Annotated in this window: 170 protein-coding genes, 1 other RNA gene and 3 pseudogenes; 116 read left to right on the top strand and 58 right to left on the bottom strand. The window is 68.0% G+C overall.

Going from position 1 to position 222,967, the window contains the following annotated elements:
• Window positions 1-608: 608 nt before the first annotated feature.
• Window positions 609-881 carry a hypothetical protein gene (locus CHC02_RS04605; RefSeq protein WP_089390331.1) on the bottom strand — a complete coding sequence of 91 codons (273 nt, stop codon included), beginning with the start codon at window positions 879-881 and terminating at the stop codon, window positions 609-611.
• Between the two features lie 353 nt (window positions 882-1,234).
• Between CHC02_RS04605 and CHC02_RS04610 the strand changes: the two genes are divergently transcribed.
• The 12 genes from CHC02_RS04610 to CHC02_RS04660 all read left to right on the top strand — a co-directional run bounded on the left by CHC02_RS04610 (window position 1,235) and on the right by CHC02_RS04660 (window position 11,795).
• Window positions 1,235-2,359, top strand: a complete 1,125-nt coding sequence (locus CHC02_RS04610; protein WP_089390332.1) for a M14 family metallopeptidase — start codon at window positions 1,235-1,237, stop codon at window positions 2,357-2,359.
• Between the two features lie 62 nt (window positions 2,360-2,421).
• Window positions 2,422-2,577 (top strand): hypothetical protein, encoded by a 156-nt coding sequence (locus CHC02_RS30160; RefSeq protein ID WP_167364783.1) that lies wholly within the window; start codon window positions 2,422-2,424, stop codon window positions 2,575-2,577.
• Between the two features lie 238 nt (window positions 2,578-2,815).
• On the top strand, window positions 2,816-3,832 hold the full coding sequence (gene pstS / locus CHC02_RS04615) for a phosphate ABC transporter substrate-binding protein PstS (protein WP_089390333.1): 1,017 nt from the start codon (window positions 2,816-2,818) through the stop codon (window positions 3,830-3,832).
• A gap of 96 nt (window positions 3,833-3,928) precedes the next feature.
• On the top strand, window positions 3,929-4,894 hold the full coding sequence (pstC, locus tag CHC02_RS04620; protein WP_371921196.1) for a phosphate ABC transporter permease subunit PstC: 966 nt from the start codon (window positions 3,929-3,931) through the stop codon (window positions 4,892-4,894).
• A gap of 1 nt (window position 4,895) precedes the next feature.
• Window positions 4,896-5,768, top strand: a complete 873-nt coding sequence (gene pstA, locus CHC02_RS04625) for a phosphate ABC transporter permease PstA (RefSeq protein ID WP_089390335.1) — start codon at window positions 4,896-4,898, stop codon at window positions 5,766-5,768.
• Window positions 5,768-6,553, top strand: a complete 786-nt coding sequence (gene pstB, locus CHC02_RS04630; protein WP_370686624.1) for a phosphate ABC transporter ATP-binding protein PstB — start codon at window positions 5,768-5,770, stop codon at window positions 6,551-6,553. The genes pstA and pstB overlap by 1 nt, the downstream gene beginning before the upstream one ends.
• 285 nt (window positions 6,554-6,838) lie before the next feature.
• On the top strand, window positions 6,839-7,309 hold the full coding sequence (locus tag CHC02_RS04635) for a hypothetical protein (RefSeq protein ID WP_089390336.1): 471 nt from the start codon (window positions 6,839-6,841) through the stop codon (window positions 7,307-7,309).
• A 149-nt stretch (window positions 7,310-7,458) separates the two neighbouring features.
• On the top strand, window positions 7,459-7,857 hold the full coding sequence (locus tag CHC02_RS04640; protein WP_244160902.1) for a hypothetical protein: 399 nt from the start codon (window positions 7,459-7,461) through the stop codon (window positions 7,855-7,857).
• Between the two features lie 78 nt (window positions 7,858-7,935).
• On the top strand, window positions 7,936-8,388 hold the full coding sequence (locus tag CHC02_RS04645) for a PaaI family thioesterase (protein WP_089390337.1): 453 nt from the start codon (window positions 7,936-7,938) through the stop codon (window positions 8,386-8,388).
• A gap of 827 nt (window positions 8,389-9,215) precedes the next feature.
• A complete protein-coding gene (locus CHC02_RS04650) occupies window positions 9,216-9,485 on the top strand; it encodes a hypothetical protein (protein ID WP_089390338.1) in 270 nt (89 codons plus the stop codon).
• Window positions 9,486-9,771: 286 nt separating this feature from the next.
• Complete coding sequence (locus CHC02_RS04655) at window positions 9,772-11,070, top strand: MFS transporter (RefSeq protein WP_089390339.1); 1,299 nt, start codon at window positions 9,772-9,774, stop codon at window positions 11,068-11,070.
• A gap of 71 nt (window positions 11,071-11,141) precedes the next feature.
• Window positions 11,142-11,795: an HAD family hydrolase gene (locus CHC02_RS04660; protein ID WP_089390340.1), complete on the top strand. Its 654-nt coding sequence runs from the start codon at window positions 11,142-11,144 to the stop codon at window positions 11,793-11,795.
• A gap of 88 nt (window positions 11,796-11,883) precedes the next feature.
• Here CHC02_RS04660 and CHC02_RS04665 read toward each other — a convergent pair whose 3' ends face one another.
• A complete protein-coding gene (locus CHC02_RS04665) occupies window positions 11,884-12,918 on the bottom strand; it encodes an ABC transporter substrate-binding protein (RefSeq protein WP_089390341.1) in 1,035 nt (344 codons plus the stop codon).
• A 206-nt stretch (window positions 12,919-13,124) separates the two neighbouring features.
• On the opposite strand from CHC02_RS04665, the gene CHC02_RS04670 reads away from it, so the two are divergent.
• Window positions 13,125-14,600 carry a PucR family transcriptional regulator gene (locus CHC02_RS04670; protein WP_089390342.1) on the top strand — a complete coding sequence of 492 codons (1,476 nt, stop codon included), beginning with the start codon at window positions 13,125-13,127 and terminating at the stop codon, window positions 14,598-14,600.
• Here the strand turns inward: CHC02_RS04670 and CHC02_RS04675 are convergent.
• From CHC02_RS04675 to CHC02_RS04695, 6 genes are all read right to left on the bottom strand, one after another.
• The gene (locus CHC02_RS04675; protein ID WP_089390343.1) at window positions 14,590-14,934 is read right to left on the bottom strand and encodes a cupin domain-containing protein; all 345 of its coding nucleotides are present in this window, start codon (window positions 14,932-14,934) and stop codon (window positions 14,590-14,592) included. The two genes, CHC02_RS04670 and CHC02_RS04675, sit on opposite strands and share 11 nt — an antisense overlap.
• A 15-nt stretch (window positions 14,935-14,949) precedes the next feature.
• A complete protein-coding gene (locus CHC02_RS04680; protein WP_089390344.1) occupies window positions 14,950-16,335 on the bottom strand; it encodes an NAD(P)/FAD-dependent oxidoreductase in 1,386 nt (461 codons plus the stop codon).
• Between the two features lie 354 nt (window positions 16,336-16,689).
• Window positions 16,690-17,187, bottom strand: a complete 498-nt coding sequence (locus CHC02_RS04685) for a BRO-N domain-containing protein (RefSeq protein WP_089390345.1) — start codon at window positions 17,185-17,187, stop codon at window positions 16,690-16,692.
• 450 nt (window positions 17,188-17,637) lie between these two features.
• Entirely contained in the window at window positions 17,638-19,137 is a 1,500-nt protein-coding gene (locus tag CHC02_RS29850; protein WP_139210183.1) for a P-loop ATPase, Sll1717 family, read from the bottom strand.
• A 56-nt stretch (window positions 19,138-19,193) separates the two neighbouring features.
• On the bottom strand, window positions 19,194-20,351 hold the full coding sequence (locus tag CHC02_RS04690) for a catalase family protein (protein WP_089390346.1): 1,158 nt from the start codon (window positions 20,349-20,351) through the stop codon (window positions 19,194-19,196).
• Window positions 20,352-20,510: 159 nt separating this feature from the next.
• Entirely contained in the window at window positions 20,511-22,406 is a 1,896-nt protein-coding gene (locus CHC02_RS04695; RefSeq protein ID WP_089390347.1) for a c-type cytochrome, read from the bottom strand.
• A 180-nt stretch (window positions 22,407-22,586) separates the two neighbouring features.
• On the opposite strand from CHC02_RS04695, the gene zapE reads away from it, so the two are divergent.
• The 15 genes from zapE to CHC02_RS04770 all read left to right on the top strand — a co-directional run bounded on the left by zapE (window position 22,587) and on the right by CHC02_RS04770 (window position 40,831).
• Window positions 22,587-23,675, top strand: a complete 1,089-nt coding sequence (zapE, locus tag CHC02_RS04700) for a cell division protein ZapE (protein ID WP_425262383.1) — start codon at window positions 22,587-22,589, stop codon at window positions 23,673-23,675.
• Window positions 23,676-23,890: 215 nt separating this feature from the next.
• Window positions 23,891-24,733 (top strand): IclR family transcriptional regulator, encoded by an 843-nt coding sequence (locus CHC02_RS04705; protein WP_089390349.1) that lies wholly within the window; start codon window positions 23,891-23,893, stop codon window positions 24,731-24,733.
• Window positions 24,734-24,909: 176 nt separating this feature from the next.
• Entirely contained in the window at window positions 24,910-26,259 is a 1,350-nt protein-coding gene (gene pcaK, locus CHC02_RS04710) for a 4-hydroxybenzoate transporter PcaK (RefSeq protein WP_089390350.1), read from the top strand.
• Window positions 26,260-26,696: 437 nt separating this feature from the next.
• Window positions 26,697-27,200 carry a pilus assembly FimT family protein gene (locus CHC02_RS04715; RefSeq protein ID WP_089390351.1) on the top strand — a complete coding sequence of 168 codons (504 nt, stop codon included), beginning with the start codon at window positions 26,697-26,699 and terminating at the stop codon, window positions 27,198-27,200.
• Window positions 27,197-27,739 (top strand): type IV pilus modification protein PilV, encoded by a 543-nt coding sequence (gene pilV, locus CHC02_RS04720; RefSeq protein WP_089390352.1) that lies wholly within the window; start codon window positions 27,197-27,199, stop codon window positions 27,737-27,739. Before CHC02_RS04715 ends, pilV begins: the two co-directional genes overlap by 4 nt.
• Window positions 27,740-28,516: a PilW family protein gene (locus CHC02_RS04725; RefSeq protein WP_089390353.1), complete on the top strand. Its 777-nt coding sequence runs from the start codon at window positions 27,740-27,742 to the stop codon at window positions 28,514-28,516.
• On the top strand, window positions 28,513-29,055 hold the full coding sequence (locus tag CHC02_RS04730; RefSeq protein ID WP_089390354.1) for a pilus assembly PilX family protein: 543 nt from the start codon (window positions 28,513-28,515) through the stop codon (window positions 29,053-29,055). Before CHC02_RS04725 ends, CHC02_RS04730 begins: the two co-directional genes overlap by 4 nt.
• 23 nt (window positions 29,056-29,078) lie before the next feature.
• Window positions 29,079-33,401 (top strand): pilus assembly protein, encoded by a 4,323-nt coding sequence (locus CHC02_RS04735; RefSeq protein ID WP_089390355.1) that lies wholly within the window; start codon window positions 29,079-29,081, stop codon window positions 33,399-33,401.
• Between the two features lie 11 nt (window positions 33,402-33,412).
• Window positions 33,413-33,826 carry a type IV pilin protein gene (locus CHC02_RS04740; RefSeq protein ID WP_089390356.1) on the top strand — a complete coding sequence of 138 codons (414 nt, stop codon included), beginning with the start codon at window positions 33,413-33,415 and terminating at the stop codon, window positions 33,824-33,826.
• 231 nt (window positions 33,827-34,057) lie between these two features.
• Window positions 34,058-35,011 (top strand): AraC family transcriptional regulator, encoded by a 954-nt coding sequence (locus tag CHC02_RS04745; RefSeq protein ID WP_089390357.1) that lies wholly within the window; start codon window positions 34,058-34,060, stop codon window positions 35,009-35,011.
• Between the two features lie 480 nt (window positions 35,012-35,491).
• Complete coding sequence (gene benA / locus CHC02_RS04750) at window positions 35,492-36,856, top strand: benzoate 1,2-dioxygenase large subunit (RefSeq protein ID WP_089390358.1); 1,365 nt, start codon at window positions 35,492-35,494, stop codon at window positions 36,854-36,856.
• Window positions 36,856-37,341 carry a benzoate 1,2-dioxygenase small subunit gene (benB, locus tag CHC02_RS04755; RefSeq protein WP_425262384.1) on the top strand — a complete coding sequence of 162 codons (486 nt, stop codon included), beginning with the start codon at window positions 36,856-36,858 and terminating at the stop codon, window positions 37,339-37,341. The genes benA and benB overlap by 1 nt, the downstream gene beginning before the upstream one ends.
• A 10-nt stretch (window positions 37,342-37,351) precedes the next feature.
• Window positions 37,352-38,365 carry a benzoate 1,2-dioxygenase electron transfer component BenC gene (gene benC / locus CHC02_RS04760; RefSeq protein WP_089390360.1) on the top strand — a complete coding sequence of 338 codons (1,014 nt, stop codon included), beginning with the start codon at window positions 37,352-37,354 and terminating at the stop codon, window positions 38,363-38,365.
• A gap of 237 nt (window positions 38,366-38,602) precedes the next feature.
• Complete coding sequence (locus tag CHC02_RS04765) at window positions 38,603-39,376, top strand: 1,6-dihydroxycyclohexa-2,4-diene-1-carboxylate dehydrogenase (RefSeq protein ID WP_089390361.1); 774 nt, start codon at window positions 38,603-38,605, stop codon at window positions 39,374-39,376.
• Between the two features lie 126 nt (window positions 39,377-39,502).
• Window positions 39,503-40,831, top strand: a complete 1,329-nt coding sequence (locus CHC02_RS04770; protein ID WP_089390362.1) for an MFS transporter — start codon at window positions 39,503-39,505, stop codon at window positions 40,829-40,831.
• A gap of 14 nt (window positions 40,832-40,845) precedes the next feature.
• Here the strand turns inward: CHC02_RS04770 and CHC02_RS04775 are convergent, their stop codons facing one another.
• Entirely contained in the window at window positions 40,846-41,718 is an 873-nt protein-coding gene (locus CHC02_RS04775) for a LysR family transcriptional regulator (RefSeq protein ID WP_089390363.1), read from the bottom strand.
• A 153-nt stretch (window positions 41,719-41,871) separates the two neighbouring features.
• Here CHC02_RS04775 and CHC02_RS04780 point away from each other — a divergent pair, with 153 nt between their 5' ends.
• The 16 genes from CHC02_RS04780 to CHC02_RS04855 all read left to right on the top strand — a co-directional run bounded on the left by CHC02_RS04780 (window position 41,872) and on the right by CHC02_RS04855 (window position 58,453).
• Entirely contained in the window at window positions 41,872-42,993 is a 1,122-nt protein-coding gene (locus tag CHC02_RS04780; protein ID WP_089390364.1) for a muconate cycloisomerase family protein, read from the top strand.
• 22 nt (window positions 42,994-43,015) lie between these two features.
• Window positions 43,016-43,306, top strand: coding sequence for a muconolactone Delta-isomerase (gene catC, locus CHC02_RS04785; RefSeq protein WP_089390365.1), 291 nt, complete (start codon window positions 43,016-43,018; stop codon window positions 43,304-43,306).
• Between the two features lie 61 nt (window positions 43,307-43,367).
• Window positions 43,368-44,297 (top strand): catechol 1,2-dioxygenase, encoded by a 930-nt coding sequence (gene catA / locus CHC02_RS04790; RefSeq protein ID WP_089390490.1) that lies wholly within the window; start codon window positions 43,368-43,370, stop codon window positions 44,295-44,297.
• A gap of 165 nt (window positions 44,298-44,462) precedes the next feature.
• Window positions 44,463-45,662 carry a benzoate/H(+) symporter BenE family transporter gene (locus tag CHC02_RS04795; protein ID WP_089390366.1) on the top strand — a complete coding sequence of 400 codons (1,200 nt, stop codon included), beginning with the start codon at window positions 44,463-44,465 and terminating at the stop codon, window positions 45,660-45,662.
• Window positions 45,663-45,861: 199 nt separating this feature from the next.
• On the top strand, window positions 45,862-47,121 hold the full coding sequence (locus CHC02_RS04800; protein WP_089390367.1) for an OprD family porin: 1,260 nt from the start codon (window positions 45,862-45,864) through the stop codon (window positions 47,119-47,121).
• 177 nt (window positions 47,122-47,298) lie between these two features.
• Window positions 47,299-48,759 carry a 2-hydroxymuconic semialdehyde dehydrogenase gene (locus tag CHC02_RS04805; RefSeq protein ID WP_089390368.1) on the top strand — a complete coding sequence of 487 codons (1,461 nt, stop codon included), beginning with the start codon at window positions 47,299-47,301 and terminating at the stop codon, window positions 48,757-48,759.
• 16 nt (window positions 48,760-48,775) lie between these two features.
• The gene (locus tag CHC02_RS04810) at window positions 48,776-49,585 is read left to right on the top strand and encodes a 2-keto-4-pentenoate hydratase (protein WP_089390369.1); all 810 of its coding nucleotides are present in this window, start codon (window positions 48,776-48,778) and stop codon (window positions 49,583-49,585) included.
• Window positions 49,586-49,595: 10 nt separating this feature from the next.
• On the top strand, window positions 49,596-50,528 hold the full coding sequence (locus tag CHC02_RS04815; protein WP_089390370.1) for an acetaldehyde dehydrogenase (acetylating): 933 nt from the start codon (window positions 49,596-49,598) through the stop codon (window positions 50,526-50,528).
• A complete protein-coding gene (gene mhpE, locus CHC02_RS04820) occupies window positions 50,525-51,538 on the top strand; it encodes a 4-hydroxy-2-oxovalerate aldolase (protein ID WP_089390371.1) in 1,014 nt (337 codons plus the stop codon). Before CHC02_RS04815 ends, mhpE begins: the two co-directional genes overlap by 4 nt.
• A gap of 280 nt (window positions 51,539-51,818) precedes the next feature.
• Window positions 51,819-52,607, top strand: a complete 789-nt coding sequence (locus CHC02_RS04825) for a 2-keto-4-pentenoate hydratase (RefSeq protein ID WP_089390372.1) — start codon at window positions 51,819-51,821, stop codon at window positions 52,605-52,607.
• Window positions 52,604-53,029, top strand: a complete 426-nt coding sequence (locus tag CHC02_RS04830; protein WP_089390373.1) for a RidA family protein — start codon at window positions 52,604-52,606, stop codon at window positions 53,027-53,029. Before CHC02_RS04825 ends, CHC02_RS04830 begins: the two co-directional genes overlap by 4 nt.
• 20 nt (window positions 53,030-53,049) lie before the next feature.
• On the top strand, window positions 53,050-53,622 hold the full coding sequence (locus tag CHC02_RS04835) for a 3-hydroxyanthranilate 3,4-dioxygenase (protein WP_089390374.1): 573 nt from the start codon (window positions 53,050-53,052) through the stop codon (window positions 53,620-53,622).
• Window positions 53,619-54,605 carry an amidohydrolase family protein gene (locus CHC02_RS04840; RefSeq protein ID WP_089390375.1) on the top strand — a complete coding sequence of 329 codons (987 nt, stop codon included), beginning with the start codon at window positions 53,619-53,621 and terminating at the stop codon, window positions 54,603-54,605. Before CHC02_RS04835 ends, CHC02_RS04840 begins: the two co-directional genes overlap by 4 nt.
• A gap of 52 nt (window positions 54,606-54,657) precedes the next feature.
• A complete protein-coding gene (locus tag CHC02_RS04845; RefSeq protein WP_089390376.1) occupies window positions 54,658-55,635 on the top strand; it encodes a LysR substrate-binding domain-containing protein in 978 nt (325 codons plus the stop codon).
• Between the two features lie 191 nt (window positions 55,636-55,826).
• Window positions 55,827-57,089: an OprD family porin gene (locus CHC02_RS04850; RefSeq protein WP_089390377.1), complete on the top strand. Its 1,263-nt coding sequence runs from the start codon at window positions 55,827-55,829 to the stop codon at window positions 57,087-57,089.
• A 32-nt stretch (window positions 57,090-57,121) separates the two neighbouring features.
• The gene (locus CHC02_RS04855) at window positions 57,122-58,453 is read left to right on the top strand and encodes an MFS transporter (RefSeq protein WP_089390378.1); all 1,332 of its coding nucleotides are present in this window, start codon (window positions 57,122-57,124) and stop codon (window positions 58,451-58,453) included.
• Between the two features lie 429 nt (window positions 58,454-58,882).
• On the opposite strand, the gene antC is transcribed toward CHC02_RS04855, so the two are convergent.
• The 3 genes from antC to antA are packed head-to-tail and all read right to left on the bottom strand — an operon-like array spanning window position 58,883 to window position 61,792.
• Window positions 58,883-59,899 carry an anthranilate 1,2-dioxygenase electron transfer component AntC gene (gene antC, locus CHC02_RS04860; protein ID WP_089390379.1) on the bottom strand — a complete coding sequence of 339 codons (1,017 nt, stop codon included), beginning with the start codon at window positions 59,897-59,899 and terminating at the stop codon, window positions 58,883-58,885.
• A 10-nt stretch (window positions 59,900-59,909) separates the two neighbouring features.
• The gene (antB, locus tag CHC02_RS04865; RefSeq protein WP_089390380.1) at window positions 59,910-60,401 is read right to left on the bottom strand and encodes an anthranilate 1,2-dioxygenase small subunit; all 492 of its coding nucleotides are present in this window, start codon (window positions 60,399-60,401) and stop codon (window positions 59,910-59,912) included.
• Complete coding sequence (antA, locus tag CHC02_RS04870) at window positions 60,398-61,792, bottom strand: anthranilate 1,2-dioxygenase large subunit (RefSeq protein ID WP_089390381.1); 1,395 nt, start codon at window positions 61,790-61,792, stop codon at window positions 60,398-60,400. The genes antB and antA overlap by 4 nt, the downstream gene beginning before the upstream one ends.
• Window positions 61,793-62,128: 336 nt before the next feature.
• Between antA and CHC02_RS04875 the strand changes: the two genes are divergently transcribed.
• On the top strand, window positions 62,129-63,163 hold the full coding sequence (locus CHC02_RS04875) for an AraC family transcriptional regulator (RefSeq protein WP_089390382.1): 1,035 nt from the start codon (window positions 62,129-62,131) through the stop codon (window positions 63,161-63,163).
• Window positions 63,164-63,475: 312 nt separating this feature from the next.
• Here CHC02_RS04875 and ppnP read toward each other — a convergent pair whose 3' ends face one another.
• Together ppnP and CHC02_RS04885 are read right to left on the bottom strand one after the other, a co-directional pair.
• Window positions 63,476-63,757: a pyrimidine/purine nucleoside phosphorylase gene (ppnP, locus tag CHC02_RS04880; protein WP_089390383.1), complete on the bottom strand. Its 282-nt coding sequence runs from the start codon at window positions 63,755-63,757 to the stop codon at window positions 63,476-63,478.
• A gap of 89 nt (window positions 63,758-63,846) precedes the next feature.
• Entirely contained in the window at window positions 63,847-64,386 is a 540-nt protein-coding gene (locus CHC02_RS04885) for a 3'-5' exonuclease (RefSeq protein WP_089390384.1), read from the bottom strand.
• A gap of 126 nt (window positions 64,387-64,512) precedes the next feature.
• Here CHC02_RS04885 and CHC02_RS04890 point away from each other — a divergent pair, with 126 nt between their 5' ends.
• The gene (locus CHC02_RS04890; RefSeq protein ID WP_089390385.1) at window positions 64,513-65,385 is read left to right on the top strand and encodes an NAD(P)-dependent oxidoreductase; all 873 of its coding nucleotides are present in this window, start codon (window positions 64,513-64,515) and stop codon (window positions 65,383-65,385) included.
• Between the two features lies 1 nt (window position 65,386).
• Here CHC02_RS04890 and CHC02_RS04895 read toward each other — a convergent pair whose 3' ends face one another.
• The gene (locus CHC02_RS04895; RefSeq protein WP_089390386.1) at window positions 65,387-65,728 is read right to left on the bottom strand and encodes a DMT family protein; all 342 of its coding nucleotides are present in this window, start codon (window positions 65,726-65,728) and stop codon (window positions 65,387-65,389) included.
• A 174-nt stretch (window positions 65,729-65,902) separates the two neighbouring features.
• Between CHC02_RS04895 and CHC02_RS04900 the strand changes: the two genes are divergently transcribed.
• Both CHC02_RS04900 and CHC02_RS04905 read left to right on the top strand, forming a co-directional pair.
• A complete protein-coding gene (locus CHC02_RS04900; protein WP_089390387.1) occupies window positions 65,903-66,157 on the top strand; it encodes a YkgJ family cysteine cluster protein in 255 nt (84 codons plus the stop codon).
• Between the two features lie 135 nt (window positions 66,158-66,292).
• Window positions 66,293-66,901, top strand: a complete 609-nt coding sequence (locus tag CHC02_RS04905) for an START domain-containing protein (protein ID WP_089390388.1) — start codon at window positions 66,293-66,295, stop codon at window positions 66,899-66,901.
• Between the two features lie 268 nt (window positions 66,902-67,169).
• Here the strand turns inward: CHC02_RS04905 and gltA are convergent, their stop codons facing one another.
• Window positions 67,170-68,456: a citrate synthase gene (gene gltA / locus CHC02_RS04910; RefSeq protein ID WP_009619373.1), complete on the bottom strand. Its 1,287-nt coding sequence runs from the start codon at window positions 68,454-68,456 to the stop codon at window positions 67,170-67,172.
• Window positions 68,457-68,812: 356 nt separating this feature from the next.
• Here gltA and sdhC point away from each other — a divergent pair, with 356 nt between their 5' ends.
• The 11 genes from sdhC (at window position 68,813) to CHC02_RS04965 (ending at window position 83,074) form a co-directional block, all read left to right on the top strand.
• A complete protein-coding gene (sdhC, locus tag CHC02_RS04915) occupies window positions 68,813-69,199 on the top strand; it encodes a succinate dehydrogenase, cytochrome b556 subunit (RefSeq protein ID WP_167364784.1) in 387 nt (128 codons plus the stop codon).
• Window positions 69,193-69,561: a succinate dehydrogenase, hydrophobic membrane anchor protein gene (sdhD, locus tag CHC02_RS04920; RefSeq protein ID WP_089390389.1), complete on the top strand. Its 369-nt coding sequence runs from the start codon at window positions 69,193-69,195 to the stop codon at window positions 69,559-69,561. Before sdhC ends, sdhD begins: the two co-directional genes overlap by 7 nt.
• A gap of 3 nt (window positions 69,562-69,564) precedes the next feature.
• Entirely contained in the window at window positions 69,565-71,337 is a 1,773-nt protein-coding gene (gene sdhA, locus CHC02_RS04925) for a succinate dehydrogenase flavoprotein subunit (protein ID WP_089390390.1), read from the top strand.
• 11 nt (window positions 71,338-71,348) lie between these two features.
• The gene (locus tag CHC02_RS04930; protein WP_089390391.1) at window positions 71,349-72,056 is read left to right on the top strand and encodes a succinate dehydrogenase iron-sulfur subunit; all 708 of its coding nucleotides are present in this window, start codon (window positions 71,349-71,351) and stop codon (window positions 72,054-72,056) included.
• 251 nt (window positions 72,057-72,307) lie between these two features.
• Window positions 72,308-75,139: a 2-oxoglutarate dehydrogenase E1 component gene (locus tag CHC02_RS04935; RefSeq protein WP_089390392.1), complete on the top strand. Its 2,832-nt coding sequence runs from the start codon at window positions 72,308-72,310 to the stop codon at window positions 75,137-75,139.
• 42 nt (window positions 75,140-75,181) lie between these two features.
• A complete protein-coding gene (odhB, locus tag CHC02_RS04940; RefSeq protein ID WP_089390393.1) occupies window positions 75,182-76,411 on the top strand; it encodes a 2-oxoglutarate dehydrogenase complex dihydrolipoyllysine-residue succinyltransferase in 1,230 nt (409 codons plus the stop codon).
• Window positions 76,412-76,492: 81 nt separating this feature from the next.
• Complete coding sequence (gene lpdA, locus CHC02_RS04945) at window positions 76,493-77,929, top strand: dihydrolipoyl dehydrogenase (protein ID WP_043266726.1); 1,437 nt, start codon at window positions 76,493-76,495, stop codon at window positions 77,927-77,929.
• Window positions 77,930-78,091: 162 nt separating this feature from the next.
• Entirely contained in the window at window positions 78,092-79,258 is a 1,167-nt protein-coding gene (sucC, locus tag CHC02_RS04950) for an ADP-forming succinate--CoA ligase subunit beta (protein WP_074982642.1), read from the top strand.
• Window positions 79,258-80,139 (top strand): succinate--CoA ligase subunit alpha, encoded by an 882-nt coding sequence (gene sucD, locus CHC02_RS04955; RefSeq protein ID WP_074982640.1) that lies wholly within the window; start codon window positions 79,258-79,260, stop codon window positions 80,137-80,139. Before sucC ends, sucD begins: the two co-directional genes overlap by 1 nt.
• A 440-nt stretch (window positions 80,140-80,579) precedes the next feature.
• Window positions 80,580-81,887, top strand: a complete 1,308-nt coding sequence (gene brnQ, locus CHC02_RS04960; RefSeq protein ID WP_089390394.1) for a branched-chain amino acid transport system II carrier protein — start codon at window positions 80,580-80,582, stop codon at window positions 81,885-81,887.
• A gap of 440 nt (window positions 81,888-82,327) precedes the next feature.
• Window positions 82,328-83,074 (top strand): DUF599 domain-containing protein, encoded by a 747-nt coding sequence (locus tag CHC02_RS04965; RefSeq protein ID WP_089390395.1) that lies wholly within the window; start codon window positions 82,328-82,330, stop codon window positions 83,072-83,074.
• A gap of 55 nt (window positions 83,075-83,129) precedes the next feature.
• Here CHC02_RS04965 and CHC02_RS04970 read toward each other — a convergent pair whose 3' ends face one another.
• On the bottom strand, window positions 83,130-83,348 hold the full coding sequence (locus CHC02_RS04970; RefSeq protein ID WP_089390396.1) for a hypothetical protein: 219 nt from the start codon (window positions 83,346-83,348) through the stop codon (window positions 83,130-83,132).
• 161 nt (window positions 83,349-83,509) lie between these two features.
• Here CHC02_RS04970 and CHC02_RS04975 point away from each other — a divergent pair, with 161 nt between their 5' ends.
• From CHC02_RS04975 to CHC02_RS04995, 5 genes are all read left to right on the top strand, one after another.
• Window positions 83,510-83,977 carry a PaaI family thioesterase gene (locus CHC02_RS04975; protein WP_089390397.1) on the top strand — a complete coding sequence of 156 codons (468 nt, stop codon included), beginning with the start codon at window positions 83,510-83,512 and terminating at the stop codon, window positions 83,975-83,977.
• A complete protein-coding gene (locus CHC02_RS04980) occupies window positions 83,974-84,420 on the top strand; it encodes a PaaI family thioesterase (protein ID WP_089390398.1) in 447 nt (148 codons plus the stop codon). The genes CHC02_RS04975 and CHC02_RS04980 overlap by 4 nt, the downstream gene beginning before the upstream one ends.
• A 13-nt stretch (window positions 84,421-84,433) precedes the next feature.
• Window positions 84,434-85,663 carry an MFS transporter gene (locus tag CHC02_RS04985; RefSeq protein WP_089390399.1) on the top strand — a complete coding sequence of 410 codons (1,230 nt, stop codon included), beginning with the start codon at window positions 84,434-84,436 and terminating at the stop codon, window positions 85,661-85,663.
• 98 nt (window positions 85,664-85,761) lie between these two features.
• The gene (htpG, locus tag CHC02_RS04990) at window positions 85,762-87,666 is read left to right on the top strand and encodes a molecular chaperone HtpG (protein WP_089390400.1); all 1,905 of its coding nucleotides are present in this window, start codon (window positions 85,762-85,764) and stop codon (window positions 87,664-87,666) included.
• Window positions 87,667-87,738: 72 nt separating this feature from the next.
• Window positions 87,739-88,470, top strand: a complete 732-nt coding sequence (locus tag CHC02_RS04995; RefSeq protein ID WP_089390401.1) for a dienelactone hydrolase family protein — start codon at window positions 87,739-87,741, stop codon at window positions 88,468-88,470.
• Window positions 88,471-88,732: 262 nt separating this feature from the next.
• Here the strand turns inward: CHC02_RS04995 and CHC02_RS05000 are convergent, their stop codons facing one another.
• Together CHC02_RS05000 and CHC02_RS05005 are read right to left on the bottom strand one after the other, a co-directional pair.
• Window positions 88,733-89,980 (bottom strand): sugar MFS transporter, encoded by a 1,248-nt coding sequence (locus CHC02_RS05000; RefSeq protein WP_089390402.1) that lies wholly within the window; start codon window positions 89,978-89,980, stop codon window positions 88,733-88,735.
• 41 nt (window positions 89,981-90,021) lie between these two features.
• Window positions 90,022-90,888, bottom strand: a complete 867-nt coding sequence (locus CHC02_RS05005; protein ID WP_089390403.1) for a pirin family protein — start codon at window positions 90,886-90,888, stop codon at window positions 90,022-90,024.
• Window positions 90,889-91,347: 459 nt separating this feature from the next.
• Here CHC02_RS05005 and CHC02_RS05010 point away from each other — a divergent pair, with 459 nt between their 5' ends.
• Window positions 91,348-93,321: a DUF1302 domain-containing protein gene (locus CHC02_RS05010; RefSeq protein ID WP_089390404.1), complete on the top strand. Its 1,974-nt coding sequence runs from the start codon at window positions 91,348-91,350 to the stop codon at window positions 93,319-93,321.
• A gap of 23 nt (window positions 93,322-93,344) precedes the next feature.
• Window positions 93,345-94,715, top strand: a complete 1,371-nt coding sequence (locus tag CHC02_RS05015) for a DUF1329 domain-containing protein (RefSeq protein WP_089390405.1) — start codon at window positions 93,345-93,347, stop codon at window positions 94,713-94,715.
• A gap of 412 nt (window positions 94,716-95,127) precedes the next feature.
• On the opposite strand, the gene CHC02_RS05020 is transcribed toward CHC02_RS05015, so the two are convergent.
• From CHC02_RS05020 to CHC02_RS05035, 4 genes are all read right to left on the bottom strand, one after another.
• Entirely contained in the window at window positions 95,128-96,555 is a 1,428-nt protein-coding gene (locus CHC02_RS05020; protein ID WP_089390406.1) for an efflux transporter outer membrane subunit, read from the bottom strand.
• Window positions 96,552-97,619, bottom strand: coding sequence for an HlyD family secretion protein (locus CHC02_RS05025; protein WP_089390407.1), 1,068 nt, complete (start codon window positions 97,617-97,619; stop codon window positions 96,552-96,554). Before CHC02_RS05025 ends, CHC02_RS05020 begins: the two co-directional genes overlap by 4 nt.
• Before the next feature lie 17 nt (window positions 97,620-97,636).
• Window positions 97,637-99,208 carry an MFS transporter gene (locus tag CHC02_RS05030; RefSeq protein WP_089390408.1) on the bottom strand — a complete coding sequence of 524 codons (1,572 nt, stop codon included), beginning with the start codon at window positions 99,206-99,208 and terminating at the stop codon, window positions 97,637-97,639.
• A gap of 157 nt (window positions 99,209-99,365) precedes the next feature.
• Window positions 99,366-100,289, bottom strand: coding sequence for a LysR family transcriptional regulator (locus CHC02_RS05035; protein WP_089390409.1), 924 nt, complete (start codon window positions 100,287-100,289; stop codon window positions 99,366-99,368).
• 145 nt (window positions 100,290-100,434) lie between these two features.
• On the opposite strand from CHC02_RS05035, the gene CHC02_RS05040 reads away from it, so the two are divergent.
• Window positions 100,435-100,857: a universal stress protein gene (locus CHC02_RS05040; protein ID WP_089390410.1), complete on the top strand. Its 423-nt coding sequence runs from the start codon at window positions 100,435-100,437 to the stop codon at window positions 100,855-100,857.
• A gap of 405 nt (window positions 100,858-101,262) precedes the next feature.
• Here CHC02_RS05040 and guaD read toward each other — a convergent pair whose 3' ends face one another.
• The 5 genes from guaD to CHC02_RS05065 form a co-directional block, all read right to left on the bottom strand.
• Window positions 101,263-102,561 carry a guanine deaminase gene (guaD, locus tag CHC02_RS05045; RefSeq protein WP_089390411.1) on the bottom strand — a complete coding sequence of 433 codons (1,299 nt, stop codon included), beginning with the start codon at window positions 102,559-102,561 and terminating at the stop codon, window positions 101,263-101,265.
• Between the two features lie 62 nt (window positions 102,562-102,623).
• Window positions 102,624-103,475, bottom strand: coding sequence for a xanthine dehydrogenase accessory protein XdhC (xdhC, locus tag CHC02_RS05050; protein WP_089390412.1), 852 nt, complete (start codon window positions 103,473-103,475; stop codon window positions 102,624-102,626).
• 193 nt (window positions 103,476-103,668) lie between these two features.
• Complete coding sequence (xdhB, locus tag CHC02_RS05055) at window positions 103,669-106,059, bottom strand: xanthine dehydrogenase molybdopterin binding subunit (RefSeq protein WP_089390413.1); 2,391 nt, start codon at window positions 106,057-106,059, stop codon at window positions 103,669-103,671.
• Entirely contained in the window at window positions 106,052-107,515 is a 1,464-nt protein-coding gene (gene xdhA / locus CHC02_RS05060) for a xanthine dehydrogenase small subunit (RefSeq protein ID WP_089390414.1), read from the bottom strand. The genes xdhB and xdhA overlap by 8 nt, the downstream gene beginning before the upstream one ends.
• Before the next feature lie 406 nt (window positions 107,516-107,921).
• Window positions 107,922-109,055: an alkane 1-monooxygenase gene (locus tag CHC02_RS05065; RefSeq protein WP_089390415.1), complete on the bottom strand. Its 1,134-nt coding sequence runs from the start codon at window positions 109,053-109,055 to the stop codon at window positions 107,922-107,924.
• Between the two features lie 174 nt (window positions 109,056-109,229).
• On the opposite strand from CHC02_RS05065, the gene CHC02_RS05070 reads away from it, so the two are divergent.
• The 6 genes from CHC02_RS05070 (at window position 109,230) to CHC02_RS05095 (ending at window position 117,773) form a co-directional block, all read left to right on the top strand.
• A complete protein-coding gene (locus CHC02_RS05070; RefSeq protein WP_089390416.1) occupies window positions 109,230-109,889 on the top strand; it encodes a GntR family transcriptional regulator in 660 nt (219 codons plus the stop codon).
• Window positions 109,890-109,899: 10 nt separating this feature from the next.
• A complete protein-coding gene (gene smc / locus CHC02_RS05075) occupies window positions 109,900-113,388 on the top strand; it encodes a chromosome segregation protein SMC (protein WP_089390417.1) in 3,489 nt (1,162 codons plus the stop codon).
• Between the two features lie 300 nt (window positions 113,389-113,688).
• Window positions 113,689-114,579 (top strand): cell division protein ZipA, encoded by an 891-nt coding sequence (gene zipA, locus CHC02_RS05080; protein WP_089390418.1) that lies wholly within the window; start codon window positions 113,689-113,691, stop codon window positions 114,577-114,579.
• A gap of 104 nt (window positions 114,580-114,683) precedes the next feature.
• Window positions 114,684-117,071, top strand: coding sequence for an NAD-dependent DNA ligase LigA (gene ligA, locus CHC02_RS05085; RefSeq protein WP_089390419.1), 2,388 nt, complete (start codon window positions 114,684-114,686; stop codon window positions 117,069-117,071).
• 33 nt (window positions 117,072-117,104) lie between these two features.
• Window positions 117,105-117,383, top strand: coding sequence for an HU family DNA-binding protein (locus tag CHC02_RS05090; protein ID WP_089390420.1), 279 nt, complete (start codon window positions 117,105-117,107; stop codon window positions 117,381-117,383).
• A gap of 12 nt (window positions 117,384-117,395) precedes the next feature.
• Complete coding sequence (locus tag CHC02_RS05095) at window positions 117,396-117,773, top strand: cbb3-type cytochrome c oxidase subunit 3 (protein ID WP_089390421.1); 378 nt, start codon at window positions 117,396-117,398, stop codon at window positions 117,771-117,773.
• Between the two features lie 40 nt (window positions 117,774-117,813).
• On the opposite strand, the gene CHC02_RS05100 is transcribed toward CHC02_RS05095, so the two are convergent.
• Window positions 117,814-118,182 carry a type 1 fimbrial protein gene (locus CHC02_RS05100; RefSeq protein WP_089390422.1) on the bottom strand — a complete coding sequence of 123 codons (369 nt, stop codon included), beginning with the start codon at window positions 118,180-118,182 and terminating at the stop codon, window positions 117,814-117,816.
• Window positions 118,183-118,413: 231 nt separating this feature from the next.
• On the opposite strand from CHC02_RS05100, the gene ffs reads away from it, so the two are divergent.
• The 14 genes from ffs to CHC02_RS05170 all read left to right on the top strand — a co-directional run bounded on the left by ffs (window position 118,414) and on the right by CHC02_RS05170 (window position 159,091).
• An RNA gene (gene ffs / locus CHC02_RS05105) (signal recognition particle sRNA small type) lies at window positions 118,414-118,510 on the top strand.
• Between the two features lie 314 nt (window positions 118,511-118,824).
• Window positions 118,825-119,454, top strand: coding sequence for a response regulator (locus CHC02_RS05110; protein WP_089390423.1), 630 nt, complete (start codon window positions 118,825-118,827; stop codon window positions 119,452-119,454).
• A 346-nt stretch (window positions 119,455-119,800) separates the two neighbouring features.
• Window positions 119,801-132,247 carry an Ig-like domain-containing protein gene (locus CHC02_RS05115; protein ID WP_089390424.1) on the top strand — a complete coding sequence of 4,149 codons (12,447 nt, stop codon included), beginning with the start codon at window positions 119,801-119,803 and terminating at the stop codon, window positions 132,245-132,247.
• 332 nt (window positions 132,248-132,579) lie between these two features.
• Window positions 132,580-135,603 carry an Ig-like domain-containing protein gene (locus tag CHC02_RS05120; RefSeq protein ID WP_139210184.1) on the top strand — a complete coding sequence of 1,008 codons (3,024 nt, stop codon included), beginning with the start codon at window positions 132,580-132,582 and terminating at the stop codon, window positions 135,601-135,603.
• Window positions 135,604-135,915: 312 nt separating this feature from the next.
• Window positions 135,916-141,756, top strand: coding sequence for an Ig-like domain-containing protein (locus CHC02_RS05125; protein WP_089390426.1), 5,841 nt, complete (start codon window positions 135,916-135,918; stop codon window positions 141,754-141,756).
• Window positions 141,757-141,995: 239 nt separating this feature from the next.
• Window positions 141,996-146,075, top strand: coding sequence for a VCBS repeat-containing protein (locus CHC02_RS05130; protein ID WP_089390427.1), 4,080 nt, complete (start codon window positions 141,996-141,998; stop codon window positions 146,073-146,075).
• 289 nt (window positions 146,076-146,364) lie between these two features.
• Window positions 146,365-147,621, top strand: a complete 1,257-nt coding sequence (locus CHC02_RS05135) for an HlyD family secretion protein (protein WP_176450310.1) — start codon at window positions 146,365-146,367, stop codon at window positions 147,619-147,621.
• 12 nt (window positions 147,622-147,633) lie between these two features.
• Window positions 147,634-149,775, top strand: a complete 2,142-nt coding sequence (locus CHC02_RS05140; RefSeq protein ID WP_089390429.1) for a peptidase domain-containing ABC transporter — start codon at window positions 147,634-147,636, stop codon at window positions 149,773-149,775.
• Window positions 149,772-151,178 (top strand): TolC family protein, encoded by a 1,407-nt coding sequence (locus CHC02_RS05145; protein ID WP_089390430.1) that lies wholly within the window; start codon window positions 149,772-149,774, stop codon window positions 151,176-151,178. Before CHC02_RS05140 ends, CHC02_RS05145 begins: the two co-directional genes overlap by 4 nt.
• A 901-nt stretch (window positions 151,179-152,079) precedes the next feature.
• Complete coding sequence (locus CHC02_RS05150; protein WP_089390431.1) at window positions 152,080-152,481, top strand: hypothetical protein; 402 nt, start codon at window positions 152,080-152,082, stop codon at window positions 152,479-152,481.
• Between the two features lie 559 nt (window positions 152,482-153,040).
• Window positions 153,041-154,417: a TolC family outer membrane protein gene (locus tag CHC02_RS05155; protein WP_244161034.1), complete on the top strand. Its 1,377-nt coding sequence runs from the start codon at window positions 153,041-153,043 to the stop codon at window positions 154,415-154,417.
• A complete protein-coding gene (locus CHC02_RS05160) occupies window positions 154,414-156,579 on the top strand; it encodes a type I secretion system permease/ATPase (RefSeq protein ID WP_089390433.1) in 2,166 nt (721 codons plus the stop codon). The genes CHC02_RS05155 and CHC02_RS05160 overlap by 4 nt, the downstream gene beginning before the upstream one ends.
• 55 nt (window positions 156,580-156,634) lie before the next feature.
• Window positions 156,635-157,834 (top strand): HlyD family type I secretion periplasmic adaptor subunit, encoded by a 1,200-nt coding sequence (locus tag CHC02_RS05165; RefSeq protein WP_089390434.1) that lies wholly within the window; start codon window positions 156,635-156,637, stop codon window positions 157,832-157,834.
• A 9-nt stretch (window positions 157,835-157,843) separates the two neighbouring features.
• Entirely contained in the window at window positions 157,844-159,091 is a 1,248-nt protein-coding gene (locus CHC02_RS05170; RefSeq protein ID WP_089390435.1) for a tetratricopeptide repeat protein, read from the top strand.
• Window positions 159,092-159,274: 183 nt separating this feature from the next.
• Here CHC02_RS05170 and CHC02_RS05175 read toward each other — a convergent pair whose 3' ends face one another.
• Window positions 159,275-159,997 (bottom strand): substrate-binding periplasmic protein, encoded by a 723-nt coding sequence (locus tag CHC02_RS05175; RefSeq protein ID WP_089390436.1) that lies wholly within the window; start codon window positions 159,995-159,997, stop codon window positions 159,275-159,277.
• Between the two features lie 152 nt (window positions 159,998-160,149).
• Between CHC02_RS05175 and dnaX the strand changes: the two genes are divergently transcribed.
• From dnaX to CHC02_RS05195, 4 genes are all read left to right on the top strand, one after another.
• A complete protein-coding gene (gene dnaX, locus CHC02_RS05180) occupies window positions 160,150-162,288 on the top strand; it encodes a DNA polymerase III subunit gamma/tau (protein WP_089390437.1) in 2,139 nt (712 codons plus the stop codon).
• A gap of 42 nt (window positions 162,289-162,330) precedes the next feature.
• The gene (locus CHC02_RS05185) at window positions 162,331-162,657 is read left to right on the top strand and encodes a YbaB/EbfC family nucleoid-associated protein (RefSeq protein WP_009619439.1); all 327 of its coding nucleotides are present in this window, start codon (window positions 162,331-162,333) and stop codon (window positions 162,655-162,657) included.
• Between the two features lie 138 nt (window positions 162,658-162,795).
• Window positions 162,796-163,389, top strand: a complete 594-nt coding sequence (gene recR / locus CHC02_RS05190) for a recombination mediator RecR (RefSeq protein WP_089390438.1) — start codon at window positions 162,796-162,798, stop codon at window positions 163,387-163,389.
• A 105-nt stretch (window positions 163,390-163,494) separates the two neighbouring features.
• On the top strand, window positions 163,495-164,643 hold the full coding sequence (locus tag CHC02_RS05195; RefSeq protein ID WP_089390439.1) for an acyl-CoA dehydrogenase family protein: 1,149 nt from the start codon (window positions 163,495-163,497) through the stop codon (window positions 164,641-164,643).
• Window positions 164,644-165,059: 416 nt separating this feature from the next.
• On the opposite strand, the gene CHC02_RS05200 is transcribed toward CHC02_RS05195, so the two are convergent.
• Both CHC02_RS05200 and CHC02_RS05205 read right to left on the bottom strand, forming a co-directional pair.
• Window positions 165,060-165,944: an SDR family NAD(P)-dependent oxidoreductase gene (locus CHC02_RS05200; protein ID WP_089390440.1), complete on the bottom strand. Its 885-nt coding sequence runs from the start codon at window positions 165,942-165,944 to the stop codon at window positions 165,060-165,062.
• Window positions 165,941-167,525: pseudogene (locus CHC02_RS05205) on the bottom strand (flavin-containing monooxygenase). Before CHC02_RS05205 ends, CHC02_RS05200 begins: the two are co-directional and overlap by 4 nt.
• Window positions 167,526-167,603: 78 nt before the next feature.
• Between CHC02_RS05205 and CHC02_RS05210 the strand changes: the two are divergent.
• The gene (locus CHC02_RS05210; protein WP_089390442.1) at window positions 167,604-168,293 is read left to right on the top strand and encodes a TetR family transcriptional regulator; all 690 of its coding nucleotides are present in this window, start codon (window positions 167,604-167,606) and stop codon (window positions 168,291-168,293) included.
• A 205-nt stretch (window positions 168,294-168,498) separates the two neighbouring features.
• On the opposite strand, the gene CHC02_RS05215 is transcribed toward CHC02_RS05210, so the two are convergent.
• Together CHC02_RS05215 and CHC02_RS05220 are read right to left on the bottom strand one after the other, a co-directional pair.
• Entirely contained in the window at window positions 168,499-169,329 is an 831-nt protein-coding gene (locus tag CHC02_RS05215) for a metal-dependent hydrolase (protein ID WP_089390443.1), read from the bottom strand.
• 401 nt (window positions 169,330-169,730) lie between these two features.
• The gene (locus CHC02_RS05220) at window positions 169,731-170,660 is read right to left on the bottom strand and encodes a LysR family transcriptional regulator (RefSeq protein WP_089390444.1); all 930 of its coding nucleotides are present in this window, start codon (window positions 170,658-170,660) and stop codon (window positions 169,731-169,733) included.
• A 166-nt stretch (window positions 170,661-170,826) separates the two neighbouring features.
• Here CHC02_RS05220 and CHC02_RS05225 point away from each other — a divergent pair, with 166 nt between their 5' ends.
• Complete coding sequence (locus CHC02_RS05225; RefSeq protein ID WP_089390445.1) at window positions 170,827-172,056, top strand: acyl-CoA dehydrogenase; 1,230 nt, start codon at window positions 170,827-170,829, stop codon at window positions 172,054-172,056.
• A gap of 883 nt (window positions 172,057-172,939) precedes the next feature.
• Here CHC02_RS05225 and CHC02_RS05230 read toward each other — a convergent pair.
• A complete protein-coding gene (locus CHC02_RS05230) occupies window positions 172,940-175,051 on the bottom strand; it encodes a sensor domain-containing protein (protein WP_089390446.1) in 2,112 nt (703 codons plus the stop codon).
• Window positions 175,052-175,432: 381 nt separating this feature from the next.
• Between CHC02_RS05230 and CHC02_RS05235 the strand changes: the two genes are divergently transcribed.
• Window positions 175,433-175,780 carry a helix-turn-helix domain-containing protein gene (locus tag CHC02_RS05235; protein ID WP_089390447.1) on the top strand — a complete coding sequence of 116 codons (348 nt, stop codon included), beginning with the start codon at window positions 175,433-175,435 and terminating at the stop codon, window positions 175,778-175,780.
• A gap of 36 nt (window positions 175,781-175,816) precedes the next feature.
• Here CHC02_RS05235 and CHC02_RS05240 read toward each other — a convergent pair whose 3' ends face one another.
• The 3 genes from CHC02_RS05240 to CHC02_RS05250 form a co-directional block, all read right to left on the bottom strand.
• Window positions 175,817-176,002 carry a hypothetical protein gene (locus CHC02_RS05240; RefSeq protein ID WP_089390448.1) on the bottom strand — a complete coding sequence of 62 codons (186 nt, stop codon included), beginning with the start codon at window positions 176,000-176,002 and terminating at the stop codon, window positions 175,817-175,819.
• Entirely contained in the window at window positions 175,971-177,011 is a 1,041-nt protein-coding gene (locus CHC02_RS05245; protein WP_089390449.1) for a TerC family protein, read from the bottom strand. The genes CHC02_RS05240 and CHC02_RS05245 overlap by 32 nt, the downstream gene beginning before the upstream one ends.
• 198 nt (window positions 177,012-177,209) lie before the next feature.
• On the bottom strand, window positions 177,210-178,589 hold the full coding sequence (locus CHC02_RS05250) for a substrate-binding domain-containing protein (RefSeq protein WP_089390450.1): 1,380 nt from the start codon (window positions 178,587-178,589) through the stop codon (window positions 177,210-177,212).
• A 152-nt stretch (window positions 178,590-178,741) separates the two neighbouring features.
• Here CHC02_RS05250 and CHC02_RS05255 point away from each other — a divergent pair, with 152 nt between their 5' ends.
• Window positions 178,742-182,329, top strand: coding sequence for an ATP-binding protein (locus CHC02_RS05255; RefSeq protein ID WP_089390451.1), 3,588 nt, complete (start codon window positions 178,742-178,744; stop codon window positions 182,327-182,329).
• Here the strand turns inward: CHC02_RS05255 and xthA are convergent, their stop codons facing one another.
• Complete coding sequence (gene xthA, locus CHC02_RS05260) at window positions 182,330-183,142, bottom strand: exodeoxyribonuclease III (RefSeq protein ID WP_089390452.1); 813 nt, start codon at window positions 183,140-183,142, stop codon at window positions 182,330-182,332.
• Between the two features lie 150 nt (window positions 183,143-183,292).
• On the opposite strand from xthA, the gene CHC02_RS05265 reads away from it, so the two are divergent.
• The 10 genes from CHC02_RS05265 to mgtA all read left to right on the top strand — a co-directional run bounded on the left by CHC02_RS05265 (window position 183,293) and on the right by mgtA (window position 198,165).
• Window positions 183,293-183,940 carry a GNAT family N-acetyltransferase gene (locus CHC02_RS05265; protein WP_089390453.1) on the top strand — a complete coding sequence of 216 codons (648 nt, stop codon included), beginning with the start codon at window positions 183,293-183,295 and terminating at the stop codon, window positions 183,938-183,940.
• Between the two features lie 115 nt (window positions 183,941-184,055).
• Window positions 184,056-185,753 (top strand): autotransporter assembly complex protein TamA, encoded by a 1,698-nt coding sequence (locus tag CHC02_RS05270; RefSeq protein ID WP_089390454.1) that lies wholly within the window; start codon window positions 184,056-184,058, stop codon window positions 185,751-185,753.
• On the top strand, window positions 185,750-189,415 hold the full coding sequence (locus CHC02_RS05275) for a translocation/assembly module TamB domain-containing protein (RefSeq protein WP_089390455.1): 3,666 nt from the start codon (window positions 185,750-185,752) through the stop codon (window positions 189,413-189,415). Before CHC02_RS05270 ends, CHC02_RS05275 begins: the two co-directional genes overlap by 4 nt.
• A 130-nt stretch (window positions 189,416-189,545) precedes the next feature.
• A complete protein-coding gene (locus tag CHC02_RS05280) occupies window positions 189,546-190,157 on the top strand; it encodes a CDP-alcohol phosphatidyltransferase family protein (protein ID WP_089390456.1) in 612 nt (203 codons plus the stop codon).
• Between the two features lie 85 nt (window positions 190,158-190,242).
• Window positions 190,243-192,006, top strand: coding sequence for a bifunctional alpha/beta hydrolase/class I SAM-dependent methyltransferase (locus CHC02_RS05285; RefSeq protein ID WP_089390457.1), 1,764 nt, complete (start codon window positions 190,243-190,245; stop codon window positions 192,004-192,006).
• A complete protein-coding gene (locus CHC02_RS05290) occupies window positions 192,003-193,343 on the top strand; it encodes a phosphatase PAP2/dual specificity phosphatase family protein (protein ID WP_089390458.1) in 1,341 nt (446 codons plus the stop codon). Before CHC02_RS05285 ends, CHC02_RS05290 begins: the two co-directional genes overlap by 4 nt.
• Window positions 193,333-193,779, top strand: coding sequence for a hypothetical protein (locus CHC02_RS05295; RefSeq protein ID WP_089390459.1), 447 nt, complete (start codon window positions 193,333-193,335; stop codon window positions 193,777-193,779). The genes CHC02_RS05290 and CHC02_RS05295 overlap by 11 nt, the downstream gene beginning before the upstream one ends.
• Window positions 193,780-193,790: 11 nt before the next feature.
• Window positions 193,791-194,420, top strand: coding sequence for a lysophospholipid acyltransferase family protein (locus tag CHC02_RS05300; RefSeq protein ID WP_089390460.1), 630 nt, complete (start codon window positions 193,791-193,793; stop codon window positions 194,418-194,420).
• A gap of 1 nt (window position 194,421) precedes the next feature.
• Window positions 194,422-195,354 carry a phosphatidate cytidylyltransferase gene (locus CHC02_RS05305; protein WP_089390461.1) on the top strand — a complete coding sequence of 311 codons (933 nt, stop codon included), beginning with the start codon at window positions 194,422-194,424 and terminating at the stop codon, window positions 195,352-195,354.
• A 90-nt stretch (window positions 195,355-195,444) separates the two neighbouring features.
• Complete coding sequence (mgtA, locus tag CHC02_RS05310) at window positions 195,445-198,165, top strand: magnesium-translocating P-type ATPase (RefSeq protein WP_089390462.1); 2,721 nt, start codon at window positions 195,445-195,447, stop codon at window positions 198,163-198,165.
• 239 nt (window positions 198,166-198,404) lie between these two features.
• Here the strand turns inward: mgtA and CHC02_RS05315 are convergent, their stop codons facing one another.
• The 8 genes and pseudogenes from CHC02_RS05315 to CHC02_RS30480 all read right to left on the bottom strand — a co-directional run.
• Window positions 198,405-199,415, bottom strand: coding sequence for an alpha/beta hydrolase family protein (locus tag CHC02_RS05315; RefSeq protein ID WP_089390463.1), 1,011 nt, complete (start codon window positions 199,413-199,415; stop codon window positions 198,405-198,407).
• A gap of 195 nt (window positions 199,416-199,610) precedes the next feature.
• Window positions 199,611-201,200, bottom strand: coding sequence for an ABC-F family ATPase (locus CHC02_RS05320; RefSeq protein ID WP_089390464.1), 1,590 nt, complete (start codon window positions 201,198-201,200; stop codon window positions 199,611-199,613).
• A gap of 254 nt (window positions 201,201-201,454) precedes the next feature.
• The gene (locus CHC02_RS05325; RefSeq protein ID WP_089390465.1) at window positions 201,455-202,984 is read right to left on the bottom strand and encodes an FAD-dependent oxidoreductase; all 1,530 of its coding nucleotides are present in this window, start codon (window positions 202,982-202,984) and stop codon (window positions 201,455-201,457) included.
• Window positions 202,985-203,070: 86 nt separating this feature from the next.
• Entirely contained in the window at window positions 203,071-204,207 is a 1,137-nt protein-coding gene (ssuD, locus tag CHC02_RS05330; RefSeq protein ID WP_089390466.1) for an FMNH2-dependent alkanesulfonate monooxygenase, read from the bottom strand.
• Between the two features lie 214 nt (window positions 204,208-204,421).
• Window positions 204,422-205,690 carry an OmpP1/FadL family transporter gene (locus tag CHC02_RS05335; protein WP_089390467.1) on the bottom strand — a complete coding sequence of 423 codons (1,269 nt, stop codon included), beginning with the start codon at window positions 205,688-205,690 and terminating at the stop codon, window positions 204,422-204,424.
• Between the two features lie 124 nt (window positions 205,691-205,814).
• On the bottom strand, window positions 205,815-206,114 hold the full coding sequence (locus CHC02_RS05340; RefSeq protein ID WP_208604341.1) for an ArsR/SmtB family transcription factor: 300 nt from the start codon (window positions 206,112-206,114) through the stop codon (window positions 205,815-205,817).
• A 136-nt stretch (window positions 206,115-206,250) separates the two neighbouring features.
• Window positions 206,251-206,712, bottom strand: coding sequence for an NUDIX hydrolase (locus CHC02_RS30475; protein ID WP_244160921.1), 462 nt, complete (start codon window positions 206,710-206,712; stop codon window positions 206,251-206,253).
• Between the two features lie 45 nt (window positions 206,713-206,757).
• A pseudogene (locus CHC02_RS30480) lies at window positions 206,758-207,189 on the bottom strand (AAA family ATPase); the annotation flags it as partial.
• Window positions 207,190-207,616: 427 nt separating this feature from the next.
• On the opposite strand from CHC02_RS30480, the gene CHC02_RS05355 reads away from it, so the two are divergent.
• Complete coding sequence (locus CHC02_RS05355; RefSeq protein WP_081884540.1) at window positions 207,617-208,120, top strand: hypothetical protein; 504 nt, start codon at window positions 207,617-207,619, stop codon at window positions 208,118-208,120.
• 68 nt (window positions 208,121-208,188) lie between these two features.
• On the opposite strand, the gene CHC02_RS05360 is transcribed toward CHC02_RS05355, so the two are convergent.
• Both CHC02_RS05360 and CHC02_RS30165 read right to left on the bottom strand, forming a co-directional pair.
• Window positions 208,189-208,818 (bottom strand): helix-turn-helix domain-containing protein, encoded by a 630-nt coding sequence (locus CHC02_RS05360; RefSeq protein ID WP_244160917.1) that lies wholly within the window; start codon window positions 208,816-208,818, stop codon window positions 208,189-208,191.
• A 2-nt stretch (window positions 208,819-208,820) separates the two neighbouring features.
• Window positions 208,821-208,979, bottom strand: coding sequence for a hypothetical protein (locus CHC02_RS30165; RefSeq protein ID WP_089390468.1), 159 nt, complete (start codon window positions 208,977-208,979; stop codon window positions 208,821-208,823).
• A 298-nt stretch (window positions 208,980-209,277) separates the two neighbouring features.
• Here CHC02_RS30165 and CHC02_RS05370 point away from each other — a divergent pair, with 298 nt between their 5' ends.
• From CHC02_RS05370 to CHC02_RS05380, 3 genes are read left to right on the top strand one after another with little or no spacing between them, the layout of a single operon-like run.
• Window positions 209,278-209,556 (top strand): CopG family ribbon-helix-helix protein, encoded by a 279-nt coding sequence (locus CHC02_RS05370; RefSeq protein WP_089390469.1) that lies wholly within the window; start codon window positions 209,278-209,280, stop codon window positions 209,554-209,556.
• Window positions 209,556-209,831, top strand: a complete 276-nt coding sequence (locus CHC02_RS05375; protein WP_089390470.1) for a type II toxin-antitoxin system RelE/ParE family toxin — start codon at window positions 209,556-209,558, stop codon at window positions 209,829-209,831. The genes CHC02_RS05370 and CHC02_RS05375 overlap by 1 nt, the downstream gene beginning before the upstream one ends.
• A 48-nt stretch (window positions 209,832-209,879) precedes the next feature.
• Window positions 209,880-210,305: a VOC family protein gene (locus tag CHC02_RS05380; protein ID WP_089390471.1), complete on the top strand. Its 426-nt coding sequence runs from the start codon at window positions 209,880-209,882 to the stop codon at window positions 210,303-210,305.
• 125 nt (window positions 210,306-210,430) lie between these two features.
• Here CHC02_RS05380 and CHC02_RS05385 read toward each other — a convergent pair whose 3' ends face one another.
• From CHC02_RS05385 to CHC02_RS05395, 3 genes are all read right to left on the bottom strand, one after another.
• Window positions 210,431-210,928, bottom strand: coding sequence for an RES family NAD+ phosphorylase (locus CHC02_RS05385; RefSeq protein ID WP_089390472.1), 498 nt, complete (start codon window positions 210,926-210,928; stop codon window positions 210,431-210,433).
• On the bottom strand, window positions 210,928-211,389 hold the full coding sequence (gene parS, locus CHC02_RS05390) for a type II RES/Xre toxin-antitoxin system antitoxin (RefSeq protein ID WP_089390473.1): 462 nt from the start codon (window positions 211,387-211,389) through the stop codon (window positions 210,928-210,930). Before parS ends, CHC02_RS05385 begins: the two co-directional genes overlap by 1 nt.
• Before the next feature lie 386 nt (window positions 211,390-211,775).
• Window positions 211,776-212,594 carry a protein phosphatase 2C domain-containing protein gene (locus tag CHC02_RS05395; protein WP_089390474.1) on the bottom strand — a complete coding sequence of 273 codons (819 nt, stop codon included), beginning with the start codon at window positions 212,592-212,594 and terminating at the stop codon, window positions 211,776-211,778.
• A 166-nt stretch (window positions 212,595-212,760) separates the two neighbouring features.
• On the opposite strand from CHC02_RS05395, the gene CHC02_RS05400 reads away from it, so the two are divergent.
• The 6 genes and pseudogenes from CHC02_RS05400 to CHC02_RS30485 form a co-directional block, all read left to right on the top strand.
• Window positions 212,761-213,426 carry a M24 family metallopeptidase gene (locus CHC02_RS05400; protein WP_089390475.1) on the top strand — a complete coding sequence of 222 codons (666 nt, stop codon included), beginning with the start codon at window positions 212,761-212,763 and terminating at the stop codon, window positions 213,424-213,426.
• A 113-nt stretch (window positions 213,427-213,539) separates the two neighbouring features.
• Window positions 213,540-213,884, top strand: a complete 345-nt coding sequence (locus tag CHC02_RS05405; RefSeq protein ID WP_089390494.1) for a metalloregulator ArsR/SmtB family transcription factor — start codon at window positions 213,540-213,542, stop codon at window positions 213,882-213,884.
• A 21-nt stretch (window positions 213,885-213,905) separates the two neighbouring features.
• Complete coding sequence (locus CHC02_RS05410; protein ID WP_089390476.1) at window positions 213,906-215,192, top strand: arsenic transporter; 1,287 nt, start codon at window positions 213,906-213,908, stop codon at window positions 215,190-215,192.
• A gap of 26 nt (window positions 215,193-215,218) precedes the next feature.
• Window positions 215,219-215,689 (top strand): arsenate reductase ArsC, encoded by a 471-nt coding sequence (locus CHC02_RS05415; protein ID WP_089390477.1) that lies wholly within the window; start codon window positions 215,219-215,221, stop codon window positions 215,687-215,689.
• Between the two features lie 13 nt (window positions 215,690-215,702).
• Window positions 215,703-216,401 carry an arsenical resistance protein ArsH gene (gene arsH / locus CHC02_RS05420; protein WP_089390478.1) on the top strand — a complete coding sequence of 233 codons (699 nt, stop codon included), beginning with the start codon at window positions 215,703-215,705 and terminating at the stop codon, window positions 216,399-216,401.
• A gap of 138 nt (window positions 216,402-216,539) precedes the next feature.
• Window positions 216,540-216,668 (top strand): annotated as a pseudogene (locus tag CHC02_RS30485) (hypothetical protein); the annotation flags it as partial.
• A gap of 76 nt (window positions 216,669-216,744) precedes the next feature.
• Here CHC02_RS30485 and CHC02_RS05430 read toward each other — a convergent pair.
• The 5 genes from CHC02_RS05430 to CHC02_RS05450 form a co-directional block, all read right to left on the bottom strand.
• Window positions 216,745-218,025 (bottom strand): OprD family porin, encoded by a 1,281-nt coding sequence (locus CHC02_RS05430; RefSeq protein WP_089390480.1) that lies wholly within the window; start codon window positions 218,023-218,025, stop codon window positions 216,745-216,747.
• A gap of 241 nt (window positions 218,026-218,266) precedes the next feature.
• Window positions 218,267-219,466, bottom strand: a complete 1,200-nt coding sequence (locus CHC02_RS05435; protein WP_089390481.1) for an MFS transporter — start codon at window positions 219,464-219,466, stop codon at window positions 218,267-218,269.
• Window positions 219,467-219,642: 176 nt separating this feature from the next.
• The gene (locus CHC02_RS05440; RefSeq protein WP_089390482.1) at window positions 219,643-220,200 is read right to left on the bottom strand and encodes a putative glycolipid-binding domain-containing protein; all 558 of its coding nucleotides are present in this window, start codon (window positions 220,198-220,200) and stop codon (window positions 219,643-219,645) included.
• On the bottom strand, window positions 220,197-220,559 hold the full coding sequence (locus tag CHC02_RS05445) for an MmcQ/YjbR family DNA-binding protein (RefSeq protein ID WP_089390483.1): 363 nt from the start codon (window positions 220,557-220,559) through the stop codon (window positions 220,197-220,199). The genes CHC02_RS05440 and CHC02_RS05445 overlap by 4 nt, the downstream gene beginning before the upstream one ends.
• Window positions 220,560-220,572: 13 nt before the next feature.
• A complete protein-coding gene (locus tag CHC02_RS05450; protein WP_089390484.1) occupies window positions 220,573-220,851 on the bottom strand; it encodes a peptidylprolyl isomerase in 279 nt (92 codons plus the stop codon).
• Window positions 220,852-221,044: 193 nt separating this feature from the next.
• On the opposite strand from CHC02_RS05450, the gene CHC02_RS05455 reads away from it, so the two are divergent.
• Window positions 221,045-222,247, top strand: a complete 1,203-nt coding sequence (locus CHC02_RS05455; protein WP_176450309.1) for a PilT/PilU family type 4a pilus ATPase — start codon at window positions 221,045-221,047, stop codon at window positions 222,245-222,247.
• A gap of 294 nt (window positions 222,248-222,541) precedes the next feature.
• Here CHC02_RS05455 and CHC02_RS05460 read toward each other — a convergent pair.
• Window positions 222,542-222,967: OprD family outer membrane porin (locus CHC02_RS05460; RefSeq protein WP_141137687.1), on the bottom strand; the 426-nt coding region annotated here is incomplete at its 5' end.

A 222,967-nucleotide genomic window follows, 5' to 3' on the forward strand; every position in this document is an offset into this window, starting at 1 on the left:
GCCGTAAGCGTTATGCGCCCTACGAACTATCGCGAACGTGGGGAGCCAGGGTTCGCGAGCAAGCTCGCTCCTACGAAGAGCTGTGCCGCTCTTGATTTTGGATTTCCAGAGAAACATCCAAGCGCACCGGAACGCCCCTTCAGAAGGCCGAGCGAAACCGGCGCTCAGGAGGTCATGCGACATGGATGTCGCGAGAGCCCCGATCAGTACAGGGACGTGCTGTCGGGGCGGGCCTCCGTGGCGGGGGAATTCGTGAGGGTAGCCCGGCTCCATCGGGCCCGTATGGCGGGGCAAGCCTTTTTGGTTCCTTTTTGCGGGGGTGGCCTTCCACCGTTTGACAAAAGGGACTCGCCCGAGGGGGCGAAACAAGAGACATCAACGCACTCGGAGCGGCGCGGTACACCAAGCCTAACCCCAAAGTCTCTGGGTTCCCGCGTTCGCGGGAATGACGAGGGGGAGGTCGGAGCACAGAAGCAAGATTCGCGAGCAAGAACCAGGCGTCCCCCTCGCTCCTACAACAGCCTCATCCCCTCACCGGAAATAAAAAAACGCCGTTTCCCTCCCCGCGAGAAACGGCGCTTTTCAGCTCCGGGTCAGAGGCCACACCCTCACTCGGGCATATGCCATTCCTGCAGGTCATACCCCTCGCGATTCAGTTCCTCGCGGGCCTGGGTCAGCAGGTCGGCCAGGCGGGCCGGATCGGAGTATTCGGTGCAGGGGATGCGCGTCAGGCCCAGCAGACGGGTGCCGGTGCGGTCGAGCACGGACAGGTCCAGGCTGCCGTCGCCGCCGGACTGGTCGATCCAGGTGACGCAGTGGAAGGGCTTGAAGGCTCGTCCGGTGATCAGCAGAGCCTCGTTGAAACGAAGGGTCGCGTTCATGGTGGTTACACTCTCTGCGCAGGTCATCCATTGCTCTGTCAAGGGGACGGCGCTTCACTGATCCGTCCGATCTGTACAGCCCATTGACACCGCGAGCCGTGCAAAAAGTCACAACGCCTGTCGCTTTTGTGCACAAGGTTGTCGCATTGGAAACGGGAAAATTGCTGGCAATCTTCCGGGAAACCGCCGGTAAATGGCTCTGCCACGCGGCTTTCATCGAGCTTGTGGGGTGCGCCGTTGCGTCGCAGGGGCTGTGTGTCCCCGGCCCGGTTTTTCCGGGGCCGGTTCGTGACAGCCGGGGTAGGGCGCCGCAAGATAGCGGTTTTGCATCCGCTTTTGCCCGAGGAGGATTCATGGAGATTGGCTGCGACTTCGACAGCGGCAACATCCAGGTGCTGGATGCCAGCGACCCCCAGGACGTGCGCCTGGCCCTGCGCCCGGACCTGAAGAGCCCGCACTTCCAGTGGTTCCACTTCCGTGCCGGCGGCCTGACCCCCGGCCGGCGCTACGGCTTCAGCCTGACCAACGCCGGGCAGTCCAGCTACCCCGGCGGCTGGCCGGGCTACCGCGCCGTGGCCTCCTACGACCAGCGCGACTGGTTCCGCGTGGACACCCGCTACGACGGCCAGACCCTGCACTTCGCCCTCGACGCCGAGCAGCCGCAGGCCTGGTTCGCCTACTTCGAGCCCTACAGCCGCGAGCGCCACGCCACCCTGGTGCGCCAGGCCATCGAGCAGGCCGGCGCCGAGCTGGTGGCCACCGGGCGCAGCATCGAGGGCCGCGACATCCCGCTGCTGCGCATCCGCCGCAACCCGCAGGCCACGCGCAAGCTTTGGCTGATCGCCCAGCAGCACCCCGGCGAGCACATGGCCGAGTGGTTCATGGAAGGCCTGGTCGAGCGCCTGCAGCAGCAGGATGCGGAGCTCGACCACCTGCTGCGGCACGCCGAGCTGTACCTGGTGCCGAACATGAACCCCGACGGCGCCTTCCGCGGCCACCTGCGCACCAACGCCGCCGGCACCGACCTCAACCGCGCCTGGGGCTCGCCCAGCGCCGAGACCAGCCCGGAAGTACTGTTCGTCCAGGCGCACATGCGCCAGCAGGGCGTCGACCTGTTCCTCGACATCCATGGCGACGAGGAAATCCCCTATGTGTTCGCCGCCGGCTGCGAGGGCAACCCCGGCTACAGCGAGCGCCAGGCGCGGCTGGAAGCGGAGTTCCGCAAGCGCCTGGAGGAACGCGGCGAATTCCAGAGCGTCCACGGCTACCCGCGCAGCGCGCCGGGCAAGGCCAACATGACCCTGGCCTGCAACCACGTCGGCGAGACCTACCAGTGCCTGGCGCTGACCCTGGAGATGCCCTTCAAGGACCACGACCTGGCCCCCGACGCCCGCACCGGCTGGAGCGGCGCGCGCGCCAAGCGCCTGGCCGGCGCCGTGCTCTCGACCCTGTCGGGCCTGGTGCAGGAACTGCGCTGAGTGGAATCTTTGCCGCCGCGTGCCACTCTAATGCCGTGAGGAACTTGCATGCGGAGGTGTCCATGTACAGGACGCGCAAGCTGTTGACCCCCCAGGAGATCGAGGACCTGCAGGAACGCATGGAGGCCATGGAGGAGCTGGACTTCCGCGAACGCCGCGAAGTCCGCAAGAACCGCGTGGGCGACCGTCGCCCGCGCCTGGCCGCGGCGCCGGCCTGACCGGCGCGCCACGCACCCGGCCGGCGCTTGCCGCGCGGCCGGGCGCGTTAGCCCCTGGCGGCCCTGGCGCGCCGAGTTGCGGAGGGGCGCCGGGACAGCCGCGCTGCCATTAAGTTGCCAGTACGCAGATTATTAATCTCGCTGTCATAAAGCGTACACATTGGCGGCATTAAATCATCACGTCTTCTAACCAACCGGGGACTTCCCGGACTTCCTCCCATATTGAGGTATTGACGTGATGCTGCTCAGCAAAACCCGCTTGTCCGTCCTGCTGGCTTCCATGGCCCTGACCGGCCTGGCCCATGCCACTGATGTCACCGGCGCCGGCTCCAGCTTCGTTTACCCGGTGCTGTCGAAGTGGTCCCAGGAATACAGCAAGTCCTCCAGCAATCGCATCAACTACCAGTCCATCGGCTCCGGCGGCGGCATCGCCCAGATCAAGGCCGCCACCGTCGACTTCGGCGCCTCCGACGCCCCGCTGTCGGCCGACGACCTCAAGGCCGCCGGCCTGGGCCAGTTCCCCAGCGTGATCGGCGGCATCGTGCCGGTGGTCAACCTGGACGGCGTCGAGCCGGGCAAGCTGCACCTGGACGGTGAAGTCCTGGCCAGGATCTTCCTCGGCACCATCACCGACTGGAACGACCCGGCCATCGTCGCCCTGAACCCCGACCTGAAGCTGCCGGCCAGCAAGATCACCGTGGTGCGCCGCTCCGACGGCTCGGGCACCTCCTACAACTTCACCAACTACCTGTCCAAGGTCAGCGGCGAGTGGAAGGACAAGATCGGCTTCGGCACCACCGTGCCCTGGCCGGTGGGCATGGGCGGCAAGGGCAACGAAGGCGTCTCCGCCTACGTCAAGCAGATCAAGAACTCCATCGGCTACGTCGAGTACGCCTACGCCCTGCAGAACAAGATGGCCTACGCCTCGCTGAAGAACGCCGCCGGCAAGTTCGTGCAGCCCAACACCAAGAGCTTCCAGGCCGCCGCCGACACCGCCGACTGGGCCAACGCCAAGGACTTCAACCTGCTGATGACCAACGCCCCGGGCGACAGCGCGTGGCCGATCACCGCCACCACCTGGATCATCATGTACAAGCAACCGAAGAACGCGGAACAGGCCCAGGCCGCCTTCCACTTCTTCAAGTGGTCCCTGGAGAACGGCCAGCAGCAGGCTGCCGCCCTGGACTACGTGGCGCTGCCCGAATCCCTGGTCAAGCGCATCGAAGGCTACTGGAAGTCGGACTTCGCCCGCTGATCGGGTGAATGACCAGGACCGCCGCCCGGAACCCCCGTGCGGCGGTTCGCTTGCTTGGATGAACCGATGTCTACCGAATCCTCCCCGTCCATCGCCATGCCCAACCTGAAGGCCGCCGAAGCCGAAGACCGCGCCCAGCGCGACCAGCGCCACGACCGCTGGTTCCGCAACGCCATGTTCGGCTCCGCGCTCCTGGTGCTGTTGCTGCTCGCCGGCGTCGCCGGCTCCACCCTGTGGGGCGGCAGCCTGGCCTTCTCGCACTTCGGCCTGGACTTCCTCACCAGCACCGAATGGGATGCGGTGAACAACAAGTTCGGCGCCCTGGTGCCGATCTACGGGACCCTGGTCACCTCCTTCCTGGCGCTGCTGATCGCCGTACCGGTCAGCTTCGGCATCGCCATCTTCCTCACCGAGCTGGCGCCGCCGTGGCTGCGCATGCCGGTGGCCGCGGCCGTCGAGCTGCTGGCCGGCATCCCCTCGATCATCTACGGCATGTGGGGCCTGTTCGTCTTCGGCCCGTTCATGGCCCAGCACATCGCCCCCTGGCTGAACGACTACCTGGGCGCGCTGCCGCTGGTGGGCGGCCTGTTCCAGGGCCCGCCGCTGGGCATCGGCATGCTCAGCGCCGGCATCGTCCTGGCGATCATGATCATCCCCTTCATCACCTCGGTGATGAACGAAGTGTTCCACAGCGTGCCGACCACCCTGAAGGAGTCGGCCTACGCCCTGGGCAACACCACCTGGGAAGTGGTCTGGGACATCGTCCTGCCCTACACCCGCTCGGCGGTGGTCGGCGGCATCTTCCTCGGCCTCGGCCGCGCCCTGGGCGAGACCATGGCGGTGACCTTCGTGCTGGGCAACTCGCAGCACTTCTCCGCCTCGCTGCTGATGCCCAGCAGCTCCATCGCCTCGGTGATCGCCAACGAGTTCAACGAGGCCTACACCGACCTGCACCGCTCCTCGCTGATCGCCCTGGGCTTCCTGCTCTTCGTGGTCACCTTCATCGTCCTCGCCGCCGCACGCCTGATGCTGCTGCGCCTGTCCCAGAAGGAGGGCAAGTGACATGGCCGGCAACGAAAGCCTGTACCGCACCCGCGACCTGAAGAACCGCGCCGCCATGCTGCTCAGCTGCGGCGCCACCCTGTTCGGCCTGATGTGGCTGGCGTGGATCCTGCTGACCACCATCAGCCACGGCATCGAGGCGCTGAACCTCGACCTGTTCACCAAGATGACGCCGCCGCCGGGGGCCGAGGGCGGCCTGGCCAACGCCTTCTACGGCAGCGTGCTGATGAGCGCGCTGGCGCTGCTGATCGGCACCCCCATCGGCCTGATGGCGGGCATCTGGCTGGCCGAGTACGCCCGCCACACCCGCATGGGCACCGTGGTGCGCTTCATCAACGACATCCTGCTGTCGGCGCCGTCCATCGTCCTGGGCCTGTTCGTCTACACCAGCGTGATCCTGCCGCTGAACTACCTTTCCGACCACCGCGTGGGCTTCTCCGCCATCGCCGGCGCCCTGGCCCTGGCCCTGCTGGTGATCCCGGTGGTGGTGCGGACCACCGACGAGATGCTCCAGCTGCAGCCGACCACCATGCGCGAGGCCGCGCTGGCCCTGGGGGTGCCGCAGTGGAAGCTGACGTTGCAGATCGTCCTGCGCGCCGCCCGCGCCGGGGTGATCACCGGCATCCTCCTGGCCCTGGCGCGCATCACCGGCGAAACCGCGCCGCTGCTGTTCACCGCCTTCGGCAACCAGTTCTGGAGCAGCGACCTGCTCAAGCCCATGGCCAGCGTGCCCGTCGTGGTCTTCCAGTACGCCATGAGCCCCTTCAGCGACTGGAACGCCCTGGCCTGGGCCGGCGCCCTGGTGCTGACCCTGTTCGTACTGCTGCTCAGCCTCACCTCCCGTCTCATCCTTCTGCGCAATAGGGCATCCTGATGACTGCCATGACCACCGCCATCGCCGCCGAACGCACCAAGATCCGCGTTCGCGACCTGGAGTTCTTCTACGGCGAGCACCGTTCGCTCAAGTCCATCAACATGGACATCCCGGAGAAGTGCATCACCGCCATCATCGGCCCGTCCGGCTGCGGCAAGTCGACCCTGCTGCGCATCTTCAACCGCATCTACTCCCTGTACCCCAAGCAGGAAGCCCGCGGCGAGGTGCTGCTCAACGGCGAGAACATCCTCGCCCCCGGCTACTCCATGAACCGCCTGCGCAGCCAGGTGGGCATGGTGTTCCAGAAGCCGGTGCCGTTCCCGATGACCATCTACGAGAACATCGCCTACGCGGTGCGCCACCACGAGAAGGTCAACCGTCGCGAGATGGACGACCGCGTCGAGCAGGCCCTGCGCGGCGCCGCCCTGTGGGACGAGGTGAAGGACAAGCTCAACGCCAGCGCCCAGGGCCTCTCCGGCGGCCAGCAGCAGCGCTTGTGCATCGCCCGCACCATCGCCCTCAAGCCCCAGGTGCTGCTGCTCGACGAACCGACCTCGGCGCTGGACCCGATCTCCACCGGGCGCATCGAGCAGCTGATCACCGAGCTCAAGCAGGAGTTCACCGTGGTCATCGTCACCCACAACATGCAGCAGGCGGCGCGCTGCTCGGACTACACCGCCTTCATGTTCCTGGGCGACCTGATCGAGTTCGGCGACACCGACACCCTGTTCACCAAGCCGGCCAAGGAGCAGACCGAGGACTACATCACCGGCCGCTTCGGCTGAGCCTTCGCGCACCGCCGACGCCCGCCACGGTGCACGCCGTGGCGGGCGTTTTTCGTTATGGATTCCGGCAACCCCTTGCCACCCCCGGCAGGCGCTTGCCGACGGCGCGCTCTTCGTAGGAGCGAGCTTGCTCGCGAACCGCACGGCAGCGTCGCAGCCGGGAAAAGCTGTTCGCGAGCAAGCTCGCTCCTACAGGCCCTGCCACACCATCGCGCCCGCCGGCCGACATCCTGGCGTGTTTCTTGCCCGATACAGGCTTCCCCCTTCGGCACGGGAGACCTGCCCATGAACATCATCGACGGTTTCAGCACCCTGAGCCTGGCGACCAAACTGGTGCGCGGCGTGGTCGCCGGCGCCAGCGAATTCGCCAGCTACCTGGCCAGCGCCAGCAGCGCAGACGCCACGACGAGCGGTACGAGCGATACGCCTTCCGGCGCGGTAGCATCCTCCGGCGCCGCCGCGCAGAACGGCGGCAGCGCCCTGGACGAATTCCTCGCCTACATGAAGCTCAGCCCCGGCGAAAAGCTGCGGCACAGCGTCATGCAGGACATGGACATCACCCAGGAGCAGCTCGATGCCATGCCCGCCGAGGACCGCGAGCGCATCGAGAACGAGATAGCCCAGCGCATCAGGGAAAAGATCACGCAGCAGGCCGACGCCGGCAGCCCGCCGGTCGCACCCACTGCCACCCCGGTGGCCCTGAAGCAGATGTACGGCGTTGAACGAACCCAGCCCAGCCTCGATCTCCTCGGTTGACCCCGCCCCGGCCGGCCCTCCTGCCGGCCGCCAGGCCCCCGCGCCGGCCATGTATCGAAGCCGATGCAGGACGCTACCCGATGCCGGGTGCATTGCTGAACTCCGTTGCCTAGACTGCGGTCTTCCGCAGTAAGCCCACGTTTGCGCACATGTCTTCCATGCAATCCCACAGCAAGTTCATCGGCCACGTTCCCCGCCACCTGATCCAGCAGGCCGTGCCGAAGAAGGTCGGGCGCGGCTGGCGCGCCGACTTCAACGTCGCGGTCTGGCTGCACCTGGCGCTCGCCGACGAGTTGCAGGTGACCCTCAAGGTCAGCTACCAGGACGGCGAGACCGTCCGCGAGCAACTGATCGACCGCGGCCGCCCCGGCTTCAACCAGCGCATCCTGCTGTGCGGCATCGCGCGCCTGGAATACAACCAGGCCATCGAGTCCATGAGCCTGTCGCTGCTGTCCGACGAGCCCATCCAGACGCTGATGGTGGGCGAACTGTTCGTCCAGGCGGTGGAGCTGCAGCGCGACGGCGAGCGCAGCCGCAAGCGGCGCTGAAGATTCATCCGAAGGAGTGATACGCCGGGGCCGGCCGATGCGTTGAAATGGCGGCATATCGTGTCAACAGGATCGCCCATGAGCTTCGACCCTTCGCAACTGCAGTCCTACACCCAGTACCGTGGCATCGCCATCCCGCTGCTCGACCACCTGAAGTTCCGCTACCTGCCGGCCGGGGAGGGCGGGCGCGACGGCCACCTGGTGCTGCGGGTGGAGCGCGAGCACCTCAACGGCTGGAACAACGCCCACGGCGGCGTGCTCATGAGCCTGCTCGACGTGGCCATGGCGCTGGCCTGCAGCCATGCCGACGAAGCCGGGCGCGGCTGCGTGACCATCGAGATGAAGACCAGCTTCCTGCGCCCCGGCGGCGACGTCGGCGAGGTGCTCGAAGCCTTCGGCCACGTCCGCCACCGCACCCGCTCCATCGCCTTCTGCGAGGCCGAGATCCGCAATGCCGCGGGCGATGCCGTGGCCACCGCCAGCGGCACCTTCAAGTACCAGGACAAGCCGCGGCCGGTGATCGACGCCTGAGCCGCCGCAGCCGTGGCGCTCGGGATGACGCGTAGGACCTTGTCCGCGATAGCCGGAGATATCGGCGCGATTCGCGGATGAGGTCCGCTCCAGGGGCCGGGCCCGACGTAGGGCGAATAACGTTCCACGTTATCCGCCGCCTGACCTTGGTTGCCGGCCTGCTCGGTGCCGGGCTTGGCGCTGGTCACGCATTCCCCCTGGCTCGATCGAGGCAGGGTCGACGAGGAAGGTGAGGCGGCGGATAACCGCGAACGGTTATGCGCCCTACGCCAAGGTCGGCCATTGCGTAGGGCGCATAACGCCCCAGGCGTTATCCGCCGCCTGACCTTGGTTGCCGGCCTGCTCGGTGCCGGGCTTGGCGCTGGTCACGCATTCTCCCGGTTCGATCGAGGCAGGGTCGACGAGGAAGGTGAGGCGGCGGATAACCGCGAACGGTTATTCGCCCTACGCCAAGGTCAGCCGCTGCGTAGGGCGCATAACGCCCCAGGCGTTATCCGCCGCCTGACCTTGGTTGCCGGCCCGCTCGGTTCCGGGCTTGGCGCTGGTCACGCATTCCCCCTGGCTCGACCGAGGCAGGGTCGACGAGGAAGGTGAGGCGGCGGATAACCGCGAACGGTTATTCGCCCTACGCCAAGGTCGGCCGTTGCGTAGGGCGCATAACGCCCCAGGCGTTATCCGCCGCCTGACCTTGGCCGCCGGCCCGCTCGGTTCCGAGCCTGGCATCGCCGCCCCGACACAACCGATCCCTTCGCGCCCCGACCAACGGCCCACCCCCCAGGCGACGACCTGCGCCTTCCCGTAATAAATGTGTGGCTATGCTTGGGCCCATGGACATCCGGATCGAACAGACCGATGGTGATCCGCCCACATGGAAGGTCTTCCTGGGGACGTTCTTCATCGTATGCACCAGTGAAGACGAAGCCTGCGCCTGCGCCGAGGCCGCGCACCGCTACGCCAGCGCCAACCCGGCCATCCACTGCGGCCTGCCCAGCCCGCCGGCGGCAGTGGCGCCCCTGCGCGCCGGCTGTTGCCCACCCAGCGACGCCGAGCTGGAGGCCTGGGAACTGCGCTGGCCGGAGCGCTACCTGGGCACCTGAGCGCCGCGACCGAGTCCCCGCCCACAGCCATCACCCGCCTACACCTGCCTCCTGGCTGGGCACAGGCGGTTTTCCGACAGCGCCGCACCGCCCCCGCCGTAGCCGGTTTCCGTAATTGCGCCGAGCACTGTGGGACTTGACCCCCGGGCTTCGCAGCGTGAGCCAGCGGTCAAGTTCTGCGCGCCGCGCCACACCTAAGCTCGCCCCTTCGTGCCGTTGGACGAGGCCTTGCCGTGCACCGGCCGCACCCACCACAAGAAAAGAACACCAAGGGGGAGCACCACCCATGCAGACTCGAACCGGCGGCTGGACCGCCCAGCAGCGCTGGCGCATCCAGATCTTCGCCATCACCTGGCTGGCCTACGCGGCTTTCTACTTCACCCGCAAGGCCTTCTCCGTGGCCAAGCTGGGCATCGGCGAAGACCCGGGCTTCGTCCTCGACAAGGCGGCGATGGCCGACCTGGACGCCCTCTACCTCGCCGCCTACGCCGTGGGCCAGTTCGTCTGGGGCAGTTTCGCCGACCGCTACGGCCCGCGGGTGGTGGTGGGCGTAGGGCTGTTCGTCTCGGCCCTGGCGGCGCTGGCCATGGGCACCTTCGCCACCCTGCCGATCTTCGCCACCTGCATGGTCGTCCAGGGCCTGGCGCAGTCCACCGGCTGGTCGGGGCTGTGCAAGAACATGGGCTGCTTCTTCTCCACCGGCGAGCGCGGCCGCGCCATGGGCTACTGGAGCACCTGCTACGCCTTCGGCGGCCTGGTGGCCACGCCCTTCGTCGGCTGGTGCGCCTACCGGCTCACCGACGACTGGCAGATGGCCTTCCTTTCCGCCGCCGGCGTGGTGCTGGTGGTGGGCGGCCTGTTCCTGCTGCTGCAGCGCAACCGCCCGGAAGACGTCGGCCTGCCGCCGCTGGAAGACCGGCACGAACCGCCGGCGCAAGCCGACGGCGGCCTGTGGGACGCGCTGCGCCAGGTGCTGCGCAACCGCACCGTGCTGGTCCTGGGGCTGGCCTACTTCCTGCTCAAGCCGGCCCGCTACGCCATCCTGTTCTGGGGCCCGGTGATCATCTACGAGCGCATGCCGGAGATCGGCAAGGTCGCCGCGGCCATCGTCCCCACCGCCTTCGAGGTGGCCGGCCTGCTCGGGCCCATCCTCATCGGCCTGGCCTCGGACCGGCTGTTCGGCGCCCGGCGCATGCCCGCCTGCGTGCTCAGCCTGCTGGCGCTGGCGGTGTGCCTGGCGCTGTTCGTGCCGGTGCTGCTGAGCGGCAACCTGTACCTGGTGGTGGGGCTGCTGTTCCTGATGGGCGTGACCCTCTACGGCCCCGACTCGATGATCAGCGGCGCCGCCGCCATCGACTTCGGCACCCGCCGGGCCGCCGGCACCGCCACCGGCTTCGTCAATGGCTGCGGCTCGGTGGGGGCGATCCTCGGCGGCCTGCTGCCCGGCTACTTCGACACCCTCTCGGTGTTCGTCCTCTTCACCGGCACCGCCCTGGCGGCCTGCCTGCTGCTGGTGCCGTTCTGGTACAGCGTCCCGCAGGGCCGGGCCGGCGCCGTACCCGCCAGCGGCCTGCAGGCGCGCTGAGCCGCCAGCGCCGACACGCCGGGCCGCGGGGCGGCCCGGCCAGCATTCCCGAGCACACAAGGAGCAGGCCCATGGCCCTCGCACTCTTCGACCTGGACGACACCCTCATCGACGGCGACTGCGCCAGCCTGTGGAGCCGGCACATGGCCGACCTGGGCTGGGTGGACGGCGACGCCTTCGTCCACCACGACCAGGCGCTCATGGCCCTCTACGCCCGGGGCGAACTGGCGATGGAGGACTACATGGCCTTCACCCTGGCACCGCTGGCGGGGCGCACGCCCGAAGCCGTCGCCGCGGCGGTGGAGCCCTTCGTCACCGACGTCATAGGCCCGCGCATCCGCTTCGACGCCCTGGGCTGCCTGAACCACCACCGCCAGGCCGGCGACCGCCTGCTGGTCATCTCCGCCTCGGCGCACTTCCTGGTCGCCAGCATCGCCGCCCGGCTGGGCGTCAGCGAAGTCCTGGCCATCGACCTGGAACAGCACCAGGGCACCTACAGCGGCCGCACCCAGGGCACCCTGACCTACCGCGCGGGCAAGATCGCCCGCCTGCGGACCTGGCTGCAGGCGCAGGGCGAAAGCCTGGCCGGCGCCCACTTCTACTCCGATTCGCGCAACGACCTGCCGCTGCTCTCCCTGGTGGAGAACCCCCGCGCGGTCAACCCCGATCCGGCCCTGCGCAGCCACGCCGAAGCCTTCGGCTGGCCGATCCTCGACTGGCGCTGACGCGCCCGCCGGGCAAAAAGAAGCCGCCCGCAGGCGGCTCGGAAAGTGGGCGCGGGCACGCCACACTGTGGGAACGGGGTTTCGGCGATCAGCGCGCCGCCCAGGCGTTGAAGCGCTGCTCCAGCTGTTCGCCGTGGTCGGCCCAGAAGGCGGCGTTCATCTGCACCTGGTTGGCCAGGTTGGCCGCGTCGGTGGGCATGTCGCGGCGCCGGGCCTCATCCACCTGGCCGACCGCGGCGGTGTTCACCGGGCCGTAGGCGATCTGCTGGGCGTAGGCCTTCTGCTGCTCGGTCTGCAGCACGAACTCGATGAACCGGCGGCCTTCCTCGGCGCGCCTGGCGCCCTTGGGAATGGTGAAGGCGTCCATGTCGTAGATGCCGCCGTTCCAGACGATGCGCAGGTTGCTCTCGTTCTGCACGGCGGCGATCCGGCCGTTGTACACCGAGCTCATCACCACGTCGCCCGAGACCAGGTACTGCGGCGGCTGGGCGCCGGCCTCCCACCACTGGATGCTCGGCTTGATCTGGTCGAGCTTGCGGAAGGCGCGGTCCTGGCCTTCCTTGGTGGCCAGCACGGCATAGACCTCCTTGGGCGCCACGCCATCGGCCATCAGCGCGAACTCCAGGGTGTACATGGCGCCCTTGCGCAGGCCGCGCTTGCCCGGGTACTTCTGCAGGTCCCAGAAGTCGGCCCAGCTGGTGGGCGCGGTCTTCAGCTTGTCGGCGTTGTAGGCCAGCACCGTGGACCACACGAAGAAGCCCACGCCGCACGGCTGCACCGCGCCTTCGAGCAGTTGCGGGGCGAGCCTGGCGATGGCCGGGTCCTCGCCGATCTCCTCCAGCAGGCCCTCGTCGCAGGCGCGGGCCAGCTCCGGCATCTCCATCTCCACCACGTCCCAGGACACGCTGCCGGTATCCACCTGCACCTTCACCTTGGCCATCTCGCCGTTGAACTCGTCGGCGATCACCCGGCTGCCGGCCTGGGCCGCATAGGGCTCGTAGAAGGCCTTGACCTGGGCGGCCTTGTTGGCGCCGCCGTGGGACACCACGGTGATGTCGGCATGGGCCTGGCCGGCGAGGCAGGCGAGGGCGAGGGTGATGGCGCTGCTCAGGGACTTGTGCATTGTTGTTCTCCGTCGAGTCGGTGAGGGCTGGCGATTGGCGATTAGTCTCGGCGCGCCGCGCGGCGCCGGACAATCAGACGGAACAACGATTCGGCCGGGGCCGCTCGTACCTCCGTACGGGGCGCCGCGCCCCGGCGCGACAGGCGGGCGGCATTGGTGTCATCCTTGCCCGCGCGCCACCTCCACCTGCCGCCGGAAGCCGCCCCATGCCGTTCTGCATCCAAGACATCCTCGACGACAGCGCCCTGCGCACCCGCCTGCTGGCCGGCGCGGAAAACACCGCGCGGCGCCTGCGCTGGGCCCACGTGTGCGAGCTGGCCGACCCCACCGAATGGCTGGGCGAGGGCGACCTGCTGATGACCACCGGCATCGGCATCCCGGCCCAGCCCGAGGCCCAGCGCGCCTACCTGGAGCGGCTGGCGGCGGCGCGCCTGGCCGGGCTGATGATCGGCGAGAACATGCAGGCCCCGGCCGACCTCGGCGCCCTGCAGGAGGCCGCCCAGCGCCTGGGCTTCCCCCTGCTGATGACGCACTACTCGGTGCCGTTCTCGGCGGTCACCCGGGCCATCCTCGACGCCGGCAAGCAGGAGGAATACGAACGCCGCAGCGCCGTCACGCGCATCTACGAAAGCGCACGCATGGGCCTGCGCGGCCTGGGCCCGGACGCCCTGCTCAAGCGCCTGGCGGCGGACGTGCGGGCGCGCCTGTACCTGTTCGACGCGGCCAGCCTGGAGCCCTGGCAGGAAGGCCTGGAGCCGCTGCCCGAAGCTTGGCGCCAGGCCCTGGGCGAGCGGCGCGGCGGCGGCGCCTCGGTGAACCGCTACCTGGCCGGCGAGGAAGAGGCATTGGTGATGGCGCTGCCGTCCCTGGCCGCCTGCGAACTGCTGGCCAGCGGCGGCGAACTGCTCGACTACGGCCTGCTGCACCACGTGACGGCGGTGCTGGGCATCGAGCTGGAGCGCCTGCAGGTGGAACACGAGCGCCTGCTGCGGCAGGGTTCGGAACTGCTCGACGATCTATTGCAGCAACGCCTGAGCGAACGCCCGGCGCAGGAACGCCTGGCCGCCCTCGACTGCCCGGTGGAACAGGCCACCCTGGCCGTGGCGCGGCCCGCCGGGCCGCTGCCCGAACGCTGGGCGCAACGCCTGCGCCGGCACGGGGTGAGCCTGCTGCTGCGCAACCAGGGCGAGGAACTCATCCTGTTGCTGGCCCGCGGCGAATCCGCCGAGGCGCTGCAACAGGCGCTGGGCTGCCCGCTCGGCCTGGGCAACCCGCTGGGCCACGCCGGCCGCGCCCCGGAGGCATTGCGCGAGGCCCGCCTGGCGCTGGCCCACGCCTCCGCGCAGCGGCCGCTGGCGCGCTACGCCGAGGCGCAGAGCGAACAATCCTGGCTGCCCGCCAGCCTGGAGGAAGCGGCGCGGGTGCACCGCCGCGTGCTCGGCGCGCTGGCCGACTACGACCAGCAGCAGGGCGCGCAGCTGGAGCACACCCTGCTGGTGTTCCTGGAGCAGAACCGCTCCTGGCAGAAGGCCGCCCAGCGCCTCAACGTGCACAAGCAGACGCTGGTCTACCGCATCCGCCGCATCGAAGAGATCACCGGCCGCTCGCTGGATTCCACCGAAGACGTCGCGGTGCTCTGGATCGCCCTGCGCGCGGCGCAGATCGCCGGCTTCAGGGAATGATCAGGAAGCTCTTGCGCACCGTCTCGCGCACGTCCCAGGTGCCCTGGCAGTTCGCCGGGAACAGCACCGCATCGCCCGGGCGCAGCTCGATCGGCTCGCCGCCGTCGGGCTCGAAGAAGCAGTGCCCGCTGATGAAATGGCTGAATTCGCGCTCCAGCACCTGGCGGCGGAAGCGCCCCGGCGTGCATTCCCAGACGCCGGCGAGCAGCCCGCCGGGGCCCTCTACGGCGTGGGTGGCGGCCTCGGCCAGCGGCGTGCCGACGGGCGCCTTGGCCGGCACGGCGGCGGGCAGGGCGAGGCTGGCGGTGGCGGCCAGGCGGATGGGTGGGTTCATGGCGTACTCCTGCGGTCAGAGGCTCTTGTCTTCCAGGCCGGCCGGGGCCAGGGTGCTCAGCGCACGGTCCAGCCAGCCCGGTTGTTCGTCGTCGGCCTCGCGGGCCTCCTTGCGCTGCACCGCGCCGCGCACCAGCAGCCCGCCCAGGTAGCGCAGCGGTTCGGGCGGGAAGCGCCTGGGCTGGCGCCCCACCAGGCCGCAGCGGCTCCACTCGTCGTCGCGGCCCAGCGCCAGGCTGGCGAGGATGCGCCCGCCGAGGCGGCTGGGGCCCACGCCGTTGCCGCTCCAGCCGATGCCATAGAAGATGTGCGGCGCGTCCTGCAGGTGGCCGAACACCGGCAGGCTGTCGTAGGTGCGGTCGATGGGCCCGCACCAGCTGTGGGTGATGGGCACGTCGTGCAACTGCGGGTAGGTGCGGCGGAAGTCCGCCTCGGTATCGCGGCTGAGCTGCGCATCGTCGTCGAAACCCTCGTCGATGCGGCTGGCGAAACTGATCATCCCGGTGCCCTTGCCGAAGGCGATGCGCCCGTCGCGGGTGGTGCGGTAGTAGTCCACCATCAACTGCGAGTCGGTGACGGCTTCGCCGCCGGTCCAGCCGATCCACTTCAGGCGGTCGGGAATGGGCGCGGTGGCGACAACGGTGCTGGTCACCGGCAGGATGGTCCGGCGCAGCTCGGGAATCTGCGAGGCCCAGGCATTGGTGGCCAGCACCACGCGGCCCGCGGTCACGGTGCCGCCCGGCGTGCGCAGCAGGGCAGGGGCGCTGCGCTGGAAGTCCTCCACCTGGGTGTTCTCGAAAATCCGCACACCCTTCTCCAGGGCCACCCGGCGCAGCCCACGGGCCAGTCGCGCCGGCTGCACGGTGGCGTTGCTGGCCTCCAGCACCCCCTCCAGGTGCCGCGGCGAACCGGCACGGCGCGCCACCTCGGCGTCGGCCAGCGGCTCGAACACCGCCTCGCCCAGGCGCTCGCAGGTGCGCTGCACATCCTTCCAGGCACCGCGCTGGGCATTGCTGGTGGCGGTCCACAGCCAGCCGCCACGGCGGAAATGCGCATCGATGCCATGGGCCTCGCAGAACTCGCCGATCTCGCCAATGGCCGCCGCCGAAGCCCGCGCCAGGCGCAGCGCTTCCTCCCTGCCGCACTGCGCGGCCAGGGAACTGATCTTCGGCCACCAGGACATCACGAACCCGCCATTGCGCCCCGAAGCCCCGCCGCCGCAGATATCCCGCTCGAGAATGGCGATGCGGCACCGCGGCTCCAGCTCCAGCAGGCGCAACGCCGTCCACAGCCCGACGAAGCCCCCGCCGACGATGGCCACGTCCACCGTGATGTCTTCCCGCAGCGGCGCGGTGGGCGCAAGTTCGTCGGCGATTTCCTGAAGCCAGAGGGAACGTTTCATGGGGGCGTTGTCCGTGGGTGAACTGTCGATACCCCACTGTCGCCCCGGCAAGGAGGACGGACAATCGTGCAATCCACGCAATCCGCCACACCCCCCTCATACGAAAATATGAGCCACCCCACGCGCCCTTCACGCTCTTCGTAGGAGCGAGCTTGCTCGCGAACCTGACTGACACCGCGCCAAGCCGAAAGCGCAAGAACGACAAGGCATCAGGACGACTCAGCACGCCCCCTCGCGCCGAACAACCCCTCTCCCGCTTGCGGGAGAGGGCCGGGGAGAGGGAACAGCATCACCCCCAAACACCGCCGCCACCGGAAAACACCATTCGCGAGCAAGCTCGCTCCTACGAAAAACCTACCTCAACCGCCGAGCCCACTCCCGCCAACCCACCCGCGCCTCGGCAGACCCCCGCACCAACCGCGGCAGTTCCGCCATATCCACCCACAACTGCCCCTGCCAATCCAGCACCCGAACACCGCACCGCCCCCAGCTCAAACACAACTGCCGCGGCCCATCGCCACCGCCCTGGCCCCGCACCTCCGGCACCACCCGCGTACTGATCCAACGACGCAACCCACCCAGGTCGGCATGGGCAAAATGGAACACCAGCGCATAGGCCCCGGACTCACTGACCAGCACCCGCTCCAGGCTGCCGCCATCGTCCAGGCGCAGCCATTGCGTACACAACTGGTCATCCTCCAGGCGCTTGGCCAGCCGTTCATTGCTGGGATGCCCGATCAACCGGCGCAGATCGTCCAGCACGAACCAGACCTGGTCGTCGAGCAACAGGGCGCGGAGGGTGCGGTGCTTGTGGAAGAAGTAGAGCGGGGTGGGGAGGGTGGATTCGTCCATGGGAATGGTCCTTGCTCTGAAAGTCAAAGACCGTCACTGCCGCTGCTAATCGGTGGTGACGGAACCGTGCAGGGTTAGCAGACCGGCAGAGCACCGGCAGACCCGAAGGTCTCCCTACACGGCCCGTCATAGCGGCAAATTCGGGGCGAACGAAACCGCCGGGAATCGCTATGGCGTTACCGATGCTCTGAATCAGGCTGCTAAACCCGGCCCCGTCGTTTTCACGGGGCGAGTGGAGGGTAGGGACAATGTAGGGGATGGTCAAGAGGGCGCGGTGACATGATCATGGAGTGATGAGTTCTTGGGGGTGAATAATGATGAGGAATTAAAAATCCGCTGTCACGGAGTGGGGTTGGATATAAATTTTTGAAATGAAGATTTAATATAAGGTTTTATGATGAGTGTCAGGGTTGGCCCGCTCCGTGCTGAGCGGGCATGTGCTTGGATTTTTTATTTTGAGCCGCTTTTCTTTTTCCTCTTTTCTCGATTCTCAGTAAGAACAAGCCTGTATTTTAATCCGTTGTTTACATGGAATGGATTTTTAAAGTCAATTTGCATATGGGGGTTCGTACAGACATACTCCCAGTTTACACTGATTTTCTGTCCTATAATTGAGTTGGTGAAGAGGAAGCGAAGGATTTCATATATCTCGGCTAGGGTTGCTGATGGCTTTGCTGATTGATATTTTTCTACGTATTGCTCTGTTGTAAATATTTCGTAACCGATATTTTGAAGAGTTAGGAGGTACGATTCAAAGTCTGGATTTTGCGCTGCCCATTCGTCAATTAACTCATCATACATGCTGGATGAAACGTTTCTCTCAGCAGCGTATAAGTCTTTGGAGGTATAGAGCCCACTTGTCGCGGGTTTGTGAGCCTCTCTGAGTTTGTTTAGATAAACAATTAGATCTCGAGGGCGATAGAATGAACGGCGCAGCATGTGTTTCAGTGGCGTGGCGCCGTGGCGAACTGTCTTCTTCTCGAATATTGAAGCTGAGTGCTCCGTGGCTAAGCTTAGGTTTAGTGTGGATGGGGCATATTTCTGAATTCTTTCAGTTACCATTGCATCCAAAGATTCTGCTGCCCACTTTATCTCCACTGCACCGTCTTGATAAACCTTATTTTTATCATTAAATCGTAATGTGTCATATATGTCTGAGCGGAGAAATACAACTACTTTCAGATGGTCGCGATACTCGTGAGAGTTGTTTATATTTTGTGCGCAGAGGATGAGGTTTACTAGTATTTTTGAATATTCCTCTATCTCACCATGTAGCCAGTTTTCGTCGAGTTGATCGATAATTATTAATTGTCTTGTTGTTGTGGAGTGTTTTTTGTAAATATTGTCAAAATAATTTAGTAGTTGGAATGCGTTGGCTCGCAGTTTTCTCTGTAATTCTTCATGCTCTGCTACGTCGTCGAATTCAAAACCGCCTAGCGACAGAGATGCTTCATCGAATTCTGCACTAGGCAAGGAAAGAGACTTTATTCGAAATATTTTTGACTTAACGATTTCTAGTAAGTCCGGATTGGGGTTTCCGAATATCTTTTTAAGTAATTTTTTTGCATCAGCTAGATCGTTAGGTAATTTCCCGGTTTTTTCAAGTGTCTCGATTAGTGCGGCAAGGCTTTTGGTTATTATTATGTATTTCCAGCTGCGCTGATATGAGGAAATTTCAGACTCCATTGATTCACGATAGAGTCTTTGAATAGGCCAAGGATAGTCTTTGAAGCTTAAAGCTATAGATTGAATTCCGCCAAGGTCGCTCTGAGATGCCTGGCGTAAATACTCGTATACGGCAGTTTTTCCCGTTCCCTTCCGCCCTATTACCATCCACTTTCCCTGTTTTAATATTCGATCAAGAAGTGGTGTCTTGACGAAGTATCTCATTAGATCGCTATCGCTTTCGGCCGAAACCTTGAACTCAGGGAACCACTCGATTATATCCATCGTTTCTCTCTTGATTTTAAGTTGCGCTCTGATTTGTTAATGGTTTCTAGGCTTTTTCATGTTCCCCCACCCACCCCATTCCTCTCATGCCGATAAACGCTCACCGCCTCGTAAACCGCCTTCCGCAACCGGTTGATCCCGCCGATCGGCCGGTGCTCCGGCAGGGCGTGCCAGGGGTTGAAGGAGAGGTTGTCGCACATCAGGTTCTGTTCGCGGCTGTCGAAGTCCTGCGGGGGGATGCTGACCAGGGCGACGGTCTGGAAGGGGGAGTCCTTTTCCTTCCATTCCACGCTGGTGTCTTCGATGGGCATGTATTTGCTGGCGTCCTGTTTTTGCACCTGCAGCGCGAAGCAGGCGGGGACGCGGTCTATCGAGAGCTGCTGGTAGAGCGCGGTGCGCAGGAAGTTCGGCAGTTTTTCGTTGAGCTTGGGCAACTGGTAGCTGGGGCAGGCGCCCGGGGCGGGGACGGTGCGGAACTTGATGTTGTTCTGCTCGCCGAGCTTGTACGGGGCTATGCCGAAGTAGCTGGCCTGCAGCGGGCTGGCCGGGGCGGGGGCGAGGGTTTGCAGGGCGATCAGCAGGTGGCGGATTTCCCAGGTGCTGGGCTTCCAGCTGGGGAAGAAGGCCAGGACCTTCTGGCCGTTGGCCTGGGCGTTGAAGTTCTGCCGGTATTCGGCCACGTCGCGGACGAAGAATACCGGGTGGTTGAACATGACGAAGTCCTGTTCGCCATCGTGGCTCTTGCCGGGCATCAGCTTGGCGCCGGGCACCTCGAGCAGCTTGATGGCCATGCCGCGGGCGTCGTTGGCGCTGTCCTGCTGCGGGTAGGCGTTGCCGTTGGAGAAGCGCACCCAGGCGTTCCACACCTTGCCCGGCTGGGCGAACACGCCCTGGCGCAGGTCGGCGGGCAGGTTGGGGTTGACGGTGACTTCGGCCTTCACGCAGCCGTGGGCCTTGGCGTGGGCGTCGCGCAGCACGCGGGTGTTGTCGCGGTGCTGTTCGACGATGCGGATGGCGTCTTCGATGATGGCCTGGGTCTGCTGGGCCTCGTTCGCGGGGACCTGTTCCTGGGTCGAGACCGGGCCGCTGAACTTGATGCTGTAGTACACCCAGCCGATGCCCAGGCCGACCAGGCCTAGCAGGGCCAGGCAGAGGATGGGCAGCGCCACCCATTTGCCGAGGAGGTTCCAGATCCGGGTGAGCAGTGCGCGCATGGGGGCGGTCCTTTGCGGAGGGCTTTCTTGGTTTTCTTCTGTTGGGTTGGGTGTTCGGGGGAGGGTTTTGCCCTCTCCCTAACCCTCTCCCTGAAGGGAGAGGGGACTGTTCGGAGTGGGGCGGGGCTATGCAGTCAGCCGGTCAGCCCCGTCCTGGCATCACTCGCATTTCGGGCCTGGGGTCCAGGGTTGGGTGGGCTCGTCGGTCAGGCGGCTTTCGTAGGCCGGGTTGCCCAGTACCTTCAGGTATTCCACCAGCGCCCAGCGTTCGTCCGGGCTCAGGGCGCGGCCGATGGCGCCGTCCTTGCGGCAGCCGTCGCGGAATTCGTGGCCGCGGTTGCTGTTGCCGGTGACGCTGGTCTTGTACAGGAAGCCGCCGGGGAAGCGTTCGGTGCGGTAGCCGACGAACTTCGGGTCGAAGTCGAAGGTGCCGACGTAGAACTGGGGGTCCCGCTCGGCCACCGGCGAGAGCAGCTGGAACAGGTTGGGCACCGAGCCGTTGTGCAGGAACGGCGGGGTGGCCCACACGCCGTCCAGCGGGCGGGCCTTGTAGGCGGCCAGCTCGCGCACGCCGATCTCCAGGCCGTAGCCGTTCATGCGCTTCTGCTCGTCGGGGCCGATGCCGGCGTCCTTGTAGGCGCGCTGCTCGACGTAGGCGGTGATGTAGGCCAGGCCCTTGGCGGCGGACAGTTTGGACAGGTCCAGCGGCTGGCTGGGCGGCGGCATCAGCACCACGTTGAGCTTGTCCAGCTCGTCGAGCTGCCATTTCAGCGGCGTCAGGTCGTAGGTGTGGTTGGCGATGTTGTCCGCGGTGGTCGGGTCGGTGCCGATCACCGGGGTGGGGATCATGGTCATCTCCCATTCCGGATCGCGCGCGGGGGCCAGGCGCTGGTCCGGCTCCACCACGTGGGGGCCGTGGCAGCGCTGGCAGTTCTCGCGGAACAGCGCGCGGCCCTGGGAGGCGCGCTTGAGGTCGATGGTGCCGAACACCTCTTCCGGCCAGGCCGGCGGCTTGAGGGTCTTGAGGCCTTCTTCCAGGTCGTGGAGGTCCTTCACCCGCACGCTGGAGGCGTAGCGCGCGTCGCCCAGCACCGGCTGGCCGTTGGCGTCGAGCAGGCCGAGGGTGGCGCCCACCCCCAGGGCCTCGCCGATGTTGCGGGCCATGGGCTGCATGGCCGAGCCGTTCCACTGCACCCAGTCGAATTTCCAGATGTCCCACAGCTGCGGGTAGTTCACCGGGGCGTTGGCCACGCGGTAGTTGTCGACGCTGATGTGGTCGCCGAACACGCCGTTGGCGATGCGCCCGAAGGCGTCGGCGCGGCCGGGGCCTTCCTCGGTGGGGTAGAGGCGCCGGCGGGTGTCGTTCCAGGCGGTGCCCAGCAGGGTGCCGAGCACGTCCTTGAAGCCCGCGCGCAGTTCGGCCCTGGCCTGTTTGTCGGGGTTCTGGCCCAGCACGTCCTCGGCGAAGCGGTCGAACTTCCAGGGGTTGATGTAGGTGAACAGCATGCTCATGCCCAGCGCCTGGCCGAAGGCGCCGCCGCGCACGGTAGGGACGGTGGAGGCGATGGAGTGCATGGCCGCGCCGCCGTCGATGCGCACGGCCTGGCCGTTGTAGCGCAGCTCGCCGGTGTGGCAGGCGGAGCAGGTGATGTCGAGGTACTCCGGGCCGTTGTCGCCGTTGCGGTGGCGGGCGAAGCCCACCGGCAGGTTGCCGGGGTTGTTCGGGTCGAGCTTGCGCTCCTTGGCCGGCTTGAGCTGCTCGGGGGCGATCAGGAAGCCGTAGCGGGCGAGGTTGGCCGGGGCGGCGAACTTCTCGTCGGAGAAGGGCTGGCGCAGCTGGACGAACCAGTCGTAGAGCAGGCCCTTCACCTGGGTGCCCTGGGGCGTGTAGTAGTAGTGCTCGCGGGCCTGCTGGTCCCATTGCGGCAGCAGGTTGAGCTTGTCCGGCGGGGTGTACTGCGGCACGTTGGGGTGGGCGACGTACCAGAGCAGCACGCCACCCACGAGCAGGAGCAGCAGGACGACAGCGAGTATGATCCGTCCGATGATGCGCATCGCAACTTCCTTGTTCTGGGGGCCCGGGGCCATCGTTATGCCAATACCGGCGCCGCTTGGCAAGGTGATGGCGTACGATGAACAGGGTTTTTGTCCACCCGGCCGCTTGCGCCGTGGTGATCGCAGGCGCGGCCCATGTGCGGTTCGCCCGCCGTTTTGAAAGGGACATCACCGCCGGTGATGTCGAAAAGGTGTGTCTTGAGTTCCGATCATTCCCTCGACGACGAATCAGTGGCCGCACGGGTGTCGCGGCATTTTCGCGTGGCCCTGGACGAGCGCGGCTACAGCCCCGACGCCTCGCAGCAGGCCGCCATCGACCACCTGGCCGACTGGCTGGACGGCTTCCTCGGCGGCCGCCGCTCCTGGCTGCGCAAGCCGCCCGCGGGCGTCTACCTGTGGGGCAGCGTGGGCCGCGGCAAGAGCTTCGTGATGGACTGCTTCTATGCCGCGGCACCCTTGCAGGCCAAGCGCCGCGTGCATTTCCACGCCTTCCTGCAGGAGCTGCAGAAACGCATGATGGCCTTCACCGGCCAGGCCGACCCGCTGGCCCGGGCGGCCCGGGAGATCGCCGCGCAGACGCGGCTGCTGTGCTTCGATGAGTTCCACGTGCACGACATCGGCGACGCCATGCTGCTCGGGCGCATGCTCAAGGTGCTGGTGGAGGAGGGCGTGGGCATGGTCTGCACCTCCAACTACCAGCCCGAGGGCCTGTGCCCCAACCCGCTGTACCGCGAGCGCTTCCGCCCGGCCATCGAGCTGATCGAGAAACGTTTCGACGTGGTGCCGCTGGACGGCGGCGAGGACTACCGCCTGCGCGCCACGCCCCTGGAGAACTGGGGCAGCTACCTGTGGCCGGCGCGCGCCGACGACCTGGCGCTGATCGGCGCGCGCCTGGGCCTGGACGACGCGGCGCGGTTCGACCAGGTGCTGGACGTCAACCACCACCCGCTGCGCATCCATGCCCTGGAGGAAGGCCGCGCCTGGCTCGACTTCAGCGAGCTGTTCGAACGCCCGCGCTCGGCGGCCGACTACCTGTGGCTGATCGAGCATTTCCCGCGCATGGCGGTCAGCGGCCTGGGCCCGCTGGGCGACTACCCGCCGGACGTGAGCATGCGCTTCCTCAACTTCATCGACATCGCCTACGACCGCCAGTTGCGCCTGCAGCTGTTCGCCAGCGTGTCGCTGGACCGCCTGGCCGAGGGCGGCGCGGCGGTGGATTTCGCGCGGACCCTGAGTCGGTTGCGGCAGTTGAAGCTGGAGCCGTTGTAGGGGAGCCGGGCCCAGCTCCGGAGGGGCGGGTGTGGGTGGTGTATCGGCGTACAACCGCGAACGGTTGTACGCCCTACGCCAAGGTCGGTCATGGCGTGGGGCGAATGGCGGGTTATCCGTTGATACAGGTTTGGGCGATTATCGCCCAACTCCATTTGCGATTATCGCCCGACGCTTCGATAATCGGCCAAACCCTCCGCCAGCAGGACAGCGCCATGACCGACGAAAATTCCGCCAGCTCGGGCACCCTGGCCCCGCCCATCGTCGCTTCGCCGGCCAAGCGCATCGAGGCCTTCACCGGCGACCCCAACTTCATGACCTCGCTGGCCCGCGGCCTGGCGGTGATCCATGCGTTCCAGGAACGCAAGCGCCACCTGACCATCGCCCAGGTCAGCCACCGCACCGAGATTCCCCGCGCCGCCGTGCGCCGCTGCCTGCACACGCTGATGAAGCTGGGCTACGTGACCACCGACGGGCGCACCTATTCGCTGCTGCCCAAGGTGCTGACCCTGGGCCACGCCTACCTGTCCTCGACGCCGCTGGCGGTCACCGCGCAGCCGATCCTCGACCGCGTCAGCGAGCAGCTGCGCGAGGCCTGTTCCATGGCCACCCTGGAAGGCGACGAGATCCTCTACATCGCCCGCTCGGCCACGCCGCAGCGGCTGATCTCGGTGGACCTCAGCGTGGGCAGCCGGCTGCCGGCCTACTGCACCTCCATGGGCCGCATCCTCCTGGCCGGGCTCGACGACCAGGCCCTGGAGGACTACCTGGCCCACGCCGACCTGCAGGTGAAGACCAGCCGCACCGTGTGCACCCCCGAGGGCCTGCGCGCGAGCATCGCCGAGATCCGCCGGCAGGGCTGGGTGATCATCGACCAGGAGCTGGAGATGGGCCTGCGTTCGGTGGCGGTGCCGCTGAAGGACTCCGCCGGCCAGGTGCTGGCGGCGCTGAACGTCGGCACCCACGTCGGCCGGGTGTCGCGCCAGGAACTGGAGACGCGCTTCCTGCCGGTGCTGCTGGAGGCCAGCCGGGAGCTGAGCACGCGGCTGTTCCACTGAGGGTTGGTTTTGTTCGGTAATCGCCCGGCTTGGCGATTATCGAATTGAAGGGCTGTCAGACTATTCGTACTGTGGGCCGTCCGCCCGCAAGGGCGCCGAATAACAACAATGAGTGACAGCCACCGGTCCACGCCCCGGTGGCGGCCTCATTCCTGTCCGCCTGCAGGAATCGCCGCATGACCCGTTCCGCCACCCTGCCGTCCACCGGCACCCTGGACGTCCAATCCTTCATCAATGCCCAGCCGCTGTCGGCGTACCAGTACCGCATCGTGCTGCTGTGCTTCCTCATCGTCTTCCTCGATGGCCTCGACACTGCGGCCATGGGCTTCATCGCCCCGGCGCTGACCCAGGACTGGGGCATCGACCGCGCCAGCCTCGGCCCGGTGATGAGCGCCGCGCTGATCGGCATGGTCTTCGGCGCCCTCGGCTCCGGCCCGCTGGCCGACCGCTTCGGGCGCAAGGTGGTGCTGGTGGCGGCGGTGTTCCTGTTCGGCCTGTTCAGCGTGCTCTGCGCCTTCAGCGCCAACCTCGACCAGTTGCTGGTGCTGCGCCTGCTCACCGGCGTCGGCCTGGGTGCTGCCATGCCCAACGCCACCACGCTGCTCGCCGAGTACACCCCCGAACGCCTCAAGTCGCTGCTGGTCACCAGCATGTTCTGCGGCTTCAACCTGGGCATGGCCGGCGGCGGCTTCATTTCCGCCAAGCTGATCCCGGCCTTCGGCTGGCACAGCCTGCTGCTGCTCGGCGGCGTGCTGCCGCTGGTGCTGGCCCTGGTGCTGCTGCTGTGGCTGCCGGAATCGGCGCGCTTCCTGGTGGTGCGCAGCCGCGGCGACGAGCGCGTGCGCAAGGCGCTGGCGCCGATAGCCCCGGCGGAGGTGGCCATGGCCGGCGGCTTCAGCGTGCCGGAGCAGGGCAGCGCGCCCAGCGGCAACGTGCTCAAGGTGGTGTTCGCCGGCCGCTACAGCGCCGGCACCCTGCTGCTGTGGCTGACCTACTTCATGGGCCTGGTGATCGTCTACCTGCTCACCAGCTGGCTGCCCACCCTGATGCGCGACAGCGGCGCCAGCCTGGAGCAGGCTGCCTTCATCGGCGCGCTGTTCCAGCTGGGCGGGGTGCTCAGCTCGGTGGCGGTGGGCTGGGCCATGGACCGTTTCAACCCGCACAAGGTGATCGGCCTCTTCTACTGCCTGGCCGGCGTCTTCGCCTACTGCGTGGGCCAGAGCCTGGGCACCCTCGGCCTGCTGGCGGGTCTGGTGCTGGCCGCGGGCATGTGCGTGAACGGCGCGCAGTCGGCCATGCCCTCGCTGGCGGCGCGCTTCTACCCGACCCAGGGGCGCGCCACCGGGGTGTCCTGGATGCTCGGCATCGGCCGCTTCGGCGCCATCCTCGGCGCCTGGATCGGCGCCACCCTGCTGGGCCTGGGCTGGAACTTCGAACAGGTGCTCACTGCGTTGGTGGTGCCGGCGGCCATCGCTGGCACCGCGGTGGTGATCAAGGGCCTGGTCAGCCACGCGGACGCTACCTGAGCCCTAGGGCGGAACACCGGCGCCCGGGAACCATGGCGCGCCGATGCAGGCGCGCGCCCTGCGCGCGAAATCGCGGACGGAGTCCCTACGGGTTGCCAGGAGGCACGCCCTCGTAGGAGCGGGCCCTGCCCGCGAATCGCGCGCAGGGCGCGCTCCTACAGGTGGGACAGCGGTGGCGGGGTAGGACTCCGTCCGCGATTACCGGCCGTTCCGGCGCGATTCGCGGATAGGATCCGCTCCGAAGAACCGGCCCTCTATATCTCCCCCCCGCAATGACAACGGACCAGCGGTCGCCCACCGCCTGCGAGCGGTAGCGAATGTATCGGCCATGAAAAATCAAGGACACATGCCGCCGCTAACGCCGGCCCCACAATAGGCCCATCGCATCCCGGCCCTGGCCGGGGTTTCACGCAACTGTCGTTCGAGCGGTTCGGGCCATGAGTGTTTCTGTCCACCCGCGCAGGCCGGTGCCCATGGAGGGGGCCGAGGGTCAGCGCGCTTTTACCCTGATCGAGCTGATGGTGGTGGTCGCCCTGGTGGCGATCTTCGCCAGCATCGCCGTGCCGGCCTTCGGCTCGCTGATCGAGTCCAGCCGGGTGAAGTCTTCCGCCTCGGCGCTCTACCGCCTGCTCCAGGGCGCCCGCGCCGACGCCGTGAGCACGCGCACCGCCATGAGCCTGTGCCAGAACGGCAGCGCCTACGAGTGGCTGCTGGTGCGTGCCGGCAGCTGCGCCTCGCTCGACGCCAGCCTGGTGGCGCAGCGCCTGAGCCTGCCCAGCAGCATCGGCGTGGCCAGCAGCGTCAGCGGCCTGACCTTCCGTGCCGACGGCAGCGCCGCGGTGGCCAGCCTGAGCCTCAGCGGCAGCAGGAGCGGCAGCAGCTACAGCATCAAGGTCGCCGCTTCCGGCTACATGAGCCTGGGCTCGGGGAGCAGCCAATGAAACGCAACCTGGCCGGCTTCAGCCTGATCGAAGTGCTGGTGGCATTGCTGGTGATCTGCGTCGGCGTGCTGGGCATGCTCGCCATGCAGGGCAGGGCGATCGCCTATTCCCAGGACATGGCGGTGCGCGGCACGGCGGCGGCGCTGGCCGACGAGCTGATGGAAACCATCCGCACCGACCTCTATTCCGCCCAGGACGGCGGCACGCCGCTGACGCCGCCGGCCAGCTCCGACTACTACAAGGCCAGCGGCAGCGCCTTCCCCGCGGCGCCGGACAGCTGCGCCTCGCTGGCCGCGCTGAGCGCCTCGCAACGCCTGGGCTGCTGGGCGCAGCGGGTGCGCCAGGCGCTGCCCGACGCCGCCAGCCTGATGAGCAGCGATTTCCACGTCTGCCGCAGCAATGGCGCCAGCACCTGCAGCGGCAGCGGCTCGGCCATCGAGATCCAGCTGGCCTGGCGGGTGAAGTCCGGCGAGTGCCTGGACGCGAATGCCGGCAGCGACCCGACCATCTGCCACTACGTGCTGCGCGAGGAGCCCTGAATGCCCGCCCACTCCCGCCGCCAGGCCGGCCTCTCGCTGGTCGAGCTGATGGTGGCCATGACCCTCGGCCTGTTCCTGGTGCTGGGTGTCACCCAGATGTACCTCGACGGCAGCACCCGCACCCGCTACTTCACCGGCCAGTCCGAGAACCTCGACAACGCCCGCTACCTGCAGCGAGTGCTGGACGCGCGGCTGTCCCGGGCCGGCTACCGGCGCCAGCCATCGACACGCATGAGCACCGCCTTCCCGGCGCAGAGCAAGAACGGCTGCAGCTTCGCCGCCGGCCAGGCGCTGGTGCGGGTGGATGCCAACACCCTGTGCCTGCGCTACCAGCCGCGCGACGCCGACGACATCGACTGTACCGGCGCTTCCCTGGGCAGCCTGCCGGGGTTGACCACGCCCTACGCGACCTTCAGCCCGAGCAACGACGTGGTGGAGAAGATCGGCCTCGCCAACGGCCAGCTCAGTTGCAACGGCAGCGTGCTGGCCGACAACGTGGCGGCGGTGCACTTCGACTACGGCGTGGACACCGGCAGCGACGAGAACGCCCGCCAGGTCGCCAAGTACGTCGCCAGCCCGACCAGCGCCCAGACCGTGCGCAGCCTGCGCTACACGCTGCTGCTGGCCAGCAGCGGCAGCAACCTGACCGGCGGCATGAGCACCACCAGCTGCGCCGACTGGGCGACCCTCAGCGGCGGCAGCGCCTGCACCGACGGCGACGGTACCCTGCGGCGCATCGTCAGCGGCAGCAGCATGTTGAGGAACCTGATGCCATGAGGAGTACCCCGATGCACGGGCGCCAGCGCGGCGCCGTGCTATTCGTCGCCCTGGTGATGCTGCTGGTGCTGACCCTGCTGGCGGTCGGCGGCATGCGCGAGATGCAGCTGGAAGGGCGGATGACCGGCAACCGCCTGGAGCTGCAGCGGCTGACCAGCGCGGCCGAATCGGCCCTGCGCGAAGGCGAGGGCAGGGTGAGCGAGAGCAGCCGCGCGCTGGAGGCCTGCTCGTCGTCCGCCAGCCCCTGCTACACCGGCCTGGCCAGCAGCTACGCCGCGGACTTCTCCAGTACCACGGCCTACACCGGGCTGGACGGCGCCACCAGCCTGCCGCGCAACGCGCGCTGGTACCTGCGCTACATCGGCAACAGCTGCAAGGGCGGCTCCGGCGGCAGCGCCAACGCCTACCTGTCCAAGGGCCAGGCCGGCTGCACCTACTACTACGAAGTCAACGCCCAGGCCTACAAGGACCGCGCCAGCGCCGGCTGCGCCGCCAACACCCTGTGCCTGCGCTCCAGCACCGCGCTGGTGATCCCATGAGGCCCGCGAGGAGGCTCCCTACCATGAAACCGCTGCGCGCGCTGGCGCTGCTCCTGCTGTCCTGCCTGCTGTGCGCCGGCGCCCGGGCCTCGGTGCTGGCGCAGACGCCGCTGTTCGTCAGCAACATCGCCCCGCCGATGAACATGCTGGTGGTCGGCCGCGACCAGAAGCTCTACTTCCCGGCCTACAACGACGCCTCGGACATCGACGGCGACGGCCAGCTGGACATCTACTACAAGCCGAGCATCGACTACACCGGTTACTTCGACTCGTACAAGTGCTACAGCTACGACAGCAGCAACAACGTCTTCGTCCCGAAGAGCGTCACCAGCACCAAGAAGTGCAGCAGCCAGTGGAGCGGCGACTTCCTCAACTACCTGACCATGTCGCGCCTGGACGTGCTGCGCAAGGTGCTCTACGGCGGCTACCGCTCCACCGACAGCGCCACCGCCACGGTGCTGGAGCGCGCCTTCATCCCCAACGACGCCCACAGCTGGGGCAAGGAATACAAGAGCGTCGCCCGCGACGGCTACAACATCGCCGACTACGCGCCGCTGAGCGTCCCGGACAGCGGCAAGTACATCCTCTTCGCCAACACCTCGCGGCCGGCCAGCGGCACGTCCACGCTCACCGGCTACAGCAGCAGCGCCGTGCCCAGGCTGCGGGTGATCAGCAACACCAGCTACCGCATCTGGAACTGGGTCTCGCGGGAGGACCCGCAGGCCACCAACACCATTTCCTCCAGCACCAGCGTCACCCCCAGCCCGGACATGACGGTGCGCGTGCAGGCCTGCGTCAGCGGCCTGCTGGAGAGCAACTGCACCCAGTACGGCAGCGTCTACAAGCCCACCGGCGTACTCCATGACTACGGCGCTTCGAACAAGATGTACTTCGGCCTGGTCACCGGCACCTATTCCAACAACCTGCGCGGTGGCGTGCTGCGCAAGGCGCCGGCCAGCTTCAGCGACGAATACACCGCCAGCACCGGGCGCTTCCTCACCGACGCCACCAGCGGCACCGGCTGCCTGAACTCGCGCTGCTACGTGAACAACAGCGGCATCGTCGCCAACCTCGACCGCCTGGTGTACTACCAGCGCTGCAGCAGCGGCACCCTGCTCAACCCGCTGACCAACGGCAACTGCCCGGACTGGGGCAACCCGCTGGGCGAGATGGCCTACGAGGCGCTGCGCTACTACGCCGGCAAGGCGCTCAACGGCAACTATGCGGCGGGCAGCATCGACACGGGGCTCGGGTTGTCCAGCGTCACCACCTGGAGCAACCCCTACTCGACCTACCCGTCGTGCACCCGGCCGTTCATGACGCTGATGAGCGACATCAACCCCAGCTACGACTCGGACGTGCCCGGCAGCACCCTGGGCAGCGACGTCAAGCCCACCGACGACATCGGCTTCGACTTCGCCAGCATCGGCGCCACCCTGTGGAGCAAGGAGGTGGGCGCCAGCGCCAAGGTCAACATCGGCGAATCCTCCGGCACCACCAACGACTCGGCGCCCACCGCCAAGTCCGCCAGCAGCTTCGCCAGCATCCGCGGCCTGGCCGAGGAGCCCACGCGCCAGGGCAGCTACAGCACCGCCGCGGTGAGCTACTTCGGCAGCCAGACGGCGCTGACCAGCGCCGGCTCGAACAAGGTGCAGAGCTTCTCCATCGCGCTGTCCTCGACCTTGCCCAACATCAGGATCACCACCAGCAAGGGCACCCTCAAGCTGGTGCCCTTCAGCATGGACGTGACCCAGGGCGTGGTCAGCCAGATCACCGGCTTCTACATCGACACCCTGACCAGGGACAGCAGCGGCAACATCAGCACCATCACCTTCCGCGTGGTCTACGACGACTCGGCCCAGGGCAGCGACTACGACATGGACGCCATCGTGCTCTACACGGTGACGGCCAACAGCGACGGCACCGTGTCGGTCACCGCCAAGACCGAGTATTCGGTGGCGTCCTACGAGTCGCACATGGGCTACACCATGTCCGGCACCACCAAGGACGGCGTCTACCTGGAGGTGACCGGCGGCGGCAGCGGCAACGTGCAGTACAAGCTCGACACCCCGGACGGCAAGTACCCGGGCGACTGCTCGGCGAGCGGGGCGAGCTGCGCCTACCTGCCGGGCCTGGCGAACAACAGCGCGACCATCACCGACACGTCCGGCTCGGGCCGCAACCAGACTTCCACCACCCGTGCCACCTACCACACCCGCACCTTCACCCCATCCGCCTCGACCGCGGTGACCACCCTGCAGGACCCCCTGTGGTACGCCGCCAAGTACGGCAAGAGCGACCTCAGCACCTGGGACTCCGACGGCGACGGCACGCCGGACAACTACTTCCTGGTGAGCAACCCGAGCAAGCTGGCCAGCCAGCTGAAGTCGGCCTTCGACGACATCCTCCAGCTCAACACCTCGGTCACCGCGGTGGCGGTGGACTCGCAGTCGCTGGACGACGGCGACTACGTCTACAGCACCAACTTCAGCTCCAGCGACTGGACCGGCGACCTGATCAAGAAGCAGAAGGTCAAGACCACCTCCAGCAGCGGCAGCACCAGCACGACCACCACCACCCTGTGGAAGGCCTCGGCGCAACTGCCCAGCAGCCGCAACATCTACTTCGCCAGGAACGGCAGCCTGACCGCGTTCACCTGGGCCAACCTCAGCAGCGCCCAGCAGACCGCGCTCAACCGCACCGCCGCCGGCGTGGTCGACAGCAAGGGCACCACCCGCGTGGACTTCCTGCGCGGCAGCAACACCAGCTTCCGCAGCCGCTCCACGCTGCTCGGCGACATCGTCAACTCCTCGCCGGTGCTGGTCAGCGGCGCCGACTACATCACCGCGCGGGCCGACGCCCTGGAGGGCAGCACCAGCTACGCCACCTACGCCAGCGGCCAGGCCTCCAAGCCGTCGGCGGTCTATGTAGGCGCCAACGACGGCATGCTGCATGCCTTCAACGCCAGCACCGGGGCCGAGCTGTTCGCCTTCATCCCCAGCGCGGTGATCGCCAACCTGAACATCCTCACCGCCAGCGACTACGGCAAGGAGCAGGGCACCGAGCACCAGTACTTCGTCGACGGCACCCCGGTGGTGGCCGACGTCTACTACGGCTCGGCCTGGCACAAGGTGCTGGTCGGCAGCCTGGGCGCCGGCGGCCGCGAGGTCTTCGCCCTGGACGTGACCGACCCGGCCTCGCCGAGCCTGCTCTGGGAGTTCACCAGCGACAACGACTCGAGCCTCGGCTACACCGCCGCCAGGCCCAGCATCGCCCGCCTGCACGACGGCAAGTGGGTGGCCCTGGTGCCCAACGGCTACGAGAGCGGCAGCAACAGCGCCTCGCTGCTGATCATCGACATCCAGACCGGTACCCTGCTGAGGAAGCTCACCGCCACGCCCAGCCTGACCAGCGCCGAGACCAGCGCGCTCGACAGCCTGGCCAACGGCCTGTCGCGGCTCTACGTGGCCGACGTGAACAGCGACGGCATCGCCGACTACGCCTACGCCGGCGACCTGCTGGGCGACCTCTGGCGCTTCGACCTGATCGACACCAGCGCCAGCAGCCCGCTCACCGCCAGCGCCGCCGACGCCAGGTTCGCCGTGGCCTTCGGCGGCAACCCGCTGTACGTGGCGCGCAATGCCAGCGGCACGCGTCAGCCGATCACCGCGGCGCCGAGCCTGGTCGAGCACCCCACGGGCACCGGCTACATCGTCGCCTTCGGCAGCGGCCGCTACCTGACCACCTCGGACAAGACCTCCACCGCCACCCAGAGCGTCTACGGCATCTGGGACCGCAAGACCGCCGGCGAGGCCACCAGCGCCTCGCTGACCGCGGCCAGGACGCGCAGCGACCTGCAGCAGCAGACGCTGACCGCCGGCACCACCGACGGCGTCACCACCTACAGCCTGAGCGACAGCGACGTCGACTGGTACGACAGCAGCGGCGACACCGCCGACGCCAACGTGGCCAAGTGGGGCTGGTACTTCGACTTCACCCAGAGCGGCGAGCGGCTGATCTACGACATGACGCTCTACGGCTCCAGCCTGATCTTCAGCAGCGTCACGCCGCAGACCGGCACCTGCGCCGCGGGGCTGTCCGGCACCGTCTACGCGGTGGACCCGGAGAACGGCGGGCAGACCGACTACAACGTCTTCGACCTGGACAACGACGGCACCTACGAGTCGGTGGCCGGCTTCGTCACCGGTGGCGGCGACATCACCCTGTCCGGTGGCTACACCTGGGGCAACTCCGAGGCCGCCAACACCCTCGACGGCGTGGCCACCAGCACCGGCACGGTCAGCGGCCGGCGCAGCTGGCAGGTGCTGCCGAGCGATTCCAACTGAAAGGGCCAGCGATGAAACCTGCACAGCGAAGCCGCGGCTTCACCCTGATAGAAATGATGATCGTCGTGGTCATCCTGGCGATACTCGCGGCCATCGCGCTGCCCAGCTACCAGAAGTACGTGCTGCGCAGCCACCGCGCCGAGGGCCAGGCGCTGCTGAGCGAGGCGGCGGCGCGGCAGGAGCGCTACTTCGCGCAGAACAACAGCTACGCCAGCACCGCCGCGGCGCTGAACATGACCAGCTACGTCGCCAGCCTGCAGTACTACGGCCTGGCCATCTCCAACGTCAGCGCCTCGACCTACACCCTGACCGCCACGGCCACCGGCAGCCAGGCCAGGGACAGCGAATGCCTGACGCTGACCCTCGACCAGGCCGGCACCCGCGGCGCCAGCGGCACCGGCACGGCCAGCACCTGCTGGCAATGAGCCAGGGCGAAAGCGTGCGATAGGCGAACACTGCGCCACAGGTCGAATTGCGCCGCCGGCCATCCCACCTTAGGGTGGCCGGACGGTATGCGGGCCAGCCGTCCCCGGATCGGGGTGGCCGCGCGACCGTCCGTCCTCTGCCGGGCCCTGCCGTCCCGGCCACGGCATAGACTGGACGGGCACGAGCCGCGACGAAGAGCGCGGACGACTACAACAAGAGTGAGTGCCTGTATGCAGAACCTGCTGAGCGAGCGCAGCCGGATCTTCGAACGCGCCGACCCCTACGCGGTGTCCGGCTACGTCAACCAGCACGTCGGCAACCACGCCCTGCGCATGCCCGCCCACGGCCGCCCCGAGGCCAGCCTCAACCACCGCAAGTTCGCCAGCCTCGACCTCTGCCGCATCAGCTACGGCGCCGCGGTGCGCGTCACCTCGCCGGCGCTGGAGACCATCTACCACCTGCAGGTGCTGCTGCACGGCCACTGCCTGTGGCGCGGCCAGGGCCGGGAACACTACCTGGAGCCCGGCGAGCTGCTGCTGATCAACCCGGACGACCCGGTCGACCTGACCTACTCGGACGACTGCGAGAAATTCATCATCAAGATCCCCACCGCGGTGCTCGAAGGCGTCTGCGCCGAACAGCGCTGGGCCCACCCGCGCCAGGGCCCGCGCTTCACCGAGAGCCGCTACCGCCTGGGCGAGCTGGAAGGCTTCGTCAACCTGCTGGGCATGGTCTGCATGGAAGCCGAGGCCGGCGAGCGCCTGCCGCGCATCGAGGAGCACTACCAGCAGATCGTCGCCAGCAAGCTGCTGACCCTGCTGCAGACCAACGTCAGCCGCGAATGCCTGGCCGCGCCCATGGCCTCGTTCGAGCGCATCGACGACTACATCGAGCGCAACCTCAAGCAGGACATCGACATCGAGGAACTGGCCCGCCAGGCCAGGATGAGCCTGCGCTCGCTCTACGCCCTGTTCGAACGCCACGCCAGCAGCACCCCACGCCAGTACATCCGCCAGCGCAAGCTCGAACGCATCCGCGCAAGCCTCGCCGACCCCAGCTGCAACGTGCGCAACGTCACCGAGCTGGCGCTGGACTACGGCTTCCTGCACCTGGGGCGCTTCTCCGAGAGCTACCGCCAGCAGTTCGGCGAGCTGCCCTCGGAAACCTTCAAGCGCCGCGGCTGATACCGGGCGGCATTCGCGGTTATCCGCCGTTGGCCGTGCCACCGGGGCGTCCGGCGTGGCCGGTGAATCCAATCGCGGACGGAGTCCGCTCCGTCCGTGCCATGCCATTCCCCTGTAGGAGCGCGCCCTGCGCGCGAATCGCGGGCAGGGCCCGCTCCTACGTCCGTGCTTCCTGGAACCGTAGGAGCGGACTCTGTCCGCGATTCGGCGGATAACGCCGTAGGCGTTATGCGCCCTACGGGTTTCCAGAGGAATATCCGCGCGCACCGGAACGCCCCTTCAGAAGGCCGAGCGAAACCGGCGCTCAGGAGGTCATGCGACATGGATGTCGACCCCGCACCCCCTCAATCCCCACCCCCTGAAACACCTCGCAACCCCGCCTGCAAAAACCGGATAACGCTCTGCACAAAGCGGATATTGCCCCCGCCCACCCAGCCCTAACCTGAGCCTGCCTGAACAATAACAACGGAGGCCCCGGCCATGACCCTGGGTATCGACTACTTGCGTTCCCTGCTCGAAGAAGACCCCGTCAAGGGCGTCTACCGCTGCAAGCGCGAAATGTTCACCGACCCGCGCCTGTTCGAACTGGAGATGAAGCACATCTTCGAAGGCAACTGGGTCTACCTCGCCCACGAAAGCCAGATTCCCGAGAAGAACGACTTCCTGACCACCCTGATCGGTCGCCAGTCGATCTTCATCGCGCGCAACAAGGAAGGCCAGCTCAATGCCTTCCTCAATGCCTGCAGCCACAAGGGCGCCATGCTCTGCCGGCACAAGTCGGGCAACCGCTCCAGCTACACCTGCCCGTTCCACGGCTGGACCTTCAACAACTCCGGCAAGCTGCTCAAGGTCAAGGACCCGGCCGAGGCCGGCTACCCGTCGAGCTTCAACTGCGAAGGCTCGCACGACCTGACCAAGGTGGCGCGCTTCGAGTCCTACCGCGGCTTCCTCTTCGGCAGCCTCAACCCCGACGTGCGCCCGCTGGTGGAGCACCTGGGCGAGTCGGCGAAGATCATCGACATGATCGTCGACCAGTCCCCCGAGGGCCTGGAAGTGCTGCGCGGCTCCTCCACCTACATCTACGAGGGCAACTGGAAGCTCACCGCCGAGAACGGCGCCGACGGCTACCACGTCAGTTCCGTGCACTGGAACTACGCCGCCACCCAGAACCAGCGCAAGCAGCGCGAGGCCGGCGAGGAAGTGAAGACCATGAGCGCCGGTGGCTGGGCCAAGCACGGCGGCGGCTTCTACTCCTTCGAGCACGGCCACATGCTGCTCTGGACGCGCTGGGCCAACCCCGAGGACCGCCCGGCCTACGAGCGCCGCGAACAGCTCGCCGCCGACTTCGGCCAGGCCCGCGCCGACTGGATGATCCAGAACTCGCGCAACCTCTGCCTGTACCCCAACGTCTACCTGATGGACCAGTTCAGCTCGCAGATCCGCATCGCCCGGCCCATCGACGTCAACCGCACCGAGATCACCATCTACTGCATCGCGCCCAGGGGCGAAAGCATGGAGGCCCGCGCCCAGCGCATCCGCCAGTACGAGGACTTCTTCAACGTCAGCGGCATGGCCACCCCGGACGACCTGGAGGAGTTCCGCTCCTGCCAGCAGGCCTACCAGGGCAGCGCCGAGGGCTGGAACGACATGTCCCGTGGCGCCGCCCACTGGATCCAGGGCGCCGACGAAGCCGCGCAGGAGATCGAACTGCACCCGCAACTGTCCGGCGTGCGCACCGAGGACGAAGGCCTGTTCGTGCTGCAGCACAAGTACTGGCTGGAAGCGATGACCCAGGCCCTGGCCGCCGAACAGGCCAAGCGCATTCCGCTCGAGGAGGCCGTGTGATGAGCCGCTACGAAACCGTCCGCGACTTCCTCTACCGCGAAGCCCGCTACCTCGACGACAAGGACTGGGACGCCTGGCTGGAGCTGTACGCCAGCGACGCCAGCTTCTGGATGCCGGCCTGGGACGACCGCGACGAGCTGACCCAGGACCCGCAGCGGGAAATCTCGCTGATCTGGTACGGCAACCGCGGCGGCCTGGAAGACCGCGTGTTCCGCATCAAGACCGAGCGCTCCAGCGCGACCATGCCGGACACCCGCACCTCGCACAACATCAGCAACATCGAGGTGCTGGGCGAGGAGGACGGCATCTGCCAGGTGCGCTTCAACTGGCACACCCTGAGCTTCCGCTACAAGACCACCGACAGCTACTTCGGCACCAGCTTCTACGCCATCGACCTGCGCGGCGACAACCCGCTGATCAAGGCCAAGAAGGTGGTGCTGAAGAACGACTACGTCCGCCAGGTCATCGACATCTACCACATCTGAGGTGGCCGCCATGAGCTATTCGATCGCACTGAACTTCGAGGACGGCGTCACCCGCTTCATCGACGCCACCCCCGGCGAGACCGTGGCCGACGCGGCCTACCGCCAGGGCGTGAACATCCCCCTGGACTGCCGCGACGGCGCCTGCGGCACCTGCAAGTGCTTCGCCGAGGCCGGCCGCTACGACCTGGGCCAGGACTACATCGAGGATGCGCTGAGCGAAGAGGAAGCCGGGCAGGGCTACGTGCTGACCTGCCAGATGCGCGCCGAAAGCGACTGCGTGGTGCGCGTGCCTGCCTCCTCGGACGTCTGCAAGACCCAGCAGGCCAGCTACCAGGCGGCCATCAGCGAGGTGCGCCAGCTCTCCGAGAGCACCATCGCCCTGTCGGTCAAGGGCGAATCCCTGAGCAAGCTGGCCTTCCTGCCGGGGCAGTACGTCAACCTGCAGGTGCCGGGCAGCGACCAGAGCCGCGCCTATTCCTTCAGCTCGCTGCAGAAGGGCGGCGAGGTCAGCTTCCTGATCCGCAACGTGCCGGGCGGGCTGATGAGCAGCTTCCTCACCAGCCTGGCCAAGGCCGGCGACAGCCTGGAACTGGCCGGCCCGTTAGGCAGCTTCTACCTGCGCGACATCAAGCGCCCGCTGTTGCTGCTGGCCGGCGGCACGGGCCTGGCGCCCTTCACGGCGATGCTGGAGAAGATCGCCGAGCAGGGCAGCGAGCACCCGCTGCACCTGATCTACGGGGTGACCAACGACTTCGACCTGGTGGAGCTGGACCGGCTCGAGGCCTTCGCCGCGCGCATCCCCAACTTCAGCTTCAGCGCCTGCGTGGCCAACCCCGAGAGCAGCTATCCGCAGAAGGGCTACGTCACCCAGCACATCGAACCCAGGCACCTCAACGAAGGCGAGGTGGACATCTACCTGTGCGGCCCGCCGCCGATGGTCGAGGCGGTCAGCGCCTACATCCGCGAGCAGGGCATCACGCCGGCGAATTTCTACTACGAGAAGTTCGCGGCCAGCGCGGCGTGATGGGGGCGCTGTAAGAGCCCCTCTCCCTAACCCTCTCCCGCAAGCGGGAGAGGGGACCGTCCGTGCCACGGTGGAATTCGATGTTAGCCGGCTATCACGAAGCACCGATATCTGCCCGAGCACCGAATGCAACCGAGGTGCACGGATAGCTCCCTCTCCCTTCAGGGAGAGGGCGGGGGGAGAGGGCAGCCGGACACCGCACCCACCTCCCAGGACGCAACCATTACCGAGGTAACCATGAACAGATTCGCCAACAAGGTCGCCATCGTCACCGGCGCCGCCCAGGGCATCGGCCGCCGCGTCGCCGAGCGCCTGGCCGAGGAGGGCGCCCGCCTGGTGGCGGTGGACCGCTCCGAGCTGGTCCACGAGCTGCAGGACGAACTCGGCCAGCGCGCCGAGGTGCTGACCCTCACCGCCGACCTCGAGCAGTTCGCCGAGGCCCAGCGCGTGGTCAATGAGGCCGTGCAGCGCTTCGGCCGCCTGGACGTGCTGGTCAACAACGTCGGCGGCACCATCTGGGCCAAGCCCTATGAGCACTACGCCGAGCACGAGATCGAGGCCGAGGTGCGCCGCTCGCTGTTCCCCACCCTGTGGTGTTGCCGCGCCGCGCTGGCGCCGATGCTGGAGCAGGGCGGCGGGGCCATCGTCAACGTCTCCTCCATCGCCACCCGCGGCGTCAACCGCGTGCCCTACGGCGCGGCCAAGGGCGGGGTGAACGCGCTGACCGCCTGCCTGGCCTTCGAGACCGCCGAGCGCGGCATCCGCGTCAACGCCACCGCGCCGGGCGGTACCGAGGCGCCGCCGCGGCGCATCCCGCGCAACGCCGCCGAGCAGAGCGCGCAGGAGAAGGCCTGGTACCAGCAGATCGTCGACCAGACCGTGCAGAGCAGCCTGATGAAGCGCTACGGCAGCATCGACGAACAGGTCGGCGCCATCCTCTTCCTGGCCTCCGACGAAGCCTCCTACATCACCGGCGTGACCCTGCCGGTAGGCGGTGGCGACCTGGGCTGAAAACCCGACCCGAACCAACCCGTAGGATGGGTATCGCCTCCGGCTCAACGCCATCCTACGCAACCGAGCGGTGCCCGGCACTGCCCGAACGGCTTCTCGCACAACAACAAAAAAGAGAGTGACGCCATGCGGAAAATCGACGTACACGAGGTCATCGACAACGCGCGCTTCGGCCGCTTCCATTGGCGCGTGGTGGCCTGGTGCGCCCTGCTGCTGATCTTCGACGGCTACGACCTGTTCATCTATGGCGTGGTATTGCCGGTGCTGATGAAGGAATGGAGCCTGAGCCCGCTGCAGGCCGGCGCCCTGGGCAGCTACGCGCTGTTCGGGATGATGGCCGGGGCGCTGTTCTTCGGCCCGCTGGCCGACAAGGTCGGGCGCAAGAAGGGCATCGCCATCTGCTTCGTGCTCTTCTCCGGCTTCACCGTGCTCAACGGCTTCGCCAGCAACCCCACGCAGTTCGGCATCTGCCGCTTCATGGCCGGCCTGGGCATCGGCGGGCTGATGCCCAACGTGGTGGCGCTGATGAACGAATACGCGCCGAAGAAACTGCGCAGCACCCTGGTGGCGGTGATGTTCAGCGGCTACTCCCTGGGCGGCATGCTCTCCGCCGGCGTGGGCATCTACATGCTGCCGCGCTTCGGCTGGGAGGCGATGTTCTTCGCCGCGCTGCTGCCGCTGTTGCTGCTGCCGCTGATCCTCTGGCAACTGCCCGAGTCGGTGGGCTTCCTGCTGCGCCAGGGCCGCACCGGCCAGGCCCGCGCCATCCTGCGCCGCGTCAGCCCGGAAAGCGCGCTGGACGACACCAGCGAACTGCACCTGGACGAGGGCAAGCCCCGGGGCGCGCCGGTGCTGGAACTGTTCCGCGAGGGCCGGGCGCTGCGCACCCTGATGCTCTGGGTGGCGTTCTTCTGCTGCCTGCTGATGGTCTACGCGCTCAGCTCCTGGCTGCCGAAGCTGATGGCCAACGCCGGCTACAGCCTGGGTTCGAGCCTGTCGTTCCTGCTGGCGCTGAACTTCGGCGGCATGTTCGGGGCGATCTTCGGCGGTTGGCTGGGCGACCGCTTCAACCTGCCCAGGGTGGTGGCGCTGTTCTTCGTCGCCGCCGCCGTTTCCATCACCCTGCTGGGCTTCAACAGCCCGATGCCGGTGCTCTACCTGCTGATCGGCATCGCCGGGGCCACCACCATCGGCACGCAGATCCTGCTCTACGCCACCGCCGCGCAGTTCTACGGCCTGGCCATCCGCTCCACGGGCCTGGGCTGGGCCTCGGGCATCGGCCGCAACGGCGCCATCGTCGGCCCGCTGCTGGGCGGCTCGCTGCTGGCCATCGAGCTGCCGCTGCACCTGAACTTCATGGCCTTCGCCATCCCCGGCGCGCTGGCGGCGCTGGCCATGTACCTGGTCAGCCGGCGCAGCCTGGCGGTCGCCCCCCTGGCCGGAGCCCAGGCGTGAAGCGCCGCGCCGGCCTAGCGGTTGACCTGCTCGATCAGCGTCAGGCAGCGCTGCACCATGGCGCTGACGTCGCCGGCGCGGCGGCTGAGGATGATCGGCGACACCGCCTCGGGTTCCTCCAGGCTGGCGTAGCCGATGTCCGGGCGGTGCTGCTGCTGCACAGAGGCCGGCACCAGGGCCACGCCCAGGCCGGCGGCGACCAGGCCGATGGCGGTCTGCAGCTCGTTGGCCCACTGCGCCACGCGGATGCCCAGGCCGTGGTTGGCGAACAGCGCCAGCACGTGGTCGGCGTAGCTCGGCCGCGGATTGGCCGGGTACAGCACGAAGGGCTCGCGGGCCAGGCGCCGCAGGCTCACCGGCGCCCCCAGCAGGGGGTGCCCGGTGGGCAGCACCGCCACCAGCGGGTCCTCGCGCAGCACCTGCTGGTGGATGGCCGGGTCGTCGAAGCGCATGCGCCCGAAGCCGATGTCGATGCGCCCGCTCTTGAGCGCCTCGACCTGCTGCAGGGTGGTCATCTCCTGCAGGCCCAGCTCCAGCTCGGTGTCGCCGCGCAGCTCGCGGATCAGCTCCGGCAGCACCGCGTAGAGGGTCGAGGGAGCGAAGCCGATGCCCAGCCACTGGCGCTGGCCCAGGCCGATGCGGCGGGTGTTGTCGCAGATGTTCTGCAGCTGTTCGAGCAGGGTGCCGCTCTGCTCGTAGAGGAAGCGCCCGGCCTCGGTCAGGCGCAGCGGCCGGCCGCGCTCCAGCAGCTCGACGCCGAGCAGTTCCTCCAGCTGCTGGATCTGCCGGCTCAGCGGCGGCTGGGCGATGTGCAGGCGCTCCGCGGCGCGGGTGAAGTTGAGGGTTTCGGCCACCGCCTGGAAGTACCGCAGGTGTCGAAGCTCCATGATACCTCCAGGGTATGGAACGAGAGGGCAATGATATTGGACTGCACGCCATTGCTGGCGCAATCCTTCGACGTGCAAGACAAGACCTGGAAGGTATCGGCCGCGACAGACGGCCGGGCCTCGACAAGAGCCTAGCGTGATATGGAACCTGACATGACCCAAGCCCTGATCGAACGCCTCGAGGCGATCATCGTCGACCTGCCGACCATCCGCCCGCACAAGCTGGCGATGCACACCATGCAGCGGCAGACCCTGGTGATCCTGCGCCTGCGCTGCAGCGACGGCATCGAAGGCCTCGGCGAGGCCACCACCATCGGCGGCCTGGCCTACGGCAACGAAAGCCCCGAGAGCATCAAGGCCAACCTGGAGGCGCATTTCGCGCCCCTGCTGATCGGCCAGGACGCCTGCAACGTCAATGCCGCCATGCAGCGCCTGGACAAGGCCATCAAGGGCAACACCTTCGCCCGCTCGGCGGTGGAGACCGCGCTGCTCGACGCCCAGGGCAAGCGCCTGGGCCTGGCCGTCAGCGAACTGCTCGGCGGCCGTGTGCGCGAAGGCCTGGAAGTGGCCTGGACGCTGGCCAGCGGCGACACCGCCCGCGACATCGAGGAAGCCGAGCGCATGCTCGACCTGCGCCGCCACCGCATCTTCAAGCTGAAGATCGGCGCCAACGCGCTGGAGCAGGACCTCAAGCACGTGGTGGCGATCAAGCGGGCCCTGGGCGAGCGCGCCAGCGTGCGCGTGGACGTCAACCAGTACTGGGACGAGTCCCAGGCCATCCGCGGCTGCCAGGTGCTCGGCGAGAACGGCATCGACCTGATCGAGCAGCCCATCTCGCGGATCAACCGCGCAGGGCAAGTGCGCCTGAACCAGCGCAGCCCGGCCCCCATCATGGCCGACGAATCCATCGAGAGCGTCGAGGACGCCTTCAGCCTGGCCGCCGACGGCGCCGCCAGCATCTTCGCCCTGAAGATCGCCAAGAACGGCGGCCCGCGCGCCGTGCTGCGCACCGCGCAGATCGCCGAGGCGGCCGGCATTGCCCTGTACGGCGGGACCATGCTCGAAGGCGCCATCGGCACCCTGGCCTCGGCCCACGCCTTCCTCACCCTCAGGCAGCTGACCTGGCACACCGAACTGTTCGGCCCGCTGCTGCTGACCGAGGAAATCGTCACCGAGCCGCCGGTGTACCGCGACTTCCAGCTGATGGTGCCGAACGCCCCGGGCCTCGGCCTGAGCCTGGACGAGGAGCGCCTCAAGCGCTTCCGCCGCCCCTGATCTAGAGAGAGGAGAAGCCCCCATGCTGTTCCACGTGAAGATGACGGTGAAACTGCCCGTCGACATGGACCCGGCCCGCGCCGCCCAGCTCAAGGCCGACGAGAAGGAACTGGCCCAGCGCCTGCAGCGCGAGGGCAAGTGGCGCCACCTGTGGCGCATCGCCGGGCACTACGCCAACTACAGCGTCTTCGACCTCGCCAGCGTCGAGGAACTGCACGACACCCTGATGCAGCTGCCGCTGTTCCCCTACATGGACATCGAGGTCGACGGGCTCTGCCGCCATCCGTCGTCCATCCATGCCGACGACCGCTGAGCCCGGACCCGCAATCCCGACCGACGAAACCCCTGTATAAGAACAAGACGAGGTGAACACCATGACCGTGAAGATTTCCCAGACTGCCGAGATCCAGAAGTTCTTCGAAGAAGCCGCCGGCTACGGCAACGACGCCGGCAGCCCGCGCCTGAAGCGCATCATGCTGCGCGTGCTGCAGGACACCGCGAAAATCATCGAGGACCTGGAAGTCACCGACGACGAGTTCTGGACCGCCGTGGACTACCTGAACCGCCTGGGCGGCCGCGGCGAAGCCGGCCTGCTGGTGGCGGGCCTGGGCATCGAGCACTTCCTCGACCTGCTCAACGACGCCAAGGACGCGCAGATCGGCAAGACCGGCGGCACCCCGCGCACCATCGAAGGCCCGCTGTACGTGGCCGGCGCGCCCATTGCCCAGGGCGAAACCCGCATGGACGACGGCAGCGAGGACGGCGTGGCCACCGTGATGTTCCTCGAAGGCCGCGTGCTGGACCTGGACGGCAAGCCCATCGCCGGCGCCACCGTCGACCTGTGGCACGCCAACACCAAGGGCAACTACTCCTACTTCGACCAGAGCCAGAGCGAGTACAACCTGCGCCGCCGCATCGTCACCGACGCCGAGGGCCGCTACCGCGCCCGCAGCATCGTGCCCAGCGGCTACGGCTGCGACCCGCAGGGCCCGACCCAGGAATGCCTGAACCAGCTCGGCCGCCACGGCCAGCGCCCGGCGCACATCCACTTCTTCATCTCCGCCCCCGGCTACCGCCACCTGACCACCCAGATCAACCTGTCCGGCGACCAGTACCTGTGGGACGACTTTGCCTACGCCACTCGCGACGGCCTGGTCGGCGAGGTGAACTTCGTCGAGAACGCCCACGGCATCGAAGGCCGCGTCGCCGAGCTGGAATTCAGCTTCCAGCTGCAGAAGGCCACCAGCGCCGACGACGAACAGCGCAGCCACCGCCCGCGCGCGCTGCAGGTGCAGGGCGCCTGAGCTACGGGCTCTTCGTAGGAGCGAGCTTGCTTGCGAACCAACCCCCGCTGCGAGGCTGGGTTCGCGAGCAAGCCCGCTCCTGCACCGTTACCCCAGGCATCGTTCCCGGCCGGCTTGCCGGCAGGGCGAAGCCTTGCGTGCAGAACAAGAAAAAAGTGAGGCGCCATGAAAGACCTCATCCGCGACTTCTCGTTGTCCGCCCTGGTGGCCGGGTTGATCGCCACCCTGATTTCCTACGCCGGCCCCCTGGTGATCATCTTCCAGGCGGCCAAGAGCGCCGGCCTGCCCGACGCCGCGGTGTCGTCCTGGGTCTGGGCGATCTCCATCGGCAGCGGCGTGCTCGGCATCCTCCTCAGCCTGCGCTACAAGGTGCCGCTGGTGATCGCCTGGTCGGCGCCCGGCTCGGCGCTGCTGGTGGCGCTGCTGCCGGGCATCGGCCTGAACGAGGCGGTCGGCGCCTACCTGGTGTCGAGCCTGATCATCTTCCTGGTGGGCATCTCCGGCGCCTTCGACCGCGTGGTCGGCAAGCTGCCGCCGGCCATCTCCGCGGCCATGCTGGCGGGCATCCTGTTCAGCTTCGGCACCCAGCTGTTCGTCTCGCTGCAGGCCAAGCCGGCGCTGGTGCTGGCCATGTTCGTCGCCTACCTGCTGGGCAAGCGCCTGGCGCCGCGCTACGCCGTGGCCCTGGTGCTGCTGGTGGGCTGCGCCATGGCCATCGGCGGCGGCGAGCTGAACGCCTCGGCGCTGGTGATCGGCCTGGCCACGCCGCAATGGATCACCCCTGAGTTCAGCGTCCACGCGTTGCTCAACATCGCCCTGCCGCTGGTGGTGGTGGCGCTCACCGGGCAGTTCGTGCCGGGCATCGCCGTGCTGCGCAACGACGGCTACCAGACCCCGGCGCGCCCGCTGATCGCCAGCAGCGCCCTGGGCACCCTGCTGCTGGCGCCCTTCGGCTGCCACGGCCTGAACCTCGCCGCCATCACCGCGGCCATCTGCACCGGCCGCGAGGCCCACGAGGACCCGGCGCGGCGCTACGTCGCCGGGGTGGTGGGCGGCGTCGCCTACCTGCTGCTGGGGCTGTTCGGCGCCACCCTGGTGTCGCTGTTCAGCGCCTTCCCCCGCGAGCTGATCGCCGCCCTGGCCGGCCTTGCGCTGTTCGGCGCCATCGGCGGGGCGCTGGCCGGCGCCATGGGCGTGCCGGAGGACCGCGAGGCGGCGCTGATCACCTTCCTGGTGACCGTCTCGGGCATGTCCTTCCTCGGCCTGTCGGCGGCCTTCTGGGGCCTGATCTTCGGCCTGGCCGCGCACCTGCTGCTGGTGCGCCGCCGCGCCGGCCAACCCGAGGCGCGCGCCGTGCGCGCCTGACCACGGAGCAACCGCAAGCGGGCGCCCGGCCGGGGTGCCCGCCCCAGGCAAGACGGCAGCGGAAGCAGGGCAGGGCGGCTGACGAAGCGGACAGCCCCATGCCCCCGCGGGCCGACACACAGCTCCCCGCCCAGCGCTTGGCCGCGGCCCTCCGGTCGCTAGGCAGGGGATCGTACAACCATAAGAACAAGAGAAAATCATGAGCAATCGCGTATGCGTGACCGCCGTCGCGCTGGGTATCGGCGTGGCCGCCACCCAGCCGGCGGCCGCGGCCGAAGGGCTGATCGAAGGTGCCAGCGCCACCCTGCAGGCGCGCAACTACTACTTCAGCCGCGACTTCTCCGACATCGTCGGGCCCAACCGGCAGTCCAGGGCGGAAGAGTGGGCCCAGGGCTTCATCCTCAACTTCAGCTCCGGCTACACCCCGGGCCCCGTCGGCTTCGGCCTGGACGCCATCGGCGTGCTCGGCCTGAAGCTGGACAGCAGCCCCGACCGCACCAACACAGGCCTGCTGCCGGTGGGCGGCGACGGCCGCGCGCCGGACGACTACAGCCGCCTGGGCCTGGCCGGCAAGGTGAAGTTGTCGAAGACCGAGCTGAAGGTCGGCGAGCTGCAACCCAACCTGCCGGTGCTGGTGTTCAGCGACATCCGCCTGCTACCGCCCAGCTACCAGGGCACCTCGCTGAGTTCCAGCGAAATCCCCGGGCTGACCCTGCAGGCCGGGCACCTCACCTCCACCCACCTGCGCAACGAGGGCGGCGACGAGAAGATGATCGCCATGCTCAGCTACCAGCCGCAGCGCCAGGCGCAGAGCGACGCCTTCAACTATGCCGGCGGCGACTACGACTTCAATGGCAAGCGCACCCGCGTCAGCGCCTGGTACGGCCAGCTGGAGGACATCTACAAGCAGCGCTTCCTCGGCCTCAAGCACGCCCAGCCGGTGGGCGACTGGGTGTTGGGCGCCAACCTCGGCTACTTCGACGCCAGCGAGGACGGCAAGCACCTGCTCGGCGACATCGACAACCGCGCGCTCTTCTCGCTGTTCTCGGCCAAGCGCGGCGGGCACACCTTCTACCTCGGCTATCAGGGCATGTTCGGCGACAGCGCCTTCCCCCGGGTGTTCGCCAACGTCTCGCCGCTGGGCAACGAGGTGCCGACCTACGAGTTCGCCTCCACCGACGAGCGCTCCTGGCAGGTGCGCTACGACTACGACTTCGTCGCCCTCGGCGTGCCCGGCCTGACCACCACGGTTCGCTACATCAGCGGCGACAACGTCGACACCGGCATGGGCTTCGAGGGCAAGGACCGCGAGCGCGACCTGGACATCGGCTACACCGTGCAGAGCGGCCCGGTGGCCGGGCTCAACGTGCGCGTGCGCAACGTCATGGCGCGCTCCAACTACCGCAGCGACATCGACGAGAACCGGCTGATCCTCAGCTACACCTGGAAGCTGTTCTGAGCCCATCCCGAGGGCGCCTGGTCCCCTGTCCGCCCCGGCTGTCGGGGCGGATGGAGGCGTGCGCCCGAGGGTATTTCCGGTATTCCTGTAAAGGATACCTGAGAGCGATTTTTTGATTATCCGCTTATAGATGGCCTCCCTAGACTCGGCGAAAAACACCCTACAAGGGAGGTCGCCGTGTCTCATCACTTGCTCCGCCACTACATCGCGGGCGCCTTCGTCGGCAGCAGCCGCACTTTCGACAACGTCTCGCCGGTGGATGGCCGGCTGCTCGGCCAGGTCTGCGAGGCCGGCCAGGCCGAGGTGAACGCCGCCGTGGAAGCCGCGGCGGCGGCGCAGAACGGCCCCTGGGCCCGTTTCAGCGCCGCCCAGCGCGCCGACCTGCTGGAGCGCATCGCCGACGGCATCGAGCGGCGCTTCGAGGACTTCGTCGCCGCCGAAGTGGCCGACACCGGCCGCCCCGTGCACCAGGCGCGCAGCCTCGACGTGGCCCGCGGCGTGCAGAACTTCCGCAGCTTCGCCGGCCTGGTGCGCCAGGCCGGCGGCGAGTTCTTCGAGATGCGCAGCGGCGACGGCAGCGACGTGTTCAGCTACACGGTGCGCAAGCCCCACGGCGTGGTGGCGATCATCTCGCCGTGGAACCTGCCGCTGCTGCTGCTCACCTGGAAGGTCGCGCCGGCCCTGGCCTGCGGCAACTCGGTGGTGGTCAAGCCCTCGGAAGACACGCCCTCCAGCGCCACCCTGCTGGCCGAGGTGATGCACGAGGTGGGCGTGCCCGCCGGGGCCTTCAACCTGGTCCACGGCTTCGGGCCGAATTCCGCCGGCGAGTTCCTCACCCGCCACCCGCGGGTGGACGCCATCACCTTCACCGGCGAGTCGCGCACCGGCTCGACCATCATGCGCGCCGCCGCCGAAGGCGTGCGCGAAGTCTCCTTCGAACTGGGCGGCAAGAACGCCGCGGTGGTCTTCGCCGACTGCGACTTCGACGCCGCCGTGGCCGGGGTGCTGCGCTCCAGCTTCACCAACTCCGGGCAGGTCTGCCTGTGCTCCGAGCGCGTCTACGTCGAGCGGCCGATCTATGAGCGCTTCGTCGCCGCGCTCAAGGCCGGCGCCGAAAAGCTGAAGATCGGCTACCCCGACGAGGACGGCGTGAACATGGGCTCGCTGATCTCCCACAAGCACCGCGACAAGGTGCTGGGCTACTTCCAACTGGCCGTGGAGGAGGGCGCCAGCGTGGTCACGGGGGGCGGCGTGCCGCGCTTCGGCGATGCGCGCGACAAGGGCGCGTTCGTCCAGCCGACCATCTGGACCGGCCTTGCCGACGACGCCCGCTGCATGCGCGAGGAGGTGTTCGGCCCGGTCTGCCACATCGCGCCCTTCGACAGCGACGAGGAAGTGCTGCGCCGCGTCAACGACTCCGCCTACGGCCTGGCCGCTTCGCTGTGGACCCGCGACCTGGGCCGCGCGCACCGTGTCTCGCGGCGCATCCATGTGGGCATGGTGTGGGTCAACACCTGGTTCCTCCGCGACCTGCGCACGCCCTTCGGCGGCGCCCGGCTGTCCGGCCTGGGCCGCGAGGGCGGCCGCCACTCGCTGGACTTCTATTCCGAACTCACCACCATCTGCGTCAACCCCTGACGGCCAGGAGAACCCCATGCATCCAGCACTCATCGAAGCCGCCGCGCGCCTGCGCCAGGCCCGTGACAGCGGCCAGCCCTGCGCCCCGGTGCGCGACCTGATCCACCAGGCCGGCCAGCAAGGCAACGCCGCCGCGCTCGACCTGGCCTATGCCGTGCAGCAGCGCAACAATGCCGCGGACATCGCCGCCGGCTGGCGCCCGGTGGGCCACAAGGTCGGCCTGACCTCCCGTGCCGTGCAGCGCCAACTGGGCGTGGACCAGCCGGACTTCGGCCGCCTGTTCGCCCAGATGGCCCGCGGCGACGGCCAGCCCATCGCCTGGGCGGACTGCCAGCAGCCCAAGGTGGAGGCGGAAATCGCCCTGGTGCTGGAACACGACCTGTGCCACGAGCGCCACACCCTGGCGGACATCCTCCGCGCCACCGCCTTCGCCCTGCCGGCCATCGAGATCGTCGGCAGCCGCATCGCCAACTGGGACATCAGCCTGCTCGACACCGTGGCGGACAACGCTTCGTCCGGGCTCTTCGTGCTCGGCAGCCGCCCGGTGCGCCTGGAGCGCCTGGACCTGGTGAACTGCGGCATGAGCCTGAGCCTGCGCGGCGAACCGGTATCGGTCGGCGCCGGCGCCGCCTGCCTGGACAACCCGCTGAACGCAGCGCTCTGGCTGGCCGACACCATGGCCCGCCTGGGCGAACCGCTGCGCGCCGGCGACGTCATCCTCACCGGCACCCTGGGGCCGATGGTCCCGGTACGTCCGGGCGACGTCTTCAGCGCCGACATCCAGGGCCTGGGCCGCGTCAGCGCCGCCTTCGCCGAAGCCCAGTGAGGAAGCCCGCATGAGCCAGAAACGCAAAGTCGCCATCATCGGCTCCGGCAACATCGGCACCGACCTGATGATCAAGCTCCTGCGCAACGCGCAGCACCTGGAAATGGCCGCCATGGTCGGCATCGACCCGGCCTCCGACGGTCTGGCTCGCGCATCACGAATGGGCGTCGCCACCACCCACGAAGGCGTGGAAGGCCTGACCCGCCTGCCGATCTTCGACGAGATCGACTTCGTCTTCGATGCCACCTCCGCCGGCGCCCACGTGAAGAACGACGCCTTGCTGCGGGGCCACAAGCCCGGTCTTCGCGTGATCGACCTGACCCCGGCCGCAATAGGTCCCTATTGCGTGCCGGTGGTCAACCTGGAGCAGCACCTGCAAGCGCTGAACGTGAACATGGTGACCTGCGGCGGGCAAGCCACGATCCCGATGGTGGCGGCGGTATCGCGGGTGGCCAAGGTGCACTACGCCGAGATCATCGCCTCGATCGCGTCGAAATCCGCTGGTCCGGGTACCCGCGCCAATATCGACGAGTTCACCGAGACCACGTCGAAAGCCATCGAGGTGATCGGCGGGGCGGCGAAAGGCAAGGCGATCATCATCATGAACCCGGCGGAGCCGCCGCTGATCATGCGCGATACCGTCTATGTCCTTTCCGAAGCCGTGGATCAGGCGAAGGTCAAAGCGTCCATCGAGGAAATGGCGGCTGCCGTGCAGGCCTATGTACCGGGCTACCGGCTGAAGCAGAAGGTGCAGTTCGACGAGGTCCGCGACCTGAACATTCCCGGCCACGGCCGCTTCAGCGGGCTGAAGACCTCGGTGTTCCTCGAAGTCGAAGGCGCCGCCCACTACCTGCCGGCCTACGCCGGCAACCTCGACATCATGACCTCCGCCGCGCTGGCCACCGCCGAGCGCATGGCGCAAGCAATGGGGGCCTCGGCATGAGCCAGAAACTCTATATCTCCGACGTGACCCTGCGCGACGGCATGCATGCGATCCGCCACCAGTATTCGCTGGACGATGTTCGGGCGATTGCCACGGCCCTCGACCTCGCGAAAGTGGACTCCATTGAAGTCGCGCACGGTGACGGCCTGCAAGGTTCGTCGTTCAACTACGGCTTCGGTGCCCACACCGACCTGGAATGGATCGAAGCGGCGGCGGATGTGGTGCAGCACGCCAAGATTGCCACCTTGCTGCTGCCGGGCATCGGCACCATCCACGACCTGAAGAACGCCTACACCGCCGGCGCCCGCGTCGTGCGCGTGGCCACCCATTGCACCGAAGCGGACGTCTCCAGGCAACACATCGAGTACGCCCGCGAGCTGGGCATGGACACCGTCGGCTTCCTGATGATGAGCCACATGCAGACCCCGGAAGGCCTCGCGCAGCAGGCCAAGCTGATGGAGAGCTATGGCGCCACCTGCATCTACGTGGTGGATTCCGGCGGGGCGATGAACATGGACGATATCCGCGCGCGCTTCCGTGCCGTGAAAAGCGTCCTGAAGCCCGAGACCGAAACCGGCATCCACGCCCACCACAACCTCAGCCTCGGCGTGGCCAACTCCATCGCCGCGGTGGAGGAGGGCTGCAACCGCATCGACGCCAGCCTGGCCGGCATGGGCGCCGGTGCCGGCAACGCGCCGCTGGAGGTGTTCATCGCCGCCGCTGACAAGCTCGGCTGGCACCACGGCACCGACCTCTATGCGCTGATGGACGCCGCCGACGACCTGGTGCGCCCGCTGCAGGACCGCCCGGTGCGGGTGGACCGCGAAACCCTGGCCCTGGGCTACGCCGGCGTCTATTCGAGCTTCCTGCGCCATGCCGAAGTGGCCTCGGCGAAGTACGGCATCAAGGCCGTGGACATCCTGGTCGAGCTGGGCAAGCGGTGCATGGTCGGTGGCCAGGAAGACATGATCGTCGATGTGGCCCTCGACCTGCTGGCCACCCGCGCCTGACATCGAGCCCGACTGTAGGAGCAGGCCCTGCCTGCGATTCGCGCGCAGGGCGCGCTCCTACAAAGGCACGGTGTCGGGGCAACCCGTAGGAGCGGATCTCATCCGCGAATCGCGCCGGAACTTCCGGCTATCGCGGACAAGGTCCGCTCCTACGGTGGGCCCCCTCGACTGTAGGAGCGAGCTTGCTCGCGAACCGACTCCGCAGCGGGGCCAGGTTCGCGAGCAGGGGCTAGGCGCCCCCTCGATCCTACGAAAAGCGTAATCCGCAGGAGTACAGCATATGAGCACCGATATCCAACGCATCGCCCAGGCCCTCGACCAGGCCGCACGGCATGCCGAACCCCTGGCGCAGTTCAGCGCCAGCGCGCCGTTCAGCCTGGACGACGCCTACCGCATCCAGCGCGCCTCCATGCAGCGCCGTTATGCCGACGGCGAGCGCAGCATCGGCGTCAAGCTGGGTTTCACCAGCCGCGCGAAGATGGTCCAGATGGGCGTCGACAGCCTGATCTGGGGCTGGCTCACCGACGCCATGCTGGAAGAGGACGGCGGCCTGGTGGACCTGGCCCGCTACATCCACCCGCGCGTCGAGCCGGAGGTCTGCTTCCTCACCCGCCGCGCCATCGACCGCCCGCTGACCCTGCTGGAAGCGGCCGACTACCTGGAGGCCGTGGCCCCGGCGCTGGAGATCATCGACTCGCGCTACCAGGCCTTCAAGTTCAGCCTGGAGGACGTGGTGGCGGACAACTGCTCCTCCGCCGGCCTCACCGTCGGCCCCTGGTCGCGGGACTTCGCCGGGCTGGCCAACGCCGGCGTGGTGCTGCGCCTGGACGGCCGGGTGGTCCAGGCCGGCTCCACGGCCGCCATCCTCGGCAACCCGCTGCGCAGCCTGGTGCAGGCTTCGCGCCTGCTGCACCAGGCGCAGATCGAACTGCCCGCCGGCAGCCTGGTGATGGCCGGCGCCGCCACCGCCGCCGAGGCGCTGCGGCCCGGCATGCACGTCAGCGTCGAGGTCCAGGGCCTGGGGCAGAGCAGTTTCAGCGTGCGCAACGATCAAGGAGCAACAGCATGAGCGACAACAAAGCCACCGTGGTCGCCGGCAAGGCCACCCCGCGCGGGCGCTTCCCGCACATCAAGCGTGCCGGCGACTTCCTCTTCGTCTCCGGCACCAGCTCGCGGCGCCCGGACAACAGCTTCGTCGGCGTCGAGGTGGACGCCATGGGCACCACCAACCTGGATATCCGCGCGCAGACCCGCGCGGTGATCGAGAACATCCGCGACATCCTCGCCAGCGAGGGTGCGCGCCTGTCGGACGTGGTCGAGATCAGCAGCTTTCTGGTCGATATGAACGACTTCGGCGGTTACAACCAGGTCTACGCCCAGTACTTCGACGAGAATGGCCCCACCCGCACCACCGTGGCCGTGCACCAACTGCCGCACCCGCACCTGCGCATCGAGATCAAGGCCGTGGCCTACGCGCCGCGCCCCCGTTGAACCGCTGGGAGAGAACAACAATGGACAAGCACCACTTCAGCGCCCCCTTCAATTTCAACCGCTGGCTCGACGAGCACGCCCACCTGCTGCAGCCGCCGGTGAACAACCAGCAGATCTGGCAGGGCAGCGACTACATGGTCACCGTGGTCGGCGGGCCGAACCAGCGCACCGACTTCCACGACGACCCGGTGGAAGAGTTCTTCTACCAGTTCAAGGGCAACGCCTACCTGAACATCTGGGACCGCGGCCGCTACGAGCGGGTGGACCTCAAGGAAGGCGACATCTACCTGATGGCCCCGCACGTCATCCATTCGCCGCAGCGCCCCGAGCCCGGCAGCCTGTGCCTGGTCATCGAGCACCGCCGCCCGGCGGGCCAGCATGACGCCCTGCAGTGGTCCTGCGCGCGCTGCGGCTGCCTGGTCAAGCGCTACGAGATGCAGCTGCAGAGCATCGTCGCCGACCTGCCGCCGGTGTACGAGCAGTTCTACGCCACCTCCGACGAGGAGCGCCGCTGCCGCGAATGCGGCGAGATCCACCCGGGCCGCGACTGGCAGGCCTGGCACAAGACACTCAACGAGTTCCACAGCGTATGAAGATCGACATCCACTCGCACTTCTTCCCGACCATCACCCAGGCCGAGGCCGCGCGCCTGCACCCGCAGCGCGCGCCCTGGCTGCGCACCGAGGGCCGGCACGGGCAGATCATGCTCGGCGACAAGCCGTTCCGCCCGGTGCACGACGTGCTCTGGGACCCGCAGCGGCGCCTGGAGCACCTGGACGAACAGGGCCTGGACGTCCAGGTGATGTGCGCCACCCCGGTGATGTTCGGCTACGACCAGCCCATCGAGCGCGCGCTGCCCTGGGCGCAGCTGATGAACGACCGCGCCCTGGAGATGGCCGCCATTGCCCCGGAGCGCCTCAAGGTGCTGGCCCAGGTGCCGTTGCAGGACATCGACGCCGCCTGCCGCGAGGCCAGCCGGGCCAAGGCCTGCGGCCACGTCGGCGTGCAGATCGGCAACCACGTCGGCGAGCGCGACCTGGACGACGCCGGGCTGGAGACCTTCCTGCGCCACTGTGCGCAGGAGGGCATCCCGCTGCTGGTGCACCCCTGGGACATGCTGGGCCGCGAGCGCATGAAGAAGTGGATGCTGCCCTGGCTGGTGGCGATGCCGGCGGAGACCCAGCTGGGCATCCTCTCGCTGATCCTCTCCGGCGCCTTCGAGCGCCTGCCCGAGTCGCTGCGCATCTGCTTCGCCCACGGCGGCGGCGCCTTCGCCTTCCTGCTCGGGCGGGTGGACAACGCCTGGCGCCACCGCGACATCGTCCGCGAGGACTGCCCGCAGCTGCCCTCCAGCTACGTGAAGCGTTTCTTCGTCGACTCGGCGGTATTCGACCCCGGCGCGCTGCGCCTGCTGGTGGAAGTGATGGGCGCCGACCGGGTGATGCTCGGCTCCGACTCGCCCTTCCCGCTGGGCGAACAGAGCATCGGCGCCGGTGTGCTGGAGCACCCGCTGCTGGACGAAACCGACAAGGCGCGCATCTGCGCCGGCAATGCGAGGGCCTTCTTCGACCTTTGAGAGCGTCCATGGCAGGGTGTTGGCGCAATGGCCAGCCAGAGCGAGGTGCCAGATGAAATCCAGCGTCGTATCCGTCGCGCGCAAACTGAAGTTCTACCAGCTGGTGGTGTTCGACCAGGTAGCGCAGAGCGGCTCGCTGCTGCGGGCCGCCCAGGTGCTGAACATGACCCAGCCGGCGGTGACCAAGGTCATCCACGAACTGGAGTCGTACTTCGACGCGCCGCTGCTGGAGCGCGGCAACCGTGGCGTCAGCGTCACCGAGCTCGGCGAATTGGTATTGCGCCGGGCGCGCTCGATGCTCGCCGAGCTGCGCGCACTGGGCGACGAGGTGGAGGCCTTCCGCGAAGGTACCTCCGGGCACGTGGTGGTGGGCACCCTGATTTCCGCCTCCACGTCCTTGCTGCCGCATGCCTTGCGCCTGCTCAAGGCGCGCGCGCCGAAGGTGCTGGTGTCGGTGCGCGTCGGCCAGTTCGACCAATTGTTCCCGGCGTTGATCGGTGGCGAGGTCGACCTGGTGGTGGGCCGAGTGCCGGACGACTGGCCAGTGCGCGGCGAGGCTCGCTCACTGGGCGTGGACGTGCTCTACGAGGAGCGCCTGTGCATCGTCGGCGGCCAGGAGCACCCGCTGCATGGCAGGGCGGGGCTGGGCCTGGCCGACCTGCACGATTGCCCCTGGGTGCTGCCGCCGCCCGGCTCGCTGCTGCGGCAGACGGTTGACCGGCTGTTCACCCGGGCCGGCCTGGCGCTGCCGGGCAACGTCATCGAGTCGCTGTCGGTACTGACCAACGTCGCGCTGATGCAGGACCAGCGGACCGTCGGCCTGCTGCCCCTGGAGACTGCCCGGCAACTGGCGCAACCCGGCGGCGTGCGGGCCTTCGAGCTGGGCATGCCGTTGCGCTTCGGCGACATCGGCTGCTTCCACCCCGGCGAACGTGAGCTGGGGCCGGCGGCACGGCTGTTCCGCGAGTGCCTGGGGATCGCCAGCGCGGAGCAGGGCGCCGACCCCCCGGAGGCGAGATCACCGGCGTAACGGTGCTGTTGCACATTCGCAATCAGCGGATGCAGGCCGTCGACTAAGCGGATAGCCCCGTTCACTCGACTGGTCGCTAATGGCGTGGACCGGCCGCCCGGTCCGCGGCGATGACGACCTTCCTTCGTAGGCCGCCTGCGGGCGGCCTGGGGGAAGTATTTGCCTACAACAACTACAAGAGTGCAAAGAACATGAGCAATCCACGCAACCTGTCCTGGGCCGCGTTGGCTTCGGGCTCCCTGGCGACGCTACCGCAGGTAGAAGCCGGCGAGGGCCTGGCCGAGGGCGCCAGCGCCACCTTGCAGGCGCGCAACTACTACTTCAGCCGCGACTACTCGGACATCGTCGGCGCCAACCCGCAATCGAAGACGGAGGAGTGGGCCCAGGGCTTCATCCTCGACTTCCGTTCCGGCTACACGCCGGGGCCCGTGGGCCTTGGCCTGGACGCCATCGGCCTGCTCGGCCTGAAGCTGGACAGCAGCCCGGAGCGGACCAACAGCGGGCTGCTGCCGGTGGACGGCGACGGTCGCGCGCCGGACGACTACAGCCGCCTGGGCGTGGCGCTGAAGGCGAAGGTCTCGCGCAGCGAACTCAAGCTCGGCGAACTGCAGCCCAACCTGCCGGTGCTGCCGGCCAGCGACAACCGCCTGCTGCCGCCCACCTACCAGGGCGCCATGCTGGCTTCCGCCGAGATTCCCGGCCTGGCCCTGCAGGCGGGCCGGCTGGAGTCCTACAGCGTGCGCAACGAGGCCGGCACCAGCGACCTGCAGGCGATGGTCGGCGCGACGCCCTACCGCCAGGTGGAAAGCGACGCCTTCAACTTCGCCGGCGGCGACTACGACTTCAACGCCAAGCGCACCCGCGCCAGCCTCTGGTACGGCCAGCTGGAAGACATCTACCGCCAGGGTTTCCTCGGCCTCAGGCACAGCCAGCCCGCCGGCGACTGGGTGCTGGGCGGCAACCTCGGCTTCTACGACGCCAAGGAGGATGGCAAGCGCCTGCTCGGCGACCTGGACAACCGCGCCTTCTACGCGCTGCTCTCGGCCAGGCGCGGCGGGCACACCTTCTACGTCGGCTACCAGGGCATGTTCGGCGACGACGGCTTCCCGCGGGTGTTCCCCAACGTGGCGCCGCTGGGCAACGAGGTGCCCACCTTCATGTTCGCCTCGGCCGACGAGCGTTCCTGGCAGGTGCGCCACGACTACGACTTCGCCGCCCTCGGCATCCCCGGCCTGAGCACCACGCTGCGCTACCTGCGCGGCAGCAACGTCGATACCGGCAGGGGCTTCGAGGGCCGTGACCGCGAGCGCGACCTGGATCTGGCCTACACGCTGCAGAGCGGCCCGCTGGCCGGGCTGAACATCCGCCTGCGCAACGCCATGGCCCGTTCCAACTACCTCACCGACATCGACGAGAACCGCCTGATCCTCAGCTACACCTGGAAGCTCTTCTGAGCCGGCCCACCCCTAGCAACGAGAAGAACCCCATGAACAGACAAACCCTGCGCGTCAGCGACGTGATCGACAACAGTCCGCTGTCCGCCCTGCAGATCCGCGTGTTGCTGCTGTGCTTCCTGGTAGTGGTGCTCGATGGTTTCGACACCGCCGCCATCGGCTACATCGCCCCCGAACTGGTGCGTGACTGGGGCATCGAGCGCGCCCAGCTGGCCCCGGCCTTCGCCGCCGGGTTGTTCGGCATGCTGGTGGGCAGCGTCGGCTTCGGCCCGGTGGCCGACCGCCGCGGGCGCAAGCTGGTGCTGCTGCTGAGCCTGCTGATCGTGGCCCTGGGCACCCTGGCCTGTGCCTTTGCGCCGAACATCGAGGTGCTCACCGTGCTGCGCTTCTTCACCGGCATCGGCCTGGGCGGCGTGCTGCCCAACGCCATCACCCTCAGCTCGGAATACTCCCCGGCGCGGCGGCGCATGCTGCTGGTGACCCTCAGCTATTCCGGCTTCACCCTCGGCCTGGCCCTGGGCGGCTGGGTGGCGGCCATGCTGTTGCCGCTGGTGGGCTGGAAGGGGCTGCTGCTGTGCGGCGGGCTGGCGCCGCTGGTGTTGCTGCCGGCGCTCTGGCTGGCGCTGCCGGAGTCGATCTGCTTCATGGCCGGCAAGCCGGCGCTGGTCGAGCGCCTGCGGGCCATTCTCGAGCGTATCGGTGGCAGCCGCGACTGGGTGGCCGTCGAGCTGCTCGGCGACGAGCCCCGTGGCCAGGCGCGTTCGCCGGTGTCCTCGCTGTTCACCGACGGCCGCGCCTTGCGCACCCTGATGCTGTGGCTGACGTTCTTCTGCTGCCTGTTCGTCTTCTACCTGCTGACCAGTTGGCTGCCGACCATCCTCCGCGACAGCGGCTACGCCCTCGGCCAGACCGCGCGCATCGCCGCCATGCTGCCGTTCGGCGGGGTGGTGGGCGGCATCGCCATGGCCATGCTGATGGACCGCGTCGGCGCGAACCGGGTTCTGCCGCCGCTGTGCCTGGCCGCGGCCGTCGCCCTGGCGCTGACCGGCACCCAGCTGGGCCACGCCACGGCGCTGCTGCTGATGGTCTTCGTGGTCGGCTTCACCCTGACCGGCGCGCTGAACAACCTGAGCATCCTCGCCGCCACCTTCTACCCGACCCACGCCCGCGCCACCGGCGTGGCCTGGGCCCTGAGCGCCGGGCGCGCCGGCTCCATCATCGGCTCCTCGCTGGGCGCCTGGCTGTTCGCCGCTGCGGGTGGGCTGCAGTTGTTCTTCCTGTGGATCGCAGTGCCGGTGCTGCTGGCCAGCCTGGCGCTGTTCGCCATGACGCTGACGCGCTCCCGCGCGGCGCAGATGGCCTGATGCCGGGTCCGATCGACAGGAACGCCGGGCTCGACCATGACGTAGGGCGTATAACCGTTCGCGGTTATACGCCGATACACCCAGGCCAAAACCCACGCCAAGGCCAACCCCGAAGCCGCCTGGGGCCAGGGCCAAGCGGCGGATAACGCCGTAGGCGTTATGCGCCCTACGTCGGGCGTAGGGCGTATAACCGTTCGCGGTTATACGCCGATACACCCAGGCCAAAACCCACGCCAAGGCCAACCCCGAAGCCGCCTGGGGCCAGGGCCAAGCGGCGGATAACGCCGTAGGCGTTATGCGCCCTACGTCGAGGGCGTATACGCCGAACCTCGGAGCCGCCGTAGGAGGACTCCGTCCGCGATAAACCGCCCCGCGCGGTGCCCCGCATGAAAAAGGCCCGCGAGCGGGCCTTTTCGTTGCTACCGGAACTCAGCTGTTGCTCTGGGTGAACTTCTCCAGGTACAGCCGGCCGTTCTCCAGCCCCTGCGCCTGCAGCCAGTCCTTCACCGACTCGACCATCGGCGGCGGGCCGCACAGGTACATGTCGAAGGGCGCATCGCGCAGGGCCGCGGCGTCGAAGTGCCCGGTGACGTAGCCGCGCCTGCCGTCCCAGCCGTCGTCGTCGCTGATCACCGGGGTGAAGGCGAAGCCGGGGATGCGTTCGGCGTAGGCGGCGATGCGCTCCAGCTCGCAGAGGTCCGCCGCCTGGCGCACGCCGTAGTACAAGTGCACCGGCTGGCCGCAGCCGCCGGCCTCGGCCAGTTCGTCGAGCATGCCGAGGAAGGCCGACAGGCCGGTGCCGCCGGCCACCAGCAGCAGCGGGCGTTCGACGTGGCGCAGGTAGAAGGTGCCCAGCGGCGCCTCGAAGGGAATGACGTCGCCCACCTGGCAGCGCTCGCGGATGTAGTTGCTCATGGCGCCGTCGGGCAGCAGGCGGATGAGGAACTGCAGTTGATTGCCGGCGCCCGGCCGGTTGGCGAAGGAGTAGGAGCGCACCGCGTCGGTGCCCGGCACCTGCAGGCGGGCGTACTGGCCGGGCAGGTAGTCCGGCGCCGGGCCCTCCACCTGCAGGCGCAGGATGGCGGTGCTCGCCGAGACCTGCTCGACGCCGCTGACCACGCCGCGATGGCTGGCCGGGCCCGCGGCGCTGCACAGGCTGGAGTCGAAGTCGAAGTAGAACGCGGCGTCGGACTGCACGCGGGTCTGGCAGCTGAGGATCTTGCGCTGGGCCAGGTCCTCGGGGGAGAGGGTTTCCTCGTCGGCGTAGTCCATTTCGTAACGGCCGGACTCGCAGCGGCCCATGCAGGTGCCGCAGACGCCCTCGCGGCAGTCCAGGGGAATCTTGATGCCGTTGCGCAGCGCGGCGTCGAGGAGGATCTCGTTGCCCTGCACGGGGAAGAACAGCGTCTTGCCGTCGGCGAAGCTGAAGGCGACCTTGTGGTTCATCGGGCCATCCTCACAGGTGGTAGAAGTCGAGCACCGAGTCGATGCGGTCGTTGAGCAGCAGCACGTGCTTGCGGGCGATCAGCCAGCTCTCGCCGGCCGGGCGCAGGTGGTAGGTGGCGTGGCCGAAGAATTGCCCGGGGCTTTCCAGGCGGTAGAACAGGGTGTGCCAGTTGGCGCGCACTTCCAGCTCGCCGCCGTCCAGTTCGCGGATGCGCACGTTGTCGATGCCGTGCAGGGTGCGCGGCATGGGGATGGTGGAGGCGGCCTTGCCGGTGCGGATGCGGAACACCCGGTCCTCCAGGCCGGCGCGGCTGGCGTAGTAGATCAGCGACATGCCGCGCCTGGGGTCGGTGGTGTAGACGTGCTCGGAATCCCACTGCGGGACGTGGAACTCGCTGTCTTCGCTGAACATCGCCAGGTAGCCGTCCCAGTCCTGGGCGTCGCACAGCTCGGCGTTGCGGTAGAGGAACTGTTCCACCCGGTATTGCAGTTGCGCGTTCATGCCTGCACCTCCTTCGGCTGCAGGGCCTTGCGTTCCAGGCCGTCGAGCAGGAAGCGCTGCCAGTGCTGGTGCTGGTTGACGTAGAGGCCTTCGTGGGTGAGCTCGGTGCCGGTGAGCACGGGCGCGATGCCCAGGGTTTCGCTGTTCGGCGTGGCCCCCTCGACCCATTTGCCCTGGCCGCGGGAGATGTCGCTCCAGCGTTCCAGGCGGCCCTGGAAGCCGCGCTGCTGCTCGCGGAATTCCACCAGGTCGTCCGGCGTGCCCATGCCGGAGACGTTGAAGAAGTCCTCGAACTGGCGGATGCGGTTCTCGCGGTCCTGGTCCGACTCGCCCTTGACGCCGATGCACTGGCTGATGACTTCGGTCCTGTTCCAGGCGATGGGGCGGACGATGCGCAGCTGCGAGCTGATCTGGTCCATGAAGAACAGGCTGGGGTAGATGTTCAGGTTGCGCAGGCGGTGCATCATCCACTCGGCTTTGGCCTGGCCGTGTTCGGCGACCAGGCGCGGCATCACGCTGGCGTAGCCGGGGCGCACGCTGGGGTTGGGCATGTCGCTGAACAGTACGCTGTGGCCGTTGCGGAAGCTGAACCAGCCGTCGTCGGTCTGCGCGTCGCCGGCGCCGAGCTTGCTGTAGTCCAGGGTGCCGCTGGCGCTGCCGTTCGCGGCGTTGACCTGCTGGCGGTGCTGCACGGTGGCCACGTAGTTGTAGTGCACGGTGCTGACGTGGTAGCCGTCCAGGCCGTTCTCGTTCTGCAGCTTCCAGTTGCCCTCGAAGGTGTAGGCGGAGCGGCCCGGCAGCACTTCCAGCTCGCCGGTGGGGGATTGCGCCACCATCATGTCGAAGAAGACCTTCGCGTCGCCGAGGAAATCTTCCAGGGTGTCGGTGGCATTGACGTCGAGGCTGATGAAGACGAAGCCCTTGTAGCTTTCGATGCGGGCCTTCTTCAGGCCGCGGCTGGCCTTGTCGAAGTCCGCCGGGTACTCGCCGGGGGCCTTGACCTTCACCAGGCGGCCGTCGCTCTTGTAGCACCAGGCGTGGAAGGGGCAGGTGAAGGTGGACTGGTTGCCCTTGCACACCCGGGTGAGGGTGGCGCCGCGGTGCTGGCAGGCGTTGATCAGGGCGTTCAGCTGGCCGCCGGCGTCGCGGGTGATGATCATCGGCTGGCGCCCGGCGCGCATCGTGACGAAGTCGTTGGGGTTGGCGATCTCGCTTTCGTGGCAGGCGTAGATCCACTGCTTCTCGAAGATCAGCTCCATCTCCAGGTCGAACAGTTCCGGCTCGGTGAACATGTCCCGGGCGATGCGGTACACCCCTTCGGCGGGGCGGAAGTCCAGGCAGCCACGGATGTAGTCCTGCCACTGTGCAAGGCTCTTGCTTGGTGCGTTCATTGTTGTTGTCCCATCGGGCGGATCGGTGGCCCCATTTCACGGCCGGCGCGCCCTGGCGGTCTATCCGCCCAGTGAGGGAAGGCGATCCGCAAAATTGGCGGCCTGGTAACACCGCGGCGCACGGGTTGGGTAGATGCTGCCCAGCCGCGGTGCGCCGAGCGTCGGCGGGTGGCGCGGGCGGGGTGCCGGAAGGAGGGTGATGGTCCGGAAAGTGGGCGAACACTATCCGTATACTGAGGCTTTGCCGACAATCCGTGGCCCGCAGGTACGCGTCTTGCTGCACACTGGGCGCAAGCGCCGCCAGAGCCGCCCCGAACAAGCCGTGAGTGCCCAGCGATGAACCCGAAGAACCCCGCTCGCTTCCGTGACATCCACGCCGACCGTCTCGACCTCGCCGCCGCCCGCAACTGGATGTCGAGCATCTGCGGGCCCCACCGCCTGCACGCCGGGCGGCCCGAGGCGGTGCGCTTCCAGCACAGCGGCAGCGTGCTCAAGGGCATGTCCACCACCCTGGGCTGCATCGAGTACGGCACCGAGGTGACCATCGGCATCGTCGAGGCCGAGCGCTTCAACAGCTACAGCCTGAGCCTGCCGCTGGTCGGCGAGCAGGAGCTGAGCGTGGCCGGGCGCTACCTGCAGTCGAACCCGCAGCGCGGGGTGATCGTCTCGCCCAACCAGAGCCAGGAGCTGAACATCACCGGCGACTGCCGCAAGCTGCAGGTGGTGATCCCGCTGCTGGCCATGCGCCGCACCCTGGAGGAGATGCTCCAGCGCCCGGCCGAGCGGCCCCTGGTGTTCGAGCCGGAGATGGACGCCCGGGACGGCGCGGCGGCGGCCTGGTGGCGCATGGTCCGCCACCTGAACGAGGAGATGGAACTGAGCGAGCTGTTCGGCCAGGCCTTCTTCAGTCGCGACCTGGAGCGCGCGCTGCTCAAGGGGCTGATTCTCGCCCAGCCGAACAACTACAGCGAGGCGCTGCGCCAGTGCCTGGCCGAGAAGGTGCCGCACTACCTGCTGCGCGCCCGCGAGCACATCCACGCCCATGCCCGCGAGGCCCTGGGCCTGGACGACCTGGAAGCGGCCGCCGGGGTGTCGCGCTTCAAGCTGTTCGAGGGCTTCCGCAAGTACTTCGGCAGCGCCCCCATGACCTACCTGAAGCACTACCGCCTGCACGGGGTGCGCCAGGACATCCTCGCCAGCGGCGCTTCCCGCAGCATCTCCGAGATCGCCCTGGGCTGGGGCTTCGCCCACCTGGGGCGCTTCGCCGGCGACTACCGCAAGCTGTTCGGCGAGACGCCCAGCGCGACGCAGCAGCGGTTGCATGGCTTGAGTGGGAGAGGGGGATGTAGGCGCGAGCTTGCTCGCGAATAGCGCTTCCCGGTTACTCCTGCACTCGGGCGTACCCCGCTCCCTCTCCCTGAAGGGAGAGGGGACCGTTGGGCAGACGCTGGTGCTCTGGAGTTAGCCGGCAGCCCCGAAAGTTGCCGGCTGAAACCTGGCCTTCTCTCGGCACGGACAAGCCCCCTCTCCCTTCAGGGAGAGGGCTGGGGAGAGGGGACGTGCCTAAGCCAAACACAGCAGTCACCGGTAGAACACCATTCGCGAGCAAGCTCGCTCCTACATTGCATTCCACCAATAAAAAACCGGCCCCAGGGGCCGGTTTCTTCAAAACATCGCCCGAACTCAGCGATATTCGCACAGGTAAGCGGTATCCACCGCGACCTTCAGCTGGAACTTGCTGTTGCCCGGCACGGTGAACTGGCTGCCCGCGGCGAAGGTCTCCCACTCGTCGCTGCCCGGCAGCTTGACGGTCAGGGCGCCGGCGACCACGTGCATGATCTCCAGCTGGCTGGTGCCGAATTCGTACTCGCCGGGGGCCATGACGCCGATGGTGGCCGGGCCTTCGCTCATGCCGAAGGCGATGGATTTGACGGTGCCGTCGAAGTACTCGTTGACCTTGAACATGGGGGCTGCTCCTGCAACAGGGGGTAGGGGAGGGCGAAAAAAGGAGCGCCAGTATGCCCAAGGCGGTGGGCAGCGTCACTACGCGGCCTTCACAGCGCCAGGGGCAGCAGCCGGGCGGTGTTGCGGGCGTCTTCCAGGGCGCGGTGCTGCTGGCCCTGGAAGTGCAGGCCGGCCAGTTGCAGCGCGGTGTTCAGGCCCACCGGGCGCTTGAGCTGGCGGGCCTGGGCGAAGCGCTGCTTGAGGTTCAGGTGCGGCACCTGGCTGAGGTGGCTGGCGATGCGCTGGTTGCGCCATTCCAGTTCCAGCTGGTGGCGGTCGTAGTCGCCCCAGCTGGCCCAGCCGGCCAGGCGCGGGCTGTGCTGCGCCAGCCAGCGTTCGAACTGCGGCCAGACCTCGGCCAGCGGCGCGGCGCCGTCGACGTCGGCCTGGCTGATGTGCGTGAGTTCGCGGCAGAAGCTGGTCAGCAGCGGACGGCGCTGCGGCCGCACGAAGCGCTGGAAGTGGTCCAGCTCGCGGCCATCTGCGGCGGCCACCAGGGTCGCGCCTATCTCGATGATCTCCATTTCCTCGACCGGCCAGCCACCTTCCTCGGTGGTGGCTTCCAGGTCGATCACCAGCCAGTGGGGCATAGGGCCTGCTCGCGCGAGTGGGACGGTGGGCCGCAGGGGCGGCGCCTGGCATGCAGTATGGAAGGCCTTTCGGGGCTCGGCAAACCGCTGCTAGGCTAGCCCGATCGACAACAGGGAGCTGGAGCCATGGCGAAAGTCGCGTTCATCGGCCTGGGTGTCATGGGCTACCCCATGGCCGGGCATCTGCAGGCCAAGGGGCATGAGGTCTGCGTCTACAACCGCACGCCGGCGCGCGCCGCGCAGTGGGTCGCCGAGCATGGCGGCGGTTCCGCGCCGACGCCGCGCGAGGCCGCGGCGCAGGCGGAATTCGTGATGTGCTGCGTGGGCAACGACGACGACCTGCGCAGCGTGGTGCTGGGGCCCGACGGCGCCCTCGCCGGGATGCAGCCGGGCAGCGTGTTCGTCGACCACACCACGGCCTCGGCGGCGGTGGCCCGGGAGCTGGCGCTGCAGGCCGCCGAGCGCGAGCTGGGCTTCCTCGACGCGCCGGTGTCCGGCGGCCAGGCCGGCGCCGAGAACGGCGTGCTGACGGTGATGGTGGGCGGCGAGGAGGCCTTCTACCGGCGCGCCGAGCCGGTGATCGCCGCCTATGCGCGGAGGGTCCGGCTGATGGGTCACAGCGGCGCCGGGCAACTGACCAAGATGGTCAACCAGATCTGCATCGGCGGCCTGCTCCAGGGGCTGTCCGAGGCCCTGCATTTCGCCCGCTGCGCCGGCCTGGACGGCGAGGCCGCCATCGAGGTCATCAGCAAGGGCGCGGCGCAGTCCTGGCAGATGGAGAACCGCCACAAGAGCATGCTGGAAGGTCGCTTCGACTTCGGCTTCGCCGTGGACTGGATGCGCAAGGACTTCGCCATCGTGCTCGACGAGGCGCGGCACAATGGCGCGCAGTTGCCGGTGACGGCGCTGGTCGACCAGTTCTACGCCGAGGTGCAGGCCGCCGGTGGCGGGCGCTGGGACACCTCGAGCCTGATCAGCCGGCTGAAGCCGCGCGCCTGAATCAGCTGCGGAAGATGAAGTAGACCGCGCCCAGCAGGCACAGGCCGGCCCAGAGGTAGTCCAGCTTCAGCGGCTGCTGCATGAAGAACACGCTGAAGGGCACGAACACCGCCAGGGCGATGACCTCCTGCATGATCTTCAGCTGGCCCACCGACAGCGCGGTATAGCCGATGCGGTTGGCCGGCACCTGCAGCAGGTACTCGAACAGCGCGATGCCCCAGCTGACCAGGGCGGCGATGATCCACGGCTTGGTGTTCAGCGTCTTCAGGTGGCCGTACCAGGCGAAGGTCATGAACAGGTTGGAGAACGCCAGGAGGGTGGCGGTTTGGGCCCAGACCGGCATGGGGTGCTCTCGGAGGCGGGGAGGGCGCCAGCCTAAATCGCCGCGCCCGCGCCGCCAAGGGGCAGCAGGCGATGCAAGGCCCTTGGCGGCGGGCGCCGCTGGGCTTATCCTCCGCGCCGCGCACCGGCCCTGCGGTGCGCCATCCCTGTCGCACCCTTCCGAGAGCCCACAACGATGCAATGCCGTGCCGGCTGTGGCGCCTGCTGCGTGGCGCCGTCGATCTCCTCGCCCATCCCCGGCATGCCCGGCGGCAAGCCCGCGGGCGTGCGCTGCGTGCAGCTGGACGAGCGCAACCTCTGCCGCCTGTTCGGCCGGCCCGAGCGCCCGGCGGTGTGCGCGGCCTTCGACGCCGATGCCGAGGTCTGCGGCAGCAGCAACGGGGAAGCCCTGCGCATCCTCGCCGAATGGGAACGGATCACCGCCGCCTGAGTGACTTGGAAGTCACGTTTTCAGGGGCCATACTGGCGCCCATCCTGACTGCCGAACCGCTCAGGATCGCGGATTTGCACGGGCCCGGCGCTTGGCCGGCCCGGCCAGACCAACAATAACCAGAGGAAGAAGACGATGCGTGGCATCCTGCGTATGACCCTGTTGAGCGCCGCCCTGCTGGGCGCCTGCGGCGCCGCCATGGCCGAGGACTGGCAACTGGCCAAGGACGAGGACGGCGTCAAGGTCTACCTGAGCAGCGTCCCGGGCTCGAAGTACAAGGCCTACCGCGGCGTGGTCGACATCAAGGCCGACGTGGCCAGCATCAACGCCCTGCAGGAAGACGTGAAGGGCTCCTGCAAGTGGATCCACGCCTGCGCCGAGATGCGCCTGCTCAAGAGCGAGGGCGACAACTCCTGGACCTACTCGAAGATCGACATGCCCTGGCCGGTGACCGGCCGCGACGTGGTGATCCACGTGACCACCGAGAAGACCGCCGACGGCGGCCTCATCCGCCACCTGCAGGCCGAGCCGACCTACATCCCCGAAGAGAAGGGCGAGATCCGCGTGCCCAAGCTGGTCGGCGAATGGAAGCTGGTGCCCAAGGGCACGGGCGTCACCGAGGTGACCTACCAGGTGCAGACCGAGCCGGGCGGCAGCATCCCGTCCTGGCTGGCCAACAGCTTCGTGGTGGATGCGCCGATGAACACCCTGAAGGGGCTGCGCGCGGCTGCCGAGAAGCGCTGAGGCTGGGCGTTCGCGTCGAAGAGGCCGCCGCTGGGCGGCCTTTTTCATGGCGGAGTTGGATAGTCCGGCGCAGCCGGTGGGTTCAATCGCGGACGTGCCCAACCGTAGGGCGCATAACCGTTCGCGGTTATCCGCCGTTGACCGGTGCACCGGAGCCCGGTGAAAACGGCGGATAACGCCGTAGGCGTTATGCGCCCTACGGGGTGCATGGCTCGGCGCCATAAAAGAAAAAGGCCGCCGAAGCAGCCTTTTCCCATCCCGGCGGGACTTACTTGCGAGCGCCGAGCTCGACGAAGTCGCGCTGGGTGTGGCCGGTGTACAGCTGGCGCGGGCGGCCGATCTTGTACGGGCCGGAGAGCATTTCCTGCCAGTGCGAGATCCAGCCCACGGTACGTGCCAGGGCGAAGATCACGGTGAACATGCTGGTCGGGATGCCGATGGCCTTGAGGATGATGCCCGAGTAGAAGTCCACGTTCGGGTAGAGGTTGCGCTCCACGAAGTAGGGGTCGTGGCGGGCGATCTCTTCCAGCTTCATGGCCAGCTCCAGCTGCGGGTCGTTGATGCCCAGCTCGCTGAGCACCTCGTCGCAGGTCTGTTTCATGACCTTGGCGCGCGGGTCGAAGTTCTTGTACACGCGGTGGCCGAAGCCCATCAGCTTGAACGGATCGTTCTTGTCCTTGGCCTTGGCCACGAACTTCTCGATGTTCGAAACGTCGCCGATCTCGTCCAGCATGCGCAGTACCGCTTCGTTCGCACCACCGTGGGCCGGGCCCCAGAGGGCGGCGATGCCGGAGGCGATGCAGGCGAACGGGTTGGCGCCGGAGGAGCCGGCCAGGCGCACGGTCGAGGTCGAGGCGTTCTGCTCGTGGTCGGCGTGCAGGATGAAGATGCGGTCCATGGCCTTGGCCAGCACGGGGCTGATCGGCTTGGTCTCGCAGGGGGTGTTGAACATCATGTGCAGGAAGTTTTCTGCGTAGCTCAGGTCGTTGCGCGGATACATCATCGGCTGACCCATGGAGTACTTGTACACCATGGCGGCGATGGTCGGCATCTTGGCGACCAGGCGGTGCGCGGAAATCTCGCGATGCTTGGGGTTATTGATGTCCAGGGAGTCGTGGTAGAAGGCGGAGAGGGCGCCGATCACGCCGCACATGATGGCCATCGGGTGGGCATCGCGGCGGAAGCCGTTGAAGAAGGTCTTCAGCTGCTCGTGAACCATGGTGTGGTTCTTGATGGTGCCGACGAACTGTTCCTTCTGCTCGGCGGTGGGCAGTTCGCCCTTGAGCAGCAGGTAGCAGGTCTCCAGGTAGTCGGATTTCTCGGCCAGTTGCTCGATCGGATAGCCGCGGTGCAGCAGTACGCCCTTGTCGCCGTCGATATAGGTGATCTTCGACTCGCAGGAGGCGGTGGACATGAAGCCAGGATCGAACGTGAAGTGGCCCGTGGAGGTCAGACCCCGCACATCCACTACATCGGGGCCCAGCGTGCCGGAGAGGACGGGCAGTTCGACGGGGGCTGCGCCCTCGATGATCAACTGCGCTTTCTTGTCAGCCATGATTAGGCCTCCTATTAATGCTTGAAATCATCTGTACGACCCCCCACGCAGGGCCCGCACCACTATAGAGAGATAAATCCGATTGTCAATTTGCAAGAAGTGGTGCCCGACAGCCCCTCCAACTGCCTGTTTTGGCGAAAAAAATCGCCTATTTACGCCTTTTCCCGGGGTGCGGCAATAAGTCCTTAGGCGAAGGCGATTCCGTTGTCATTAGGAGCCTAACTGTCTATACTCGGCGACCAGCCGCTGGGGCCCTCCAGGCCTCGCTCCACAGGCGGTTGTCACTCCCGAAGGTGATGGGTACCTGACAAGTGCACCTCCCGACAACTAGCCCTGCAGTTCGAAGGGCTCTCAGTGTGAAAAAAGCCGTGAATAGCAAACGACCTGTAAACCTAGACCTAAGGACCATCAAACTCCCTGTCACTGCTTACACGTCCATTCTCCACCGCATCTCTGGCGTCATCCTGTTCGTGGGCATTGCCGTGCTGCTGTTCGCGCTCGACAAGTCCCTGGCATCGGAAGACAGCTTCGAGCAGGTGAAGGCGTGTCTGGCCCATCCGTTGGCCAAGCTTGTGATCTGGGGCCTGCTCTCCGCGCTGCTGTACCACCTGGTAGCCGGCATTCGTCACCTCGTCATGGACGCAGGTATCGGCGAGACGCTGGAAGGTGGCAAGCGTGGTTCGAAAATCGTCATCGCCATTGCCGTGGTGCTGATCGTTCTGGCGGGGGTCTGGGTATGGTAACTAACGTCACTAACTTCTCGCGTTCCGGCCTCTACGACTGGATGGCCCAACGCGTTTCTGCGGTCGTTCTCGCGGCTTATGTGCTTTTCCTGCTGGGTTACCTGATCGCACACCCGAACATTTCCTACGAGGAGTGGCATGGTCTGTTCTCCCACAGCCTGATGAAGATCTTCAGTCTTCTCACGCTGGTTGCCCTGAGCGTGCACGCCTGGGTCGGCATGTGGACCATCACCACCGACTACCTGACTCAGATGGCGCTGGGCAAGCCCGCGACCATCGTGCGTTTCCTCGTCCAGGCGGTATGCGGCATGGCCATGTTCGCATTCTTCGTCTGGGGTGTGCAGATTCTCTGGGGTAACTGATCCATGGCAAGCATTCGCACTCTCTCCTTCGACGCCATCATCGTTGGTGGCGGCGGCGCCGGCATGCGTGCCGCGCTGCAACTGGCCCAGGGCGGCCACAAGACCGCCGTGGTGACCAAGGTCTTCCCGACCCGCTCGCACACCGTTTCCGCCCAGGGCGGCATCACCTGCGCCATCGCCTCGGCCGACCCGAACGACGACTGGCGCTGGCACATGTACGACACCGTCAAGGGCTCCGACTACATCGGTGACCAGGACGCCATCGAATACATGTGCTCCGTCGGCCCGGAAGCCGTGTTCGAGCTGGAACACATGGGCCTGCCGTTCTCCCGTACCGAGCAGGGCCGCATCTACCAGCGTCCGTTCGGTGGCCAGTCCAAGGACTTCGGCAAGGGTGGCCAGGCCGCCCGTACCTGCGCCGCGGCCGACCGTACCGGTCACGCCCTGCTGCACACCCTGTACCAGGCCAACCTGAAGAACGGCACCTCCTTCCTCAACGAGTGGTACGCCGTCGACCTGGTGAAGAACCAGGACGGCCACGTGGTCGGCATCATCGCCATCGACATCGAGAGCGGCGACACCATTTATATCCGCTCCAAGGCCGTGGTCCTGGCCACCGGCGGTGCGGGCCGCATCTACGCCTCCACCACCAACGCCCTGATCAACACCGGCGACGGCGTGGGCATGGCCCTGCGCGCCGGCGTACCGGTGCAGGACATCGAGATGTGGCAGTTCCACCCGACCGGCATCGCCGGCGCCGGTGTACTGGTCACCGAAGGTTGCCGTGGTGAAGGCGGCTACCTGATCAACGCCCATGGCGAGCGCTTCATGGAGCGTTACGCGCCGAACGCCAAGGACCTGGCCGGCCGCGACGTGGTCGCACGCTCCATGGTCAAGGAAGTGATCGCCGGCAACGGCGTGGGCCCGAACAAGGACCACGTGCTGCTGAAGCTCGACCACCTCGGCGAGGAAGTCCTGCACAGCCGCCTGCCCGGCATCTGCGAACTGTCCAAGACCTTCGCCCACGTCGACCCGGTGGTCGCGCCCATCCCGGTCATCCCGACCTGCCACTACATGATGGGCGGCGTCGCCACCAACATCCATGGCCAGGCCCTGACCATGGACGCCAACGGCAACGACCAGATCGTCGAAGGCCTGTTCGCGGTCGGCGAAGTCGCCTGCGTATCGGTGCACGGCGCCAACCGCCTGGGCGGCAACTCGCTGCTCGACCTGGTGGTCTTCGGCCGCGCCACCGGCCTGCACCTGGAAAAGGCCCTGAAAGAGGGCATCGAGCACCGCGGCGCCTCCGAGTCCGACCTGGAAGCCTCCTTCAAGCGCCTGAACGGCGTGAACGAGCGCACCAGCGGCGAAGAAGTCGCCCCGCTCAAGCGCGAACTGCAGCAGTGCATGCAGAACTACTTCGGTGTATTCCGTACCGGCGAATACATGCAGAAGGGTATCGCCCAACTGGCTGACCTGCGCGATCGCATCGCCAACGTCAAGATCAACGACAAGAGCCAGGCTTTCAACACCGCGCGCATCGAAGCGCTGGAACTGCAGAACCTCCTCGAGGTGGCCGAAGCCACCGCCATCGCGGCCGAAAACCGCAAAGAGTCCCGCGGCGCCCATGCCCGCGAAGACTTCGAGGAGCGCGACGACGAGAACTGGCTGTGCCACACCCTGTACTTCCCGGGTGAGAAGCGCGTTGCCAAGCGTGCCGTCAACTTCGCGCCGAAGACCGTTCCGGCATTCGAACCCAAGGTTCGTACTTACTAAGGGTGCCCGTCATGTTGAAAGTAAGTGTTTACCGCTACAACCCGGAGAAGGACGCTGCACCGTACATGCAGGACTTCGACGTCGATACCCAGGGCAAGGACGTGATGGTCCTGGACGTGCTGGCGCTGATCAAGGAACAGGACGAGGGCTTCTCCTACCGTCGTTCCTGCCGCGAGGGCGTCTGCGGCTCCGACGGCATGAACATCAACGGCAAGAACGGCCTGGCCTGCATCACTCCGCTGTCGGCCGCCGGCCTGAAGGGCGGCAAGCTGGTGCTGCGCCCGCTGCCGGGCCTGCCGGTGATCCGTGACCTGGTCGTCGATATGCGCATCTTCTACAAGCAGTACGAGAGCGTTAAGCCGTACCTGCAGAACAAGTATGCCGCGCCGGCGATCGAACGCCTGCAGAGCCCCGAAGAGCGCGAAAAGCTGGACGGTCTGTACGAGTGCATCCTGTGCGCCTGCTGCTCGACCTCCTGCCCGTCGTTCTGGTGGAACCCGGACAAGTTCCTCGGCCCCGCCGCGCTGCTGCAGGCCTATCGTTTCCTGGCCGACAGCCGTGACACGGAAACCCAGGCTCGCCTGGCCAGCCTGGACGATCCGTTCAGCGTGTTCCGTTGCCGTGGAATCATGAACTGCGTGAATGTCTGCCCGAAAGGCCTGAACCCGACCAAGGCCATCGGTCACATTCGCAACATGCTGCTGCAGAGCGGGACCTGATCCCACTCGCTGCCGCATGAGGCAAGAGCAATACCCGTACCGCCGGAACATTGTCCGGCGGTACGGTTGCAACGGGCCCCAGCCCACAAAGCCGGGGTTCTGACTCTGAAAACGTATATATGACCAGCAGGGGCATCCGGGCTGGTACCCGGACTATCTGCGGGAACCTTTTGTGGCTACCAGTCGCTGCACAGGGCTGGGTCCCCCGAGAGTTCCATCAGGTGGAGTCCCCTTACCGAGGGTGACCAAGCATGCACGAAAGCGTAATGCAGCGGATGTGGAACAGTGCCCATCTATCCGGTGGGAACGCTGCCTACGTCGAAGAGCTCTACGAGCTCTACCTGCACGACCCGAACGCTGTGCCAGAAGAGTGGCGCACGTACTTCCAGAAGCTCCCTGCCGACGGCAATCCCGCCCCCGACGTCTCGCATTCCTCCATCCGTGATCATTTCGTGCTCCTGGCCAAGAACCAGCGCCGCGCCGCGCCTGTTTCCGCCGGCAGCGTCAGCACCGAGCACGAGAAGAAGCAGGTCGAAGTCCTGCGCCTGATCCTGGCGTACCGGCTGCGTGGACATCAGGCCGCGAAGCTCGATCCGCTGGGTCTCTGGGTGCGTACCGCGCCTTCGGACCTGTCGCTGGATCACTACGGGCTGACCGCCGCTGACCTCGACACCACCTTCCGCACCGGTGAGCTCTACATCGGCAAGGAAGAGGCCACCCTGCGTGAAATCCTCGATGCGCTGAAGCAGACCTACTGCAGCACCATCGGCGCGGAGTTCATGCACATCGTCGATTCCGAGCAGCGCCACTGGTTCGCCCAGCGCCTGGAAAGCGTGCGCGGCCGTCCGGCGTATTCCGCCGATGCCCGCGCCCACCTGCTCGAACGCCTGACGGCGGCCGAGGGCCTGGAGAAGTACCTGGGCACCAAGTACCCGGGCACCAAGCGTTTCGGTCTTGAAGGCGGCGAAAGCCTGATTCCGATGGTCGACGAGATCATCCAGCGCTCCGGCTCCTACGGCGTCAAGGAAATCGTCATCGGCATGGCCCACCGCGGCCGCCTGAACGTCCTGGTCAACACCCTCGGCAAGAACCCGCGCGACCTCTTCGACGAGTTCGAGGGCAAGAAGCTGGTCGAGCTGGGCTCGGGCGACGTGAAGTACCACCAGGGCTTCTCTTCCAACGTCATGACCAGCGGCGGCGAAGTCCACCTGGCGCTGGCCTTCAACCCCTCGCACCTGGAGATCGTCTCCCCGGTGGTCGAGGGCTCGGTACGCGCCCGCCAGGACCGTCGCAAGGACGGCAACGGCGACAAGGTGGTACCGATTTCCATCCACGGCGACGCCGCCTTCGCGGGGCAGGGCGTGGTCATGGAAACCTTCCAGATGTCCCAGACCCGTGCCTACAAGACCGGCGGCACCATCCACATCGTGATCAACAACCAGGTCGGCTTCACCACCAGCCGCCAGGACGACGCGCGCTCCACCGAGTACGCGACCGACGTTGCCAAGATGATCCAGGCGCCGATCTTCCACGTGAACGGCGACGACCCGGAAGCGGTGCTGTTCGTCACCCAGCTGGCCGTCGACTACCGCATGCAGTTCAAGCGTGACGTGGTCATCGACCTGGTCTGCTACCGCCGCCGCGGCCACAACGAGGCCGACGAGCCCAGCGGCACCCAGCCGCTGATGTACCAGCAGATCGCCAAGCAGCGCACCACCCGCGACCTGTATGCCGACGCGCTGATCGCGGCCGGCGTGCAGACCGCCGAGCAGGCCCAGGAAAAGGTCGACGAATACCGCGACGCCCTGGACAACGGCCAGCACGTGGTGAAGAGCCTGGTCAAGGAGCCGAACAAGGAGCTCTTCGTCGACTGGCGTCCGTACCTGGGCCACGCCTGGACCGCGCGTCACGACACCCGCTTCGACCTGAAGACCCTGCAGGAGCTGTCCAGCAAGCTGCTGGAGACCCCGGACGGTTTCGTCATGCAGCGCCAGGTGCAGAAGATCTACGAAGACCGCGCCAAGATGGCCGCCGGCGGCATGCCGATCAACTGGGGCTTCGCCGAGAACCTGGCCTACGCCACCCTGCTGTTCGAAGGCCACCCGGTGCGCATGACCGGCCAGGACGTCGGCCGCGGCACCTTCTCGCACCGCCACGCGGCGCTGCACAACCAGAAGGACGACTCGGTCTACATCCCCCTGGCCCACCTGTTCGACGGCCAGCCGCGCGTCAGCCTGTACGACTCCTACCTCTCGGAAGAGGCGGTTCTGGCGTTCGAATACGGCTACGCCACCACCATGCCGAACGCGCTGGTGATCTGGGAAGCCCAGTTCGGTGACTTCGCCAACGGTGCGCAAGTGGTGATCGACCAGTTCATCACCAGCGGCGAGACCAAGTGGCAGCGCCTGTGCGGCCTGACCATGCTGCTGCCGCATGGCTACGAAGGCCAGGGCCCGGAGCACTCCTCCGCGCGTCTGGAGCGTTACCTGCAGCTGTGCGCCGAGCAGAACATCCAGGTCTGCGTGCCGACCACCCCGGCGCAGGTCTACCACATGCTGCGCCGCCAGGTGATCCGTCCGCTGCGCAAGCCGCTGATCGTCATGACGCCGAAGTCGCTGCTGCGCCACAAGCTGGCCATCTCGACCCTGGAAGACCTGGCCAACGGCTCGTTCCAGACCGTCATCGACGAGATCGACAGCCTGGATCCGAAGAAGGTCGACCGCATCGTCCTGTGCAGCGGCAAGGTCTACTACGACCTGCTGGAGAAGCGCCGTGCCGAAGGCCGCGAGAACATCGCGATCATCCGCCTGGAACAGCTGTACCCGTTCCCGGAAGACGACCTGGCCGAGGTCCTGTCCAAGTACAAGAACCTCAAGCACGTCGTCTGGTGCCAGGAAGAGCCGATGAACCAGGGGGCCTGGTACTGCTCGCAGCACCACATGCGCCGTGTCATCGCCGCGCACAAGAAGGGCCTCAACCTGGAATACGCCGGCCGCGACGGCTCGGCCGCCCCGGCTTGCGGCTACGCTTCGATGCACGCCGAGCAGCAGGAAAAACTGCTGCAAGACGCCTTCACCGTTTAACGCCAACGCGCAGTAGATACCGAATTTAAGGAAACACACACAATGGCTATCGAAATCAAAGCCCCAACCTTCCCGGAATCGGTCGCCGACGGCACCGTCGCCACCTGGCACAAGAAGGTCGGTGAAGCCGTCAAGCGTGACGAACTGATCGTCGACATCGAGACCGACAAGGTGGTCATCGAGGTGCTGGCCGAGGCCGACGGCGTACTGGCCGAGATCATCAAGAACGAAGGCGACACCGTCCTCTCCAACGAACTGCTCGGCAAGCTGAGCGAGGGCGGCGCCGCGGCCGCCGCCCCGGCCGCCGCCGCTCCGGCTGCTGCCCCGGCTGCCGCTGCCGCTCCGGCCGCCGCCGGCGAAGACGCCATCCTCTCGCCGGCCGCGCGCAAGCTGGCCGAAGAGAACGGCATCGACCCGAACAGCATCGCCGGCACCGGCAAGGGCGGTCGCGTGACCAAGGAAGACGTGGTCGCCGCCGTCGAGGCCAAGAAGAACGCCCCGGCTGCCGCTCCGGCCGCCGCCAAGCCGGCCGCTCCGGCCGCCGAGGCCCCGGTGTTCGCCGCCGGCGATCGCGTCGAGAAGCGCGTGCCGATGACCCGCCTGCGCGCCAAGGTCGCCGAGCGCCTGGTCGAAGCCCAGTCCTCCATGGCCATGCTGACTACCTTCAACGAAGTCAACATGAAGCCGATCATGGACCTGCGCAACAAGTACAAGGACCTGTTCGAGAAGAAGCACAACGGCGTGCGCCTGGGCTTCATGTCCTTCTTCGTCAAGGCCGCCACCGAAGCCCTGAAGCGCTTCCCCGGCGTCAACGCCTCGATCGACGGCAACGACATCGTCTACCACGGCTACCAGGACATCGGTGTCGCCGTGTCCAGCGACCGCGGCCTGGTGGTACCGGTACTGCGTAACGCCGAGTTCATGAGCCTGGCCGAGATCGAGAACGGCATCGCCACCTTCGGCAAGAAGGCCAAGGACGGCAAGCTGTCCATCGAAGACATGACCGGTGGTACTTTCACCATTTCCAACGGTGGCGTATTCGGTTCTCTGCTGTCGACGCCGATCGTCAACCCGCCGCAGACCGCCATCCTCGGCATGCACAAGATCCAGGAACGCCCGATGGCCGTTAACGGCCAGGTGGTGATCCTGCCGATGATGTACCTGGCGCTGTCCTACGACCACCGCATGATCGACGGCAAGGAAGCGGTGAGCTTCCTGGTCGCCATGAAGGACCTGCTGGAAGACCCGGCTCGTCTGCTGCTGGACGTCTGATTCGTCATTTCACCCGACGGCCCCGTACTACACGACGGCCCCGCAAGGGGCCGTCCGCTTCACCGGAATAAGGATTGAGATATGAGCCAGAAATTCGACGTGGTTGTGATTGGTGCCGGCCCCGGCGGCTACGTGGCTGCCATCCGTGCCGCCCAGCTCGGCCTGAAGACCGCCTGCATCGAGAAGTACATCGGCAAGGAGGGCAAGGTCGCCCTCGGCGGTACCTGCCTGAACGTAGGCTGCATTCCGTCCAAGGCGCTGCTGGACAGCTCCTACAAGTACCACGAGGCCAAGGAGGCCTTCGCGGTCCACGGTATCGAAGCCAAGGGCGTCACCATCGACGTACCGGCCATGGTCGCGCGCAAGGCCAACATCGTTAAGAACCTGACCGGCGGCATCGCCACCCTGTTCAAGGCCAACGGCGTCACCTCCTTCGAAGGCCACGGCAAGGTGCTGGCCAACAAGCAGGTCGAAATCACCGGCCTGGACGGCAAGGTGCAGGTCCTGGAAGCCGAGAACATCATCATCGCCTCCGGCTCCAAGCCGGTCGAGATCCCGCCGGCCCCGCTGACCGACGACATCATCGTCGACTCCACCGGCGCCCTGGAATTCCAGGCCGTGCCGAAGAAGCTGGGCGTGATCGGCGCCGGCGTCATCGGCCTGGAGCTGGGTTCGGTCTGGGCCCGCCTGGGTGCCGAAGTCACCGTCCTGGAAGCCCTGGACAAGTTCCTCCCGGCCGCCGACGAGCAGATCGCCAAGGAAGCCCTGAAGGTCCTGACCAAGCAAGGCCTGAACATCCGCCTGGGCGCCCGCGTCACCGGCACCGAGGTGAAGAAGAAGCAGGTCACCGTGACCTTCACCGACGCCAACGGCGAGCAGAAGGAAACCTTCGACAAGCTGATCGTGGCCGTGGGCCGTCGCCCGGTGACCACCGACCTGCTGGCCGCCGACAGCGGCGTGACCCTGGACGAGCGTGGCTTCATCTTCGTCGACGACCACTGCAAGACCAGCGTTCCGGGCGTGTTCGCCATCGGTGACGTGGTCCGCGGCGCCATGCTGGCGCACAAGGCCTCGGAAGAGGGCGTGATGGTCGCCGAGCGCATTGCAGGCCACAAGGCCCAGATGAACTACGACCTGATCCCGTCGGTCATCTACACCCATCCGGAAATCGCCTGGGTCGGCAAGACCGAGCAGCAGCTCAAGGGCGAAGGCGTCGAAGTCAACGTCGGCACCTTCCCGTTCGCCGCCAGCGGCCGCGCCATGGCTGCCAACGACACCACCGGCCTGGTCAAGGTCATCGCCGATGCCAAGACCGACCGCGTGCTGGGCGTCCACGTGATCGGCCCGAGCGCCGCCGAGCTGGTCCAGCAGGGCGCGATCGCCATGGAATTCGGCACCAGCGCCGAAGACCTGGGCATGATGGTCTTCTCCCACCCGACTCTGTCCGAGGCGCTGCATGAAGCGGCCCTGGCGGTGAATGGCCACGCCATCCACATCGCCAACCGCAAGAAGCGCTGAGGCGGTAGGACCACGGCGGGGCAGGGCGGCAGTCATTCGCGAGGGGCTGCCACGACCATCCCGCCGGACTCCCGCCCGCAAGGGCGGGAGTCACAGGTGGTGCGGCGCCACGAGCGCTGCGCCGAATGCGCAATACCCAAGACGAAAAAACGGTAGACAAGCATGAATCTCCACGAGTATCAGGGTAAGCAGCTGTTCGCTGAGTACGGCCTGCCCGTATCCAAGGGCTATGCCGTCGACACACCCGAAGAGGCCGCAGAAGCCTGTGAGAAAATCGGTGGCACCGAGTGGGTCGTCAAGGCCCAGGTGCACGCCGGTGGCCGCGGCAAAGCGGGCGGTGTGAAGCTGGTCAAGAGCAAGGAGGACGCCAAGGCGTTCGCCGCCAACTGGCTGGGCAAGCGTCTGGTGACCTACCAGACTGACGCCAATGGCCAGCCGGTCAGCAAGATCCTGGTGGAATCCTGCACCGACATCGACAAGGAGCTGTACCTCGGCGCCGTCGTCGACCGTTCCAGCCGCCGTATCGTCTTCATGGCCTCCACCGAAGGTGGCGTGGACATCGAGAAGGTCGCCCACGACACTCCCGAGAAGATCCTCAAGGCCACCATCGACCCGCTGGTCGGCGCCCAGCCGTTCCAGGGCCGCGAGCTGGCCTTCCAGCTGGGCCTGAAGGGTGACCAGATCAAGCAGTTCACCCACATCTTCGTCGGCCTGGCCAAGCTGTTCCAGGACTACGACCTGGCGCTGCTGGAAGTGAACCCGCTGGTGATCAAGAAAGACGGCAACCTGCACTGCCTGGACGCCAAGATCAACATCGACTCCAACGCCCTGTACCGTCAGCCCAAGCTGCGCGCCATGCACGACCCGTCCCAGGACGACGCCCGTGAAGCCCATGCGCAGAAGTGGGAACTGAACTACGTCGCGCTGGAAGGCAACATCGGCTGCATGGTCAACGGCGCCGGCCTGGCCATGGGCACCATGGACATCGTCAACCTGCACGGCGGCAAGCCGGCCAACTTCCTCGACGTTGGCGGCGGCGCGACCAAGGAACGCGTGACCGAAGCGTTCAAGATCATCCTCTCCGACAGCAACGTCGCTGCCGTCCTGGTGAACATCTTCGGCGGCATCGTCCGCTGCGACATGATCGCCGAAGGCATCATCGGCGCCGTGAAAGAAGTCGGCGTGAAAATCCCGGTTGTCGTTCGTCTGGAAGGCAACAACGCCGATCTCGGCGCCAAGGTCCTGGCCGAAAGCGGTCTGAACATCATCGCGGCGACCAGCCTGACCGACGCTGCCCAGCAAGTCGTCAAGGCCGCGGAGGGTAAGTAATGAGCGTCCTGATCAATAAAGACACCAAAGTCATCTGCCAGGGCTTCACCGGCTCGCAGGGTACCTTCCACTCCGAACAAGCCATCGCCTACGGCACCAAGATGGTTGGCGGCGTGACCCCCGGCAAGGGCGGCACCACCCACCTGGGCCTGCCGGTGTTCAACACCGTCAAGGAAGCCGTGGAAGCCACCGGTGCCGACGCATCGGTCATCTACGTTCCGGCTCCGTTCTGCAAGGACTCGATCCTGGAAGCGGCCTTCGGCGGCATCAAGCTGATCGTCTGCATCACCGAAGGCATCCCGACCATCGACATGCTGGAAGCCAAGGTCAAGTGCGACGAGCTGGGCGTACGCCTGATCGGCCCGAACTGCCCGGGCGTGATCACCCCCGGCGAGTGCAAGATCGGCATCATGCCCGGCCACATCCACCTGCCGGGCAAGGTGGGCATCGTGTCGCGTTCCGGCACCCTGACCTACGAAGCCGTGAAGCAGACCACCGACGCCGGCTTCGGCCAGTCCACCTGCGTGGGCATCGGCGGCGACCCGATCCCGGGCTCCAACTTCATCGACATCCTGAAGCTGTTCCAGGAAGACCCGAAGACCGAAGCCATCGTCATGATCGGCGAGATCGGCGGTTCGGCTGAAGAAGAAGCCGCTGCCTACATCAAGGCCAACGTGACCAAGCCGGTGGTGTCCTACATCGCTGGCGTCACCGCTCCGCCCGGCAAGCGCATGGGCCACGCCGGCGCCATCATCTCCGGCGGCAAGGGCACTGCGGACGAGAAGTTCGCCGCCCTGCAGGACGCCGGCGTGAAGACCGTGCGTTCCCTGGCCGACATCGGCAAGGCCCTGGCCGAGCTGACCGGCTGGGCGACCAAGTAAGCGTTTCGCTTACCTGAGCGTCCGCGAGAGGCCACCTTCGGGTGGCCTCTTGCATTGCCGCCTCGTCGCAAGAAGTGTCGTTCATGCGACACGCCCTTTCATCCCGCGGACGAGCTGACGTATGTCAGTGCAGTTCATCGGGATAGATCGTTAGGCTAGCAACTATCTCCAGCGTTGCGTTCCCCACAAGGGAAGGCGCGCTGACCGCCAACTCCTACCCGGAGCGGCGGTGATTCCTGACCGTCAAGGATGGCGGGACAACCAGAATGCAGGAGCAACCGGGCCACGAGCTCATGGAAAACCTCTGCTATCGGACTACCAAGAACAATCTCCCGTACAGGTATGAACGCAGGCATCCCCGATGCGGCTGCGCCGTGCCCGTTCGGCCGTTGTGCCCTGGCAGGCCACGAAACCGTTTCAGCACTGTGGTATTCCCCTGAATGAACGTCTTGAAAGGCCAGGACATCCTGGCGCTCGGCTTTATGACCTTCGCCCTGTTCGTCGGGGCCGGCAACATCATCTTCCCGCCCATCGTCGGCCTGCACTCGGGCCCGCACGTATGGATGGCGGCCCTCGGCTTCCTGATCACCGCGGTCGGCCTGCCGGTCATCACCGTGGTCGCCCTGGCCAAGGTCGGTGGCGCCATGGACACCCTCAGCCACCCCATCGGGCGCGTCGCCGGCGGCCTGCTGGCGGCGGTCTGCTACCTCTCCGTGGGCCCGCTGTTCGCCACCCCGCGTACCGCCACCGTGTCCTTCGAAGTGGGCCTGGCGCCGCTCACCGGTGACGGTTCGCTGCCGCTGTTCCTCTACAGCCTGGCGTACTTCCTGGTGGTCCTGGTGATCTCGCTGTACCCGGGCAAGCTGCTGGACACCGTGGGCCGTTTCCTCGCCCCGCTGAAGATCATCGCCCTGGCGGCGCTGGGCATCGCCGCCTTCATGCTGCCGGCCGGCACCATCGGCCAGGCCGAGCCGAGCTACGAGCACGCGGCCTTCTCCCAGGGCTTCATCAACGGCTACCTGACCATGGACACCCTGGGCGCCCTGGTCTTCGGCATCGTCATCGTCAACGCCATCCGCTCCCGCGGCGTGCAGTCGCCACGCCTGATCACCCGCTATGCGGTGATCGCCGGGCTGATCGCCGGGGTAGGGCTGGCGCTGGTGTACATCAGCCTGTTCCGCCTGGGCTCGGGCAGCCACGACATCGCCGCCGGCGCCACCAATGGCGCGGCCGTGCTGCACGCCTACGTGCAACACACCTTCGGTTCCCTGGGCAGCGGCTTCCTCGCCGTGCTCATCGCCCTGGCCTGCCTGGTCACCGCGGTGGGCCTGACCTGCGCCTGCGCCGAGTACTTCTGCCGCATCCTGCCGCTGTCCTACCGCAGCCTGGTGGTGATCCTGGCCGGCTTCTCGCTGCTGGTGTCCAACCTCGGCCTGACCAAGCTGATCCAGTTCTCGGTGCCGGTGCTGACCGCCATCTACCCGCCGTGCATCGTGCTGGTGGCGCTGAGCTTCTGCGCCGGCCTGTGGAAGTCGCAGACGCGCATAGTCGCGCCGGTGATGGTGGTATCGCTGGCCTTCGGCATGGTCGATGCGCTCAAGGGCGCCGGCTTCGCCCTGCCCCAGTGGCTGGCCCACCTGCCGCTGTCCGAGCAGGGCCTGGCCTGGCTGATCCCCTCGGTGGCCATGCTCGCCGTGATGGTGGTGGTCGACCGCCTGCTGGGCGAGCCCAGCGAAGCCGTGGCCTGACCGGGTCCGCGCAACGAGTAAGGCCGCCCACGAGGCGGCCTTTTTCGTTATCCGCCAATGGTCCCGGACACCGGTGTTCCGGCTGGCGGCGGATAACCGCGAACGGTTATTCGCCTTACGGTTGGGCACGGTCGTAGGAGCGGGCCCTGCCCGCGATTTCGCGCGCAGGGCGCGCTCCTACAGGTTGAAACCGAACTTCGCATTCATGCCGGACAGCCCCCTCTCCCGCTTGCGGGAGAGGGTTGGGGAGAGGGGAAGGCGTCAATCCAAAGCACGGCGCCGCCGGTGAACGCCATTCGCGGACAAGGTCTCTTGCAATAGGACGGGAGCAGACGCGATCACGTGTCTTCCCGCAAATATCCGGCGTCTATCTGCCGCGTTCTCCCGCCATTACCCCATCAACAGGCCGGGCCCGCCGACAGGGCCCGCCAAGGAAGACCATGACCGACGTCGTCGACCTCTTCGATATCCAGTACCTGTGGAACCTGCTGGCCATGCTCTGGTTCACCCTCTGCTGGGTCGGCTATGCCCGCTACGCCAGCCACAGGGCCCGCGACACCGCATGCCTGGCCAGCGTGCTGCACCTGTACCGCAAGGACTGGATGCGCCGCCTGCTGCTGCGCGACAACCGCGTGGCCGACGCCAGCGTGATCGGCAACCTGGAGCGCAACGCCTCGTTCTTCGCCTCCAGCACCCTGATCATCCTGGCCGGCATCCTCACCCTGCTGGGGTCGGCCGAGCGCACCGTGTCGGTGCTGGCCGACCTGCCTTTCGTGGCCTCGCCGACCCGTGGGCTGTCGGAGCTGAAGCTGCTGTGCCTGGCGGTGGTGTTCGTGTATGCCTTCTTCACCTTCAGCTGGTGCATGCGCCAGTACAACTTCGCCGCCGTGCTGGTGGGCTCGGCGCCGATGATCGGCGAGCGCCACGTCGGCGAGCAGGAGCGCAACGCCTTCGCCGAGCGCGCCGCGCGGGTGGTGTCCATGGCCGCGCACCAGTTCAACCAGGGCCTGCGTTCCTACTACTTCGGCCTGGCCATGCTGGCCTGGTTCATCAACCCCTGGATCTTCATGCTGGTTACCGCCGGCGTGGTCGGGGTGCTGTACCAGCGCGAGTTCCACTCCGACGTGCTCAAGGTGATGGTGTTCACCCCCACGCCCCAGGTGGAGCCGGCGAAGGAGCCGGAGTGAAGAAACGACAAAGCCCGCGAATGCGGGCCTTGTGCGTTGTACGGGGAGCGGGCTGTTACTTCTGCTCCTCGTTGGACGGTGCCGGCGCGGTGTCCGGAGCCGGGGTGGTCGGCGCCGGAGCGGCTTCGTTGGCCGGTGGCGTGGTCGGCGCCGGGGTCGCCGGCTGCTCGGTGCTCGGCGTGGCCGGCGGTGCCTTGGGCTCTTCTTTCTTGTCGCAACCGGCCAAGGTCAGGCCTGCAACCAGCATCAGAGCGAAGGGAAGGGTTTTTTTCATCGTGGAGCCTCCATGTGCGGCGTTCCTGGTGTTAGCCCTTTGAGCTGAGGCCCGCCTCAGAAGTTCAATGCAAGTTTGCGCCGGCGCTACGATTATTCACTGCGCAGCCCATTGGCGGCGGAGTATCATGCGCCATCGAGCATCCCGGGGCCCCGATCCGCATGAGTGAAATGTCCATTCTAGAGCGCGCGCAACGCTTCCTCGCCGTCCTGCGCCATTGCCAGGTGCTGGGTATCGCGGCCCACGCCGCGGACGAAAAAGGCCTGACCCTGCGCCTGCCTTATAGCGAAGCGATCGTTGGCAACCCGGAAACCGGCGTCATCCATGGCGGCGCCATCACCACCCTGATGGACACCACCTGCGGCATCTCGACGCTCTGCGTGCTGCCGCAGTTCGAGATCTGCCCGACCCTCGACCTGCGCATCGACTACATGCACCCGGCCGAGCCGCACAAGGACATTTTCGGGTTCGCCGAGTGCTACCGCGTCACGCCCACCGTCATCTTCACCCGCGGCATCGCCTACCAGGACGACCCGCAGGAGCCCATCGCCCACGTGGTCGGCACCTTCATGCGCCTGGGCAAGGGCGCCGTCGGCGGCCCGGCGGGCGGCAAGGGGGAGGGCGCATGAGCACCCCGAACATCGAGAGCCTGCTGCGCCAGATGCACCAGGACAACGACTTCAGCCCGCTGCTGGAGATGATCCCCTACGCCCGGCTGATCGGCATCCGCTGCCTGCGCCTGGGCGAGGAGGTGATCTTCCACCTGCCGGCCAGCCGCGACAACATCGGCAACCCGACCCTGCCGGCGCTGCACGGCGGGGTGATCGCCGGCTTCATGGAACACGCAGCCATGCTGCACCTGCTGATGCTCATGGGCGTGCCGCACCTGCCGAAGATCATCGACTTCTCCGTCGACTACCTGCGCGCCGGGCACTTCCGCGACACCTACGCCCAGTGCCAGGTGTGGCGCCAGGGCCGGCGCGTGGCCAACGTCGCCATCACCGCCTGGCAGACCAGCCGCGCCGAGCCGATCGCCACCGCGCGGGCGCATTTCAAGGTCGACGGCGCCTGAGGCCCGGGGCGCGATGGACACGCTGCTGATCCTCGGCGGGCTGCTGCTGGCGCTGGCCGGCTACGCCTGGCTGGTCATGCTGGCATTCGAGCGCGGCCCGCTGTGGGGCCTGGCCTGCCTGCTGCCGCCCCTGGCGCCGGTGTTCCTGGCGCGGCACTGGGGCTTCGCGCGCAAGGCGCTGTTCCTCGGCGCCCTGGGCTGCATCCCCCTGGTCGTCGGCCTGGCCATGCTCGCCAGCCACGACAGCGCGCGGCTGGAAGCCATCCTCAGCCTGCAATGGCTGCGCAGCGGGCCCGTGGCGGCGCCGGAGCTGGACATCGCCCTGCGCGGCGAACTCGATGGCCAGGCCTTCGCGCCGCAGCAGGCGGAGCTGATCGACGGCGTGCTTAGCCTGCGCGAAGGCCAGGACTTCTATGCCCACCGCGAAGTGCGCATCCGCCTGCCGGCCCAGCCGCGGGGCGCGCTGCGCCTGGACGTGCTGCCGGACGACCGTGGGCCGCGGCCCGTGGTGGAGGTCAGCTGGCTGGCGCCGGGCGCCGACCTGCCCGAGGCCGTGCGCCTGGGCAGCGGCTACAGCTTGCATCTGGACCTGCGGCCCGAGGCGCCCAACCGCCTGCGCGGCGACTTCCACCTGGTGCTGCCGACGGAGTACCGCACCACCCTCAGCGGCCGCATCGAGCTGTACACCGACCGCCTGCGCTACCGCGACGGCCAGGTGGACACCCGTTTCGACTCCGCCGACACCCTGGCCTACGTCCTGCGCGACTACCTGCAGCGGCGCTTCCCGGGCCGCCAGCTGGAACTGCCCGAGACGCGCCTGGAGCCCCTGGGCCCGATCCTGCAGGTGCCGCTGGACTTCAGCCTGGACGGCGAGCCCCAGCACCTGGACCTGGAGCTCGGGCGCAGCGCCAGCCGCGGCTGGACGGTGCGCGGCGACCGCTACCCGAAGCTGGCGCCGCGCGCCGAGGCCAGCGTTCCGGCGGCCGAACCCCAGCCCGCCGCGCCCCAGCCCGGCAACGCGGCGCGGCCGCTGAGCCTGGAGCGCCTGCAGGCCGAGCCGCAGCGCTACGTCAACCGCGGCATGCGCGTGACCACCGAGCGTGGGCGCGTGGCCGAAGGCGTGTTCACCGGCCTCGACCCGAACGGCCGGGTGGTCATCCGCCACCTGCTCACCGGCGCCGGCCAGGCCAGCTACAGCCTGCGGCCCGCGGAGATCAGCGCCATCGAGTTGCTGCCGCAGTGACGCCCGTCGCGGCAACCCCTTGAAAAGCATCAGGAAGCCCCCATCTCGCTGACATCCGCCGCCCGCTGCGGCTTTTGTCATCCTCGGAGCGAGAACCTATGAGCGTGGAGACGCAGAAAGAGACCCTGGGCTTTCAGACCGAAGTGAAGCAACTGCTTCACCTGATGATCCATTCCCTGTATTCGAACAAGGAAATCTTCCTCCGCGAGCTGATTTCCAACGCCTCCGACGCGGCCGACAAGCTGCGCTTCGAGGCCCTGGCCAAGCCGGAACTGCTCGAAGGCGGCGCCGAACTGAAGATCCGCGTCAGCTTCGACAAGGACGCCAGGACCGTCACCCTCGAAGACAACGGCATCGGCATGAGCCGCGAGGAAGTGATCGCGCACCTGGGCACCATCGCCAAGTCCGGTACCGCCGACTTCCTGAAGAACCTCTCGGGCGACCAGAAGAAGGACTCGCACCTGATTGGCCAGTTCGGCGTGGGCTTCTACAGCGCCTTCATCGTCGCCGACAAGGTCGACGTCTTCACCCGCCGCGCCGGTGCTTCCGCCAGCGAAGGCGTGCACTGGTCGTCGAAGGGCGAGGGCGAGTTCGAAGTCGCCACCCTCGACAAGCCCGAGCGCGGCACCCGCATCGTCCTGCACCTGAAGGACGGCGAAGAGGAGTTCGCCGACGGCTGGCGCCTGCGCAACATCATCAAGAAGTATTCCGACCACATCGCCCTGCCCATCGAGCTGCCGAAGGAATTCCACGGCGAAGAGAAGGACAAGCCGGCCGAGCCGGAATGGGAAGTGGTCAACCGCGCCAGCGCCCTCTGGACCCGTCCGCGCACCGAGATCAAGGACGAGGAATACCAGGAGTTCTACAAGCACACCGCCCACGACTTCGAGAACCCGCTGACCTGGAGCCACAACAAGGTCGAAGGCAAGCTGGAGTACACCTCGCTGCTCTACGTGCCCGGCCGCGCGCCCTTCGACCTGTACCACCGCGAGGCCCCGCGCGGGCTGAAGCTGTATGTGCAGCGCGTGTTCATCATGGACCAGGCCGAGCAGTTCCTGCCGCTGTACCTGCGCTTCATCAAGGGCGTGGTCGACTCCAACGACCTGTCGCTGAACGTCTCCCGCGAGATCCTCCAGTCCGGCCCGGTGATCGACTCCATGAAGTCGGCGCTGACCAAGCGCGTGCTGGACATGCTGGAGAAGCTGGCGAGCAGCGACGCCGAGGCCTACAAGGGCTTCTGGAAGAACTTCGGCCAGGTCCTCAAGGAAGGCCCGGCGGAAGACTTCGCCAACAAGGAGAAGATCGCCGGCCTCTTGCGCTTCGCCTCCACCAGCGACGAGTCCGGCGAGCAGAGCGTGTCCCTGGCCGACTACCTCGGCCGCATGAAGGAAGGCCAGGACAAGATCTACTACCTCACCGGCGAGAGCTACGCCCAGGTGAAGAACAGCCCGCACCTGGAAGTCTTCCGCAAGAAGGGCATCGAGGTGCTGCTGCTCACCGACCGCATCGACGAGTGGCTGATGAGCTACCTGCCGAGCTTCGACGGCAAGGACTTCGTCGACGTCGCCCGCGGCGACCTGGACCTGGGCAAGCTGGACTCCGAAGAGGACAAGAAGGCCCAGGAGGAAGTGGCCAAGGCCAAAGAGGGCCTGGTGGAGCGCCTGAAGGCCGCCCTCGGCGAGGAAGTCGCCGAAGTGCGCGTGTCGCACCGCCTGACCGACTCGCCGGCGATCCTCGCCATCGGCGAGGCCGACCTCGGCCTGCAGATGCGCCAGATCCTCGAGGCCAGCGGGCAGAAGGTGCCGGAGTCGAAGCCGATCTTCGAATTCAACCCGGCCCACCCGCTGATCGAGAAGCTGGATGCGGAGCCGGACGAGGACCGCTTCGGCGAGCTGGCGCACATCCTCTTCGACCAGGCCGCCCTGGCCGCCGGCGACAGCCTCAAGGACCCGGCCGCCTACGTGCGCCGGCTGAACAAGCTGCTGGTGGAACTTTCCGCCTGAGCCGGTAACCTCACACAAAGCCCGCCTTCGCGGGCTTTGTGCTTTTCCTACTCCCACTGAAGGAAGTCACCCATGAGTCAGATCAGCGTCCAACCCGTCGCTTACGAAGTCGACGGTGTGTCCTTCGAAGGTCAGCTCGTCTTCGACGCCTCCAGCACCGTGCAGCGCCCCGGCCTGCTGATGGCGCCCAATTGGCTGGGTGTCAGCCAGGGCGCGCTGGACATCGCCCGCCAGGTCGCCGGCCACGGCTACGTGGTGCTGGTGGCCGACCTCTACGGCAAGGACGTGCGCCCCGACGGCCCGGAGCAGGCCGGCGCCGCCATGATGCCGCTGAAGAACGACCGCGCCGCCCTGCGCCGCCGCATGCAGGCGGCCTTCAAGGCGCTGCAGGCCCAGGCCGGCAAGGCACCGCTCGACAGCGCCAGGCTGGCCGCCTTCGGCTTCTGCTTCGGCGGCTGCTGCGCCCTGGACCTGGCCCGCGACGGCGCGCCGCTGGCCGCGGCGGTGTCCTTCCACGGCACCCTGGATTCGCCCAACCCGGCGGATGCGAAGAACATCAAGGGCTCGGTGCTGGTCCTCGACGGCGCCATCGACCCGCTGGTGCCGCGCGAGCAACTGGCCGACTTCGCCAGGGAAATGAACGACGCCGGCGTGGACTGGGCCCTGACCAGCTACGGCGGCGCGGCGCACTCCTTCACCGACCCGCAGGCGCAGATCCCGGGCAAGATGCAGTACGACGCCAAGGTGGCCCGCCGGGCATTCCAGGCGATGTACGACCTGCTGGACGAGAAGTTCGGCGAATAAGCGCTGGTATAGTTGGTAGGGCGCATAACGCCTACGGCGTTATCCGCCAAATCGCGGACAGAGTCCGCTCCAACGCGGGCCGAGCCATGCCATTCCCCTGTAGGAGCGCGCCCTGCGCGCGAATCGCGGGCAGGGCCCGCTCCTACAATTTGCCGTGAAGCATGGGCTCCCCGTAGGACTCCGTCCGCGATTGGACTCACCGGCCACGCCGGACGCCCAGGTGGCGCGGCCAACGGCGGATAACCACGCACGATCATCCGCCCTACGGTTGCGCCAACCGCGTCGCCCTGGCCTCGTCCGCCCGGTAGCCACGGGCGCCGAACCAGCAGATGTACAGGTAGCACACCAGCGGAATGGCGAAGGAATTGAGCAGGCCGATGTGGTCGGCGAAGAAGCCTTGCACCAGCGGCACCAGGGCGCCGCCGACGATGGCCATGCACAGCAGGCCCGAGCCCTTGCTGGTCAGGTTGCCCAGGCCTTCCAGGGCCAGGGAGAAGATGGTCGGGAACATGATCGAGTTGAACAGGCCGATGAGGATCAGCGCCCACATCGCCACGTGGCCGCCCACACCGATGGCCACCGCCAGCAGCACGGCGTTGGTCACCGCGTTGAAGGCCAGGATGCGGTTGGGGCGGATGCTGCGCATCAGCACGCTGCCGATGAAGCGGCCGACCATGGCGCCGCCCCAGTACAGCGAGAGGAACTTGCTGGCCTGCTCGCCGGGCAGGCCGGCGATGTCCGGCTGGCCCATCAGGCTGACCAGGTAGCTGCCGATGGCCACCTCGGCGCCGACGTAGGCGAAGATGCCGACCACCCCGAATATCAGATGCCGGTGGGCGAGCAGCGAGTGCCTGCCGGCGGCCGCGCCGTCGCTGGGCTCGTCGTGGGTGATTTGCGGCAGGCGGAACAGGCCGATCAGCACGGCGATGGCGAACAGCAGGGCGGCCAGCACCAGGTAGGGCGTCTTCACCGAGTCGGCCTCGGCGGCGGCGCTGCCCAGCCCGCTGGCGGCGCCGGCGCCGATGGCGAGGATGGTCACCGAGCCCACCAGCGGGCCGACGGTGGTGCCCAGGGAGTTGAAGGCCTGGGTCATGTTCAGCCGGCTGGCGGCCGACTGCGGGCTGCCGAGCACGGTGACGTAGGGGTTGGCCGCCACCTGCAGCAGGGTGATGCCCGAGGCCAGGATGAACAACGCGGCGAGGAACGCCGGGTAGGACTGCGCGCCAGCTGCCGGCAGGAACAGCAGGCATCCGACTCCAGCGGTGACCAGGCCGAGGATGATCCCGCGCTTGTAGCCCAGGCGCTCGACCAGGCGGCCGGCCGGGAAGGACATGACGAAGTAGGCGGTGAAGAAGCTGAACTGCACCAGCGACGCCTGCACGTAGTTGAGGGTGAACACCGCCTTCAGGTGCGGCACCAGCACGTCGTTCAGCGAGGTGATCAGGCCCCACATGAAGAAGAGCACGGTGAGCACCGTGAGTGCGCTGGCGTGACGATTCTGCTCTGGCATGGCAGCTCCAGGTCGTGGAGGGAAAGGGGGAGGGCCGCGGCTCAGCGCGGCAGCTCGATGCGCTCGCTTTCGCCGGGCACCTTCGGCCAGTCGCCGGCGGCCCAGCGCCGGCGGGCGTCGTCGATCAGCGCCGGGTCGCTGGCGACGAAGTTCCAGTTCATCCGCCGCGGGCCGTCCAGCGGCGCGCCACCGATCAGCACCGCGCGGCAGTCGGCGCAGGCGCTCAGCACCGGGCTTTCGCCCTCGGGCAGGACCAGCAGCTGGCGCAGCGGCACGGGCTCGTCGTCCAGCAGGGCCTCGCCCTCCAGCAGGTAGAGCGCCCGTTGCGGATGTTCGGGCGGCAGCGTCAGGGTGCTGCCGGCGACCATCCCGATGTCGGCGTACAGCGTCGGCGACAGCACCGGCACCGGCGAAGCCAGGCAGAAGCCGCTGCCGGCGATCAGGCGGATGCGCACGCCCAGGTTCTCGCTCTGCGGCAGGCTGGCCACGGGGTGGTGGCTGTAGCTCGGCTCGCGGCCTTCCTCGGCCTGCGGCAGGGCCAGCCAGAGCTGCAGCCCGTGCAGGCGCGAACCGCGCTCGCGCAAGGCCTGCGGGGTGCGTTCGACGTGGGCGACGCCGCGCCCGGCGGTCATCCAGCTGACGTCACCGGGTAGCACCAGCTGGTCCGAGCCCAGGCTGTCCTTGTGCTGCACCTGGCCTTCGAACAGGTAGGTGAGGGTGGACAGGCCGATGTGCGGGTGCTGGTTGATGTTCATGCCCTGGCCCGGCGCGAAGTCGGTGGCCAGCATGTGGTCGAAGAACACGAAGGGGCCGATGCTGCGGAACTGCGCGGAGGGCAGGGCACGCAGGATGGGCATGCCCTCGACCTCGTCGGCGTGGGGGCGGATGGCGAAGGGGGCGGCGGTCATGGCGAGGCTTCCGGTGGGCTATGGCCATAGGATAGCCGCTCGCCGCCGCACCGCTGCGCCTGGGCGCGGGCCGGTGCCGCCCGGTACCTTCGGTCGCCGACGGCCTGCCGTGGTCGTCCCGATGGTCAGATTTGTGAGTCGCAGTGGCGCGACCTGTCATTGCGGGCCTTCGTTGCCTGAAGTCCAATCCGTCTGGATCGCGCTTTCGTGCGATGGCCGGCGGCATGGGCGTTCATGCTTTCGGGTTGGCAAGTTGGGAAACAGTTTGTTACCTTGCTTGCACGATAGTGCCAAAATCCGCGTGCAGGGGATTCGCCAGAGGAGCCAGCGGGCGCCGGCAAGCGCCACTGTGGAGCTGTACTGCTGGGCCACTGGCCAGCAGCCGAGAAACGAATAAGAACAGCGCCGGACGCAATGCCCGGGGCGATAAATCTTGGCCGTCATGGAGGTAATGCTTCGATGAACCGTCGTACGTGCATCGAAAGGGGTTGGGGCTGCCAGGCGTTCTGGGCGCCCAGGCGAGCCGGCGCGCTCATGGGGTTGCTGCCGTTGCTGGTGGCGGGCAGTGCCCAGGCCGTCGAATTCAGCTTCGCCGACAACCAGCTCACCGGCTCGCTGGACAGTACCCTGTCGTATGGCGCCATGTGGCGTGTGCAGGGCCGCGGGACCGAGAACATAGACGACATCAACACCGACGACGGCAACCGCAACTTCGACAAGGGCCTGGTCTCCCAGGTGTTCAAGATCACCTCGGACCTCTCGGCCAAGTACCAGAACTACGGCCTGTTCATGCGTGGCACCGCCTACTACGACACGCAGATCATGGACAAGCGCAACGACTACCTGAGCACCACCGATGGCGTCGAGCGCCCCAGCCAGTCCTACCCCGACGACGACCGCTTCACCCAGGACACCCGCCATATAGCCGGGCGCAAGGCCGAGCTGCTCGACGCCTACCTCTCGGGCGACTGGGACGTCGCCGAGCACCCGGTCACCGGCCGTGTCGGCCGCCAGGTGCTGAACTGGGGCGAGAGCACCTTCTACCGCGGCGGCATCAACACCATCAACCCGGTGGACGCCTCGCGCTTCCACCTGCCGGGCTCGGAGCTCAAGGAAGTGCTGGTGCCGGTGGAGGCGCTGAGCTTCAACCTCGGGTTGACCGACAACCTGTCGATGGAAAGCTACTACCAGTGGAAGTGGAAGGAGACGCGCCTGGACCCGGTGGGCACCTACTTCGCCGACACCGACCTGTTCGCCGACGGCGGCGACATCGCCTACACCACCGAGGACAGCCCGGCGTTCAAGCAGCTGCTGGCCGGCTACCCGCTGGTGGCCGGGCTCGGCCTGCTCGGCAACGGCCCGGCCGGCCCGAACGCCTACCTGAACCCCAACACCGGCACCTTCAAGGTGGCCAGCGTCGGCAAGGACCTCGACGCCCGCGACAGCGGCGAATACGGCGTGGCCTTCCGCTACATCGCCGAGCAGCTCAACTCCACCGAGTTCGGCCTGTACTTCGTCAACTACCACGCCAAGGAACCCCAGGTGGCGGTGGACCTGCGCAGCTACCAGGGCGCCGACATCGCCGCCCTCAATGGCGTGCTCGGCCCGCTGGGCCTGGGCGAGGCGGTGCCCGGCCTGGCCACCCTGGACCTGGCCAGCAACGCCCAGGCGCGGCGCGACTACGTCGAAGACATCCGCATGTACGGCTTCAGCTTCAACACCACCCTGGGCGACGCCTCGGTGGCCGGCGAGCTGGCCTACCGGCCGAACATGCCGATCAGCATCTCGGCCACCAACGACCTGCTCGGCGACCTGCTGACCCAGGGCGTGCTCGGCCTGACCAACCTCTACGACGCCAACATCCCGGCCGACCAGGCCTGCGCGGCGGTGTCCGGCAAGCAACTGTGCCGCGGCTCGCTGTTCCAGAACTACGAGCGCGCCGAGACCTACAACGCCTCGCTGACCGGCATCTACAACTTCGGCCCGCACATGACCTTCGACTCGGTGGTGGGCGTGGCCGAGGTCGCCGGCGAGTTCATCCGCGGCAGCAGCCTGGAATACACCGCCTGGGACGGCAGCAAGCGCAAATTCGTCGGCGCCCAGGACAAGTCCTACGTCGGCGGCTCCGACGACGGCGACCAGATCAGCCGCGACAGCTACGGCTATACCCTGCTGCTCAGCGGTACCTGGAACGACGTGTTCGCCGGCGTGAAGCTCAGCCCCTACGTGGTCTACCAGGACGACTTCAAGGGCAACTCGGACCGCACCGGCAACTTCATCGAAGGGCGCAAGGCCTACACCCTGGGCGCCGACGCCACCTACCTGAACAGCTTCCAGGTGGGCATGCAGTACACCAACTACTACGGCGCCGGGGTGAACAACTCCATGCGTGACCGCGACAACGTCTCGGTCAGCGCCAAGTACTCGTTCTGATCAGCCAGGTGATGGAGACTCGCATGATCGCCAAGAAACCCATGATCGCGCTGCTGGCCCTGGCGGCCCTGGCGGCGACCGATGCCCGCGCGGCGGTGAGCGCCGACCAGGCCGCGCAGCTCAAGAGCAGCCTGACCCCCCTGGGCGCCGAGAAGGCCGGCAACGCCGCCGGCACCATCCCCGCCTGGAGCGGCGGCCTGACCCAGGCCCCGGCAGGCTACAAGGGCCCGGGCAGCCACCACGTCGACCCCTTCGCCGGTGACAAGCCGCAGTTCACCATCACCAAGGCCAACCTGGAGCAGTACAAGGCACACCTGACCCCCGGCCAGGTCGCCCTGTTCAACACCTACCCGGACAGCTTCCAGATGCCGGTGTACCAGACCCGCCGCAGCGGCGCGGCGCCGCAGTGGGTGTACGACAACACCTTCCGCAACGCCACCAGCGGCAAGCTGGTGGAAGGCGGCAACGGCTTCGCCGACGCCTACGGCGGGGTGCCGTTCCCGATCCCGCAGAGCGGCCTGGAGGCGCTGTGGAACCACATCGCCCGCTACCGCGGCAGCTACATCGAGCGGCGCTCGGCGCAGACCGGCGTGCAGCGCAACGGCGCCTACTCGCTGGTCACCAGCCAGGATGCCGCGCTGTTCCGCTTCTACGACCCCAAGGGCAGCTTCGACCAGTTGGGCAACACCCTGTTCTACTACATGACCTTCACCACCGCCCCGGCGCGCCTGGTGGGCGAGGGCGCGCTGGTGCAGGAGACCCTCGACCAGGTCAGGGAACCGCGCCAGGCCTGGGGCTACAGCCCCGGCCAACGCCGCGTGCGGCGCGCGCCGACGCTGGCCTACGACACCCCGATCGAGGACTCCGACGGCCTGCGCACCGCCGACGACACCGACATGTACAACGGCGCGCCGGACCGCTACGACTGGACCCTCGTGGGCAAGAAGGAGATCTACATCCCCTACAACAACTATCGGGTCACCAGCCCCGAGGTGAAATACAAGGACCTGCTCACCCCCGGCCACATCAACCCGAAATACACCCGCTACGAACTGCACCGGGTGTGGGTGGTGGAAGGCAAGCTCAAGCCCGGCGCGCGGCACATCTACAGCAAGCGCACCCTGTACCTCGACGAGGACAGCTGGGGCGCGGCGGTGGTCGACCAGTACGACGGCCGCGGCGAGCTGTGGCGCGTCTCCATGGCCTACCTGAAGAACTTCTACGAGCAGCCCATGGTCTGGACCGCCCTGGACACCTTCCACGACCTGCAGTCGCGGCGCTACAGCGTGCAGTGGCTGGACAACGAGGAGCCCGGCACCGCCGACTTCAGCAAGCCGGCCCCGGACGTGGCCGAGTTCAGCCCGGCGGCGCTGCGGAGGAAGGCCTCGCGCTAGGGCGCGCTTTTTGTAGGATCGAGGGGACGCCCAGTTCTTGCTCACGAATGGAGTTTCCCGGAGGCTGCGGTGTCTCGGGTTGACTCCGTTCCCTCTCCCTAACCCTCGGCTGCGCGCCCCGCCCTGAAGGGAGAGGGGACCGTTCGGAGCTGGGCGATAGTCAGGCGTCAGCCGGTAATTACAGGAGTACTCTGTTATTTCAGCTGGCAGAGGACTAGCCCCCTCTCCCGCTTGCGGGAGAGGGCTGGGGAGAGGGTGCTCTCGCATCGCACAGAGCCCCCGGCAAGCGTAGGGCGTACAACCGTTCGCGGTTGTACGCCGTTACACCCATCTCGCTCCCGGCTTCGAGGCCGAGGCCGGAGCTGCGTGGGGCCAAGGTCAGGCGGCGGATAACCGCGAACGGTTATTCGCCCTACGATCCCGCGGGCTCCTGCTCCCACCCGCCCCCCAACGCCTTGTACAACAGCGCCAGGTTCACCCCCACCGCCTCGCTACTGCGCACCTGGCGTTCCTCGCTGGCCAGCAGTTCGCGCTGGGCGCTCAGCACGTTGAGGAAGTCCACCGCGCCGGCCTTGTACTGCTCGCGGGCATTGGCCAGGGCCGTGCGGCCGTGTTCCACCGCCTCGTCCAGGGCCGCCAGCTCGCGCTGGTCGGCGGCGTAGTCGTTGAGCGCGTCGTCCACCTCGCGCCAGGCGTTGAGCACCGTGCGCCGGTAGGCGATGGCCGCTTCCTGCTGCTGGGCCTCGCGCAGGGCGAGCGTGCCCTTCAGCCGGCCGCCCTCGAAGATCGGCAGGCGCAGGCTGGGGCCGATGCCGAAGGTGCGGCTGTTCCAGTCGCCGAAGTTGGCCAGTTGCAGGGCCTGGAAGCCGAAGTCGCCGTTGAGGCTGATACGTGGGTAGAAGTCCGCCCGGGCCACGCCGATGCTGGCGGTGGCGGCGTGCAGCACGGCCTCGGCCTGGCGGATGTCCGGGCGGCGCCGGGCCAGCTCCGCGGGCAGGCCCACCGGCACCGCTTGCGGCGGGCGCGGGATGGGCCTGGCCTGCGCCAGCTCGCCGGCCAGGGCGCCGGGTTCCTCGCCGAGCAGGTAGGCCAGGGCGTTGAGCAGGCGCGCCTGGCGCTTCTGGCTGCCGGGCAGCTGCGACTCGATGACCGCCACCTGGGCCTTGGCCTCGGCGACGTCCAGCTCGGTGGCCACGCCCTCGGCGCGGCGCAGCTGGGTCAGCTCCAGGCTGTGCCGGGCGATGTCCAGGTTGCCGCGCAGGATCGCCTCGCGGCCCTGTTCGCCGCGCAGCTGCACGTAGTCGCGGGCGCTTTCGGCCAGTACCGCCACCAGCACGTCATGGCGGCTTTCCTCGCTGGCCCGCACCTGCGCCTCGGCGGCCTCCAGCTCGCGGCGCACGCGGCCCCACAGGTCCAGCTCCCAGCTCAGGGTGAAGCCGGCGTCGAGCTGGTTGAAGTTGTGCCGGCCGCCCTCGCCGGACGGGTCGGACAGGCCCACCTCGCTATTGCGCTGGCGTGCATAGCCGGCGTTGCCGTCCACCTGCGGCACGGCGTCGGCGCCCAGGGCCTGGCGGATCGCGCGGCTCTGCTCCAGGCGCGCGGCGGCGGCCTGCAGGTCGAGGTTGCCGGCGGCCACGCGGGCCTGCAGGCGGTCCAGCTGCGGGTCGTCGAACAGGCGCCACCAGCGGCTTTCCACGGCGCCGTCGGCGGGGCGGCTGGCGACGTCGTCGCCCTTGGCGTTCCAGGCGGCCGGCGCCTGGGCGTCGGGCCGGCGGAAGTCCGGGCCGAGCGTGCAGGCGCCCAGGGCCAGGCAGGCGAGCAGGAGCGGGGCGTGCTTCATTGCGCGGCCACCCGTTCGCCGCCGGCGGAGGCGGTGTCGATGCTGGCGACCACCGACATGCCCACGCGCAGGTGGGCCAGCAGCGCCTGGTCCGGCTCCAGGACGATCTTCACCGGGATGCGCTGCACCACCTTGGTGAAGTTGCCGGTGGCGTTGTCCGGGGCGATGGGCGCGAAGCTCAGGCCGGTGGCCGGGGCGATGCTGTCGACGTGGCCGCGCAGCACCGCGCCGGGGAAGGTGTCGACGCGCACGCTGACGGCCTGGCCGGGGCGCACCTCGGTGAGCTGGGTTTCCTGGAAGTTGCCGACCACGTAGGCCTGCTGCAGCGGCACCACCGCCAGCAGCGGGCTGCCCGGGGTGACGTAGGCGCCGACGCGCACGCCGCGGCGGCCGACCATGCCGTCGAAGGGCGCGCGGATCTCGCAGTAGGACAGGTTCAACTGCGCCTGCTCGAGCTGCGCCTGGGTGCGCTGCACCGCGCTCTGCGCCTCCATCTGCTGGGCCTGCAGCACTTCCAGCTGCTTGCGTGCGGCCAGGTGGGCGGCGCGGGCCTTGTCCAGGGCGGCCTGGGCGTTGTCCAGGCGCGAGCGCGCCTGCTGGGCGTTCTGCAGGGTGCCGGCGCCCCGGCTGGCGAGGCTCTGGTAGCGCTCCAGCTCCTGGCGGGCGAAGCGCTGGCTGGCCTGGTCGGCCTCGACCTGGGCGGCGCTCTGGGCGATCACCGCCTGCTGGCGCTCCAGGTCGGCGCCGACGTGGCGCAGGCGCGCCCGCGCCGAGAGCAGGTCGGCCTCGGCGGCGGCCAGCGCGGCCCGGTAGTCGCGCGCATCGATGCGCGCCAGCAGCTGGCCGGCCTTCACCGGCTGGTTGTCTTCCACCCGCACGCTTTCCACGGTGCCGGCGACCTTGGGCGCCACCAGGGTGAAGTCGGCGTGCACGTAGGCATCGTCGGTGCTCTGTTCGCGCTCCGGGCCGAGCAGGCGCAGCAGCAGCCAGGCCAGGGCGGCGAGCAGCACGACCGCGGCCAGCAGCAGGCTGGCGCGGCGGGAGGTGAGGGCGGTCTTGGACATGGTGTCTTTTCCGGATTTCAGTGAACGGGGGCGACCGGGCGCGGCGGGTAGACCCGCAGCGGCATCACGGCGATCAGCGGGAGCAGGGCGGCGGCCAGCCAGGCCATGCACCAGAGGGTGTCGGCGGCGGCCAGCACGCTGGCCTGGCCGTGGACCTGGGCGGCCAGGCGCGGCAGCTCGCCGTCGAGCTGGCCGAGGCGCAGGCCCAGGGCCTGGGGCGCGGCGCCGAGGTGGTCGACCAGGCGGTTGGAGTGGTAGTGCTCGCGCCAGGTCATGAGGATGCCCACCAGGCTGCTGCCGACCACCGCGGCGAAGGCCCGCACGCTGTTGAACCAGGCCGAGGCGAAGGGCCCCTCGATGGGCGCCACCACGCTGGTGGCGGACATCAGCAGCGGCACCACCGCCATGGGCTGGCCGACGATCTGCAGGCTGAGCAGCAGGTAGAAGTCGTCCCGCGTCCAGTCGCTGGTCAGCTGGCTCATGCCGTAGGCGGAGAGGCCGCACAGGGCGATGCCGATGGCCAGCACCCAGCGGCAGTCGACGCGGGGGATGTTGCACAGCCCGGCCACCAGTGGCAGCGTCAGCAGCTGCGGCAGGGCCACCAGCAGGGCCATGGGCGCGCTCTGCAGCGGGCGGTAGCCGTGGGCGGCGGCCAGGTACGAGGCCGGCACGCCGGCGCAGGCGCCGAGCACCACCAGGATGCCACCGAGGGTCAGCAGCGAGTGGCTGAGGTTGCGCCGCTTGAGCAGGTCCAGGCGGAAGAACGGCAGCGGGTGCGTCCACTCGTTGAGGAAGAAGGCCACCAGCAGCGCCGCGCCGCCCACCACCAGCAGGGTGGCCAGGTCGGACGCGAACCAGTCCAGGCGCTCGCCCTGCAGCAGGCCCAGCACCAGCATGAGGATGCCCGGCAGGCCGAGGGCCACGCCTATCCAGTCGAACTGGCGGAAGCGTTCCAGGCGCGGCGGGTCCTGGGGGATGCCCCAGGCCACCGCGGCCAGGGCGAAGGCGCACAGCGGGATGACCTGCCAGAACACCCACTGCCAGCCGACGTACTCGGTCCACAGCGCCGCCAGCGGCATGCCCAGGTTGGGCGCGAAGGTGGCGGTCAGGGCATAGGCGCCCAGGCCGTAGAGCTTGATGCCCGGCGGCAGGAAGCGCAGCGCCACTGTCATCAGCATCGGCGGCAGGCAGCCGCCGGCCAGGCCCTGCAGGGCGCGCAGCAGGTACAGCGTCTGCACGTTGGGGGCGAAGGGGCAGAGCAGCGCCAGCAGGGCGAAGGCGACGATGGCGCCGAGGGTGAAGCGGCGCAGCGAGAAGGTCACCGAGAACCAGGGCGCGAAGGCCATGGCGGCGACCTGGAAGGCGGCGTACAGCGCCAGCAGCCAGGTGCCTTCGTCGTGGCCGATGGCCAGGGCGCCGCGCACGTCGGTCATCGCCAGGTCGGTGACCTTGTCGTTGAGCCCGGCGCTGAGCGAGGCGACCAGCACGCCGAGCATGCCTACCAGGATGCGCGGGCCGAAGGGCTGCGCGGCGGGCCTGGCCGGCTGGGCGGCGGAGGGGGTGGCGAGCGGAGTGAGTGCGGCGGTCATGGCCGGGCCTCGCGAAGGAGGCCGCGGGCCGCGCACGGGGTCGGGCAAGGCATGGCGTCACTGGATTCTGGTGTTTGGCCCAGTCTAGGGAGCGCCGATCAGTGTGAAAATTGAAATGTCCAAAACAAATCAGTGCGTTCCATGCACTGATTGGTCGTCACGGCAGCACGCCCGAGCTTTCCCGCAGCTCGGTGCACACCCGCTTCACCGTCTGCCGCAGCCAGCGGTGCGCCGGGTCGTTGTCGAAGCGCGGGTGCCAGGCCTGGATCACCACCACCGTCTTCAGCGGCAGCGGGATGTCGAACTTGCGCAGGGCCAGGCCCAGGCGGTCCAGGCGCCACAGCGAATGCTCGGCGATGGGCAGCACCAGGTCGGACTCCAGCAGGGCGAAGATCGAGGAATGGAAGGTCGGGGTGATCAGGCGGATGTCGCGGCGCAGGCCGAGGTCGGCCAGGGCATCGTCCAGCGGCCCGGTGGCGCGGCCGCGGCGCGACACGCTGATCTGCGGGTAGGCGACGAAGCGCTCGGGGGTGATCTCGCCGTCGAAGATGGGGTGGTCGCGCCGGGCCAGGCCGACGAAGCTGGTGGTGAACAGCGTCTGGGTGCGGATTTCCGGCTCCAGGGTGGAGGTGGCGCCGAGGTAGAGGTCGATGCGGTTCTGCCGCAGGGCCTCGTCGTCGATGTCCGCCTCCGGGACCAGGCGCAGGGTGCAGCGCGGCGCCTCCTCGCGCATCACCGCCAGCATGCGCGCGGCGAAGCCGCCCACCAGCACGTTGTTCGAGCGCAGCACGAAGCAGCGCTCCAGCTGGTCCAGGCGCAGGTTCTCGCGGGCATTGAACAGGCCGGTGGCCTGCTCCACCAGGTGCGCCACTTCCTCGCGCAGCTGCAGGGCCCGCGGGGTGGGCACCAGGTTGCGCCCGGCGCGGACCATGATGGGGTCGCCCACCGCCTCGCGGATGCGCCCCAGGGTACGGCTCATGGCCGGCGGGCTGAGGTGCAGGCGGCGCGCGGCGCCGACCACGCTGCCTTCTTCGAGCAGCACGTTGAGGGCGACCAGCAGGTTGAGGTCGGGCAGGGCCATGGCGCCTCCGGAAGCGTTCGTTGCCGGGGATGCTCGGCCATACGTGCGTCTGGTGCAACTCTGGCGTGCGGCCAAGGTGCCTTTACGCACCTGCCGTGGGGCCGAAGAATGACCGGCGTTCGCCGTTACAGAAGAGGAAGGCCCTATGTTCGAACGCATCCTGGTTGCCATCGATGGCGCGCCCCAGTCGCAGCGGATCGTCGCCCTGGCCGCGGAGATGGCCGAGGTCGGCGCGCCGCACCTGGAGGTGGTCTGCGTGGTCGACCGCGCCTTCGCCCTGCCGCAGCCGGACGTGCTCGACTACCCGCCGGCCGAGCACGAGCAGCACGAGGCCCAGGCCCTGGTGGAAGCCGCCATCGCGCAGCTGCCGGCGGGCCGCGCCACGGGGAGGGTGCTGGCCGGCGACCCGGCGCGGACCATCCTGCGCGAGGCCGAGCGCCTGGGCTGCGACCTGATCGTCATCGGTCATCGCCACCTGGGGCGCATCGAGCGTCTGCTGGACCCGTCGGTGGGGCAGCGGGTGATCGAGCGGGCGCCCTGCCCGGTGCTGGTGGAGGTGCGGGGGTAGCGGGGCGGGGGCTTTTCGTCGGAGCGAGGGGGACGCCTAGTTCTTGCTCGCGGATGGTGTTTCCCGGTGGCTGCGGTGCTCTGTGGGGATTCCGCTCCCTCACCCTAACCCTCTCCCGCAAGCGGGAGAGGGGACCGTTCGGCGTGAAGCGATATTCCGAATCTCATTGGTGCGCTCATTCGCGCCTGATGTCTCAATGAGGCACGGCCCCACCATCGGCACGGACAAGCCCCCTCTCCCTTCAGGGAGAGGGTTGGGGAGAGGGGCTCTTGCATGGCACGAAGCCCCGGCGGATAACGCCTGGGGCGTTATGCGCCCTACGGTTCGGCTCTGGGGCGGCGGGATAAAAGCGGCCCCGCCGGCGGGTGGTCCTGAGCGAGGGCCCGGCCGGCGCGACCGTAAGGGTCAGCCGCGCTGGTGCACCGCGCGGCCGTGGGCGTAGGTCGCGCGCACCGCGCGGTCGTCGCCGAGGATGATCAGGGCGAAGAGCTTTTCCTCCAGGCTCTTCGCCTGGCGCAGGCGGTAGTCCAGCAGCGGGGTGGCCTTGTAGTCCAGCACCACGAAGTCCGCCTCGTTGCCCCGGGCGAAGCTGCCCACCTTGTCCTGCAGTTCCAGCGCGCGGGCGCCGCCGAGGGTGGCCAGGTACAGCGACTTGAAGGGGTCGAGCTTGATGCCCTGCAACTGCATCACCTTGTAGGCCTCGTTCAGCGACTGCAGCTGGGAGAAGCTGGTGCCGGCGCCGACGTCGGTGCCCAGGCCGACCTTGACCTTGTGCTTCTCAAGCTTCGCCAGGTCGAACAGGCCGCTGCCCAGGAACAGGTTCGAGGTGGGGCAGAAGGCCACCGCCGAGCCGGTCTCGGCCAGGCGCTGGCACTCGCCGTCGCACAGGTGCACGCCGTGGGCGAACACCGAGCGCGCGCCGAGCAGGCCGTGGTGGTCGTAGACGTCCAGGTAGCCGCTGCGCTCGGGGAACAGTTCCTTCACCCACTCGATCTCCTTGCGGTTCTCCGACAGGTGGGTGTGCAGGTACACGCCCGGGTGCTCCCTGAGCAGGCGCCCGGCGGCGTCCAGCTGTTCCGGGGTGCTGGTCGGGGCGAAGCGCGGGGTCACCGCGTAGAGCAGGCGGCCCTTGCCGTGCCAGCGCTCGATCAGCGCCTTGCTGTCGCGGTAGCTGCTCTCGGCGGTGTCGGTCAGGTAGTCCGGGGCGTTGCGGTCCATCATCACCTTGCCGGCGATCAGCCGCAGGTCGAGCTTCTCGGCAGCGCCGAACAGCGCGTCCACCGACTGCGGGTGCACGCTGCCGAACACCAGGGCGGTGGTGGTGCCGTTGCGCAGCAGCTCCTTGAGGAAGATGCCGGCGACGTCGGCGGCGTGGGCCGGGTCGGCGAACTGCTTCTCGGTGGGGAAGGTGTAGGTGTTCAGCCAGTCCAGCAGCTGCTCGCCATAGGAGGCGATCATGCCGGTCTGCGGGTAGTGGATGTGGGTGTCGATGAAGCCGGGGGTGATGAGCGCGTCGCGGTATTCCACCACCTCGACGCCACCCAGTTGCGGCAGCAGTTCGGCGGCGTGGCCGAGGCGCGCGACCTTGCCGTCCTCCACCAGCAGGATGCCGTCCTCGAAGTACTGGTAGGACTGCTCGACGCCCACTTCGGCGGGGTCGGCGACGCTGTGCAGGATGCTGGCGCGGTAGGCTGTGGTTGTCATGCTGTTCTCTCGATCTGGGAATCGATGGGTATCGCTGTGCTCCACCCATCACGGACTCTATGTCAGGCACCGCTCTCGGCGGTACGCGCCCGGCGGCTGCTGGGTAGCAGCCGGGATACGCTGTTCTCGCCGCTGGCCTTTTCCTGGCCGAAGGTGGCGTTGTAGGTGGCGATCACTTCGCCGGCGATGGACACGGCGATTTCCACCGGCAGCTTGCCCTTCACCTCGGCGATGCCCATGGGGCAGCGCATGCGCTGCACGGTTTCGGCGGCGAAGCCGCGGTCGCGCAGGCGGTGCTCGAACTTGGCGCGCTTGGTGTCCGAGCCGATCAGGCCAAAGTAGCCGAAGTCGTTGCGCCTGAGTATCGCCGCGGTCAGCTCCAGGTCCAGCGCGTGGTTGTGGGTCATGACGATGTAGTAGCTGCCCGCCGGCATATTCTCGACCTCGTCGAGCACTTCGTCATTCAGTACCTTCTCCACCCCGGCCGGAATCGCCTCGGGGAATTCGGCGTCGCGCGAGTCGATCCAGCGCACCTTGCACGGCAGGTTGGCCAGCAGCGGCACCAGCGCGCGGCCGACGTGGCCGGCGCCGAACACCGCGATGTGCGCCTGGGGCTGGCCCATGGGCTCGAACAGCAGCACGGTGGCGCCGCCGCAGCACTGGCCGAGGCTGGCGCCCAGGCTGAAGCGCTCCAGGCGCGGCTGCTGGCTGCGCTGCTGGAGCATCTCGCGGGCGATCCGCTGGGCCTTGTACTCCAGGTGGCCGCCGCCGATGGTGTCGTACAGCTTCTCGGCGCTGACCACCATCTTCGAGCCGGCGTTGCGCGGCGTGGAGCCAAGCTCCTCGATGATGGTCACCAGCACGGCGGCTTCGCCGCGTTGCTGCAGGTCGGCGAGGGCGCTGATCCAGTTCATGGCGTCTACCTCGGAAGGTTCATGGAGCGTAGGGCGTACAACCGTTCGCGGTTGTACGCCGATACACCTTGTTTATCGTCAACTTCGTGGTCGAGCCTGGCGCGGCCTGCAACAGGTGTTTCGGGCTGGCTTCGAGCGAGGTGTGGCCACGGTCAAGCGGCGGATAACCGCGAACGGTTATCCGCCCTACGGGTCATGCCGGTTCGGCGGTGGTTTGTGGTTCAGCGGCCTGCTCGGCCTTCAACCTGCGCATCTGCTCCACCCCCCAGAGCACCCGCTCCGGCGTCGCCGGCGCGTCGATCCGTGGTTGCACGCGGTAGTCCGCCAGGCTGGCCACGGCGTCCTTGATGGCGCAGAACACCGAGATGCCGAGCATGAACGGCGGCTCGCCCACGGCCTTGGAGTGGAACACCGTCTGCTCCGGGTTCTTGCGGTTCTCCACCAGCTTCACCCGCAAGTCCAGCGGCATGTCGGCGATGGCCGGGATCTTGTAGCTGGCCGGGCCGTTGGTCATGAGCTTGCCCTTGGCGTTCCACACCAGCTCTTCCATGGTCAGCCAGCCCATGCCCTGGACGAAGCCGCCCTCCACCTGGCCGATGTCGATGGCCGGGTTCAGCGAGTCGCCGACGTCGTGGAGGATGTCGGTGCGCAGCATGCGGTACTCGCCGGTGAGGGTGTCGACTATCACCTCCGAGCAGGACACGCCGAAGGCGAAGTAGTAGAACGGCCGGCCGGCGGCCTTCTCGCGGTCGTAGTAGATCTTCGGAGTGCGGTAGAAGCCGGTGGAGGACAGCGACACCTGGCCGAAGTAGGCCTGCTGGATCAGCTCTTCGAAGGGCACGATCAGGTCGCGGATGCGCACCTGGTTGTTGCGGAACTCGACGTCCTCCTCGGTGACCTTCCAGTGCCTGGCGGCGAACTCCACCAGGCGCTGTTTGATGGTCTCGGCGGCGTTCTGCGCGGCCTTGCCGTTCAGGTCGGCGCCGCTGGAGGCGGCGGTCGGCGAGGTGTTGGGCACCTTGTCGGTGTTGGTCGCGGTGATCTGCACGCGGTCGATGTCGACCTGGAAGACTTCCGCCACCACCTGCGCCACCTTGGTGTTCAGGCCCTGGCCCATCTCGGTGCCGCCGTGGTTCAGGTGGATGCTGCCGTCGGTGTAGATGTGGATCAGCGCGCCGGCCTGGTTGAGGAAGGTGGCGGTGAAGCTGATGCCGAACTTCACCGGGGTCAGCGCCAGGCCCTTCTTGAGCACCGGGCTGTTCGCGTTGAACGCGCGGATCTCGGCGCGGCGCCTGGCGTACTCGGCGCTGGCTTCCAGCTCGGCGGTCATTTCCTCCAGCAGGTTGTGCTCCACCTGCTGGTAGTAGTGGGTAATGTTGCGCTCGTCCTTGCCGTAGTAGTTGCGCTTGCGCACTTCCAGCGGGTCCTTGCCCAGGTGGCGGGCCACGGCGTCCATCACTTCCTCGATGGCGACCATCCCCTGCGGGCCGCCGAAGCCGCGGTAGGCGGTGTTGGAGGCGGTGTTGGTCTTGCAGCGGTGGCCGTTGATGGTGGCGTTGCCGAGGAAGTAGGCGTTGTCCGAGTGGAACATGGCGCGGTCGACGATGGAGCCGGAGAGGTCCGGCGAGTAGCCGCAGTTGCCGGCCAGCTCGATCTGGATGCCGTGCAGCAGGCCGTCGTCGTCGAAGCCCACGTCGTACTCGACGTAGAAGGGGTGGCGCTTGCCGGTCATCTGCATGTCTTCCACCCGCGGCAGGCGCATCTTCGCCGGGCGCCCGGTCAGGCGCGCGATCACCGCGCACAGGCAGGCGGGCGCCGCGGCCTGGGTTTCCTTGCCGCCGAAGCCGCCGCCCATGCGGCGCATGTCGATCACCACCTTGTTGAAGGAGATGCCCAGCACCTCGGCCACCAGCTTCTGCACCTCGGTGGGGTTCTGCGTGGAGGTGTAGACGATCACTCCGCCGTCCTCGCTGGGCATCACCGAGGAAATCTGCGTTTCCAGGTAGAAGTGCTCCTGGCCGCCGATGTGCAGGGTGCCCTGGATGCGGTGCGGCGCGCTCGCCAGTTGCGCGGCGGAATCGCCGATGCGGTGCTGGTGGCTGTCGAGCACGAAGTGCTTCTTGCGCAGCGCTTCGACCACGTCGAGCACCGGTTCCAGGTCCTCGTACTCGATGATCGCGGCCATGGCCGCCTTGCGCGCGGTCTCCAGGCTGTCGGCGGCCACCGCGACGACCATCTGCCCGACGTACTCGACCTTGCCGTCGGCCAGCAGCGGGTCGCCGGCGACCACCGGGCCGATGTCCAACTGGCCGGGCACGTCGTCCTTGGTGATGGCGATGGCCACGCCGGGGAAGTCGTAGCAGGGGCTGACGTCCAGCCGGGTGATGCGCGCGTGGGCGCGGTCGCTCATGCGGGCGTAGACGTGCAGCTGGTTGGGGAATTCCAGGCGGTCGTCGATGTACACCGCCTCGCCGCTGACGTGCTTGGGCGCGCTCTCGTGCTTGACGCTCTTGCCGACGCCGGTGGTGAGGTCGGCGCGGAACAGCGCCTGGAGTTCTTCCTGGGTCTTGTCGTGCTTATGCATATGCGGTCACCCGAGTCACGGCCTGGGGCGCTTCCAGTTCGAGGAAGCATTTGCGCAGCAGGTTCTGCGCGGTGAGCAGGCGGTATTCCTTGCTGGCGCGGAAGTCCGAGAGCGGGGTGAAGTCCTCGCCCAGGGCGATCGCGGCGCGTTCGAAGGTCGCGGCGTTGAACGGCTGGCCGAGCAGCGCCGCCTCGCAGGCGCGGGCGCGCTTGGGGATCGCCGCCATGCCGCCGAAGCCGCTGCGCACGGCGCTGATGCGGCAGTCCTCGACGGTGATGCTGAAGGCCGCGCAGACCGCGGAGATGTCGTCGTCCAGGCGCTTGGACACCTTGTAGGCGCGGAACGCCTGGTTGGCCCGCGGGCGCGGGATGATGACCTTCTCGATGAACTCGCCTTCCTGGCGCGCGGTGACCTTGTAGTCGATGAAGTATTCGTCGAGCGGCAGCTCGCGGCTTTCGCCGCCCTTGCGCAGCACGATGCGCGCGCCCAGGGCGATCAGCAGCGGCGGCGAGTCGCCGATGGGCGAGGCGTTGCCGATGTTGCCGCCGAGGGTGCCCTGGTTGCGAATCTGCAGCGAGGCGAAGCGGTGCAGCAGCTCGCCGAAGTCCGGCCAGTCGTGGGCCAGCGCCTCGTAGCAGTCGGTCAGGGGCGCGGCGGCGCCCAGCTCGATGCGGTCGGCGAGGACTTCGACGCGCTTCATTTCCTCGACATGGCCGACGTAGATCATCACCGGCAGCTCGCGGTGGAACTGGGTGACCTCCAGGGCCAGGTCGGTGCCGCCGGCCAGCAGGCGCGCCTGCGGGTTGGCGCTGTAGAGGTCGGCCAGGTCGGCGATGGTCAGCGGCAGCAGGCAGCGCTTGTCGCCGCTGTTCAGCTCGGCGGTTTCCCGCGGGGCGATGGCCTTGAGCTGGGCGACGATCTGCTCCTGCGCGGCGTCGAACTGGTCCGGGCGCTTCTGGCAGCAGGCCTGCTCGGCGGCGTCGAGGATCGGCCGGTAGCCGGTGCAGCGGCACAGGTTGCCGGCCAGCGCTTCGTGGGCTTCGGCCTTGCGCGCTTCGTGGGTTTCGCCGGTGCTGTTCTTCTGCAGGGCGAACAGCGACATGACGAAGCCGGGGGTGCAGAAGCCGCACTGCGAGCCGTGGCAGTCGACCATGGCCTGCTGCACGCCGTGCAGTTCGCCACGGTGCTTGAGGTCGTCGACCGCGATCAGCTGCTTGCCGTGCAGCGCGGAAACGAAGGTCAGGCAGGCGTTGAGGGTGCGGTAGCGGATGCGTTCGGCGCCCTCGGCACCGACCAGCTCGCCGACCACCACGGTGCAGGCGCCGCAGTCACCGGAGGCGCAGCCCTCCTTGGTGCCGGTCTTGCCGAGGTGCTGGCGCAGGTAGTTGAGCACGGTGAGGTTGGGGTCGAGGCGGTCTTCGACACGCAGCTCGCGGTTGAGCAGGAACCTGATCAAGGCATGCCTCCAGGCTTTCTTGTTGTTGGGCGGGGCGCGATGGAGCTGAATCTAGGAAAAGCTGACTTTTAAGTCAACAAAATTCTGATTTTTCGGTCAGCTATTTCGTAGGAGCGGAAGGGCGGGGCGGATAACCTGGGTCACAGACCGCCCTGATCAACCCCGGAGCCGCCGGGAACCAAGGCCAAACGGCGGATAACGCCGTAGGCGTTATGCGCCCTACGCCAGGCCCGCCCGTAACGTAGGGCGGATAACCGTTCGCGGTTATCCGCCGTTTGACCTTGGCCACACCTCGCCCGGAGTCAGCCCGAAGCGCCTGTTGCAGGTCGCTCTACGCTCCCGGAGGCGCAAAAAAAACGGCAGCCGGGGGTATTCGGCTGCCGCAAAGGCGTGGAACCCGTTGGAATCAGGCGCGCTGGGTGTCGCTCAGCTGGTATTCCTCGCCGGCGTAGTAGGCGCGCACCCGGGGGTTCATCACCGCGCGCCACAGCGGCGGGAACAGCGCCAGGACGATCATCCCGGCGTAGCCGTTGGGCAGTTGCGGGCTGGCGTCGTAGTGGCGCAGCACCTGGTAGCGGCGCTTGGCGTAGGCGTGGTGGTCGGAATGCCGCTGCAGGTGGAAGAGGAACAGGTTGGTCAGCAGGAAGTTGCTGTTCCAGGAATGCTCGTGGGTGGTGCGTTCGTAGCGGCCGTCGTCCAGGCGCCGGCGGTGCAGGCCGTAGTGCTCGACGTAGTTGACGATCTCCAGCAGGGTGAAGGCCATGATCGACTGGCCGATGAAGTAGACCGCGCCGAGCCAGCCGAAGGCCAGGCTGAAGCCGAGCAGGAAGAGCGCGCTGACGGCGTACCACCAGATCAGCTCGTTGCGCCAGTGCAGCGCCGGCAGGCCCTTGCGCTTCAGGCGCTGGGCCTCCAGGCGCCAGGCGTTGAGGAAGTTGTGCTTGTAGGCGTGGGGCAGGAAGGCGTACAGGCTCTGGTCGTAGCGCGAGGAGGAGGCGTCCTCCGGGGTGGAGACGTTCACATGGTGCCCGCGCACATGTTCCACCTTGAACCCGGCGTAGCACACCGCCGCCAGCAGCAGGCCGCCGGCGCGCTGCTCCAGCTGCGGGTCCTTGTGGATCAGCTCGTGGGACACGGTGATGCCGATGGCGCCCATCACCGTGCCCACCGAGAGGATCCAGCCCAGCTTGCCCACCCAGTTCCAGGCTTCATAGTGGGTGATCACCCAGCCGCCGTAGACCAGCATGCCCAGCAGCAGCGGCACGGTCATCAGGCTGAGGAAGCGGTAGTAGCCCTCGCGTTCCAGCACGGGCACTTCGCTGGCCTCGTCGGGGTTGGCCGGGTCGCGGCCGACGATGGCGTCGAGCACGGGGATGACCAGGAACACCACGGCGATGACGAGCCAGGCCCAGGCGTTGGGGTGCTCGCTGCCGTAGGACCACCAGTAGCTCAGCGGGATGCCGAACACCGGCACCAGCCAGATCCAGTAGCCGGCCTTCTTCAGGCTCAGCATCCAGGCAGGGGGGAGGAAGGCGAACATGGGGGTGACTCTCGTTGTAGGATTGTCAGACAATCCTGCGCCCAATCCTTTCTTCCTACGCACCAACCTTCGTTCAGTCGAGCCCCTTGACCGGGGCGTTGCCGGGTAACACCCTGTGTTACACTGCGCGGCCGCAAGCCCCATTCCATCAGCCCTCCAGCGATAAGGACACCCATGACGTTCAAGGCCCCGGACAGCCTGGCTGAGCAGATTGCCCACCACCTCGCCGAACGCATCATCCGGGGCGAGCTCAAGGAACGCGAACGCATCCAGGAGCAGAAGGTCACCCAGGCCCTGAACGTCAGCCGCGGCTCGGTGCGCGAGGCGCTGCTGATCCTCGAGCGCCGCCACCTGGTGGTCATCCTGCCGCGCCGCGGGGCGCAGGTCTCGGAGCTGTCCGCCAGCCACGTCGAAAGCCTCTACGCGCTGGTCATGGAGCTGTACATCCTGCTCGCCGTGGCGGTGGCCCGGACCTGGCGCGAGGAGCGCGACCTGCAGCCGTTCCTGGCCATCCAGCAGCGCCTGCTGGACAACCTGCAGCGCGGCGACATCGACGCCTTCGTCGAATCCAGCTTCGACATCATGCGCGCCGCCTTCCCGTTCGCCGCCAACCCCTACCTGCAGGAAACGGTGGAGAACCTGCTGCCGGCCATCAGCCGCACCTACCACCTGGCCCTGGAGCGGCGCAAAAGCGAGATGAGCCAGTTCCTCGACAGCTTCGCCCGCCTGTTGCAGGCGGTGATCGAGCGCGACGAGGCGGCCATCCGCACGGTGCTGCTGGACTACGGCCGCCACAACAGCCAGCTGGTGCTGGCTGCCCTGGCCGAACGCTGAGGAAGCCCGCATGCGCCTCAAATGCATCAAGCTGGCGGGGTTCAAGTCCTTCGTCGACCCCACCACCGTCGGCTTCCCGAGCAACATGGCCGCCGTGGTCGGCCCCAACGGCTGCGGCAAGTCCAACATCATCGACGCCGTGCGCTGGGTGATGGGCGAGAGTTCGGCGAAGAACCTCCGCGGCGAGTCGATGACCGACGTCATCTTCAACGGCTCCAACACGCGCAAGCCGGTGACCCAGGCGTCCATCGAGCTGATCTTCGACAACACCGACGGCACCCTGGTGGGCGAGTACGCCGCCTACGCCGAGATTTCCATCCGCCGCCGCGTCACCCGCGATGGCCAGAACACCTACTTCCTCAACGGCACCAAGTGCCGGCGCCGCGACATCACCGACATCTTCCTCGGCACCGGCCTGGGCCCGCGCAGCTACTCGATCATCGAGCAGGGCATGATCTCCAAGCTGATCGAGGCCAAGCCGGAGGACCTGCGCAACTTCATCGAGGAAGCCGCCGGCATCTCCAAGTACAAGGAGCGCCGCCGCGAGACCGAGAACCGCATCCGCCGCACCCAGGAGAACCTGGCGCGCCTGACCGACCTGCGCGAGGAGCTGGAGCGCCAGCTCGAACGCCTGCATCGCCAGGCCCAGTCGGCGGAGAAGTACCAGGAATACAAGGCCGAGGAACGCCAGCTCAAGGCCCAGCTGGGCGCCCTGAAATGGCGCGAGCTGAACGAGCAGGTGGGGCAGAAGGAGCGGGTGATCGGCGACCAGGAGGTGGCCTTCGAGGCCCTGGTGGCCGAGCAGCGCAGCGCCGACGCCAGCATCGAGCGCCTGCGCGACGGCCACCACGAGCTGTCCGAGCGCTTCAACCAGGTGCAGGGGCGCTTCTACTCGGTGGGCGGCGACATCGCCCGCGTCGAGCAGAGCATCCAGCACGGCCAGCAGCGCATGCGCCAGCTGCAGGACGACCTGCGCGAGGCCGAGCGCACCCGCCAGGAAACCGAATCGCACCTGGGCCACGACCGCACCCTGCTGGCGACTCTGGCCGAGGAGCTGGACATGCTGGCCCCCGAGCAGGAAACCAGCGCCGCCGCCGCCGAGGAGGCCAGCGCCCTGCTGGAAGCGTCCGAGGCCGGCATGCACGACTGGCAGCAGCGCTGGGACGCCTTCAACCAGCGCAGCGCCGAGCCGCGCCGCGAGGCCGAGGTGCAGCAGTCGAGCATCCAGCACCTGGAGCACAGCCTGGAGCGCCAGGGCGAGCGCGAACGCCGCCTGGCCGAGGAACGCGCGCAACTGGCCGCCGACCCCGAAGGCGCGGCCATCCTCGAGCTGAGCGAACAGCTGGCCGCCGTCGAACTGCAACTGGAAGAACTGCAGGCCGAGGAGCTGGAGCTGGTCGAGCGCCTGGAGCAGGTGCGCCAGGGCCTGCAGGATGGCAACGCCGCGCAGCACCAGGCCCAGGGCGAACTGCAGCGCCTGAATGGCCGCATCGCCTCCCTGGAGGCCCTGCAGCAGGCCGCCCTGGACCCGGGCGCCGGCGCCGCCGACTGGCTGCGCGAGCAGGGCCTGGAGCAGCGCCCGCGCCTGGCCGAAGGCCTGCGCGTGGAGCCGGGCTGGGAGCTGGCGGTGGAAACCGTGCTCGGCGCCGACCTGCACGCCGTGCTGCTGGAGGATTTCGCCGGGCTGCCCTATGCCGGCCTGGAAAAGGGCGAGCTGCGCCTGCTCGACCTGCCGCGCGGCGGCGCCGGTGCCGCCGGCAGCCTGCTGGACAAGGTCAGCGCCGACCACGACCTGTCGCCCTGGCTGGCCGGCGTGCGCCCGGTGGAAAGCCTGGAGCAGGCCCTGGCCCAGCGCGCCGCGCTGGGCGCCGGGCAGAGCCTGGTCAGCCGCGACGGCTACTGGGTCGGCCGGCACTTCCTGCGGGTGCGCCGCGGCGACTCCGCCGAATCCGGCGTGCTGGCCCGCGGCCAGGAGCTGGAGCGGCTGTATGCCGAACGGGAAGAACTGGAAGAGCGCCTGGCCGCCCTGGACGAACAACTGCAAGCCCAGCGCCAGGCCCAGCGCCAGGTCGAAGAGGGCCGCGAGCAACTGCGCCGGCGCATCCAGGAGGAAGGTCGCCGCCATGGCGAGCTGAAGGCCGCGCTCTCGGCCCAGCAGGCCAAGGTCGAACAGTTGACCCTGCGCCGCCGCCGCCTCGACGAGGAACTGGCCGAACTGGCCGAGCAGCGCGCCCTGGAGCAGGAACAGCTGGGCGAGGCGCGCCTGCACCTGCAGGTGGCGCTGGACGCCATGGCCGAGGACACCGGCCGCCGCGAGGCGCTGCTGGCCGAGCGCGACGAGCTGCGCGAGCGTCTCGACCGCATCCGCCAGGACGCCCGCCAGCACAAGGACCACGCCCACCAGCTGGCGGTGCGCGTCGGCTCGCTGAAAGCGCAGCACGAATCCACCCGCCAGGCCCTGGAGCGCCTCGACGTGCAGGCCGTGCGCCTGGTCGAGCGCTGCGAGCAGCTCAGCCTCAACCTGGAGGAGGGCGCCGCCCCCCTGGAAGAGTTGCGCATGCGCCTGGAAGAGCTGCTGGAGCGGCGCATGGGCGTGGAAGAGGAACTCAAGACCGCGCGCCTGACCCTGGAAGACGCCGACCGCCAGCTGCGCGACGCCGAGAAGCGCCGCACCCAGGCCGAGCAGCAGTCGCAGCTGCTGCGCGGCCAGCTGGAGCAGCAGCGCATGGAGTGGCAGGCCCTGACCGTTCGTCGCAAGGCGCTGCAGGAGCAACTCGGCGAGGACGGCTACGACTTGCACACGGTGCTCGGCACCTTGCCCCACGACGCCGCCGAGAAGGTCTGGGAAACCCGCCTGGAGGAACTGGCCGGGCGCATCCAGCGCCTGGGCGCGATCAACCTCGCGGCCATCGACGAATACCAGCAGCAGTCCCAGCGCAAGCGCTACCTGGACGAGCAGAACGACGACCTGGTGGAAGCCCTGGACACCCTGGAGAACGTCATCCGCAAGATCGACAAGGAAACCCGCAACCGCTTCAAGGAAACCTTCGACCAGATCAATGCTGGCCTTCAGGCATTGTTCCCCAAGGTGTTCGGCGGCGGTCACGCCTACCTGGAACTTACCGGCGAAGATCTACTCGATACAGGGGTGGCGATCATGGCGCGCCCGCCGGGCAAGAAGAACAGCACCATCCACCTGCTGTCCGGCGGCGAGAAGGCGCTGACCGCGCTGGCCCTGGTGTTCGCCATCTTCCAGCTCAACCCGGCGCCGTTCTGCATGCTCGACGAGGTCGACGCGCCGCTGGACGACGCCAACGTCGGGCGTTATGCCCGCCTGGTCAAGGAAATGTCCGAGAAAGTGCAGTTCATCTATATCACCCACAACAAGATCGCCATGGAAATGGCCGACCAGTTGATGGGCGTGACCATGCACGAGCCGGGATGTTCGCGCCTGGTGGCGGTCGACGTGGAAGAAGCCGTGGCACTGGCGGAAGCCTGATGAAGTGCCTTCTGGACAAATTTCGTACAGTATTCGTCAGCGCCCGGCGTTGATCTGTGCTGTACTGGGAGGATATGCGTAACCCCTTGATTCGATTGGGGTAAGCCCAGTCCCGGGAGCGCCCGGGAAAAGTTGCGAATATTGCTGCGGGCAACAGCCGCAGACGGTGTAAAAGTTGTGTCGGGCATGCTAGCTTAATGCCCACTTTGTTACGCGCGAACATACAACTCGGGGTTCGCGTTTTACCGGGATAGGACATCCCTTTTTCATCATCATTTTTATCAGGGGCACTGGGATTAGATGGATATCGGTCTGCGCGAATGGCTGATCGTCATTGGGCTTATCGTGATCGCCGGCATTCTGTTCGATGGCTGGCGGCGCATGCGGGGCGGAAAGGGCAAGCTGAAGTTCAAGCTGGACCGCCATTTCGCCAACCAACTGGACGACGATGACGACGGCGGCAGCGCCGAGGTGCTGGGGCCCTCGCGGGTGGTCGAGCACCACGAGCCTTCGCTGGACGAGCACGACCTGCCCAAGGTCAGCGCCAAGGACCCGGCCCGCGGCAAGCGCCGTGGCGAGCCGCGCCAGGGCGACCTGGCCCTGGACGACCCGGCGCCGAACCTGCTCGGCCCGCTGGACGAGGAAGACTTCCCCGACCCCCTGGCCGAGGCGCCCAAGGAAAAATCCCGGGCCAGGGACCGCAGGAAGGACAAGGAAAAGGACAAGGAGCGCCCGGCGCCCGCCGCCGCCCCGGCTCCGGTGGAAGAAGTGCTGATCATCAACGTGATCTGCCGCGACGAGGGTGGCTTCAAGGGCCCGGCGCTGCTGCAGAACATCCTCGAGAGCGGCCTGCGCTTCGGCGACATGGACATCTTCCACCGCCACGAGAGCATGGCCGGCAACGGCGAAGTGCTGTTCTCCATGGCCAACGCGGTCAAGCCGGGCACCTTCGACCTGGACAACATCGACCAGTTCAGCACCCGCGCGGTGAGCTTCTTCCTCGGCCTGCCGGGCCCGCGCCATCCGAAGCAGGCCTTCGACGTGATGGTCGCCGCCGCCCGCAAGCTGGCCCACGAACTCAACGGCGAGCTGAAGGACGAGCAGCGCAGCGTGATGACCGCGCAGACCATCGAGCATTACCGCCAGCGCATCATCGAGTTCGAACGCCGCGCGCTGACGCAGAAACGATAAACGCAGCGGCAAGCTACAGGCCCCAAGCTGCAAGCCTAGCGCTTGGCTTGGGGCTTTGCTTTTCTTGTCTTGCCGCTTTTAGCTTGCCGCTTGAGGCTTTCTGAATGACCGACACCCAGACCGCCGCCCAACGCATCGCCCAGCTCCGCAGCGAACTGGACGCGCACAACTACCGCTACTACGTGCTCGACGAGCCCAGCGTGCCGGACGCCGAGTACGACCGCCTGTTCCGCGAGCTGAAGGAACTGGAGGCCGAGCACCCGGACCTGGTCACCCCCGAGTCGCCGACCCAGCGCGTCGGCGGGGCGGCCGCCTCGGCCTTCGGCGAGATCCGCCACGAAATCCCCATGCTCAGCCTGGGCAACGCCTTCGAGGAGCAGGACCTGCTGGACTTCGACCGCCGCGTGCGCGAAGGCCTGGCCGACCTGCTGCCGGGCGGCGACCTGCTCGGTGGCGGCGCCGAGGTGGAATACAGCTGCGAACCCAAGCTCGACGGCCTGGCGGTCAGCCTGCTTTACGAGAACGGCCGGCTGACCCGCGGCGCCACCCGCGGCGACGGCACCACCGGCGAAGACATCAGCGCCAACGTGCGCACCGTGCGCAACATCCCCCTGCGCCTGCAGGGCGAGGGTTGGCCGGCGGTGCTGGAAGTGCGCGGCGAGGTGTTCATGTCCAAGGCCGGCTTCGAGGCGCTCAACGCCCGGCAGATGGAGGCTGGCGCCAAGACCTTCGCCAACCCGCGCAATGCCGCCGCCGGCAGCCTGCGCCAGCTCGACCCGAAGATCACCGCCAGCCGCCCGCTGGAACTGTGCGCCTACGGCTTCGGCCGCGTCGAGGGCGGCAGCCTGCCGGGCACCCAGGTCGACATACTCGAGGCCTTCAAGGCCTGGGGCATCCCGGTCAGCCGGGAGCTGAGGCTGGTCCGCGGGGTGAAGGGCTGCCAGGACTACTACGCCGACATCGGCCAGCGCCGCGACAGCCTGGCCTACGAGATCGACGGCGTGGTGTTCAAGGTCAACCGCATCGACTTCCAGCGCGAGCTGGGCTTCCGCGCCCGCGAGCCGCGCTGGGCCATCGCCCACAAGTTCCCGGCCCGCGAGGAACTCACCGAGCTGCTCGACGTGGAGTTCCAGGTCGGCCGCACCGGCGCCGTGACCCCGGTGGCGCGCCTGAAGCCGGTGCAGGTGGCCGGCGTCACCGTGTCGAACGCCACCCTGCACAACATGGACGAAGTGGCGCGCCTGGGCCTGATGATCGGCGACACCGTGATCATCCGCCGCGCCGGCGACGTGATCCCGCAGGTGATGCAGGTGGTCACCGAGCGCCGCCCGGCCGACGCGCGCCCGGTGCACATTCCCGAGCACTGCCCGGTGTGCGGCTCGCAGGTGGAGCGCACGCAACTGGTCAAGCGCGCCAAGGGCCGCGAGTCGGTCAGCGAAGGCGCCATCTACCGCTGCGTCGGCCGGCTGTTCTGCCAGGCGCAGCTCAAGCAGTCGATCATCCACTTCGTCTCGCGCCGGGCCATGGACATCGACGGCCTCGGCGACAAGATCGTCGAGCAACTGGTGGACAAGGGCCTGGTCAAGTCGCCGGCCGACCTCTACCGCCTGGCCTACGAGCAGGTGATCGAGCTGGAAGGCTTCGCCGAGGTGTCCAGCAACAACCTGATCAACGCCATCGCCGACAGCCGCCGGCCGAGCCTGGCGCGCTTCGTCTACGCCCTGGGCATCCCCGACGTCGGCGAGGAGACCGCCAAGCTGCTGGCCCGCGCCCTCGGCTCGCTGGCGCGCATCCAGCAGGCCCTGCCGGAGGTGCTGACCTACCTGCCGGACGTCGGCGCCGAAGTGGCCTACGAGATCCACAACTTCTTCGCCGACGAGCACAACCGCAAGGTGATCGCCGAACTGCTGGACGCCGAGCATGGCGTGCAGCTGCAGGAGGAGGGCGGGGTGGCCGCCGAGTTCGCCGCCTGCGCCACCCTGGCGGGCTTCATCGACAAGCTCAACATCCCCTTCATCGCCGCCACCGGCGCGGAGAAGCTGGCCAGCCGCTTCGGCTCGCTGGAAGGCATCATCCATGCCGACTGGCTCGACCTGCGCCAGGTGGAGCGCCTGCCCGAACGCGCGGCCAAGAGCCTGCGCGAATTCTTCGACGATGCCGGCAACGCCGCCCGCGCCCTGGCCATCGAGGCCCAGCTGCGCGAGTTCGGCATGCACTGGGCGAGCGAGAAGAAGCAGGCCGAGGGCCTGCCGCTGGCCGGGCAGACCTGGGTGCTCACCGGCACCCTGGAGGCCATGAGCCGCGACGTCGCCAAGGAGAAGCTGGAAAGCCTGGGCGCGAAGGTCGCCGGTTCCGTATCGGCCAAGACCCATTGCGTGGTGGCCGGCCCCGGCGCCGGCTCCAAGCTGGCCAAGGCCCAGGAACTCGGCGTGGACGTCATGGACGAAGAGGGGCTGCTGAAGCTGCTGGCCGGCCACGGCATCGACGCCTGAACGAATTCCCAAGACCATCCGGAGAGAAACACCATGGCAATGACCAAGGAACAACTGGTACGCGACATCGCCGAATCCCTCGACCTGACCCAGGCCTCGGTGCGCGGCGTGTTCGAGCAACTGGCCGGCATCGTCCAGGACGCCCTGGAGAACGACGGCGAGCTGACCCTGCCGGGCATCGGCAAGCTCAAGGTGAGCGAGCGCGCCGCGCGCACCGGGCGCAACCCGCAAACCGGCAAGAGCATCGAGATCGCCGCGAAGAGAGTGGTGCGCTTCGTCCCGGCCAAGGCCCTGGCCGACAGCCTCAACTGACCGGGGGCGACGATGGACAAGGCTAGAAAACAGCGGCTCGCGGGGCTGATCGCCCTGGTCCTGCTGTTCGCCCTCTACGTGGCCTGGACCGAGCGTCCGCAGATCCAGCTGCACTACGACGCCAACGCCAGCGCGCCGGCGAGCTACAGCTTCAAGGAGAACGGCGAGGAAAGCCTCTCCGGCGAGATCCAGCCGGGCGCCGTGCTGAGCTTCCCCCTGCGCCTGCTGCGTGGCGGCGACTACCGGGTGGCCTTCACCTTCCACCGCGGGCAGGAGAAGTACGCCAGCTTCAGCAGCCGGCCCGGCTTCGAGAAGAGCGACCTCTACCTGGGGCCGAACCTGGAGGTGTCGACCCAGCCGATCCCCGGCGGCATGATCCGCGCCGAGTGAGGCCATCCCCCGCGCCGCCGGGCGAGGGGGGAGGGGGAACTCAGAGGTAGGTGATGTTCAGCAGCAGCGGCCGCGCGCCGCTGCGGCCGTCCAGGTTGCGCAGCACCAGGTTGAGGTCGCCGCCTTGCGCCTCGTGCCCGGCGCCGAGGTCGACGTGGCGGCCGTCCAGGTCGGTCACCGCCAGTTGGCGGGCCGCTTCCTGCCCGGACGGTTCGCTGAACGACAGGCTCGAGGTCCCGCCGCAGCCCGTCAACGCCAGGCGTGCCTGGCGCGCGCTGGCTTCGCTGGCGACATCGGTGACCTGGCACGGTGGCGAATAGATGTGGCCGCTGAAGGTGATGGTGCCGCCGTTGGCGAAGGCGGTGGAAGACAGGCCCAGGGCCAGGACAGCGAGCGCAGACTTGATCATCGGAATTCTCCCAAAGCGTTGAGGGCTGAAGCGCCGAGGGGTGTCCGTCCCCTCCATCTCACCAGTGCCATGGCAGTGTGCCATCATGTCGCAGGGTGGTGATATCAAATTGCCATTTCTGCGTGTCTCATCGCGGATTTCACCGCTAAGTGCTTGAAGTGCTTGTAACTTGCGCTGGGCTCGGTACAATGTCGCCGCCCGCTGCTCAGGCGGGTTTCGTTATGGTGGCCCTGTCGGTCCCCCCGCAACGATCAGCCGTGAACCCGGTCAGGCCCGGAAGGGAGCAGCCGCAGCGGTGACATCGTGTGCCGGGGTGTGGCTGGCGGGGCCACCTCCATTTTCGGGTGGGATTCTTCGTAGCCACAATTCCCCTCAGGCTAGCTCCGTTTCCCCCTTTTCCCCTCCGATCCGTCTGATTTTTTTCACGGCATTTCCGCTGCCCCGCTTGGCGCGCGGACGGGCCGGCGACGGCCATCGCAGACGCGCCGCACTCTTTTCCCGCGCGCTATTGGCAACTTGGGCGTCATGTCGGATTTTTCTTATATTGATTAAATAGTCCAGTTTTAAGGTGACGTTTTTCAGGGGCTTCCATTAGATTAGGCACCCGCGAAAGTTGCGGTTATCGTCGTTTGTGAGGTTGCCTTGAAAAAGATCAAGATCGTTCTGGCGGATGATCACGCAGTCGTATTGATGGGAGTTCGTGGAGTTCTGGAACGCCACCCGCAGTATCAAGTGGCATGTGAGGTGCGAACTTCCGGTGAGTTGGTCGAGGCATTGCGACGGGAGCATTTCGATATCGCGATCATCGACTTCAGCATGCCCGGAGACGAAGTCTACGGTGACGGCGTGCGCTTCATCGGTTATCTGGTACGTAATTTCCCCGAGGTAAAATTCCTGGTCTTCACCATGCTGTCCAACCGCCTGGTGCTGGACCGTCTGTGCGAGCTGGGGGTGCAGGGCGTGGTGCGCAAGGACGCGGGCATGCCCCAACTGTTGTCGGCCCTGGACGCCCTGAGCAAGGGCCGCAGGGTACTGAGCCCGTGCACGGGCGAGGGCGGCGACCTGCACAGCCGCCTGACCTCGCTCTCGGTCAAGGAGTACGAGGTACTGCGGCTGTTCGTCTCGGGCCTGCGCGTCTGCGAGATAGCCCGCCTGCTGCGGCGCAGCGACAAGACCATCAGCGCGCAGAAGGCATCGGCCAAGCGCCGCCTGGGCGTGACCACGGACCAGGAACTGCTGGCCTGTTGCCTGGAGGGGCATTTCTTCGACTGATGAACTTCATCCTATATACCACCTGAAAAAGCGGGCTTGCATGGCCCGCTTTTTTATTTCCCGTTGGAATACCTTTTTCTGAAAGGGTTAAGTTGAAATATTAAAAGGGTTGAGAATTTTCCGATATGGCTTCGGAATTTATCGCCTGGGACCATGAATAAGAAAATTCCCAATTGTATGCCCTGAAACGCGCCCTATTCTTTCGGTCAGTAATTAAGGAATGCCTTGGTCTTCCTTGATTTGAATCAAATAAGGCGCTGGCCAGGTATTTTGAGGATGCATCTTGGAATCGCCAGTGCCCTTTCAATTGCAGAAAGAAAGATAGCCTCGTCAGGCGGGAGTTCACATGGCCGCGATTCAACTGATTGCGAAGAGTTCGGGACAGGTCAGCGATGTCAGCGGCAAGAACCTGTTGTCGCTGACGCACCCGTGCGTGGTGAAGATCGCGGCCGCGCCGGACAGCATCCAGTCTGTCAGCCGCAACGGCGACAGCTTGGTGATACGTCTGAAGAACGGCGAGGTCATCACCGTCGACAACTTCTTCCAGGCCGTGGACGGCCTGCGCCACGACCTGGTGCTGGAGGCTCCTGACGGCCAGCTGTGGCTGGCGGACCAGAGCGAACCCTGGCTGACCACCGAGCTGGATTCCATCGAGCAACTGCTGGCCGTGCAGTCCGATGATGCCTACTACGCCTTCGGCCTGCTGCCCATGGCCGGCCTGGGCGCCCTGGGCGTCGGTGGCCTGGCCGCCGCGGCGGGGGGCGGTGGCGGCGGCTCGGGGGGCGGCGCCAGCGGGGCGGCCCCGGGCAAGCCGGCCGTGCTGTCCAACAACCTGCAGGGCCTGGCCGGCACCGCCGAGCCCGGCAGCCTGATCACCCTGACCCGCCCGGACGGCAGCACCCTCACCACCACCACCGACGGCAACGGCCACTGGAGCTTCCAGCCCAACCCGCTGGACAACGGCCAGGCCGGCACCGTCACCGCCTCCAACGGCAATGGCACCAGCGAGCCGGTCGGCACCGGCGCGGCCGACCTGCTGGCGCCACAGGAGCCCACTGTCACCGAGAACAACGCCGGCGGCCTGTCCGGCACCGGCGAGCCGGAAGGCATCGTCACCGTCGAACTGCCCGATGGCAGTACCGTCACTACCGTCGTCGACGGCAACGGCAACTGGGAATTCCCGGAAAACCCGCTGGAGAACGGCGAGAGCGGCATCATCACCATCATCGATCCCTCGGGCAACGTCAGCCCGCCCACCGTGACCGAGCCGGCCGACCTGGTTCCCCCGGAGCCGCCGGTGGTCACCGAGAACAACGGCAACGGCCTGGGCGGCACTGGCGAACCGGAAGGCATCGTCACCGTCGAACTGCCCGACGGCAGCACCGTGACCACCGTCGTCGACGGCAACGGCAACTGGGAATTCCCGGAAAACCCGCTGGAAAACGGCGAGAACGGCAGCGTCACCATCACCGATCCGTCGGGCAATGTCAGCCCGCCGACCGAAACCGGCCCGGCCGAGATAGAGCCCATCGACACCACGGCCCCGGAACCGCCGGTGATCACCGACAACAATGGCAATGGCCTGGGCGGCACCGGCGAGCCGGAAGGCATCGTCACCGTGGAACTGCCGGATGGCAGCACCGTGACCACCGTCGTCGATGGGAACGGCAACTGGGAGTTCCCGGAAAACCCGCTGGAGAACGGCGAGACCGGCATCGTCACCATCACCGACCCGTCGGGCAATGTCAGCCCGCCCACCATCACCGAACCGGCTGACCTGGTTCCCCCGGAGCCGCCGGTCATCACCGGCAACAACGGCAACGGCCTGGGTGGCACCGGCGAGCCGGAAGGCATCGTCACGGTCGAACTGCCGGACGGCAGCACCGTCACCACCGTCATCGACGAAAACGGTAACTGGGAGTTCCCGGAAAATCCGCTGGAGAATGGCGAGAGCGGCATCGTCACCATCACCGACCCGTCGGGCAATGTCAGCCCGCCGACCGTGACCGAGCCGGCTGATGTCATTGCACCGGAGCCACCAGTCATCACTGACAACCACGGCAACGGCCTGGGCGGTACCGGCGAGCCGGAAGGCATCGTCACGGTCGAACTGCCGGACGGCAGCACCGTGACCACCATCATCGACGAAAACGGTAACTGGGAGTTCCCGGAAAATCCGCTGGAGAATGGCGAGAGCGGCACCGTCACCATCACCGATCCGTCGGGCAATGTCAGCCCGCCGGTGACTACTGAGCCGGCCGACGTCATCGCGCCGGAACCGCCGGTCATCACGGACAATAACGGCAACGGCCTGGGTGGCACCGGCGAGCCGGAAGGCATCGTCACCGTCGAACTGCCGGACGGCAGCACCGTCACCACCGTCATCGACGAAAACGGCAACTGGGAATTCCCGGAAAATCCGCTGGAGAACGGCGAGAGCGGCACCGTCACCATCACCGACCCGTCGGGCAACATCAGCCCGCCGACCGAAACCGATCCGGCCGATACCATCGCGCCGGAACCGCCGGTCATCACCGACAACAACGGCAACGGCCTGGGCGGTACCGGCGAGCCGGAAGGCATCGTCACCGTCGAACTGCCCGATGGCAGCACCGTGACCACCATCGTCGACGAGAATGGCAACTGGGAATTCCCGGAAAACCCGCTGGAAAACGGCGAGACCGGTACCGTCACCATCACCGATCCCTCGGGCAACGTCAGCCCGCCCACCATCACCGAACCGACGGACAACCTTGCCCCCGATATTTCCGAGGCCGAGGCGAGCCTCAACCTGATCGACGATGTCGGCGCCATCACCGGGCCTATAGCCCAGGGCGGCCACACCGATGACAACCAGCCCGAGTTCAAGGGCCAACTGGTCGGCGGCGATGCCGTGCTGGTGAACGTCTACGACAATGGCGAGCTGATCGGCAGCACCCCGGTGAACCCCGACGGCAGTTGGAGCTTCACCCCCGAGCAGCCGCTGGAGGAGGGCGCGCACAGCCTGCAGGCCAGCGCGGTGGATGCCGCCGGCAATGCCAGCGCCATGCTGCCGGCCGATGGCTGGAGCTTCACCGTCGATACCCTCGCGCCGGTCACCCCGCCTGAGACGGTCGGTGCGCTGAGCCTGGTCGACGATGTGGGCAGCGTCATCGGGGAGATCGCCCGTGGCGGTGTGACCGACGATGCCAAGCCGCGCTTCGGCGGCAATGGCGTACCGGCCGATATCCTGAGCGTGAACGTCTACGACAACGGCGTGCTGATCGGCAGCGCCAGTGTCAGCGCTGGCCAGTGGAGCTTCGACCCCGCGCTGCCGCTGCTGGCCGGCGAGCACAACTTCCAGGCCGCGCTGGTGGATGCCGCCGGCAACGAAGGGCCGAAGAGCGCCGACTGGCACTTCACCCTCAAGCTGACGCCGCCGGCCGCGCCTTCCATCGAGCACGTCATCGACGACCAGGCGCCGCTGACCAGCGAGCACCTGCAGCCCGGCGCGCAGACCGACGACCGTACCCCGACCATCAAGGGTACCGCCGAGGCGGGCACCCTGGTCCACCTGTACGTCAATGGCAGCGAAGCCGGCAGCGTCGCCACCGACGCCGAGGGCAACTGGTCGATCACCCTGGACGATCTCGGCGCCGACGGCCTCAAGACCCTTACCGCCAAGGCCGTGGACACGGCCGGGCAGTGGAGCCCGGCCACCGGCGGCTTCGACATCCTCCTCGACACCCGCGCACCGGCCACCCCGGACGCGCCGAGCGCGCTGGACAACGTCGGTGCCGTCACCGGCCCGATCACCGGCGGCGTAACCGACGACAGCACCCCGACCTTCAGCGGCAGCGCCGAACCGGGCGCCACCGTCACCATCAAGGATGGCGACAGTGTCCTGGGCACGGCCATCGTCGATGGCGAAGGCAACTGGAGCTTTACCCCGGCCGAGGCGCTGGGGGAGGGCGAGCACAGCATCACCTCCGTGGTCAGCGATGCCGCCGGCAACGTCAGCGAGCCCAGCGATGCGCTGGTGCTGGTGGTCGACACCCGGCCGCTGGTGGTCAGCGTCGCCAAGGCGCTGGATGACGCCGGCAGCCTGACCGCCGGGCTGGGCAACGGCGCGGTGACCGACGACCGCACGCCGACCCTGGTGGGCAGCGCCACCGCCGGCGCCCTGGTCACCGTCATGGACGGCGCCAGCGTGCTCGGCTCGGTGGTGGCCGATGCCGCCGGTGCCTGGAGCCTGGAGCTGCCGGCGCAGGCCGATGGCGGCTACAGCTACGACGTCACCGCCAGCAACGGCGCCAACAGCGCCAGCACCCGCTTCGAACTGACCATCGACGGCAGCGCGCCGGCCAAGCCGGGGGCGATCCTCGCCGTCGACAACCAGGGCGAGGTCACCGGCCCCATCGACAACGGCATCACCGACGATTCCACCCCGACCTTCAGCGGCAGCGCCGAGCCGGGCAGCGTCGTCACCATCCTGGATGGCGGCAGCGTGCTGGGCACGGCCGTGGCCGACGGCGACGGCAACTGGAGCTTCACCCCGGCGCAGCCGCTCACCGATGGCGAGCACGCCATCAGCGTGAAAGCCACCGATGCCGCCGGCAACGTCAGCGAGCCGAGCGACGTGCTGGCGCTCACGGTCGACACCAGTGATGTGCTGGTGAGCATCGAGGCCGCCATCGACGATGCCGGCGAACCCCAGAGCCTGAGCAACAACGCCCTGACCAATGACGCCACCCCGACCCTGGTCGGCAAGACCCTGGCCGACGCGGTCGTGGTCATCTTCGAGGGCGAGGTCGAGATCGGCAGCGTCACCGCCGATGCCGAGGGCAACTGGAGCTTCCAGCTGCCGGCCCAGGCCGATGGCGAGCACACCTATACCGCCAGCGTCTCCAATGGCGCCAACAGCGGCAGCGCCGAGTTCAGCCTGAACCTCGACACCGCCGCGCCGGCCACTCCGGCAGCGGTGCTCGCCACTGACGACCAGGGCCTGGTCCGCGGCCCGATCGCCGCGGGCGGCGTCACCGACGATGCCCAGCCGGTGTTCTCCGGCACGGCAGAGGCCGGTGCCGTGGTCACCCTGCTGGACGGCGCCGAGGTGCTGGGCAGCGTCACCGCCGATGCCAACGGCGACTGGAGCTTCACCCCGGCGCAGCCGCTGGCCGAGGGCAGCCACAGTATCAGCGCGCAGGTCAGCGATGCCGCCGGCAACGTCGGCCAGCCCGGCCCCGCGCTGGCGTTCAGCGTCGACACCGCGCCCATCAGCGTCAGCGTGATCAAAGCCAGCGACAACGTCGGCGCCAAGCAGGGCGACCTGGCCGACAAGGCGCTCACCGACGACAACCGCCCGACCCTGGTCGGCACCGCCAGCGCCGGCGCCATCGTCAGCATCCTCGACGGTTCGACGCTGCTCGGCTCGGTGCTCGCCGACGCTTCCGGCAACTGGAGCCTGGAGCTGCCGGAGCAGGCCGACGGCAATCATGTCTACGACATCCTGGCCACCGCCGCCAACGGCAACGAGGCCGGCACCCGCTTCGAACTGGACATCGACACCCAGGCCCCCGACGCCCCGGCCGGCATCGTCGTGACCGACAACGTCGGCGCGCAGCAGGGCGGCCTGGAGGCCGGCGCCGCCACCGACGACAGCGCCGCGGTGATCAGCGGCAGCGGCGCCAACCCCGGCGACCTCATCACTGTCCACGACAACGGCAGCGTGATCGGCACCGCCATCGTCGACGCCGACGGCAACTGGAGCTACAAGCCGGAAACCCCGCTGGCCGAAGGCGAGCATGCGATCACGGCCTCGGCCACCGATGCCGCCGGCAATGAAAGTGCCCGGGGCCCGGCCCTGAGCTTCGTGGTCGACACCACCGCGCCGGGCGCGATCACCGACCTGGCGCTGGTCGACGACGTGGAAGGCGGCATCCTCGGCAGCATCGGCCAGGGCGAGCTGAGCAACGACGCCACGCCGACCTACAGCGGCCATGTCGAGGGCGGCGCCGTGCTGGTACGCATCTACGACAACGGCGAGCTGATCGGCTCGGCGAGCGTGGACGAAGCCGGCAACTGGCGTTTCGAGCCGCAGACGCCGCTGGCCGATGGCGCGCACAGCTTCCAGGCCGAGGCGCTGGACGCCGCCGGCAACCTCGGCCCGCGCAGCGAGGCCTGGGACTTCGTGGTCGATGCCGCCGTCCCCGAGACGCCGCGCATCACCCGCGTGCAGGACGACTTCGGGCCGCAACAGGGCGACCTCGACAAGGGCGCCGCCACCGACGACGCCAACCTGACCCTGAGCGGCACCGGCAGCGCCGGCGCCACCCTGTTCCTCTACGTGCGCCTGAGCGACGATGCGCAGGCGCCGAGCGAGCTGCTGGGCTCCACCGTCATCGACGCCAACGGCCAGTGGAGCCTGACCACCGACGACCTCGGCCAGTTCGGCGGCGACGGCATGAAGTACCTGTGGGCCAGCTCGCAGAGCCCCTCGGGGCAGATGAGCGAAGCGCCCGGCGAGGACTTCCCGGTCGAGCTGCAGAGCGCGCTGCCGGAGGCGCCGCAAATGCTGGCGCTGGAGACCGAAGCCTTCACCAGCCTGGTCTCCGGCAACCTCACCAGCGACACCACGCCGAGCATCTCCGGCAGCGGCGCGCCGGGTTCGCTGGTGGTGGTCTACGACAATGGCCAGGAACTGGGCTCGACGCAGGTGGACGAGGCCGGCCACTGGAGCTTCACCCCGCAGGCGCCGCTGGCCGATGGCTCGCACGCGCTCAGCGCGACCCTCACCGATGGCGTGGGCAACGTCACCGAGCCCAGCGCGCCCTGGCTGTTCGTGGTCGACACCCTGGCGCCGAACGTCGGCCTGGACATCAACACCGCCGAGCAGCTGGCCGGGCAGACCGAGCCGGGGGCGATCGTCACCGTGGTCGACAAGGCCGGCACGGCGCACAGCGTCACCGCCGACCAGGACGGCCGCTGGAGCATGCAGCCCAACCCCCTGGGCCTGGGCGAGGACGGCAGCCTTTCGGTGCAGGACGCCGCCGGCAACCCATCGCAAGCCATCGTCATCCAGGGCGACGTGCTGGCCAGCTACGACCTGAGCCGCTACACCAGCCAGGTCAACACCACCGAGGCCGGGCCCCAGGCCAACCCGAGCGTGGCGACCCTGGCGGACGGCAGGATCATCGTGGTCTGGCAGGGCGGCGATACCGGCAACGACTCCGCCGAAGTGTTCATGCAACTGTTCGAGGCCGACGGCGTCACCCGCATCGGCGGCGAGCAGCAGGTCAACCAGCGCAGCGCGTACAGCCAGGACAGCCCGCAGGTGGTGGCCCTGGCCGACGGCGGCTACCTGGTGGTCTGGGAGTCCTACCTGGCCGGCCCGGACACCAGCGGCGACGGCATCATGGCACGGCGCTATGGCGCCGACGGCAGCCCGCTGACCGACGAGTTCGCGGTCAACCTGAATACCGCCGGCGGGCAGAAATCGGCCGTCGCCGTCGCCCACCCGGATGGCGGTTACACCATCAGCTGGATGAGCGACCCGAACGGCACCAGCACCGACCTGATCGTGCAGCGTACCTTCGATGCCGACAACCAGCCGCTGACCGGCGACGTGATCGTGGGCAGCGGCGAGGCATACGGCGCCTCCGGCGCACCGGCCATGGCGGCCTTCGCCGATGGCACGTACGTGACCGTGTGGAGCGGCGCCAAGGGCCCGGGCGACAACGCCGGCACCGGTGTCATCGGCCAGCTGTACAAGGCCGACGGCACGCCGCTGGGTGGCAACTTCCAGGTCAACGGCAGCACCGGCAACAGCCAGGACTACCCGGACGTGATCACCCTCAGGGACGGCAGCTTCGTGGTGGTCTGGGAGGGCAACCCGCCGGGCAGCAGCGGCTACGACGTCTACATGGCGCACTACAGCGTCGACCCGGCCACCGGCGCCGTGCAGCGGATCGGCATGGGCGACGTGCGCGTCAACAGCAACGTGGCGGGCGACCAGTACAAGCCCACCGCGGTGGCGCTGGACGATGGCGGCTACCTGGTCCTCTGGGGCTCGGTGGGTGGCGACGGCAGCGGTTCGGCGGTCTACGCCCAGCGCTACAGCGCTACCGGCGAGAAGCTCGGCCGCGAGTTCCTGGTCAACCCGACCACCGAGGGCAACCAGGGCTGGGCCGGCGACAGCGTCGACATGAAGAACCTGCTGGACGCCACCGTGATGGAAGACGGAAACGTCTACGTCACCTGGCAGAGCGACAAGGCCGACAGCAGCGGCTGGGGCATCGAGGGCAGCGTCATCGACATCGATGCCGGCTACTACTCGGAATTCCGCGTCAACAGCACCCTGACCGGCGGCCAGGACCATTCGGCCACGGCCAGGCTGCCCAACGGCGGCTTCGTGGTGGTCTGGGAATCGGCCACGGGCGATGGTTCCAACGACTGCGTCATGGCCCAGCTGTTCGACGCCAGGGGCATGCCGGTAGGGCCGGAGTTCGTGGTCAACGCCACCAGCGGCGACTACCAGGGCAAGCCCTCGGTGGAAGCCCTGGCCGACGGTAGCTTCGTGGTCAGCTGGACCAGCTACACCGGCGGCAACGATGCCATCGTGCAGCAGAAGTATGGCTACACCTACGACCTCGACGGCCAGATCAATGGCGCGCAGCGCCAGGGTGGCGAGCACACGGTGAATGTCAACGACGCCGGCAACCAGCGTTACTCCAGCATCAGCGCCCTGGAGGACGGCGGCTACATGGTGACCTGGAAGTCGGCGGTCGGTGGCGAGTGGCATGTCTATGCCCGTCAGTACGATGCCGACGGCTCGCCGGTTACCGGCGACCTGCTGGTCAGCGATACCAACTACAGCAGCATCGACATCGTCGGCCCTTCCATCACCACCCTCAAGGGTGGCCTGGTGGTCATGTCCTACGGCCGTGATGTCGGTGGCAGCGCAGGTGGGGAAGCCTACTTCCGCATCTACGACCCGGCCACCGGGACCTTCGGCCCGGAGATCGTGGCCAACCAGACCAGCGCCAACAGCCAGGCCTCGCCGAGCGTGTCGCACCTGGCCAACGGTAATTTCATCGTCACCTGGGACTCCAACGACCATGGCGGCCCGGACCAGTACGGCTACGGCACCTGGGGGCGGATCTTCAACGCCGCCGGCGAGCCGGTGGGCAACGAGTTCCTGCTCACCGGCACCACCATTGGCGACCAGGTCCTGCCGGTGGTCGTACCCCGCGAGGGCGGCGGCTTCGTGGTGATCTACCAGTCGTCCAGCGAGGCGGCGCCGGGCGCCGGAACCTACGGCGTCTACGCCCAGTACTTCGACGATGCCGGGCACAAGGTCGGCCAGCAGCTGCACATCAACCAACTGGTGAGCGGCGACCAGGTCGAGGTCGACGCCACCTTCCTGGACAGCGGCAAGCTGTTCGTCAGCTGGACCGACAAGGGCGTCAGCGACGGCAGCGGCAGCGCCATCAAGGGCAGCCTGGTGGACCTGGACGAGAGTCTCGGCCTCATCGCGCCGCCGCCCGTGGGCGAAGGCGTGACCGGCATCGACTACGTGCCGGCCGACCCGCCGGCCATCAGCGTGCTCAGCGTCGGCCTGGACAGCAACAGCGCCGAGCAGCTGGGCGGCCGCACCGAGCCGGGCGCCATCGTCACCGTGGTGGATGCCAAGGGTGTCACCCACACCGCCACCGCCGACGAGCACGGCCGCTGGGCCATCTACCCCAACCCGCTGGCGGAGGGCGAGCAGGGCAGCCTGTCGGCCCGCGACGCGGCCGGCCACGAGGCGCCGCCGCTGGCCATCCAGGGCGCGGCCCTGGCCGACTACCAGCTGGTCCGCCACACCGTGGAGGTCAACACCACCGAGGCCGGCCCCCAGGCCAACCCGAGCGTGGCGACCCTGGCGGACGGCAGGATCATCGTGGTCTGGCAGAGTGGCGATGCCAGCGCCGGCAATGCCGAGGTGTTCATGCAACTGTTCGCGGCCGACGGCGTCACCCGCATCGGCGGCGAGCAGCAGGTCAACCAGCGCAACGCCAGCAACCAGGACAGCCCGCAGGTGGTGGCCCTGGCCGACGGTGGCTACCTGGTGGTCTGGGAGTCCTACCAGGCCGGCCCGGACACCAGTGGCGATGGCGTCATGGCGCGCCGCTACGGCGCCGACGGCACCCCGCTGACCGACGAGTTCGCGGTCAACGTCGGCACTGCGGGCGGGCAGAAGTCGCCCATCGCCATCGCCCACCCGGACGGCGGCTACACCATCAGCTGGCAGAGCGACCCGGATGCCAGCACCACCAACCACATCGTGCAGCGCAGCTTCGACGCCGACAACCAGCCGCTCACCGGCGACGTCATCGTCGGCAGCGGGAACCTCTACGGCAACGAAGGCGCGCCGGCCATGGCGGTCTTCGCCGACGGCATGTACGTGACCGTGTGGACCGGCCACGGCGGCCCCGGGGACAACTCCGCCAGCGGCGTCATCGGCCAGTTGTACAAGGCCGACGGCACGCCGCTGGGCGGCAACTTCCAGGTCAACGCCGGCACCGGCAACAGCCAGAACTACCCGGACGTGATCACCCTCAAGGACGGCAGCTTCGTGGTGGTGTGGGACAGCAACCTGCCCGGCTCGGTCAGCTCGGACATCTATGCCGCGCATTACCGCGTCGACCCGGCCAGCGGCGAGCTGTCGCTGGTGGGCGCGGGCGACTTCCGCGTCAACAGCGGCCTGGCCGGCAAGCAGTACAAGCCCACCGCGGTGGCCCTGGAGGACGGCGGTTACCTGGTGGTGTGGGGCTCGGACGGTGGCGACGGCAGTGGCTCGGCGGTCTACGCCCAGCGCTACGACGCCCAGGGCCAGCCACTGGGCCGCGAGTTCCTGGTCAACCCCACAACCGAGGGCAACCAGGGCTGGGGCGGCGACAACGGCGACATGAACAACCTGCTGGATGCCACCCTCCTGGCCGACGGCAACGTCTACGTGACCTGGCAGAGCGACAAGGCCGACAGCAACGGCTGGGGCATCGAGGGCAGCGTCATCGACATCGACGCCGGCTACTACTCGGAATTTCGCGTCAACGGCACCCTGTCTGGCGACCAGGACCGCTCGGCCACGGCCAGGCTGCCCAACGGCGGCTTCGTGGTGGTCTGGGAGTCGGCCACGGGCGACGGTTCCAACGACTGCGTCATGGCCCAGTTGTTCGACGCCAAGGGCATGCCGCTGGGCGGCGAGTTCGTGGTCAACGGCACCACCGCCAACTACCAGGGCCAGCCTACGGTGGCGGTGCTCGCGGATGGCAGCTTCGTGGTCAGCTGGACCAGCTATGCCGGCGGCAACGACGCCATCCTGCTGCAGAAGTACGGCTACACCCACGACCTCGATGGCCAGATCAATGGCGTGCAGCGCCAGGGTGGCGAGCACACGGTGAATGTCAACGACGCCGGCCACCAGCGCTACTCCAGCATCACCGCGCTGGACGACGGCGGCTACATGGTGGCCTGGAAGTCATCCGTGGGGGGCGAGTGGCATGTGTATGCCCGCCAGTACAATGCCGATGGCTCGCCGGCGGGCGGCGAACAGCTGGTCAGCGATACCAACTATGCCGACAGCCTCGACACCCGCGCGCCGTCTATCAGCACCCTGGAGGATGGCCGCGTGGTGTTCGCCTACGGCCGCAGCATGGGCGGCGGCGCCGGTGGCGAGGTGTTCTTCCGTGTCTACGATCCGGCGACCGGGAACTTCGGGCCGGAGATCCTGGCCAACCAGACCAGCGCCAACAGCCAGGCCTCGCCCAGCGTGTCGCAGCTGGCCAACGGCAGCTTCGTGGTGACCTGGGACTCCAATGACCACGGCGGCCTGGACCAGTCCGGCTACGGCGTCTGGGGGCGGGTCTTCAATGCCGCCGGCGAGCCGCTGGGCAACGAGTTCCTGCTCAACACCCGCACGGCCGGCAACCAGGCCTTGCCGCTGGTGGTGGCTCGCGAGGGCGGTGGCTTCGTGGTGGTGTACCAGTCCGCCAGCGATGGCGCCCCGGGCGCGGGCAGCTACGGCATCTACGCCCAGTTCTTCGACGACGCCGGGCGCAAGGTCGGCCAGGAGCTGCACATCAACCAACTGCTCAGCGGCGACCAGACGCAGGTTTCCGCGGCCTTCCTGGACAGCGGCAAGCTGTTCGTCAGCTGGACCGACAACGGCGTCGGCGACGGCGGCGGCAGCGCGGTCAAGGGGCGCCTGGTGGACCTGGAGGAAACCCTCGGCCTGCCAGCACCCGCCGTGGAGGGCGGCGCCACCCACGTCGACTACCATCCGGTGTCGGACATCCTCGGCACCGCCGGCGACGACATGCTCGACGCCCGTGGCTATACCACCGCCAGCGGCGGCGAGGGCAACGACGCCATCCTCATCGACGGTACGGGCTTCGCCCACATCGACGGCGGCGCCGGCTACGACATCCTGGTCTGGGCCTCGCGCAATTCGCTGGACCTGGGCGAGGTCGCCGACAGGCTGGAGAACATCGAGGCCATCCACCTGGGCGAGGCGCTGGGCCAGACGCTGAGCCTGAGCCTGGCCGACCTGCTGAAGATAGTCCCGCAGGAGGGGGACGCGCAGCGGCTGAGGATCACCGGCGACACCGGCCAGAACGGCGTGACGGATACCGTCGACATCGATCTCTCGGCATGGGCCCTGGACGCCGGGCAGGCCAAGGTCAGCGAGGGGGCGGTCACCTATGACGTCTACACCTCGGCCAGCGCCTCCCATGTGCAATTGCTGATCCAGGAGGGGCTGTACGTGGTCTGAGTGACACCCCCGGCGAGGGGCCGCCGCGTGGCAATGGAAAAAGGCACGAACCGAGGTTCGTGCCTTTTTTCGTTTTCGCCCCGGCAGGGCGACGGGCGTTCTTGAGGAAATCCTTAAAGCCCGGTCGGGCAGGGTGGCTTTAGGGGGATTCCTAATGGTTGGGAGCCTGCGGCGCTGTAGCCTTCCCGGCGCCCTCGGCCATTGTCCGTGGTCCAGGGGGCGCCGGGCCCTTCGTGCCCACCTGGAAGCTGGCTGTCGGGCAGACCGCGCTTCGTATCTTCATTGGCTGCCCTAGCCGGGGCGACGCTTCACTGTTTCGGGAGGAATTGAAAATGGACGCAATTGAACTGATTGCGAAAAGCTCAGGAGAGGTGACGGGCCTGACCGGCAACAGCCTGTTGTCCTTGTCGCACCCGAGCGTGGTGAAGATCGCCGCCGCGCCGGAAGACGTCAAGTCCATCAGCCGCGACGGCAACCACCTGGTGGTGCGCCTGAAGAGCGGCAAGGTCATCACGGTCGACAACTTCTTCCAGGACTTCGACGGCGTGCGCAACGACCTCGTCATGGAGGCTCCCGACGGCAAGCTGTGGCTGGCCGACTACGAGGAGCCCTGGCAGGGCGCGGAGCTGACCGAGCTGGGCTCGGTCGAGGAACTGCTGGCGCTGCAATCGGACGACCATAACGTCGCCTTCGGCCTGCTGGTGCCGGCCGCCGGCCTCGGCGCCATCGGCGTGGGCAACATGCTGACCCAGCGCGGCGGCGGTGGCGCCTCGCCGCGCAATGGGGACCCCCTGCCGGGAGAGGCGCCGGCCGCGCCGAAGGTCCTCTTCAACAACCAGCAGGGCCTGACCGGCACGGCCGAGTCCGGCAACCTGATCACCCTGACCCGCCCGGATGGCAGCACCGTCACCACCATCGCCAGCACCGACGGCACCTGGGCCTTCTTGCCCAACCCGCTGGAGGACGGCCAGGGCGGCAGCGTCACCGCCAGCAACGGCAACGGCACCAGCCCCGCGGTCGAAACCGGCCCGGCCGACCTGACCCCGCCGAAGGACCCGCTCGTCACCGAGAACAACGCCAACGGCCTGTCCGGCACCGGCGAGCCGGGCGACACCATCATCCTCACCAGGCCCGATGGCAGCAGCGTCGCCACCACCGTGGACGAGAACGGCAACTGGACCTTCCCGGAGAACCCGCTGGGCAATGGCGAGTCCGGTTCGCTGGTGGAAGTGGACCCCGCCGGCAACCACAGCGGCAGCGTGGACACCGGCCCGTCCGACACCGAGGTGCCGGAGGCGCCGGTGGTCACCGAGAACAACGGCAACGGCCTGGGTGGCACCGGTGAGCCGGAAGGCATCGTCACCGTGGAGCTGCCGGACGGCAGCACCGTGACCGCCGTCGTCGATGAAAACGGCAACTGGGAATTCCCGGAGAATCCGCTGGAAAACGGCGAGAGCGGCATTGTCACCATCACCGATCCCTCGGGCAACGTCAGTCCGCCCACCGTCACCGAGCCGGCCGACCTGGTTCCCCCGGAGCCGCCGGTGATCACCGACAACAATGGCAACGGCCTGGGTGGCACCGGCGAGCCGGAAGGCATCGTCACCGTGGAACTGCCGGACGGCAACACCGTCACCGCCGTCGTCGATGAAAACGGCAACTGGGAATTCCCGGAGAACCCGCTGGAAAACGGCGAGAGCGGCACCGTCACCATCACCGACCCGTCGGGCAACGTCAGCCCGCCGACCGTGACCGAGCCGGCCGACACCATTGCGCCGGAACCGCCGGTCGTCACCGAGAATGGCGATGGCCTGGCCGGCACCGGTGAGTCGGGTGGCACCGTCACCGTCGAACTGCCCGATGGCAGCACCGTCACCACCGTCGTGGATGGAAATGGCAACTGGGAATTCCCGGAGAACCCGCTGGAAGGCGGCGAGGAAGGCACGGTCACGGTGACCGACCCCGCCGGCAATATCAGTGGGGAAACGCCGACCGGTCCGGCCCCGACCGATCCGGAAGAGCCGGGCGATCCGCTGGCGGCCCCCGTCATCGACTGGATTCGCGATGACCAGGAAGCGCAGGTCGGCGAAGTCGCGCCCGGCGAAAGCACCAACGACCGCAGCCCCACCGTGGGCGGCAGCGGTGTGCCCGGCAGCCTGCTGACCCTGTACCTCGATGACCAGGTCGTGGGCAGTACTACCGTGGGCCAGGATGGCAAGTGGGAGATCGCTGTCGCCGACCTGGGCGAGGACGGGGCCAAGCGCTTCAGTGCCGAGCAGTCCATCGATGGGAAGGACAGCCCGAAGAGCGAGGTGGTGGAGATTGTGCTGGATACCCAGGCGCCCGGACGGCCGCTGATCGAGGATGTGTACGACAACTTCGGTCCTGACCAGGGCTCGATCGCCAATGGCGGGCAGACCGACGATTTCTGGCCGACCATCAGCGGCCGCATCGAAGGTGGCGATATCGCCTACGTTAAGCTCTTCGACAAGGGCATGCTGGTCGGCTCGGCCGTGGTCGACGCATCCGGTGCCTGGGTATTCGAGAGCCCCCTGCTTGGCGCTGGCAACCATGGCCTGCAGGTATCGGCGGTGGACAAGGCCGGGAACGAGGGGCCGCTTAGCGCATCCTGGAGCTTCTCCGTTCCCCAGACGGTTCCCCCCTATCCGGTCATCAGCATGGTTGTCGACGACTTCGGCGGCCAGCTCGGTCCGCTGGAAAAAGGCGACTTCACCGATGACCGGACACCCACGGTGAAAGGCACCGGTACGCCGGGGCACACCATGGAGCTGTACCTGCAGCTGCAGGACGACGGCAGCGGGGTGGACCTCGACACGGCCATCCTCCTGGGTTCGGCCACGGTGGGTGTCGATGGCAGTTGGACGATCGATTGCCCGGACCTGTTCGAGTACGGCGGCTACGGCGAGAAGTTCCTCTATGCATCGTCCTACGATGCCCAAGGCGACCGCACGCCGGCCACCGGTGCCTACGACATCATCCTCGAGCCTGTGGAAGAGGCCGGGTTGCGCGCGTTGCCCGGTGAGGCGGCGCCGGAGCAGGCCTACGCCCTGGATGAGGGTGGCAGCCTGGTCCTCCAGTTGTTGACCCATGGCGCTGCGCTGGAGGACGTCCAGCCGCGCGGACAGTCCGCCTGGGAGCAGGAAGGACGCATCGACCTGGCCGGGCTGCTGGGTGAAATGGGGCAACCGGGAGAAGGGTTGCTGGCGGCCCTGGCCGGCGCGGGCGACGACAGCGCCACCGGCGCTGTGCCCACCGTCGACGCCGCGGTACCGATGGCGGCATTGGAGCGCGTCGACCTGCTCGAACTGCTGCAGGGCCAGCAACTGGTCCTCTAAGACCGAGCGGCCGGCCGCCGTTGATGGCGGTCGGTCTCTTTCCCCATCAAGGGCGCGAACCGTGTTCGCGCCCTTTTTTCATCCGCGCCCGAAGTGCCCCGGGAGGCGATTTACGCCCGCCGGCCGGGTGCTTTAGGGGGTTCCCTAGATACCTTCCCGGGCAACTTTCCTAGCATCGCCGGTGGGACTTCAGCACACAACCAACACTGCCAGAAGTGAGTGCGCCCACGCTGGTGGCGATCTGCCCAATGCAATCGGCCGCCCATCCATGGGCGCTATTTCATCATTGAACAATCAAGGAGTTTTCGGCCCATGACCGAAAAGAACTGGAGCGACGATCAGGACAGCATGCAGGCCAACACATCGGCTGCCCAAGAGGCATCGGCGGGGCGAGTCGCGCCCGCTCCGCAGGCCGAGGAGACCACCCAGGCCAAGCCCACATTCCAGATATGGGATGACTATGGTTACCTCAAGGGAGAGGTGACAGAGGGGACGCGTACCGACGATCCCGCCCTGTCCTTCAAGGGGCAGGGACTGACCGAAGGGCAGGAGGTGACCGTCAAGGCCGTGCTCGAGTCCGGCGAAGTGATGGCGCTGGGCGTCGCAACGGTGCGTAAGAATGGTCACTGGTCCATAAGCCCGAACCTCTCCTTCGTGCAGGAAGGCATGGAAGGCGTGGTGGACTTCTTCATCACCGTCGAGGGTGTCGATTCCGACCCGGTCAAAGGGGTGGTCATCGATCGCATCAGGCCGGAAGAGATTGCGCTGGAGTCGATGCAGGTGCTGGGTGGCGTCCTGCCGGTGACCATCGAGGGTGCCCAGAGCCAGGTCCAGATCAATGCCCAGCGTCCGGTCTTCGACGGAAAATTCAGCCAGGCGGCCAGCCCGGAAGACCTGCAGCACGTGAGGATCGTCATCAAGAAGGATGGCAAGACGATTCTTGGCGACCTGCCGATCGTGGTGAGTGTCGCGGCCGATGGCTCCTGGCATTACGATTGGCCCGAGGAACTGGTTGGGCAGGGCGGCGACTACACGCTCGCCTTCTACATGATGGACGATGCCGGCAACTCCCCCGAGGCGGCTCCGGGCTCCCAGGTTGACAAGCCCTTCCTGCAACTCGAACTGCAACTGGACTTCGTCGCACCCGATGAGGCCGAGCTCAGCCTCACCCTGCACGACGACTTCGGGCCCGTCACCGGTATTATCGCCGCGGGCGGGAAGACCGACGACGCCACCCCGGCGTTGAAAGGGAAGGTGGAGAATTTCGACGCCACCGACGTCAAGTGGGTGGAAATATTCCTCGATGGCACCTCGCTGGGCACGGTGCTGGTGGATGACCAGGGCAACTGGGAATTCACCCCGGAGGAGGGGACGGTGCTCCTTGGCGAGCATAGCTTCGAGGCATACCCGGTGGATGCAGCCGGCAATCGGGGCGCCAATGGGGCAGCCATCGTCTTCGAGGTGGTGGACCCCGCAGTGTTGCCGAACGCGCCGGTCATCAATCAGATCGAGGATGGCCATGGTTCTGTCACCGGCCTGCTGAACGATGGCGACGTCACCGACGACACCAGCCTGAGCGTCAGCGGTACCGCCGAAGCCGGTAATCTCGTGCTGCTGTACGTCGACGGCGAACTGGTCGCCAGCGCCACCGCCGACGAACAGGGCAACTGGACGACGGAGCTGCCGCTGAACGGTGAGGATGGCGAACAGGTCATCACCGCCAAGGCGCAGGACGAGGCTGGCCGCCACAGCGACGAGACCGCTCCGGTTTCCATCGTCCTCGACACCACTGCGCCGGACAAGCCGCAGCAGGCTGGCGCCGAGGACAACGAAGGCGTGGTGCAGGGCCCGATCGGCCAGTATGGAACCACCAATGACAATACTCCGGAATTCAGCGGCCAGGCCGAGCCGGACGCCGTGGTCATCATCAGCGACAACGGCAAACCCCTGGGCAGCGTGGTGGCCGACGCCGAAGGCAACTGGAGCTATACGCCCGAGCCGCCGCTGGACGATGGCTCGCACAGCATCACCGTGCAGGCCCAGGACGCCGCCGGCAACCTCAGCGAGCCCAGCGACGCGCTGGAGTTCAGCGTCTGGAGCGAAGCGCCGCAAGTGCAGATCCTGCATGCGCTGGACGCTGTCGACCCGACCACCGGGCCGGTGGCGGACAATGGCAGCACCAACGACAACCGTCCGACCCTGGTGGGGACCGCGACGGCGGGCGCGCTGGTGATCATCTCCGAAGCCGGGATCGTCCTCGGCAGCGTACAGGCGGACGCCGGGGGCAACTGGAGCCTGCAGCTGTCCCTGTCCCAGGGCGACGGCCCGCACACCTATAGCGCCGAGGTCCAGAGCGCCACCGGCGAATTCGGCCGGGATGACTTCACCCTGCTGATCGATACCCGGGTTCCGGACCGTCCGCTCATCGACAGCGTGCTGGATGATGCCGGTGCGATCACGGGGCCACTGCGCTCCGGTGATACCACCGACGACGCCAAGCCGACCCTGGAAGGCAGCTATGCCGAGCCCAACGGGCTGGTCAAGGTCTATGACAACAAGGGCCTTGATCCGATCGCCAGCATCACGGCCGACGAAAACGGTAACTGGAGCCTGGTACTGCCTGAGCTGGCTGACGGCAAGCACAGCCTGACCGTCACCGTTTCCGACGCCGCGGGCAACGAAAGCAATCCGAGTCGTCCGTTCGAACTGACCGTGGACACCGCTGTGCCGACCGACCTGCGTATCGACGGCATCGAGCTGATCGACGACGTCGACCCGGTCACTGGCGTGATCGCCAATGGCGGCTCCACCGACGACGCCGCGCCGCTCGTGCAGGGCCATGTCGAAGGCGAGGCCGCCTGGGTGGAAATCTACGACGGCGCGACTCTGCTGGGTACCGCCCTGGTGGACGGTGAAGGCAACTGGAGCTTCCAGGCACCTGAACTGGCCTCCGGCGAGCACAGCATCTCCGCCCGTCCGATAAATGCCATCGGCCAGAAGGGCGAGGCCAGCGAAAACATCGGCTTCACCGTGGTGGGCGAAGAAACCCCGCTGCCGGAGATGCCTGTCATCAGTGAAATCCACGATGACGAGGGCTCGGTCACCGGCCCGCTGAGCGACGGCGACGTCACCGATGACACCAGCCTGAGCGTCAGCGGTACCGCCGAAGCCGGCAACCTCGTGCTGCTGTACGTCAACGGCGAGCCGGTTGCCAGCGTCGTCGCCGACGAAAACGGCAACTGGAGCACCGAACTGCCGCTGGCCGGCGATGGCGAGAAGGTCATCACCGCCAAGGCGCAGGACGAGGCTGGCCGTCACAGCGACGAGACCGCCCCGGTCTCCGTCATCCTCGACACCATCGCCCCGGAACAACCGGACGTGATCAGCGCCGAGGACAACGCCGGCGCCATCACCGGGCCGATCGAAGCGGGCAGCGTGACCGACGAAACCCAGCCGACACTGAGCGGCTCGGGCGAGCCGGGCGATACTGTCAGCATCCTCGACAACGGTGAAGAGATCGGCACCGCCATCATCGACGAGAACGGCCATTGGGAATTCACCCCCGAGCCGCCGCTGGAAGAGGGCGACCACAGCATCAGCGTGGTCATCACCGACCCGGCTGGCAACGCCAGCCAGCCCAGCGAATCGCTGGACTTCAGCGTCGACACCAGCGTGCCGCCGATGGTCATCGACCGCATCGAGCTGATCGACGACGTCGACCCGCTCACCGGGGTGATCGCCAACGGCGGTTCCACCGACGATGCTGCGCCGCTCGTACAGGGCCATGTCGAAGGTGAGGCCGCCTGGGTGGAAATCTACGACGGCGCGACCCTGCTGGGTACCGCCCTGGTGGACGGCGAAGGCAACTGGAGCTTCCAGGCGCCCGAGCTGGCCTCCGGCGAGCACAGCATCTCCGCCCGTCCGGTGAACGCCATCGGCCAGGAGGGCGAGGCCAGCGAAAGCATCGGCTTCACCGTGGTGGGCGAGGAAACCCCGCTGCCGCAGCTGCCGGTCATCAGCGAGATCGTCGATGGCGAGGGCTCGGTCACCGGCCCGCTGAACGACGGCGACGTCACCGACGACACCAGCCTGTCGCTCAAGGGCACCGCCGATGCCGGCAACCTCGTGCTGCTGTACGTCAACGGCGAGCTGGCTGCCAGCGTGGTCGCCGATGAAAGCGGCAACTGGAGCACCGAACTGCCGCTGGCCGGCGATGGCGAGAAGGTCATCACCGCCAAGGCGCAGGACGAGGCTGGCCGTCACAGCGACGAGACCGCCCCGGTCGCCGTCATCCTCGACACCACCGCCCCGGAACAGCCGGAAGTAGTGACCGCCGAGGACAACACCGGCGCCATCACCGGCCCGATCGAGCCGGGCAGCGTGACCGACGAAACCCAGCCGACCCTCAGTGGCTCGGGCGAGCCGGGCGATAGCGTGAGTATCCTCGACAACGGTGAAGAAATCGGCACCGCCATTATCGACGAGAACGGCAACTGGGAATTCACACCCGAAGAGCCGCTGGAAGAGGGCGACCACAGCATCAGCGTGGTCATCACCGATCCGGCCGGCAATGCCAGTGAACCCAACGAGTCGCTGGACTTCACGGTGCAGGCCCAGGTACCGACCCTTACCCTCGACTCGGTGTACGACGATGTCGAAGGCATCGTGGGCGAGATCGCCCAGGGCGGGTTGACCAACGACGCGCAACCGATGCTGTCCGGCACGGCCGGCAATGGCGCGGTGCGGGTGATCATCCATGACGGCGAGGTCCTGCTGGGCAGCGCGCTGGTCGATGGCGACGGCAACTGGCAGTTCGAACTGCCGGAGCTGGCCGACGGCGAGCACAGCCTGCGCCTGGTGGCCGAAACCGCCAGCGGTACGCCGAGCGCAAGCCTCGAATGGGGCTTCACCGTCGACACCGAGGTGCCCGGCGTCGTCAGCGGCCTGGACCTGGTCGACGACGAGCCGCTGATCACCGGCACCATCGCCCAGAGCGGCCTGACCAACGACGCCACGCCGACCTTCAGCGGCCAGGCCAGTGGCGCCCAGTGGGTGAACATCTACGACGGCAGCCTGCTGATCGCCAGCGTCGCCGTGGACGCCGAGGGCAACTGGAGCTTCACCCCGGACGAGGCGCTGTACGAAGGCGTGCACCGCTTCAGTGCCGCGGCCGTGGACGAGGCCGGCAACGAAGGTGCGCGCAGCGTTGGCTGGAACTTCACCGTGGATATCACCGCACCGGGCCGGGTCACCAACCTCGGGCTGTACGACATGATCGGACAGAATCCGGAGACGGACTGGGGCGATGTGCCGAACGGTGGCAAGACCGACGACCCCTGGCCGAACTTCTACGGCCAGGTGGACACCTTCGGCGTGAAGTACGTGTACGTCTACGACAATGGCACCTTCCTCGGCTCGGCCACGGTCAACCAGCTCACTCTGGAGTGGGCCTTCGAGCCCTACCTGCAGCTGTCGACCGGAAGCCACAGCTTCCAGGCCTGTGCCGTGGATGAGGCTGGCAACATGGGACCGCTCAGCGACGCCTGGGACTTCACGGTGGCCATTCAAGCGTCGCCCTACCCGTCGATCATCAATGTGTATGACGACGTCGCGGGCGTGTTCCTGCAGAAGGAGGACTTCACCGAGGATACCAATCTGACGGTCAAGGTTTCCTGTGCCCCGGGCAACCTGGTGACGCTCTACGCCAACGACGTGGCGGTGGGTTCCCATGTGGTGGACGAGGATGGCTACTGGACCTTCTCCACCGGTGAACTGGCCCACCTGGCCAAAGACGATGGTTCGGTGGACCTGGTGGTTGGCGCCGAGGACCTGCCGTCGTCCGGGCCTTACACCATCTTCCTGGAGGACAGCGTACTGCAGCCGCAGGTGCTGGCCGAGCCTTACGAGGCCGGCGATGGACTGGTGGCGGGGCTGCTCGGCGCCCTGGCGTCGGGGCAGGAAGCCCGCGCCGAGGCGAAGCCGTTGTCGCTGGCGGACCTGCTGCAGGCCCGGGAGCCGGTGGCCGAGCCCGCCGCGCCCGAGCTGCTGAGTGCAGCCGCGGCGCCGGCGGCGCCCGCGGCCGAGCCGGTGGTCTTCGACAACCCGCTGGTGAAGCAGGACCTGCTGGCGCTGCAACAGCAGCACCTGGTCTGACCCACCCGGCCCCGGCCGACGCCTGGCGTCGGCCGGGGGCCTACCCAGGCGGCATGGGCCCTGGTCCATGCCGCCTTTTTTTGTGCGCCATGCAGCGCGCCGACGGACGTCGGCGGACTTTAGGGCACGCCTTAGATACATCGTGAAGATGGCTTTCTAACATCGCCGCACGCCTGCGAACCGGTTGGCCCCAGGGCATACGGGCAGGCGCATGCCAACAGAAACTTCAGGAGTAGTACATGACCGTCAACCAGAACCCGTTCCGGGATGCCGCGGCCTACGCCGCTTCTCAGGACGAACCCGTCATTCCCGTGGCGCCGCCCGCTCCGAACATCCAGTACATCCTCGACGACACCGGAAGGCCCGAGTATCAGGGCATGGTCCAGCTCAACGGCTACACCGACGACACTACCCCATCCATCGTCGGCAACGGTGCCGCGCCGGGCGACACGATCAAGGTCTACCATGGCGACCGCCTGCTCGGCAGCACCACTGTCCAGGGCAACGGTTCCTGGCGCTTCACCCCGAGCGAGCCGTTGCTGGACGAGGGTATGCAGGTGCTGCGCGCCACCGCCACCGACAAGGACAATGGCCTGGAGAGCGGCTACAGCTCGCCCTTCACCTACATCCTCGACCGCACCCCGCCATCGGCCCAGGCCACGATCAGCAATGTCGCCGAAGCCAGTCCGGAACAGCCGCTGGTGACCGCCGACACCTCGCCGTTGCTCTACGGCACCCTGAGCGTGCCGCTGGCCGCCAACGAGAAGCTGCAGATCAGCCTGGACACCGGCGTCACCTGGCAGGACGTCGACACCGTCAGCGGCGGCTACTGGCAATACCAGGACGTGCGCGAGCTGCAGAACGGCAACTACACCTACCTGATGCGCAGCATCGACGCCGCCGGCAACGAGGGCGCGATGACCGCCCAGCAGATCACCATCAGCCGCGAGGTGGCCCCGCCGCCGCTGGAAGGCATCAAGGTGTACATCACCGGCATCACCCCGGACACCGGCGTTGAAGGCGACTTCATCACCAGCGCCTCGAAGATCACCCTGATGGGCACCCTCAGCGAGGAGCTGCCGGCCGGCGCCAAGCTGCAGGTCAGCGTCGACGGCGGCCAGACCTGGAAGGTCGTGCAGGCCTTCGGCACCGACTGGATCTACATCGATCCCAGCGTGCACAACCTCGGCACCCAGGTTCGCTACGAAGTGCGCGTGGTCGACGCCCAGGGCAAGCCGGTGGCCAGCGCCTACGCGGCCCAGGACGTGCTATTCGACGCCGGCGTGCCGCTGCCGGAAATGCACACCACCATCGATCTGGGCACCGACACCGCGGTGGAGATCGCCGGCCAGTACAGCAATGCGCAGACCGCGCAGAACAACGACTTCATCACCCGCGACAACAGCGTCACCCTGTCCGGCAAGCTGAGCGCGGCCCTGCAGATCGGCCAGCACCTGCAACTGTCCCTGGACGGCGGCAAGACCTGGCAGACCATCATGTCCAACGGCGGCCAGCTGTGGAGCTACACCAGCGACCCGCTGGCGGCCAGCCAGCGCCTGGACGTCGAACTGCGCGTGGCCGACAACAGCGGCAGCACCCTTGGCCTCGGCGAGCGCACGCTCATCGTCGACCTCGACTCGCCGGTGCCCTTCGCCTTCGCCCCGCAGATCGCCTCGCTGACCTCCAGTGGCGAGCGCGCCTACTATTCCAGCTCCCAGTATGGCCTGGCCGAAGCCGGCGCCACCGTGGCCCTGGTCCAGGACGTCAACCGCGACGGCCGCTACCAGGAAGGCCTGGACAAGATCGTCGGCCATGCGGTGGCCGGCAACGACGGCCGCTGGAGCTTCGATGCCATCCTCGCCGATGGCCAGCAGCAGCTGGGCTTCGTCACCTGGGACGTGGCCGGCAACAACTCCGGCTTCGGCCCGCAAGTGCTGACCGACGCCTACCGTCCGGTCAACGAGGTGGGCGCCAGCGTCCAGCAAACCAACTGGGGTGGCGCGGTCCAGTCCGAGCGCGGCTCCAATGCCGCGGCCATGACCATGAGCGCCGATGGCACCTGGTCGTTCTTCCAGAGCACCGGCTATGCGCTGAGCTCCGACACCTACAAGAACTCCGGCCACGTCTACAGCGGCTACGACCGTGAAAACTACCGCGCCAGCTACCTGAGCGAGCCGAGCAAGGTCACCGCCAACGGCCACGGCAACATGATCTCCAGGGCCACTTTCGCCGACTACAACCGCGATGGCCTGATGGACGTGATCGGCCACGTCAGCGGCAACTCCGCGAACCTGCCGGTATGGACCGCGAAGGCCGACGGTACCTACACCGCCGGCTGGGCGAACAACCCGAGCTCGCTGAACATCGGCGGCGTCATCGCCTGGGACGGCAACGGCGACGGCTATACCGACTTCATCGTGGTCGACAACAGCATCGGCAAGTGGGGCTTCAACCTCCTCCGCAACGAGAACGGCGTACTGAAAGGGGAGAAGAAGAACAACACCTGGTGGGGCTCCGAGATCAGCGGCGTCGACCTGGACAACAACGGCACCGTGGACCTGGCAGGGCACAACGACCAGTACGGCAATACCGCCCTCGCCGTGCTGCTGACCCAGGATGATGGTTCCTTCGGCAGGGAGCAGACGTTCGGCAATATGTTCCGCAGCGACAGCGCCAGCCGCACGGAGCACAGCAACCTGTCCACCGCCATGACCTGGGCCGACTTCGACGGCGACGGCGACCTGGACCTGTTCCTGGCCCGCGGCAGCCAATCCTCCACCGGCAAAAAGGGCAACGCCGACGACAGCCGCATCTACCTGAACAAGGGCAATGATGCCAACGGCAAGTGGCTGGGGATCGACAACGAAAATCCGCTGTTCTTCAACGACTTCCTCGGCCAGAACCAGGACGGCCAACTGGTGCATTTCGACGGCGGCGTTTCCTTCGCCGTGGACTGGAACCACGATGGCAGGATGGACGTCATCGAGGCGCCGCGGCAGAACGCCGTGAAGTCCGCCTCCAACGCCCCCATGTCTCCGGTGCTGTTCCTCAACCAGGGCAATGGCGACTGGATGAACACCGGCAAGCTGCTGGCCAACGAGGCCTACGACAACGTCACCGGTGCCGTGGCGGTGGATTATGACTTCGACGGCGCCGTCGACCTGCTGCTGTACCGCACCTCCGGCGAGAAGCACCTGGGCATGATCACCGACACGGCGCCCACGGTACTGATCCGCAACGAGAACCACGTGGCCGAGGGCACCAGCCTGATCCTGCGCATCCTCGACAAGAACGGCCTGAACAGCTACTACGGCAACACCGTGCAACTGTTCGACTCGGCCGGCCGCCTGGTCGCCACGCAGGTCATCAACCCGCAGTCCGGCGTCACCAACGACAGCTCCGGCCTGGTCTACTTCTACGGGCTCGACTCCAGCGAGGTCTACAGCGCCAAGCTGCTGGCCGCGAAGATCAGCGGCCTGGCCGTGCCGGGCAGGTTCGAGGAAGACCTCGGCCTGACCGACCCGACCTGGGGCAACCTGGTCGCCGGCGCCACCGACCACGCCTACGTGCTCACCGCCGGCAAGCCGACCGTGAGCTTCGACAGCCAGGGCGCCGGCACCGTGGGCAGCGGCTACAACGACAGCTTCACCGCCACCGAAGGCAACGATGTCATCAATGGCGGTGGCGGCTGGAACTACCTCACCGACGGCAGCAAGGTCTGGAGCGCCACCCAGGGCATGGACGTGGTCGACTACCAGCACGCCCAGCAGGGCGTGCAGGTCAACCTGCAGAGCGGCCAGTCGGTGGGCATGGGCAACGACACCCTGCTCAACATCGAAGGCCTGAAGGGCAGCGCCCATGCCGACGCCTTCATGGACAACGCGGCCAGCAACCGCTTCGAAGGCCGTGGCGGCGACGACGTCTTCTACCTCTTCGGCGGTGGCAACGACACCCTGGTCTACCGTCCGTCCAGCGGCTGGGACATCTCCGCCGATGGCGGCAACGGCCATGACGTGGTGTTCGGCTTCGGCCTGGGCAACGTGCTGAACAACAGCAATGCCGACATCGTCGACCTGCGCGGCATGCTCGGCTACGGCGGCCCGGTCAGCCTGGTCAAGGATGAGGGCGTGCTGCAGCTGGATGCCTCGTCCCAGGGCCTGCTGGACTACCTGTCGACCCGCGTCGAGGGCAACAACACCATCCTCAGCGTCGACCGCGACGGCATCGGTAGCCAGGTCGGCTCCACCGACCTGGTCCACCTGATGGGTATCCGTACCGACCTGCTGACCCTGATCCAGAACCACCAGATCATGGTCTGAGGCCCCGAACCGCCCCGGCGCCCATGCGCCGGGGCACTCATCCGTTCTGGCGGCGCCGGTTTCCTCCCCCTTGATGGCGCCGCTTTTTTTCGCAGGGGCACGCTTGTTCGCGAGCTTCGGAACAGGCACGGCGTCTTTCGTCGACATTCAGAAAAATCTGGCCGATGTAGGTCTTTTTACTGCTCCTGAATCGGACATCCCCGGTATTTCCACCCGCGCTCCGCCCTGTAGAAAGACCGTCCGCCCCAAGACAACACAAGTGGTCCCTACCTTGAGTACCGAAACACCGCTGTTCCGCACCGAGGCCCTGCAAGGGCAGAGCGCCCAATGGCTGGGCTCGATCATCCTGATACGACCGCTGTCCTTCAGCGTGCTCACCGCCCTGGCCACCCTGTTCGCCCTGCTGGTGATGGGCTTCTTCATCTGGGGCAGCTACACCAAGCGCAGCACCGTGGTCGGGCAATTGCTGCCGGTCAACGGCCAGGCCAAGGTGCACGCGCCGCAGATGGGCGTGATCATCGAGAAATCCGTGCGCGAAGGGCAGAAGGTCGAGCGCGGCCAGACCCTGCTGCGCCTTTCCAGCGAGCGCTACAGCGGCCAGGACCAGGCGGTGCAGGCCGGCATCAGCCACCGGCTGGAGGCCAGCCGCGAGTCCCTGGAGCAGCAACTGGAGAAGCTGCAGCGGCTGCAGGCCGACGAACGCCGCAGCCTGCAGGCCAAGGTCGTCAGCCTGCGCGACGAACTGGCCACCCAGGCCGCCCAGTTGCACAGCCAGCGCCAACTGGTGGCCATCGCCGGCGACGCCGAAGGACGCTACCGCGGGCTGATGGAGAAAGGCTACATCTCCATGGACCAGTTCCAGCAGCGCCAGGCCGACCAGCTCGGCCAGCGCCAGACCCTGCAGCGCCTGGAGCGCGAGCGCATGGCGCTGCAACAGCAGTTGCGTGAGCAGCAGGCCGGCCTCGACGGGCTCGACGCGCGCCATGCCAACCAGCGCGCCGAACTGCAGCGCCAGCTCAACGGCGTGCACCAGCAGCTGGGCGAGAGCGAGGCCAAGCGCACCCTGCGCATCGTGGCGCCGGAGGCGGGCATCGCCACCGCGGTGCTGGCCGAGGTCGGCCAACTGGTCGACCCCTCGCGGCCGCTGCTGAGCATCGTCCCGGAGAACGCCGAGCTGGTCGCCGAACTCTACGCGCCGAGCCGCGCGGTGGGCTTCATCAAGGTCGGCGGCCCGGCGCTGATCCGCTACCAGGCCTACCCGTACCAGAAGTTCGGCCAGTACCGCGGCAAGGTGCTGTCCATCTCGCGCACCTCGCTGCCGTACAACGAGCTGGCGGCCATGGCCGGCAGCGTGCCGGGCGTGGGCCAGAGCGGCGAGCAGTACTACCGCATCCGCGTGCAGCTGGACGAGCAGCAGGTGAAAGCCTACGGCCAGCCGCGCCCGCTGCAGAGCGGCATGCTGCTGGAAGCCGACCTGCTGCAGGAAACCCGAAAACTCTACGAATGGGTCCTCGAACCCCTCTACAGCCTGACCGGCAAACTCTGAGGAACGTGCCGCATGGCTATCTTCGACTCCCTGGCGCTGCGCTTCGGCCGGCGCCTGCCCATCATCCAGCAGACCGAGGCCGCCGAGTGCGGCATCGCCTGCCTGGCCATGGTCGCCGGCTACCACGGCTGCCACAACGACCTGCGCGAGATGCGCCAGCGCTTCAACGTCTCGCTCAAGGGCATCACCCTCAAGCAACTGATCCAGGCGGCGCAGCAGCTGGGCATGGCCACGCGCCCGCTGAAGCTGGGCCTGAATGATCTGCCCAAGCTGCGCACGCCCTGCATCCTGCACTGGGACTTCAAGCACTTCGTCGTGCTCAAGTCGGTGAGCCGGCGCGGGGCGGTGATCCACGACCCGGCCCACGGCATCCGCAAGCTGGATCTTGCGGCGCTGTCGCGTTCCTTCACCGGGGTGGCCCTGGAGCTGTGGCCGGACACCGACTTCCAGAAGAAGGAGGCCAAGCCGAGCCTGCGTCTGCTCGGCATGCTCGGCAAGGTCAGTGGCCTGTACCGTTCCCTGGGCCAGGTGCTGCTGCTGTCGCTGGCCCTGGAGGTATTCGCCCTGGTCAGCCCGTTCTTCATGCAGTGGACCATCGACAACGTCATCCCCAGCAACGACCGTGACCTGCTCACCACGCTGCTGATCGGCTTCGGCCTGATGATGCTGATGCAGCAGGCCATCAGCGCGGTGCGCCAGTGGGTGGGCATGCACATGGGCACGCTGCTCAACGTGCAGTGGCGGGCCAACGTCTTCACCCACCTGCTCAACCTGCCCACGCAGTATTTCGAGAAGCGTCACCTGGGCGACATCGTCTCGCGCTTCGGCGCCGTCGACAGCATCCAGGGCACCCTGACCTCGGCCTTCCTGGTGGCGGTGCTCGATGGCCTGATGACCGTCGCCACCCTGGCCATGATGTTCGTCTACAGCCCGATGCTGGCCTGCATCGCCATCGTCTGCATGACGCTCTATGCGCTGGTGCGCTGGGCCTGGTATCAACCGCTGCGCAATGCCACCGAGGACGAGATCATCCATGCCGCGCGGCAGCAGACGCACTTCCTCGAGACCATCCGCGGGGTCCGTCCGCTGAAGCTGTTCCAGCGCCAGGACGAGCGCCGCGCCACCTGGCTGAGCCTGCTGGTGGAGCAGATCAACGCCAGCCTGCGCACGCAGAAGCTGGGGCTGTTCTACAGCCAGGTCAATGGCCTGCTGTTCGGCATCGAGAACCTGCTGGTGATGTACCTGGGGGCGAGCATGGTGATGGATGGGCATTTCACCGTGGGCATGCTCATGGCCTTCCAGTCCTACAAGGGCCAGTTCGACGGCCGCGTGGGCAGCCTGATCGACAAGTTCTTCGAGCTGCGCATGCTGCAACTGCAGGGCGAGCGCCTGGCCGACATCGTCCTCGAGCCGCCGGAGCAGGTCGGTGGCGGTGCGCCCCCCGAGGTGCTGCAGCAGCGCGAGTTCAGCATCGAACTGCGCGACCTGCGCTACCGCTATTCGGAAAACGAGCCCTATGTGCTCGACGGCATCGACCTGAACATCCGCGCCGGCGAATCGGTGGCCATTGTCGGACCGTCCGGTTGCGGCAAGAGCACCCTGATCAACGTCATGCTCGGCATCCTGCCGCCCACCGGCGGGCAGATCCGCGTGGCCGGCATGGAGCTGTCGCAGATCGGCCTGGACGGCCTGCGCAGCGTGGTCGGCACCGTGCTGCAGGACGACAGCCTGTTCGCCGGCTCGCTGGCGGAGAACATCGCCTTCTTCGACCCGGCGCTGGACATGGAGCGGGTGATGGAGTGCGCGCGCCTGGCGGCGGTCCACGACGAGATCATGGCCGCGCCCATGGGCTACAACACCCTGGTCGGCGACATGGGCACGGTGCTGTCCGGCGGCCAGAAACAGCGCGTGCTGCTGGCCCGGGCGCTGTACAAGCAGCCGAAGATCCTCTTCCTCGACGAAGCCACCAGCCACCTGGACGTGGACTGCGAGCGCCGCGTCAACGAAGCCATCCGTTCGCTGAGCATCACCCGGGTGATGGTCGCCCACCGCCCGGAGACCATCGCTTCGGCCGACCGCGTGGTGCTGCTCGGTGCCGGCCGGGTGAGCGCGGAACAACGCAACCGCCACGACCTGGAGGGCGCACCGCTATGAAGCGTCTGCTCCTGTGCAGCCTGGTACTGAGCGCCAGCCCCGTGTTGGCCGGGCCGGATGTATTCCGTACCGAGCGCTCGGTGGCCGCGGAAAACATCGCCGAGTCGCACCGTGGCGGGGTGGCTTGCCTGTTCAACGCGCCGACCGGGGAACTGGCGCTGGACGAGGCCATAGAGCGGATTCTCTGCCATGATCCGCAGACCGCCCAGGCCTGGGCCGAGGCCAAGGCCCAGGCCGCGCAGCTGGGCGTGGCCTGGTCGGCCTACCTGCCGCGCCTGGGCGCCAGCCTCGGCAGCAGTGACGGCCGTAGCCGTACCGACTACCTGGATTTCGACGGCGTCGAAAGCTCGGCGCGCCAGAAGTCGCTCAATGCCAACCTCGAGCTGAGCTGGGTGCTGTTCGATTTCGGCCGGCGCCGCGCCGCCCTGCGCAGTGCCCGGCAACTGCTGGTGGCGGCCAACGCCAGCCACCAGGCGATGCTGCAGAGTGCCTTCGTCGACGCCGCGCAGACTTACTACGACGCCCTGGCCGCCCAGGACACGCTGGCCGCCGCGGAGCAGGTGCGGGACATGGCCGCGGAGAACTACCAGGCCGCCGACGCCAAATATGCGGCCGGGGCAGCGGCGTTGTCGGACCGCCTGCAGGCGCAGACCGCACAATCGCAATCGGAGCTGCGCCTGGTGCGCGCCCGCGGCAACCTGGACAACGCCCTCGGGGTGCTGGCGCTGCGCATGGGGTTGCCGGCGGAAAGCCGCTTCCAGCTGACCAGCGAGCTGGCGCTGATGCCCGACACCACCTTCGTCAGCGCCATCGATCGCCTGCTGGCCCAGGCGCGCGACCGGCACCCGCAGCTGATCGCCGCCCAGGCCCGGGTCGAAGCCGCCAGCCAGAGGGTGCACGAGGTTCGCGCCGAGGGCCTGCCGACCCTGGCGCTGACCGGCAGTCTCAGCCACTCGCGCAATGATCTGCCGCGTGCGCTCAATGGCGACACCCGGCAGCGCGATACGAGTATCGGCCTGCAGCTGAACATCCCGCTGTTCGAAGGTTTCGAGCGCAACTACCGGGTGCGCGGTGCCAAGGCCGAGGTCCAGGCCAGCCGCGCGGCCCTGGCCGGTACCGAGCAACAGGTCTCGCTGCTGGTCTGGGGCAGCTACCAGCGGCTGATGGTGGACAGCCAGAGCCTGAACAGCACCGACGCCCTGGTCGCGCAATCGCGCCAGGCGCTGGAGGTGACCCAGGGGCGCTACCGCGCCGGGGTCGGCAGCATGATCGAACTGCTCAACGCGCTCAGCGCGTACGCCGACGCCCGCGAACAGCACATCCGGGCGCTGGCCGACTGGCAGAGCGCCCGCCTGCAATTGGCGGCCGGGCTCGGTCGCCTGGGGTTCTGGGCGCTGCGCTGAATGCCTGCGGGCAAGGCCCGGCCCCCGCTGACATCGACACTGAAGCCGCGCTGGAATCCTCCAGGCGGCTTTTTTTCTGCCCACAGCACAGCCCGGTGTCGCCCGGGCGAGCGGGGGGCTGTGTTGGGGGGGCTTGTGAAGTGACCGAAATGGGTCGTCTACCAATTCGGTCCGGTGCGTTTATCCATCGCTGCGGGTAACACTCCAGGTTTCATTGCATTTCATGCACCGATATCGCGGTTGCCATCAGCAAGGCGCATGCATTTTTTCCAATTTCAGATGTTCCAATCAGGAATCATCGTCGTTGCCCTCGTCTTCTGGGGGCTGTCTTGTCAGCGGTATCGCCCAAGGCGCCGGCTGCCAGGTCCAGACGCGGGGTGGCGGCGGGGCTTCCGACATTCTCCGGGTACTGCCTGCCGTTCATTGCCGTTGCTAACTTCCCGGCTTTCGGGGCTGTGCAGGATTCAGCGGCTTTATTGAAATGATCTGCATGAGAAGTCCCTGTATGAAAATTCCAAACTATCGGGTTGTATTCTGCCGGCCATATCCTGCGAATTCCTGATGATGGCACTTTCCAGTGTTTTTGGGTTGTCATCAGTAGTTTGATCAACAAGAATTTACCTGTCGCATCGGCCTTGTGCTTGTTGCGAAATAGCCGGCGCCGAAATTGTCGCGGAGTCTCCGCGTGGTAATTGAAATGGCCTTGGGCTGAAGTACTTCCTGTTGATCAACAAGCCACGATCCTTGGCTGGGCTTTTGCCGTGGATATTGGTTGTTGCGGATCATTCTTGGAAAGCTTCAGACGGCCTTGCTATTGCTGTTCATATCGGTGGCGGTATGTCGAGAAAATGAGCCGTGATTTGAAAGCGGTAATTCTGTTAGCTGCAAGGAGTCTATCCAAATGCAAGAACTGAAAATGCAAGAAATCGAGATGGTAGCGGGCGCGGGTATCATCGAGGACGTGGTCGGTCGCATCGGTGCGGCCATCATGCTGGTCCCGCTGTCCCTCAGCACCGGTGTCGCCAAGGGCGTGGTAACCGGTGGCTCCGTGGGTGGCATCCTGGGCGTTGGTGTCGCCAGTGGTGCCTTCGGTGGTGTCATCGGTGGCGTTCTTGGCGTCATTCATGCGGTTACCTACGGTCTGGTGAATGGCTGGGACATGTCGCTGCAAACCTTCAACAGCAACGCAGAAGGCTGGTGGCGCATGGATTACCCGGCACCGCAGGTCGGCCACGGCGGCGGTCTGCTGGGCGGCCTGATCGGCGGCAGCGGCGGCAGCGGCGGTTCTGTGAGCCCGCGTTGATCCCCAGAAGAGGCCATCGCCCATCGGGTGGCCTTTAGCTGTCTCGGAGCCTGCCGGTAAACGGCAGGCTCTGTCGCATATTCGCTTGTTCAGTTTCCATTGCCCGGGTTTGCCGAACTTCATGGAGCGGAAAATAATTCGCTATATCTATGCGGACTGAAAATAATAAGCCGTGCTGGTGCGAGTCATGCTGGTTGTATCGAAAACCACTGCTTCGGTAGTGGTTTTTTATTGTGTCGAATTTAGGGAAGATCCTACCGGTTCAGGTCGGAGTTGATGGATTTTTGGTTTTTTGTATAAGAAAAATCCTACATGCTGGTTCGTATTTATCCTCTGATGGGACGAGTTGTCGGGTAATAGACTGATAGGCATCAGTAATAAACGGCATTTTCGGATGTTCTCTCAAAGATAGCCTTTGCGGTGATCCGTAGTATTGCCGCCTCGGTTTTTCAGGGTGGTTCGGATGTATCTCAATAAACTGTATTGGGGAATGTTGGCTTGCCTGGCATTTTCTTCTCTGGCAGTTGCCGGCGAGACTGCTGGCAAAAACGGCAAGCGCATGGTCTGCCGGCCCGAATGCCAGTGGCTGGACGCCGCCGTGCCCGTGCCGGCGGCGCCCGCGGCCACGGCGGTGCGCCAGGCCGTGGCGCGGGCCGGTGCGCAGCCCAGGCTGGACCTGTCGGTCGATCACCTGGCCCGGGACTGGCAGCCGGCGGATACCGGGGCGGGGCAGGGCGGTGCCCTGGACCTGTGGCGCGCGGTCGGCCTGGCGGTGGAAACCTACCCGTCGATCCGCGATGCCGCCGCCCAGCTGGACCAGCAACGCGAAGCGATCAACGTGGCCAGGGCCGGCTACCTGCCGACCATCCAGACCGGCCTCAACACCGGCAGGCAGGGCGCCTATGGCAGCGGGCAGAACCTGTCGCTGTCCGCCTCGCAGATGATCTACGACTTCGGCAAGGTGGCCAACGCGGTCAAGGGCGCCGAGGCTGGCGTGCGCGTGCAGCGCTTCCAACTGATGAGCGAGGTGGACGAGGTCGCCCGGCAATCGGCCCAGGCGCTGATCGAGGTCGCCCGCTACCGCGCCCTGCGCGATAGCGCCCGGACCCTGGTGGACAGCCTGCAGCGCCTGCGGCAACTGGCCCGGCAGCGCGCCGACGAGGGCGCCAGCACCCAGGCCGATCTGATCCAGGCGCAGTCGCGGGTGGAGGCGGCCGAGGCCTCGCTGCTGGCCATCCAGACCCAGCTGCAGCAGCAGAAGAGCAAGCTGCGCACCATGATCGGCCGCGAGGTGAGCGAGGCCGCGGTGAGCGTGCCCGCCGAACGCCTGCAGCAGGCCGTGCGGCTGATCGAGCCGAACCCGCGGATGCCGGTGAGCGTGCGCATGGCCCTGGCCGAGCGCGAGGAGGCCGAGGCCCAGCTGTCCCTGGCGCGGTCCAACACCCGGCCGACCTTCACCGTCGACGGCGGCGTCAACAAGTACTTCGGCAATGCCGGCGACATGGCCGGCGAGCGCGTCTACACCCTGACCCTCGGCGTCAAGCACGACCTCTTCGCCGGCGGCGCGCCCTCGGCGCGGGTGCGCGGCGCCGGCCAGGCGCTGCGGGCGGCGGAAGAGCGCGTGCACACCCGGCAGCTGGAGGCCCGCGACCAGTGGACCGCCCTGCAGGAGCAGATGGGCGGCCTCGACGAGCGCCTGCGGGTGCTCGCCGACCGCCAGAAGAGCATCGTCGACACCCAGCGCCTGTACCGCGAGCAGTACCTGTCGCTGGGCACCCGCACGCTGCTCGACCTGCTCAACGCCGAGCAGGAGATCTTCCAGGCGCAGAGCGATTCGGTGAACGCCCGCCACGACCTGTGGAGCGCCCAGGTGGCCTTCATCAACGCCACCGGACGGATGCACGACGTCTTCCAACTCGAGAGTGATTCCCTATGACCGCGCAAGCGCAACGCCCGGTGGCCGACAGCGCCCCCTGGCTGGAAGCCATGCTGATGGTGGCCCGGCACTACCGCCTGGACGTATCCGAGGAGCGTGTTCGCGTCGGCCTGGAATGGCACCGCGGCCTGGACCTGGACGGCCAGCTGCAGCACATGGCCCGCGACATGGGCCTGACGCTGCGCGCCGAGGCCCTGGACAAGGGCGTGCTCGACCCCTGGCGGCTGCCGGTGCTGGCGCAGTTCTCCGGCGGCCAGGTGGGGCTGATCGAGAGCGTCGACGGCAACGGCGGCGTCGGCGTGCGCCTGAGCGGCGAGCAGGGCGTGCTGCAGGCGCTGCCGGCCGCCGAAGTGGCCGAGCGGGTGCAGCGGGTGTACCGCCTGCGCCCCGAGGTGGCGGTGGCGGACGTGCGCGTCGACGACTACATCAAGCCCTACCAGCCCAACTGGTTCTGGAGCCTGGTGCTGCGCGACTGGCGGCGCTACGGCGACGTGATGCTCGCCTCGCTGGTGGCCAACGTGCTGGCCCTGGCTTCCATGCTGTTCTCCATGCAGGTCTACGACCGCGTGGTGCCGGCGCAATCCGAGCCGACCCTGTGGGTGCTGTTCGGTGGGGTGATGCTGGCGGTGCTCATCGGCTTCGGCATGCGCCTGGCGCGCACCCACATCTCCGACCTGATCGGCAAGCGCGCCGACCTGCGCATCTCCGACCGCGTCTTCGGCCACGCCCTGCGCCTGCGCAACGAGGCCATCTCCAAGTCCACCGGCTCGTTCATCTCGCAGATCCGCGAGATGGAGCAGGTGCGCGAGCTGATCACCTCGACCACCCTGGGCGCGCTGGCCGACCTGCCGTTCTTCTTCCTGTTCCTGGTGGTGCTCTGGTCGGTGGGCGGGAGCATGGCCCTGGTGCCGCTGGCGGTGCTGCCGCTGCTGCTGATCCCCGGCCTGCTGGCGCAGAAGCCGCTGGGGCGGCTGTCCAAGGAGGGCATGCGCGAGTCGGCGATCCGCAACGCCATGCTGGTGGAGGCGGTGCAGGGCATCGAGGACGTCAAGCAACTGCGCGCCGAGCAGCGCTTCCAGAACCAGTGGAACCACCTCAACGAGGTCTCGGCCACCGTCAGCATGCGCCAGCGCTTCATCACCGGCGCGCTCATGGCCTGGACCCAGGAAGTGCAGACCCTGGTGTACGTGCTGGTGGTGCTGGTCGGCTGCTTCCAGGTGATGAGCGGCGACATGACCACCGGCGCGCTGATCGGCATGTCCATCCTGTCCTCGCGGATGATCGCGCCCCTGGCGCAGATCTCCGGGATCATGTCGCGCTGGCAGCAGGCCAAGGTCGCCCGCGAGGGCCTGGAAGAACTGATGAAGCGGCCGGTGGAAAGCGCCGAGGGCGGCAAGCGCCTGCACCGCCCGGTGCTGCACGGCGACTACCAGCTCGAAGGCGTGCGCTTCCGCTACGGCCAGGACGACAAGCGCCCGGCCATCGAGGTGGCCCAGCTGCGCATCGCCGCCGGCGAGAAGGTCGCCATCCTCGGCCGCAACGGCGCCGGCAAGTCCAGCCTGCTGCAACTGCTGGCCGGCATGTACCGGCCGCAGGAGGGCAGCCTGCTGCTCGACTCGCTGCGCCTGGAACTGATCGACCCCTACGACGTGCGCCGCGACGTGGCCTTCCTCAGCCAGCAGGCCAACCTGTTCTTCGGCACCCTGCGCGAGAACCTGACCATGGGCCGGCCCAACGCCAGCGACGAGGAGCTGCTCGAGGCCCTGCGCCTGAGCGGCGCCCTGGGCCTGGTGCAGGCCCTGCCCGATGGCCTGGAGCACATGGTCCAGGAGGGCGGCCGCGGCCTCTCCGGCGGCCAGCGCCAGAGCCTGCTGCTGGCCCGCACGCTGCTGCGCCAGCCGCGCGTGCTGCTGCTCGACGAGCCCACCGCCTGGCTCGACGAGGTGGGCGAGCAGGCCCTGATCCGCCACCTGGAGCCCTGGCTGAAGTCGCGCACCCTGGTGGTGGCGACCCACCGCCCGGCGGTGCTCAAGTGGGTCGACCGCATCATCGTCGTGGACAACGGCCGCGTCGTGCTCGACGACACCAAGCAGGCGGTGCTGGCCAAGCTCGCCGGCCCGCCGCCGGCCAAGCCCGGCGAGAAGGCCCCGGCGGTGGCCTGAGGCCGCCCACGCAATTCGCAGAGGACGCGGGCCCTGGCCCGTGTCGGGAGTGACCATGCAAGCCAATTCGATTCAAGCGCCCGGGGCCGCGCCCCTGGCCCCCTATTTCCAGGCGAAGGAGCGCGCGCCCCGCGCCGCCTGGCTGGTCTGGTGCGTGCTAGGCGGCATGCTGCTGCTGTTCGCCTGGGCCTACCTGTTCGAGCTCGACGAAGTCTCCACCGGCACCGGCAAGGTGATCCCCAGCTCCCGCGAGCAGGTGGTGCAGTCCCTGGAGGGCGGCATCCTCGCCGAACTGCGGGTCAAGGAGGGCGACCGCGTCGACGCCGGCCAGGTGCTGGCCCAGCTCGACCGCACCAAGACCGAGTCCTCGGTGGGCGAGAGCGCCTCGCGCCTGCGCGCCGCCCTGGCCATGGCCGCGCGCCTGCGCGCCGAGGTGGACGGCGGCGAACTGGTGTTCCCTCCGGAAGTGCTGGAGGAGCCGGACCTGGTGAGGTCCGAGGCCGCCCTGTACAAGTCGCGGCGCGACAGCCTGCAGAAGAGCCTGCAGGGCATCAACGAGGCCCTGGCGCTGGTCCGCAAGGAGCTGAAGCTGACCACGCGCCTGGCCGAGATCGGCGCGGCGAGCAACGTCGAGGTGCTGCGCCTGAAGCGCCAGGCCAACGAGCTGGAGCTCAAGGCCACCGAGACGCGCAACCAGTACTACGTCAAGGCCCGCGAGGAGCTGGCCAAGGCCAATGGCGAGGTGGAGGCGCAGCAGTCGGTGACCCGCGGCCGCGCCGACTCGCTGTCGCGCCTGACCGTGGTCTCGCCGGTGCGCGGCATCGTCAAGGACATCGAGGTGAACACCGTCGGCGGCGTCATCCCGCCCAACGGCCGCTTCATGGTCATAGTGCCGGTGGAGGACCAGTTGCTGGTGGAGGCGCGCATCTCGCCGCGCGACGTGGCCTTCATCCACCCCGGCCAGCCGGCCACGGTGAAGATCAGCGCCTACGACTACGCCATCTACGGCGGCCTGGACGGCAAGGTGACGCACATCTCGCCGGACACCATCCAGGACGAGGTGCGCCGCGACCAGTACTACTACCGGGTATTCGTGCGCACCCAGACCGACTCGCTGCAGAACAAGGACGGCAAGAGCTTCCCGATCTTCCCCGGCATGGTCGCCACGGTGGACGTGCACACCGGCAGCAAGACCGTCTGGGACTACCTGACCAAGCCGCTCAACCGCGCCCGCGAAGCGCTGCGCGAACGCTGAGGAGGCGCCATGGCCAAGCAACGCACCCCCAGCTACCGCGAGCGCCGCGAGGTGGAGGCCGCCGGCAGGCGTGCCAGCGCGCTCTATGCCCAGGGCCGGCATGAGGAGGCCCTGCAACTGTGCCTGCAGACCGCCCGGCGCTGGCCGCAGCTGGCGGTGGCCTGGACCGACGCGGCGGTCAACTGCATCAAGCTGGAGCGCTGGCAGCAGGCCGTCGAGCACGCCGGCCGCGCCCTGGCCGCCGGCGGCACCAGCCTGGCGCTGTTCGATGCCCTGTCCCACGCCCACTGCGCGCTGCGCCAGTGGGACCAGGTGCGCCAGCACGGCCTGCACGCGCTGACCCTGCGCGACCGCCAGTTCGGCGTCGAGCCGCCGTTGGCCCACGCCCTGCCGCCGCTGCCGCCACCACCCAGCGCCGCCACCCGCGGGCGCAACCTGATCGCCTTCTCGCTGTTCGGCGCCAGCGCCAAGTACTGCGAGACGGCGGTGCTCAACGTGCTGGAGCAGCCGCGCATCTACCCGCACTGGACCTGCCGCTTCTACATCGACGACAGCGTGCCCGAGGCCATCGTCCGCCGCCTGCGCGACAACGGCGGCGAAGTGGTGCTGGTCGACGAGGCCGTGCGCCAGTGGCCGGGGCCCATGTGGCGTTTCCTGGCGCTGGACGATGCCCGGGCCCAGCGCATCCTGTTCCGCGACGCCGACTCGGTGATCAGCGAACGCGAGGCCGAGGCGGTGGCCGAATGGCTGGCCAGCGACAGGCACTTCCACGCCCTGCGCGACAACGGCACCCACACCGAGCTGCTCCTGGCCGGCCTGTGGGGCGCGGTGGGCGGGGCGCTGCCGCCGCTGGTGGAGCTGCTCCGGCCGTTCTTCGCCGAGCCGCTGGCCTCGCGGCATTTCGCCGACCAGCACTTCCTGCGCCGCTACGTCTGGCCCTACGCGCGGCGCAGCCTGTTGCAGCACGACTCGATGTTCGGCTTCCTGGGCGCCGCCGGCTTCCCCGGCGGGCCCATGCCGGACGACTTCCACGTCGGCTACGCCGAAGGCTCGCCACGCTTCGAAGTGCCCTGCACCCTGGCCGAGGGCACCCGGGTGCGCTGGACCCTGTACCGCAGGAGCGGGGAGGGCGAGCAGGCGATCTGTGACTACGCCGCCACGGTGACCGACGGCGCGGTGCACGGGCACATCCCGGCGCGCTACGCCGAGTGGATCCGCCGCGGCGAAGCGCGCATCGCGGTGGCGCCGGAGGCGTAGGGCGTACAACCGTTCGCGGTTGTACGCCGTTTCACCGATCTTGCAGGGGCCCGCGCGGGATTCGGCCAAGGCCAAACGGCGGATAACGCGGAGCGTTATTCGCCCTACGCCAGGCCCACCCGTAGGGCGTACAACCGTTCGCGGTTGTACGCCGTTTCACTATGGCTGGCCCTGGCGTGGCCGTCAGCGATAGTGATCGAGGATGCGCTCGATTTCCCCGGAGGCCTTGAGCTCGGCCAGGGCGTCGAGCACCGCCTGGGTCGGCAGTTGCGGGTCGTCGAGGACCATGCAGCCCAGTTCCGCCTGGTCGAGCTGGGCGGCGGGGTAGAGGCGGTGCCCGGCCGGCCGCGCGAGGTTGAACCAGTTCAGCGCCACCTCGCTGGCCACCGCATAGTCGTAGCGCCCGGCTTCCAGCTTCTTCAGCACCAGCTCCTGGTTGCGTGCATCGTCGCGGTGCAGGCGCCCGCTGGCGAACGACAACTGCAGGTAGGGGTAGGCGTAGCCGAGGACGGTGCCGATGCTCTGCCCGGCCAGGCTGGCGACGTCCACCGGGGCCCGCTCCCGGGCCACCAGCAGGTCGCGCTGGATCATCAGCGGCACGCTCCAGCGGTAGTCGCGGAATTCCTCGCTGAGCCAGGCGGGGGAGATGTAGCAGCGCACGTCGATGCTGTGGTTGTGCAGGGCCTGTTCCACCCGGGCCCGTGGCAGCACGTGGAAGGACGGGGCCATGCCGACCTTGCGCGCGGTGCGGGTGAACAGCTCGAAGAGGATACCGCCGGTCAGTTGGCCGTCCTCGACCCGCGCCAGCGGCATGGCCCAGCCTTCGACCACCGAGAAACTCAGCTGCCGGGGATCGGCCTGGGCCAGGCCGGCGATGAGTAGGAGGGCGGGGACGAGTGCGCGCATTCGGGCTCCGGACGTGCGGAAGCAGGACACAATGCCTGTTTGGAAGGGTTCTTGCCAAGCCTGTCAGGTTCCAGGCCCCTGCATCGGGTGCAATTTCCGGTCCTCTTCGCTAGGATTAGCCCACTTCCGCCTACCAGCCGCGATGGATTTCAATGAGTTATCAGGTTCTTGCCCGCAAATGGCGTCCGCGTTCGTTCCGCGAAATGGTCGGCCAGGCCCACGTCCTCAAGGCCCTGATCAACGCGCTGGACAACCAGCGCCTGCACCACGCGTACCTGTTCACCGGGACCCGCGGCGTGGGCAAGACCACCATCGCGCGCATCCTCGCCAAGTGCCTGAACTGCGAGACCGGCATCAGCTCCACCCCCTGCGGCCAGTGCTCGGTGTGCCGGGAGATCGACGAGGGCCGCTTCGTCGACCTCATCGAAGTGGACGCCGCCAGCCGCACCAAGGTCGAGGACACCCGCGAACTGCTGGACAACGTGCAGTACGCGCCGAGCCGGGGCCGCTACAAGGTCTACCTGATCGACGAAGTGCACATGCTTTCCAGCCACAGCTTCAACGCCCTGTTGAAGACGCTGGAAGAGCCGCCGCCCCACGTCAAGTTCCTGCTGGCCACCACCGACCCGCAGAAGCTGCCGGTGACCATCCTCTCGCGCTGCCTGCAGTTCAGCCTGAAGAACATGCCGCCGGAGCGCGTGGTGGAGCACCTGACCCAGGTGCTCGGCGCCGAGAACGTGCCCTTCGAGGAAGACGCCCTGTGGCTGCTGGGCCGCGCCGCCGACGGCTCCATGCGCGACGCCATGAGCCTGACCGACCAGGCCATCGCCTTCGGCGAGGGCAAGGTGCTGGCCGCCGACGTGCGCGCCATGCTCGGCACCCTCGACCACGGCCAGGTCTACGGTGTGCTCCATGCGCTGCTCGAAGGCGACGCGCGGGCCCTGCTGGACGCCGTGCGCCACCTGGCCGAGCAAGGCCCGGACTGGGGCGGGGTGCTGGCCGAGATCCTCAACGTGCTGCACCGCGTGGCCATCGCCCAGGTGCTGCCGGACGCCGTCGACAACGGCCAGGGCGACCGCGACAAGGTGCTGACCCTGGCCCAGGCGCTGCCCGGCGAGGACGTGCAGTTCTACTACCAGATGGGCCTGATCGGCCGCCGCGACCTGCCCCTGGCGCCGGACCCGCGCAGCGGCTTCGAGATGGTGCTGCTGCGCATGCTGGCCTTCCGCCCGGCGGACGGCGGCGCCCCACCGAGGTCGCCGCTAAAGGACCTGGGGATCGGCAAGGCCACGGCTGATTCCAACCGCAACCCAGTGGCCGGCGCCGCCGTCGCGGCGCCGGCAGCCGTTGCCAGCGTGGCGAGCGTGCCGGTGGTGTCCACCGTGCCCGCCGCCGTTGCGCCGGCCGCGCCCGCGCCCGCGCCGCAGCCTGTGGCGGCTCCGGCTCCGGCTCCGGCTCCGGCTCCGGTGGTGGAGGCCGAGCCTGTGCCCGAACCCGCGCCGGCGCCCGTCGTCCCCGTCGTCGAGGCCGCCCCCGTCGAGCCCGCTCCGCAGGCCCCGGTCGAGGCCGCGCCCGCCGAACTGCCCGCGGTCGAACCACAGGCCGCCGTGGAGGCGCCGGCCCCCGCCGTCGACCTGCCCTGGGAAGAACCCGCCGCGCCGGCTGCCGCGCAGCCGCAGGTCGAGCCCCAGCCGGCGCCCGCGCCCGTTGCGCTTCCTGAGCCTGCGCCCATCGTCATGGCCGACAGCGAGGACGACGACCGCGACGAAGAGCCGCCGCCGGCCGACGACTACTATGAAGTCGACATGGATGCGCTCAGCTACCTGGACGCTGGCGACGAGCGGCAGGCCGAGGCCCGGCCCGAGCCGGAACCGGAGCCCGCGGCCCTGCCGGCCACGGGCCTGGCCGCCGAGTGGCTGGACCTGTTCCCGCGCCTGGGCCTGGGCGGCCTGACCGCGAGCATCGGCGCCAACTGCACCCTGGTGGCGGTGGAGGACGACGTCTGGCACCTGCACCTGGACCCGGGGCAGAGCGCGTTGTACAACGCCACCCAGCAGCGCCGCCTGAACGAGGCGCTGAACCAGTACCATGGGCGCCCCCTGAAGCTGGAAGTGACCATCCAGAAGCCCGAGCAGGAAACCCCGGCCCAGGCCGCGGCGCGCAAGCGCGCCGAGCGCCAGCGCGAGGCCGAGGCCTCCATCGGGGCCGACCCGTACGTGCTGCAGATGCGGCAGCAGTTCGGCGCGGTGGTCCGCGCCGGTACCATCGAACCCCTGGCGGCGAAGGCCTGACCGCCTGCGCCCAACCAACCCTGAACGACCGAGGTGATCGAGATGATGAAAGGTGGCATGGCCGGCCTGATGAAGCAGGCCCAGCAGATGCAGGAAAAGATGCAGAAGATGCAGGAAGAGCTGGCCAACGCCGAAGTCACCGGCCAGTCCGGCGCCGGCCTGGTGAGCGTGGTGATGACCGGCCGCCACGACGTCAAGCGCGTCAGCCTGGACGACAGCCTGATGCAGGAAGACAAGGAAATCCTCGAGGACCTGATCGCCGCCGCGGTGAACGACGCCGTGCGCAAGATCGAGCAGAACAACCAGGAGAAGATGGCGGGCATGACCGCCGGCATGCAGCTGCCCCCCGGCTTCAAGATGCCGTTCTGATCCGCGACACCGCCACACCCGTAGGAGCGAGCTTGCTCGCGAACCTTCGCCGCGCCAGCAACGGCAGGCAAAGCGTTCGCGAGCGGGCCCGCTCCTGCGCCGTTTACCCTTCCTGAAATCTCGAGACCGACGCCCGCCATGTTCAGCCCGCTGATCCGCCAACTCATCGACGCCCTGCGCATCCTCCCCGGTGTGGGGCAGAAGAGCGCCCAGCGCATGGCGCTGCAGCTGCTGGAGCGCGACCGCAACGGCGGCCTGCGCCTGGCCCAGGCGCTGACCCAGGCCATGGAAGGGGTGGGGCATTGCAAGCAGTGCCGCACGCTGAGCGAGGAAGAGCTGTGCCCGCAGTGCGCCGACCCGCGCCGCGACGACTCGCTGCTGTGCGTGGTGGAAGGTCCGCTGGACGTGTTCGCCGTGGAGCAGACCGGCTACCGCGGGCGCTTCTTCGTGCTCAAGGGCCACCTGTCGCCGCTGGATGGCCTGGGCCCGGAGGCCATCGGCATTCCCGAGCTGGAGGCGCGGATCAAGGCCGGCAGCTTCAGCGAAGTCATCCTCGCCACCAATCCCACGGTGGAAGGCGAGGCCACCGCCCACTACATCGCCCAACTGCTGGCCGGCAGCGGCCTGGTCCTGAGCCGCATCGCCCATGGCGTGCCCCTGGGCGGCGAGCTGGAACTGGTGGACGGCGGCACCCTGGCCCACGCCCTGGCCGGGCGCCGGCCGATCGTCTAGTCGCGGCGCATCGGGCCGAAACGGCCCAGGCGATGGCAAAAGCCTCGCCTTGTAAACCAAGCAAGCGCTAGGTAAGTTTTCAGGCAACCTGCCTGGAGGCCCGCCATGTCCGCATTCACCGATTACTTCGACGATAGCCACCGCCTGGTCCGCGACTCGGTGCGGCGCTTCGTCGAGCGGGAAATCCTCCCGCACATCGCCGATTGGGAAGAAGCCGAGGAGTTCCCCCGCGAGCTCTACCGCAAGGCCGGCGAGGCCGGCATCCTCGGCATCGGCTACCCGGAAACCTACGGCGGCAGCCACGAGGGCGACCTGTTCGCCAAGCTGGCGGCCAGCGAGGAACTGATGCGCAGCGGCTCCGGCGGCCTGGTGGCCGGCCTGGGCTCGCTGGACATCGGCCTGCCGCCGCTGCTCAAGTGGGGCCGCCCCGAGCTGCGCGAGCGCATCGTGCCGCAGGTGCTGGCCGGCGAGAAGATCATGGCCCTGGCGGTCACCGAGCCTTCCGGCGGCTCCGACGTGGCCAGCCTGAAGACCCGCGCCGTGCGCGACGGCGACCACTACCGCGTGACCGGCAGCAAGACCTTCATCACCAGCGGCGTGCGCGCCGACTACTACACGGTGGCGGTGCGCACCGGCGGCGAGGGCTACGGCGGCATCAGCCTGCTGCTGGTGGAGAAGGGCACCCCCGGCTTCACGGTGGGCCGCAAGCTGAAGAAGATGGGCTGGTGGGCCTCGGACACCGCCGAGCTGTTCTTCGACGACTGCAGGGTGCCGGTGCAGAACCTGATCGGCATGGAGAACATGGGCTTCGCCTGCATCATGGCCAACTTCCAGAGCGAGCGCCTGGCCCTGGCCACCATGGCCAACATGACCGCCCAGCTGGCGCTGGAAGAAGCCCTGAAATGGAGCGCCGGGCGCGAAGCCTTCGGCAAGCCCATCGGCAAGTTCCAGGTGCTCAAGCACCGCCTGGCGGAGATGGCCACCCAGGTCGAGGTGTCCCGTGAGTTCACCTACCGCCAGGCGGCGAAGATGGCCGCCGGGCAGAGCGTGGTGAAGGAAATCTCCATGGCCAAGAACTTCGCCACCGACGTCGCCGACCGCGTGGTCTACGACGCCGTGCAGCTGTTCGGCGGCATGGGCTACATGCGCGAGAGCCTGGTGGAGCGGCTGTACCGCGACAACCGCATCCTCTCCATCGGCGGCGGCACCCGGGAGATCATGAACGAGATCATCGCCAAGCAGATGGGGTTGTGAGGGAGAGGGCTGTCTGTAGGAGCGAGCTTGCTCGCGAACCAATGGCGTTTCCCGGCGGCTGCGGTGTTTTGGGTTGACTCCGCTCCCTCTCCCCAGCCCTCGGCTGCGCGCCCCGCCCTGAAGGGAGAGGGGGCTAGCCCGTGCCGAGAGAAGGAATGGTTCCAGCCGGAAACCTTCGTTGTTACCGGCTAACTCCAGAACACCAAACCCTGCCCAACGGTCCCCTCTCCCTTCAGGGAGAGGGTTAGGGAGAGGGAACGAGGTCCGGCTACACACCAGCGCCGCCAGGTAACTCCATTGGTTCGCTCGCTCCTACGAAGAGCAAGGCCCCGTAGGATGGCGTTGAGCGAAGCGATACCCATCAAACAGAAAGCCCGCTCCAGGGCGCGGGCTTCTTCTTTCATCGACATCGGGCCCTACTTGGCCTCGTAACCCTCCGGCCGCGCCTTGGGCTTGGGCGCGAAGCGCGCGGCCAGGCGCATGCTGGTGGTAACCACCTTCTGGTACCACACCGGCAGCAACCGCAGCATGATGTCGATGGCGTGGGCGTCCGGGCCGATGAGGATGCGCCGGGCGTCGCGCTCCACGCCGCGGATGATCACCTGGGCGGCCTTTTCCGGGGTGGTGCGCAGCAGCTGGTCGTTGAACTGCTGGCGCGCGGCGTTGGCGTTCTGGCCGGTGACCTTGGCCAGGCTGTCGTTCATCCGCGCGGTCTTGGCGATGTTGGTGCGTATGCCGCCGGGGTGCACGCAGCTGGCCGAGACCGCGCCGCCCTCCATGTCCAGCTCCTGGCGCAGCGACTCGGTGAAGCCGCGCACGGCGAACTTGGTGGCGTTGTAGGCGCTCATGCCCGGCTGGGAGAACAGCCCGAAGACGCTGGAGACGTTGACGACGTGGCCCTCGCCGGACGCCTTGATGTGCGGCAGGAAGGCCTTGGTGCCATACACCACGCCCCAGAAATTGATGTTGGTGATCCACTCGTACTCTTCGTACTCGCTGCCCTCCACCGTGCCGGCGTGGGCCACCCCGGCGTTGTTGAACACCAGGTTGACCTTGCCGTGCTCGGCCACCACCTTGTCGGCCCAGGCGTGCACCTGCTCGCGCTCGGCGACGTTGACCACCTCGGTGGAGATGCGCACGCCGTAGGAGGCCAGGCCCTGGCGGGTTTCCTCAAGGCCCGCGGCGTTGACGTCGGCCAGCGCCAGGTGGCAGCCGCGCGAGGCCAGCTCGCCGGCCAGGGCGCGGCCGATGCCGGAACCGGCGCCGGTGATGGCAGCGACTTTGTTCTCGAAGGACTTCATGCCGGGACCTCCTCGGCGCGGGGTTGCTGGATGACTGCGGTTTCCTCGAACGGCCTGGCCTTCAGATGATAGGCGGCGGCGTCGAAGCTGCGGGTGAGCAGGCGGAAGCGCCAGGTGAAGCCCGGCCACAGGGTGCAGTTGCGCCCGCTCACCGGGTGCAGGTACCAGCTCTTGCAGCCGCCGGTGTTCCACACGCTATGGTTGAGCCCGCGCTGCAGCTTGAGGTTCCAGCGCTTCTGCTCGTCTTCCTTGACCTCCAGGCTGAGCAGCTCGCGGCGCTTCATCAGCTTCAGCGCGCCGAGCACGTAGGCGATCTGCGACTCGATCATGTAGACCATGGAGTTGTGGCCCAGGCCGGTGTTCGGGCCCATCAGGAAGAACAGGTTGGGGAAGCCGCGGGTGACGGTGCCCTTGTAGGCCTCCGGGCCCTGCGGCCAGGTGTCCAGCAGGTCCACGCCGCCGCGGCCGAACACGGTGCCGCGGGGGATGGGGTCGTTGGCGGTGAAGCCGGTGCCGAAGATGATCGCGTCCACCTCGCGCTCCTGGCCGTCGGCGGTGACGATGCTGTGCTCGCGGACCTCGCGGATGCCGTCGGTGATCACCGAGGCGTTGGGCGCGGCCAGCGCCGGGTAGTAGTTCGGCGACATCAGGATGCGCTTGCAGCCGATGGTGTAGTCCGGGGTGAGCTTGCGGCGCAGTTCCGGGTCCTTGACCTGCTGGTGGATGTAGCGCACCGCCAGCTTGCCGATCATCTTCATCGCCCAGGGCGCGAAGGTGAAGCCCAGCACGCGGCCTTCGAGCATGCTGTACAGGGCGCCGCGCCAGAGCTTCTGCACCAGCGGGAAGTGCTTGAAGCGCGCGCGCTCCTTGTCGCTGATGGCGCGGTCGGGCTTGGGCAGGATCCAGGGCGCGGTGCGCTGGTAGAGGTCCAGCTTGGCCACCAGCGGCTGGATTTCCGGGACGAACTGGATGGCCGAGGCGCCGGTGCCGATCACCGCCACGCGCTTGCCTTGCAGGTCGTAGTCGTGGTCCCAGTGCTGCGAGTGGAAGGCGTGGCCCTTGAAGCTGTCCAGGCCCTTGAGGTCGGGGGTCGAGGGGATCGACAGGGCGCCCATGCCGGAGACCACCGCCTGGGCGGTGTAGTGGTTGCCGGCGGCGTCGTGCAGGTGCCAGAGGTCGCGCGCCTCGTCCCATTCCAGGCGCTGGATCTCGGTGCCGAGCAGGGTGCGGCCTTCCAGGCGGTACTTCTTCCAGCAGTTCTCCAGGTAGGCGCGGATTTCCGGCTGGCGGGCGAACATGCGCGTCCATTCCGGGTTCGGCTCGAAGGAGAAGGAGTAGACGTGGGACTGCACGTCGCAGGCGCAGCCGGGGTAGTTGTTGACCCGCCAGGTGCCGCCGACGCCGGCGTCCTTCTCGAACAGCAGGAAGTCGTCCTCGCCCTCCTGGCTCAGGCGGATGGCCATGCCCAGGCCGGAAAAGCCGGTGCCGATGATGGCTACCTTGCAGTGTCTGACCGCGGCAGTCTTAGGTTGAGTTCCCATTTACCTGGCTCCTGTTATGCTTGTGTGCAGGCGTATACAACTGTCTACGTGCTGCCAATGTAGACATCTGTATACTTCGAGGGCAACCAATCTTTAGGGTGGGCGAGGTGGGGCAAGGATGAGTCTGGAAACGGATGCGGTAACACAACGCCAGGATGCGCCGGGCAAGCGCCTGCTGATGGAGGCGGCGCTGCGCCTGGCCTCCAGCCGGCGCAGCCTGAGCAGCATCGGCCTGCGCGAACTGGCCCGCGAGGCCGGGCTGAACCCCAACACCTTCTACCGCCACTTCGCCGACGTCGACGACCTGGGCCTTGCGATCATCCGCGACATCGCCACCGAGCTGCGCCAGCCGCTGCGCGAACTGCGCCGCGAAGCGGCCGAGCGCGCACCGGCGGCGGGCGGCGCGGCGGCCACCCCGCTGGGCCTGGACTTCGCCCGCGGCCAGCGGGTGTGCCAGGAGACGGTGAGGCTGTTCTTCGACTTCGTCGAACGCCGCCCCGAGGCCTTCATCATCGGCGTGCGCGAACTGCACGGCCCCTCGGCGGTCCTGCGCGAGGCCCTGGGCCAGGTGATGGACGACTTCGGCGCCGACATGGCCGAGGACATCGCCCTGTTCCGCCTGCTGCCGGAGGTACCCAGGGACGAAGTGGCGCAGCTGTCGAGGCTGATCAGCCGGCAGCTGTTCCAGTTGTCGCTGGACTACCTGGAATTGCCGGCGGGGCAGCGGGGCGAGGTCTGCGCGCTGGCGGAGCGGCAGGTGCTTCTGTTGTTCACCGGGGCGGCGGTGTTGCAGGCGTTGGGGGTGTAGAGCCGCCCGCGCCGAGCTGCTCTTCGTAGGAGCGAGCTTGCTCGCGAACAGATTCCGCTGCGGGGTTTGTTCGCGAGCAAGCTCGCTCCTACGAGAAGCCGTGCCCGCCGGTTATGGTAGGAGCGGATTCATCCGCGATTCCGCCGGCAAGGCCGGCGTCAGGCGAATCGCGGACAGAGTCCGCTCCTACAGGTGAAGGGGCGGCTCAGCCAGCGAAATCCAGCTTGTCCTTCCAGTAGGTCTCCAGCGCCTTGGTGTCGTGGTCGAAGGGGTGGAAGCCGGGGCGGAAGTAGTCCAGCCAGGGCAGCACGAGCTGGGTGAAGTAGCCGTTGCGCAGGCCGAACAGGGTGACCAGGCCGTGCTTCCAGCTGCGCCAGTTGAACAGCTGGCGGTCGCGGCGCAGCAGGTGGATCTGGAAGCCGCCGATCACGCCGAGGAAGATCACGGTGGTCAGCAGCATCACCGCGGTACGGGTGAAGTAGCCGCCGTAGACCTGCTGGTAGACGTCGTAGGCCACCGCCTTGTGCTCGTTCTCCTCGATGGCGTGCCACATCCACAGCTTGTACATCTTCGGCGAGCGCATCTGGGTGCTCAGGTCCTCGCGGCGCAGCAGGCGCTCGGCCATGGTCGCGGTGAAGTGCTCCAGGGCGCAGGTGATGGCCAGGTCCTGCTTCTTGGTGGTGACCTTGCCGATGGCGCCGAGCAGGTACTTGATGCGCAGCTCCAGGCGTTCCAGGTCGATGCCGTGTTCCTCGGCGTACTCGTTGTAGGCCGCGTGTTCCTTGGAGTGCATGGCCTCCTGGCCGATGAAGGCGGACACGTCCTTCTGCAGCTGCGGGTCCTGGATGCGGTCGCGCACGGCGCGCACGCTGTCGACGAAGAACTTCTCGCCGTAGGGGAACAGCGAGGACAGGTTGTTCATGAAGTGCGACATGAAGGGTTGATCGTCCCACCAGTACTTCGGCGTCTCGGTGAAGCTGAAATCCATGCGCCGGACGGGGAAGTGGGCGCGGAGCGGTTCGGTCTGGGCGTTCATGGGCAACTCCTTGTTGTTGTTCGACAGGCCCGCGGCGGAGTCGGCAGCGCCAGGTGAGTCAGGCAGGGGCGCGGTGCCACCGGAGCGGAATGGCCGGACACGGTGAATGTGTCATTGGTTGATGTAATTGTTGGAAGGATTGTCGGACAAAGGAGAGGTCAGATCCGGCCATGGAAGGGTTATTTGCGGCCAAGGAGGGGCCGGCCCGACCTTGGATAGGGGGGAGGGTGTAGGAGCGAGCTTGCTCGCGAACGGTGTTTACCGGCAGCTGCGGTATATCGGGTTGACTCGGCCCCTCTCCCCAGCCCTCTCCCTGAAGGGAGAGGGGGCCGTTCGGTGTCTGTGGGGAGAATGGAGTCAGCCGGCAACCCCGGCTATTGCCGTGAAGAGCCTGTGGTGAATCAGCCTTGCTGCGCTTCCCGCGCCTCGCGGGCGGTGACCTGCTGGCACAGCTCGATCAATTGCTCGCGCATCCAGCGGTTTGCCGGGTCCTGGTCGGTGCTCTCGTGCCAGTACAGGTGGGTTTCCAGCCTGGGCACGTCGCTCACCGGCAGCTCTACGTAGTGCAGGCTGTGGTGGCGGGCGAAGCGCTCGGGCACGGTCACCGCCATGTCGGTCTGCTGCACCACGTTGGAGGCCATCAGGTAGTGCTGCGAGCGCAGGGCGATCTTGCGCTGCAGGCCCATCTTGCCCAGGGACAGGTCGATGTAGCCCAGGCCGCTGCGGCGGCTGGAAATCTGGATGTGCGTCAGCGACAGGTACTCGTCCAGGCTCAGCTTCGCCTTGGCCAGCGGGTGGCCGTGGCGCATGGCGCAGACGTAGCGGTCTTCCATCAGCTTGACGTGGCGCACCTGCGGGTCGGTGTTCAGCGGCGCGTCCACGGCGAAGTCCAGGCGCCCGGCGGCCAGCTCCTTGGTGGTCTCGCGGCGCTTGGAGAGGAAGCTCTCGATGTGCACGTTGGGCGCCTGGCGGCGCAGGCGCTGGAACAGCGGCGGCAGGATGATGGCCTCGGTGAGGTCGGTCATGCTGATGCGGTAGGTCTTGCTCGCCTGCTGCGGGCTGAAGGTGCGGCTCTCCTGCACCGACACCCGCAGCAGCTGCAGGGCGTTGCGCACCGGGCCGATGATGTTCTGCGCCATGGGCGTGGGCACCATGCCCTGGGCGGTGCGCACGAACAGCGGGTCGTTGAAGGTTTCGCGCAGGCGGGCCAGGGCGTTGGACACCGCGGGCTGGGTGATGCCGACGATCTGCCCGGCGCGGGTGAGGTTGGCTTCGGTGTAGATGGCATCGAAGACGATGAACAGATTCAGGTCGACCTTGTTCAGGTTCATCCCGTGGCTCCGCTTGTCATTGTTGTGGCCTGATCATACCCGGGATGGCGGACCATCATGCGGGTTATGAATGTTCATTGATTCGGATAATAGGCTAGGTAAATCGTGCTGCCTGTTCTAGCATCTTCCTCGACACAAGACAAACCCCTGCCAGAAGGTAGCCCCCATGGATTTCGCCTATTCCGCCAAGGTCCAGGACCTGCGTGAGCGCGTCACCGCGTTCATGGAAGCCTATGTATATCCCGCCGAGAGCGTCTTCGAGCAACAGGTGGCCGAAGGCGACCGCTGGCAGCCGACCCAGGTCATGGAGGACCTCAAGGCCCGCGCCAAGGCCGAGGGCCTGTGGAACCTGTTCCTGCCCGAGTCCGAATACGGCGCCGGCCTGACCAACATGGAATACGCCCCGCTGGCGGAAATCATGGGCCGCTCGCTGATCGGCGCCGAGCCGTTCAACTGCTCGGCCCCGGACACCGGCAACATGGAGACCATCGTCCGCTACGGCAGCGAGGAACAGAAGCGCACCTGGCTGGAGCCGCTGCTGCGCGGCGATATCCGTTCCGCCTTCGCCATGACCGAGCCGGGCGTGGCCTCCTCCGACGCCACCAACATGCAGGCCAACGCCGTGCGCGACGGTGACGAGTGGGTCATCAACGGCCGCAAGTGGTGGACTTCCGGCGCCTGCGACCCGCGCTGCAAGGTCATGATCTTCATGGGCCTGACCAACCCGGACGCGCCGCGCCACCAGCAGCACTCGATGATCCTGGTGCCCACCGACACCCCCGGGGTGAAGATCCTCCGCCCGCTGCCGGTGTTCGGCTACGACGACGCGCCCCACGGCCACGCCGAGGTGCTCTTCGAGAACGTCCGCGTTCCCTACGAGAACGTGCTGCTGGGCGAGGGCCGCGGCTTCGAGATCGCCCAGGGCCGCCTCGGCCCGGGCCGCATCCACCACTGCATGCGCTCCATCGGCATGGCCGAGCGCGCCCTGGAACTGATGTGCAAGCGCGCCGCCAGCCGCACCGCCTTCGGCAAGCCGCTGGCGCGCCTGGGCGGCAACATCGACCACATCGCCAACTCGCGCATCGAGATCAACCAGGCCCGCCTGCTGACCCTCAACGCCGCGTACATGATGGACACCGTGGGCAACAAGATCGCCCAGAGCGAGATCGCCCAGATCAAGGTGGTGGCGCCCAACGTAGCCCTGCAGGTGATCGACCGCGCCATCCAGATCCACGGCGGCGCCGGCGTCTCCAACGACTTCCCGCTGGCCTACTGGTACGCCATGCAGCGCACCTTGCGCCTGGCCGACGGCCCGGACGAAGTGCACCGCATGGCCATCGGCAAGTACGAGATCGGCAAGTACGTGCCCAAGGAAATGCTGCGCAGCGGTCGTTGAGCCGGCTGTCCGGGCCAGCGGATGGTCCGGCGTGGCCTGCGGGTCCAATCGCGGACGGAGTCCGCTCCTACGATCGTGCTTCCCTGGCGCCCGTAGGAGCGGACTCCGTCCGCGATTTTTGTCATTGGAAACGGCGGATAACCGCGAACGCGGGAAACCAGTGGCTTGGGGTTTGGTGTAGCACGCCGCTCCGAGTGCTCGGATGTTTTTTGTTTCGCCCCCTCGGGCGAGTCACTTTTGTCAAACGGTGGAAGGCCACCCCCGCAAAAAGTAACCAAAAAGGCTTGCCCCGACATACGGGCCCGATGGAGCCGGGCTACCCTCGCGAATTCCCCCGCCACGGAGGCCCGCCCCGACAGCACATCCCTGTGCTGATCGGGGCTCTCGCGACATCCATGTCGCATGACCTCCTGAGCGCCGGTTTCGCTCAGCCTTCTGAAGGGGCGTTCCGGTGCGCTCGGATGTTTCTCTGGAAATCCAAAAACCAGAGCAAGAGCCGCTTTTGCTCTTCGTAGGAGCGAGCTTGCTCGCGAACCCTGACTCCGTTCCCCCTCCCTAACCCTCCCCCGCAAGCGGGAGAGGGGACCGTTCGGCGTGAAGCGGAACCACGAAGCTCCCGGGTTCCCCGTAGGGCGCATAACGCCTACGGCGTTATCCGCCAAATCGCGGACAGAGTCCTCCTACGCAGCCCGAGTCATGCCATTCCCCTGTAGGAGCGCGCCCTGTGCGCGAAATCGCGGGCAGGGCCCGCTCCTACAAAGAGCACCCCGGCGCGGACTGTAAGACAGTTGCTCCTACGGTTCCAGGAGGCACGGACGTAGGAGACTCCGTCCGCGATCGGATTCACCGGCCGCGCCGGACCATCCGCTGGCGCGGCCTGTGCTTACGGCGACTCCCTCGCCTTCAACCAGGCCGCGAGGCCCTCGGCCGGTAGCGGCGGGGACAGCAGGTAGCCCTGGGCCAGCGTGTAGCCCTGGGCTTCGAGGATGCGCAGTTGCCCGGGGGTCTCGATGCCCTCGGCGACCACCGTCATGCCCAGGCTGCGGCCGATGTGCAGCACGGCGTCGCTGAGGGTGCGGCTGGTGCTGTTGCTCTCCAGGTCGCGGACGAAGCTGCGGTCCAGCTTCAGTTCCTGCACCGGCAGGCGGTTCAGCCGGGCCAGGCTGGAGTAGCCGGTGCCGAAGTCGTCCAGGGCCAGGCGGATGCCCAGTTCGTGCAACTGGTCGAGCACGCCCAGGGTGTCGCTGTCCGCTTCCATCAGCGCGCTCTCGGTGATCTCCAGGGTCAGGTCGGCGCCGTGCAGGCCGTGTTCCTCCAGGGTGCGCAGCACCGCGGCGGGCAGTTGCGGGTCCTGGAAGTCGCCGGCGGACAGGTTGACCGATATCTCCGGCACCCGCAGGCCCGCGCGGCGCCAGGCCGCCAGTTGCCGGCAGGCTTCGCGCAGCACCCAGCGGCCCAGTTCGATGCTCAGCCCGCATTCCTCGGAAAGGGGGATGAAGCGTTCCGGGGAGATGTTGCCCAACTGCGGGTGGCGCCAGCGGGCCAGGACCTCGACGCCGCGCAGGCGGCCCTCGCGGATGTCCACCAGCGGCTGGTAGTTCAGGTGCAGGCGCTGCCTGGCGAGGGCTTCGCGCAGGGCGCTTTCCAGCGCCACGCGTTCCTGCGCCAGGCGTTCGAGTTCCTCGCTGAAGAACACGTGGCCGCCGCGGCCCTTGCCTTTGCCCTTGGCCTGGTTCATCGCCATCGCCGCATGGCGCAGCAGCGTCTGGAAGTCCTCGCCGTCCTCCGGGAACAGGCTGACGCCGATGCTGGCCGACGGGTTGTGGGGCGCGCCGGCGACCCGCCAGGGCGCGTCGAGCGCGGCCTTCAGGCGGGCGATGTGGCGGCTTGCCGCCGCGCGGTCGCAGGCCGGCAGCAGGACGACGAATTCGTCGTTGGCCTGGCGCCCGACGTGGTCCTCGCTGCGGCAGGCCTGGCGCAGGCGCCGGGCGATGGTGCGCAGCAGCTCGTCGCCGGAGGGGCGGCCGAAGGAATCGTTGATCTGCCGGAAGCGGTCCAGGCCGATGTACAGCACCGCCAGGCCCTGCCGGCCGGCCAGCTCGGTGCCGGCCAGGACCTGCAGCAGGTGGCGGTTGGGCAGGCCGGTGAGGTCGTCGTAGTAGGCGAGCTGGTGGATGCGGGCGCGCGCCTGGTCGCGCTCCAGCACCAGCGCGCAGAGGTGCGTGCAGATGTCCAGCAGGCACTGCTGCGTCGCGCAGGGCAGCTGCGCCCCTTGGCCGTAGCAGACGAAGCAGCCGATCAACTGGCCGCCGCTGGAGCGGATCGGCGTGACGCTGCAGCTGCGCAGCTCCGGCGGCAACAGGTGGCGGTAGGCGGACCACAACGGGTGTTGCTCGATCTCGCCGGCCCAGGCCTCCTCGCTGCCCGGGCCGTCGCCCAGCGGCAGGCCGTCCAGGGCCTGCAGGTAGGCGGGGGGCAGGCTCGGCCCGGCCAGCGGGTTCAGGCGCCCTGCGTTCACCCGCAGGACCGAGGCGCTGACCCGCGGCAGCAGCCGTTCGATTTCCAGGCAGGCCGCTTCCATCAGGCGCTCCGGCGCCTCGTCGCGGGCCATGCCTTCGAGGAGGCGGTCCAGCAGCACCTCGTGGATCTTCGACTGGGTGATCTCGGTGAGCGCCAGCAGTCGCAGGCCGGGTTCGCCGGGGGCGCGGTCCAGCCCGGTGCTGGCGATGCCGCACCAGATGCGCCGGCCGTCATGGCAGCGCACCAGGGTTTCCAGGCGGCCGTTGGCCGCCGGCTGCGCGGGCCGTGGTGCCCCCGCCAGTTCGTCGAATGCCCGGCCCACCAGGGTTTCCGGGGCATGGCCGAGCAGCCGGCCGAAGGCGGGGTTGCAGTACAGCAGGCGCCGGCTGTCATCGTGGATGCAAAGGGCGGTTTCGGCATGCTCCAGGGCTTTGCAGAGCATCCGGGGGAGGTCGGGAATACTGTGGATCGGCATGCTTGCACTCCGGCCTGGCGATCGAGGGGCGGCGCCAGGGCGCTAGGCGCGGCACCGTGTCGTTGCGTTCCGGCGGCCGACGCGGCTGCGGAGCGTCAGGGCGGCGGCCGGGGTGGCCAGGACGATGTGCATTCCCGTGCGTATTTTCAGCTTGTACAGCATGCGGACTTCCTTTCGTGGCGAACCACCATCGAACCGGCTGCGCCAGGGTGCGAGGTGATGGCAATCAGCCTTTATCCTGTTCTTCACGGAAAAGGAAAGTCAATTAGTCAATGATCTATTAAGAAACTTTTGTAGACGTCATGCGTCCTTCAGCCGCACGCAAGCTCCCCTGAAAATGGCTTGAGGCGTTATATCGGATGATGTATGAGGTCAATTCGCATGAAGGGTCGGAACGTGGTCCATGAAGTCGGCGCAGCCATCGCCAACCGCCGCAGGTCCAAGGGGCTGACGCAGGCACAGATAGCAGAGGGGATAGGGGTGGAGAAGGAAACCATCAGCCGCATGGAGAACGGCGTGATATCGCCGACGTTGCATCGCCTGGGACAGATCGCGGAAATCCTCGAATGCCCGCTGAGCGACCTCTTCCGCAAGGATTCGATCGACGTCGCCGGGCAGGCCGAGGCCATCGGCGACCTGCTTCAGGAACTGGCGGAAAGCGAGCGGGCGCTGGTGGTGAACCTGGTCGGCGAGATCGTCAAGGTGCTCAAGGGCCGGCGTAGCCACTAGCGCCGCTGCGAGCGCCCCGCCGGCGGCGGGCGGGGCTCAGGTGCGTTCGTTGGGTTCGTCTTCGCCGCGCTGCTGCCACCACTGGCGGCGCACGTGCAACTGGGCGGCGAAGGCGCGGGCCAGGGGTTCCTGGGAAAAGCGCAGGCCGCGGCGGCCCAGGCGCACCAGCCACCAGGGCCGGCCCTGGACTTCAATGGCCTCGATCTTCACCTCGTCCTGCATGCAGGGTCTCCCGGCTGACGATTTCCAGCTCCTGCTCGCCTGCCTTGCGCGTCTTGAGCAGTGACAGCAGTATGCCACCAGCGAGCAGGCCGAAGGTTACCCCAAGCGACAGCACCGCGGGAACCTTGCCGATGAAGCCGTGGGCGAAGATCTTCGCGCCGATGAACACCAGCACCATGGCCAGGGCGTACTTCAGGTAGACGAAGCGGTGGATCATCGCCGCCAGCGAGAAGTACAGGGCGCGCAGGCCGAGGATGGCGAAGATGTTCGAGGTGTAGACGATGAACGGGTCCTTGGTGATGGCGAAGATCGCCGGCACGCTGTCCACCGCGAACACCACGTCGGCCAGCTCGATCAGGATCAGCGCCAGGAACAGCGGGGTGGCGAAGCGCACCAGCCTGCCCGAGGCGTCGGGCTTGCGCACGAAGAAGTGGTGCTCGTGGAGCTGGTCGGTGACGCGGATGTGCCGGCGCAGGAAGCGCAGCACCGGGTTGTTGGCCAGGTCCGGCTCTTCCTCGTGGCGGGCGAACAGCATCTTCACGCCGCTGAACAGCAGGAAGGCGCCGAACACGTACATGATCCATTCGAATTCGCTGACCAGGGCGGCGCCCAGGCCGATCATGATGGCGCGCATGACGATGGCGCCGAGGATGCCCCAGAACAGCACCTGGTGCTGGTAGCGGCGGGGGATGCCGAAGAAGCCGAAGATCATCGCCATGACGAACACGTTGTCCATCGACAGCGACTGCTCCACCAGGAAGCCGGTGTAGTACTCCATGGCGCTGGTGGCGCCGAACTCGTACCAGACGAAGCCGCCGAAGGCCAGGCCGCAGCTGAAGTAGCCGGCCGAGAGCAGCAGGCTCTCGCGCACGCCGATCTCGTGGTGGTCGCGCTGCAGCACGCCCAGGTCCAGGACCAGCAGGAGGATGACGATGGCCAGGAACAGCAGCCAGAACCAGGCGGCGGTGCCGAGGAAGGGGGTATTCAGGAAATCCAATAGGGGTGCCATGCGGGCCCTCTCTTGCTGTCGTTGTCGAAAGTGACTCCGACATGGCGGTCAGCGACCGTCAGAGGGGCCCGGCGTCACGGCGGGAAAAATAGCAGAGCGCGGTCGCGAGGCAAGCGGGGGAAAGTAACAAGTTCCTACGACCATCCACGCCTTCAGGACAGTCTAGACCAGGGGGCCGGCAGCGCGGGCTGCCCTGGGTCAGTACACCCAGACCTCCACGCGGCGGTTCTTCACCCGGCCTTCCTGGTCGTCGTTGGCCGCCACCGGCAGGGCCGCGCCCAGCCCTTCGATGCCCTGGAACACGACCCCTTCCCTGGCCAGCTCGCGGCGCACCGCCATGGCCCGCAGCTTGGACAGCAGCTGGGCGCGGGCTGGGTCCTGGCGGGCATCGCCGAAACCGACCAGCACCGCCTTGCCGTCGAGCTTGTCGTGCTGGCGCAGGTAGGCCAGCAGGCGCTCGACGTCGCGCCGGGCCTTGTTGTCCAGGGTGGCGCTGCCCTCGCGGAAGCGGAAGTTCACCGACAGCCGCCGGGCCTCGCGGGCCAGGGCCTGGTAGGCCCCGGGCATGCCCTGGGCGGGCTGCACGCGCATGGCCTGCACGCGCTGGCCGACGAAGCCGCTGCCGCTGACCAGGGCCTGGCCGCGGTCGCCCTGGGCGAACTGCACCAGGGCCTGGGCCCAGGGGTTGCGTTCGCTGGGCTTGATGTACAGGTACAGGCGGCGCGCCAGCGGGTAGTCCTCGGTGGCGATGCCGCCGGGGGTGGGCAGCATCGCCCGCGATTCGCCGTCGGCGATGGCCAGGGCGCGCGCCTTGAGCACCGAGGCCAGGCCGACGAAGCCGATGCCCTGCGGGTCCGCGGCGACCTGGGCGGAGAGCGCGTCGCTGGACTCGAAGCGCTGGGCGGAGGCGGCCAGGGGCTTGCCGTGGCTGGCCAGGACCAGCTCCCTGAAGGTATCGAAGGTGCCGGAGTTGTCGTCGCGGGCGTACAGGTGGATGGCGCCGCCGCGGCCGCCGAGTTCCTCCCAGGTCTTCACCTCGCCGGCGAAGACCTGGGCCAGCTGGTCGGTGGTCAGCTCGCGCAGGGGGTTGTCCGGGTGGACCACGATGGCCAGGCCGTCGATGCCGATCACCTGCTCGGCCGTGGCGCTGCGCAGGTTGCCCGAGGCGGACAGGGCCACGGCCTCGGCGTCCTTGATCGGCCGCGAGGCGGCGGCGATCTCGGCGCTGCCGTCCTTCAGCGCGGCGAAGCCGGTGCTGGAGCCATGGGCGGCCACCGTCACCACGACGTCGTGGCCCTGGATATCGCGGGCGCGGACCCGCGTCTCGTTCTGCGCCTGGCCGGGTTCGGCGAGAATGGCCTTGTAGCCCTGTTCCAGCAGCAGCCCCTTGACCAGTTCCGGCAGCAGGTGCGCGCCTATGGTGTTGGAGCCCTGGATGTGCAGCACCGGCTGGCCATCCTGGGAGGCGGGCAGCGCGGCGAAGGCGTGCCAGGGCAGGGCGTAGCAGACGAAGGCGATGACCAGCCAGGCGAGGGTGACCGGCCAGGCGTCCTTGTCGTGGCGCGTGAAGTGCGGCATCGGTGGTTCCAGGGCAGTTGCGGACGAGGCCGGGAGCATAGGCCGGCGAGGTTTCAGTGCGGTGACGCCGGGCCCCGCCGCCCTGGCCGTTGGCTATAGTCATTCAACAGCGGGCAGCCGGACGGCCGCCGACCCACCTCGCCAGGAGCGCCATGGACCTCGCACGCGGCCTCATCCTCTGCTGTGCCCTGCTGCTGGGTGGAGCGCCGGCCCTGGCCGCCGAGCAGCCGCCGCAGCCGCTGACGCTGTCCGGCTACAGCGCGCACATGCCCGACAGCTGGCTGAGCCCCGCCGAGCGGGCCTGGCTGACGCAGCGCGGCCCGCTGCGGGTGGGCGTGGCGCTGAACGACCGGCCGCCGCTGCAGATCGTCGGCGGCGGGCGCCTGGAAGGCGTCAGCGCCGACTACCTGGGGCTGCTGGCCGGCGGCTACCAGCGCGTCTACGCCTACCCCTCGCGGGAGGCGGCGCTGGAGGCGCTGCGCAAGGGCGAGATCGACCTGGTAGGCGGCGGCACCGCCAGCGAGGCCGAGGCCCGCGGCCTGCTGCGCAGCCGCGCCTACCTGCAGGACCAGCCGGTGCTGGTCAGCGACGAGGCGCGCCCCTTCGACGCCGGCCGGCCGGGCACCACCCTGGCGCTGGTGGCCGACTACCTGCGCCTGCCCCAGGTGCAGGCGGCCTACCCGAACAGCCGCATCCTGCTCTTCGCCTCGCCGCTGCGGGCCCTGGAGGCGCTGAGCCTGGGCAACGTCGACGGCATGCTCGGCGACGCGCTGTCGGTGCACTACCTGATCAACATGAACTACCTGTTCAACCTGCGCATCGACAACTTCGCGCCGCTGGAGAGCGCCGGCTTCGGCTTCCTCCTGGGGCCCACCGGGGAACGCCTGCTGGGCCTGGTGGACCGCGGCCTGGCGCGCATCGACGTGCAGCGCAACGAGGAGATCCTGCGCCGCTGGAGCGCCGGCGAGCGCCTGCGCCTGGGTGGCCAGCGGGTGGTGCTGACGCCGCGGGAGAACCGCTGGCTGGCAGCCCACCCGCAGGTGCCGGTGGTGCTCAACCGGCACAGCGGCTCGCTGGCCCAGGCCGACGCCGCCGGCCGCGTCAGCGGCATCGCCCGCGACTACCTGGACCTGCTGGGCCGGCGCTCCGGGCTGCATTTCACCTACGCCGCGGTGGACGACTACGCCGACGTGTTCGCCGAGCTGCAGGCCCGCCGCGCCTGGCTGACGCCGGTGGTGGTGCCCAATACCGAGGGGCTGACGCTGCTGCCGCCCTACCTGCGCGCCACCATGATCCTGGTGACGCGCAAGGGCGAGGAGGGCGTGCACGACCTCGGCGACCTGGCCGGCAAGCGGGTGTCCGTCGCCGTCGGCCCCTACCTCAACCGCGCGCTGGCCGAGCGCTACCCCGAGGTCCGCCTGGCGTCGTCGAGCAACCAGCGCAGCGCCCTGCGCGACGTGGCCGAGCAGCGCAGCGACGCCGCCGTCGGCACCCTGTTCAGCGCCCGGGCGCTGATCGCCGGCGAGTTCAAGGACAGCCTCAAGGTCGCCGGCATACTCGAGGACCTGAGCACCCCCTTCGGCATCGGCGTGCTGCCGGACCAGCCGGAGCTCTACGCCATCCTGGAGAAGGCCCAGCTGTCGGTGGACCCGGAGGAGGTGGCCGAACTGGTGCGGCGCTGGGAACCGCGCCTGGCGGCCAGCGGCGGCGACTTCTGGAGCCGCTACCGCGAGGCGATCCTCGCCGGCCTCGCGGTGGCCACGGCGCTGGTGGCGCTGTCGCTGGTCTGGGGCTTCTACCTCAACCGCCAGGTGCTGCGCACGCGGCGCGCCGAGCAGCGCCTGGGCGAGCAGCTGGGCCTGCTCAACGAGTTGATCGAGGCCTTGCCCAACCCGGTCTACCGACTCGACCGCGAGGGCCACCTGGACCACTGCAACCAGGCCCTGCTGCGCCTGTTCGACGCGCGCCTGGCGGATTGCCGGGGCAAGGCCATCGGCGAGCTGGACTGGTTCCCCGAGGAGGAGGCCGAGCGCCTGATGCAGACGCACCGGCGGCAGGTGGCCGACGGCCAGATGCCGGTGCCGGGCGACTACGTGCTGCGCCTGCGCGACGGCGAGCACTACGTCTACCACTGGGCGGTGGCCCAGCGCGACGAGGCGGGGACCATCCAGGGCGTGATCGGCGGCTGGATCGACCTGACCGAGCGCCAGCAACTGGTGAACCAGCTGGAGGGCGAGCGGCAGCGCGCGGACCAGGCCAGCGCCGCCAAGAGCCAGTTCCTCTCGACCATGAGCCACGAGATCCGCACGCCGATGAACGCCATCGTCGGGCTGCAGGAGCTGGTGCTGGAAAAGGCCCGCGGGGGCGTGCTCGACCGCGAGGCGCTGGAGGTGGCGCAGGACGCCGCGCGGGCCCTGCTGATGCTGATCGGCAACGTGCTGGACATGGCGCGCATCGAGTCCGGGCGCATCGACTCGACGCCGCAGCCGGCGTTGCTGCGCCGCGAGATCGAGGGCGCGGTGGCGCTGTTCGCCGGCCTGGCCACGCAGAAGGGCCTGGGCCTGGACCTGGAGACCGAGGGCGAGCTGGACCACTGGGTGCTGCTGGATGCGCTGCGCTTCAAGCAGGTGCTGTTCAACCTGCTGAACAACGCGGTGAAGTTCACCGAGCACGGCGGCGTCCGCGTGCGGGCCGGCGCCTGGCGGCAGGGCGAGCGCCTGGAGCTGCGGGTGGAGGTGATCGACAGCGGCATCGGCATTTCCGCCGAGGACCAGGCCCGGCTGTTCCAGCCCTTCGCCCAGGCGCGGCAGCCGGCGCGCCAGGCCGGCAGCGGGCTGGGCCTGCACATCAGCCGCCACCTGGCGCAGCTGATGGGCGGCGACATCGGCCTGCGCAGCACGCCCGGCGAGGGTTCCTGCTTCAGCCTGCGCCTGCCGCTGGTGCTCACCGCGGCGCCGGAGCAGGCGCCCCGCCACGGCTCGCCCCAGGCCGGCGGGCAGGGGCTGCGGGTGCTGGCGGTGGACGACCACCCGGCCAACCGCATGGTGTTCCGCCAGCAGCTGGCGCACCTGGGCCACAGCGCCACCCTGGCGGCCGGCGGCGAGGAGGGCTGGCTGGCCTGGCTGGCGGGCGACTTCGATGCAGTGGTCAGCGACTGCCGGATGCCCGGCGTCGACGGCTACGAGCTGAGCCGGCGCATCCGCGCCCATGAGCGCCAGGAAGGGCGCAGGCGGTGCCGGGTGATCGGCGCCACGGCCAATGCCCAGGAGGAAGAAGTACAGCGTTGCCTGGACGCCGGCATGGACCAGGTGCTGTTCAAGCCGCTGACCCTCGAAGTGCTGGCCCAGGCGCTGGCCGGCGCCCAGGGCGTGGCGCCGGCCGGGCCGGCCGAGGAGCCGGCGGCCTTCGACCTGGGCGGCCTGTTCGGCCCACAGCCGCTGGAGAGCGAGGCGGCGCGGGAGTTCGTGCGCACCCTGGCGCAGACCAACGCCCGCGACATCGAGCAGATGCACCAGGCCTGGCGCAACGGTGAGCGCAAGGCCCTGGGCGACCTGGCCCACCGCCTGGCCGGCGCCGCGGCGATCATCGGCGCCGCCGAGGCGGAAGGGCATTGCCGCGCCCTGCAGCGGATCTGCGAAGGCGACGGCGAAGGGCTGGAGGCGCGCCTGGGCCAGGCCGACGCGGCGCTGGCCGGACTGCAGCGCGCGCTGGCCGAGTGGCTGGCGCGCGCCGGCGGCTGATCAGCTCAGCTTGAGCCAGATGGGCGCGTGGTCGGAGGGTTTTTCCATGCCGCGGATCTGGTAGTCGATGCCGGCATCGGCCAGGCGCGGGCGCAGCGCCTCGGAGGCGAGGATGACGTCGATGCGCAGGCCGCGCTTGGGCTCGTCCTCGAAGCCGCGGCTGCGGTAGTCGAACCAGCTGAAGCGGTCGTCCACCTGCGGGTGCAGCTGGCGGAAGCTATCCACCAGGCCCCAGGCCTTGAGCTTGCCGAGCCACTCGCGCTCCTCGGGGAGGAAGCTGCACTTGCCGGTGCGCAGCCAGCGCTTGCGGTTCTCCTCGCCGATGCCGATGTCGCAGTCTTCCGGCGAGATGTTGATGTCGCCCATGATCACCAGGCGCTGGTCGGGCTTGAACTGGTTCTCCAGCAGGTGCTGCAGGTCGGCGTAGAAGCGCTGCTTGGCCGGGAACTTCACCGGGTGGTCGCGGCTTTCGCCCTGGGGGAAGTAGCCGTTCATCACGGTGATCGGCTGGCCGTCGGCGTCGGCGAAGGTGCCCCAGATGAAGCGGCGCTGGGCGTCCTCGCCGTCGTTGGGGAAGCCGTAGCGGATCTCCAGCGGCGCCTGGCGCGAGAGCAGGGCCACGCCGTAGTGGCCCTTCTGGCCGTGGTAGTGCACCTGGTAGCCCAGGGCCTCGATCTCTTCGCGGGGGAACTGGTCGTCGGCGACCTTGGTTTCCTGCAGGCCGATGACGTCGGGCTGGTGCGCCTCGACGATCGCCTTGAGTTGGGCGGGGCGGGCACGCAAGCCATTGATATTGAAAGAGACGATTTTCATCCGCGGCGTCCTGGGCAAAGTGACGATGCTAGCCGCTGGCGCCGGCAGCGGCAAATGCCGCAGCGGCCCGCAGCTGGCTGCTGGCGGTGCGGGCGCGGCGCTGCTAGGGTTCGGCTCTGGGCCCGCAACAGTATAAGAAGAGGTGTCCGCATGCCTGAGACGCTCGCCGAAGTCCGCATCCTGGGTGATTCCTATGCCCGGGAGATCCGCTCGCTGCTCTACCACGCCTACCGCCACGAGCCGACCTTCGCCTACCTGTTCGAAAGCGACCGCCCCGGCTTCGACCAGCGGGTGCGCGCCACCGTGCGCGAGCTGACCAACCGGCACCTGTCCGAGGACCTGCCGGTGCTCGGCCTGGTGATCGACGAGCGTCTGGTCGCAGTGGCGCTGATCGCGCCGCCGCAACGCCGCCTGGACATCACCGACAGCTGGGCCTGGCGCATGCGCATGCTGCTCACCACCGGCTTCCGCTGCACGCGGCGCTACCTGGGCTACCACGAGGCGGTGCTCGGCTGCCTGCCGCCAGGGCCCTACCACGTGCTGCCGCTGCTGGGCGTGCACCCGGAATTCCAGGGCCGCCACCTCGGCGAACAGCTGCTCGACGCCCTGCATGCCTGGTGCGCCGAGGACGCGAATTCCCAGGGCCTGGTGCTGGACACCGGCAACGCCCGCTACCTGGATTTCTACCGCCGCCACGGCTACGAGGAGGTGGGCGAGGTGGCCCTGGGGCCGATCCGCGAACACGTGCTGTTCCACCCCAACCCGCAACCGGAATCGCGCCTGGCCCGCGAGGGCTGATAGCCCCTCGCCATCGCGCAAAGCCGCGGCGCAGGGGCCGCGGCGCTGGATTGTCACGGCCATCGTGCTAGCATCTCGCGCCATGAGACTCCAAGGAACGATTCGGCTAGCGCTGATGGGCCTGCTGTGCTGGATCGGCGCGGCAGTGGCAGCGGAAAGCCAGCTCGACGTACGTATCGACCCCGCCAACTCTGCGCTCAAGGCCAATATCGAGGCCTATGTGGGCAGCGTGGAAGGGCGCGACGAAACCGCCCTGCGACGCCTGCGCCGCACGGTCCAGCAGCAGGCCGTGCAGGCCGCCCAGGCGCTGGGCTACTACCAGGCGCGCATCCGCGCGCGGGTGCGCGGCGACGACAAGAACCCGCGCCTGCGCATCGACGTCTCGCCCGGCGAGCCGGTGAAGCTGCGCACGGTCAACATCCGCATCGAGGGCCCGGCGGCGCAGCTGAAAAGCTTCCGCACTCCCGCCGGCGATGGCCTCAAGCCCGGCGCGCAGCTCAACCACGGCACCTACGAGGACGCCAAGCGGCTGATCCAGAACCAGGCCTCGCGCTTCGGCTTCTTCCGCGGCCAGTTCACCCGCCAGCAACTGCGCGTCGACCCCGAGGCCGGGGTGGCCGACATCGAGCTGGTGTACGCCAGCGGCCCGCGCTACGCCCTGGGCGCGGTCAGCTTCAGCGGCGACTTCCCCTTCGACGAGGAACTGCTGCGGCGCATGGTGCCCTTCCAGCAGGGCGAGGCCTACGACTCCGAACTCATCGCCGACCTCAACCAGGCCCTGCAGTCCAGCGGCTACTTCGACGGCGTGCGCGTCGACGCATCGCCCCTGCAGGCCAAGGGCGAGAGCATTCCGGTGGCGGTCCACCTGACCGCCCGCAAGCCGCGTTCCCTGGGCGTCGGCCTGGGCTTCTCCACCGACGTGGGGCCGCGCGCCAAGTTCAGCTGGACGCGCCACTGGGTCAACCCCCAGGGCCACAGCCTGGGCACCGAGGCCGAAGTCTCGGGGCCGCGGCAGAACGTCGGCGCCTGGTACGAGGTGCCGCTGGACCCGCCGCTGACCGACAAGCTGCGCTTCACCACCGGCTACCAGAACGAAGACCTGGTGGACACCGAGAGCAAGCAGTTCACCCTCGGCGGCGAATGGCTGCGCAAGCTGCCCAGCGGCTGGCAGCGTTCCTTCTCCCTGGGCTGGCTGCACGAGGAATACCTGCTGGGCGACGACTCGGGCAACAGCAGCTTCCTCATGCCCGGCTTCGGCTATTCCATCCTGCAGGCCGACAACAAGGTCGACCCCCACCAGGGCTACCGCCTGCAGCTGGAGACCAAGGTGGCCAAGGAGGGCCTGCTGGCCGACGCCGACCTGGCCCACGTCAGCGCCATGGCAAAGGGGTTGACCACCTTCGCCGGCGGCCACCGCCTGCTCGGCCGCGCCCAGGTCGGCTTCATCGCCACCAACGACTATTCGAGCATCCCGCCGTCGCTGCGCTTCTTCGCCGGCGGCGACCAGAGCGTGCGCGGCTACGACTACCAGACGCTGTCGCCGAAGAACTCCCAGGGCGACCGCATCGGCGGGCGCTACATGGTCGCCGGCAGCGTCGAGTACCAGTACCCGCTGGCCGAAAAATGGCGCCTGGCGACCTTCATCGACCAGGGCAACTCCTTCAACTCGCTGGACTTCCCCTCGATCAAGACCGGCGTCGGTTTCGGCATCCGCTGGGTGTCGCCGGTGGGGCCGCTGCGCCTGGACCTGGCCGACGGCCTGGACGAGGGCGGCGGCTGGCGCATCCACTTCTCCATGGGGCCCGAGCTGTGACGCGCCTGCTGAAATACTTCCTGGCCGCGCTGCTCGGCCTGATCCTGCTGCTGGCCGTGGCGCTGTTCGCCATCCTCGGCAGCGAGGCCGGCAGCCGCTGGGCCCTGGGCCTGGTGCCGGGCCTGCAGGTGCAGGGCTATGCCGGCCGGCTGGGCGGGGCCTGGCAGGCCGAGCACCTGGCCTGGAGCGACGGCGCCACCACGCTCGAGGTCGAGCGGCCGCAGTTCGCCTGGTCGCCGGCGTGCCTGCTGCAGGGGGCGCTGTGCATCGACCGCCTGGTGGTCGAGCGCGTGCAATTGCGCCTGGCGCCGGGGCCTGCGGAACCCAGCGAAGGGCCGATCCAGCTACCGGCGCTGAAGCTGCCGCTGGCGGTGCGCCTGGGCGAAGTGCGCCTGGGCAGCTTCCTGCTCGATGGCAACGAACAGGTCAGCAACGTCCAGGCCAGCGCCCACTGGGAGGCCGGCGGCCTGCACATCGACACCCTCAAGGCCGCCCGCGGCGACCTCGCCGTGGACCTGAGCGGCCTGCTCGTCCCCCAGGGCAACTGGCCGCTGCAGGCTCAGGGCAGCCTGCGCCTGCCGGCGCCCGGCGAGCAGCCCTGGGCATTGAAGCTGCAAGCCAAGGGCGAACTGCTCGGCCACCTATTGCTGGAAGCCGACAGCAGCGGCTACCTGCAAGGCCACCTGAGCGGCGACCTGCAACCGCTGGCGGAGAACCTGCCGGCCAGCGCGAAGATCACTGCCGACGGCTTCCGCGGCGCGGCGGACCTGCCCGACACCCTGGTGCTGAACAAGGTGCTGCTGCAGGCCAGGGGCGACCTGGCCGCCGGCTACCAGGTCAGCGGCTCGGCGGTGCTGCCGGGGGAGGGCGGCGACGTCGCCCTGGCCCTGCAGGGGCGCGTCGACGCCAAGGGCGCGGACATCGCCGCGCTGAACCTCAGCGCCGCGCCGGAACAGCGCCTGGGCCTGAGCGGCCGCCTCGACTGGCAGGACGGTTTCGCCGCCGACGCCAGGCTGGACTGGCTGGACTTCCCCTGGCTGCGGCTGTACCCCATGGAGCCGCCGCCGGTGGCCATGCACCGCCTGCAGGCCGACCTGCAGTACCGCGACGAGGCCTACCTGGGCAACTTCGCCGCCGAGCTCAGCGGCCCGGCCGGGGCCTTCCAGCTGAGCAGCCCGGTGTCCGGCAACCTCACCGAGGTGCACCTGCCGTCGCTACAGCTCAGCGCCGGCCAGGGCAAGGCCGAGGGCAGCCTGGGCCTGAAGTTCGCCGGCACCCTGGCCTGGGACGCGCAACTGAAGCTGAGCGACCTCGACCCGGCCTACTGGGTGGCCGAGCTGCCGGGCAAGCTGGCCGGCCCGCTGAGCAGCCAGGGCAGCTACAGGGACGGCGTGCTCGCCCTGCAGGCCAACCTCGACCTGCAGGGGCGCCTGCGCGGCCAGCCGGCGGTGTTCAAGACCGCCGCCAACGGCCAGGGCCAGAACTGGAAAGTCGACGGCCTGGAGCTGCGCCTGGGCGACAACCGCATCAGCGGCCAGGCCAGCCTCGACCAGCGCCTGGCCGGGCGCCTGGACATCGCCCTGGCGCGCCTGGGCCAGCTCTGGCCGCAGTTGCAGGGCCAGGTCAACGGCCGCCTCGACCTGGCCGGCACCCTCAAGGCGCCCCAGGGCGAGCTGAGCCTCAAGGGCCAGCGCCTGGCCTTCCAGGACAACGGCGTGCGCAGCCTGGACCTCGGCGCCCGCCTCGACGCCGGCCAGCGTGGCCGCCTGGAGCTGCTGGCCGACGGCGTGCGCGCCGGCGAGACGCGCTTCGGCCAGTTCAAGGCCAGTGGCCAGGGCGACCTGCAACGCCAGCAGCTCGACCTGTCCCTGCAGGGCCGCCCGCTGGTGCTGGCGCTGGGCTTCGACGGCAGCTGGAACGGCCGCGACTGGCGCGGCCGCCTGGCCAGGGGCGAGATCCAGAGCGGCGGCCAGGACTGGCGCCTGCAGCAGCCGGCGCGCCTGGAGCGCCTGGCCGACGGCCGGCTGAACCTCGGCGCGCATTGCTGGGCCTCCGGCGCGGCCAGCCTGTGCGGCGGCGAGCAGCGCCTGCTGCCGGAGCCGCAACTGCGCTGGCAACTGCGCGACTTCCCGCTGGACAGCCTGGCGCGCTGGCTGCCCGAGGACTTCGCCTGGCAGGGCAAGCTCAACGGCGAGGTCAAGCTCGACCTGCCGGCCCGCGGCCCCAGCGGCAACATCCTGCTGGATGCCGGCGCCGGCACCCTGCGCCTGAGGGAGCAGGAGCAGTGGGTCGACTTCCCCTACCAGAGCCTGCGCCTGGAAAGCCGCCTGACGCCCACGCGGATCGACAGCAGCCTGCAGTTCCACGGCAACAGGCTCGGCACCCTGGAAGCCCAGGCCGTGCTCGACCCGCGGCCGAAGAGCAAGCCGCTGACCGGCAGCTTCACCCTGGCCGGGCTGGACCTGGCGGTGGCGCGGCCCTTCGTGCCCATGGTCGAGACCCTCAAGGGCCGCCTGGATGGCAGCGGGCGCATTTCCGGCGGCCTGTTGCAGCCGCGCCTGGACGGCGAGCTGCGGCTGTCCGGCGGCGAGCTGTCCGGCGGCGACCTGCCGACGCGGGTGGCCAACCTGCAGGTGCTGGCGCGCATCGCCGGCGAGCGCGTCGACCTCAGCGGCACCTGGAGCGGCGGTGAAAAGGGCAACGGCAGCCTGGGCGGCTACCTGGCCTGGAGCCAGGGCCTGGACATGGACCTGGCGCTGCGCGGCACCGACCTGCCGGTGACGGTCGAGCCCTACGCCACCCTGGAAGTCACCCCGGACCTGGCGCTGCGCATGGCCGACCAGAAGCTCAGCGTCGCCGGCAAGGTGCAGGTGCCGCGCGGGGCCATCGTCATCCGCCAGTTGCCGCCCTCGACGGTGAAGCTCTCCGACGACACCCTGATCGTCGGCGCCCCGCCCAAGGAGGCCAGCGGCACCCACCTGGCCATGGACGTGGACGTGCTGGTCGGCCAGGACAAGCTGACCTTCGAAGGCTTCGGCCTGAGCGCCGAGCTGGCCGGCCAGGTGCACGTCGGCAACGACATGGACACCCGCGGCGAACTGAGCCTGAACAAGGGCCGCTACCGCGCCTACGGCCAGAAGCTGACCATCCGCCGCGCGCGGCTGCTGTTCGCCGGCCCCATCGACCAGCCGTACCTGGACATCGAGGCGATCCGCAAGGTCGACGACGTGGTCGCCGGCCTGCGCCTATCGGGCAACGCCGAGCAGCCGCGCAGCGAGGTCTTCTCGGAACCGGCGATGAGCCAGGAGCAGGCGCTGTCCTACCTGGTCATGGGCCGCCCGCTGTCCACCGGCGAGGACAGCAACATGCTCGGCGAGGCCGCCCTGGCCCTGGGCCTGGCCGGCAGCGCGCCGGTCACCGGCGAGGTGGCCCGGCAACTGGGCATCAAGGACTTCGAACTGGGCACCGAGGGCACCGGCAACAGCACCAGCGTGGTCGCCAGCGGCCAGCTCTCCGAGCGCCTGAGCCTGCGCTACGGCGTAGGCGTGTTCGAACCGGCCAACACCATCGCCCTGCGCTACCTGCTGAGCAAGAAGGTCTACCTGGAAGCCGCCAGCGGATTGGCCAGCTCGCTGGATATCTTCTACAAGCGCGACTTCTGAGTGGTGTTCGGCAATCCGGGCGATTTCAGATAAGTCCCATGGAACCCCCCGGGGGGGATGCGGCTATGCTGGATGTCCAGCGGTTCGCCTGTGGCGATCGCACCGTCCACGCACCAGAGAGAAGGAACTCATGGCCTCGGTCTACCAACTCAAGTCGCGTTTCCAGGACCTGTTGCGGCCACTGGTGGCGCGCCTGCACGCCCGCGGGGCCACGGCCAACCAGGTGACCCTCGCGGCCTGCGCCCTGTCGCTGCTGGTGGCGGCGCTGGTCGCCGGCCTTGCCAGCCACCCCTGGGTGTTCGCCCTGATCCCGCTGTGGATGTTCCTGCGCATGGCGCTCAACGCCATGGACGGCATGCTCGCCCGTGAGTTCGGCCAGCAGTCCAGCCTCGGCGCCTACCTCAACGAACTCACCGACGTCGTCGCCGACAGCGCGCTCTACCTGCCCTTCGCCCTGTTGCCTGGGGTGACCCCCGCCTGGGTCGTGCTGGTGGTGGTGCTGGCGCTGCTCACTGAATACGCCGGCGTGCTCGGGCGCATGGTCGGCGCTTCCCGGCGCTACGACGGCCCCATGGGCAAGAGCGACCGCGCGCTGTGCTTCGGCGTGCTCGGTGCCGGTGTCGCCAGCGGCCTGCTGCCGACGGCCTGGCTCGACACCGTGATGGGCGTGCTGGCCGTGCTGCTGGCGTTGACCATCGTCAACCGCGTGCGCCAAGGGCTGGCCGAGCAGCGCCAGGCCTGAACGACGACCGGCGCGGCGGCGGCCGCCGGATTTCACTGACGGGGACAGGACCGTCCTTCCATTCCATCCGCGAACAGAGGATGTCATGCGCGAACACTCCATCCACCATTTCACCACCCATGACGGCGTGGAACTCTTCTACCGCCACTGGCCGGCGCCGCAGCCCGAGGCCGATGCGCCGCGCCGGGCGTTGCTGCTGCTGCATCGCGGCCACGAGCATTCCGGGCGCATCGGCCACCTGGCCGACGAGCTGGACCTGCCGGGCTTCGAGGTTTTCGCCTGGGACGCCCGCGGCCATGGCCAGTCGCCCGGCGAGCGCGGCGACAGCCCGGGTTTCGGCACCAACGTGCGCGACTTGCAGAGCTTCGCCGAGCATATCGCCGCTCACCATGGCGTTGCCCTGGAAGACCTGGCCGTGGTGGCGCAGAGCGTCGGAGCGGTGCTGGCCGCCACCTGGGTTCATGATTACGCGCCGCCCATCCGCAGCCTGGTACTCGCTTCGCCGGCGTTCAAGGTCAAGCTCTACGTGCCTTTTGCCCGCACCGGGTTGAAGCTGGCGCAATACTGGCGTGGCAACTTCTTCGTCAACAGCTACGTCAAGGCTCGCTTCCTCAGCCACGACCCGCAGCGTATCGCTTCCTACGACAGCGACCCGCTGATCGCCCGCCCCATCTCGGTGCGCGTGCTGCTGGGGCTCTACGAGGCCGCCGAGCGGGTGGTGGCCGATGCCCAGGCGATCCAGGTGCCGACCCAACTGCTGGTTTCCGGCGCCGACTTCGTGGTGCACCGCGCGCCGCAGCAGCGTTTCTTCGAGCGCCTGGGCACGCCGCGCAAGGAAATGCACGTGCTGCCGGGGTTCTTCCACGACACCCTCGGCGAGCGCGACCGCCACCTGGCCCTGGGCCGCGCGCGGCGCTTCATCCTCGAATGCTTTGCCCAGGCGCCGCAGCAGCCCTCGCTGCTGGATGCCGACCGCCTGGGGCACAGCTGCGCCGAGGCCGAGGCGCTGGCCACGCCGCTGCCGCCGTATTCGCCGCGCGGGCTCTACTGGCGCGCCACCCGCGCCGGCCTGCGACTCGGCCGGCTGCTCTCCGATGGCGTCAAGCTGGGCTTCGACACCGGCTTCGACTCCGGCAGCACCCTGGACTACGTCTACCGCAACCAGCCCAGCGGCAGCGGGCCGCTTGGCCGCCTGGTGGACCGCGCCTACCTGGGCTCCATCGGCTGGCGCGGCATCCGCCAGCGCAAGCTGCACATCGAGGAACTGCTGCGCCTGGCCATGGCACACCTGCGCGAGCAGGGCCGCGAGGTGCGTATCCTGGACATCGCCGCCGGCCACGGTCGCTACATCCTAGAGGCGCTCGCCGGCGTCGAGCCCTTGCCCGAGAGCGTGCTGTTGCGCGACTACAGCGAGCTCAACGTGCGCGAAGGCTCGGCGCTGATCGAGCGCCTGGGCCTGGCCGACCGGGCGCGTTTCGCCCAGGGCGACGCCTTCGACCGCGACGACCTGGCCGCGCTTCGGCCGCAGCCAAGCCTGGCGGTGGTTTCCGGGCTCTACGAGTTGTTCGCCGGCAACGCCGAGGTCGGCCGCTCCCTGGCCGGGGTGGGTGATGTGCTGGAGGAGGGCGGCTACCTGATCTATACCGGCCAGCCGTGGCACCCACAGCTGGAGCTGATCGCCCGCGCCTTGACCAGCCACCGTGGCGGCCAGGCCTGGGTGATGCGCCGCCGCAGTCAGGTGGAAATGGACCAGTTGGTGGCCGCCGCCGGCTTCCGCAAGCTCACCCAGCGTGTCGACGAGTGGGGCATCTTCACCGTCTCCCTGGCCGTGCGGGAGCCGCGCCCATGACTCCACGGGACGCCGGCGTGCTGCGCCGGGCGCTGGCCTGGCTGCTGTTCCTCGGTCCGTTCTTCTTCCTCAGCTACGGCTTCGCCAACTGGCTGACCGCCCAGCGCACCGATGTCGGCGTGCTGGCCTTCGCCTGGGAGCGGCACATCCCGCTGTGGCCCTGGAGCATAGTGCCGTACTGGTCGATCGACCTGCTCTACGGGTTGTCCTTCCTGCTGCCGCGCAGCCGCCAGGAACTGGACCGCCATGCCCTGCGCCTGTTCAGCGCGCAGGTACTGGCGGTGGCCGGCTTCCTCCTGTTGCCGCTGCGCTTCAGCTTCGAGCGGCCGCCGCTGGACGGTGTCTTCGGCTGGCTGTTCGACGTGTTGATGGGTTTCGACAAACCCTTCAACCAGGCGCCGTCACTGCACATCGCACTGCTGGTGGTCCTCTGGGCGATCTATGCGCGCTACGCCCGCGGGGGCTGGCGCTGGCTGCTGCACGGCTGGTTCGCGCTGATCGGCGTGTCGGTGCTCACCACCTGGCAGCATCACTTCATCGACCTGCCCAGCGGAGCCCTGCTGGGCTGGTTGTGCGTCTGGCTGTGGCCCTGGCAGGCGCGCCCACCGTTGGCGGGCTGGCGCCTGGCGGCGGACCGGCAGCGCTGGCGCCTGGCCGCCCTGTACGCGGCGGGCGCCGCCGTCCTGGCGTTGCTGGCGGGCAGCGGGCAGGGCGCCTGGTTGTGGCTGCTGTGGCCGGGGCTGGCCCTGGCCCTGGTCGCGCTCATCTACCTGGGTTTCGGCGCCGAAGGCTTCCAGAAGGGGGCCGATGGGCGCCTGGCTCTGGCCACCCGCTGGCTGCTGGCACCCTACCTGCTCGCGGCTCGCCTCAACTCGCGGCTGTGGACGCATCGGCGGCCGCGGCCGGACGAGGTACTGCCGGGACTGTGGATCGGCCGCGTGCCCACCGACGCCGAGTTGGATGCCACCCCCTGCCGCGCCGTGCTCGACCTCAGCGCCGAGCTGCAATGTGCGCCGGCAGGCCGGGCCCACGCCTGCCTGCCGCTGCTGGACCTGGTGGCGCCAAGCGTAGAGCAATGCCGGCGGGCTGCCGGGCTGATCGACGACCTGTTGCCGCGGGGCCCGCTGCTGGTCTGCTGCGCCCTGGGCTACTCGCGCAGCGCCACTGTGGTGGCGGCCTGGCTATTGCTCAGTGGTCGCGCCGCGAGCCCGGAGGCGGCGCTGGCGTTGCTGCGCCAGGCGCGCCCGCAGGTGGTGCTCAAGGCCGCGCAACTCGCCAGTCTGGCCGAGCTGGCCGGTGGCCGCCGGTCGGCCCTGGAGATCGGCCATGCCAGCTGACGTGCAACTGCTGCTGGTGGCCAGGTTGCTGCGCCGTGGCCGGGACCTGGGCCGCCTGTCCGACGGCCTGACGCTGCTGGCCATGGGCCTGGGGCTGTATGTAGCAGCCTTCGCCGGGGCCAGCCCGGGCTTCGCCCTGGGCATGGCGTTGCTGGTGCTTCTGGGCCTGGCGCAGAAGTGCTACGCCTTGCGCGTGGCCTTGGACGCCGATCTGTTCGAGGCCCTGGCCGCGCCGGCCGAGACCTTGGCCGAGCGCACCGAACGGCTTGACCAGGGGCTGGGTGAACTGCTCGGCCTGCCCGCGGAAAAGGCCGGGCGCAGTTGGCCGCAACGCAGCCGCGGCGCTCTGCGCCTGCTGCGCTGGCAGGCGCTGCTGTGTGCGGCGCAATGGCTGGCCGCCTTGCTCTGCCTGCTCACCCTGGCCCTGACCCCCTGAAGGAAACCCGGATGCTGGAAAAACTCCTCGCCTACGCCATCATCGCTGGCGCCCGCACCGTTACCGGCCTGCGCAGCCTATGGCTGGGCACCACGCCCAAGCCGGTGCAGCGCATCTACTACGCCAACCACAGCAGCCATGGCGATTTCGTCCTGCTCTGGGCCTCGCTGCCGCCCGAGTTGCGCCGGTGCACGCGGCCGGTGGCCGGCGCCGACTACTGGGGCAAGCCGGGCCCGCGCGGCTTCATCATCAACCGGGTGTTCAACGGCGTGCTCATCGACCGGCAGCGTGGCGAAGCCTGTGGCGACCCCCTGGCGCCCATCGAACAGGCGCTGGCCGCCGGCGATTCGCTGATCCTGTTCCCCGAGGGCACCCGCAACCTGGACGACGAGGTGCGTCTGCAGCCGTTCAAGAGCGGCATCTACCACCTTTCGCGCAAGCATCCGCAGGTGGAGCTGGTGCCGGTGTGGATCGCCAACCTCAACCGGGTGATGCCCAAGGGGCGTGCCTTGCCCTTGCCATTGCTGTGCACCTTGAGCTTCGGCGCGCCGCTGGTGGCCGGCGAGGAGGAGGGCAAGGAGTCTTTCCTCGAACGCGCCCGCGATGCATTGCTGGCATTGGCGCCAGCGGAGGGGCACTGAGATGACCGGACAGACCTGGCTGTTGTTCGCCGGCATCGGCGCCCTGCTGGTGAGTGCCTCGCTGATCGGCGCGCTGCTGCGCTGGCGCGCCGTGCCGGGGCCGCACGCGGTGATCGACAACCTCAACGCGCGGATCAAGGCCTGGTGGGCGATGGTCGCGGTGATCGGCTGCGCCTTTGCACTCGGCCACTGGGCGGTGATCCTGCTGTTCTACGGCGTGTCGTTCTACGCCTTGCGCGAGTTCATGACGCTGATGCCGACCCGCCGCAGCGACTACCCGGCGTTGGTGGCGGCCTTCTACTTCGTGCTGCCGATGCAATACCTGCTGATCGCCATCGACTGGTACGGCATGTTCTCCATCTTCATCCCGGTGCACGTGTTCCTGCTGCTGCCGATCCTGGCCTCGCTGGGCGGCGACGCCAAGCGCTTCCTCGAACGTACCGCCAAGGTGCAATGGGGGCTGATGCTGGCGGTGTACTGCATTTCCTTCGTGCCAGCGTTGCTGACCCTGGACATCCCCGGCTTCGAGGGGCGCAACCTGTTGCTGATCGCCTTCCTGGTGATGGTGGTGCAGCTCTCGGACGTGCTGCAGTATGTCTGCGGCAAGCTGTTCGGCAAGCGCAGGATCGCCCCCAACCTGTCGCCGTCCAAGACACTCGAAGGTTTCGTTGGCGGTGTAGCCCTGGCCACCGCCATCGGTGGCGCGCTCTGGTGGATCACTCCCTTCGCGCCCTGGCAGGCGCTGCTGATAGCGCTGATGATCAATATCCTCGGCTTCTTTGGCGGCCTGGTGATGTCGGCGATCAAGCGCGACCGCGGGGTCAAGGACTGGGGCCACATGATCGAGGGCCACGGCGGCATGCTCGACCGCCTGGACTCGGTGTGTTTCGCCGCGCCGGTATTCTTCCACGCGGTGCGCTACTGGTGGACCTGAGGCCCGTCCGCCGGGTCTTCATGGCGCCTTAAGGAACACCTCGCAGACTCCCGCTGCCGCCGGCCAGGGCGGCGGTGATGGGGAGTCGTCATGCGTTTCGAACAGATCCGGACCCACCTGCTGGAGTTCCTCAACAAGGGCCTGCCCGCCCGGCAACTGCGCCGGCTGGTGCTGCTCGACCTGCTGCGGGGTTCGGCGGCCGGGCGCCAGGCCCCGGCGCAACTGGCCCAGGGCCTGCTGGAGTGGTCGGTGCTGGAGCCGCAGGCGCTGTTCGAACGCCTGGGCAGCCGACGCGAGGGCCTCAGCGAGGCCGAGGCCGCCGAGCGCCGCGACAGCGTCGGGCTCAACGAGGTCGACCAGGCGCGCCCCATGCCCTGGTGGACGCACCTGTGGCTGTGCTACTGCAACCCCTTCAACCTGCTGCTCAGCGTGCTGGCGCTGGTGTCGCTGTTCACCGGCGACAGCCCGGCGGCGGTGGTGATCGGTGCCATGGTCGGCATTTCCACCCTGCTGCGCTTCGTCCAGGAGAAACGCTCCAACGACGCCGCCGAGCAGCTCAAGGCCATGGTCGGCAACACCGCCACCGTGTTCCGCGGCGCGGAGGGCGGGCAGGGCACGGCGCAGCGCCTGGAGGTGCCGATCCGCCAACTGGTGCCCGGCGAGGTGCTGTGGCTGTCGGCCGGCGACATGGTGCCGGCGGACGTGCGCCTGTTCAGCGCCAAGGACCTGTTCGTCAGCCAGGCGGCGCTCACCGGCGAGTCGCTGCCGGTGGAGAAGTTCGCCCAGGTCCGCGACGCCCGCCAGGGCAACCCGCTGGAGCGCGACAGCCTGTGCTTCATGGGCACCACCGTGGTCAGCGGCTCGGCCCGCGCGGTGGTGGTCGGCACCGGCGCGCAGACCTATTTCGGCTCGCTGGCCGAGCGGGTGATCGCCAGCGACCACACGCCCACCGCCTTCCAGGCCGGGGTCAACAAGGTCAGTTGGCTGCTGATCCGCTTCATGCTGGTGATGGCGCCCATCGTGTTGCTGCTCAACGGCTTCACCAAGGGCGACTGGCTGCAGGCGGCGCTGTTCGCGCTGTCCATCGCCGTCGGCCTGACCCCGGAAATGCTGCCGATGATCGTCACCTCGACCCTGGCCAAGGGCGCGGTGGCGCTGAGCCGGCGCAAGGTCATCGTCAAGCGCCTGGACGCCATCCAGAACTTCGGCGCCATGGACATCCTCTGCACCGACAAGACCGGCACCCTGACCCAGGACCGCATCGTCCTGGAGCGCCACACCGACGCCTTCGGCGAGGTGGAGGACCGCGTGCTGCAACTGGCCTTCCTCAATAGCCATTACCAGACCGGGCTGAAGAACCTGCTGGACGTGGCCGTGCTCGAACACGTGGAACTGCGCCAGGCGCTGCGGGTGGACAGCCGCTACCGCAAGGTCGACGAAATCCCCTTCGACTTCGCCCGCCGGCGCATGTCGGTGGTGGTCAGCGAGCGCGACGACCACCACCTGCTGATCTGCAAGGGGGCCCTGGAGGAAGTGCTGGCGGTGTGCACCTCGGTGCGCGAGCGCGAAGGCGTCGAGCCGCTGACCGGCGAACGCCTGGCGTGCATCCGCGCGGTGGCCGAGGCGCTCAACCAGGACGGCCTGCGGGTGGTCGCGGTGGCCACCCGCGAGCTGCCGCCCAGCCGCGACACCTACGGCCTGGCCGACGAGCAGGGGCTGTGCCTGGACGGCTACATCGCCTTCCTCGACCCGCCCAAGGAGACCACCGCCCCGGCCCTGCGCGCCCTGGCCGCCAACGGCGTGGCGGTGAAGGTGCTGACCGGCGACAACGAACGGGTGACGCTGAAGGTCTGCCGCGACGTCGGCCTGGCGGTCGACGGCGTGCTGCTGGGCCCGCAGCTGGACGACATCGACGACGCCGCGCTGGGCGAGCTGGCCGAGCGCACCACGCTGTTCGCCAAGCTGACGCCGACGCACAAGGAACGCCTGGTCCGCGTGCTGCGCGAGCGCGGCCACGTGGTGGGCTTCCTCGGCGACGGCATCAACGACGCCCCGGCGCTGCGCACCGCGGACATCGGCATCTCGGTGGACTCGGCGGTGGACATCGCCAAGGAGGCGGCCGACCTGATCCTCCTGGAGAAGAGCCTGATGGTGCTGGAGGAGGGCGTGGTGGAGGGCCGGCGCACCTTCGCCAACATGCTCAAGTACATCCGCATGACCGCCAGTTCCAACTTCGGCAACGTGTTCAGCGTGCTGGTGGCCAGCGCCTTCATTCCCTTCCTGCCGATGCTGCCCATGCAGCTGCTGGTGCAGAACCTGCTGTACGACATCTCGCAGATCGCCATCCCCTTCGACGGCGTGGACGCCGAGCAGCTGAGCCGCCCGCAGCAGTGGAACCCCGACGGCCTGGGGCGTTTCATGGTGTTCTTCGGGCCGCTCAGCTCGATCTTCGACATCACCACCTTCCTGCTGCTCTGGCACGTGTTCGGCGCCAACGCCCCGGCGCACCAGGCGCTGTTCCAGTCCGGCTGGTTCGTCGAGGGGCTGCTCTCGCAACTGCTGGTGGTGCACATGATCCGCACCCGGCGCATCCCCTTCCTGCAGAGCCGCGCCTCCTGGCCGCTGCTGGCGATGACCGCGGCCATAGGCGCGCTGGCGATCTTCCTGCCGATGGGGCCGCTGGCGCGCTACTTCCACATGCAGCCGCTGCCGGCGGGTTACTGGCCGTGGCTGGTGGCTATCCTGCTGGGCTACATGGGCCTGACCCAGGCGGTGAAGGGCTGGTTCGCGCGGCGGTATGGGTGGTCGTAGGGGTTGAGAGAATCGCGGACGGAGTCCTACCCCGCCACCGCTGTCCCACCTGTAGGAGCGCGCCCTGCGCGCGATTCGCGGGCAGGGCCCGCTCCTACGGTTCAGGAAAGCACGGGCGTAGGAGCGGACTTTGTCCGCGATCGGATTCACCGGCCACGCCGGACGCCCCGGTGGCGCGGCCAACGGCGGATAACCGCGAACGGTTATGCGCCCTACGCGTAGGCGGAGTGTGCCCGGCCTCAGCGCAACATCGCCTGCACCTGTTCCGGCTGCAGCGCCTCGTCGAAAAAGCGCTGCGCATCACCAATCAGGTTGCGGTGGATGGCCACCCGGTCCACCCCTTCCGCGTCCTTGCACAGGCCCGGGGTGGCGGCGGTTTCCTCGTCGTTGCAGGGGGCCATGAAGACGAAGTGGCCGGCGCCCAGCAGCACGTGGAAGTCGGCGCTGCGCGGCAGCTTGCGGGCCAGGGCGGCGGCGTTGCGGGTCCAGTCCAGCACCTTGTCGGCGTCGCCGCTGTAGATCAGCACCGGGATGTTCACGTCGGCCAGCTCGCGGCTGCCGAACATCAGCCCCAGCGGCGCCAGCAGCATCGCCGCGCCCACCCGCGGGTCGGCCATGGGCGCCAGGTCGCTGCGGTCGGCCAGCAGCTCGCCGCCGCCGCTGCAGGCGTCGCGGTCGTCCGGGCGCCGCGTGCAGTAGCGGCGCAGGCGCTCCAGGCGTGGCTGGGCGCCGGCGAGGATCAGCGCCGTCTCGCCGCCGGCGGAGTAGCCGATCACGCCGATGCGCCGTGGGTCCAGCAGCGGCGCCAGGCGTTCGTCGGCCAGGGCCGCGCTGATGGCTTCGGAGACCTGCAGCGGGCGGCCGTAGAGGTTGCTCAGGGCGCCCAGGCGGCTCTGGTCGTGGAGGTTGTCGCCGGGGTGCAGCAGGGTGATGACCACGAAGCCGCGCCGGGCCAGGGCCAGCACCAGGTCGCGCAGGGCCAGCGGGGTGCCGCCGTTGCCGTGGGAGATGACCAGCAGCGGATGGCGCCCGGCCACCGCCGGGGCTTCCTCGGCCAGGGGCAGGGTGAACAGGCCGAGGGTGGTGGGCGAAACCGCGGCCCGCGTCGGGTAGAAGGCGATGGCGCGCATCGGCCGGTGGTCCAGCGGGTCGTCGAGGGTCAGGCGATGGAAACCGACGTTCAGCGTCTGGGCGCTGGCCGCCAGTGAGAAGATCAGTAGCAGAACGCAACAGACGAATCGCCCCGACATGGTGCTCTCCACCCCCAACGCAGCCTCTGGAACGGGCGTTGCCGGGCGCCTGGGCGCGGCCGGCCGCCGCGGTGCGGACATCCTTGCAGGGTACGCGCCAATTTCGCTTGCGCGCGGGCGGCGGATCGACGGTGGGGGGAGGGGCGTTGCGGGGAGGGGAGCAGGGGATGCCGGCGCGGCATCCCCAGGCGGGCGTCAGACGATCACGCCCTGGCTGCGCAGGTAGTCGTCGTAGCTGCCGCTGAAGTCGGTCACGCCGTTCTCCGACAGCTCGATGATGCGGGTGGCCAGGGAGGACACGAACTCACGGTCGTGGCTGACGAAGATCAGCGTGCCCGGGTAGTTCTCCAGGGCCAGGTTGAGCGCTTCGATGGACTCCATGTCCAGGTGGTTGGTCGGCTCGTCCATCACCAGCACGTTGGGCTTCTTCAGGATCAACTTGCCGAACAGCATGCGGCCCTGTTCGCCCCCGGAGATCACCTTCACCGACTTCTTGATGTCGTCGTTGGAGAACAGCATGCGGCCGAGGGTGCCGCGCACCAGCTGCTCGCCGCCCTGGGTCCACTGGGCCATCCAGTCGAACAGGTTGTAGTCCTCTTCGAAGTCCTCGGCGTGGTCCTGGGCGAAGTAGCCGACGTCGGCGCTGTCGGTCCACTTCACTTCGCCGGCCTGCGGCGGCATCTCGCCGACCAGGGTGCGCAGCAGGGTGGTCTTGCCGATGCCGTTGGGGCCGATGATGGCGATGCGCTCGCCGGCTTCCACCTGCAGGCTCAGGTTCTTGAACAGGGGCGCGCCGTCGAAGCCCTGGCTGACGTTCTCCAGGGTCACCGCCTGGCGGTGCAGCTTCTTGAACTGCTCGAAGCGGATGAAGGGGCTGACGCGGCTGGACGGCTTGACCTCTTCCAGCTGGATCTTGTCGATCTGGCGCGCGCGGCTGGTGGCCTGCTTGGCCTTGGAGGCGTTGGCCGAGAAGCGGCTGACGAAGGTCTGCAGCTCGGCGATCTGCGCCTTCTTCTTGGCGTTGTCCGACAGCAGGCGCTCGCGGGCCTGTTCGGCGGCGGTCATGTACTCGTCGTAGTTACCCGGGAACAGGCGCAGCTCGCCGTAGTCCAGGTCGGCCATGTGGGTGCAGACGCTGTTCAGGAAGTGGCGGTCGTGGGAAATGATGATCATGGTGCTGTTACGCGCCGTGATGACGTTTTCCAGCCAGCGGATGGTGTTGATGTCCAGGTGGTTGGTCGGCTCGTCGAGCAGCAGCAGGTCCGGGTCGGAGAACAGCGCCTGGGCCAGCAGCACGCGCAGCTTCCAGCCCGGGGCCACGGCGCTCATCGGGCCGAAGTGCTGGTCCAGGGGAATGCCCAGGCCCAGCAGCAGCTCGCCGGCGCGGGACTCGGCGGTGTAGCCGTCGAACTCGGCGAACTGCACCTCCAGCTCGGCCACGGCCATGCCGTCGTCCTCGCTCATCTCCGGCAGGGCGTAGATGCGGTCGCGCTCGGCCTTGACCTTCCACAGTTCCTCGTGGCCCATGATCACGGTGTCGATCACCGTGAAGTCCTCGTAGGCGAACTGGTCCTGGCGCAGCTTGCCCAGGCGCACGTTGCTTTCCAGCATGACCTGGCCGGAGGAGGGCTCCAGCTCGCCGCCGAGGATCTTCATGAAGGTGGACTTGCCGCAGCCGTTGGCGCCGATCAGGCCGTAGCGGTTGCCGTTGCCGAACTTGACGGAGACGTTTTCGAACAGCGGCTTGGCGCCGAACTGCATGGTGATGTTGGCGGTGGAGATCAAGGGCTTTACCTATCAATGACTTGCGAGCCGCTGGGCCAGTGTTGGCAGCGGGCCGATACCAATTCGATACCAATCTGGGGTTCCGGGGCCCGGATTTGCGTGGGCGCCGGTGCATCCAGCGGACGTGCGCGAAGAGCAGCATCTGGACGCGATGTCCAAGCTGTTGCGCTTAAGGGGCGGGGTTCATGCCGGACAGGCCGCGGATTGTCGCATAGATGGGCCTGTCCTTGCATGGCCGGTCGTAGCGGGCGGGGCTAGTCCGGCGTCTGTTTCTCGAAGGCGGCCTCGGCCTCCAGGCTCTGCCGGTCGCGGCCCACGGTGGCGACGGCGAGCGCCTTGCCGTCGCGCCAGTAGGTCACCCGGCAGTCGTGGGCGGCGGGGTCGCCGTCGATGTCGATGCGGTCCCAGCTCTGCGCATGGCCGACGTAGTCGATGGTGGTGTCGTACTGGTGCGTCCAGAAGAACGGCACGGCCGTGTAGCGCTGCTGGTGGCCGAGGATGTTGCGCGCCGCCACCAGGGCCTGGCGTTCGGCGACCGCCCAGTGCTCCACGCGGATCGCCTCGCCGGTGCGGGCGTCCGGCCAGCGGGCGATGTCGCCCACGGCGTAGACGTCCGGGGCGCTGGTGCGCAGCCAGGCGTCTACCAGCACGCCCTTGTCCAGGCGCAGGCCGGCGTCGCGGGCCAGGTCCAGCTCGGGGCGGGCGCCGATGCCGACCACCACCAGGTCCGCCGGCAGCGTCGCGCCGCTGGCCAGCCGGACTTGCTGCGCCTCGATCGCCGTGACTTCGGTGCCGAAATGGAAGGCCACGCCGTGGGCCTCGTGCAGGGCCCGGAGCATGTCGCCCAGGGCCTCGCCAAGGACGTGCTCCATGGGCCGCGCACCCGGCGCCACCACCTGTACCTCCAGGCCGCGGGCGCGCAGCGAGGCGGCCACTTCCAGGCCGATGAAGCCGGCGCCCACCACCACGCAGCGGCGGGCCGTGGCGCAGCGGGCGATCAGTTCATCGCAATCGGCTAGGCTGCGCAGCACGCGGACGTGGGGCAGGTCGGCGCCGGGCACGTCCAGGCGCGCCGGCGCGGAGCCGGTGGCCAGTACCAGGGCGCCGTAGTCCAGTACCTCACCGCTGGCGAGGGTCAGCTTCTTGTGCGCGGTGTCGATGTGGCTGACGCGGGTGGCGCAGCGCAGTTCGATGCGCTGGCTGGCGTAGAAGTCCGCCGGGCGCAGCGGCAGCCAGGCGGGGTCGGCGCTGCCGGCCAGGTAGTCCTTGGACAGGTTGGGCCGGTCGTAGGGCGCGGCCGGGTCGGCGCTGAGCAGGGTGATGGGCCCGTCGTAGCCCTCGTGGCGCAGGCCCAGGGCCGCCGCGTTGCCGGCGGCGCCGCCGCCGACGATCACCACCGAGGCCGGCACCTGCGCGCCGACCGGCAGGTCCGCCGCGGGGGCGGGCAGGGGGGCGCCGACATAGGCCTTGCCGTCGCGGCAGTCCACCTGCCAGCGCGGCAGGTCGTCCAGTGCCGGCGGGCCCAGCAGGCGCCCGTCGCGCAGGCGGAAGCAGGCGTGGTGCCAGGGGCAGCGCAGGGTGTCGCCGTCGACCAGGCCCTCGGCCAGGGGCGCGCCATAGTGCGGGCAGGTGGCGCCTATGGCGTACAGTTGGCCGGCCTGGCGCACCAGCAGCGCCGCTTCGCCGCCGACCTGGCCGGCGAGCGGGCTGCCTTCGACGATGTCCGCCAGGGGCACGCCCTGGGCGAAGTCGGGGCCGGGCGGGGACGATGGATGGTCGCTCATCGCTTGCTCCTCGTCTTTTCCTGAAGGTCACCGCTTCAGGATAGCCCCCGGCGCCCGGGCGCACGCCTACGCTCGTCGCGGCGCGGTCAGGCCGCGTGCTCCTTGCCCCGGCCTGCGCGCACGTCGAAGGCGCCGCCGGTGAGCACGCCGTCCACCGTCACCCGGCCCTTGCCCGGCAGCAGCGGGAACACCAGTTCGGCGAAGCGGTAGGCTTCCTCCAGGTGCGGGTAGCCGGACAGCACGAAGCTGTCCACGCCCAGCGCGGCGTACTCCAGCAGGCGCGCCGCCACGGTCTGCGGGTCGCCCACCAGGGCGGTGCCGGCGCCGCCGCGCACCAGGCCGACGCCGGCCCAGAGGTTGGGGGCGACTTCCAGGCGCTTGCGGTCGCCGCCGTGCAGCGCGGCCATGCGCCGCTGGCCTTCGGAATCCATCTTCGCGTAGTTGGCCTGGGCCGCGGCGATGGTGGCGTCGTCCAGGTGGCTGATCAGCTCCTCGGCGGCTGCCCAGGCCTTCTCGTTGGTCTCGCGCACGATCACGTGCAGGCGCACGCCGAAGCGCACCGTGCGGCCGTGGCGGGCGGCGCGCTGGCGCACGTCGGCGATCTTCTCGGCCACCGCCGCCGGCGGCTCGCCCCAGGTCAGGTAGGCGTCGACGTGCTTGGCCGCCAGCTCGTGGGCGGCGGGGGAGGAGCCGCCGAAGTACAGCGGCGGGTAGGGCTGCTGCACGGGCGGGAAGAAGTTCTGCGCGCCGCGCACCTGCAGGTGCTTGCCGTCGTGGTCGACGGTTTCGCCGCCGAGCAGGCGCCGCCAGATGTCGAGGAACTCGTCGGAGGCCTCGTAGCGTTCGTCGTGGGAATAGAACACGCCGTCGGCGGCCAGCTCGGTGGCGTCGCCGCCGGGCACCACGTTGAGCCGCAGGCGGCCGCCGCTGGCCTGGTCGAGGGTGGCCGCCTGGCGCGCCGAGGCGGTGGGGTTGCCCAGGGACGTGCGCAGCGCCACCAGCAGCTTGATGCGGCGGGTGACCGGCACCAGGCTGGCGGCGGTCACCCAGGGGTCGAGGCAGCTGGCGCCGGTGGGGATCAGCAGGCCGTCGTAGCCGAGCTGGTCGGCGGCCACGGCGATCTGCCGCATGTATTCGTTGGTCGCCGGCCGGCCGCTGCCGGAATGGCCCAGGTAGCGGGTGTCGCCGGAAGTGGGCAGGAACCAGAAGATATCCAGGCTCATGAAGGTGTCCTCGTTGCCATCGTCGAAAGGAAGGGGCGTTGCCCCGGGAATGCACGCGTGGCGGTGAGTCTTGTAGGTGGGAGGGCTCGCCGCGGAAAAGGCAAGCCCTGTGCCAGCGCCGGGATTCGTGGCATGCAGCCTGCCACTGCGGCGGCGGGCTGTTGCTGGGCGGGCAAAGTGTTGATTCGCTGTTGTCTGGGCAACAGCTGGCGGGTCAGAACTTCCAGGCGTAGCCGACGCCGAGGATGTCCTGGCTCATCTTCAGGTCGGCCTCGCCGCCGCCGAAGGCCGGGTCGATGGAGCCGCTGCCCTTGACCTTCTCCTCGAAGCCGTGGGTGTAGGCCAGGCTCAGCTCGTTGTCCGCCGACGGGCTCCAGGTCAGGCCGAGGCTGGCGTGGTCCCGGATCACCCCGGGGGCGAGGATGTTGAGGAAGGTCTGGCTGCTCGGCACCGGCTGTTCGGCATGGCTGTAGCCGCCGCGCACGGTCAACTGCGGGCTCAGCTGGTAGCTGGCGGAGAACTTGTACACGGTGATGTCGCGCCAGCCGAAGCCGGGGCCGTTCTTCGAGCCGAGCTGGTTGCCGGCGAACAGCTGCTGTGCGTCGAACGGGTTGCCCACCGAGGTCACGTGGCCGTACTTGATCTCCTGCACGTCGGCGCCCAGGGTCAGGCGCGGAGTCAGCTTGTAGGACAGGCCGGCGCCGTAGTTCTCCGGCACGTCGAAGCTGCCGCCGTCGGCGAACAGGCCGGCGTAGCGGTCGAACTTGTCGGCCTTGATCTTCGAGGCCCAGGTCAGGCCCAGGGTGAGTTCGTCGGTCAATTGGCCCTGCCAGCCCAGGCGCACGCCGACGCCGGTGGAGCTGTCGTGGTCGCGGTCGTCGAGGTTGCCCGGGTCGCTGGAGAACATCGGGTTGGCGAAGGCGCTCAGGCCCTTGCTGGCGAAGCGCTGGTAGACGATGTTCAGCGCGGCGCCGAAGGACTGCCGCTCGCTGAAGCGGTAGGCCACCGAGGGGGTGAAGAACACCTGGCTGAAGTCCACCCCGGCGCTGCCGCGGCTGCCGAAGGCGGCGTAGGGGTTGTGCCGGTAGTCGGTGTTCATGCCGCCGTTGCCGTACACCGCCAGGCCCACGCCGAGGCGCTCGTTCAGTTGCCTGCTGACGCCGAACTCGGGGATCAGGAACAGGTTGCGCGCGTTGCCGTTGTAGTGGCCGTTGGCGCCGGCGCCGTTGCCCTCGATGCTGGCGCTGCGGTCCGGGGCGAACAGGCTCGCGCCCAGGTCCAGGCGGTCGCCGATCCAGGCGGTGCCGGCCGGGTTGTTGGCGGCGGCGAGGGCGTCCTGCGGCTGGGCGATGCTGACCCCGGCCTGGCCCTGTGCCTTGATCCCGTAGCCGTGGAAGAAATAGCCGTTGGTGGCCTGGGCCGCCGGGCTGGCGAGCCCGCCCAGGGCCACCAGGCCGAGCAGCAGACGTGACTGGACTTGCATGAATCGACACTCCCCATGGCGAGGCGGCACCTTGCCGCCTGAAGAGATGTCAATTTAATAGAATGTATAATATCTAACTATAATATTAATTTATTTTAATATGCCTTTCGGAAATATGAAGACGTCAGGGTTGCGGGCAGTAGAGCAGGTAGAGGGTGCTCAGCAGGTGCAGTACCTTGGGGTCCTTCACCGAGTAGAAGATGCGCTTGCCGTCGCGGCGGGTGTCGACCAGGCCTTCGCTGCGCAGCACGCCGAGTTGCTGCGAGAGGTTGGGTTGCTGGATGCCCAGGAGTTCCTCCAGCTCGCCCACCGAGCGTTCGCCCTGGCTCAGCTGGCAGAGCAGCATCAGGCGGTCCGGGTGGCTCAGGGAGCGCAAGGTGGTGGCGGCCTCGGCGGCGGCCTGGCGCATCTGCTGGATATCCATGGGGCCCTCGGTGGGTGGAAGAGGCGGGCAGTATAGGGAAAGCGCCGGCCGGCACAAATCGCCGGCCGGTTCGCCGGCGCGGAGGCGGGCCGCTGCTGGCGAACAGTATAGGAAAATTGCAAGTTTTGGGGTGGGCTCAGCCTTGCCGCGGGGCCGTCCGCGCCGCTTCGACGAGGGCGGCCAGCTGGGCCGAGCGCTGCCGCAGCCAGGCCAGCGCGTTCTGGAACAGCGGGTGCCAGGAGGGGCCCGGCGCTTGCGCCAGGGGCTGCCAGAAGAAGGCGAAGTCGTGGCCGCCGTCGTCCTCGGCGCGGTGTGTCCAGCGCTCCGGCAGGGCCTGGGTCGCCTGGCACAGCTGGAAGGACCAGACCTGGCCGGCGAAGCCGCTGTCCCAGCTGCCGAGTTCGGCCAGCACCCGCGCCCCGGCGATTCCGCTTTCCTCGCGCAATTCGCGCAGCGCCCCCGCGGCCGGGCATTCGCCGGCCTCCAGGGTGCCCTTGACCAGTTGCAGGCCGGCCAGCGGGTGGTGGAAGGCCAGCACCTGCAGTTCGCCACATTGGCGCACGAGCACCGGGCAGGCCTTGTTGGGCGCCTCGCGCAGCACTTCGATGCGCAGGAAGCCTTCGCTGGCCTGCGGCGCCTCGAAGCGGGCGTGGACGCTGCGGATGGCTGCCTCCGGCACCCGGTGGTCCTCGCGGCGCGCGCGGTTGCGTGCCAGGGCCAGTTCCAGGGCGGTGTCGAGCCATACGGCCACCACCGGTACGCCGTGGCGCGCGGCGGTTTCCAGGGCCTGGCGGCGATGCGCGGCGCCGGGCAGGGCGGCGTCGAAGAAGTACGCGGTGTCGCCCAGCGCGGCGGCATGACGCTGCACCCATGCGGTCTTGCCGCCGCCCTGCACGCCGATCACCAGGAACAGAGTGCTGCCGGCCGGGGCGCTGGCCAGCGCGCGGTCCAATGCGGCGTAGGCCTGGCGCCAGGCCAGGGCGCTGCGCTCGGGGGTGTAGAGGCGGCCGTCGGGCGTTTCCAGGAAGTGGTCGGGGTTGATGTGGCGGCTGTGGTTGTGGCTGTGGCTGTTCATGGCGAGGGGCTATCCGTGCGGGTGCCGTTGGCTGGCCGAGCACTATAAAGGCGGCCGCAAAGGCGGTCGCGCCCCGGCGATAAATAGCGCGAAGGCATTTTCATGTGCCGGCGAAAGCGTGTGGCAGGGGCCAGGCGAGGCGGCAGGAAAATCTTCGGGCCTGTTTAGAATGTTTATTCACTACGGTTATTTGCTTAGTTCTGCAGGCAATATCCATGTTGTCTGTTTGGACGTCATGGAATCTTGTTTGCCTGCAATGACGGAAATAAAGAAGCGATAACGAACGAGTGCTCCACTGGATCTCCGTTTCCCCGAGGGCCGGCGAAGCAATCCGCCGCTGCCCCGCCAGCTTGTCCGCCCCCACCGTCGGCCTAGAATCGCAGCCATTCGCAGTTATCCATTCCATCCAGTTCAGGGAGATACCAAGATGATGAATGCCATGCAGATGCCGATGAACGCCAACCCGATGATGCCGATGATGGGCATGCCGATGATGATGGCGACCCTGCAGTGCGAAATGCAGGACGACGGTATGATGTGCAAGATGATGCCGGCCATGGGCATGGACGCGGCCATGTTCCGCAACAACGCCGAAATGATGGCGATGATGATGAACTGCGGCATGCCGATGATGATGCACTGCGGCAACATGTCGATGATGTGCATGTCCCAGACCGGCATGGCGATGATGCCGATGATGGGCATGATGAACATGATGCCGATGATGATGGGCATGCCCATGCCGTCGATGAAGTGCATGATGGAGTGCTCCATGCAGGGCGACGCCATGATGTGCAAGATGATGCCGATGCAGGGCATGAACATGGAGATGTTCAAGAACTGCTGCATGCTGATGAACAAGATGATGGAATGCGGCATGCCGATGATGATGAGTTGCAACGGCATGCCGATGATGTGCTGCACCTGCTGATCGCGGCGCGCTGAACGGGAAAGGCCCGGTGGGGAAACCCGCCGGGCCTTTCGTTTTGCGCCGCCGCCTCAGTCCAGGCGTTCGGCGTAGGTGGTGACCAGGTAGGCCACGGCCTCGCTGTCGGCCGGGTTGCGGTAGCTGTGCGCCTGGTCGGCATAGAACAGGATGGAGTCGCCGGTGCCGAGCAGGAAGCGCTCCTCGTTCACCGCGATCTCCAGCACGCCCTGGGCCACCACCAGGTTCTCCTGGGTGCCGGGGGCGTGGCCGGCGGAGTGCTCGATGGCCAGGCCGGCCAGGCGCAGTTCGTAGAATTCCACCTGGCGCGAGACGTCGAAGGGGAAGAGCGCGCGGCTGACGAAGGCGCCGTCGCCGCTGACCAGGCGCTTGCTCTCGCGCGCCGGCAGCAGGGCCACGCCGTCGAAGGCGCGGTCGTCGAGGAAGGCCGCCACCGAGACCTTCAGGCCCTGGGCGATCTTGCACAGCACCTTGATCGAGGGGACGCTGCGCCCGGACTCGATCTGCGCCAGCATCGCCCGGCTCACCCCGGACAGCCGCGCCAGGCCGTCGAGGGAGAGGTTGCGCTTGCCGCGCAGGCGCAGCAGGTTGTGCGCCACGCGCTGGCCGATGGGGTCGTCGGCGGCCGCCGAGGCGGCCTCCAGGCCCGCCTCGGTGGCGTCGGTGGAAAGCGGCAGGCCCATGTTCAGGCCTCGCGGATGCCGCTGTCGCGCTGCTGCACCCATTGGGCGGCACCGAAGCCGGCGCGGCTCGCGTACATCGCCCACATCAGCTCGGCCATGCGGCGTGCCTGGCGGCGCGTGCGGTAGCGGGCGAGGTCGATGACGTTGTCGGTGCGGTCCATGGCGACTCCTGGGAGGCTTGGCGTTGAAGATGGGGATAGCCTAGCTGGGGTTGTGTTAGAACCATAAATACTTAGTTTTCATTTATTAAGCATTTATCGGTCTAATTGCTTTGGCCTCGACAGGGTGTCCGGTCGCCATGACGTTTGGATCGAGCGCCCCACGAAGAACAGCGAGGTCGCAACCGTTTGCTGCTTAAGTCTTCCACTGAGCCTGGTGAGTATCGCTTGACGCCTTATCTTTATTGGTTACGATTGGTTTTTAATCGAAATGCCTAAGTCTGCCCAGGAGGCACTTGACATGGCCACGACTTACAAGACTCGCTCGGTCACCGCTCACGTTCCCGTCGAACTGGCGGAGCGCGTGGACGAAATCGCCGAGCGCCTGGAACGCTCGAAGAACTGGATCGTCAAGCAGGCCTTGTCCGCCTGGCTAGACCAGGAGGACGAGCGTAGCCGCTTGACTCGCGAGGCCCTGGCCGATGTGGATGCCGGCCGGGTAATCGATCATCAGTCCGTCCAGGCCTGGGCGGAGAGCCTGGACTCCGACACACCGCTACCGCTGCCGGTACCGCGCTGATGGCGTTGCAGTGGACGAGTAAGGCTTTGTCCGATCTGGCACGGCTCCACGAGTTTCTCGCTCCGGTGAATCGGTCTGCGGCGGCCCGTACCGCCCAGCAACTGGTCGCCGCGCCGGCTGTCTTACTGACCAACCCACGTCTCGGTGAGCGCCTGGATGAGTTCGTGCCGCGTGATGTCCGGCGGCTTCTGGTTGGCCATTACGAGATGCGCTACGAGATACGGGGCTCCGACATCCATCTGCTTCGTGTATGGCATACCTGCGAAGAGCGCTGACGGTTGGCCTAGGCTGAAAGCAACCCACGCCACCGCCAGGAGCCATCCATGAGCCTTCGCCCCTTCCACCTCGCCATCCCCGTCCACGACCTGCCCGCCGCCCGCCGCTTCTACGGCGAGGTGTTCGGCCTGGAGGAGGGCCGCTCCAGCGCCCAGTGGGTGGACTTCGACTTCTACGGCCACCAGTTGGTGATCCACGAGCACCCGCGCACCGCATCCCAGGAAAGCGCCCATTGCAACCCGGTGGACGGCCACGACGTGCCGGTGCCGCACTTCGGCATCGTGCTCGACTGGGCGCAGTGGGAGGCGCTGGCCGAGCGCCTGCGCGGGTTCGACGTGCGCTTCGTGATCGAGCCATACGTGCGCTTCAAGGGCCAGGTGGGCGAGCAGGCGACGATGTTCCTCCTCGACCCCTGCGGCAACGCCCTGGAGTTCAAGGCGTTCAAGGACATCGGCCAGTTGTTCGCCAAGTAGCTCAGGGCAGCAGGCGCGGAAGGCCGCCGGGCATGCAGGGCACGCCGGCATGCTTTCCTGATTGAAGGGGACTCTCGAGTGTGGAGACTTGCCTTCACTTCATTGCCTGGGGCTGGCCGATTTTCTCACGGCGCCGGCGGGTTCAGCCGGGTATCCAGGGCGAAGGCCTCCTGGCTGACCAACTCGTAGGCGCCCTTGGCCAGGGCCGGGCTGAGCAGCAGGTTCCAGCAGTGCGGCACCACCGCCGAGGGGATGAGGATGAACGGGTGGGCGTCGAGCAACTCGTTGCCGAACAGCTGTTGTCCATGGCTGGGGATGCCGGGCACCAGCCAGTTGCGGTTCGGCAGGCTGCCCGGCTCGACGCGCAGTACCCGGGCGGGGTCGAGGATACGCGCGCAGGTCAGCACGTGGGGCACTCGGTCCAGCGCGGCGAAGCCCTTGTGCACCGCCACCTCGAGGATGGCCGTGGCGGCGTCCGCGCTGGCGTACACGGCGCGCACGCCCCTGGAGTTCCAGCGCCCGCCGGCCAGTTCGGCGCCGATGCCGCTGTCCCAGCCGTCGGCGTGTTCGCGGCGGTCCAGGCGCCAGAGGTACAGCTCGCCGTTCCCTGGCAATGGCTGCATCAGTAGACCCCGTAGTCCAGGCGGGTGAGGAAGTCGTCCACCAGTTCGAAACCGACCTGGGTAGTCAGCAGGTCCACCGGCGCATGGCCCTCCAGGCCCAGGGCCGGGGCCATCAGCCAGTCCACCGCGGCGCGGCGCGAACCCAGCACCTCCTCGGCGCGGCTGAGCACCTTGGCGAGGCGCCAGGCGCTGCTGCTCTGCTCGGCGGACAGCGGTTCGGGGTGCTTGAGGCGGCGCTGCAGGGTGCGCTCGGACATGCCGATGAGCTTGATGAAGGCCTGCTTGTCCAGCTCCAGGGACTCGGCGAAGGCGATCACCACGTCCGACGGCAGGCCGCGCTCGATCATCTCGTGCACTTCGAACACGCTGCTGGCGTGGGGCCCCTTGTCGCCATAGAGCAGGCGCAGCGGCCGGTCCGGGTCCTGGGGGAGGCGATGGCGGTTGTCATTGCCGAGGTTCATGGCGCGGCGCTCCTGTTTTTTGCCACATGGCGAGAATTTACCGCCAGGTGGCGTGAATGACCAGTGAAACTGGCCGAACGGTCGCCGACCCCTAGTCCCATTGGACGATCTTCCGCCGCCGGGGCCAGGCCATCGATCTCGACGCTTTCCTCGCGTGGTGCCGCGTGCGCATGGCCAACGACAAGCTTCCGCTGCGCCCCATGGTCCTGGATGGGTTGCCGCTGAAAGCCACCGGCAGGCGGGAGAGGGGGCCGTTCGGTATGGGCGGGGAGTCCAGCGTTAGGGTAGGGCGAATAACCGTTCGCGGTTATCCGCCGTTGGCCACTGCGCCCATGTTCACGAACGATGGCGGATAATGCCCTACGGCCATGCGGCATCGACGGCCGCTATCCCGCGACCCGCAGCCAGATCGCCGAGGCGTCGTCGCTGGCCTTGAAGCGCGGGTAGCGCAGGCACGCCGCGTCGTCCCGCTCGATGCCGCGCAGTTCTTCCGCCAGCGGCCCCAGGCCGTGGGCGAGCACGCGGGCGACCAGGCCGGCGGCGTCGTAGGCGCCGTAGGTGTCGAGCAGTGCGGCGAAGCCGTCGCTCATCAGCAGCAGGTCGTCGCCCCGGGCCAGGGGCGCACGGGCCAGGCGCAGGCCAGCCCTGGCCTGCGCGGCATCCACCCCCAGCACGGCCCTGGGCCGTTCGCGGGCGGCGCGGCGGTCGGCCAGCACGTGGGGCGCGCGTACGCCGCCGGCACCGGCGCCGGGGCCGAGGGCGGCGGCTTCGGCGAGTTCCTCCGCACGGTTCGGTTCGGGGGTCAGGAAGGCCACGCCGGCGGCGCTGCGATGGATCACAGCGCAATCGCCGAGGAAGCCGCAGGCAAGGCTGTCGCCTTCTATCGCCACCGCGGCGAAGGAGGCGCGCGGCAGTTCCCAGGCGGCGACCGGCTCGCGGCGGCGGTCGCGCCGGTAGTCGGCGGCGACCGCCTCGAACATGCCTTCGCACAGGTTCGCGAGGGTGCCGGAGGCCGCGGCGAAAGCCCGGTGCGCGGATGCGGCCAGCCAGGCGGCGCCACCGCGCTCGCCCAGCAGGCCCGGCGCGCCGAGGTCGGTCGCACCGTCAATGATCCAGGCATGCCGCTCGGCGCAGCCGATGCGGTCGTCGTTGGGAACCTCCGCCTTGCCGGCGAGGCTGAGGACCTGGAGCAGATCGAGGTGCATGGGCAGGGTGTCTCCCGTGAAGCGTTGGTCTCTGGTGGCCGCTGCCGGCCGAGGACAGAGCCTGTCAGCCGCGCGGCGCGCTGTCCACCCTGCGTGGCTTGCATTCCGGGTTCGCTATGTAGAACTCTATACGGCGAACCCCGAGGACTTCGCAGAGAGCGCCCGAATGAATACCGCCGTGCACGCCAAGGAAGCCGTAGGCGCGAACTACGCGCTGGAGCTGATGAAATACGCCCAGGCACGCACCTGGGAGGCCGTGGACGCCATCGCCGCGGCCATCCGCCCGGGGATGAGCGAGTCCCAGGCCACCGCCCTGGGCAAGCAGGTGCTCGCCGAGCTGGGCATGGAGCGCATCTGGCACCCGTTGCTGATCCGCTTCGGCGCCAACACCCTGAAGACCTTCAAGCAACGCTCCGACGGCGACCCGCTGCTGGGCGAGAACGACATCTTCTTCATCGACATGGGCGTGGTCTGGCGCGGCCACGAAGGCGATGCCGGGGCCACCTTCGTGGTTGGCGACGACCCCGGGATGACAGCCTGCGCGGCAGCGGCCAGGGAGTTGTTCCTGCACGTCGAGGCGCACTGGCGGGAAACCCGCTGCAGCGGCGTGGCGCTGTACGACTTCGCCCATGCCCGGGCCGAGGCGCTGGGCTGGAAGCTCAACCTGGACATCAAGGGCCACCGCGTCAGCGACTTCCCCCATGCCATCTACCGCGCCGGCGACCTGGGCGACTACGCCGGGCACCCGGGCGGCGGGCTGTGGATCCTGGAAATCCAGATCGCCCACCCGGACAGGCCCTACGGGGCCTTCTACGAAGACCTGCTGGCCTGAGGCGAAACGAATACCCCTGGCGGCAATCACCGGGGGCAGAGGTTTTGCGCCGGGGTTGCCCTTGATATATGGAAATCCGTATATTCGAATTTCCATATATCATGGCGCCCATGATGCTCACGCCCCCCGATGTCTTCAAGTGCCTGGCCGACGAGACCCGCACCCGCGCCACCCTGCTGATCGCCGAGCAGGGCGAGCTGTGCGTCTGCGAGCTGATGTGCGCGCTGGGCGACAGCCAGCCCAAGGTCAGCCGCCACCTGGCGCAGCTGCGCGCCGCCGGGCTGCTGCTCGACCGCCGCCAGGGGCAGTGGGTGTACTACCGGCTCAACCCCGTTCTGCCCGCCTGGGTCCACGAGGTGCTGCGCGTCACCCTGCAGGCCAACGCCGACTGGCTGAAGGAAAGCGCCGCCCGCCTGCGCGACATGGATGGCCGCCCCGTGCGCGCCAGTTGCTGCTGACCCCTCCCGGAACCCGCCTCGATGCTGCTCGCCGCTGCCGTCTTCCTGTTCACCCTCGTCCTGGTCATCTGGCAGCCCAGGGGCCTGGGCGTCGGCTGGAGCGCCAGCGCCGGCGCGCTGGTCGCCCTGGCCCTGGGCGTGGTGTCGCTGCACGACATCCCCACCGTCTGGGCCATCGTCTGGAACGCTACCGCCACCTTCATCGCGGTCATCGTCATCAGCCTGCTGCTGGACGAGGCCGGCTTCTTCGCCTGTGCGGCGCTGCACGTGGCGCGCTGGGCGGGCGGCAGCGGCCGGCGCCTGTTCGCCTTCTGCGTGCTGCTGGGCGCCGCCGTTTCCGCGCTGTTCGCCAACGACGGGGCGGCCCTGATCCTCACTCCCATCGTCATTTCCATGCTGCTGGCGCTGCGCTTCCCGCCAGCGGCGACCCTGGCCTTCGTCATGGCCGCCGGCTTCATCGCCGACACCGCCAGCCTGCCGCTGGTGGTGTCGAACCTGGTGAACATCGTCTCCGCCGACTATTTCGGCCTGGGCTTCGCCGAGTACGCCGCGGTGATGGTGCCGGTGAACCTGGCCAGCGTCGCCGCGACGCTGCTGGTGCTGTACCTGTTCTTCCGCCGCGACCTGCCGCAGCGCTACGCCGTGGACCAGCTGCAGGCGCCGCGGGAGGCGATCCGCGACCCGGCCACCTTCGCGGTCGGCGCCTGGATGCTGCTGGCGCTGCTGCTCGGGCTGTTCGCCCTGGAGCCGCTGGGCATCCCGATCAGCGCGGTGGCGGCGCTGTGCGCGGCGGTGCTGTTCGCCGTCGCCGCCCGTGGCCAGGTGATTTCCACCCGCCGGGTGCTGCGCGAGGCGCCCTGGCAGGTGGTGGTGTTCTCCCTGGGCATGTACCTGGTGGTCTACGGCCTGAAGAACGCCGGCCTCACCGACTTCCTCACCCGCGTGCTGGACGGCCTGGCGGGGCAGGGCGTGTGGGCCGCGGCCCTGGGCACCGGCCTGCTGTCGGCGCTGCTGTCCTCGGTCATGAACAACATGCCCAGCGTGCTGGTGGGGGCGCTGGCCATCCAGGCCGGCGCGGCCGAGGGCGTGGTCCGCGAGGCGATGGTCTACGCCAACGTCATTGGCTGCGACCTGGGGCCGAAGATCACCCCCATCGGCAGCCTGGCCACGCTGCTCTGGCTGCACGTGCTGGCGCGCAAGGGCATCCGCATCACCTGGGGCTACTACTTCAGGGTCGGCATCCTGCTGACCCTGCCGGTCCTGCTCGTCACCCTCTCGGCCCTGGCCCTGCGCCTGGCCTTCCGATAGCCGCCCGGCGGCGGCAGGAGCCTTCCATGCGAGTCCTGTTCATGTGCACGGCCAACAGTTGCCGCAGCATCCTTTCCGAAGCCCTGTTCAACCACCTGGCGCCCGCCGGCTTCGAGGCGGTGAGCGCCGGCAGCTTCCCCCGCGGCCAGGTGCTGCCGCGCACCCTGGCGACCCTCGAGCGCGCCGGCATCGCCACCGAGGGCCTGAGCAGCAAGGGCAACGAGGCCTTCGCGGACAACCCGCCGGACATCGTCATCACCGTCTGCGACAAGGCCGCGGGCGAAGCCTGCCCGGTGTACTTCGGCCCGGCGTTGAAGGCCCACTGGGGCCTGGAAGACCCTTCCGAGGCGCAGGGCGACGAAGGGCAACTGGACGCCGCCTTCCGCGCCACCCTGGCGCGCATCGAGCGGCGTTGCCTGGCCTTCTTCGCCTTGCCTTTCGCCAGCCTCGATCGCGCTGCGCTGGAGCGTGAGCTGCAGCGCATCGGCGCCCTTTGAGCGGAGATACGCCATGACCGACCTGCCCAACCTCGACCAGTCGCTGTTCGGCATCGCACCCGCCGCCGTTGGGTCCAGCACCCACGCGCCGCGCATCCTGCTGCTCTACGGCTCCACCCGGGAGCGTTCCTTCAGTCGCCTGCTGGTGGAGGAGGCCGCGCGCCTGCTCCAGCACTTCGGCGCGCAAACGCGAGTATTCGACCCTTCCGGCCTGCCGCTGCCCGACGATGCCCCGGTGGAGCATCCCAGGGTGCAGGCGCTGCGCGAGCTGGTGCAGTGGTCGGAGGGCCAGGTCTGGTGTTCGCCGGAGCGCCATGGCGCCATGTCCGCGGTGTTCAAGGCGCAGATCGACTGGATTCCCCTGGCGCTCGGCGCGGTGCGCCCGACCCAGGGCAAGACCCTGGCGGTGATGCAGGTCTGCGGCGGCTCGCAGTCCTTCAACGTGGTCAACCAGCTGCGGGTGCTGGGCCGCTGGATGCGCATGTTCACCATCCCCAACCAGTCGTCGGTGCCCAAGGCCTACCTGGAGTTCGACGAACAGGGGCGGATGAAGCCCTCGCCATACTACGACCGCCTCGTCGATGTGATGGAGGAGCTGGTCAAGTTCACCCTGCTGCTGCGCGATCGCCAGGACTTCCTGGTGGACCGCTATTCCGAGCGCAAGGAAAGCGCCGAGCAACTGTCGGCCCGGGTGAACCAGCGTTCCCTCTGAGGTCCATGCCAGCGCAGGGATGCGCTGCCCCGAAATCCTGCTTGCGCCGCTCTAGATCAAGGTCATAAAGACCCCGTCGGGGGTATCTGTGACACCTTCCGGCGCCGTTTTGCCGTCCCTGTTTTCCGGAGCCACGCCATGCCCTTGCCTTCCCCCTCCAGTATGCCCCGTTCGCTTTGCGGCCTGGGCGCCCTCGCGCTGCCCGATGGCTTCGTCGGCCCGGCCAGTGCGGAGTTCCTGGAGGACGGCAGCGCCCGCCTGGAGGCCTTGTACGTGGCCCATGAAAAAAGCCCCGTGGCGCATGCCACGGGGCTTTTTCGTTCACGTCAGGTCGCGACGCCGATCAGAACACGCTGAACGGGTACTCGACGAAGACGCGGACTTCGTTGCCGTCGTCGTTGTACTCGCGGGCGTCGTTGGAAACGCGCACCCAGGAGCCGCGCAGCTTGATCGACAGGTCCTTGGCCGGACCGCTCTGCACGACGTATTTCGCCTGGTTGAAGATCTCGCGCTCGTGGCCATTGTTGGTCTGCGAGGTCTTGATGTTGTCGCCATAGACGTAGGCGACGGTGTAGCTCAGGCCCGGGATGCCGTATTCAGCGAAGTTGATGCTGTAGTTGGCCTGCCAGGAACGCTCGTCCTCGGCGTTGAAGTCCGACCAGTAGGAGTTGGCCAGCCAGATGGTGGTGCCGCCGTCGCCCAGGCCGCCGGCGTTCTGGTACCAGCCGTAGTTGTAGCCGGTGTCGCCGGTGTTGCGCTGGTGGGCGATCATGAACGAGTGTGCGCCGATGGCGTAGGTGGCCGCCAGGCTCCAGATGGTGTTGTCGCGGTCGCCGCCGAAGTTCAGGTTGGCGAAGTCCTTGTTCAGCTTGGTCTTGTAGCCGTTGAAGTCGAAGGTCAGCGACTGCGCATCCTGCATCGGGATGACGTAGTTCAGGTTCAGGTACTGCTTGCGCGCCACGTCCTTGTTGTCCGAGGCGTACAGCGAGCCGCTGAAGTTGTCGGTGAACTTGTAGCTGCCGCCGTACACGTCGATGCGCTTCAGACCGCCGCTGTCACGCCCTTCGGCGCTCTTGCGGGCTTCCTCGGTGAAGCTGCCGACGTTCAGTTCCAGGCCCTCGATCTCCTTGGAGGTGATCAGGGTGCCGGTGTAGCTCTCCGGCAGCAGGCGCGAGTTGTCGTAGCTCAGCACCGGCAGGCTGGGCATCTGGTCACCGTACTTGATCACGGTGTTGGAGATGCGCGCCTTGACCGCGCCACCGGCACGGGCCAGGTCGTCGGCCGGGTTGCCGTCGCTGTCCTGCTTGAAGAAGTCGATGCCGGCGGCGCCGGTGCGGCCCTTGCCACCGTCGAGGCGTAGGGCGTACAGGCCGAAGGCGTCGACGCCGAAGCCGACGGTGCCCTGGGTGAAGCCGGAGTTGAAGGTGGCGGTGGCGGACTGGCCCCATTCGGCCTTGTCATCGCGGCCGTGCTTGTAGTCGCGGTTCATGTAGGCGTTGCGGAAGAACAGGTCCAGGTGGCTGTCTTCCACGAAGCCCTTGGCGGCTGCCTGATCGTCGGCCATGACCTGGGTGCTGGCGGCGAGGATCCCCAATGCAAGCAAACTGAACTTTTTGTTCATCATTTTGTTATTTCCTGCAGTCTGTTTATTCGCAGCGCCCGAACGCGGAAAAAGCCTGCCCGCCCGGGTGCTCCAACCCGGGGCCGGCAACGCAGGGCGCTGGCGTTTCTTGGATGGTCTCGAGGCCCCTCACAGGCCTCGATGGCGCGCGATGATAGCAGAACGTGGATAAAATCCAGGAATTTCGAAGGGTTGGCGCATTTTTGCGAAAGCACCTACGCGAAATTGGGAGCCTGGTTCCCGCTCAGGCAAGGGGCTGCGCGTTGTTGCGCCGCTGCAGCCACAGGCTCAGGCCCAGGCCGATGACCGCGGCGGCGCAGGCGAACGGGAAGATCGCACGAAAGCCCCAGGCGCTGGCGATGGCGCCGGCCAGCGGGCCGGTGATGCCCAGCGAGACGTCGATGAACAGCGAGTAGGCGCCCAGCGCCGCGCCGCGGCTGGAAGCCGGCACCAGGCGCACCGCTTCCACGCCCAGGGCGGGGAACACCAGGGAGAAGCCGAAACCGGTCAGCGCCGCGCCGGCCAGCGCCGACCAGGGCCCCGGGGCCAGCCACAGCAGGAGCAGGCCGAGGCTTTCCACCAGCAGGCAGCAGATGGCCACGGCGAAGCCGCCATGGCGGTTGATGGCGCTGGCGAACAGCAGCCGCGCGCCGATGAAGCAGGCGCCGAAGGCGCTCAGGCAGTACACCGCGCCACCCCAGCCGCGGCTGGCGTAGTACAGGGTGATGAAGGTGGCGATGCAGCCGAAGCCGATGCCGCCCAGGGCCAGCCCGGTGCCGTGGGGGGCCACGCGGCCGAGCACGTGGTGGAAGGGCAGGCGCTCGCCGTGGACGATGGCCGCGGCGCGCTTGGGCCAGGCCAGGGCGAAGCCGATGGCGGCCAGCAGCATCACCACCGCGCCCATGCTCCACAGCCCCAGGTGCTGCACCAGCAGGACGCCGAAGGGCGCGCCCACGGCCAGTGCGCCATAGCTGGCGATGCCGTTCCAGGAGATCACCTTGGCGGTGTGCAGCGAGCCGACGCGGTCGATGCCCCAACTGATGGCGCCGCTGCCCACCAGGCTCTCGGCGGTGCCGAGGATCATCCGGCCGAGCAGCAGGCAGCCCAGGCTCAGCGCCTGCATGTCCTGCAGCCACACCGAAAGCAGCATCAGCAGGCCGCTGCCGGCGCAGCCGAGCATGCCGTAGAGTACCGCGCGCTTGGGCCCGAGGTTGTCGATCACCTTGCCGGCATAGGGGCGGGTGAGCAGGGTGGCCAGGTACTGCACGCTGATCACCAGCCCGGCCAGCACCGAGCCGAAGCCCAGGTCGCCATGCACGTAGCCCGGCAGCACGGCCAGGGGGATGCCGATGGTCAGGTAGGCGAGGAAGGTGAACAGCACCACCGACACCACCTCGAGCGTGATGGCGGCGTTGGAGCGGGGCGTGGCGGTATCGGCGGACATGGACACGAACAGCGGGGCGGAGAGGGGAGGAGCATGATGAACCGCCACCGGCTTGTAGGAAAGCTAGCTAACGAACTACCTGAAGGATTCGTCGCTCGGCCTTGGTTCGCGAGCAAGCTCGCTCCTACAAGGGGCGCCCGCTCTTCGTAGGAGCGAGCTTGCTCGCGAACGCTCTTTCAGACCCGCCGGAACAACGTCGGGTAGTCCAGCACCAGCCCTTGCCCATCCACCTCCAGCAGCGCCTGGAAGTCCGTGCCCTCCAGGTTGCGGTACAGGTAGTGGTGGGCATCCTGGCGCGTGTAGCCCTGGTGCATCCTGCGTGGCCGCAGCTGCGGCGCTTCCACGTAGACCACGTCCAGCGCCACCGACTGGCCGTCGGCCAGGCCCAGGCGGCGGATCGGAAAGGTGTTGGTAAAGGGGCTGGGCCAGATGTCGATGTCCAGGCAGCCGTCCAGCTCCGCCAGCGGGCTGCCGTCGCCCTGCGTCCAGCGGCCCCGGCCGTCTGCCAGCAGCACCAGGTGGCGCCGCAGGTGTTCGCCTTCCACCAGCAGCTCGGCTTCGCGCAGGCGCCAGTCGGCATCCCATTCCAGGCGGTACTCCAGTTGGTAGGGCGGCTGGCCGTCGGCGGCGGCCACGCGCAGCTGGCTGTCGGCGCGGCCGTCTTGCAGCAGCAGGCGCTCCCAGCTGGCCGGCGGGGCCTGCCACAGGCCTTCCCAGGTCAGCTGGCGGTTCATGCCGGGTCCAGCAGCAGGCCCAGGCGCAGGCGCTTGGGCAGGCGCGCGACCACCAGCTGGTGCGAGCGGGTGAGGGCCTCGCGCAGCTCCTCGGCGCCCATGGGATAGGGGCGCTGCATGGCGATCCAGTAGGCGCGGGCCAGGTAGGGTGCGGGGCGGATGCCGGGGCGGTCGACGTAGCCGAGGAAGAGTTCCGGCCCGACCTTGAAGGCCAGGCCGCCGCGGCCTTCGTCGAGGAAGTCGAGGATGGCGAACATCTTGTTGCCAGCCACCGAGAACACCCGGTTGCTGCCCCACTTGATGTCCTCGCGGGCGCCGGGCAGTTGCAGGCAGAAGCGGGCGATCTGGTCGGGCGTCATGGGTTCTCCGGCGTCAGTCGCGGAAATAGACCTGCACCAGATGGTAGCCGAACTGGCTCTTCACCGGGCCGTGCACGACGTTCAGCGGCTTCTTGAAGACCACCGCGTCGACGCTGCGCACCAGTTGCCCGGGGCGCAGCTCGCCGAGGTCGCCGCCGCGCTTGCCGGAGGGGCAGGTGGAGTGTTTCTTCGCCAGGGCGGCGAAGTCCTCGCCCCTGGCCAGGCGCTGCTTGAGCTGCTCGGCTTCGGCGGCGGTCTTGACCAGGATGTGGCGGGCCATGGCGACGGGCATGGGGTGATTCTCTACTGACGGAAAAGGCTGATTGTACCTTCCGCCGCCAGGCCGAAGGGCAGTGACGTATATCGCATTTCTCCGGGGCTGGCATTGTGCCCGCCCCTGGCTCTACCTAGAGTCTGACGATTATTCCTACAAGCGACCGCCCTTTGCGGACGGCGTCTTCTCCTAGCGTGCGGATGCAATACAGATGGAAATCCAAGCGATGCTGCGGATCCTGTCCAGCCAGGACGGTTCCGACCTCTACCTGTCCACCGGCGCGCCGCCCTGCGCCAAGTTCAACGGCGTGCTCAAGCCGCTGTCCAGCGAGCCGCTGAAGGCCGGCGACGTGGCGCGCATCGCCGACGCCATCATGGACGAGGAGCAGAAGGCCGAGTTCGAGCGCGAGCTGGAGATGAACCTGGCGATCTCGGTCGCCGGCGTCGGGCGCTTCCGCATCAACATCTTCAAGCAGCGCAACGAGGTGTCCATAGTCGCGCGCAACATCAAGCTGGACATCCCGCGCTTCGAGGACCTGATGCTGCCCGAGGTGCTGCTCAAGGTGGTGATGGAGAAGCGCGGCCTGGTGCTCTTCGTCGGCGGCACCGGCTCGGGCAAGTCGACCTCCCTGGCGGCGCTGATCGACCACCGCAACCGCAACAGCGGCGGGCACATCATCACCATCGAGGACCCCATCGAGTACGTGCACCGGCACCGCAAGTCGATCATCAACCAGCGCGAGGTGGGGGTGGACACCCGCAGCTTCCACGCCGCGCTGAAGAACACCCTGCGCCAGGCGCCGGACGTGATCCTGATCGGCGAGATCCGCGACCGCGAAACCATGGAGCACGCCCTGGCCTTCGCCGACACCGGGCATCTGGCGATCTCCACCCTGCACGCCAACAACGCCAACCAGGCGCTGGACCGCATCATCAACTTCTTCCCCGAGGAACGCCGGCCGCAGCTGCTCAACGACCTGGGCAACAACCTCAAGGCCTTCGTCTCCCAGCGCCTGGTGCGTACCCAGGACGGCAAGCGCCGCGCGGCGGTGGAGGTGCTGCTGGGCACCGCCACCATCAGCGACATCATCAAGCGCGGCGACTTCAGCTCGATCAAGGAGATCATGGACAAGTCCCGCGCCCTGGGCATGCAGACCTTCGACCAGGCGTTGTTCGACCTGGCGGTGGAAGGCGCGATCAGCGAGGAGGAGGCGGTGAAGAACGCCGACTCGGCGAACAACCTGCGGCTGAAGCTCAAGCTGCACCGGGACAACCCGGCCAGCGCCACGGCCCAGGCGGCCAGCGCCCAGCCGGCGGCCCCGGCCGCGCCCGCGGTGGAAGCCTCCAGCTGGGGCCTGGAGCTGGCCCTGGAAGAGATCAAGGCCGAGGACGAGGAAGACAAGAAGGGCGGCTGAGGCCCGCCCAACCGGCGTGGGGCGAATGACCGTTCGCGGTTGTCCGCCGTCGGCCGTGCCGGGGCATCCGGCGTGACCGGTGAATCCGATCGCGGACGGAGTCCGCTCCTACGAGAAGCCATGCTCGCCTGCAATGTGTAGCGGGCCCTGCCCGCGATTCGCGCGCAGGGCGCGCTCCTACAGGTGGGACAGCGGTGGCGGCGTAGGAAGCGGACTCTGTCCGCGATAGGCCGAGCCCCGTTGCGAAATCGCGGATGAATCCGCTCCTGCGCAAATCACCTCGGCGCAATCGCCCTACAGCAGGTCCAGCGGATAGCTGACGATCAACCGGTTCTCGTCGAAGCTGTTGGTCCGCCCCCAGTCGCGGCGCATGGTGGAGTTGCGCCATTTCACGTTCAGCGTCTTCAGCGGCCCGGACTGCACGGTGTAGGCCAGCTCGCTCTCGCGGCCCCACTCGGTGCCGTCGTCGGTGCTGGCGTTGTGCACGTTGCTGCCGTGGATGTAGCGGTTCATCAGGGTCAGGCCGGGTACGCCGAGGCCGGCGAAGTCGTAGTCGTGGCGCAGCTGCCAGGAGCGCTCCTTGGCGTTCTCGTAGCTGGAGTTGTAGCTGTCGTTGGCCAGGGTACCGCCGCTGGCGCCGTTGACGCGGAACCACTCGTCGTCGCCCATGACCTTCTGCAGGCCGAGGTAGAAGGTGTTGCCGCCGACCTTCGCCGAGAA

This window comes from Pseudomonas delhiensis (assembly GCF_900187975.1).
Lineage (GTDB): Bacteria > Pseudomonadota > Gammaproteobacteria > Pseudomonadales > Pseudomonadaceae > Pseudomonas > Pseudomonas delhiensis.

What these genes read in the sequence shown, in the direction of transcription:
- antB (WP_089390380.1), bottom strand. Translation starts at nt 60,401, where the DNA reads ATGAACGCGCAACTGCAATACCGGGTGGAACAGTTCCTCTACCGCAAC.
- CHC02_RS05210 (WP_089390442.1), top strand. Translation starts at nt 167,604, where the DNA reads ATGAGTCTGGAAACGGATGCGGTAACACAACGCCAGGATGCGCCGGGC.
- arsH (WP_089390478.1), top strand. Translation starts at nt 215,703, where the DNA reads ATGACCGACCTGCCCAACCTCGACCAGTCGCTGTTCGGCATCGCACCC.
- antA (WP_089390381.1), bottom strand. Translation starts at nt 61,792, where the DNA reads ATGAACGCACCAAGCAAGAGCCTTGCACAGTGGCAGGACTACATCCGT.
- CHC02_RS05010 (WP_089390404.1), top strand. Translation starts at nt 91,348, where the DNA reads ATGAACCGTCGTACGTGCATCGAAAGGGGTTGGGGCTGCCAGGCGTTC.
- CHC02_RS04905 (WP_089390388.1), top strand. Translation starts at nt 66,293, where the DNA reads ATGCGTGGCATCCTGCGTATGACCCTGTTGAGCGCCGCCCTGCTGGGC.
- CHC02_RS04670 (WP_089390342.1), top strand. Translation starts at nt 13,125, where the DNA reads ATGCCGTTCTGCATCCAAGACATCCTCGACGACAGCGCCCTGCGCACC.
- CHC02_RS05035 (WP_089390409.1), bottom strand. Translation starts at nt 100,289, where the DNA reads ATGGCCCTGCCCGACCTCAACCTGCTGGTCGCCCTCAACGTGCTGCTC.
- recR (WP_089390438.1), top strand. Translation starts at nt 162,796, where the DNA reads ATGTTCAGCCCGCTGATCCGCCAACTCATCGACGCCCTGCGCATCCTC.
- CHC02_RS05405 (WP_089390494.1), top strand. Translation starts at nt 213,540, where the DNA reads ATGCTCACGCCCCCCGATGTCTTCAAGTGCCTGGCCGACGAGACCCGC.
- CHC02_RS04610 (WP_089390332.1), top strand. Translation starts at nt 1,235, where the DNA reads ATGGAGATTGGCTGCGACTTCGACAGCGGCAACATCCAGGTGCTGGAT.
- CHC02_RS05375 (WP_089390470.1), top strand. Translation starts at nt 209,556, where the DNA reads ATGGCGTTGCAGTGGACGAGTAAGGCTTTGTCCGATCTGGCACGGCTC.
- xdhC (WP_089390412.1), bottom strand. Translation starts at nt 103,475, where the DNA reads ATGAACTGGATCAGCGCCCTCGCCGACCTGCAGCAACGCGGCGAAGCC.
- CHC02_RS05220 (WP_089390444.1), bottom strand. Translation starts at nt 170,660, where the DNA reads ATGAACCTGAACAAGGTCGACCTGAATCTGTTCATCGTCTTCGATGCC.
- pstS (WP_089390333.1), top strand. Translation starts at nt 2,816, where the DNA reads ATGCTGCTCAGCAAAACCCGCTTGTCCGTCCTGCTGGCTTCCATGGCC.
- CHC02_RS04735 (WP_089390355.1), top strand. Translation starts at nt 29,079, where the DNA reads ATGAAACCGCTGCGCGCGCTGGCGCTGCTCCTGCTGTCCTGCCTGCTG.
- CHC02_RS05430 (WP_089390480.1), bottom strand. Translation starts at nt 218,025, where the DNA reads ATGATGAACAAAAAGTTCAGTTTGCTTGCATTGGGGATCCTCGCCGCC.
- CHC02_RS05400 (WP_089390475.1), top strand. Translation starts at nt 212,761, where the DNA reads ATGAATACCGCCGTGCACGCCAAGGAAGCCGTAGGCGCGAACTACGCG.
- CHC02_RS04770 (WP_089390362.1), top strand. Translation starts at nt 39,503, where the DNA reads ATGCGGAAAATCGACGTACACGAGGTCATCGACAACGCGCGCTTCGGC.
- mgtA (WP_089390462.1), top strand. Translation starts at nt 195,445, where the DNA reads ATGCGTTTCGAACAGATCCGGACCCACCTGCTGGAGTTCCTCAACAAG.
- CHC02_RS04895 (WP_089390386.1), bottom strand. Translation starts at nt 65,728, where the DNA reads ATGCCGGTCTGGGCCCAAACCGCCACCCTCCTGGCGTTCTCCAACCTG.
- CHC02_RS05240 (WP_089390448.1), bottom strand. Translation starts at nt 176,002, where the DNA reads ATGCAGGACGAGGTGAAGATCGAGGCCATTGAAGTCCAGGGCCGGCCC.
- CHC02_RS05395 (WP_089390474.1), bottom strand. Translation starts at nt 212,594, where the DNA reads ATGCACCTCGATCTGCTCCAGGTCCTCAGCCTCGCCGGCAAGGCGGAG.
- CHC02_RS04730 (WP_089390354.1), top strand. Translation starts at nt 28,513, where the DNA reads ATGAGGAGTACCCCGATGCACGGGCGCCAGCGCGGCGCCGTGCTATTC.
- CHC02_RS05185 (WP_009619439.1), top strand. Translation starts at nt 162,331, where the DNA reads ATGATGAAAGGTGGCATGGCCGGCCTGATGAAGCAGGCCCAGCAGATG.
- CHC02_RS05150 (WP_089390431.1), top strand. Translation starts at nt 152,080, where the DNA reads ATGCAAGAACTGAAAATGCAAGAAATCGAGATGGTAGCGGGCGCGGGT.
- antC (WP_089390379.1), bottom strand. Translation starts at nt 59,899, where the DNA reads ATGAACCACAAGGTCGCCTTCAGCTTCGCCGACGGCAAGACGCTGTTC.
- CHC02_RS05095 (WP_089390421.1), top strand. Translation starts at nt 117,396, where the DNA reads ATGGACAAGGCTAGAAAACAGCGGCTCGCGGGGCTGATCGCCCTGGTC.
- CHC02_RS05230 (WP_089390446.1), bottom strand. Translation starts at nt 175,051, where the DNA reads ATGCCGATCCACAGTATTCCCGACCTCCCCCGGATGCTCTGCAAAGCC.
- CHC02_RS05280 (WP_089390456.1), top strand. Translation starts at nt 189,546, where the DNA reads ATGGCCTCGGTCTACCAACTCAAGTCGCGTTTCCAGGACCTGTTGCGG.
- CHC02_RS05450 (WP_089390484.1), bottom strand. Translation starts at nt 220,851, where the DNA reads ATGCCCGTCGCCATGGCCCGCCACATCCTGGTCAAGACCGCCGCCGAA.
- CHC02_RS05380 (WP_089390471.1), top strand. Translation starts at nt 209,880, where the DNA reads ATGAGCCTTCGCCCCTTCCACCTCGCCATCCCCGTCCACGACCTGCCC.
- CHC02_RS05250 (WP_089390450.1), bottom strand. Translation starts at nt 178,589, where the DNA reads ATGCCGCACTTCACGCGCCACGACAAGGACGCCTGGCCGGTCACCCTC.
- benA (WP_089390358.1), top strand. Translation starts at nt 35,492, where the DNA reads ATGACCCTGGGTATCGACTACTTGCGTTCCCTGCTCGAAGAAGACCCC.
- CHC02_RS05165 (WP_089390434.1), top strand. Translation starts at nt 156,635, where the DNA reads ATGCAAGCCAATTCGATTCAAGCGCCCGGGGCCGCGCCCCTGGCCCCC.
- ssuD (WP_089390466.1), bottom strand. Translation starts at nt 204,207, where the DNA reads ATGAGCCTGGATATCTTCTGGTTCCTGCCCACTTCCGGCGACACCCGC.
- CHC02_RS04680 (WP_089390344.1), bottom strand. Translation starts at nt 16,335, where the DNA reads ATGAAACGTTCCCTCTGGCTTCAGGAAATCGCCGACGAACTTGCGCCC.
- pstA (WP_089390335.1), top strand. Translation starts at nt 4,896, where the DNA reads ATGGCCGGCAACGAAAGCCTGTACCGCACCCGCGACCTGAAGAACCGC.
- CHC02_RS05115 (WP_089390424.1), top strand. Translation starts at nt 119,801, where the DNA reads ATGGCCGCGATTCAACTGATTGCGAAGAGTTCGGGACAGGTCAGCGAT.
- CHC02_RS05410 (WP_089390476.1), top strand. Translation starts at nt 213,906, where the DNA reads ATGCTGCTCGCCGCTGCCGTCTTCCTGTTCACCCTCGTCCTGGTCATC.
- brnQ (WP_089390394.1), top strand. Translation starts at nt 80,580, where the DNA reads ATGAACGTCTTGAAAGGCCAGGACATCCTGGCGCTCGGCTTTATGACC.
- CHC02_RS04840 (WP_089390375.1), top strand. Translation starts at nt 53,619, where the DNA reads ATGAAGATCGACATCCACTCGCACTTCTTCCCGACCATCACCCAGGCC.
- CHC02_RS04850 (WP_089390377.1), top strand. Translation starts at nt 55,827, where the DNA reads ATGAGCAATCCACGCAACCTGTCCTGGGCCGCGTTGGCTTCGGGCTCC.
- CHC02_RS05065 (WP_089390415.1), bottom strand. Translation starts at nt 109,055, where the DNA reads ATGTTCGCCTTCCTCCCCCCTGCCTGGATGCTGAGCCTGAAGAAGGCC.
- CHC02_RS05415 (WP_089390477.1), top strand. Translation starts at nt 215,219, where the DNA reads ATGCGAGTCCTGTTCATGTGCACGGCCAACAGTTGCCGCAGCATCCTT.
- CHC02_RS04935 (WP_089390392.1), top strand. Translation starts at nt 72,308, where the DNA reads ATGCACGAAAGCGTAATGCAGCGGATGTGGAACAGTGCCCATCTATCC.
- CHC02_RS05325 (WP_089390465.1), bottom strand. Translation starts at nt 202,984, where the DNA reads ATGAGCGACCATCCATCGTCCCCGCCCGGCCCCGACTTCGCCCAGGGC.
- CHC02_RS05020 (WP_089390406.1), bottom strand. Translation starts at nt 96,555, where the DNA reads ATGAAGCACGCCCCGCTCCTGCTCGCCTGCCTGGCCCTGGGCGCCTGC.
- CHC02_RS30165 (WP_089390468.1), bottom strand. Translation starts at nt 208,979, where the DNA reads ATGGACCGCACCGACAACGTCATCGACCTCGCCCGCTACCGCACGCGC.
- CHC02_RS05100 (WP_089390422.1), bottom strand. Translation starts at nt 118,182, where the DNA reads ATGATCAAGTCTGCGCTCGCTGTCCTGGCCCTGGGCCTGTCTTCCACC.
- CHC02_RS29850 (WP_139210183.1), bottom strand. Translation starts at nt 19,137, where the DNA reads ATGGATATAATCGAGTGGTTCCCTGAGTTCAAGGTTTCGGCCGAAAGC.
- CHC02_RS30160 (WP_167364783.1), top strand. Translation starts at nt 2,422, where the DNA reads ATGTACAGGACGCGCAAGCTGTTGACCCCCCAGGAGATCGAGGACCTG.
- CHC02_RS05455 (WP_176450309.1), top strand. Translation starts at nt 221,045, where the DNA reads ATGGAAATCCAAGCGATGCTGCGGATCCTGTCCAGCCAGGACGGTTCC.
- CHC02_RS04795 (WP_089390366.1), top strand. Translation starts at nt 44,463, where the DNA reads ATGAAAGACCTCATCCGCGACTTCTCGTTGTCCGCCCTGGTGGCCGGG.
- CHC02_RS04845 (WP_089390376.1), top strand. Translation starts at nt 54,658, where the DNA reads ATGAAATCCAGCGTCGTATCCGTCGCGCGCAAACTGAAGTTCTACCAG.
- CHC02_RS04830 (WP_089390373.1), top strand. Translation starts at nt 52,604, where the DNA reads ATGAGCGACAACAAAGCCACCGTGGTCGCCGGCAAGGCCACCCCGCGC.
- sucC (WP_074982642.1), top strand. Translation starts at nt 78,092, where the DNA reads ATGAATCTCCACGAGTATCAGGGTAAGCAGCTGTTCGCTGAGTACGGC.
- CHC02_RS04605 (WP_089390331.1), bottom strand. Translation starts at nt 881, where the DNA reads ATGAACGCGACCCTTCGTTTCAACGAGGCTCTGCTGATCACCGGACGA.
- CHC02_RS04745 (WP_089390357.1), top strand. Translation starts at nt 34,058, where the DNA reads ATGCAGAACCTGCTGAGCGAGCGCAGCCGGATCTTCGAACGCGCCGAC.
- CHC02_RS04900 (WP_089390387.1), top strand. Translation starts at nt 65,903, where the DNA reads ATGCAATGCCGTGCCGGCTGTGGCGCCTGCTGCGTGGCGCCGTCGATC.
- CHC02_RS05370 (WP_089390469.1), top strand. Translation starts at nt 209,278, where the DNA reads ATGGCCACGACTTACAAGACTCGCTCGGTCACCGCTCACGTTCCCGTC.
- CHC02_RS05145 (WP_089390430.1), top strand. Translation starts at nt 149,772, where the DNA reads ATGAAGCGTCTGCTCCTGTGCAGCCTGGTACTGAGCGCCAGCCCCGTG.
- sucD (WP_074982640.1), top strand. Translation starts at nt 79,258, where the DNA reads ATGAGCGTCCTGATCAATAAAGACACCAAAGTCATCTGCCAGGGCTTC.
- CHC02_RS05445 (WP_089390483.1), bottom strand. Translation starts at nt 220,559, where the DNA reads ATGACGCCCGACCAGATCGCCCGCTTCTGCCTGCAACTGCCCGGCGCC.
- CHC02_RS05170 (WP_089390435.1), top strand. Translation starts at nt 157,844, where the DNA reads ATGGCCAAGCAACGCACCCCCAGCTACCGCGAGCGCCGCGAGGTGGAG.
- CHC02_RS05015 (WP_089390405.1), top strand. Translation starts at nt 93,345, where the DNA reads ATGATCGCCAAGAAACCCATGATCGCGCTGCTGGCCCTGGCGGCCCTG.
- CHC02_RS04800 (WP_089390367.1), top strand. Translation starts at nt 45,862, where the DNA reads ATGAGCAATCGCGTATGCGTGACCGCCGTCGCGCTGGGTATCGGCGTG.
- parS (WP_089390473.1), bottom strand. Translation starts at nt 211,389, where the DNA reads ATGAACCTCGGCAATGACAACCGCCATCGCCTCCCCCAGGACCCGGAC.
- xdhB (WP_089390413.1), bottom strand. Translation starts at nt 106,059, where the DNA reads ATGCATAAGCACGACAAGACCCAGGAAGAACTCCAGGCGCTGTTCCGC.
- lpdA (WP_043266726.1), top strand. Translation starts at nt 76,493, where the DNA reads ATGAGCCAGAAATTCGACGTGGTTGTGATTGGTGCCGGCCCCGGCGGC.
- xthA (WP_089390452.1), bottom strand. Translation starts at nt 183,142, where the DNA reads ATGAAAATCGTCTCTTTCAATATCAATGGCTTGCGTGCCCGCCCCGCC.
- CHC02_RS04930 (WP_089390391.1), top strand. Translation starts at nt 71,349, where the DNA reads ATGTTGAAAGTAAGTGTTTACCGCTACAACCCGGAGAAGGACGCTGCA.
- CHC02_RS05340 (WP_208604341.1), bottom strand. Translation starts at nt 206,114, where the DNA reads ATGGATATCCAGCAGATGCGCCAGGCCGCCGCCGAGGCCGCCACCACC.
- CHC02_RS04980 (WP_089390398.1), top strand. Translation starts at nt 83,974, where the DNA reads ATGAGCACCCCGAACATCGAGAGCCTGCTGCGCCAGATGCACCAGGAC.
- CHC02_RS05315 (WP_089390463.1), bottom strand. Translation starts at nt 199,415, where the DNA reads ATGTCGGGGCGATTCGTCTGTTGCGTTCTGCTACTGATCTTCTCACTG.
- zipA (WP_089390418.1), top strand. Translation starts at nt 113,689, where the DNA reads ATGGATATCGGTCTGCGCGAATGGCTGATCGTCATTGGGCTTATCGTG.
- ligA (WP_089390419.1), top strand. Translation starts at nt 114,684, where the DNA reads ATGACCGACACCCAGACCGCCGCCCAACGCATCGCCCAGCTCCGCAGC.
- CHC02_RS04775 (WP_089390363.1), bottom strand. Translation starts at nt 41,718, where the DNA reads ATGGAGCTTCGACACCTGCGGTACTTCCAGGCGGTGGCCGAAACCCTC.
- CHC02_RS04985 (WP_089390399.1), top strand. Translation starts at nt 84,434, where the DNA reads ATGGACACGCTGCTGATCCTCGGCGGGCTGCTGCTGGCGCTGGCCGGC.
- catA (WP_089390490.1), top strand. Translation starts at nt 43,368, where the DNA reads ATGACCGTGAAGATTTCCCAGACTGCCGAGATCCAGAAGTTCTTCGAA.
- CHC02_RS04890 (WP_089390385.1), top strand. Translation starts at nt 64,513, where the DNA reads ATGGCGAAAGTCGCGTTCATCGGCCTGGGTGTCATGGGCTACCCCATG.
- CHC02_RS05270 (WP_089390454.1), top strand. Translation starts at nt 184,056, where the DNA reads ATGGGCCTGCTGTGCTGGATCGGCGCGGCAGTGGCAGCGGAAAGCCAG.
- CHC02_RS04765 (WP_089390361.1), top strand. Translation starts at nt 38,603, where the DNA reads ATGAACAGATTCGCCAACAAGGTCGCCATCGTCACCGGCGCCGCCCAG.
- CHC02_RS04975 (WP_089390397.1), top strand. Translation starts at nt 83,510, where the DNA reads ATGAGTGAAATGTCCATTCTAGAGCGCGCGCAACGCTTCCTCGCCGTC.
- CHC02_RS04965 (WP_089390395.1), top strand. Translation starts at nt 82,328, where the DNA reads ATGACCGACGTCGTCGACCTCTTCGATATCCAGTACCTGTGGAACCTG.
- CHC02_RS05265 (WP_089390453.1), top strand. Translation starts at nt 183,293, where the DNA reads ATGCCTGAGACGCTCGCCGAAGTCCGCATCCTGGGTGATTCCTATGCC.
- CHC02_RS04675 (WP_089390343.1), bottom strand. Translation starts at nt 14,934, where the DNA reads ATGAACCCACCCATCCGCCTGGCCGCCACCGCCAGCCTCGCCCTGCCC.
- ppnP (WP_089390383.1), bottom strand. Translation starts at nt 63,757, where the DNA reads ATGTTCAAGGTCAACGAGTACTTCGACGGCACCGTCAAATCCATCGCC.
- CHC02_RS04695 (WP_089390347.1), bottom strand. Translation starts at nt 22,406, where the DNA reads ATGCGCATCATCGGACGGATCATACTCGCTGTCGTCCTGCTGCTCCTG.
- CHC02_RS05355 (WP_081884540.1), top strand. Translation starts at nt 207,617, where the DNA reads ATGATGAATGCCATGCAGATGCCGATGAACGCCAACCCGATGATGCCG.
- CHC02_RS04875 (WP_089390382.1), top strand. Translation starts at nt 62,129, where the DNA reads ATGAACCCGAAGAACCCCGCTCGCTTCCGTGACATCCACGCCGACCGT.
- CHC02_RS05285 (WP_089390457.1), top strand. Translation starts at nt 190,243, where the DNA reads ATGCGCGAACACTCCATCCACCATTTCACCACCCATGACGGCGTGGAA.
- CHC02_RS05295 (WP_089390459.1), top strand. Translation starts at nt 193,333, where the DNA reads ATGCCAGCTGACGTGCAACTGCTGCTGGTGGCCAGGTTGCTGCGCCGT.
- benC (WP_089390360.1), top strand. Translation starts at nt 37,352, where the DNA reads ATGAGCTATTCGATCGCACTGAACTTCGAGGACGGCGTCACCCGCTTC.
- CHC02_RS04740 (WP_089390356.1), top strand. Translation starts at nt 33,413, where the DNA reads ATGAAACCTGCACAGCGAAGCCGCGGCTTCACCCTGATAGAAATGATG.
- CHC02_RS04635 (WP_089390336.1), top strand. Translation starts at nt 6,839, where the DNA reads ATGAACATCATCGACGGTTTCAGCACCCTGAGCCTGGCGACCAAACTG.
- CHC02_RS05175 (WP_089390436.1), bottom strand. Translation starts at nt 159,997, where the DNA reads ATGCGCGCACTCGTCCCCGCCCTCCTACTCATCGCCGGCCTGGCCCAG.
- pcaK (WP_089390350.1), top strand. Translation starts at nt 24,910, where the DNA reads ATGACCCGTTCCGCCACCCTGCCGTCCACCGGCACCCTGGACGTCCAA.
- pilV (WP_089390352.1), top strand. Translation starts at nt 27,197, where the DNA reads ATGAAACGCAACCTGGCCGGCTTCAGCCTGATCGAAGTGCTGGTGGCA.
- CHC02_RS05030 (WP_089390408.1), bottom strand. Translation starts at nt 99,208, where the DNA reads ATGACCGCCGCACTCACTCCGCTCGCCACCCCCTCCGCCGCCCAGCCG.
- CHC02_RS05235 (WP_089390447.1), top strand. Translation starts at nt 175,433, where the DNA reads ATGAAGGGTCGGAACGTGGTCCATGAAGTCGGCGCAGCCATCGCCAAC.
- mhpE (WP_089390371.1), top strand. Translation starts at nt 50,525, where the DNA reads ATGAGCCAGAAACTCTATATCTCCGACGTGACCCTGCGCGACGGCATG.
- CHC02_RS04995 (WP_089390401.1), top strand. Translation starts at nt 87,739, where the DNA reads ATGAGTCAGATCAGCGTCCAACCCGTCGCTTACGAAGTCGACGGTGTG.
- CHC02_RS05120 (WP_139210184.1), top strand. Translation starts at nt 132,580, where the DNA reads ATGGACGCAATTGAACTGATTGCGAAAAGCTCAGGAGAGGTGACGGGC.
- CHC02_RS05160 (WP_089390433.1), top strand. Translation starts at nt 154,414, where the DNA reads ATGACCGCGCAAGCGCAACGCCCGGTGGCCGACAGCGCCCCCTGGCTG.
- CHC02_RS05040 (WP_089390410.1), top strand. Translation starts at nt 100,435, where the DNA reads ATGTTCGAACGCATCCTGGTTGCCATCGATGGCGCGCCCCAGTCGCAG.
- CHC02_RS05225 (WP_089390445.1), top strand. Translation starts at nt 170,827, where the DNA reads ATGGATTTCGCCTATTCCGCCAAGGTCCAGGACCTGCGTGAGCGCGTC.
- CHC02_RS05195 (WP_089390439.1), top strand. Translation starts at nt 163,495, where the DNA reads ATGTCCGCATTCACCGATTACTTCGACGATAGCCACCGCCTGGTCCGC.
- smc (WP_089390417.1), top strand. Translation starts at nt 109,900, where the DNA reads ATGCGCCTCAAATGCATCAAGCTGGCGGGGTTCAAGTCCTTCGTCGAC.
- CHC02_RS04725 (WP_089390353.1), top strand. Translation starts at nt 27,740, where the DNA reads ATGCCCGCCCACTCCCGCCGCCAGGCCGGCCTCTCGCTGGTCGAGCTG.
- CHC02_RS04780 (WP_089390364.1), top strand. Translation starts at nt 41,872, where the DNA reads ATGACCCAAGCCCTGATCGAACGCCTCGAGGCGATCATCGTCGACCTG.
- pstC (WP_371921196.1), top strand. Translation starts at nt 3,929, where the DNA reads ATGCCCAACCTGAAGGCCGCCGAAGCCGAAGACCGCGCCCAGCGCGAC.
- CHC02_RS05245 (WP_089390449.1), bottom strand. Translation starts at nt 177,011, where the DNA reads ATGGCACCCCTATTGGATTTCCTGAATACCCCCTTCCTCGGCACCGCC.
- CHC02_RS05300 (WP_089390460.1), top strand. Translation starts at nt 193,791, where the DNA reads ATGCTGGAAAAACTCCTCGCCTACGCCATCATCGCTGGCGCCCGCACC.
- CHC02_RS04715 (WP_089390351.1), top strand. Translation starts at nt 26,697, where the DNA reads ATGAGTGTTTCTGTCCACCCGCGCAGGCCGGTGCCCATGGAGGGGGCC.
- sdhD (WP_089390389.1), top strand. Translation starts at nt 69,193, where the DNA reads ATGGTAACTAACGTCACTAACTTCTCGCGTTCCGGCCTCTACGACTGG.
- sdhA (WP_089390390.1), top strand. Translation starts at nt 69,565, where the DNA reads ATGGCAAGCATTCGCACTCTCTCCTTCGACGCCATCATCGTTGGTGGC.
- CHC02_RS04885 (WP_089390384.1), bottom strand. Translation starts at nt 64,386, where the DNA reads ATGCCCCACTGGCTGGTGATCGACCTGGAAGCCACCACCGAGGAAGGT.
- CHC02_RS05305 (WP_089390461.1), top strand. Translation starts at nt 194,422, where the DNA reads ATGACCGGACAGACCTGGCTGTTGTTCGCCGGCATCGGCGCCCTGCTG.
- catC (WP_089390365.1), top strand. Translation starts at nt 43,016, where the DNA reads ATGCTGTTCCACGTGAAGATGACGGTGAAACTGCCCGTCGACATGGAC.
- CHC02_RS04655 (WP_089390339.1), top strand. Translation starts at nt 9,772, where the DNA reads ATGCAGACTCGAACCGGCGGCTGGACCGCCCAGCAGCGCTGGCGCATC.
- CHC02_RS05125 (WP_089390426.1), top strand. Translation starts at nt 135,916, where the DNA reads ATGACCGAAAAGAACTGGAGCGACGATCAGGACAGCATGCAGGCCAAC.
- CHC02_RS04825 (WP_089390372.1), top strand. Translation starts at nt 51,819, where the DNA reads ATGAGCACCGATATCCAACGCATCGCCCAGGCCCTCGACCAGGCCGCA.
- CHC02_RS05360 (WP_244160917.1), bottom strand. Translation starts at nt 208,818, where the DNA reads ATGGGCCTGCCGCTTTCCACCGACGCCACCGAGGCGGGCCTGGAGGCC.
- CHC02_RS05290 (WP_089390458.1), top strand. Translation starts at nt 192,003, where the DNA reads ATGACTCCACGGGACGCCGGCGTGCTGCGCCGGGCGCTGGCCTGGCTG.
- CHC02_RS04660 (WP_089390340.1), top strand. Translation starts at nt 11,142, where the DNA reads ATGGCCCTCGCACTCTTCGACCTGGACGACACCCTCATCGACGGCGAC.
- CHC02_RS04650 (WP_089390338.1), top strand. Translation starts at nt 9,216, where the DNA reads ATGGACATCCGGATCGAACAGACCGATGGTGATCCGCCCACATGGAAG.
- benB (WP_425262384.1), top strand. Translation starts at nt 36,856, where the DNA reads ATGAGCCGCTACGAAACCGTCCGCGACTTCCTCTACCGCGAAGCCCGC.
- CHC02_RS05070 (WP_089390416.1), top strand. Translation starts at nt 109,230, where the DNA reads ATGACGTTCAAGGCCCCGGACAGCCTGGCTGAGCAGATTGCCCACCAC.
- CHC02_RS05335 (WP_089390467.1), bottom strand. Translation starts at nt 205,690, where the DNA reads ATGCAAGTCCAGTCACGTCTGCTGCTCGGCCTGGTGGCCCTGGGCGGG.
- CHC02_RS05025 (WP_089390407.1), bottom strand. Translation starts at nt 97,619, where the DNA reads ATGTCCAAGACCGCCCTCACCTCCCGCCGCGCCAGCCTGCTGCTGGCC.
- CHC02_RS05155 (WP_244161034.1), top strand. Translation starts at nt 153,041, where the DNA reads ATGGTCTGCCGGCCCGAATGCCAGTGGCTGGACGCCGCCGTGCCCGTG.
- CHC02_RS04690 (WP_089390346.1), bottom strand. Translation starts at nt 20,351, where the DNA reads ATGCGCGCACTGCTCACCCGGATCTGGAACCTCCTCGGCAAATGGGTG.
- CHC02_RS04855 (WP_089390378.1), top strand. Translation starts at nt 57,122, where the DNA reads ATGAACAGACAAACCCTGCGCGTCAGCGACGTGATCGACAACAGTCCG.
- CHC02_RS05140 (WP_089390429.1), top strand. Translation starts at nt 147,634, where the DNA reads ATGGCTATCTTCGACTCCCTGGCGCTGCGCTTCGGCCGGCGCCTGCCC.
- CHC02_RS04815 (WP_089390370.1), top strand. Translation starts at nt 49,596, where the DNA reads ATGAGCCAGAAACGCAAAGTCGCCATCATCGGCTCCGGCAACATCGGC.
- CHC02_RS05440 (WP_089390482.1), bottom strand. Translation starts at nt 220,200, where the DNA reads ATGAACCGCCAGCTGACCTGGGAAGGCCTGTGGCAGGCCCCGCCGGCC.
- dnaX (WP_089390437.1), top strand. Translation starts at nt 160,150, where the DNA reads ATGAGTTATCAGGTTCTTGCCCGCAAATGGCGTCCGCGTTCGTTCCGC.
- pstB (WP_370686624.1), top strand. Translation starts at nt 5,768, where the DNA reads ATGACTGCCATGACCACCGCCATCGCCGCCGAACGCACCAAGATCCGC.
- CHC02_RS05130 (WP_089390427.1), top strand. Translation starts at nt 141,996, where the DNA reads ATGACCGTCAACCAGAACCCGTTCCGGGATGCCGCGGCCTACGCCGCT.
- CHC02_RS04810 (WP_089390369.1), top strand. Translation starts at nt 48,776, where the DNA reads ATGCATCCAGCACTCATCGAAGCCGCCGCGCGCCTGCGCCAGGCCCGT.
- CHC02_RS05385 (WP_089390472.1), bottom strand. Translation starts at nt 210,928, where the DNA reads ATGCAGCCATTGCCAGGGAACGGCGAGCTGTACCTCTGGCGCCTGGAC.
- CHC02_RS04665 (WP_089390341.1), bottom strand. Translation starts at nt 12,918, where the DNA reads ATGCACAAGTCCCTGAGCAGCGCCATCACCCTCGCCCTCGCCTGCCTC.
- CHC02_RS05435 (WP_089390481.1), bottom strand. Translation starts at nt 219,466, where the DNA reads ATGTCCGCCGATACCGCCACGCCCCGCTCCAACGCCGCCATCACGCTC.
- CHC02_RS05000 (WP_089390402.1), bottom strand. Translation starts at nt 89,980, where the DNA reads ATGCCAGAGCAGAATCGTCACGCCAGCGCACTCACGGTGCTCACCGTG.
- CHC02_RS04835 (WP_089390374.1), top strand. Translation starts at nt 53,050, where the DNA reads ATGGACAAGCACCACTTCAGCGCCCCCTTCAATTTCAACCGCTGGCTC.
- guaD (WP_089390411.1), bottom strand. Translation starts at nt 102,561, where the DNA reads ATGACAACCACAGCCTACCGCGCCAGCATCCTGCACAGCGTCGCCGAC.
- gltA (WP_009619373.1), bottom strand. Translation starts at nt 68,456, where the DNA reads ATGGCTGACAAGAAAGCGCAGTTGATCATCGAGGGCGCAGCCCCCGTC.
- CHC02_RS05200 (WP_089390440.1), bottom strand. Translation starts at nt 165,944, where the DNA reads ATGAAGTCCTTCGAGAACAAAGTCGCTGCCATCACCGGCGCCGGTTCC.
- CHC02_RS04705 (WP_089390349.1), top strand. Translation starts at nt 23,891, where the DNA reads ATGACCGACGAAAATTCCGCCAGCTCGGGCACCCTGGCCCCGCCCATC.
- zapE (WP_425262383.1), top strand. Translation starts at nt 22,587, where the DNA reads ATGTCGAAAAGGTGTGTCTTGAGTTCCGATCATTCCCTCGACGACGAA.
- CHC02_RS04645 (WP_089390337.1), top strand. Translation starts at nt 7,936, where the DNA reads ATGAGCTTCGACCCTTCGCAACTGCAGTCCTACACCCAGTACCGTGGC.
- odhB (WP_089390393.1), top strand. Translation starts at nt 75,182, where the DNA reads ATGGCTATCGAAATCAAAGCCCCAACCTTCCCGGAATCGGTCGCCGAC.
- CHC02_RS05005 (WP_089390403.1), bottom strand. Translation starts at nt 90,888, where the DNA reads ATGACCGCCGCCCCCTTCGCCATCCGCCCCCACGCCGACGAGGTCGAG.
- CHC02_RS05255 (WP_089390451.1), top strand. Translation starts at nt 178,742, where the DNA reads ATGGACCTCGCACGCGGCCTCATCCTCTGCTGTGCCCTGCTGCTGGGT.
- CHC02_RS05215 (WP_089390443.1), bottom strand. Translation starts at nt 169,329, where the DNA reads ATGAACGCCCAGACCGAACCGCTCCGCGCCCACTTCCCCGTCCGGCGC.
- CHC02_RS04970 (WP_089390396.1), bottom strand. Translation starts at nt 83,348, where the DNA reads ATGAAAAAAACCCTTCCCTTCGCTCTGATGCTGGTTGCAGGCCTGACC.
- htpG (WP_089390400.1), top strand. Translation starts at nt 85,762, where the DNA reads ATGAGCGTGGAGACGCAGAAAGAGACCCTGGGCTTTCAGACCGAAGTG.
- CHC02_RS05090 (WP_089390420.1), top strand. Translation starts at nt 117,105, where the DNA reads ATGGCAATGACCAAGGAACAACTGGTACGCGACATCGCCGAATCCCTC.
- CHC02_RS04640 (WP_244160902.1), top strand. Translation starts at nt 7,459, where the DNA reads ATGTCTTCCATGCAATCCCACAGCAAGTTCATCGGCCACGTTCCCCGC.
- CHC02_RS04685 (WP_089390345.1), bottom strand. Translation starts at nt 17,187, where the DNA reads ATGGACGAATCCACCCTCCCCACCCCGCTCTACTTCTTCCACAAGCAC.